General features: G+C 66.7%; 197 protein-coding genes, 1 tRNA gene and 3 pseudogenes (2 of these 201 running past the window's edge). 101 read left to right on the top strand and 100 right to left on the bottom strand.

Features of this window, described 5'->3' with window-relative positions:
- Window positions 1–927, top strand: the 3' portion of a protein-coding gene (locus ACZ5V4_RS14015; protein WP_464315481.1) for an NAD-dependent succinate-semialdehyde dehydrogenase. Its footprint begins 528 nt before the window's first position; only the last 927 of its 1455 coding nucleotides appear in the window; its start codon lies beyond the left edge, outside the window; the stop codon is at window positions 925–927.
- A 3-nt stretch (window positions 928–930) separates the two neighbouring features.
- Here ACZ5V4_RS14015 and ACZ5V4_RS14010 read toward each other — a convergent pair whose 3' ends face one another.
- Both ACZ5V4_RS14010 and ACZ5V4_RS14005 read right to left on the bottom strand, forming a co-directional pair.
- A complete protein-coding gene (locus ACZ5V4_RS14010; protein ID WP_464315480.1) occupies window positions 931–1941 on the bottom strand; it encodes an endonuclease/exonuclease/phosphatase family protein in 1011 nt (336 codons plus the stop codon).
- 32 nt (window positions 1942–1973) lie between these two features.
- Entirely contained in the window at window positions 1974–2195 is a 222-nt protein-coding gene (locus ACZ5V4_RS14005) for an alkylphosphonate utilization protein (protein WP_464315479.1), read from the bottom strand.
- A 282-nt stretch (window positions 2196–2477) separates the two neighbouring features.
- Here ACZ5V4_RS14005 and ACZ5V4_RS14000 point away from each other — a divergent pair, with 282 nt between their 5' ends.
- Window positions 2478–5609, top strand: coding sequence for a PEP/pyruvate-binding domain-containing protein (locus ACZ5V4_RS14000; protein ID WP_464315478.1), 3132 nt, complete (start codon window positions 2478–2480; stop codon window positions 5607–5609).
- A 14-nt stretch (window positions 5610–5623) separates the two neighbouring features.
- Here the strand turns inward: ACZ5V4_RS14000 and ACZ5V4_RS13995 are convergent, their stop codons facing one another.
- From ACZ5V4_RS13995 to ACZ5V4_RS13960, 8 genes are all read right to left on the bottom strand, one after another.
- Entirely contained in the window at window positions 5624–6208 is a 585-nt protein-coding gene (locus ACZ5V4_RS13995) for a M23 family metallopeptidase (RefSeq protein ID WP_464315477.1), read from the bottom strand.
- Between the two features lie 184 nt (window positions 6209–6392).
- On the bottom strand, window positions 6393–6971 hold the full coding sequence (locus ACZ5V4_RS13990; RefSeq protein ID WP_464315476.1) for a tetratricopeptide repeat protein: 579 nt from the start codon (window positions 6969–6971) through the stop codon (window positions 6393–6395).
- On the bottom strand, window positions 6961–8859 hold the full coding sequence (locus ACZ5V4_RS13985; protein ID WP_464315475.1) for a heme lyase CcmF/NrfE family subunit: 1899 nt from the start codon (window positions 8857–8859) through the stop codon (window positions 6961–6963). The genes ACZ5V4_RS13990 and ACZ5V4_RS13985 overlap by 11 nt, the downstream gene beginning before the upstream one ends.
- An 87-nt stretch (window positions 8860–8946) precedes the next feature.
- Window positions 8947–9393, bottom strand: a complete 447-nt coding sequence (locus ACZ5V4_RS13980) for a periplasmic heavy metal sensor (protein WP_464315474.1) — start codon at window positions 9391–9393, stop codon at window positions 8947–8949.
- 44 nt (window positions 9394–9437) lie between these two features.
- Entirely contained in the window at window positions 9438–9689 is a 252-nt protein-coding gene (locus tag ACZ5V4_RS13975) for a hypothetical protein (RefSeq protein ID WP_464315473.1), read from the bottom strand.
- A 106-nt stretch (window positions 9690–9795) separates the two neighbouring features.
- The gene (locus ACZ5V4_RS13970) at window positions 9796–10089 is read right to left on the bottom strand and encodes a hypothetical protein (protein ID WP_464315472.1); all 294 of its coding nucleotides are present in this window, start codon (window positions 10087–10089) and stop codon (window positions 9796–9798) included.
- 34 nt (window positions 10090–10123) lie between these two features.
- Window positions 10124–10363, bottom strand: coding sequence for an SHOCT domain-containing protein (locus ACZ5V4_RS13965; protein ID WP_464315471.1), 240 nt, complete (start codon window positions 10361–10363; stop codon window positions 10124–10126).
- A 9-nt stretch (window positions 10364–10372) separates the two neighbouring features.
- A complete protein-coding gene (locus tag ACZ5V4_RS13960) occupies window positions 10373–10525 on the bottom strand; it encodes a hypothetical protein (protein WP_464315470.1) in 153 nt (50 codons plus the stop codon).
- Between the two features lie 230 nt (window positions 10526–10755).
- Between ACZ5V4_RS13960 and ACZ5V4_RS13955 the strand changes: the two genes are divergently transcribed.
- The 6 genes from ACZ5V4_RS13955 to ACZ5V4_RS13930 all read left to right on the top strand — a co-directional run bounded on the left by ACZ5V4_RS13955 (window position 10756) and on the right by ACZ5V4_RS13930 (window position 18704).
- Entirely contained in the window at window positions 10756–12543 is a 1788-nt protein-coding gene (locus tag ACZ5V4_RS13955) for an ATP-binding protein (protein WP_464315469.1), read from the top strand.
- A gap of 8 nt (window positions 12544–12551) precedes the next feature.
- Window positions 12552–13934: a sigma-54-dependent transcriptional regulator gene (locus ACZ5V4_RS13950; RefSeq protein ID WP_464315468.1), complete on the top strand. Its 1383-nt coding sequence runs from the start codon at window positions 12552–12554 to the stop codon at window positions 13932–13934.
- Window positions 13935–14066: 132 nt separating this feature from the next.
- Window positions 14067–15131: an acyl carrier protein gene (locus ACZ5V4_RS13945; protein ID WP_464315467.1), complete on the top strand. Its 1065-nt coding sequence runs from the start codon at window positions 14067–14069 to the stop codon at window positions 15129–15131.
- Entirely contained in the window at window positions 15128–17401 is a 2274-nt protein-coding gene (locus ACZ5V4_RS13940) for a xanthine dehydrogenase family protein molybdopterin-binding subunit (protein ID WP_464315466.1), read from the top strand. Before ACZ5V4_RS13945 ends, ACZ5V4_RS13940 begins: the two co-directional genes overlap by 4 nt.
- Window positions 17398–17883 (top strand): (2Fe-2S)-binding protein, encoded by a 486-nt coding sequence (locus ACZ5V4_RS13935; protein WP_464315465.1) that lies wholly within the window; start codon window positions 17398–17400, stop codon window positions 17881–17883. Before ACZ5V4_RS13940 ends, ACZ5V4_RS13935 begins: the two co-directional genes overlap by 4 nt.
- Complete coding sequence (locus ACZ5V4_RS13930) at window positions 17880–18704, top strand: FAD binding domain-containing protein (protein ID WP_464315464.1); 825 nt, start codon at window positions 17880–17882, stop codon at window positions 18702–18704. Before ACZ5V4_RS13935 ends, ACZ5V4_RS13930 begins: the two co-directional genes overlap by 4 nt.
- An 84-nt stretch (window positions 18705–18788) precedes the next feature.
- On the opposite strand, the gene ACZ5V4_RS13925 is transcribed toward ACZ5V4_RS13930, so the two are convergent.
- From ACZ5V4_RS13925 to ACZ5V4_RS13915, 3 genes are read right to left on the bottom strand one after another with little or no spacing between them, the layout of a single operon-like run.
- A complete protein-coding gene (locus ACZ5V4_RS13925) occupies window positions 18789–20003 on the bottom strand; it encodes an MFS transporter (protein ID WP_464315463.1) in 1215 nt (404 codons plus the stop codon).
- On the bottom strand, window positions 20000–21109 hold the full coding sequence (locus tag ACZ5V4_RS13920) for a pyridoxal phosphate-dependent aminotransferase (RefSeq protein WP_464315462.1): 1110 nt from the start codon (window positions 21107–21109) through the stop codon (window positions 20000–20002). Before ACZ5V4_RS13920 ends, ACZ5V4_RS13925 begins: the two co-directional genes overlap by 4 nt.
- Window positions 21093–22409 (bottom strand): hypothetical protein, encoded by a 1317-nt coding sequence (locus ACZ5V4_RS13915; protein ID WP_464315461.1) that lies wholly within the window; start codon window positions 22407–22409, stop codon window positions 21093–21095. The genes ACZ5V4_RS13920 and ACZ5V4_RS13915 overlap by 17 nt, the downstream gene beginning before the upstream one ends.
- Window positions 22410–23008: 599 nt before the next feature.
- On the opposite strand from ACZ5V4_RS13915, the gene ACZ5V4_RS13910 reads away from it, so the two are divergent.
- Window positions 23009–26275 (top strand): PAS domain S-box protein, encoded by a 3267-nt coding sequence (locus ACZ5V4_RS13910; RefSeq protein ID WP_464315460.1) that lies wholly within the window; start codon window positions 23009–23011, stop codon window positions 26273–26275.
- A gap of 177 nt (window positions 26276–26452) precedes the next feature.
- Here ACZ5V4_RS13910 and ACZ5V4_RS13905 read toward each other — a convergent pair whose 3' ends face one another.
- The 7 genes from ACZ5V4_RS13905 to ACZ5V4_RS13875 all read right to left on the bottom strand — a co-directional run bounded on the left by ACZ5V4_RS13905 (window position 26453) and on the right by ACZ5V4_RS13875 (window position 32599).
- Window positions 26453–26776 carry a chemotaxis protein CheW gene (locus ACZ5V4_RS13905; RefSeq protein ID WP_464317836.1) on the bottom strand — a complete coding sequence of 108 codons (324 nt, stop codon included), beginning with the start codon at window positions 26774–26776 and terminating at the stop codon, window positions 26453–26455.
- Between the two features lie 72 nt (window positions 26777–26848).
- Window positions 26849–28687, bottom strand: coding sequence for a methyl-accepting chemotaxis protein (locus ACZ5V4_RS13900; protein WP_464315459.1), 1839 nt, complete (start codon window positions 28685–28687; stop codon window positions 26849–26851).
- A 66-nt stretch (window positions 28688–28753) separates the two neighbouring features.
- Window positions 28754–29263: a chemotaxis protein CheW gene (locus tag ACZ5V4_RS13895; protein ID WP_464315458.1), complete on the bottom strand. Its 510-nt coding sequence runs from the start codon at window positions 29261–29263 to the stop codon at window positions 28754–28756.
- A complete protein-coding gene (locus tag ACZ5V4_RS13890) occupies window positions 29260–29538 on the bottom strand; it encodes a hypothetical protein (protein ID WP_464315457.1) in 279 nt (92 codons plus the stop codon). The genes ACZ5V4_RS13895 and ACZ5V4_RS13890 overlap by 4 nt, the downstream gene beginning before the upstream one ends.
- 11 nt (window positions 29539–29549) lie before the next feature.
- A complete protein-coding gene (locus ACZ5V4_RS13885) occupies window positions 29550–30593 on the bottom strand; it encodes an HD domain-containing phosphohydrolase (RefSeq protein WP_464315456.1) in 1044 nt (347 codons plus the stop codon).
- Between the two features lie 243 nt (window positions 30594–30836).
- A complete protein-coding gene (locus ACZ5V4_RS13880; protein WP_464315455.1) occupies window positions 30837–32225 on the bottom strand; it encodes a sigma-54-dependent transcriptional regulator in 1389 nt (462 codons plus the stop codon).
- Complete coding sequence (locus ACZ5V4_RS13875) at window positions 32222–32599, bottom strand: response regulator (protein WP_464315454.1); 378 nt, start codon at window positions 32597–32599, stop codon at window positions 32222–32224. Before ACZ5V4_RS13875 ends, ACZ5V4_RS13880 begins: the two co-directional genes overlap by 4 nt.
- 1081 nt (window positions 32600–33680) lie before the next feature.
- Here ACZ5V4_RS13875 and ACZ5V4_RS13870 point away from each other — a divergent pair.
- The 6 genes and pseudogenes from ACZ5V4_RS13870 (at window position 33681) to ACZ5V4_RS13845 (ending at window position 37473) form a co-directional block, all read left to right on the top strand.
- Entirely contained in the window at window positions 33681–33968 is a 288-nt protein-coding gene (locus tag ACZ5V4_RS13870) for a helix-turn-helix transcriptional regulator (protein WP_464315453.1), read from the top strand.
- Window positions 33965–35356, top strand: a complete 1392-nt coding sequence (locus ACZ5V4_RS13865; RefSeq protein WP_464315452.1) for a hypothetical protein — start codon at window positions 33965–33967, stop codon at window positions 35354–35356. The genes ACZ5V4_RS13870 and ACZ5V4_RS13865 overlap by 4 nt, the downstream gene beginning before the upstream one ends.
- A gap of 195 nt (window positions 35357–35551) precedes the next feature.
- Complete coding sequence (locus tag ACZ5V4_RS13860; protein WP_464315451.1) at window positions 35552–35905, top strand: plasmid mobilization protein; 354 nt, start codon at window positions 35552–35554, stop codon at window positions 35903–35905.
- Window positions 35871–36269, top strand: a pseudogene (locus ACZ5V4_RS13855) (hypothetical protein); the annotation flags it as partial. The gene ACZ5V4_RS13860 and the pseudogene ACZ5V4_RS13855, both read left to right, overlap by 35 nt.
- Before the next feature lie 436 nt (window positions 36270–36705).
- Window positions 36706–37194, top strand: coding sequence for a hypothetical protein (locus ACZ5V4_RS13850; protein ID WP_464315450.1), 489 nt, complete (start codon window positions 36706–36708; stop codon window positions 37192–37194).
- Window positions 37195–37197: 3 nt separating this feature from the next.
- Window positions 37198–37473, top strand: coding sequence for a hypothetical protein (locus ACZ5V4_RS13845; RefSeq protein WP_464315449.1), 276 nt, complete (start codon window positions 37198–37200; stop codon window positions 37471–37473).
- A 15-nt stretch (window positions 37474–37488) separates the two neighbouring features.
- Here ACZ5V4_RS13845 and ACZ5V4_RS13840 read toward each other — a convergent pair whose 3' ends face one another.
- The 10 genes from ACZ5V4_RS13840 to ACZ5V4_RS13795 form a co-directional block, all read right to left on the bottom strand.
- Window positions 37489–37944 (bottom strand): very short patch repair endonuclease, encoded by a 456-nt coding sequence (locus ACZ5V4_RS13840; RefSeq protein WP_464315448.1) that lies wholly within the window; start codon window positions 37942–37944, stop codon window positions 37489–37491.
- Complete coding sequence (gene dcm / locus ACZ5V4_RS13835) at window positions 37945–39123, bottom strand: DNA (cytosine-5-)-methyltransferase (protein WP_464315447.1); 1179 nt, start codon at window positions 39121–39123, stop codon at window positions 37945–37947. It abuts the gene before it with no gap.
- Window positions 39124–39582: 459 nt separating this feature from the next.
- Window positions 39583–41475: a DrmB family protein gene (gene drmB / locus ACZ5V4_RS13830; RefSeq protein ID WP_464315446.1), complete on the bottom strand. Its 1893-nt coding sequence runs from the start codon at window positions 41473–41475 to the stop codon at window positions 39583–39585.
- Window positions 41468–44716, bottom strand: coding sequence for a helicase-related protein (locus ACZ5V4_RS13825; RefSeq protein ID WP_464315445.1), 3249 nt, complete (start codon window positions 44714–44716; stop codon window positions 41468–41470). Before ACZ5V4_RS13825 ends, drmB begins: the two co-directional genes overlap by 8 nt.
- Window positions 44717–45039: 323 nt before the next feature.
- Window positions 45040–46767 (bottom strand): nuclease-related domain-containing DEAD/DEAH box helicase, encoded by a 1728-nt coding sequence (locus tag ACZ5V4_RS13820; RefSeq protein ID WP_464317835.1) that lies wholly within the window; start codon window positions 46765–46767, stop codon window positions 45040–45042.
- Between the two features lie 11 nt (window positions 46768–46778).
- Complete coding sequence (locus tag ACZ5V4_RS13815; RefSeq protein WP_464315444.1) at window positions 46779–48359, bottom strand: hypothetical protein; 1581 nt, start codon at window positions 48357–48359, stop codon at window positions 46779–46781.
- Entirely contained in the window at window positions 48356–49402 is a 1047-nt protein-coding gene (locus tag ACZ5V4_RS13810; RefSeq protein WP_464315443.1) for a hypothetical protein, read from the bottom strand. Before ACZ5V4_RS13810 ends, ACZ5V4_RS13815 begins: the two co-directional genes overlap by 4 nt.
- Window positions 49377–49622 carry a hypothetical protein gene (locus tag ACZ5V4_RS13805; protein ID WP_464315442.1) on the bottom strand — a complete coding sequence of 82 codons (246 nt, stop codon included), beginning with the start codon at window positions 49620–49622 and terminating at the stop codon, window positions 49377–49379. Before ACZ5V4_RS13805 ends, ACZ5V4_RS13810 begins: the two co-directional genes overlap by 26 nt.
- Window positions 49623–49776: 154 nt before the next feature.
- The gene (locus ACZ5V4_RS13800; protein WP_464315441.1) at window positions 49777–50772 is read right to left on the bottom strand and encodes a site-specific integrase; all 996 of its coding nucleotides are present in this window, start codon (window positions 50770–50772) and stop codon (window positions 49777–49779) included.
- Window positions 50773–50896: 124 nt separating this feature from the next.
- A tRNA-Leu gene (locus ACZ5V4_RS13795) sits at window positions 50897–50985 on the bottom strand.
- Window positions 50986–51229: 244 nt separating this feature from the next.
- Here ACZ5V4_RS13795 and ACZ5V4_RS13790 point away from each other — a divergent pair.
- From ACZ5V4_RS13790 to ACZ5V4_RS13680, 23 genes are all read left to right on the top strand, one after another.
- The gene (locus ACZ5V4_RS13790; RefSeq protein ID WP_464315440.1) at window positions 51230–52528 is read left to right on the top strand and encodes an alkaline phosphatase family protein; all 1299 of its coding nucleotides are present in this window, start codon (window positions 51230–51232) and stop codon (window positions 52526–52528) included.
- A 10-nt stretch (window positions 52529–52538) separates the two neighbouring features.
- Window positions 52539–54770 carry an ATP-dependent helicase gene (locus tag ACZ5V4_RS13785; RefSeq protein ID WP_464315439.1) on the top strand — a complete coding sequence of 744 codons (2232 nt, stop codon included), beginning with the start codon at window positions 52539–52541 and terminating at the stop codon, window positions 54768–54770.
- Window positions 54767–56743: a SpoIIE family protein phosphatase gene (locus ACZ5V4_RS13780; protein ID WP_464315438.1), complete on the top strand. Its 1977-nt coding sequence runs from the start codon at window positions 54767–54769 to the stop codon at window positions 56741–56743. The genes ACZ5V4_RS13785 and ACZ5V4_RS13780 overlap by 4 nt, the downstream gene beginning before the upstream one ends.
- Window positions 56740–56985 (top strand): hypothetical protein, encoded by a 246-nt coding sequence (locus ACZ5V4_RS13775; RefSeq protein WP_464315437.1) that lies wholly within the window; start codon window positions 56740–56742, stop codon window positions 56983–56985. The genes ACZ5V4_RS13780 and ACZ5V4_RS13775 overlap by 4 nt, the downstream gene beginning before the upstream one ends.
- A 175-nt stretch (window positions 56986–57160) precedes the next feature.
- Entirely contained in the window at window positions 57161–57559 is a 399-nt protein-coding gene (locus ACZ5V4_RS13770) for a response regulator (RefSeq protein ID WP_464315436.1), read from the top strand.
- A gap of 43 nt (window positions 57560–57602) precedes the next feature.
- Window positions 57603–58367 (top strand): M15 family metallopeptidase, encoded by a 765-nt coding sequence (locus tag ACZ5V4_RS13765; protein ID WP_464315435.1) that lies wholly within the window; start codon window positions 57603–57605, stop codon window positions 58365–58367.
- A gap of 123 nt (window positions 58368–58490) precedes the next feature.
- Window positions 58491–59168, top strand: a complete 678-nt coding sequence (locus ACZ5V4_RS13760) for a CerR family C-terminal domain-containing protein (RefSeq protein ID WP_464315434.1) — start codon at window positions 58491–58493, stop codon at window positions 59166–59168.
- Window positions 59165–60382, top strand: coding sequence for an MFS transporter (locus ACZ5V4_RS13755; protein WP_464315433.1), 1218 nt, complete (start codon window positions 59165–59167; stop codon window positions 60380–60382). The genes ACZ5V4_RS13760 and ACZ5V4_RS13755 overlap by 4 nt, the downstream gene beginning before the upstream one ends.
- Window positions 60383–60662: 280 nt before the next feature.
- Window positions 60663–61460, top strand: a complete 798-nt coding sequence (locus tag ACZ5V4_RS13750; RefSeq protein ID WP_464315432.1) for a 2-amino-3,7-dideoxy-D-threo-hept-6-ulosonate synthase — start codon at window positions 60663–60665, stop codon at window positions 61458–61460.
- A gap of 10 nt (window positions 61461–61470) precedes the next feature.
- Window positions 61471–62442 (top strand): 3-dehydroquinate synthase II family protein, encoded by a 972-nt coding sequence (locus tag ACZ5V4_RS13745; RefSeq protein ID WP_464317834.1) that lies wholly within the window; start codon window positions 61471–61473, stop codon window positions 62440–62442.
- A 4-nt stretch (window positions 62443–62446) separates the two neighbouring features.
- Entirely contained in the window at window positions 62447–63583 is a 1137-nt protein-coding gene (gene pheA, locus ACZ5V4_RS13740; RefSeq protein WP_464315431.1) for a prephenate dehydratase, read from the top strand.
- A 2-nt stretch (window positions 63584–63585) separates the two neighbouring features.
- Window positions 63586–64908, top strand: a complete 1323-nt coding sequence (gene aroA / locus ACZ5V4_RS13735; RefSeq protein ID WP_464315430.1) for a 3-phosphoshikimate 1-carboxyvinyltransferase — start codon at window positions 63586–63588, stop codon at window positions 64906–64908.
- Complete coding sequence (locus ACZ5V4_RS13730; protein WP_464315429.1) at window positions 64905–65696, top strand: prephenate dehydrogenase/arogenate dehydrogenase family protein; 792 nt, start codon at window positions 64905–64907, stop codon at window positions 65694–65696. Before aroA ends, ACZ5V4_RS13730 begins: the two co-directional genes overlap by 4 nt.
- Before the next feature lie 107 nt (window positions 65697–65803).
- A complete protein-coding gene (locus tag ACZ5V4_RS13725) occupies window positions 65804–67216 on the top strand; it encodes an anthranilate synthase component I family protein (RefSeq protein WP_464315428.1) in 1413 nt (470 codons plus the stop codon).
- On the top strand, window positions 67197–67769 hold the full coding sequence (locus tag ACZ5V4_RS13720) for an anthranilate synthase component II (RefSeq protein WP_464315427.1): 573 nt from the start codon (window positions 67197–67199) through the stop codon (window positions 67767–67769). Before ACZ5V4_RS13725 ends, ACZ5V4_RS13720 begins: the two co-directional genes overlap by 20 nt.
- A gap of 10 nt (window positions 67770–67779) precedes the next feature.
- Complete coding sequence (locus ACZ5V4_RS13715; protein WP_464315426.1) at window positions 67780–68514, top strand: hypothetical protein; 735 nt, start codon at window positions 67780–67782, stop codon at window positions 68512–68514.
- A gap of 86 nt (window positions 68515–68600) precedes the next feature.
- Window positions 68601–69599, top strand: a complete 999-nt coding sequence (trpD, locus tag ACZ5V4_RS13710) for an anthranilate phosphoribosyltransferase (RefSeq protein WP_464315425.1) — start codon at window positions 68601–68603, stop codon at window positions 69597–69599.
- Window positions 69592–70359, top strand: a complete 768-nt coding sequence (locus tag ACZ5V4_RS13705) for an indole-3-glycerol-phosphate synthase (RefSeq protein ID WP_464315424.1) — start codon at window positions 69592–69594, stop codon at window positions 70357–70359. Before trpD ends, ACZ5V4_RS13705 begins: the two co-directional genes overlap by 8 nt.
- A 193-nt stretch (window positions 70360–70552) precedes the next feature.
- A complete protein-coding gene (locus tag ACZ5V4_RS13700; protein WP_464315423.1) occupies window positions 70553–71173 on the top strand; it encodes a phosphoribosylanthranilate isomerase in 621 nt (206 codons plus the stop codon).
- Between the two features lie 62 nt (window positions 71174–71235).
- Window positions 71236–72411, top strand: a complete 1176-nt coding sequence (trpB, locus tag ACZ5V4_RS13695; protein ID WP_464315422.1) for a tryptophan synthase subunit beta — start codon at window positions 71236–71238, stop codon at window positions 72409–72411.
- Between the two features lie 2 nt (window positions 72412–72413).
- On the top strand, window positions 72414–73175 hold the full coding sequence (gene trpA, locus ACZ5V4_RS13690) for a tryptophan synthase subunit alpha (protein WP_464315421.1): 762 nt from the start codon (window positions 72414–72416) through the stop codon (window positions 73173–73175).
- A 124-nt stretch (window positions 73176–73299) separates the two neighbouring features.
- On the top strand, window positions 73300–74163 hold the full coding sequence (locus ACZ5V4_RS13685; protein WP_464315420.1) for an EamA family transporter: 864 nt from the start codon (window positions 73300–73302) through the stop codon (window positions 74161–74163).
- Between the two features lie 11 nt (window positions 74164–74174).
- Window positions 74175–75479 (top strand): phenylacetate--CoA ligase, encoded by a 1305-nt coding sequence (locus tag ACZ5V4_RS13680; RefSeq protein WP_464315419.1) that lies wholly within the window; start codon window positions 74175–74177, stop codon window positions 75477–75479.
- A gap of 4 nt (window positions 75480–75483) precedes the next feature.
- On the opposite strand, the gene ACZ5V4_RS13675 is transcribed toward ACZ5V4_RS13680, so the two are convergent.
- The 4 genes from ACZ5V4_RS13675 to ACZ5V4_RS13660 form a co-directional block, all read right to left on the bottom strand.
- Complete coding sequence (locus tag ACZ5V4_RS13675) at window positions 75484–76797, bottom strand: EAL and HDOD domain-containing protein (RefSeq protein WP_464315418.1); 1314 nt, start codon at window positions 76795–76797, stop codon at window positions 75484–75486.
- A gap of 97 nt (window positions 76798–76894) precedes the next feature.
- Window positions 76895–77947 carry an N-acetyl-gamma-glutamyl-phosphate reductase gene (gene argC / locus ACZ5V4_RS13670; protein WP_464317833.1) on the bottom strand — a complete coding sequence of 351 codons (1053 nt, stop codon included), beginning with the start codon at window positions 77945–77947 and terminating at the stop codon, window positions 76895–76897.
- A 110-nt stretch (window positions 77948–78057) separates the two neighbouring features.
- Window positions 78058–78366 carry a DUF1844 domain-containing protein gene (locus tag ACZ5V4_RS13665; protein WP_464315417.1) on the bottom strand — a complete coding sequence of 103 codons (309 nt, stop codon included), beginning with the start codon at window positions 78364–78366 and terminating at the stop codon, window positions 78058–78060.
- 21 nt (window positions 78367–78387) lie between these two features.
- Complete coding sequence (locus tag ACZ5V4_RS13660) at window positions 78388–79554, bottom strand: pyridoxal-phosphate-dependent aminotransferase family protein (protein ID WP_464315416.1); 1167 nt, start codon at window positions 79552–79554, stop codon at window positions 78388–78390.
- Window positions 79555–79699: 145 nt separating this feature from the next.
- Here ACZ5V4_RS13660 and pyk point away from each other — a divergent pair, with 145 nt between their 5' ends.
- Together pyk and ACZ5V4_RS13650 are read left to right on the top strand one after the other, a co-directional pair.
- Window positions 79700–81118 carry a pyruvate kinase gene (pyk, locus tag ACZ5V4_RS13655; protein WP_464315415.1) on the top strand — a complete coding sequence of 473 codons (1419 nt, stop codon included), beginning with the start codon at window positions 79700–79702 and terminating at the stop codon, window positions 81116–81118.
- A 51-nt stretch (window positions 81119–81169) separates the two neighbouring features.
- Window positions 81170–81814 carry an HAD family hydrolase gene (locus ACZ5V4_RS13650; protein WP_464315414.1) on the top strand — a complete coding sequence of 215 codons (645 nt, stop codon included), beginning with the start codon at window positions 81170–81172 and terminating at the stop codon, window positions 81812–81814.
- Here ACZ5V4_RS13650 and ACZ5V4_RS13645 read toward each other — a convergent pair.
- The 8 genes from ACZ5V4_RS13645 to ACZ5V4_RS13610 all read right to left on the bottom strand — a co-directional run bounded on the left by ACZ5V4_RS13645 (window position 81811) and on the right by ACZ5V4_RS13610 (window position 90956).
- Window positions 81811–82620 (bottom strand): ATP-binding cassette domain-containing protein, encoded by an 810-nt coding sequence (locus tag ACZ5V4_RS13645; protein WP_464315413.1) that lies wholly within the window; start codon window positions 82618–82620, stop codon window positions 81811–81813. The two genes, ACZ5V4_RS13650 and ACZ5V4_RS13645, sit on opposite strands and share 4 nt — an antisense overlap.
- The gene (locus ACZ5V4_RS13640; protein ID WP_464315412.1) at window positions 82610–83311 is read right to left on the bottom strand and encodes a GTP-binding protein; all 702 of its coding nucleotides are present in this window, start codon (window positions 83309–83311) and stop codon (window positions 82610–82612) included. Before ACZ5V4_RS13640 ends, ACZ5V4_RS13645 begins: the two co-directional genes overlap by 11 nt.
- Window positions 83308–84339 (bottom strand): ABC transporter substrate-binding protein, encoded by a 1032-nt coding sequence (locus ACZ5V4_RS13635; RefSeq protein WP_464315411.1) that lies wholly within the window; start codon window positions 84337–84339, stop codon window positions 83308–83310. Before ACZ5V4_RS13635 ends, ACZ5V4_RS13640 begins: the two co-directional genes overlap by 4 nt.
- A 214-nt stretch (window positions 84340–84553) precedes the next feature.
- Window positions 84554–85978, bottom strand: coding sequence for an adenosylhomocysteinase (gene ahcY, locus ACZ5V4_RS13630; protein ID WP_464315410.1), 1425 nt, complete (start codon window positions 85976–85978; stop codon window positions 84554–84556).
- Window positions 85975–86895, bottom strand: coding sequence for an ArsR/SmtB family transcription factor (locus tag ACZ5V4_RS13625; RefSeq protein WP_464315409.1), 921 nt, complete (start codon window positions 86893–86895; stop codon window positions 85975–85977). Before ACZ5V4_RS13625 ends, ahcY begins: the two co-directional genes overlap by 4 nt.
- The gene (locus ACZ5V4_RS13620; RefSeq protein WP_464315408.1) at window positions 86892–88079 is read right to left on the bottom strand and encodes a benzoate/H(+) symporter BenE family transporter; all 1188 of its coding nucleotides are present in this window, start codon (window positions 88077–88079) and stop codon (window positions 86892–86894) included. The genes ACZ5V4_RS13625 and ACZ5V4_RS13620 overlap by 4 nt, the downstream gene beginning before the upstream one ends.
- Window positions 88080–88177: 98 nt before the next feature.
- Window positions 88178–89737 carry a sensor histidine kinase gene (locus ACZ5V4_RS13615; protein WP_464315407.1) on the bottom strand — a complete coding sequence of 520 codons (1560 nt, stop codon included), beginning with the start codon at window positions 89735–89737 and terminating at the stop codon, window positions 88178–88180.
- Entirely contained in the window at window positions 89724–90956 is a 1233-nt protein-coding gene (locus tag ACZ5V4_RS13610; protein ID WP_464315406.1) for an HDOD domain-containing protein, read from the bottom strand. The genes ACZ5V4_RS13615 and ACZ5V4_RS13610 overlap by 14 nt, the downstream gene beginning before the upstream one ends.
- Before the next feature lie 132 nt (window positions 90957–91088).
- On the opposite strand from ACZ5V4_RS13610, the gene ACZ5V4_RS13605 reads away from it, so the two are divergent.
- On the top strand, window positions 91089–91745 hold the full coding sequence (locus ACZ5V4_RS13605; protein WP_464315405.1) for a precorrin-8X methylmutase: 657 nt from the start codon (window positions 91089–91091) through the stop codon (window positions 91743–91745).
- Between the two features lie 10 nt (window positions 91746–91755).
- On the opposite strand, the gene ACZ5V4_RS13600 is transcribed toward ACZ5V4_RS13605, so the two are convergent.
- On the bottom strand, window positions 91756–94356 hold the full coding sequence (locus tag ACZ5V4_RS13600; RefSeq protein ID WP_464315404.1) for a sensor domain-containing protein: 2601 nt from the start codon (window positions 94354–94356) through the stop codon (window positions 91756–91758).
- Between the two features lie 7 nt (window positions 94357–94363).
- Window positions 94364–95464, bottom strand: coding sequence for a redox-regulated ATPase YchF (gene ychF, locus ACZ5V4_RS13595; protein WP_464315403.1), 1101 nt, complete (start codon window positions 95462–95464; stop codon window positions 94364–94366).
- 276 nt (window positions 95465–95740) lie between these two features.
- On the opposite strand from ychF, the gene ACZ5V4_RS13590 reads away from it, so the two are divergent.
- From ACZ5V4_RS13590 to ACZ5V4_RS13565, 6 genes are all read left to right on the top strand, one after another.
- A complete protein-coding gene (locus ACZ5V4_RS13590; protein ID WP_464315402.1) occupies window positions 95741–97477 on the top strand; it encodes a transporter substrate-binding domain-containing protein in 1737 nt (578 codons plus the stop codon).
- Window positions 97474–98901, top strand: coding sequence for a sigma-54-dependent transcriptional regulator (locus tag ACZ5V4_RS13585; RefSeq protein ID WP_464315401.1), 1428 nt, complete (start codon window positions 97474–97476; stop codon window positions 98899–98901). Before ACZ5V4_RS13590 ends, ACZ5V4_RS13585 begins: the two co-directional genes overlap by 4 nt.
- A 312-nt stretch (window positions 98902–99213) precedes the next feature.
- On the top strand, window positions 99214–100644 hold the full coding sequence (locus ACZ5V4_RS13580; RefSeq protein ID WP_464315400.1) for an anion permease: 1431 nt from the start codon (window positions 99214–99216) through the stop codon (window positions 100642–100644).
- A gap of 80 nt (window positions 100645–100724) precedes the next feature.
- The gene (locus ACZ5V4_RS13575) at window positions 100725–101561 is read left to right on the top strand and encodes a fumarate hydratase (RefSeq protein ID WP_464315399.1); all 837 of its coding nucleotides are present in this window, start codon (window positions 100725–100727) and stop codon (window positions 101559–101561) included.
- The gene (locus ACZ5V4_RS13570; protein ID WP_464317832.1) at window positions 101561–102118 is read left to right on the top strand and encodes a fumarate hydratase C-terminal domain-containing protein; all 558 of its coding nucleotides are present in this window, start codon (window positions 101561–101563) and stop codon (window positions 102116–102118) included. The genes ACZ5V4_RS13575 and ACZ5V4_RS13570 overlap by 1 nt, the downstream gene beginning before the upstream one ends.
- 102 nt (window positions 102119–102220) lie before the next feature.
- Window positions 102221–103834, top strand: a complete 1614-nt coding sequence (locus ACZ5V4_RS13565; RefSeq protein WP_464315398.1) for an ATP-binding protein — start codon at window positions 102221–102223, stop codon at window positions 103832–103834.
- Here ACZ5V4_RS13565 and ACZ5V4_RS13560 read toward each other — a convergent pair.
- Both ACZ5V4_RS13560 and obgE read right to left on the bottom strand, forming a co-directional pair.
- Complete coding sequence (locus ACZ5V4_RS13560) at window positions 103824–104438, bottom strand: YajG family lipoprotein (RefSeq protein ID WP_464315397.1); 615 nt, start codon at window positions 104436–104438, stop codon at window positions 103824–103826. The genes ACZ5V4_RS13565 and ACZ5V4_RS13560 overlap by 11 nt on opposite strands.
- The gene (gene obgE, locus ACZ5V4_RS13555; protein WP_464315396.1) at window positions 104435–105454 is read right to left on the bottom strand and encodes a GTPase ObgE; all 1020 of its coding nucleotides are present in this window, start codon (window positions 105452–105454) and stop codon (window positions 104435–104437) included. The genes ACZ5V4_RS13560 and obgE overlap by 4 nt, the downstream gene beginning before the upstream one ends.
- 135 nt (window positions 105455–105589) lie before the next feature.
- Between obgE and ACZ5V4_RS13550 the strand changes: the two genes are divergently transcribed.
- Window positions 105590–106135 carry a DUF2939 domain-containing protein gene (locus ACZ5V4_RS13550; RefSeq protein ID WP_464315395.1) on the top strand — a complete coding sequence of 182 codons (546 nt, stop codon included), beginning with the start codon at window positions 105590–105592 and terminating at the stop codon, window positions 106133–106135.
- A 198-nt stretch (window positions 106136–106333) separates the two neighbouring features.
- Here ACZ5V4_RS13550 and ACZ5V4_RS13545 read toward each other — a convergent pair whose 3' ends face one another.
- Window positions 106334–106537, bottom strand: a complete 204-nt coding sequence (locus tag ACZ5V4_RS13545) for a tautomerase family protein (protein ID WP_464315394.1) — start codon at window positions 106535–106537, stop codon at window positions 106334–106336.
- Window positions 106538–106597: 60 nt separating this feature from the next.
- A complete protein-coding gene (locus tag ACZ5V4_RS13540) occupies window positions 106598–107488 on the bottom strand; it encodes a DMT family transporter (RefSeq protein WP_464315393.1) in 891 nt (296 codons plus the stop codon).
- Window positions 107489–107592: 104 nt separating this feature from the next.
- Between ACZ5V4_RS13540 and ACZ5V4_RS13535 the strand changes: the two genes are divergently transcribed.
- On the top strand, window positions 107593–108474 hold the full coding sequence (locus tag ACZ5V4_RS13535) for a LysR family transcriptional regulator (RefSeq protein WP_464315392.1): 882 nt from the start codon (window positions 107593–107595) through the stop codon (window positions 108472–108474).
- An 80-nt stretch (window positions 108475–108554) separates the two neighbouring features.
- Here ACZ5V4_RS13535 and ACZ5V4_RS13530 read toward each other — a convergent pair whose 3' ends face one another.
- Entirely contained in the window at window positions 108555–110633 is a 2079-nt protein-coding gene (locus ACZ5V4_RS13530) for an elongation factor G (protein ID WP_464315391.1), read from the bottom strand.
- Window positions 110634–110875: 242 nt separating this feature from the next.
- On the opposite strand from ACZ5V4_RS13530, the gene ACZ5V4_RS13525 reads away from it, so the two are divergent.
- The 4 genes from ACZ5V4_RS13525 to ACZ5V4_RS13510 all read left to right on the top strand — a co-directional run bounded on the left by ACZ5V4_RS13525 (window position 110876) and on the right by ACZ5V4_RS13510 (window position 115536).
- Window positions 110876–113503 (top strand): spermine/spermidine synthase domain-containing protein, encoded by a 2628-nt coding sequence (locus ACZ5V4_RS13525; protein WP_464315390.1) that lies wholly within the window; start codon window positions 110876–110878, stop codon window positions 113501–113503.
- A 111-nt stretch (window positions 113504–113614) separates the two neighbouring features.
- Window positions 113615–114088, top strand: coding sequence for a hypothetical protein (locus tag ACZ5V4_RS13520; RefSeq protein WP_464315389.1), 474 nt, complete (start codon window positions 113615–113617; stop codon window positions 114086–114088).
- A gap of 11 nt (window positions 114089–114099) precedes the next feature.
- On the top strand, window positions 114100–114546 hold the full coding sequence (locus ACZ5V4_RS13515) for a DUF3859 domain-containing protein (RefSeq protein ID WP_464315388.1): 447 nt from the start codon (window positions 114100–114102) through the stop codon (window positions 114544–114546).
- A 6-nt stretch (window positions 114547–114552) separates the two neighbouring features.
- Window positions 114553–115536, top strand: coding sequence for a D-2-hydroxyacid dehydrogenase (locus ACZ5V4_RS13510; protein ID WP_464315387.1), 984 nt, complete (start codon window positions 114553–114555; stop codon window positions 115534–115536).
- A gap of 88 nt (window positions 115537–115624) precedes the next feature.
- Here the strand turns inward: ACZ5V4_RS13510 and ACZ5V4_RS13505 are convergent, their stop codons facing one another.
- From ACZ5V4_RS13505 to ACZ5V4_RS13485, 5 genes are all read right to left on the bottom strand, one after another.
- A complete protein-coding gene (locus ACZ5V4_RS13505) occupies window positions 115625–115861 on the bottom strand; it encodes a hypothetical protein (protein WP_464315386.1) in 237 nt (78 codons plus the stop codon).
- Window positions 115862–116072: 211 nt separating this feature from the next.
- Entirely contained in the window at window positions 116073–116600 is a 528-nt protein-coding gene (locus ACZ5V4_RS13500; RefSeq protein ID WP_464315385.1) for a rhodanese-like domain-containing protein, read from the bottom strand.
- A 30-nt stretch (window positions 116601–116630) separates the two neighbouring features.
- Window positions 116631–117077 carry a MauE/DoxX family redox-associated membrane protein gene (locus tag ACZ5V4_RS13495; protein WP_464315384.1) on the bottom strand — a complete coding sequence of 149 codons (447 nt, stop codon included), beginning with the start codon at window positions 117075–117077 and terminating at the stop codon, window positions 116631–116633.
- A gap of 238 nt (window positions 117078–117315) precedes the next feature.
- Window positions 117316–118107: a hypothetical protein gene (locus tag ACZ5V4_RS13490; RefSeq protein WP_464315383.1), complete on the bottom strand. Its 792-nt coding sequence runs from the start codon at window positions 118105–118107 to the stop codon at window positions 117316–117318.
- Window positions 118108–118421: 314 nt separating this feature from the next.
- A complete protein-coding gene (locus ACZ5V4_RS13485; RefSeq protein ID WP_464315382.1) occupies window positions 118422–119435 on the bottom strand; it encodes an SGNH/GDSL hydrolase family protein in 1014 nt (337 codons plus the stop codon).
- A 188-nt stretch (window positions 119436–119623) separates the two neighbouring features.
- Between ACZ5V4_RS13485 and ACZ5V4_RS13480 the strand changes: the two genes are divergently transcribed.
- The 4 genes from ACZ5V4_RS13480 (at window position 119624) to ACZ5V4_RS13465 (ending at window position 122550) form a co-directional block, all read left to right on the top strand.
- Window positions 119624–120031 carry an SxtJ family membrane protein gene (locus ACZ5V4_RS13480; RefSeq protein ID WP_464315381.1) on the top strand — a complete coding sequence of 136 codons (408 nt, stop codon included), beginning with the start codon at window positions 119624–119626 and terminating at the stop codon, window positions 120029–120031.
- Between the two features lie 11 nt (window positions 120032–120042).
- Window positions 120043–120189, top strand: a complete 147-nt coding sequence (locus tag ACZ5V4_RS13475; RefSeq protein ID WP_464315380.1) for a DUF5989 family protein — start codon at window positions 120043–120045, stop codon at window positions 120187–120189.
- A gap of 88 nt (window positions 120190–120277) precedes the next feature.
- Window positions 120278–122134, top strand: coding sequence for a carbamoyltransferase family protein (locus ACZ5V4_RS13470; RefSeq protein ID WP_464315379.1), 1857 nt, complete (start codon window positions 120278–120280; stop codon window positions 122132–122134).
- Between the two features lie 32 nt (window positions 122135–122166).
- The gene (locus ACZ5V4_RS13465) at window positions 122167–122550 is read left to right on the top strand and encodes a hypothetical protein (protein ID WP_464315378.1); all 384 of its coding nucleotides are present in this window, start codon (window positions 122167–122169) and stop codon (window positions 122548–122550) included.
- A gap of 10 nt (window positions 122551–122560) precedes the next feature.
- Here ACZ5V4_RS13465 and ACZ5V4_RS13460 read toward each other — a convergent pair whose 3' ends face one another.
- Window positions 122561–122881: a zinc-ribbon domain-containing protein gene (locus tag ACZ5V4_RS13460; RefSeq protein ID WP_464315377.1), complete on the bottom strand. Its 321-nt coding sequence runs from the start codon at window positions 122879–122881 to the stop codon at window positions 122561–122563.
- A gap of 107 nt (window positions 122882–122988) precedes the next feature.
- On the opposite strand from ACZ5V4_RS13460, the gene ACZ5V4_RS13455 reads away from it, so the two are divergent.
- The gene (locus ACZ5V4_RS13455) at window positions 122989–123201 is read left to right on the top strand and encodes a ferredoxin (RefSeq protein WP_464315376.1); all 213 of its coding nucleotides are present in this window, start codon (window positions 122989–122991) and stop codon (window positions 123199–123201) included.
- Between the two features lie 253 nt (window positions 123202–123454).
- Here ACZ5V4_RS13455 and ACZ5V4_RS13450 read toward each other — a convergent pair whose 3' ends face one another.
- Window positions 123455–124105, bottom strand: a complete 651-nt coding sequence (locus ACZ5V4_RS13450) for a SagB/ThcOx family dehydrogenase (protein ID WP_464315375.1) — start codon at window positions 124103–124105, stop codon at window positions 123455–123457.
- A gap of 202 nt (window positions 124106–124307) precedes the next feature.
- On the opposite strand from ACZ5V4_RS13450, the gene ACZ5V4_RS13445 reads away from it, so the two are divergent.
- The 3 genes from ACZ5V4_RS13445 (at window position 124308) to ACZ5V4_RS13435 (ending at window position 126580) form a co-directional block, all read left to right on the top strand.
- Window positions 124308–124604 (top strand): hypothetical protein, encoded by a 297-nt coding sequence (locus tag ACZ5V4_RS13445; RefSeq protein ID WP_464315374.1) that lies wholly within the window; start codon window positions 124308–124310, stop codon window positions 124602–124604.
- 398 nt (window positions 124605–125002) lie between these two features.
- Window positions 125003–126226: an ammonium transporter gene (locus ACZ5V4_RS13440; RefSeq protein ID WP_464315373.1), complete on the top strand. Its 1224-nt coding sequence runs from the start codon at window positions 125003–125005 to the stop codon at window positions 126224–126226.
- A 15-nt stretch (window positions 126227–126241) separates the two neighbouring features.
- On the top strand, window positions 126242–126580 hold the full coding sequence (locus ACZ5V4_RS13435; RefSeq protein WP_464315372.1) for a P-II family nitrogen regulator: 339 nt from the start codon (window positions 126242–126244) through the stop codon (window positions 126578–126580).
- Window positions 126581–126662: 82 nt separating this feature from the next.
- Here the strand turns inward: ACZ5V4_RS13435 and ACZ5V4_RS13430 are convergent, their stop codons facing one another.
- Window positions 126663–127226: a type I restriction endonuclease subunit R gene (locus tag ACZ5V4_RS13430; RefSeq protein WP_464315371.1), complete on the bottom strand. Its 564-nt coding sequence runs from the start codon at window positions 127224–127226 to the stop codon at window positions 126663–126665.
- Between the two features lie 157 nt (window positions 127227–127383).
- On the opposite strand from ACZ5V4_RS13430, the gene ACZ5V4_RS13425 reads away from it, so the two are divergent.
- Window positions 127384–128529: a pyridoxal phosphate-dependent aminotransferase gene (locus ACZ5V4_RS13425; RefSeq protein ID WP_464315370.1), complete on the top strand. Its 1146-nt coding sequence runs from the start codon at window positions 127384–127386 to the stop codon at window positions 128527–128529.
- Here the strand turns inward: ACZ5V4_RS13425 and ACZ5V4_RS13420 are convergent.
- A complete protein-coding gene (locus ACZ5V4_RS13420; RefSeq protein WP_464315369.1) occupies window positions 128526–129497 on the bottom strand; it encodes a glucokinase in 972 nt (323 codons plus the stop codon). The genes ACZ5V4_RS13425 and ACZ5V4_RS13420 overlap by 4 nt on opposite strands.
- Window positions 129498–129598: 101 nt before the next feature.
- Here ACZ5V4_RS13420 and ACZ5V4_RS13415 point away from each other — a divergent pair, with 101 nt between their 5' ends.
- Window positions 129599–130093: a hypothetical protein gene (locus tag ACZ5V4_RS13415; RefSeq protein WP_464315368.1), complete on the top strand. Its 495-nt coding sequence runs from the start codon at window positions 129599–129601 to the stop codon at window positions 130091–130093.
- A 12-nt stretch (window positions 130094–130105) separates the two neighbouring features.
- The gene (locus tag ACZ5V4_RS13410; protein ID WP_464315367.1) at window positions 130106–130576 is read left to right on the top strand and encodes a protein tyrosine phosphatase family protein; all 471 of its coding nucleotides are present in this window, start codon (window positions 130106–130108) and stop codon (window positions 130574–130576) included.
- Between the two features lie 86 nt (window positions 130577–130662).
- On the opposite strand, the gene ACZ5V4_RS13405 is transcribed toward ACZ5V4_RS13410, so the two are convergent.
- Window positions 130663–132000 carry a mechanosensitive ion channel family protein gene (locus tag ACZ5V4_RS13405; protein WP_464315366.1) on the bottom strand — a complete coding sequence of 446 codons (1338 nt, stop codon included), beginning with the start codon at window positions 131998–132000 and terminating at the stop codon, window positions 130663–130665.
- A 141-nt stretch (window positions 132001–132141) separates the two neighbouring features.
- Here ACZ5V4_RS13405 and ACZ5V4_RS13400 point away from each other — a divergent pair, with 141 nt between their 5' ends.
- The 3 genes from ACZ5V4_RS13400 (at window position 132142) to ACZ5V4_RS13390 (ending at window position 134957) form a co-directional block, all read left to right on the top strand.
- Entirely contained in the window at window positions 132142–132768 is a 627-nt protein-coding gene (locus ACZ5V4_RS13400) for a LysE family translocator (RefSeq protein ID WP_464315365.1), read from the top strand.
- A 53-nt stretch (window positions 132769–132821) separates the two neighbouring features.
- The gene (locus tag ACZ5V4_RS13395; RefSeq protein ID WP_464315364.1) at window positions 132822–133715 is read left to right on the top strand and encodes a carbon-nitrogen hydrolase; all 894 of its coding nucleotides are present in this window, start codon (window positions 132822–132824) and stop codon (window positions 133713–133715) included.
- Window positions 133716–133877: 162 nt separating this feature from the next.
- Window positions 133878–134957, top strand: a complete 1080-nt coding sequence (locus ACZ5V4_RS13390; protein WP_464315363.1) for an agmatine deiminase family protein — start codon at window positions 133878–133880, stop codon at window positions 134955–134957.
- Here ACZ5V4_RS13390 and cysQ read toward each other — a convergent pair.
- The gene (gene cysQ / locus ACZ5V4_RS13385) at window positions 134954–135709 is read right to left on the bottom strand and encodes a 3'(2'),5'-bisphosphate nucleotidase CysQ (protein WP_464315362.1); all 756 of its coding nucleotides are present in this window, start codon (window positions 135707–135709) and stop codon (window positions 134954–134956) included. The two genes, ACZ5V4_RS13390 and cysQ, sit on opposite strands and share 4 nt — an antisense overlap.
- A 28-nt stretch (window positions 135710–135737) precedes the next feature.
- A complete protein-coding gene (locus tag ACZ5V4_RS13380) occupies window positions 135738–137222 on the bottom strand; it encodes an ATP-binding cassette domain-containing protein (RefSeq protein ID WP_464315361.1) in 1485 nt (494 codons plus the stop codon).
- 107 nt (window positions 137223–137329) lie between these two features.
- On the opposite strand from ACZ5V4_RS13380, the gene ACZ5V4_RS13375 reads away from it, so the two are divergent.
- From ACZ5V4_RS13375 to ACZ5V4_RS13365, 3 genes are read left to right on the top strand one after another with little or no spacing between them, the layout of a single operon-like run.
- Window positions 137330–137710 carry a response regulator gene (locus tag ACZ5V4_RS13375; RefSeq protein WP_464315360.1) on the top strand — a complete coding sequence of 127 codons (381 nt, stop codon included), beginning with the start codon at window positions 137330–137332 and terminating at the stop codon, window positions 137708–137710.
- A 10-nt stretch (window positions 137711–137720) separates the two neighbouring features.
- On the top strand, window positions 137721–140354 hold the full coding sequence (locus ACZ5V4_RS13370) for a PEP/pyruvate-binding domain-containing protein (protein ID WP_464315359.1): 2634 nt from the start codon (window positions 137721–137723) through the stop codon (window positions 140352–140354).
- Window positions 140351–140980, top strand: coding sequence for a hypothetical protein (locus tag ACZ5V4_RS13365; RefSeq protein WP_464315358.1), 630 nt, complete (start codon window positions 140351–140353; stop codon window positions 140978–140980). Before ACZ5V4_RS13370 ends, ACZ5V4_RS13365 begins: the two co-directional genes overlap by 4 nt.
- On the opposite strand, the gene ACZ5V4_RS13360 is transcribed toward ACZ5V4_RS13365, so the two are convergent.
- The 6 genes and pseudogenes from ACZ5V4_RS13360 to ACZ5V4_RS13335 form a co-directional block, all read right to left on the bottom strand.
- The gene (locus tag ACZ5V4_RS13360) at window positions 140937–142070 is read right to left on the bottom strand and encodes an NAD(P)/FAD-dependent oxidoreductase (RefSeq protein ID WP_464315357.1); all 1134 of its coding nucleotides are present in this window, start codon (window positions 142068–142070) and stop codon (window positions 140937–140939) included. The genes ACZ5V4_RS13365 and ACZ5V4_RS13360 overlap by 44 nt on opposite strands.
- A 64-nt stretch (window positions 142071–142134) precedes the next feature.
- On the bottom strand, window positions 142135–142539 hold the full coding sequence (locus ACZ5V4_RS13355; protein WP_464315356.1) for a response regulator: 405 nt from the start codon (window positions 142537–142539) through the stop codon (window positions 142135–142137).
- Window positions 142540–142653: 114 nt separating this feature from the next.
- Window positions 142654–145899 carry an EAL domain-containing protein gene (locus tag ACZ5V4_RS13350; protein WP_464315355.1) on the bottom strand — a complete coding sequence of 1082 codons (3246 nt, stop codon included), beginning with the start codon at window positions 145897–145899 and terminating at the stop codon, window positions 142654–142656.
- A 109-nt stretch (window positions 145900–146008) separates the two neighbouring features.
- Window positions 146009–149206: a PAS domain S-box protein gene (locus ACZ5V4_RS13345; protein WP_464315354.1), complete on the bottom strand. Its 3198-nt coding sequence runs from the start codon at window positions 149204–149206 to the stop codon at window positions 146009–146011.
- A gap of 145 nt (window positions 149207–149351) precedes the next feature.
- Window positions 149352–150971: pseudogene (locus ACZ5V4_RS13340) on the bottom strand (sulfite exporter TauE/SafE family protein).
- 114 nt (window positions 150972–151085) lie between these two features.
- Window positions 151086–151607, bottom strand: coding sequence for a 4Fe-4S dicluster domain-containing protein (locus ACZ5V4_RS13335; RefSeq protein ID WP_464315353.1), 522 nt, complete (start codon window positions 151605–151607; stop codon window positions 151086–151088).
- Window positions 151608–152168: 561 nt separating this feature from the next.
- Here ACZ5V4_RS13335 and ACZ5V4_RS13330 point away from each other — a divergent pair.
- Together ACZ5V4_RS13330 and ACZ5V4_RS13325 are read left to right on the top strand one after the other, a co-directional pair.
- Window positions 152169–154250 carry a molybdopterin-dependent oxidoreductase gene (locus tag ACZ5V4_RS13330; protein ID WP_464315352.1) on the top strand — a complete coding sequence of 694 codons (2082 nt, stop codon included), beginning with the start codon at window positions 152169–152171 and terminating at the stop codon, window positions 154248–154250.
- Window positions 154251–154592: 342 nt separating this feature from the next.
- Complete coding sequence (locus ACZ5V4_RS13325) at window positions 154593–156719, top strand: transglycosylase SLT domain-containing protein (protein ID WP_464315351.1); 2127 nt, start codon at window positions 154593–154595, stop codon at window positions 156717–156719.
- Window positions 156720–156742: 23 nt separating this feature from the next.
- Here the strand turns inward: ACZ5V4_RS13325 and ACZ5V4_RS13320 are convergent, their stop codons facing one another.
- Window positions 156743–157903, bottom strand: coding sequence for a DNA polymerase IV (locus ACZ5V4_RS13320; RefSeq protein ID WP_464315350.1), 1161 nt, complete (start codon window positions 157901–157903; stop codon window positions 156743–156745).
- A gap of 81 nt (window positions 157904–157984) precedes the next feature.
- Here ACZ5V4_RS13320 and ACZ5V4_RS13315 point away from each other — a divergent pair, with 81 nt between their 5' ends.
- From ACZ5V4_RS13315 to ACZ5V4_RS13305, 3 genes are all read left to right on the top strand, one after another.
- Window positions 157985–158851 (top strand): NAD(P)-dependent oxidoreductase, encoded by an 867-nt coding sequence (locus tag ACZ5V4_RS13315; RefSeq protein ID WP_464315349.1) that lies wholly within the window; start codon window positions 157985–157987, stop codon window positions 158849–158851.
- Between the two features lie 91 nt (window positions 158852–158942).
- On the top strand, window positions 158943–159458 hold the full coding sequence (locus tag ACZ5V4_RS13310) for a nitroreductase family protein (RefSeq protein ID WP_464315348.1): 516 nt from the start codon (window positions 158943–158945) through the stop codon (window positions 159456–159458).
- Window positions 159459–159470: 12 nt separating this feature from the next.
- Window positions 159471–160043, top strand: coding sequence for a flavin reductase family protein (locus tag ACZ5V4_RS13305; protein WP_464315347.1), 573 nt, complete (start codon window positions 159471–159473; stop codon window positions 160041–160043).
- 91 nt (window positions 160044–160134) lie between these two features.
- Here the strand turns inward: ACZ5V4_RS13305 and ACZ5V4_RS13300 are convergent, their stop codons facing one another.
- On the bottom strand, window positions 160135–160953 hold the full coding sequence (locus ACZ5V4_RS13300) for a PEP-CTERM sorting domain-containing protein (protein WP_464315346.1): 819 nt from the start codon (window positions 160951–160953) through the stop codon (window positions 160135–160137).
- A gap of 391 nt (window positions 160954–161344) precedes the next feature.
- Here ACZ5V4_RS13300 and ACZ5V4_RS13295 point away from each other — a divergent pair, with 391 nt between their 5' ends.
- Window positions 161345–161617, top strand: coding sequence for a hypothetical protein (locus ACZ5V4_RS13295; protein WP_464315345.1), 273 nt, complete (start codon window positions 161345–161347; stop codon window positions 161615–161617).
- Window positions 161618–161644: 27 nt separating this feature from the next.
- Here ACZ5V4_RS13295 and hgcB read toward each other — a convergent pair whose 3' ends face one another.
- Together hgcB and hgcA are read right to left on the bottom strand one after the other, a co-directional pair.
- Entirely contained in the window at window positions 161645–161947 is a 303-nt protein-coding gene (gene hgcB, locus ACZ5V4_RS13290; RefSeq protein WP_464315344.1) for a mercury methylation ferredoxin HgcB, read from the bottom strand.
- A pseudogene (gene hgcA / locus ACZ5V4_RS13285) lies at window positions 161944–163092 on the bottom strand (mercury methylation corrinoid protein HgcA); the annotation flags it as partial. The pseudogene hgcA and the gene hgcB, both read right to left, overlap by 4 nt.
- A gap of 91 nt (window positions 163093–163183) precedes the next feature.
- On the opposite strand from hgcA, the gene ACZ5V4_RS13280 reads away from it, so the two are divergent.
- The 5 genes from ACZ5V4_RS13280 (at window position 163184) to ACZ5V4_RS13260 (ending at window position 169572) form a co-directional block, all read left to right on the top strand.
- On the top strand, window positions 163184–163948 hold the full coding sequence (locus tag ACZ5V4_RS13280) for a hypothetical protein (protein ID WP_464315343.1): 765 nt from the start codon (window positions 163184–163186) through the stop codon (window positions 163946–163948).
- Between the two features lie 165 nt (window positions 163949–164113).
- Complete coding sequence (locus tag ACZ5V4_RS13275; RefSeq protein ID WP_464315342.1) at window positions 164114–165535, top strand: MBOAT family O-acyltransferase; 1422 nt, start codon at window positions 164114–164116, stop codon at window positions 165533–165535.
- A 5-nt stretch (window positions 165536–165540) separates the two neighbouring features.
- Window positions 165541–166662 carry an alginate O-acetyltransferase AlgX-related protein gene (locus ACZ5V4_RS13270; RefSeq protein ID WP_464315341.1) on the top strand — a complete coding sequence of 374 codons (1122 nt, stop codon included), beginning with the start codon at window positions 165541–165543 and terminating at the stop codon, window positions 166660–166662.
- 346 nt (window positions 166663–167008) lie between these two features.
- Window positions 167009–168421, top strand: a complete 1413-nt coding sequence (locus tag ACZ5V4_RS13265) for an MBOAT family O-acyltransferase (RefSeq protein WP_464315340.1) — start codon at window positions 167009–167011, stop codon at window positions 168419–168421.
- Between the two features lie 5 nt (window positions 168422–168426).
- A complete protein-coding gene (locus ACZ5V4_RS13260) occupies window positions 168427–169572 on the top strand; it encodes an alginate O-acetyltransferase AlgX-related protein (RefSeq protein WP_464315339.1) in 1146 nt (381 codons plus the stop codon).
- Window positions 169573–169692: 120 nt separating this feature from the next.
- On the opposite strand, the gene serS is transcribed toward ACZ5V4_RS13260, so the two are convergent.
- Window positions 169693–170964 (bottom strand): serine--tRNA ligase, encoded by a 1272-nt coding sequence (serS, locus tag ACZ5V4_RS13255; protein ID WP_464315338.1) that lies wholly within the window; start codon window positions 170962–170964, stop codon window positions 169693–169695.
- Window positions 170965–171044: 80 nt separating this feature from the next.
- Here serS and ACZ5V4_RS13250 point away from each other — a divergent pair, with 80 nt between their 5' ends.
- Both ACZ5V4_RS13250 and ACZ5V4_RS13245 read left to right on the top strand, forming a co-directional pair.
- Window positions 171045–171539: a CinA family protein gene (locus tag ACZ5V4_RS13250; protein WP_464315337.1), complete on the top strand. Its 495-nt coding sequence runs from the start codon at window positions 171045–171047 to the stop codon at window positions 171537–171539.
- A 96-nt stretch (window positions 171540–171635) separates the two neighbouring features.
- Window positions 171636–171932 (top strand): amphi-Trp domain-containing protein, encoded by a 297-nt coding sequence (locus ACZ5V4_RS13245; RefSeq protein WP_464315336.1) that lies wholly within the window; start codon window positions 171636–171638, stop codon window positions 171930–171932.
- A gap of 83 nt (window positions 171933–172015) precedes the next feature.
- Here the strand turns inward: ACZ5V4_RS13245 and ACZ5V4_RS13240 are convergent, their stop codons facing one another.
- Entirely contained in the window at window positions 172016–172525 is a 510-nt protein-coding gene (locus tag ACZ5V4_RS13240) for a hypothetical protein (protein WP_464315335.1), read from the bottom strand.
- A gap of 239 nt (window positions 172526–172764) precedes the next feature.
- Between ACZ5V4_RS13240 and ACZ5V4_RS13235 the strand changes: the two genes are divergently transcribed.
- The 6 genes from ACZ5V4_RS13235 to dsrP are packed head-to-tail and all read left to right on the top strand — an operon-like array spanning window position 172765 to window position 178346.
- Entirely contained in the window at window positions 172765–173304 is a 540-nt protein-coding gene (locus ACZ5V4_RS13235) for an RsbRD N-terminal domain-containing protein (RefSeq protein WP_464315334.1), read from the top strand.
- A 40-nt stretch (window positions 173305–173344) separates the two neighbouring features.
- Window positions 173345–174346, top strand: coding sequence for a sulfate reduction electron transfer complex DsrMKJOP subunit DsrM (gene dsrM, locus ACZ5V4_RS13230; protein ID WP_464315333.1), 1002 nt, complete (start codon window positions 173345–173347; stop codon window positions 174344–174346).
- Between the two features lie 39 nt (window positions 174347–174385).
- Window positions 174386–176002, top strand: coding sequence for a sulfate reduction electron transfer complex DsrMKJOP subunit DsrK (gene dsrK, locus ACZ5V4_RS13225; RefSeq protein WP_464315332.1), 1617 nt, complete (start codon window positions 174386–174388; stop codon window positions 176000–176002).
- Window positions 176002–176391, top strand: a complete 390-nt coding sequence (dsrJ, locus tag ACZ5V4_RS13220; protein WP_464315331.1) for a sulfate reduction electron transfer complex DsrMKJOP subunit DsrJ — start codon at window positions 176002–176004, stop codon at window positions 176389–176391. The genes dsrK and dsrJ overlap by 1 nt, the downstream gene beginning before the upstream one ends.
- Window position 176392: 1 nt before the next feature.
- A complete protein-coding gene (gene dsrO, locus ACZ5V4_RS13215) occupies window positions 176393–177169 on the top strand; it encodes a sulfate reduction electron transfer complex DsrMKJOP subunit DsrO (RefSeq protein WP_464315330.1) in 777 nt (258 codons plus the stop codon).
- Window positions 177170–177179: 10 nt separating this feature from the next.
- Window positions 177180–178346 carry a sulfate reduction electron transfer complex DsrMKJOP subunit DsrP gene (dsrP, locus tag ACZ5V4_RS13210; RefSeq protein WP_464315329.1) on the top strand — a complete coding sequence of 389 codons (1167 nt, stop codon included), beginning with the start codon at window positions 177180–177182 and terminating at the stop codon, window positions 178344–178346.
- A 144-nt stretch (window positions 178347–178490) separates the two neighbouring features.
- Here dsrP and ACZ5V4_RS13205 read toward each other — a convergent pair whose 3' ends face one another.
- Window positions 178491–179066, bottom strand: coding sequence for a VOC family protein (locus tag ACZ5V4_RS13205; protein WP_464315328.1), 576 nt, complete (start codon window positions 179064–179066; stop codon window positions 178491–178493).
- 53 nt (window positions 179067–179119) lie between these two features.
- On the bottom strand, window positions 179120–179974 hold the full coding sequence (gene dapF / locus ACZ5V4_RS13200; RefSeq protein ID WP_464315327.1) for a diaminopimelate epimerase: 855 nt from the start codon (window positions 179972–179974) through the stop codon (window positions 179120–179122).
- A 275-nt stretch (window positions 179975–180249) separates the two neighbouring features.
- Between dapF and ACZ5V4_RS13195 the strand changes: the two genes are divergently transcribed.
- Together ACZ5V4_RS13195 and ACZ5V4_RS13190 are read left to right on the top strand one after the other, a co-directional pair.
- Window positions 180250–180774, top strand: a complete 525-nt coding sequence (locus ACZ5V4_RS13195; protein ID WP_464315326.1) for a hypothetical protein — start codon at window positions 180250–180252, stop codon at window positions 180772–180774.
- Between the two features lie 39 nt (window positions 180775–180813).
- Window positions 180814–181452 (top strand): hypothetical protein, encoded by a 639-nt coding sequence (locus tag ACZ5V4_RS13190; protein ID WP_464315325.1) that lies wholly within the window; start codon window positions 180814–180816, stop codon window positions 181450–181452.
- Between the two features lie 39 nt (window positions 181453–181491).
- Here ACZ5V4_RS13190 and ACZ5V4_RS13185 read toward each other — a convergent pair whose 3' ends face one another.
- Genes ACZ5V4_RS13185 through ACZ5V4_RS13150 form a run of 8 tightly spaced genes read right to left on the bottom strand, consistent with a single transcriptional unit; the run spans window position 181492 to window position 188954 of the window.
- Window positions 181492–182796, bottom strand: coding sequence for a phenylacetate--CoA ligase family protein (locus ACZ5V4_RS13185; RefSeq protein ID WP_464315324.1), 1305 nt, complete (start codon window positions 182794–182796; stop codon window positions 181492–181494).
- Between the two features lie 52 nt (window positions 182797–182848).
- Window positions 182849–183313 carry a hypothetical protein gene (locus tag ACZ5V4_RS13180; RefSeq protein WP_464315323.1) on the bottom strand — a complete coding sequence of 155 codons (465 nt, stop codon included), beginning with the start codon at window positions 183311–183313 and terminating at the stop codon, window positions 182849–182851.
- Between the two features lie 5 nt (window positions 183314–183318).
- Window positions 183319–184050 (bottom strand): ABC transporter ATP-binding protein, encoded by a 732-nt coding sequence (locus ACZ5V4_RS13175; RefSeq protein ID WP_464315322.1) that lies wholly within the window; start codon window positions 184048–184050, stop codon window positions 183319–183321.
- Complete coding sequence (locus ACZ5V4_RS13170; RefSeq protein WP_464315321.1) at window positions 184050–184814, bottom strand: ABC transporter ATP-binding protein; 765 nt, start codon at window positions 184812–184814, stop codon at window positions 184050–184052. Before ACZ5V4_RS13170 ends, ACZ5V4_RS13175 begins: the two co-directional genes overlap by 1 nt.
- On the bottom strand, window positions 184807–185760 hold the full coding sequence (locus ACZ5V4_RS13165) for a branched-chain amino acid ABC transporter permease (protein WP_464315320.1): 954 nt from the start codon (window positions 185758–185760) through the stop codon (window positions 184807–184809). The genes ACZ5V4_RS13170 and ACZ5V4_RS13165 overlap by 8 nt, the downstream gene beginning before the upstream one ends.
- A 2-nt stretch (window positions 185761–185762) precedes the next feature.
- On the bottom strand, window positions 185763–186638 hold the full coding sequence (locus tag ACZ5V4_RS13160) for a branched-chain amino acid ABC transporter permease (RefSeq protein WP_464315319.1): 876 nt from the start codon (window positions 186636–186638) through the stop codon (window positions 185763–185765).
- 34 nt (window positions 186639–186672) lie between these two features.
- Window positions 186673–187815 carry an ABC transporter substrate-binding protein gene (locus ACZ5V4_RS13155; RefSeq protein ID WP_464315318.1) on the bottom strand — a complete coding sequence of 381 codons (1143 nt, stop codon included), beginning with the start codon at window positions 187813–187815 and terminating at the stop codon, window positions 186673–186675.
- Window positions 187816–187820: 5 nt separating this feature from the next.
- Window positions 187821–188954: an ABC transporter substrate-binding protein gene (locus ACZ5V4_RS13150; protein ID WP_464315317.1), complete on the bottom strand. Its 1134-nt coding sequence runs from the start codon at window positions 188952–188954 to the stop codon at window positions 187821–187823.
- Window positions 188955–189239: 285 nt separating this feature from the next.
- On the opposite strand from ACZ5V4_RS13150, the gene ACZ5V4_RS13145 reads away from it, so the two are divergent.
- The gene (locus ACZ5V4_RS13145; protein WP_464315316.1) at window positions 189240–190301 is read left to right on the top strand and encodes an FUSC family protein; all 1062 of its coding nucleotides are present in this window, start codon (window positions 189240–189242) and stop codon (window positions 190299–190301) included.
- Window positions 190302–190315: 14 nt separating this feature from the next.
- Here the strand turns inward: ACZ5V4_RS13145 and ACZ5V4_RS13140 are convergent, their stop codons facing one another.
- From ACZ5V4_RS13140 to aprB, 7 genes are all read right to left on the bottom strand, one after another.
- A complete protein-coding gene (locus ACZ5V4_RS13140; protein ID WP_464315315.1) occupies window positions 190316–191764 on the bottom strand; it encodes a dihydrolipoyl dehydrogenase family protein in 1449 nt (482 codons plus the stop codon).
- 162 nt (window positions 191765–191926) lie between these two features.
- Window positions 191927–192595: a hypothetical protein gene (locus tag ACZ5V4_RS13135; protein WP_464315314.1), complete on the bottom strand. Its 669-nt coding sequence runs from the start codon at window positions 192593–192595 to the stop codon at window positions 191927–191929.
- A 15-nt stretch (window positions 192596–192610) separates the two neighbouring features.
- The gene (gene qmoC / locus ACZ5V4_RS13130; protein ID WP_464315313.1) at window positions 192611–193816 is read right to left on the bottom strand and encodes a quinone-interacting membrane-bound oxidoreductase complex subunit QmoC; all 1206 of its coding nucleotides are present in this window, start codon (window positions 193814–193816) and stop codon (window positions 192611–192613) included.
- Window positions 193817–193828: 12 nt separating this feature from the next.
- Complete coding sequence (locus ACZ5V4_RS13125) at window positions 193829–196123, bottom strand: hydrogenase iron-sulfur subunit (RefSeq protein ID WP_464315312.1); 2295 nt, start codon at window positions 196121–196123, stop codon at window positions 193829–193831.
- A gap of 6 nt (window positions 196124–196129) precedes the next feature.
- The gene (locus ACZ5V4_RS13120; RefSeq protein WP_464315311.1) at window positions 196130–197377 is read right to left on the bottom strand and encodes a CoB--CoM heterodisulfide reductase iron-sulfur subunit A family protein; all 1248 of its coding nucleotides are present in this window, start codon (window positions 197375–197377) and stop codon (window positions 196130–196132) included.
- A gap of 160 nt (window positions 197378–197537) precedes the next feature.
- Window positions 197538–199535 carry an adenylyl-sulfate reductase subunit alpha gene (aprA, locus tag ACZ5V4_RS13115; RefSeq protein WP_464315310.1) on the bottom strand — a complete coding sequence of 666 codons (1998 nt, stop codon included), beginning with the start codon at window positions 199533–199535 and terminating at the stop codon, window positions 197538–197540.
- 44 nt (window positions 199536–199579) lie between these two features.
- Entirely contained in the window at window positions 199580–200074 is a 495-nt protein-coding gene (gene aprB, locus ACZ5V4_RS13110) for an adenylyl-sulfate reductase subunit beta (protein ID WP_464315309.1), read from the bottom strand.
- A gap of 488 nt (window positions 200075–200562) precedes the next feature.
- Here aprB and ACZ5V4_RS13105 point away from each other — a divergent pair, with 488 nt between their 5' ends.
- From ACZ5V4_RS13105 to ACZ5V4_RS13090, 4 genes are all read left to right on the top strand, one after another.
- Window positions 200563–202059: a PAS domain S-box protein gene (locus ACZ5V4_RS13105; protein WP_464315308.1), complete on the top strand. Its 1497-nt coding sequence runs from the start codon at window positions 200563–200565 to the stop codon at window positions 202057–202059.
- Window positions 202060–202185: 126 nt separating this feature from the next.
- Entirely contained in the window at window positions 202186–204507 is a 2322-nt protein-coding gene (locus tag ACZ5V4_RS13100) for a glycosyltransferase family 2 protein (protein WP_464315307.1), read from the top strand.
- Window positions 204504–206801 carry a cellulose biosynthesis cyclic di-GMP-binding regulatory protein BcsB gene (locus tag ACZ5V4_RS13095; protein ID WP_464315306.1) on the top strand — a complete coding sequence of 766 codons (2298 nt, stop codon included), beginning with the start codon at window positions 204504–204506 and terminating at the stop codon, window positions 206799–206801. The genes ACZ5V4_RS13100 and ACZ5V4_RS13095 overlap by 4 nt, the downstream gene beginning before the upstream one ends.
- A 12-nt stretch (window positions 206802–206813) precedes the next feature.
- Window positions 206814–207434 carry a tetratricopeptide repeat protein gene (locus ACZ5V4_RS13090; protein WP_464315305.1) on the top strand — a complete coding sequence of 207 codons (621 nt, stop codon included), beginning with the start codon at window positions 206814–206816 and terminating at the stop codon, window positions 207432–207434.
- Between the two features lie 174 nt (window positions 207435–207608).
- On the opposite strand, the gene ACZ5V4_RS13085 is transcribed toward ACZ5V4_RS13090, so the two are convergent.
- The 4 genes from ACZ5V4_RS13085 to sat form a co-directional block, all read right to left on the bottom strand.
- A complete protein-coding gene (locus ACZ5V4_RS13085; protein ID WP_464315304.1) occupies window positions 207609–209540 on the bottom strand; it encodes a peptidylprolyl isomerase in 1932 nt (643 codons plus the stop codon).
- A gap of 94 nt (window positions 209541–209634) precedes the next feature.
- A complete protein-coding gene (locus tag ACZ5V4_RS13080; protein ID WP_464315303.1) occupies window positions 209635–211551 on the bottom strand; it encodes an aconitate hydratase in 1917 nt (638 codons plus the stop codon).
- Window positions 211552–211639: 88 nt separating this feature from the next.
- Window positions 211640–211864, bottom strand: a complete 225-nt coding sequence (locus ACZ5V4_RS13075; protein ID WP_464315302.1) for a hypothetical protein — start codon at window positions 211862–211864, stop codon at window positions 211640–211642.
- A 106-nt stretch (window positions 211865–211970) separates the two neighbouring features.
- Complete coding sequence (gene sat / locus ACZ5V4_RS13070) at window positions 211971–213281, bottom strand: sulfate adenylyltransferase (protein WP_464315301.1); 1311 nt, start codon at window positions 213279–213281, stop codon at window positions 211971–211973.
- Window positions 213282–213553: 272 nt separating this feature from the next.
- Between sat and ACZ5V4_RS13065 the strand changes: the two genes are divergently transcribed.
- Complete coding sequence (locus ACZ5V4_RS13065; RefSeq protein ID WP_464315300.1) at window positions 213554–213889, top strand: STAS domain-containing protein; 336 nt, start codon at window positions 213554–213556, stop codon at window positions 213887–213889.
- Between the two features lie 79 nt (window positions 213890–213968).
- Here ACZ5V4_RS13065 and ACZ5V4_RS13060 read toward each other — a convergent pair whose 3' ends face one another.
- The 5 genes from ACZ5V4_RS13060 to ACZ5V4_RS13040 all read right to left on the bottom strand — a co-directional run bounded on the left by ACZ5V4_RS13060 (window position 213969) and on the right by ACZ5V4_RS13040 (window position 217948).
- A complete protein-coding gene (locus ACZ5V4_RS13060) occupies window positions 213969–214577 on the bottom strand; it encodes a nitroreductase family protein (protein WP_464315299.1) in 609 nt (202 codons plus the stop codon).
- A 102-nt stretch (window positions 214578–214679) separates the two neighbouring features.
- Window positions 214680–215165 carry a metallophosphoesterase family protein gene (locus ACZ5V4_RS13055; RefSeq protein ID WP_464315298.1) on the bottom strand — a complete coding sequence of 162 codons (486 nt, stop codon included), beginning with the start codon at window positions 215163–215165 and terminating at the stop codon, window positions 214680–214682.
- 3 nt (window positions 215166–215168) lie between these two features.
- Window positions 215169–215792, bottom strand: coding sequence for an HD domain-containing protein (locus ACZ5V4_RS13050; protein WP_464315297.1), 624 nt, complete (start codon window positions 215790–215792; stop codon window positions 215169–215171).
- 121 nt (window positions 215793–215913) lie between these two features.
- Window positions 215914–217302, bottom strand: a complete 1389-nt coding sequence (locus tag ACZ5V4_RS13045) for a TolC family protein (protein ID WP_464315296.1) — start codon at window positions 217300–217302, stop codon at window positions 215914–215916.
- 133 nt (window positions 217303–217435) lie between these two features.
- Window positions 217436–217948: a 3D domain-containing protein gene (locus ACZ5V4_RS13040; protein ID WP_464315295.1), complete on the bottom strand. Its 513-nt coding sequence runs from the start codon at window positions 217946–217948 to the stop codon at window positions 217436–217438.
- A 185-nt stretch (window positions 217949–218133) separates the two neighbouring features.
- Here ACZ5V4_RS13040 and polA point away from each other — a divergent pair, with 185 nt between their 5' ends.
- On the top strand, window positions 218134–220770 hold the full coding sequence (polA, locus tag ACZ5V4_RS13035) for a DNA polymerase I (protein ID WP_464315294.1): 2637 nt from the start codon (window positions 218134–218136) through the stop codon (window positions 220768–220770).
- 54 nt (window positions 220771–220824) lie between these two features.
- The gene (locus tag ACZ5V4_RS13030; protein ID WP_464315293.1) at window positions 220825–221628 is read left to right on the top strand and encodes a tetratricopeptide repeat protein; all 804 of its coding nucleotides are present in this window, start codon (window positions 220825–220827) and stop codon (window positions 221626–221628) included.
- A 34-nt stretch (window positions 221629–221662) separates the two neighbouring features.
- Here ACZ5V4_RS13030 and ACZ5V4_RS13025 read toward each other — a convergent pair whose 3' ends face one another.
- Entirely contained in the window at window positions 221663–222250 is a 588-nt protein-coding gene (locus tag ACZ5V4_RS13025; protein ID WP_464315292.1) for a MarC family protein, read from the bottom strand.
- Window positions 222251–222302: 52 nt separating this feature from the next.
- On the opposite strand from ACZ5V4_RS13025, the gene ACZ5V4_RS13020 reads away from it, so the two are divergent.
- Both ACZ5V4_RS13020 and ACZ5V4_RS13015 read left to right on the top strand, forming a co-directional pair.
- On the top strand, window positions 222303–223034 hold the full coding sequence (locus tag ACZ5V4_RS13020) for an ABC transporter ATP-binding protein (RefSeq protein ID WP_464315291.1): 732 nt from the start codon (window positions 222303–222305) through the stop codon (window positions 223032–223034).
- On the top strand, window positions 223019–225183 hold the 5' portion of the coding sequence (locus ACZ5V4_RS13015) for an ABC transporter permease (RefSeq protein ID WP_464315290.1). The gene runs 400 nt beyond the window's last position; only the first 2165 of its 2565 coding nucleotides appear in the window; its start codon is at window positions 223019–223021; the stop codon falls past the right edge of the window. The genes ACZ5V4_RS13020 and ACZ5V4_RS13015 overlap by 16 nt, the downstream gene beginning before the upstream one ends.

Raw genomic sequence — 225183 nt, 5'->3', positions numbered from 1 at the left:
GTGGTGATCAAGCCCGCCTCCCAGACCCCCTACTCCGCCCTGGCCATGGCCGCCCTGGCCCAGGAGGCCGGGATCCCGCCTGGCGTGTTCAACGTCATCACCGGCGACTCCTCGCGCATCGGGGCCGAGCTCACCGGCGACCCGCGCGTGCGCAAGCTCTCCTTCACCGGCTCCACCGCCGTGGGCAAGAAGCTCATGGCCCAGTGCGCGGGCACGGTGAAGCGCCTCTCCCTGGAACTCGGCGGCAACGCGCCCTTCATCGTGTTCGACGACGCCGACCTGGACCGCGCCGTGGACAGCGCCCTGGCCGCCAAGTTCCGCAACTCCGGCCAGACCTGCATCTGCGCCAACCGCCTGCTGGTGCAGAACGGCATCCTGGACGCCTTCACCCGCAGGCTGGCCTCCAAGGTGGACTCGCTCAAGCCCGGCTTCGGCCTGGACGCGGGCGTGACCCAGGGGCCGCTCATCGACGAGAACGCCGTGAAGCACGTGGAGGCCCTGGTGGCCGACGCGGTGGAGAAAGGCGCGCGGGTGGCGGTGGGCGGCAAGCGCCACGCCCTGGGCGGGCTCTACTACGAGCCCACGGTGCTCTCAGGGGTCACGCCGTCCATGCGCGTCTTCAAGGAGGAGATCTTCGGGCCCATCGCCCCGGTGACGGCCTTCGCCTCGGAAAAGGAAGCCATCGCCATGGCCAACGACACCGACGCGGGCCTGGCCTCCTACGTGTTCACCAACGACCTGGGCCGGACCTTCCGCGTCTGCGAGGCCCTGGAGTACGGCATGGTGGGCGTCAACGAGGTGATCCTGGCCATGGCCGAAGCGCCCTTCGGCGGCGTGAAGGAGAGCGGCATGGGCCGCGAGGGCGGCAGCGAGGGCATCCTCGACTACCTGGACACCAAGTACGTGCTCATCGGCGGCATCGAATAGCGGTCAGCTCCCCCCGGCAACGAGGATGTCGGCGATGACCGGCCGGTGGTCCGAGCCCACGTCCGGGCCGACCTCGCAACCCAGGGGGACCGCCCCGTTTCCGGCCAGGACGTGGTCGACGCGCGTGTCGATGGGCACGAAGCGCACGGCGTCCCGGAACGTCCACCCGTACCCCCGCCCGGCCTCGGAGAAGGCGTTTTGCAGGTCCGCCCAGGTCTCGCGGTAGATGGCGCTCTCCACGGGCGTGTTGAAGTCCCCTGCCGCGACGAAGGGCAGGCCTCCCGCCCCCAGGGCCTTGCGCACGGTCCGGGCCGCGCTTGCGCGGTTGGCCGTCTCCGAGGTCAAAAGCCCGGCCTTGGCGGGGTCGATGCCCGTGCTCCTGTCCAGGAGGTGCTGCAGGCCGTAGCGCGGGCTCGGCAGGTACACCGAGTTGAAGACGATTTCCCCCTGGGGCAGGGTCACGACGCACGGCAGCAGGCTGTGGCGCTCCCAGACGTGGGGCGGATGCTTGACCAGCACGGGGGGCAGCGCCTTCACCGGATGCCGGGAAAACACCGCCACGACCCCGGCCTGCTCCCGCCGCCAGCCCGGGGGGAGCTCCAGCCGGACGTCCGGCGGGCATTCCTGCAGGGCCACGAGGTCCACGTTGCGGGAGCGGATCACTTCCGAGAGCGCCCGGGAATCGAACTGGCCCGTGCGCACGTTGCAGGTCAACACGCGCACCACGATCCCGGCCACGGCCTGGGGCGCGGGGAACGCCCAGCGCAGGCCCATGAACGGGACGAAGACCACGGCCGCGCCGAGGGCGAGCGGGAGAAGCAGCCTGGGGGCGCGCGCCAGGGCCAGGGGGACCAGCAACACGAGCGGCAGGGCCAAGGCCCAGCGCGGGCCGAAGAGGAGGAGCGTCCCCGGCCACCAGCGGTCCCCGGCCAGGTGAAGCGCGGCCAGGGCCAGCCCCGACGCGGCGAGAAAACCCCAGCAGGCCAGGAAGAGGAGATTGTCCAGGAGTTTCACGGCTGCCCCGGGGGTGGCGGCGAAGCGGCCGCCTAGGCCTTCTTCAGGAAACAGGTCTTCAGCACCAGCCCCTTGACCTTGTCGGCGTTGCATTCGATCTCCGCCTCGTTGGCCGTGAGCCGGATGTTCTTGATGAGCGTCCCGCGCTTGAGCGTCACGGAAGACCCCTTGACCTTCAGGTCCTTGATAAGCGTGACGCTGTCGCCGTCCTTCAGGATCGTCCCGTTGCTGTCCTTCACCTTGATGTCGTCCACGCTGGACTCCTTTCGATTGCGGTTCGGAAAAAAACGGGTGACGCCCATGGCCGGACCAGAACCGGCGCGGCCACCCGGATCGAGGGGTTTTAAGGCAGAGGCCCCGGCTGCACAAGCTTTGCCGGGCGACAACTCCCGAAGCGGGCCAGGGCGCACGGGGAAGAGCCCTGAAAGTCAACCTGGACTTCCGGCGCGCCGGATGGGATATCCGGAAAACTCCCGCTGATGGCCCTCGTGCCGAGCGGGGGCCACGGACTAATCCGCGAAGCAGGGAGAACCCCCATGAGCCTGTTCGGCTTCCTGAAAAAGAAGAACGCCTGCCAGCTCCTGGCTGACCCCGACGACAGGACGGCCGTGAAATACCGCCACTTCAAGGCGCTGCTCGAACAGAACGACGCCGTGCTCGACGCGCTGGCGGCCCTGGAGCAGACGTATTACGGCGGAGAGGTCTTCACTTCCGGCGCGGCCCGCCAAGCCGTGCGGAGCATAGGGGAAGCAACCGCCTGCATGGCCCACTCCCTTAACAGCCTGGCCCCGGGCCGACATGCCGGATTGGACGAAGCGCAGCAGCGGATTCTCGCCCAGGCCCTGGCCGCCTTCGAACCACCCGCCGAGGCGCTGGGCGCTCCCCTCGTCCTGCGCCTAGAGGACGTCGGCCCGGAAAACGCGCGCCGGGTCGGGGGCAAGGCCGGGAACCTGGCCAGGGTCCGCAACGCGCTCGAGTTGCCGGTCCCGGCGGGGTTCGTGGTCACCACGGAGGGGTTCCGGGCGTTCATGGGGCATGGCGGGCTCGACGAATACGCCCGGGAGCAGCTCGAAACCATCTCCCCGCTCGACCTGCCGGAGCTGGAGAGCCGCTGCGGGCGCATCCGCCGGGCCATCCTGGAGGCCGACCTGCCTGCCGGGCTTGCGAACGCCCTGGGCGAGGCCCTGGAGGCGCTGAAGCGCGAGGCGACGGCCCCGGCGTTGCTCGCGGTCCGGTCCAGCGCGGTGGGTGAGGACGGGGCGGCGAGCTTCGCGGGGCAGTACGAGTCCGTGCTCAACGTGCCCTTCGAGCGCGCCGGGCAGGCCCTCAAGGAGGTCTTCGCCAGCAAGTACACGCCGCGCGCGGTGCTCTACCGGCTCCGCTGGGGGCTGGACGACGGCGACGCGCCCATGGCCGCGCTGGTGCTGACCATGGTCGACAGCCGGGTGAGCGGCGTGCTCTACACGCTCGACCCCGGCGCGGGTTCCGGCCCGGCCATGCGCCTGGACGCGGTCCCCGGGCTCGGCGACAAGCTGGTGTCCGGGGAATCCAGGGCGGTGACCACCCGCATCGCCCGCTCCCCTCTCGGGGTCGTCGCGCCGGCCGAAACGCCGCTCTTCTCCGATGACCTCGCGCTGGAACTGGGCAGGATGGGACTGCTCCTCGAGGAGCATTTCGAATCCCCGCAGGACGTCGAATGGTGCCTGGACGGGCAAGGCCGCCTGGTCATCGTCCAGTCCAGGCCGCTGGACGCTCCCGAGGAGGCTTCTTCCCAGACGCCCCCGGTCGAGGACATCGACCTCTCCGGCTTCCCCGCGCTGCTCTCGGGGGGCGTCTGCGCCAGCGCGGGCGCGGCCAGCGGGACCGTTCTCCATGTGGAGGGGGCCGTCCCGGAAACCGTTCCCGAGGGCGCGATCCTCGTGGCGGTGAACGCCGCGCCCGAGTTGGCCGCCCTGCTGGACAGGGCCGGGGGGATAGTGACCGCCATGGGCGGAGCCGCGAGCCACCTCGCCTCGGTCGCGCGCGAGATGGGCATCCCCGCGATCTTCGCCGCGCCAGGCTGCATGGAACTCCTCCAGGAGGGCCGGGAGGTCACCCTGGACGCCTCGAACCTCCGGGTGCTCGAGGGGCGCGCGGAAGCGCTGCTCACGGTTTCCGGCAGGCCCCGCTCCCGCGTGGTGGACAGCCCCATGCACGTGCGCCTGAGGGCCGCCCTGGACGTGATCTCCCCGCTCACCCTCACCGATCCGGAAGCGGATACGTTCTCCCCGGCCGGTTGCAGGACCCTCCACGACATCGTCCGCTACACCCACGAGAAGGCCATGCGGGAGATGTTCGGCCTGTGCGGGGACGCGGAAGGCGCGGCCAACGTGGCGCGCCTCAAGGCCCAGATCCCGCTGACGCTCTACTGCGTCGACCTGGGCGGCGGCCTGCGCGAGTTTTTGACCACCTGCGACGACATCACGCCCGAGGACCTGCGCAGCACCCCCATGCGCGCCATCTGGCGCGGGTTCACCCACCCCGGCGTCACCTGGTCGGGCACGGTGGCCTTCGACGCCAAGAGCTTCATGACCCTCATGGCCTCCTCGGCCACGGCCGAGGTCGGGGGCGGGACCCCCGGCGGCGACTCCTACGCCCTGCTCGGCTCCGACTACATGAACCTCTCGGCCAGGTTCGGTTACCATTTCGCCAACATCGACGCCTTCTGCGGCGAGGGCGCCTCGCAAAACCACGTCAAGGTCCGCTTCGCGGGCGGCGCGGGGACGTTCTCCGGCAAATGCCTGCGCGTGACGTACCTGGCCAAGGTGCTCGCCCGGCTGGGCTTCACCGTGGACACGGCGGGCGACGTGCTCGACGCCTCCCTGAAGGGCGCCCCGGCCAGGCAGACCGAGGCCGCGCTCGATCAGCTGGGCCGCCTCATGGCCGTAAGCCGCCTCCTGGACATGGCCATCTCCGGGCAAGCCGAGATCGACGCCATGGCGGAGGCCTTCTTCAAGGGCGACTACGACCTGCTGGCCAAGCGCCAGGAAAATCCCCTGCCCGAGTTCCATCTCGCGGTGGGCGACTGGGAGAGCGCAAAGGACGAAACCGGGGCCGGTATCGCGCGCCAGGACGGCGCGAGGTGGGCCACCGGCCTCTCCAAGGGCTTCACCTCCTTCATGGGAAGGCTCTCCGGGAAGCGGTACCAGCGCTTCCTGGACAACGTGGAGGCCTACTTCTACTTCCCCCTGGCCGTGGCCAAGGGGTCGGACATGGAGGACGGCCGGGCCAGCCTCAGGGTGCGGCCCGTGGCCGGGGCCATCGACCAGGCCGGGGGGCTGGCCTTCGCCGTCCGCACGGCGGGCACCTACCTCGTGCTTCGCATCAACGCCCTGGAGGACAACCTGATCCTCTTCGCCTTCAAGGACGGGCGGCGCAGCGAGCTGGCCAGCGCCCACCTGCCGGTGGCGGCCGGACAGTGGCGCGAACTGGCGGTGGAGGTGCGGGGAGGCACCGTCACCGGATTCGTGGACGGCAGGCCCTACATCGTCCACCACTTCGACTACGCCCCGAAGGGCCTGCTGGGCCTTTGGTCCAAGGCGGATTCCGTGGTGGAATTCTCGGAGCTTCGCCGCTTCGACGGGCAATCCGATCTCGTTTTTCTTTCGCGCGCCGCTGCCGCGCCGTGAAACGGCGCTCGCGCTCACCCGTCCGGGTTGCCGCGCCTGCTCACGATCCGGGCCGAGTCGCGCAGGTGGTCGCGCGGGTCCACGAGCCTGCCTTCCACCGTGACCTCGAAATGCAGGTTCGCCCCCGTGGTGCGGCCCGTGCGCCCCACCTGGCCCAGCGTCTCCCCGGCCAGCAGTTCCTGGCCCTCGCGCACGTGCACGGCGAGCAGGTGCGCGTAGCGGGTCTTGACGCCCCCCGCATGGAGCACGTCCACGGCGTACCCGTAGTCCCCCATCCAGCCCGCCTTCAGCACCACCCCCCTCGACCAGGAGAAGACCTCGGTGCCCGCCGGGCGGGAGATGTCGATGCCCTTGTGGAAATTCTTGCGCTTGTTGATCGGGTCCTTCCTGATCCCGAACCCGGAGGAGGCCCCGACCTTGCGCTTCGGAGAGGCCTGCTTGAGCTTTTTCTCGGCCGTCCTCGCGACGCCCGTGTCGGCCAGGCAGCCGGCGGCGTCGAAGGCCGCCAGCGCGGCCACGGCGAGCGACGAAAGAAGCGGGATGACGAGCTGCCTCGCCAGGCGCGAGGCAAACGGGCGGGCTGGGCCGTCTGTCGCCATGAATCCTCCTTGATCCTCGGTGTTGAGATGCGCCGCGGGCGGCCGCAAGGCCGCCCACGGCGGGTCAGTGTCGCGGGGGGGCGTCAGCTTGCCGGGCCGGCTTGCGCCAGGCCGCCCGGCATGGCGGGATCGGGCGGGACGGCGTCGTCCAGGACCACCATGTCGAATATGCCGATCTGCAACGTCACTTTATTTCGGAAATTTCCTTCTGGATTTCGGAAACGATCTCCTTGTCCGAAGGATTGATGTCAAGCGCCTTCTGGAAGTATTTCCTCGCTTCATCCGGCTTCTTGTATCCATATTTGTTGATGATCCCCAGGTAGTAGAACGCCTGGTAGGCGTCCGGCTTCGCCTGGATGATGAATTCGTAGTCCGCAGCGGCCTCGTCGTAGCGCTTGAGCTGCACCATGGTGAAGCCCCGGTGGTATCTGGCCCCGAGGTTCTTGGCGTTCAGCTCCACGGCCTTGGTCCAGAAGTGCGCGGACTTCTGCCAGTCCTGGGTGCGGCTGAACAACTCGGCGAGCTCCAGCACGGCCTCCTCGTCCTTGGGGTTGTCCTTGACCCTGGCCATGAGCGCCGGGACAGCCGCCATCTCGTCGCGCTTCACGGCTTTCTGCGATCCGCCCTGGACCTGGGCGGGCATCGGCCCGTTGATGAACGAGGTCGCGAAGACCGCGGCCACGGCCACGGCCATCATGCCGACGATCAGCTTGCGCATGGGGAATTGTCCGGCCTCGGCCGCCGCGTGCTTCCTAGCTTTCATGGGTGGCTCCTTCGCGGCCGCGCAGGGTGCGCCAGGCCAAGAGCGGCGTCAGGCATATGGCCAGGCTGCCGATCCAGACCCAGTTGACCATGGGCACCACGCTCACCTTGATGGGGTTGACCCGCTCGCCCTCGATGTCGTGGATGGTGGCGTAGAGTTCCTCGCCCAGGCTGAACAGGGTGGACACCTCGCTGTTGGGGTGGTCGTAGTTGCGGTAGATGCGCTGCTGGGGCCTGAGCTCGCCCAAGGCCTTGCCGTTTTTGCTCACGCCCACCACGGCCTCGTTGATGGCCACCTCGGCGTTCCTCTCCTGGCGCAGGCCCTTGTAGGTGAAGTCGTACCCGCCGAAGGAGAAGGCGTCCCCGGGCGACACTGGCGTCTCGTGGCTCTTCTGGAACGGCCCGGACACGGCAACGCCCAGCACGATGATCGCGAATGCCAGGTGCGAGCCGTGGGCCGCCAGGAAAAAGCGGCCGCGCGCCGCCGCCCCCTTGGAGAAGCACAAGAGCGCCACGGACACGCCCACGGCCACCGCCGCGCCAACCCCGGCCACGGCCAGCACGGGCCTTATGCCCATGAACACCCCGGCGGCCAGCACGCACGCGAAGGCCGCCGCCGGGACGAGCGCCATGGCGGGCCTGCCCACGCCGCCCTTCCAGCCGAGCCACGGGGCCACCGAGAGCAGCATGGCCATGGCCGTGAACAGCGGCAGGCAGATGGTGTTGTAGAAGCCCTGGTTCACGCCCTTGGGCTTGGACTCCCAGAGCTGGCTGATCACCGGCCAGACCGTGCCCAGAAGCACCACGGCCCCCAGGGCCATGAGCAGCCAGACCAGCAGCACGACCATGCCCTGCCTGCTGAACAGGCCGGCCACGGAGGCCACGCCCGCGCGCGGCATGGCCGAGGCCACGGCCAGGCTCAGGGCCACGCCGAAGGAGATGGCCAGGATCAGGGGCCTGCCCACCCCGCCCTCGCCGAAGGCGTGAAGCGATTCCACCACGCCGCTGCGCACCAGGTAGGTGGCGAACAGGCACAGGAGAAGCGTCAGGCAGGCCAGGAAGACGTTGGTGCGCGCAAGCGCCCCGAAGCGGCGCTCGATGATGGACGTGTGCAGAAGCGCGGTGGCCGAGAACCAGGGGATGAGCGAGGCGTTCTCCACCGGGTCCCAGGCCCAGTAGCCGCCCCAGCCCAGCTCCATGTAGGCCCACCAGCCCCCAAGCAGGATGCCCGAGGTGAGGAGCGCCCAGGAGGCCACGTTCCAGTTGTGGGCGGCCTCCACCCAGGGCTTGCGCTCCCCGGACATGGCCGAGGCCAGGGCCAGGCACGCCGGTATGGCGAACCCGGCGTAGCCCACGAAGAGAAGCGGCGGGTGCAGGATCATCCCGATGTTTCTGAGCAGCGGGTTGAGGCCCTGGCCGTCCGCCGGAGGGGAGGCCAGGGTCACGAAGGGGCTGCTCGGGCCCGTGAGCAGCAGGAGGAAGAACGCCTGGACGGACAGGAAGAACATCCAGAAGCAGACCCGCGTGCGCATCGAGAGCCCGTGGTAGGCGTCGGTGAAGAAGAAGGCCGCCCCGGCCAGGGCCATGGCCAGGGCCCAGAAGAGCAGCGACCCGGCCTGCCCGGCCCAGAACGCGGTGAGGGTGTAGAAGAGCGGCAGGGTGGTGTCCGTGTACTGGGCCACGTAGGAGAGGGTGAAATCCCTGCTCACCAGCGCGCGCAGGAGCATCCCCGAGGCGACGGTGACGAGCATCACGGACGACAGGTGCAGCCTCTCCAGCCAGGGCAGGCTTCTTTGGTTGTTGGTCCACGCATCGACGCAGGCCAGGGCCGCCGCCAGGATCGACAAAAGCAGGGCGACGAGCAACGCCCCGTGAGCCACGAAATACATCCGTCCTCCTGAAAATATGGATAAGGCCGGACACGGCGGAGGCGGGGCGCGTTACGCCCCGCCGCTACCGGTCAGTCCGCAATCCGGCTACATGCCGTGGTGCATGCCCATGGAGCCCATCATGCCCCCGCTCATCATGCCGCAGCCGCCGCCCATGCCCATGGCCGGGATGCCTTCCTTGGCCAGCTGGCGCTTCATGGCCACCTGAGCCTCGAGGAGCTTGGCGTTCAGGTCGCCGATCTCCTTGGTCAGGGCCTGGACCTTCTTGTCGTCGGCGGCTCCGCCGTAGAGTTGGGCGTTGAGCTCGGACTGCTTGGCGAAGAGCTGCTGCCGGAGCTGGGCCGTGGCCGCGCCGTGCTCGGCGTAGATCTTCTGGGCGGCGGCCTGCTTCTCGGGGGTCAGGCCGTACATGTGGCCGCCCTGCATTCCCGGTCCGCCCGCCATGTGTCCCTGGGCGCTGGCCATTCCGGCCAAGCCCAGCACGGCCGCCAGGGCCAGGGCCAAGGTGAGGGTGCGCATGCGGATCGTCTTCATTTCAGTCTCCTGATGGTTGATGGTTTCAGCGTGATGACAGGCGCTCAGCGCCAGCCGCCCCAGCAGCTCCCGGAGAGTTGGCGTTCGGGAGTTATCTCCCGCGGGGCCTTGGCCTCTCCGCCGGAACTGGCGGGCCACCACATGGCCGGAGCGGCTTTCCCCCCGTAAGGTGCGGGGGACTGCTCCATTTGGGTCATGGCCGCCCCGGCCCGGGCCGGGAGCGACGCCCCGGCCATGAGCAAAGCTCCCAGGGCCAGGGCGGCCAGCAGGGGGAGGCTTTTACGCTTCGTCTTCATGTTCATGCTCTCTTCAGCCCTCCGGGGCTGTTCGATCCAAATCCGCCGGAGCCGGGAGAGGACGGAGGTGGAGGTTGGCTCAAGGCCCGGCTCCGGCGGTATGTCGTCACCAGCCGCAGCCCTGGGCCGGCCCGGCGTGGGGGCCGTGCCCGCCGTGGTATCCGGCGTTGGTGTTGTTCTTGGTGTTTGCGTATCCGCGCATGGCGCTGTTGTGGCCAGGGCCGTAGCCGTGGCCGTATCCGGCTGCCTGGTTCGCGCCCGCGGCCTTCGCGGCGGGCGTCCAGCCCTGCCCGCCCATGGCCTGGGCCTTGGCGTCGCCAGCGCCTCCCGCGAGGAGCAATCCGGCCAGCAGGGCCGCGACGGAGAGGAGTCCCGTGAGCCGCTTGATCGAAATATTCATGGCATCCTCCATGTTCTTGAACTGTTGTATGTCGTTACAAGACGCCCTTGAGCGTGTTGTATTCCTCGACCGTGATTTCACCCTTGGCCAGGCGGACCTTGAGGATCTCCAGCGAATCGCTCCTGTCCGCTGCCGGTCCCCGGCCCCTCCCCCTTGCGAAGAGGAACCAGATCGTGACGCCCGCCGCCACGGCCAGAAGAAGAATCCAGAACCAATGTCCGGCCCAGCCGCCGTTCATCCAGTGAAACGATGTGAAGTCGCAGTTTCCCATCATGGCCTTGCCCTACCAGGTTGACCGGCCCGGACCCGAAGCTCCGTGCCAGGAAGGGCCGGAGCAGTCCCAGCCGTTTCGCCATCCGTGCCACCCGGGGCCGTGTCCCGGAGCGCAGGAGGCCAGCAGGACGAGGGCGGCCATGGCCAAGAGCAGTCTTTTCATTTCGTGCCTCCTTTTCGTTCGCCGTCGCGTGGCGGCACTTCCCGTAGGGCAAGGCCCGTGCCAATCCCGGCAATCAAGAACAACACAAAGTGATTATTGGATATTATCGCCGGCGAAATGAAATGGCGCGGGCCAGGGGCCATCGCCCAGGATACTTCGGTAACACCTTTGCTGGACAGGACGGGTAAAACAGTTACACTTCACCCGCAGATGAGGCAGGAGCGCCCCGCATGACAGGATTCACCTCGAACGTCCCCGGCCGCAAAAGCCCGGCGCTGCACCTTTCGCCGTGGCTGATGGTGGGGCTGGCCGTCATCCTCGGCCTGGCCGTGGCCGTGCTCGCGGTGCGCAACACGCAGCGCGAGAAGCGCCACATGTCCCAGAACCTCATGGACCGGGCCGCCGCCCTGATCTGGGCCCTGGAGGCCGGGACCAGGACCTGGATGGGCATGAGCGGAGGCAGCCAGCACCTCCAGGTCCTCCTGGAGGAGACGGCCAAGCAGCCGGGCATCGCCTACATGGCCGTCACGGACGCCGAGGACACGGTGCTCGCGCACAGCGACATCTCCAAGATCGGCGGGAAGCTGCACGATCCCGGGGCGATGGCCGTACCCGGCGCCTCGGACACGCAGCAGTGGAGGCTTCTGGACACGCCGGGGGGCAAGGTCTTCGAGGTGTATAGAATCTTCTCGCCCCTGCCCGGCTTCCACCACGGCATGTGGAGGGGCGCACCGGACTCCTGCCCGGACTGCGGCCTGGGCTCGCCGGGGCGGCGAAAGCCGGGGGCGGACTTCCTGCGCGGGGACAAGCCGGTGATCTTCGTGGGGTTGGCGGCCAAGCCCTTCGAGGACGCCCTGGCCGAGGACTTCCGCAACACGGTGATGATCGCCCTGCTGGTCGGGCTTCTCGGGTTCGGCGGGTTCGTCTCGCTCTTCTGGGCGCAGAACTACAGGCTCTCCAGGCGCATGCTCCAGGACACGCGGGCCTTCGCCTCCGAGGTGGTCACCAACCTCCCCGTGGGCCTTCTGGCCACCGACCCCGAGGGGGTCGTCACCATGGTCAACGACGCGGCCGCCGGGATGCTCGGCGAGCCGAGGGAAGAGCTGGAAGGCGCGCCCGTCCACGGCAAGGGCGGCCTGGACTGGGCCTCGGTGATCGCGTCGCTGGCCAAGGGCGGGCCAGTGCTCGAGGAGGAGCGCGCGCTCGCCTCGGCCGGGGGCAAGGTCACCCCCGTTAGCCTGAGCGCGTCGCGCATCGTCAACGAGGAGGGGCTCCTTCTCGGGCACCTCTTCATCCTGCGCGACCTGGGGGAGGTGAAGCACCTCCAGGACCAGGTGCGCCGCAACGAACGCCTCACGGCCCTGGGCAACCTGGCCGCCGGGGTGGCCCACGAGATAAGAAACCCCCTGAGCTCCATCAAGGGCTTCGCCACGTTCCTCTCCGGCAAGATCGCGGGCGAAGGCCCGGACAAGGAAGCGGCCAGGACCATGATCCGGGAGGTGGACCGGCTGAACAGGGTGGTCTCGGAGCTTCTGGAGTTCGCCCGGCCGGGCGACATGAAGCGCAAGGACGAGGACGTGAACCGGGTCATCGAGAGGACCCTGCGCCTGGCGGCGTCCGACGCCCGGGCCAAGGGCGTGGTCGTGCGCTTTACGCCGGACCCTTCCCTGCCCGCCGTCCCCCTGGACGCCGAACGGTTCACCCAGGCCCTGCTCAACCTGTTCCTGAACGCCGTCCAGGCCACGCCGCAGGGGGGCTCGCTCGATGTCTCGGCCTCCCCCGCCAGCGGGCAGGGCAGGCTCGCGGTGCGCATCGCGGACACGGGCAAGGGCATGCCGCCGGAGGTGCTGGCGGGCATGTTCAACCCCTACTTCACCACCAAGCCGTCCGGCACGGGCCTTGGCCTGGCCATCGTGCACCGCATCGTGGAGGGCCACGGCGGCGAGATCAAGGTGGAGAGCCGGCCAGGCCAGGGCACCGTGTTCACCATACTTCTGCCCTTGGGCGGCGGCTCGTAGGAGGGGCGATGGCGAAACTCTCGAGGACAAGGCTCCTGGTGGTGGACGACGACCCGGGCCACCGCGGCATGCTCGTCACGCTCCTGGCCGACTGGGGCTACCGCACGGAAGCGGCCGAGGACGGCGAAACCGCCGTGGCCCTGTGCAGGCAGCGCCCGTTCGACCTGATCCTCATGGACGTGCGCATGGCCGGGATGTCCGGCATCGAGGCGCTCAGGGATATCCGCGCCTACAACCCGGCCATCCCGGTGATCATCATGACCGCCTACTCCAACGTGGAGTCGGCCGTGGAAGCCATCAAGGCCGGGGCCTACGACTACCTGACCAAGCCCCTGGACTTCGACGAGCTCAAGCTGACCTTGGAGCGCGCCCTGGACCACGCCGCCCTGCGCGACGAGAACAAGGCCCTCAAGGACACCCTGGCCGCCTCCTTCGACCCCGGCGGCATCATCGGCCAGAGCCCGTCCATGCGCCAGCTCATGGACATGCTCTCGGCCATCGCGCCGTCCGAGGCCACGGTGCTCGTCACGGGCGAATCGGGCACCGGCAAGGAGCTCATCGCCAGGGCCATCCACGCCAACAGCCAGCGGCGCAAGGGGCCCTACGTGGCCGTGAACTGCGCCGCGCTCACCGAGACCCTGCTGGAATCGGAGCTTTTCGGCCACGAGAAGGGGGCCTTCACCGGAGCCGAGAGGCGGCGCGAAGGACGCTTCCAGACCGCCGACCGGGGCACCATCTTCCTGGACGAGGTCGGGGAGATGCCGCTCGCCATGCAGGCCAAGCTGCTGCGGGCCATCCAGGAGCGCGAGATCCAGTGCGTGGGCGGCGATCAGTCCATCAAGGTGGACGTGCGCATCCTGGCCGCCACCAACCGCGACCTCAAGCAGGAGGTGGAGGAAGGCCGCTTCCGCCAGGACCTCTACTACCGCCTGAACGTGGTCTCCCTGGCCCTGCCGCCCCTGCGCGAGCGCGTGGAGGACGTCCCGCTCCTGGCCGTGCACTTTTTGCACAAGTTCGCGCAAAAAAACGGTAAGCAGGTGAAGGGCTTCACGCCCGGAGCCATGGACAGGCTGCTCAAGTATTCCTGGCCCGGCAACGTGCGCGAGCTTGAGAACGCCGTGGAGCGCGCGGTGGTGCTGCTCATCGGCGAATACGTGAGCGAGCGGGAGCTGCCCCCCTCCCTGCCGGGCGCGGACGAGGAGCAGGCCGGAGCGCCCGGCATGTCTTCACTTGCCGGGATGAGCCTGGAGGAGCTGGAAAAGGCGGCGATCCTGGAGACGCTGGAGGCCTGCGACGGCAACAAGAGCGAGGCGGCCAGGAGGCTCGGCATCACCCGCAAGACCCTGCACGCCAAGCTGCACCGCTACGGCCTGGGGCCGGAGAGCGAGTGAGCCGAGTGAGGCCCGGCCGGGCGGGGACGCGCCAACGGTGGCGCCCGGCGTTGCCCGGCGGCATGCCGGGGCTGAACAAGACGACTACAGGAGGGTGCGGCTTGGAGCCGCAGGCAAGCTGAAGGAGCCTTCATGAACGTGACGCCGCAAGAGAACCATATCGAGCGTATCAGGCTTAACTGGCGGGAGGTCGAACCCGAGCGCAAGTATGCGGTCGGCCCGCTCGAACCAGGTGACGGACAGGGCATAGCACAGCTCTTCTACAGCGTGTACGGCGACCGCTACCCCGTGGAAGACTACTACATCCCGGAGAGCATCGAGCGCCTCAACGCCGAAGGCGCGGTGCTCACGGTGGTGGCCCGGCTGGACACCGGAACCGTGGCCGGGCAAGGGGCCTATTACCGGAGTTCCCCTCCCAACAAGGCCCTCTTCGAGTTCGGGCAGCTGCTCATCGCGCCCGAATACCGCAATTCGCTCATGGTTGCCAAGATCGTCAAGGAAATGGACAGGTTGTCGCACACCATGACCCAGGCCCAGGGCTTCTTCGGGGAGGCCGTGTGCACGCATCTGGTCACCCAGAAGCTCGTGGACAAGCAGGGGTACGCGGAGTGCGGCCTGGAGGTGTCCCTGATGCCTGCCGGGGCCTACGAGAAGGAAGGGGCCGGAGCCCAGCGTGTCAGCTGCCTGCTGGGGGCGCGGGTGGACCGCGACCGGCGCGCCGCGCTCCACCTGCCGGAGCGCTACCGCAAGGAGATGGAGCTCATCCTGGGCGGCTTCTCCCTGGACCGGGAGGTAATCTTCAGCGCCATCGACGCGCCGGAGGCAACCGAAAGTTCGTTCGACTCCCGCACGTTCGACTTCGCCTCGGTGGAGCGGGTGCAGGTGACGGCCGTGGGAAGCGATTTCAACGATGTCGTCCGCACGCTCGACGAGGGCGCGAAACGCCGCGGGCTGGCCGTGGTCCAGGTGTTCGTGAACGCGGGCGAACCCGGGGCGGTCTTCGCGGTGGAGGCATTGCGCGCGCGGGGGTTCGTCCTGGGCGGGCTGGTCCCGCTCTGGTTCGGCCCGGACGGCCTGCTCATGCAGAAGCTCTACGTGGAGCCGGAATTCGACGCCATCAACCTGTTCTCGGACAGGTCGAAGGCGCTCCTGGCCTTCATCCGCGCGGACTGGGACCGCGCGCGGAGCCTCGCGTGAGCTCCGCCGGCCTCCACCGGGACGCCCTGTCCAAGGCCGTGGGAGCCGAGCGCTTCGGCACGGACTTCAGCCCGCCCGGGTGCCTCTGGGCCGGGGCCAAACGCGCGGGCGTGCCCCACGCCAGGATCACGGCCGTGCACACCGGGGAGGCCCGCGCCGTCGACGGCGTCACGGCCGTGCTCACCGGGGCGGACGTGCCCGGCTCCAACCTGCAAGGCATAGTGCACAAGGACCAGCCCGTGCTGGCGACGGACACGGTGCGCCACGCGGGCGACGCGGTGGCCCTGGTGGTGGCCGGGAGCCGGGAAGCCCTCGCCGAGGCCCTGGCGCTCATCCGGCTCGACCTCGAGCCGCTGCCCGGCGTGTTCGATCCGGAACTGGCCCTGGCCCCGGGCGCGCCCCTGGTCCACGCGGGGCGGGAGGGCGGCAACCTGCTGGCCCGCGGGCTGGTGCACAAGGGCGACGCACGGGAGGCCATGCGCTCCTGCGACGTGGTGGTGGAGGGTTGCTTCGAGACCCCCATGCAGGAGCACGCCTTCCTGGAACCGCCCAACGGCGCGGCCAGGATGACCGCCAGGGGCGGCCTGGAGATGGTGGCGTCCACACAGGCCCCGTTCCGCGACCGCTTCGAGATCGCCCACGCCCTGGGCCTGAATCCCATGGACATCCGGGTGCGCGCGCCCTACCTGGGCGGCGCGTTCGGCGGCAAGGACGGTGCCACGGTGCAGTGCCTGCTGGCCCTGGCCGCGCTGAAAAGCGGCGGGCGATGGGTGAAGATGTGCTGGAGCCGCGAAGAGACCTTCCTGGCCGGGTACAAGCGCCACGCCGCGCGCATGCGCGTGCGCCTCGGGGCCTCCCGGCAGGGCGAGCTGCTGGCCCTGGACTGCACCATGCATTTCGACTCCGGCCCCTACGCCCACCTGGCGGTGGAGATCATGGCGCTCGGCCTCGAGCACGCCGGAGGGCCCTACCGCATCCCGCACACCCGCATGGAGGGTTTCTGCGCCTACACCAACAACCCCGTGGGCGGGGCCTTCCGGGGGTTCGGCGTGGTGCAGGCCAGCTTCGCCATCGAGCGGAGCATGGACGCACTGGCCGCGCGGCTCGGCATGGACCCAGCCGGGCTGCGCCTGAAGAACGCCTTGCGAACCGGCGAACTCAACTGCGCGGGCGTGGCCATGCAGTCCCCCTCGGGCGCGGTGCAGTGCCTGGAAGCGGTCATGGCCCATCGCGTGTGGGCGGACCGTCTCGCCTGGAAGGCGCAGGCCCCGCCGTTCAAGCGCCGGGGCGTGGGCATCGCCGCGTCGCTGAACGCCATGGGCTACGGGCGCGGCCTGCCGGACGCGGCGGCGGCGAAGCTCGAACTCACGCGGGAAGGAACCTTCAGGATCTTCAACTCCGTGCCGGACATGGGCCAGGGCAACGCCCCGGCGTTCGTTCAACTGGCGGCCATGGCCCTGAACCAGGAGCCGTCGCGTTTCGAGGTGGTGCAGCCGGACACCCGGCTGTGCCCGCCCGCCGGGTCGTCCTCGGCCAGCCGCACCACGTACACCTTCGGCAACGCGCTGCTTGGGGCCTGCGCGGCCATGGGCGAGAAGCTCAAGGCGCGAGCGGCCCTGGCCCTGCTGGCGGACGAGCCGTCCCGGCTGCGCCTCGCCCCGGGGGCGGTCGTGGACGACACAACGGGGCGCTCGGTCCCCCTGGCCATGCTGGGGGCCATGCTCCAGCGCGACGACCGCATCTGCGTGGACCAGTACGTGATGCCCGTGGTGGAGAATCCGCCCGATACCGGCAAGGATTTCCAGCTGGGCTTTCCGCACCGGTTCTTCGCCCACGGGGCGTGCGTGTGCGCGGTGGAGGCCGACGAGCTCACCGGGCAGGTGGAGCTTCTGGAGTGCGTCACCGCCGTGGAGTGCGGCAAGGTGCTAAACGCCCAGGGCGTGGAGCGGCAGGTGCAGGGCGCGGCGGCCCAGGGCGCGGGGTTCGCGCTCATGGAAAAACTGTCGGCCGAAGGCGGGCGCATCCTGGCGGGCGACCTGTCCACCTACCTCATCCCCACCTCGCTGGACCTGCCCGGCCTGGAGTGGGCGCCCGTGGACGGGGACGAGCCCACCGGCCCGCGCGGGCTCAAGGGCATGGGGGAAGTGGGCGTCCACGGGCCGGCCCCGGCGGTGGCCCAGGCCCTGGAAGACGCCGTGGGGATCGCGGTGCGCCGCGTCCCCGTGGAACCCGAGGACGTGTTGCGGGCGATGAGGGGCGAAAAAGCATGAGCGGAAACATCATCCTGAACTTCACCTTGAACGGGGCGCCGGTCAGCATCGAAACGCCCCCCGCCAGGCGGGTCCTGGACCTTTTGCGGGACGGCCTGGGGCTTACGGCCGCCAAGGAAGGCTGCGGCTCGGGCGAGTGCGGCGCGTGCGCCATCCTGGTGGACGGCGTCGCCAGGCTCTCCTGCCTGATGCTGGCCGCGCAGCTCGAAGGCCGCGACGTGGTCACGGCGGAGGGCCTGGGCACGGTGGAGAATCCGCATCCCATCCAGCAGGCGTTCGCTGAAAACGGGGCCGTGCAGTGCGGGTACTGCACGCCGGGCATGACCATCGCCTCCGCCGAACTGCTCGCCAGGACCTCCTCCCCGGACCCGGCGGAAGTGCGCGAGGCCATCTCCGGCAACCTGTGCCGCTGCACGGGGTACGTGAAGATCGTGGACGCGGTGATGGCCGCCGCCGGGGCCGCGCGCGGGGAGGACTCGTGAACGCCGGCGTGCATTGCCCGAAAAGCCTTGATGAACTGTGGCCGCTTCTGGAAGACGGGGCAACGGTGATGGCCGGGGGCACGGACCTGCTGGCCCGCCGCCGTGGAAGAGCTCCCGCATTCGTGGCCTGCCTGGAGCGGATCGGGAGCTTGTGCGGTGTCCGCGAGGACGCGGGGCTCATCCGCCTGGGGGCCTGCGAGACCCACGCACGCCTGCTGCGAAGCCCCCTGGCGCGGGAACGACTGCCCGCGCTGGCGGCCGCGCTCGGCGTGCTCGGTTCGCCGCTCGTGCGCAACATGGGCACGCTCGGGGGCAACATCGTCACGGCCTCGCCCGCCGGGGACACCCTCGCGCCGCTGTACGCCCTGGACGCCCAGGTGGAGCTGGCGTCGCGGCAGGGAACGCGCCGCGTCCCCCTGGCCGGGTTCATCACGGGTCCGGGGCTGGTAGGGCTTCAACCGGGCGAGATCGTGGCGGCGGTCCTCGTGCCGCCTCCGGACGCCCCGGCGCTCCAGCACTTCGAAAAGGTGGGCAGGCGCAAGGCGCTGGCCATCTCGGTGGTCAGCCTTGCCGCCGTGCTGCGCATGGATTCTGGCGGCGTGGTATCGAACGCACGGCTGGCGCTTGGCAGCGTCGGGCCCACGGTGGTCCGCTGCCCGAAGGCCGAAGCGCTGCTGGCCGGACAACGCCTCGACCGCGAAACCCTGCTGGCCGCCGGGCAGCTCGTTCGGGAAGAAATCTCGCCCATCGGCGACCTGCGGGCCTCGGCGGACTACCGCCGGGAAGTGGCCGGGAACCTGCTCTTGCGGCTGGCCCCGTGATCCGGCCCTCTCCGGGATTCCAAAGGGCGCGGCCCCTTGGCCGCCGCAGGCCCGCCCGCGTCAGCCCCTCGCGCCTCGCCGAAGTTATCCCTCAACCGCCCTTCTCCCCCTCCATTCCCTGACCGCCAGCGGCGCGGCCAGGGCCGCCGCCGCGCAGGCGCACGCCGCGCTTGCGCCGAAGAGCGGCGGGTATCCCCAGGCCCCGGCGAGCAGCGCTCCGCCCGCGAGGGGTCCGAGCGTGTACCCCGCGTCCATCATGAAGAGCATCAGGTTCATGTTCATGGGGCGAAGCGCGGGAGGCGATTCGAGGAACATGGCCGCGTTCAGGAGCGGCATGGCGATGCCCAGGCAGAACCCGTAGGCTCCGGCCAGCCAGAAAAAGGACGCTTCGCCGCTTGCGCGCGCGAACAAGGCCATGCAGGCGCCGAGCGCCAGAAGCGACAGCACGGCCAGCCCCCGCCGGGGCAGCCTGTCCACGAACGGGCCGGACAAAAGGCGCGCCGCGATGGAAGCCGCCGTGGACACGGTGAAGAAAAGCCCGGGATCGCCGATCCCCAGGGACACGGCGTAGGGTTTGATGAAGAAGAACACCTGCGTGGAGCCCGCGAAGACCAGGAGGTTCGCCGCCAGCAGCAGGACGATGGGGTGGCGGCCCAGATTCTCCCGAAGCTCGCCCAGCGAGGGCCGCCGCGCTTCGGCAGGCGGGAACGAGCCGCGCCCCATGCGCGCGCCCAGCGGAACGAGCATGGCCAGCGCGGGCAGGGTCAGGAGGGCGGTCCAGGCGTAGGCCTGGGCTTCTCCCCCGGCGAGCGTAAGCAGCCACTCGGTCAGCGGAGGCATGAGCGCGTAGGGCACGAGCGAGGACAGGGAAAACAGGCCGAAAGCCCGCCCGGCGAAACGCGGGGGCACCACCTTGGAAAGCAGGGTCACGACCGCGCTCACCAGGCACACGAAGGCCAGGCCGTGGAAAACGCGTACCACGAGAAGCCCGGGTATGCCCGTTGCGAACTGGTAGCACGGCAGGGCCACGCCGATGGCCGCGAGGGACAGGCGCGCCAGGGTCAGGGCCTGGCGGGGGGTGAGCCAGACGCTCAAAAACGGCCGCGCCAGAAAGGCGGCCAAAGGCTCGGCCGCGATGATGGTCCCGCGCCAGGCCGGGTCCACGCCGAGCTTTTCCAGGTAGCTGGCCAGGCCGTAGAACACGGCGATGTTGCAGAATCCCAGGCCCGCCGCCAGGGTGAGCACCAGGAAATCATAGCTGAACAGGCGCTCGGGCCTGCCCTCCGCGCCCGGGCTCATCGCTTGTCCAGGCTGTTGCGCAGGGCCTTCGCGAAGGCTTCCATGGCGGGCTCCCGGGCCAGCGTGACCCTGATCCAGTTGGGGAAGCGAAACCCGGTCATGGTGCGGATCATGACGCCCTGCTTCATGAGCAGGCGGTAGAGCAAGGTGTCCGGGACGGGCACGCGGGCCATGATGAAGTTGCCCGCTCCCGAGACGTGCTCGAGCCCCAGCGAGTCGAACACGGATTTCAGGTATTCCCCGGCCTGGGCGACCATGCGCCGGGTCGCCGCCACATGGCTCCCGTCGTCTCCCAGCGCCGCCCTGGCCGCCAACTGCCCCAGCGAGTTGACCGAGTAGACCAGGTGCGTGCGCCGGACGATGTCCACGGCTTCCAGGCCGCCGCACAGGTAGCCGACCCTGAGGGCGGCCAGCCCGTACATCTTGGAGAACGTCCGGAAGACCAGCACGTTGGGGTGGCGCTCCATCACCTCCATGCCGTCCGGGAAGTCCGGGGAGTCCACGAACTCCCGGTAGGCCTCGTCCAGCACGACCATGGCCCGTCCGCCGACGGCCCGCAGGAAGCGCTCCAGGGTGTCCCTGTCCCACCACGACCCCGTGGGGTTGTTGGGGTTGCACACGAACACCACCTTGGTCCTGCCGGTCATGGCCGCGAGCATGGCCCGCGGGTCCAGGGCGTAGTCCCGGAGGGGGACGAGGCGGGGCTCGATGCCGGAAAACGCCGCCACCCATTCGTAGACCGCGAAGGTCTTGTCCGCCGTGACGATGTCGTCGCCCGGCTGGCAGAAGGCCTTGATCACCGAGGTGATCACCTCGCAGGAGCCGTTGCCCACCAGGAAGCGCTCGGGATCCTTGCCGAAGGCTTCGCCCAGGGCCTGGCGCAGGAAGAAGCAGTCGCCGCTGGGATAGACCGCGCCCCGCTCGGGGGGGAACGCGGCCAGCACCTCCCGCGCGGCCGGGGGAGGGCCGAGGGCGTTCTCGTTGTTGTTCAGGCGGTAGAGGCGCTCCACGCCGTACTGGCGCATGAGGACGTCGTCCGGGCGGCTGGGGACGTAGCTCTCGAAGTTCAGGACGTGGGCGGGGACGAGGTCAGCGAGCTGGCGCATACTGGAACACCGCCACGTCCGAGCGGCCCGCGAAAGGGAGGACCAGCCTGGGCTTGAATCCGGCGTCCATGACCGGCCCGGCCAGGGAGGCTTCCCAGGCCTGGGACAGGTCCATGTACAGCAGGATGTTCAGAAAACCCTTGTCCGACAGGACGCGGACGTGGCCCGCGAGGTTGGCGGCCACGTCCTCGCCGTCCAGCAGGGGGCGCAGCACGGCCAGGCCCTTGCCCTTGTCCATGGCGGTGGAGAAGAGGGAACGCTTGCGCTCGCGGGGGCCGCCGGCCCCGAACGGCTGGGCCGGGAGCACGTCCCTGCACATGGCCATGCGGTCGTAGACTCCGCGCAGGAAGCCCTCCAGGGCCGGGTCGGCCCACACGGTCTCGCCCATGTCCTCGCGCAGGTGGCGGTAGAGCACGGGCTGCTCGGCCTGGCCTTCCCCGTCGTGGCGCGTCAGCGTGCCCAGGGACTCGAAGTACCCGTCCGGGGTGTCCTTGGTGGCCCGCTCGCTGAAAACGATCTCCACCTTCTCCCGGGCCACCGCCGCCAGGAATGCGTCCGTGAGCAGCCGGGGCACCTGGGGGGCGTCCTCTCGCGGGGCGAAGACGAACGGCCCGGAAAAGGAAAGCCCCTTTTCCCCGGACCGGGCCCAGCAGAGAAGCCCCGCGGGATGGGAGGCCTCGTCCAGGGCCAGGACGCAGGTGAACTGGCCCGCCTGGACCAGGTCGGCGAACTTGCCCGGGGTCTGGAAGCTGGCCGGGCAATGCCAGGCGGGATAGCGGGCAGCGGCCAAGGCGGCTGCGTGCATGAGCCGGTTCGGGTCGTGGTCGAGGCCCGCCCGGTAGGGAGGCTTGAAGGTGACGGTGGAGGGCGGGGCCTTGGCCGCCGGATAGGCCTTGTCCACCTCGGCGTGCAGCGTGAAGGAGGATTCCCCGTCGCGGGTGAGGCGGAAACGGTCCGCCACGCGCCCGGCCAGGATGAGCCCCAGATCGTTCGCGGCCTCTCCGGCTCCGTCCAGGGAGGTGGTGCAGCTGGCGTTGAGGGCCCCCAGGCAGAGCCCTGAGGCCTGGAACTGGAGGGATGCGCACACCTGGTACTGCTTTCCGGTGAGCACCGTGCTGATCACGCAGTCCTCGTGGGCCACCTGGGCCAAGTAGGTGAAGAATTCCTCCACCGCCAACTGAAAACGCATGCTCTCGCGCTTGCCCAGGCCGCGCGACAGGGCAAGCGCCTCTGCCGCCGTGGTCAGGACACGGGCGAAAGCGGCGTCTGGCGGCGTCGCGAGCGAGAGGACGTTGTCCATCAAGGATCCTTGTTTTCCTGATTTATGGAATCTGAAATCAGACCGCCCTGTGAATGGAGCGCCAGGGCCATGATCTCATCGGCCAATGGCGGAAAGACTGTGCGAGGCCACGCGAACATGTGGTCACGCTAGCAAATCGGCAAAGACATGGAAAGCGAGGAGTCCGGCGAGGGCCGCAAGGTGGTCTCCCTTGCGGATTCCGGCCTCCCACTGGAAGGGGCCGCGCTTGCGCAAGTCGCCGTGTCTCGCTTTTGTCCTGCTCCACTCTTCCCGGCAGAGGTGGAGCAAAATTGAAGTAAATAAATCAAACAGGCCGGTTTTCCTTCTTGGAAAACCGGCCTGGACTCGACTAGGACAACGAGAACAAGGGGGGGGACACCATCCCCTTGCCCCGGGAAGGCTGAAGTGGAGGATGCGATATCCGTAAACCGCCAACCAATCGCTTACAATTAAAATATTTTTGAATATTCGCAAATCGTTTCAACCACTCAATACGACCCGTTCCCAATGCATCACGACTTGCGATTAGCATACATTTTGCTTATCCAGACAATGTCTTCAACCCGCATTTAGATTCTCGACATAGGGATGGAGCTTGCGTGGCAACACCTCCGCACATCGATACGGCCTGGAGCATGTTATCCCTCCCGCCCTTTGACTGGTTTCCTGGCAATTTAATCCTGGCCTCTCTCGCCCTTGCCAGCGTTTGTGTCACCCTGGCCGCACTCCTGGCCTTGCTTTCAGTGCGCAAGCGCCATGCGAAGCAACTTGCGACAGTTGAAAGTGAGCACAACAAAACCCTCGAGCTGCAAAAGACGCTGCTCAAACGCGACGCATGCCTGCGCACCATCCTGAAGCACACCAACGCTATTTGTTTTATCCTCGACCATGACGGCACAGTACGGCTGTCCGAGGGCATGGGTCAGAACGTTCTCAAATGCCCGCAAGAAGAGAGCATCGGCAAGAAGTTTCATGACGCATATCCTGAGCTATCGGATTTGCAGGCATACCTCCAACAAAGCATGCAAGGAGAGACTGTTCAGGGTTTTGTCTCCTATTCCGGTGGCACGTTCAAGTTGCTGGCCACCCCCCTGACAGATGCAGAGGGCGAAAACGGCGGGGTGACAGGTATCCTGCTCGATGTCACCGAGCTTGAACAGGCACGCGTCCGCCTCACGGAACGCGAGACCATGTTCCGTTCGATTTTCGACAATGCTCCGTATTCCATGGTGATCCAGCGCATCTCCGATGGCGTACCAGTTGAGGCAAACCAGGCTTTCCTCAAGAGCATGGGCATAGCGCGCGCGGACCTGCTCCAATTTGACGTCACTGCCCTCGCAGATATCTCTGACGAGGAAGCTCGGGCCTTGCGGCACCACATTGCGGACCAGGGCGGCATGTTCGGACAAGAGGCGGCCATCCGCCGCCCCGGCGGCAGCATCGCCCATGTCCTCTACTCTTCGGTACCCATCACCTACTACGGCGAGCCCTGCCTGCTCAGCCTGACCGTGGACATCACACCGCAAAAGGAAGCCCTGCGCGCCATGATGGAAAGCGAGGAGAAGCTCCGAGCAATATTCAACAACGCGCCCCTCGGCATCTTCCGCTCGTCGTTCAGCGGAGGCATCGAGGAGGTCAACCCGGAGTTGGTCCGGATGCTCGGCTATGACGACAGAGAGGAGCTTCTCGCCGCCACGTCTCACTCCCCGTTTGCGGAACTACAACCGGGGAGCACATTTCTGGAACAACTGCTGGCCTCCCCGACGGGGGTCCGCAATGAAATGCTCCTCCACCTCAAGGACGGCAGCCAGCTGCCCGTCGTGATCAGCGCCTCGCTTCAACTCGACGCAGAGGGCCGCCCGGCCTGGATTCACGGCGTTCTGGAGGATCTTAGCAAGCGCAGAGAGCATGAACGCGAACTTCAAGTTTGGACACAGCGCTTCGAGATAGTGAACACAGCGGCGCGACACATTTTCTACGAATATGACCTTCGGTCAGGCAGCATGCTGTGGATCGGCGCAGTGCGAGAGGTACTGGGGTTCGAACTTCGGGAGCTAGACGGCCCTGTGCAGATATGGAAGGACCTGCTCCCCCCGGAAGATGCGCCGGAGGTTTTGCGGTGGCTGGAAGAGGTCTGCGCGCACGAAGGGAAATTCGACATTGAATACCGCCTGCGTCACAAGCACGGCCACTACGTCTACGTGCACGACAGCGGCGTAATTCAGACCGGAAATGATGGTCAACCGAGACGGATGCTGGGCATCATTCAGGACATTAGCGCCCGGAAGCAAGCGGAATTGGCCCTTGCCGCCAGCGAGGAGATGTACCGCACCCTCTTCGAATCCGCCCAGGACACCATCCTGGTAATGGACGGAGCGACCATCGTGGACTGCAACCCCAGCGCAACCGCCCTCATCGGTTGCACCCGAGAGGAAATGATCGGTCGGACCCCGGCAGATTTCTCCCCGCGGGTACAGGCCGATGGCGAGGAGACCACCCGGATGATGCATCGCATGCTTGAGCATGCCGAGGCCGGAGAGAGGCTGCGCTTCGAGTGGTTGTGCCAGAGGGTGGACGGCGGCATTACAGAGGTGGAGACCTCGCTGACGCCCATGAATGTGGGCGGCGCACGGTATTTGTTGTCCCTCACGCGGGATGTTTCCAAAAGCAAAGAGGCAGAACGCAACCTACGCCTCTCAGAAGAGAAGTTTTCCAAAATTTACAATCTAGCGCCCTATAGCATCTCCATCACGCGACTGAAGGACAGCGTCATTCTTGACGTGAACGCAGCCTTCGAAACCCTCACCGGGTACAGCCGGGCCGAGAGCATTGGCAATTCCGGAAACAACTTGCGTCTTTGGAATGACCCTGCGAGTCGAACTGTTTTTCTGGAACAGCTTCAACGCGATGGAACTGTATTGGACTATGAATTTATACTGCGCCGCAAGGACGGCACCCTTCGAAACGCACTGAACTCGTGCCAGTACATCGAGATCAATGGCGAACGCTGCTCTATGAACATCGTGCGCGACATCACGGAAATAAAGCTGGCGCAGCAGGCCATGGTGCAGACGGAGAAAATGATGTCTCTTGGCGGCCTGGCTGCTGGCATGGCCCATGAGATCAACAACCCCCTCGGAATCATAGCTCAGTCAGTGCAGGGCGTGCAGCGTCGACTCGACCCCTCCCTGCCGGCCAACCTGGAGGTAGCCCAAGCCCTAGGCCTGAACATGGAGGTAACCCACGAATACATGCGACGCCGGAACATTCTCCGTTACCTGGAAGGAATTCGAGAAGCTAACGAGCGGGCCACAGGCATCGTGCGAAACATGCTCAGCTTCAGCCGCAAGAGCGACTCCGGCTTCGTGGACCAGGACGTATCCGAACTGGTGCGCCAAGCTGTCTCCCTGGCGGAGAAGGATTACGACCTCAAAAAGAAATACGACTTCCGCCGGATCACTGTTCACTTGGAGCTCTCGGACACGCTCCCTTCCATTCCCTGCATCCCTTCCGAGATCGGACAAGTCCTCCTAAACCTGCTCCGAAACGCTGCCCAAGCATTGGCTGAAGCTGGAACCGTGGACCCGGCCATCACGGTACGTGCGGCCAGGGAGGGCAGCGAGGCCATGCTCCAGGTGGCGGACAACGGCCCAGGTATCCCGGCCGGCCTGCTCAACAGGGTGTTCGAGCCCTTCTACACCACTAAAAAGGTAGGCGAGGGCACAGGCCTGGGGCTGTCCGTAAGCTATTTCATCATCACCACCACCCACCGGGGCAAGATGAGCGCGGACTCCAAACCCGGCCGAGGCACATGCTTCACTATCCTGCTGCCGCTGAAACGGCCGAGCAGCTCGGCCATTCAATAACTGCAAGCCCCGCCCAGAACACGGCTTGAGCAGCTTGACGATGTTGACCTCATGGAATTTGGCTTCGGCAAAGGTGACCACGCCCGGGAGAGAGCCGTCACGATCTATGCCCGCGTGCACCTTGATGCCGCCCTTGGCTATTCGAAATTTGGCCCAAGCAGCATGAGAAACCGGCCTTCAAACCAACCCCTTGATATATTCGGACCCTAGGCTTGTCACCACCGCCGGCTGGTGCTCCACCGTGCCGGAGTTGGCCCTGGGCACTTCGGACACTTCGTCAACCACGAAGCCCACAATTACCTCCCTGGGCTCAATGACGACGCCTCGAGTCATCTGGCCATGCGGCCGGGCTCCCCTCCCGAACCGCGTATAGAGGGCCAAGATCGGGATGACTTTGCCGCGCAGATCAATCACCCCTTCCACGAATTCCGGGGCGCGGAGGCCCCTGCTCTCCCCATGGTCCCGACGGTCTCCTGGACCTTGAAGATGTCCACGCCAAATGCCTCGCCCGAGATGTTGAACGCGGCTGGTTGAAGAAGAGCGTCGCCGGCGTCCATCGTGGGCTGCGCCATATCAGGCGCCGCGGGCCAAACGGGGCAACGCTCCCGCCATGGGCGTGGCGCCCGGCAGGGAAGCCCCCTCGACCCCTTCGTTCTTCATCTGGTCGATGAGCCGCTTGAGCACCTGGGCCTGGTTGGCGAGTTCCCCGACCGCTTGGGAGGATTGGCGCATGGCGTTGGAGGTTTCCGAGGCGATCCGGTTCACGTCCTCGATGCTGTGACTTATCTCCTCGCTTGCGGACGACTGTTGTTCCGATGCCGTGGCGATGGACCGAACCTGATCCGAGGTCGACTGAACGATGTCGACGATCCGCGAAAGGGCTTGCCCCGCCTTGGCTGCAAGCGACGAGCTATCCTGCACGACGGCGGCCGCCTGCCCCATGGCTTCGACGCTGCTACGCGTGCCGTGCTGAATCGCGTTGATGGCTTCGCCAACCTCTCGCGTGGCAGTCATGGTCTTTTCGGCGAGTTTGCGCACCTCGTCGGCCACGACCGCGAACCCGCGTCCGGCCTCGCCGGCCCGCGCTGCCTCGATGGCGGCGTTCAAGGCTAGCAGGTTGGTCTGGTCGGCAATGTCCGAAATGACGGTCATGATGCGCCCGATGTCCTCGGCCTGCCTGCCCAGTTCGCCCAAACTCATGGACATGGCGCCCGCGGAGCTGCTCACCTGCCCGATGCTGGCGATGACGTTCCTGACGATGAGCCCGCCGCCTTCGGCCTCCTTGCGGGCGGTGTCGGCGCTTTCCGCCGCCTGAGCCGCATTCCTGGCCACCTCGAGAACGGTGGAGTTCATCTCTTCAACGGCGGTAGCCGTTTCGGCAACCCTGCGAGCCTGCTCTTCTGCGCCACGGCTGGACTGCTCCACCTGGGCGGAAAGTTCCTCGGACGCGGAGGAGACGATCTCCACGACATCCTCAAGTTGACCGGCTGCCTGGATCATGCCTTCGGCCTTGGCCCGTTCCGCCCTGGTCTTGGCCTCATTGGCCTCGTCCGTGGCGATCTGCGCCAGCCGGGCCTGCTCTGCGGCGTCTGCGGTCTTCTGTTCGGCTTCGGCGATCTTGGCTTTCATGGTCTTCACCATGTCCTGCATGACTGCGTAAACTCCGCCCTGGCGCTTCTGGGCGCGGAAGGCCACGTCCAGGTCGCCGCTGGCGATCTTGCCCGCCACATCTCCCAAATAGCCAGGATCCTCGCCAAGTTGGGCGGTGACGCTGGATGTAAGCATAAGCCCGAGGCCGATGGAGACGATGAAGGACAGGGCCATGATGACCAGCATCATGTTCGTAGCTCTGTGGGCGCTGGCGGTGTTGCCTTCGGCGATCAGCCTGCCTTGCTTCTCGTTCTCCTTCATGAGCGCATCAATGCTCTCCTGATATTCGCGGGCACTGGCGCGCCCATCGGTCGCAAGCAACTCTGCGGCTTCGTCCATTTTCCCCGCAGTCGCTATTGCAATAACCTTGTCGAGAACTGTGATGTACCCATGACGATGTTCCAGCAATTTCTTATACAAGAAGCGCTCATCATCGCTGCTCAGGGTTGCTTCGAACTTGGACAAGCTTTCGCCAATGGCCGCCCGGAACTGCTTTATCCTGTCCACATATCCATTGAACGCCGCCATGTCTTTCGCGTTCACAGCCTCCATGGCGTTTGCACGGATGCGCTGCATGTTGACGGCGACCGAGGCTATCTGCCCCAGGGGCACCATATTCTGTTCGTAGAGCCTAGTGCCGTTGTCATCCATCTGGTGCATCTCCATGCTGCCATAAGTGCCTACTACGAGAGTGAGCAGCGAGACGACAAAAAAACTTACGATTAATTTAGTGCGGAGCTTCAGGTTACGCAGGATGTTCATGGTGGCCTCCTCTGGCTGATGTATTGTTGATGCACCGACCCTCATGCCCGGCGCAACCTATTCCTGCTATTGATGGATTGATGGTTGTTTGCGGAATGCGTCCATCTCTTCCACAGTCAGCATCTGACCGGAGTCGAGCAGCATGAGCAAGCGGCCGTCTCGCTCCGCCCCCAGTCGTCCCACCCCACGGATGAACTTTGAGTCCACCCCGGAAATCACGGCCGGGGGCACATCGACCATACTGGCGGGCAGCCTCAGCACCTCGGACACGGAATCCACCTGGCAGCCAATGACCCCGTTCTCCAGGGCGAAAACCACAATTCGCGTCTGCGTGTCCGGGTCCTTGGGAGCGAGGCCGAAGCGTTTGCGCATGTCGATGATGGGGATGACCTTGCCGCGCAGGTTCAAAATGCCCTCCACAAAGACCGGTGTGCTGGGCACCTTAGTCAGGCCCGTATGGCGGATGATCTCCTGCACGGAGAGGATGTCCACTCCATATTCCTCCTCAGCCACCTTGAATGTGACGAGTTGGAGCAGGGAATCCGTGGTGCCGCTGATGTTTGCTTCGACGTTCATGCGGCCTCCTTCCCGGCCTCGTGGCCGATACTCCTGTCTAAGATGCAGGAGGCATGGCCGGGGTTCTGGCCGTCCATGACAAAGACCAGACCCAGCAGGCAGCGCTCGACGAAGCGGAGCAGATTCTCCGCATGGGTGCCCCGCCCCATGCGGGTTCCCTTTGCGCCGAAGGAGATGAACCCGGACCGATGCTCAGCCCTGCCTGCCAGACGGAGAGTCAGATTGTCGCCGTTGGCAAATAGGCTGAACTGGAGTGCGACGTGTTGTGGATTCATGTTCTTTTCCTTCAGGGCTGTTGCTTTAAAATGATCTTCCTGAATGCGTCGACGCATTTCGGGCAGAAATGAGTGCCTGCGTTCTTGAGGATGTGGCTGGCGGCATCGACGGGGCCCAGCCCAGCCCGGTAGGGACGATCGGAACAGAGAGCTTCGTAGACATCGGCCACGGCGAGGATGCGTGCTTCCAGGAGGATGCCCTCGCCTGCCAGCCCTTTGGGATAGCCCGTGCCGTCGTAACGCTCGTGGTGCTGCAGAACCACGTCGGGCACAGGGCCGTCGAAGGGGATGTTGCACAGGATGCGATAGCCGCAGGTGACGTGGCTGCGAATCTCCTCGAATTCGTCGGAACTCAAAGCGCTACGCTTGTTCAGGATTGTCTCGGAGACGCCGATTTTGCCGATGTCGTGCAGAAGTCCTGCCAGCATGAGCACCTCCTGCTCCTGCTCCCCCAGGCCCATTGCGATGCCGATGTCCACGGAAATGCGGGCAACGCGCTCGTTGTGTCCGGCCGTGTAGGGATCCTTCTCACGCAGGGCGAGGTTCAGAGAACTGATACTCGTTTTGAGCGTCGCCTCCAGGCGCTGCACCGTGTCCTGGTGGTTACTGGACCAGCTTTGCAGTTCACGCTCCAACTCGTGAACCCTGCTCTCCAGACGCAGCAGATACTGGCTGGCGTTCCGGCGTTCCCGGGCCTTGTCGAGCATCCTCTCCACCGTCTGCCCCAGGAGAGGCATGTCCTTGAGAGGCTTGGACAGGTAATCCCAGGCTCCCAGGCGCATGGTCCTCACGGCATCGTCCAGAGTGCCGGTGCCGGAGATGATGACAACTGGAGTCTCCGGTGCCTCTTCGGCCAAGTGCGTCACGACAAGGAAACCATCCCCGTCGGGCATGCGCAGGTCCGAGAGCACAATGTCTGGCCGATGCCTCCGGAACAGCGCCAGCCCTTCTGTCCCGCTGGAGGCCTCCAGCACTTCGTGCCCCATGTCTCCCAGATAGTCGCTGGTGATCAGGCGCAAAAGTGGCTCGTCGTCGATGCACAGAATCTTCGCCATGCCGGACCCTCCTTGGGTGGCAGTCTCACCCCGAAGTAGTCAAGAGCCGTGCCAGCATGGCTTTATTGTTTAAAGTAAGGTGTTTAAATAACGTTTTGCTCGCAAGTCCGGGCGACGCAAAAGGAGACCGCAACGGGTTTATTGGGCGGGATGCCGGGCAATGGTGGGTACAGTGAATAGAAACAGGGACTTAACGTGCAATCAAGAAATCTTGAGACAATCAGGAAAACTTGATCGGATCGTTCAGCCGCGCTTCAAACGTTCGCTCAAAGCCTGGGGACTTATACCCAGGAGAGCGGCTGCAGCCTTCTGCACGCCCCCGGCGCGGCGCATGGCCTCGGCCACCAGGGCGTCTGCAGCGGCACGGAGACTGGGCAGGACGGGCAGTTCGGCGAATGGAGTTTTGCAGGTGACATACTGGAGTTCTGGTTCAGGCAGGGCGGCAAGGGCGGGAAAGGCCTCCGGCCCGAGGGAGCCATCGGTGCTGCGGCTAAGGGCGTCGTGGGCCATGGCCTTCAGCTCGCGAACGTTTCCGGGGAATGGGTAGGCCTTTAGCTGAACAAGCAGGCGGGGCTGACAGTCCGGCACAGGCCGCCCCAGATGGGTACAGGCCTGGACCAGGAAATGTCGAAGCAACAGCGGGATGTCCTCGAGCCGTTCCCGCAGAGGGGGCAGGTCCACGGTATGTGTGGCTAGTCGGTAAAAGAAGTCGCTACGGAAATCCGGATCACCGCGCAGCACTGCGAGCCGTCGGTTGGTGGCTGCCAGGATGCGTGCCCGCAGAGGATGGAGGCAGTCGCTGCCGAGGGGATGGTATTCGCGCTCTTGGAGCACACGCAGCAAGCGTATCTGTGCCTGCTGGCCCAAGTCGCCCACCTCGTCTAAAAAAATGGTTCCCCCGGCGGCCTTCTGCAAGAGTCCCTCGCGAGGCCGGTCGGCCCCGGTGAAGGCTCCCCGCACATGGCCGAAAAGCGTGTCCGAGAAGGCTTGGTCGTCCAACCCGGCCAAGTTAACTGCCACAAAGGGTCCGCTGCAGCGACTGGAGCGGTGCAGGGCCCGGGCCAGCAGTTCTTTGCCTACACCTGTCTCCCCGGTGATGAGCACCGGCTCCGAACTTTGAGCCACGGCCTCGCAGTAGCGAAATATGTCGCGCATGCGCGTGCTCGCAGTGAGTATCTGCGCGAAATCCTCCGGCCGCCGCGGCCCTTCGGCCAGAAAGGAACGCGAAAGCATGGCGTTGCCGCGCTTGAGTGCGCTTCGCTCCAAGGCGCGATCCACAGCGTGGTCCAGGATGGCCATATCAGAGACAGGCTTCTGCAGATAATCGAAGGCACCGGCACGCAGGGCCCTGATGACGTCGTCCATCTGCCCCTGGCCGGAAACAATGATTACCGGGACGTCGAGGTCTTCCTGGCGGATTGCGGCGAGAACTGCGTGTCCGTCCATGGGGGCCATGCGCAAATCCAGCGTGATGAGGGCGGGACGCCGGCTCCGGAAAAGGTCGAGTCCGGTCTGGCCGTTGTCGGCCTCCAACACCTCAAAGCCCCGGTCGCGCAAGTGGTCGCCCAGGGTGAGTCTCAACATGGGCTCGTCCTCGATGATCAGGATGCTTATCGAGGCAGGATCGCTCATTCCGCTCGGCCTATGAGATCGAGAATATCCGAAAAAACCTGCATCCTCTCCACGGGTTTGCTGAGCACGGCCATTACCCGGCCACCCACGAGTTCCTGCCCCATATTGCCGTTTGCGTATTCGAGGGAGCCAGTATGGATGATATAGCGCAGTTCCGGCCTTAAAAGGCTTGCTTGTTTGATGAACGTATTCCCGTCGATACTTGGCAGGCGAAGGTCGACAATTGCCAAAGTAAAATTGTTCGCGCGCAATTCCTCAAGAGCTGCGGCCCCATCCCTGCACGAGACAACATGATGCCCCATATCCACGAGATAGTCTGCAAGGGTCTCGCAGATGCGCTCCTCATCATCGAGAATAAGTATGGCGTGCCGCATCAGACCTACTCCATGCCAAATATCAAATCAGAAGGCTCACCCCCAAAAGCAATGTATAGCAAACTAATGTGACAGGCAAGCACTCCACGAGCCATCAGGATGCATGACGAATATATCAACTGTTGTTTTCGAAAATTAACTAAAAACCAAAAAACAATTACATCAACCCCAGACATAGCACGTCATCAGATAGCTCCAATGCACGTTTTATACCTTAACCACTCCTCATCCCTGCCAGCCTGTCCGCCAACCGCGCAGTCCGCAGGTGCGTATACCTCGCCAGCTCCTGAAGGCCCTTGTGCCCTGCGGCAGAAGGCGGAGCAAAATTGGAACAAAAAATCAAACAAGCCGACTTTCCGCCTTGGAAAATCGGCCTGTTTATCGCGTAAGTTACTCAAACTTGGTGCCCGAGGCCGGACTCGAACCGGCACGACCCTCACGGATCAAGGGATTTTAAGTTGCTGAAATCGTTCAATCTTATCCAATACTTACCACGAACAATCAAGTATTATCAGGTGGTTGAGTGTTCATGAGTTTTCACGAAAAATCACGGTTTTTCAGTCCGAGTGGAGCAAATTTGGAGCAAAAAAACGCTTCAATCTGACCGTCCGCCCTGGGCCGATTTACCGGATGAGACGCGCCCCCTGCAAAGCTTCCACTGGAGTTGCCCCGATAAACCGGACACCCCGCAGCTGCTGACATGCGGATGAACTCCCAGGGCGATAGCTCCCGCATCCCCGAGACCTGCTTCCCGAAACCCCTCCTTACCTCCGGGCAGATGAGCCTGGCAAGCAAAGCTGCCAGATTCAATGCCACCCTCGCCGACCAATATTTCTCACATTTTTTCGAGCCCAGTTGCCGTGTTGTGAAACAATCAGGCAATTTGATACGATGCAACGAGTCTACATGGAGTTATATTGGGACATGGTGCTGCAAGCTGAATCATATTGGACCACGTTGGTCCATGCCGAATCATATTGGCACATGTTGGATCGGAAATTATTTCCGCAACTTGACAAAATTCAACGACGTGCGTTTATGCCTCCTCATTCATTCGCTTCACAACAAATGAGGAGTATCCATGGTCACCCAACGTTTTTACAACATCGAAGAGCTGTCCACCATCCTGGGCAAAAGCATCGCGGCGGTCCATGGGCATCTCGCCCGAAAGCAGTATGACGCGGTTCCTCCCCCCATGAAGTTGGGCCGCCGCCTGGCTTGGCTGGTGGAAGCCGTTGATGCGTGGATCGATGCCAAGGCCGCCCAGGCCGACATCAAGGCGAACGTCGAAGGAGGTCACTCTGTGCCCCCTGTCAGGCGTCGCGGCAGGCCGACAAAAACGGAACAGAGGGCCAGGGGTGGGAAATGAGCGGCAGGTCCGCTGTGCGCTCGCTCCCTTGTTCGCATCAAGAGGCAGCTCCGGATGATTTGGTCAACCTCAACCTCAAGGAATGGCCTCGGTTCTCGTTTGACGCTTGCCCGGGCATTCTGGGGGAATTCGTGCGGCTGGCAACACGCGACAGCGAAGCCGATCCGGCGGCGGTGTGCATCACCGCGTTAGTACGCTTTGGCGCGGAGGTGTATGGCCACACGACCAACCTGGGACCTCACATCTACGTGGGCGAGACCATCCACCCTCCGCGCCTCTTCGCCGTGATCTGCGGCAATTCCAGCAAGGCGCGCAAGGGTACGTCCCGACATCCAGTCACCAAGCTGTTTGGGCGGGAGCACTGCCAGCCTGCCGATCTAAAAGCATGGGGAGTGCCATCGCCAGCCCGGGAGAGCGGCGGCCCGCTTTCCACAGGCGAAGGGTTAGCCAACCATGTGCGCGACGAGAGCGATGATGAACGCGATCGGCGGCAGCGTCAGAACCCAACCGAGCCCGTCCGGGAGGCGGACGACAAACGACTCGTCATCATGGACGAGGAGTTTGCCAGCGGCCTGGCCTGCACCAAGCGCGAGGGCAACACGCTTTCCATGGGCATCCGTTGTTTCTGGGATTCCGGCGACTATGCGCCGCTAACCAAAAACAATCCCGTGGTGGTGCGGGGAGCGCACATCAGCATCATCACCCACATCACCATGCAGGAACTTGCCGTGTGCCTGGGCGAGGTGCAGGCCGTGAACGGCTTCGGCAACCGATTCCTCTGGATATGCGCCCGGCGCTCCAAGTTGGTGGCTTTGCCATCCCGGATGCCAGACCAGGAGCTTGCACCCTTGCAGCGTGAACTCTGGCGGCTCGTGGGCCTGGCTCAGAAATGCGGAACCATGACCATGACAGGCAAGGCCCTTGAGCTTTGGGAACTGATTTACCCGGAACTCTCCCAGGAACACATGGGCCTGGCCGGGAGCATCATCAACCGTGCCGAGGCCCAGACGCTCCGTCTGGCGCTCGTCTACGCCCTGTTGGACGGCCAAGGTCAGGTGGCGGACGCTCACCTGCACGCAGCCCTCGCCATGTGGCGCTACGCCCAGGAGTCCGCCCTGTACATCTTCGGGGAACGAGCAATCGATCCGCTGGAGGAGAAGGTCCTGGAAGCCCTGAAGAGCGGCCCACTCTCGTCGACCGAACTCAGCGCAGTCTTGAGCAGGCATGTGTCCCGCGAACGTCTCCAGCCGCTTCTGCAACAACTGGAGGCCCAACAGCGCATCAGCGTCACGAAACAGAAGAACGGAGGCCGTCCACGGATCATCATCACGCTACGCGAATTAAGCGAAAAAAGCGAAGAAAGCGATCAAAGCGGTAGCGGCGCATGAGACTTATTTCGCTTTTTTCGCTTGTTTCGCCCGGGTGGAGTTGTCCAAGCGTGCCCGGGCTCATCGGCGGTATCGTGGAGAGCCAGCCTACCCGTTGTGGGCACACGCTGACGCGGTGCCCCCTGCCGGGGCTGGCGAGGGCGTGCCGCCCTTCGAACCCTGCCAGAGGCGAAAGGCCGGAATGCAGTTGACGCCATGAAAGAGAAATCTGAAAGCCGCACGGCCTGGATCAAGTTGCGCGTCGCCCCCACGGAGAAGGATGCGATCACGGCCAAGGCGAAAGCCCAGGGGCAGACCGTGACGGACTTCATCCGCCAGCGCGCCATGGACTACCGCCTTCGCCAGACGCCGCTGGAGAAAGAGCACATTCGCCAGCTTGCCCGGATCGGGGCCAACCTGAATCAGCTGGCCCGGTGGGTCAATACGTACAAAAGTCGGGCAGAGGCACTCCGGGTGCTGGCCGCCCTCCTCAGCATCGAAAGGGCGCTCAAGTGCTCCGCAGGCGCGGTATGCAATGACCGGCAGGCCTCTTCTCTCCCCTTGGAGTAAAACCCTCTTCGGAGACGCCATGTACATGAAAGTCTTCCCGCATGGCCAGGGTGGGGGCGATGGGCCGACACACTATCTTGTGCGCCCGGACTACCCGGACCGCGATAAACACCCGCCCGAGGTGCTGCGGGGTGATCCGGAGCTGACGAGGGCTCTGATCGACTCGCTGGACACCAAATGGAAGTTCACGGCGGGGGTGTTGTCCTGGCACCCGGACGAGCGCGTGACGCCCGAGCAGGAAATGCGTGTCATGGACGACTTCGAGGCCGTGGCCTTCGCCGGACTGGAGCCGGACCAGCGGAACGTGCTCTGGGTGCGGCATCGCCATGCGCGTCACCATGAACTGCATTTCGTCATCCCGCGCGTGGAGCTGTCGAGCGGCAAATCGTTCAATCCCTGCCCGCCTGGCTGGCAAAAACACTTCGATGTGTTCCGCGACCTGCACAATCATCGCGAAGGCTGGGCCAGGCCGGATGATCCAGCCCGCGCCCGCCTGCACACACCAGAGCACGCGGATTTGCGCAGGGCTCGCCTGATCCGCTGGGGCAAAACGCCCAGTAAGGATGAACGCGCTGAAGCCAAAGACGCCATCCACGCCTACCTGGTCATGAAGATCGAGGAGGGCCAGGTCGCAAGTCGCGCTGACGTTCTCACGGTCTTGAAAGAGGCGGACCTGGAAATCAGCAGGGCAGGCAAGGATTACATCACCGTCAAAGACTCCGTAAGCGGCGAGAAGCTCCGCCTCAAGGGAGGGATATATGCCGAACACTGGAAGCTCGCTGGTATCCCTGGCGGAGCGCATGAGGTCCAAGGCCGAACAGGACCGGCAGGAACTCGAAGTCCTGACCCGGCAACAGTTCGACGCCTTGAGCGAGAGCTTGCGGCAATCATCGACCGCCGCGCTCAGTACAACCGAAGCCGCTATCCAGGACGCGCTTGGACGATTGGAAGCGAGCATAGCCTCGCGCTGCCAGGCCCTGAGCTGGACCTTCGGCAGGAGATGGCTGCAAGCTCTTCTCTTGGGCTTGGCCCTCCTGATGGGAGCCGCCTTGGGTGGCTGGAGACTGCTGAACATGCTCCAGAGCAAGGCAACGGCTTTACACGCCGAGATTCACGATCTGCGAGAAGACAAAGCAGCCTTGGAAATAACCGTCTCACAATTGAGGGACCGAACCTGGGGCTTGAAGCTCCTGGAGAACCAGGAAGGGCGGTTCATCGTCCTGCCGCCGAAGACGACGCCCAAGACAGGATGGACCGTGGGCAAGCAGCAAGCTGTGAAACTGGAGTAATTCATGACAGAAATCGAACGTCTCCTCACGGACACTTTAGCCACTCTGGAACAGGAATTACGCCAGGCACAGAAAACCCAGGGAACAATCCTAACCGATCAACAGCATACCCTGGGAAACCATGCGAACACCTTGCAACAGCTCCAGCAGCAGGTCGCCCGCCTGAGTGCTCAACAACAGGAATCAACACAGCACTTGCAGCGCTTGAGCGCTATACACGAGAATTTGGAATCCTTGTTGGCGCGGTTGAACGGCATCTTGAGCGACCGGCAGAAATAGTAATATCTTCGCTCTCTAATTGGTCTTCCCTCTAGATTTCACTTGTTGAGCCTGCAGTGATTTCAAGAAAGAATCGATTCGATCTACCTCTTGACTAAGCTTTTCATGTGACAGGCATGAACATTCCCATATAATTAACAAATTCCAGCCCATTGACACGAGTAATTTGTCGTTTCTGTTGTCACGGGCGATGGTGTTTTTAATTTTTTCACTCCAGTATTGAGTATTCGATTTAGGGATATGTCCGTCACTGCAACTGTGTCCATGCCAAAAACAACCACGTACTTGAATAGCAGTTTTATATTTAGGAAGAACAATGTCCGGGTGCCCTGGCAACGCCTTACTATGCAAAGTAAATCTATAGCCACGCCTGTGCAAGGCACGACGAATAATTAGTTCCGGCTTGGTGTTTTTCGATCGGATCCTAGACATAATCAGGGATCGCTCGAGAGGGCCAAACACATCTGCCATTTAAATTCCTAAACTTGCACGAATTGAATCAGCAACATAGCAAGAGAGTCTTGGAGGGACAGCCTCGCTTACAAGCCTAACCTGAGCACTCAGATTCCCTACGAGTTGATACCAGTCAGGAAATGACTGCAGTTTCATTGCTTCATACATGCTAAGTCGCCTATTTCCATTAGGGTGGACATGGACTTCTCGGTTGCCATATGCGACTGTCCAGCTAGGCTCGTCCCATGAGAGCACTCGAAAGCAACGCCCTTTTACTGTCCCAGGCTTCGTGATGCCGTTTAAAAACTTTTGTGAACGTGGAACCATACATATATGGTTAGGGTGAACAGGAATCACAGAAGAGTCAAGCCTCGAAGAGTTGAAAATTGGCTCATCCAGGCCAAACATCACATCTCTCACTGTTATCTTGGTATTCAAGGCTTCAGGTGGAATCCATTCGCATTCGGGATGAAGTTCTCGATTGATCCCAACTATTATTAGTCTTGGCCTAGATTGTGCGACGCCAAAATCTTTTGAGTCAAGGCGCTGTTCAAATAGTTCAAAGCCAGCTTCTTCAAACATTTGTTTAAATGTACTGTATTTAGAAGCATGTCTTGAGCCAAGTAGGCCCAGCACATTTTCAAACACGAAAAAACTTATAGGCTTTCTCTTGTTTAGTTTGCTCAACAGTTCTGCATATGCCATGGGCAAGTAGTGCCTAGGGTCGTCAATTTTTTGATGAACGTTCGAGTAGCTAAAGCTCTGACATGGCGGCCCACCTATGACTCCAACAGGAGAGACTTGTTTTCCAGCAAGGTTGTCAAGTTTATCAAGGTCAAGTGTCCTGATGTCGCACGTATGAGCAACATGTGTTGTTCTGTTTGCATTAAAAGTATTGACACAGTCCTTGTCAATGTCTATGGCAAGTATTGTTTTGAAGCCGCAGTATTCAAATCCAAGGTCCAGGCCGCCTGGTCCACAAAACAAACTTAACAACTCTCCGCCATAGGAATCGTTCGGTTGCTGAATTGCTGCGTTAAAAGTACATGTTCTTTTATTTTTTTGATCTGAAGCTACTTGCTCCAAAAGCGTTTTTCGCGCCCAAGAAGAAACTGGCAGCCCCTCAGAACTCGCGGCATCCTCAAGCAGGACTTTCTCTTTGCCGTCTAAACGAATCAGAATGGTATTAGTTCTCACGCCCGGCCTCCGTTTGCTACGGTGGCAAAACGTATATCATTTTGCCTCACCAATCAAGCCGATTTCTATTAATAAAAACAAAGGGGTACGGGATGGCAAGGCCCCCTAGATGTTCAGCTGCATCCAAAAGCGGCAGATTGCGGATCAACCTTTTCTCGTAGTCGTGCTTTTTGTTCCTGGGTTAACCGTACCCTTCTTCGCTAGAGTGGCTGAAGCGCTATCCAGACTTCGACTGGAGATCCATTTCGCCAACCTCGAAACGCTGGACGATTCCGATACGATACCCTTCCTAGTCGCCAAGAAGTCGGGAAATCTCTGATCCAGACAACGGTGTTTTTTCTGTAACCTCGGCTGGCCTCTTAATCATAGAGATGACGATGGAATTTCCATTGTCTCACTTACTTTCTCTTCCCGGAATTCACAGAAGAACTTCAAAAAGGATATGATTGGCGTTGCTATTTAACCCTCAGCGGCTTGACTGAAATATCCGGCGGTGGGGTTGTCGAAGGAGCCGATAACGAGACCCCTGTCCAGAAGCCGGTTAAATTCCTCGCATGCCGTCTCCGGTACGAGGCAGCAACCGTGGCAGGCGGCAAGATTCATGGAATCCGGCCCTTGGCCGCCGCTCTTGCCCATCTCCATGCAAACAGGATCGGCAGAACACCACTGCGCCCCTGTGAGCGTGCGAAAAAGAAGCGGTTCCAGCCGTCCAGGTTTGCCCATGCGTACCAGTCCGCCAAGCGTGCCTTCGGCATCGCCTGCAGCCGTGTAAATCAGGACGCCCGCCATTGGGGCGGCTGGATTCTCCGAAACGTAAAGACGCTCCCTAAGCGCAGCCGAACTGTAGCCGCAGTCATAAGTGAGGCGATTGATGAGCAAATGCGCGAGCGTATGCAGCAGAATATACCGAGCACCAATGTGCCGATCGCGAAGATGCCGTGCTTGCCGGAGATCCAGGTATCTTTCAACAAGAGGGGCCACACGGTTTTGGATGTCCGGTAATGCTTCCCACTGCCTCAAGAGCTGCTCGTTGAGAGTCAAGAAAATCCCTTCACCGAATACCATGTAGGCTGGCAGCCACATCTCGTCTGGCGGGTTAAGCCGGAGCATACCCTGTTGGCTGGCTTGATCACGGTCGGTGTCGGCAAAGACCCGCGTGAAACCGGTTAGTACCCTCGTTTCGCGCAGTTTATGGACGAGCGTGACATGCGAGAAAAAACGAGAGAAGTTCGGATCATATCGCTCGAGATTGGCGGCCCTCAGCACGAGTTGGTCGAAGTCTACGGAGGCAACCAGCGTGTCGTACTCTTGTCGCCGGTATCCCGTTTCGGCATCATCACCCGCCGTTGGCTGCCGCTGTTGTTCCCCTTCATCGCCGCACACCGTGGAAATGCCTTGCTCAATCTGCTGGTTGGTATAGCCATCTACCAATTCGCGAAACTGTGCGCGCAAGTTTGCTGACGTGGGAACTACACCTGCGCCCCGCAAGATGCCGATGAACGTACTGATTGGAGGTTGCTCCAGCAACGAAATGACTTCTGCTACCGTTGCATCTTCACTGCGGGGCAGGTAGATGGAGTTGTGAACCTGCGCGAAATAGACGTTGGCTGCGCTGCGAAGCGTACCCCTCAGCGGCCTACCGCAGCCTTCACCATCCTCGGTACCGAGCCACGGGCGATGGCCGGAGCACAAGTACGGCTCCCTGCTGCTGTCAAGCAGACGGCTTAAGTCTGTCTCGTTGCCGTCGGGGCTCGCATTTGTGATGCCGGCAAGTGTCCGCTCGGGGCCGCCGTCCACCTTTACCTTCTGTCCTGCCAGTGTCATACCGCCGGTCGAAACGAGCCGCATCTTCGGCGGGTCCTGAGGAGGATTTGCAGTCTCATAGACCCATTCGACCCACGGAAAATCCTGAATGTGTCCCGCATCGCACATTGCGACGAAGGGAACTTGGACAATGTATCTTGTCCAGCCTCGTTCTTCACATTCCGCGCATTTAATTCGTCCCTTCGTCACCAAAGGCACTTTGCGCATCAACCCGCACCGAGTGCAGTAGTGCCACTGCGGGAATCGCAGGAAAGGAACCGTGAGGTAGCCGTTGGTCGGCGGCGCAGGGCGGCGCACTCGCCTGTGGTCAGGGGGGAGGTAGAAATGATTGACGTTGAGCCGTGAGGCAAGCCGCCATTCATCGACCTGAAATTCCCGCAGGTCAATGCTCTCGGTGCCGCCGGATTCGTGCTTAAACCAGTGATCAAGCCCGCCGCAGATGACGGAGACGCCATCAGGCAGGATCATCATCGCTCCGGGGCCGAATGGAGAAATGAGTTGGCCGCGTCGCACAGGTCCTCTAGGCATCGCCGACCTCCTCTTCTTCGAGCATGTAGAGCTGAGTGATCTCAACCTGGCACTCAGCGTCCACGTTGCGCAAGGACTGCGGCGTCGCCCACGAAACGCGCGCATTGTCCGGCGTCACATACGTACCGGCCGACCGCATGAGGGGCATGTCCTCGGCATGGATGGCACCATCCCATTTCAGCCGCTGCCAACGTTGCCATTCTTCACCGCGCCGCTGGATGATCCGGTGAAGCGCAGCGAGTTCTTCGGGATCAACGATTGAAGCCCGCTGGGTGAGTATGTGCGAAACGCGTGCGACCAGCGCTGAGGGGAACGGGTACGGGCTTTGGGCCTGATCGGAATCGCCAAGTTGCCGCACATAGCTTGCGATAACGGCGTGGGCGGCCCGGTCGAGTGCAGGCCGTGAGAATGGCGTCACGCTCGTCGGTTCCACCTGCGCGTACAGCCGCTCATGGTAGCTTCGGAACTTCTCGAAGTGGGAGCGGTCGCGGGGCTTCGATGCGGAGTAAATCGTCACCACTAAACCGGGTCGATCTGACTTGCGGCCTACACGCCCTGTCACCTGAATGTATTGCGAAGTTGTTTTCGGCTGGCCGACAACGGCCATCAGTGAGAGTCGGTCAATATCGACGCCAACCTCGATGATGTTGGATGCCAGGCAAACGTCGACAGCTTGCCCATGCTGCGAGATAGTGGGGATTTCGAGCGCGGAAATAGCCCTTGGCACTTCGTCACCCGGCAGACGACCGGTCAGTTCGAGTATCTTCTTGAGTTGCCGGACGTCCTGGAAACCAATGCCGAGCCGCTGTCTGAGCGCGCCACGGAGCAAATCCGGGATGTCGGACTGGAACAGGGTAAGGGTTGTCCCAAGTTCGCGTAAGCTATTGAAAAACAGCAGTAGCGTCCACCACGGATCACGGTCGGCTGCCGCCATCGGTTGCGGAGCCTGGAGCAGGGCTGAGAACGTACGCACCTGTACCGTCTGGAGCGACCCGAGGCCGGGAGCATGGACACCGACGTAGATGCGCCCACGCTCAAGAGTGCCATCGGGCCGCCGTGCAACTCTTGCGAAGAACGAGTCGTCGGCGTCCAGACCGGGCGGTGGGAACAGGCTTGTGTGATCCCGCGCGTAGAGGCCCCGGACCTGTTCGGCGTAGCTGCGAATCGTTGCCGTCGAACTGACGATCTTCGGCTTTGCTGCCTGCTGTCCCCGCCGGTCGGTACACAGCTCTTCGATGATCGGTTCGTAGAGACCAACCATCGATCCCAGCGGGCCGGAAATGAGGTGCAATTCATCTTGGATTATCAGGCCAGGCGGCGAGTAGGCTCGTGTCCCATCTTCGGCGATGCCGAACAGTGAGCGTGCCTGCGGCTTCCACGCAAGCATGGCAAACTTATCCACCGTGCCTATGACAAGGGCCGGTCGAGTCTCGTAGATGTCCTCGTCGATGACATACAGCGGGAGCAACCCGTGGAATGCGCAGCGCTGGTCGGGGCAGGCGTAGACAACCGTGTTGTTGCGGCGTTCATAACCAATGACGCGGGGGACGCCACTCCGGCGGCCGCGCCTGCGGCCAGTGGTGAGGTTAACCGGCCCCATTTCGGCCCCACACCACGGGCAACGATCCAAAACAAACTTGTTCTGTTCCCTCCCATCGCCATGTTGGAGGCTACGAAGAACAGAGCGTGCTTCTTCTCTTGTGTTCGGTGTTGTGGAACCACCTAACCAGATACCAGCGGAGATTTCCGCCGCACCCAGTTCGTCGGCATGTTCTCGACGGACGTACTCCATTGCGCAAATTAGCCGCGAGGCACGCTGGAACTGCTGCGCAGTGAGTAAGCGGAGCGTGTACCTCATCAGTGTTTGTACGCCGGTATCCTCAGGGTTACGTAACCTGCGTAAGAAGATGCTGAACGCGGCTAGCCCAAGATAGGCTTCGGTCTTACCTCCGCCGGTAGGAAACCAGATAAGCTCGACGCGTTCGCGATCGACGTTGTCCGCGTCAGCCGTTGACCGCAAGGAAGCGAGGATGAACGCAATCTGGAAAGCTCTCCATTGGCTTCCCCGCGCTCGTTCTGAATGCAGGTCGAGGGCCTCATACGGCTCGGAGAACAGCATCATCGAAGTGTCGTGGTCGAATGCCGCTGTGCGGGCCTCGCGTCTGGACCTCACTTGCTGCGTGACCATTGCGAGGTTGGCAAGTTGGAAAGCACGCCGGACTAGTGGGTTGCATGCCAACAGCGACAGGCCATCGCGCATACGCCGGGCAGCTTCGGCGCATTGTTCCATGTGGCCTTCGGCTGTCTCCCTCAACCGTGCGCGGAGGCCGGGAATGAGGCCTCGCTGCACCGCAATCCACGCCTCGTACTCACTGACAATGGCCTCAAGCTGTTCTGTGCCATCGGAAACAGGGTCAGTCCCGGACAACAACCGCATGGAAGCGACAAGCGGCTGGCCGCTACGTGTGCGGATGTCCGGCGTGGTGCTCGGTGTCTCGTATACCGGCAGGCATTCAGCCGAAACAATATCGGCTGAAGTCGTGGAGCTGCTTGTCCAGTCTGCCGAGCATCCGTGACCCACCGCGAATGTGAGCTTGTCGCGGTACAGCAATTCCTGCGAACGTTCTTCGCTGTCCAGCGGATCCGCCGTCGGGTACGGCAGGATGGTTCCTGAAGAGCCCGGTTCCAGCCGGACCTCAATCCGGGACTGGAACAGGGATTGCGAATCCATGCGGCCCTCGGCAGGCTGGCGATTTACTAGGCACACCGTAATGAGGAACTCATCCGACCGGGACAGGAACGGCCTGGCAAAGACTTCAATCCGCACGTCGAGATTCTCAACATTCTCCCGCACTGGTTCGCTGGCGTTGACGTAGGCGTTGGAGGCGGGGAAATCTGCACGGTGGAAACGGCTTTCTAGCCTGACCGGTGAACGGAGCCACCATCCGCGCTCATAGAACTCACGAGTAGCCGCTTCTCCGGTTTCACGCTCTTCTTGTCGCTCCTCCCGGCCGCGCGGGCGGGGGAGAGCAACGGATATTTGACGATACCGCCCACCAGTGGCTGTGGCGATCAGCGCCGCCCCTTCCGGCAAGCGCACCAGCAGACTCACAGCCATGCTGCTGGGCTTGTACGTATTAGCGCTTGATAGATCGAAGTCATCCGAATCGGCTTCCGGGAGGCTGTACGCGGCGCGTGCCGCGATCGCATCGCAGTCATGCACGGCAGAAGAGGCAAGCATCCCCCTGGCATTCTCAGGCGGTGGGGGGGCGGATTCTTCATCAGGAGGAGGAAGCTGGGCATCAAGCTCGTCGGGTGGGACCGGGGTTTCCATGGGAAATAAAACACCGACACCGTAGCGCTTCGTGGGGGAATCCCGCTGGAGAATCTCCTCACCGGAACCGAATTGTCGGTACGGCCTGTAGGCGGCCTCAGCGTCCCCAAGATGGATGTCCTGTGTGCAGTCGATTTCCTGCCCGAGAGGGCACGGCCCGACGAGTTCCTCCCGGAGCGCCCGCAGCACAGCATCACGATTCGCAATATTTGGCACCGGCAGCTCCCCTTTTAAGTTTGTTTACTGCCGAGCAGCGATTGGATGATGCCGGGCTTGGCCGTCTCGTGCACGATGATGCAGAGCCTCTCCAACGCCCGTGTTGAGGCAACGTAGAAGAGCGACGAAAACATGTCACTATCGACATGTTCGATGTCGGTGACGACGATGGCCGGAGACTCAAGACCCTTGAAACTCTGAATGGTGGTATAGCGAATCTGTCCTGCTGAAGCGGCCTCAAAGGTGGCAAGTTGATCGGACCACTGCCTGTCAGTGATATTGGCCGCTACGCAACGCGTCCCGGCTTTCGGCGAAAGGACAACGATGTCATCGCCGCTGTAGGACTCTTTGAAAAGGCGTCCTAGGGTATTGCCGAGTTCTTTGCGTTGCTGGGATGGCGTGGCGTAATAACTGATTACCGGCTCGATGTGGTCATCGGGCCGGAGGATGCGTGAGTAGTTCGGTGTGAGGCGACCCAGGAGGTGCGACAGCGTTGCAACGCGGGGAGTGTTCCGGCAATTCACGCGGAGTGCCCCCCTGGCAAAAGTACCACACCGTTTGCGAATTAATTCCTCGACCTGGTCGCGGTCTTGCCCGTAGAGCATCTGCCGCTCGAAGTCACCGAACATGCGCCACGAGCCTCCGGAAAGCCCACCTTTGAGGACCAAGTCCAGCACGTCGAGATACGGAGGGTGAAGCAAGTCCTGCATTTCGTCGGCAATAACCATGTCGAACTGCCCGGCGTCCCGGTGCCCGTCAAGCAGCTTGCCAACGGCCGCATCCGGCAATTCGACTTTCCAGAACGAATCATCAGTTCTATCCGGCACCTTGATGTCGGCGATCCCAGCCATGTATTGGTGCAGCCTTCTGGCTGTGATCTGGCCGCTACGTGTGAGGGGATGTTCCGACAGCCACCGCCCGAGCAGGCGGTTGAAGCAAACGAGCAGAACGCTTTTCCCACTACTTGCAGCTCGGCGCGCAGTTTCTAATGCGAGGACAGTCTTCCCCGTCCCAGCCGGCCCGGTGAAGAGTACGCGGGGGTTATCCTCCATCGTGTCAAGCGCTAAGAATTGTTCTTCGGTGTATCGTAGGATTTCCAACTGCTTGCGCGTTCGTCGGTCACACGCCTTCTCAGCGAATTCGAAATTAGGCCGCAGGATTCTGGCAATCGCGGCAGATTGCTGGATGTCTGGTAAGCGATCACTGTCGCGAAACCATTTAGCCGTCGGCTGCGAACTCAGATGCCTCCTAGCACGGCGCAGGATGCCGATGATAAGCTCAGCAAACTGCTGCCGTCTGTAACGGGGCGAATCAATCACTTGCCATGGGTGCCACTCGCAGGAAGTAGCCTTGAACTCGATGAATGGGAATGCAACGGCCGACCAGAAGGGAACGCGGGAAAGCGATGTGTCGCTGTGAATAACTTGCTGCCGGAGGCTGTGCATTGCCTCAGCGGCTTGCTTAAAAGGGCCGCGCGGATCGCCCTTGGGATTATGGCCGTAAAACCAGAGTCCATCCCTTCGTTCAAATGAATGACAGGCCTTCACTTCGAGGCAGAGTACGCCGAGCGAAGGCACGATGATAACAAAATCAGCCTCGCCAGACACCTGGCGCAGGTGCTGTGCAATGTCTAGCGAGTGGAGAATGATCCAGTCCCGTGTAGCCTCTTCCTCTTTGAGCTTGGCGAATATGTCGGTTTCACCAGGGCTGGGGCAGGAAGCCGGGATGGTAGGAGGGATCATTCGGGCCACGACTATTCCTCCAAATCCAGCAGAGCACCGATGCGATCGGCAGGAATTTCAAATTCCTCTTTCGATATGCCCGTGATCTGGAATGCCGAGAACGTCCCACCATCCTGGTCACCGAGGTCAAAGATCATCTCACCGTCTCGTTCCAGCGGCTCCAGCGACAAGGCTGCAATTCTCTTCAACAACATCTTCCGAATGGCCTGACCTGCCCTTATGTGTGCCCGTTCGATATCCCCCATCGCTTCCCAGAGTTCTTGTATTTTGTCTGCCATGCCTGCGAATGCCAGTATTGCGGCGAAATCCTCTTCCTTTCGCGGATGAATGCACTTTGAGGACATCCAGTAATGGACATTGGCAGCACGGGCTTCGGATAGGTTCTGCGAGCGCAGGTTGCTCGCGACGCGGGTAGCAAGTTCGCGACGGCTCAGTGTGCCAAATCGCCCTTGAGCTGCGGAGATCAAGCGGTCTTTCCACGCGGCTTGCTGTGAACGGCGTTCTGTTGCCAGTGCACCGAGAAAATGGTCAGCAAGCGGAGCGATGAAATCGCCTCCACCAGATGTTCTCAAAAGTAAGTAGAGTTCCGGCTCCAGTTCATCTGAGGCCACACGCCTGACGATGGAATCGCCTGTTTCTGTCGAATCAATGACGAGCGAGGACGCACCTTCATCGACCGACACAAAGACGGCACGGCCACCGCTCAGATGGCAGAGTCTGGCCGGTAGAGTCTCGTCGTCGACACTGGGTTGCCAGCCAGGGGGGCGCGATCCGGCTTTACCGAAAGGAGGAAGTGGCGGGAGCAATTCCATCGGCTGGAGATCGGGCAAGCTCTGGTTGGGCAGGACGTTCTGGTCTCGAAGCTGCGGCAATGCGCCGACATAGTGTTTGCGGCTTTTGTCTGCCTCCCCCCCCCCGCCATTGAGGAACACCGGCCCCGGTTTCCACTGGTCGCGTATCCAGCGAAACGACACCACATGAATTTGTGCCGCACGCGGCGCTGAGAACACGTAGTCGGGGAACCATCCGCACGGGCCGATCGCAACAAGCACGTCACAAAGATGCGCTTCTCGCAACTGCCGAGCGCTGACAACCTTCGCATTCCGCAATGTGGCACTGTGGGTAAAGTAGGCGGCCACAGGCTGGTTCATGCGGGGATTGCGGAGAACAACCGACATGCTGCCGCTTGCGGCATGCAACGATTCCAGCCGCGCAGTGGTGGGAGAATCTGTTTCCGCACTCAGACTTTGCAGGTTCTGCACCAGGTTTACCAATGCAATGTGCGAATCGGGGTACAGTCGCTCACAAAACCGCACCTTGTTGATCAACTTGTCCCAATCAATGCAAACGGCTGAGGCAACGAGTTTAAACGGCAGCGGTGTCGAGCAAAGGGTGAACGCGAGGCGGCGGATTGGACCGAGTACCTGCTGCCAGAATTCATCTTCAACTTCTGAACCAAGCGACTGGACCAGTGAACGGATCGAACGCGAAACATTGGCCAGTCTCTCGTGGTCTACCCAGTGGCGTATTATCTCACATTTGGAAGCAGTTTCGTATACGCTGGTTGCGTTGCTGATTGAAATTGGTTTCACGGGATAGCCTCCCGGAAGGCGAGGACTTCGCCTCCAGGGGGGGCGTTATTGGCGGGCAATGAAGTCTCAACATCGGCGCGATTCTGCGAGTATCTGGAGTTGATCGCGCTGATCGCGTCCTCGAAGTAATGTTCCGTGCGGTCGAGGATGATTACCTGGTGCCTTTCTGGCCACATGGCTCTCCACTTAAGGAAGCCCGCCGCGCCGTCGAACACGACACCCATCTCGACCTTGCTAGCAATGTCGCCAGATGGCGGATTCGATCCAACAGGTACAAGGGCGGAGCGATAGGATTGCTCGCCGCTGACGAGACGATCTACGCGCAGCACATCCTGTAAACAGCCCTTGGCCAAGCAATCACCATTGGCGTGGATGGCGAGCGGTGTTTGTCGGATTTCGTGTTCAAGTATGTTCTTCTTTCCGATAATGGCGCAAACGAGCTTTGACTGCAGGCCGAGTTCTACCGGATCGGCATCTCCCAGAATGCTGTCCACAAAGCTGTTGGCGAATCGTTTATTCTCTGCGCCCTGTTTTTTGGGCAGCTTGCCGGAGTGCTTGGCAGGTTGCACCTGGAGCGCCCGCGACTCGTCAATCAGGTATGTTCCCCCGCCGCAAGCCCTGGCGTCCAGGGATTCAACCTGCACCCGTACATAGAGCTTGCCGCTATCATACTCTGGGCTCTGCAACACCCCCCTTAGCACCTTGCGATGGGCTTGCCTGAGAATGACAGGTGTGCCAGGGGGAAGGTCGAATAGCATTTCAAAATGTGTTACTGCGGAAGAGGGGATACGAGTGGCTGCGTCGCTGACAACCATCCCAAAACTGACAAACGCCGCACAGTAAGCCCTTGTCGGGACAACTATTGCGGTTACAATACGACTTGTAGAATTGTCTGCAAACGTGAGTTGTTTGCCCACGCGGATAAAATACTCGGCCCACTCCGGGAGGCTGTACCATTCCCCGGAGTCCTCAAAATGCAGGTTGACAGGTGTGAGTGTCATCAGATCCAGAGCCTCTTCACGTAACGCGAGATAGGCCGCCACGTTCGTAGGGGGGCAACTCCGCCCCTTTTATCTTGCCGTAAATAGCAGCCGCGAAGACGGCCTTCTCGATGTCGTCATGCGCACCTCCATGGGGCGAGAGTATGACCTGGATCGGTGTATCCTTCAGGATTGTCCCAGCGACGAAAGAAAGGAATACCACCCCGGCCAAGACGGCCAGTGGCAGGATGGCGTGAAGTTCGGCACGGCGGATCAAACGCATCACGGCTTCGGTTTCGGTTGGCGACTACGTCCCTACTATGGCTAAGATGAGCACGGAGGAAAAGGTAGGGAAACAAGAAATCGGTCTAACAGCCTCAATGACGGTGGGCCCCGCCGAGGGGGGACCCATAAAACCATTTCGCGTCACCCCCGCGTCACCCCCGCTTCATCCCCGCCAACCTATCTGCCAACCGCGCCGTCCTCAGGTGTGTATACCGCGCCAGCATCTGAAGCGTCTTGTGCCCGGTGATGGCCTTGATCTCCATGACGTCCAGGTCAGTGTGCTCGAAGAATCGGCTGGTGGCCTCGTGGCGCAGGTCATGGAAGCGGAGATCTTCGAGCTTCGCCTTCCTGCAGGCGAGCCTCATGGCGGTCGTGATCTGTTGCTCAGTGAGACCGAACACCAATCTCTGATCGATGCTGCGCGGTTGCTCGCGCAGGATGGCCAGCGCAGTGGGGGCGAGCGGAACCGTGCGAGGTTCGTTGTTCTTCGTCTCTGGCAAGACCACATGGCGGCCTCCCAGGCTGACGTATTTCCATTCCAGCACCGCGATCTCCTTCCGGCGCATGGCGGTTTCCAGCGCGAACTGGATGACCGGCCTGAAGCGTTGCGACGCGGCTTCCAGCAAACGCTCCTCCTCGCCGTCTTCAAGGCGTCGGTCGCGGCCTTTGCCGGGCTTGGGCTTGGCGGCCAGAGACACGGGATTCTGCAGGCTTTCCATGCCCCAGTCCGAGCGGGCGTAGTTGAAGAGCTTGGAGAGCACGGCAAAATCCAGACGGATGGTGTTACCGCTCACGCCCTCGGCCTCCCGCTCTCGCCGGAAGTCGGCAATGTCCTTGGCCCGGATGGTGGCCATGATCCGATGGGCGAGGGGCCTCCTTTGGATGAATCGGGCGCGGTCAATCTCCCGCTTGGGGTTTTTCAGGCGCGGGACGTACTCCTCGATGTAGCGGTCGAGGCACTCGCTCAGCGTGTACTGCTCGGCCTCCTTGGCGGACACGAAGAGGCTTCTGTTCATGTTGGTCTCGACGTCCTTGGCCCAGGCTTCAGCCTCGGCCTTGGTGTCGAAGGTCTTGCATGTGGTGGGGTAGCCCCGCTTGCGGATTCTGGCCTCCCACTGGAAGGGGCCGCGCTTGCGCAATGTCGCCATTTTCGCTCCCGTTTTGCTCCACTCTTCTCGGATGCAGGTGGAGCAAAATTGGAGCAAAAAGTCAAACAGGCCGATTTTCCGCCTTGGAAAGTCGGCCTGTTTGATGTCTAACTAGTTGAAATTATGGTGCCCGAGGCCGGACTCGAACCGGCACGACCCTCACGAGTCAAGGGATTTTAAGTCCCTGGTGTCTACCAATTCCACCACTCGGGCCTGAAGATGGGTCCGCACTTCTAGCCTCGGGCCGGGGAAGCGTCAATGTGCCCGGCGGGTTGGCCTTGTTCGCGGCCCGGGCCGCTCCCTTCGTCCTTCTCCCGCGCGCATCGTCCGCGCGGCCCCTACGCTCCCCGCTGAAGCGAGCTTGGCACCCGTCAGCGGACCGAAGACAAGTGGCGTGAGCTTCGTTCCCCGCTCGCGCGGGCTTGGCCCTCGGGCGTTGTCCTGCTATGACGCTCCAATGCGTACCGAACGAAACCGCGTGGCGGTCCTGGGCCTGGACGGCCTGCCCATGAGCCTGGCCCGCACGCTCTGCCAGGCGGGCAAGCTCCCGAACCTGGCCTCCATCGCCCTGTCGCCGAACGCCCGGGCCATCCGGGCCGAGCTGCCCGAGCTCTCCCCCGTGAACTGGGCCTCCTTCGTCACGGGCAAGAACCCCGGCGGCCACGGCGTCTTCGGCTTCTCGGCCATGGACCCGGCCACCTACTCCCTCTCGCTGGTGGATTCCTCGGCCATCAAGGCCCCGACCATCTTCGAGCGCCTGGGCGAGGCGGGCATGTCCTCCAAGGTGGTCAACCTTCCCGGAGCCTATCCGGCGAGGCCCATGAACGGCATGATGGTGGCCGGCTTCGTGGCGAGCGACCTGCAAAAGGCCGTGCACCCGCCCTTCCTGGCCTCCATCCTGGCGGGCGAGGGCTACGTGCTGGAGGCCGACACCACGCGCGGGGCCAAGGACCCGGACTACCTGCTCTCCCAGGCGCGCGCCACGCTGCGCTCCCGGGCCAAGGCCCTGGAGCTCTTCTGGCCGGACCTCTCCTGGGACCTGTTCATGCTCGTGCTCACCGAGACCGACCGCATCTTCCATTTCTTCTACCCGGCCGTGTCCAACCCGCACCATGCCTTGCACGGCGCGTTCATGGAGTTCATGGCCGAGTGGGACCGGCTGGTCGGCCTCTTCCTGGAGCGCTTCGAGGCCCTGCCCGGCCCCAAGCGCCTGATCGTGCTGGCGGACCACGGCTTCACGGGCTGCTCCACCGAGCTCGACCTCAACGTCTGGCTCATGACCCAGGGCATCCTGAAGCTCAGGCAGCGCGGGACCAACGAGTTTGACAGCAAGGCCATCGCGCCCCACGAGTCCGCGGCCTTCGCCCTGGACCCGGGGCGCATCTATGTGAACGTCAAGGAGCGCTTCGCCCGGGGCGTGTTCCACCAGTACATCGGGGAGAACCTGAAGCAGGAGCTCAAGGCCGCGCTCCTGGAGCTCTCCTGGCAGGGCAGGCGCGTGATGGCGGGCGTTCACGAGGCCCACGAGATCTACTCCGGCCCCTTCGTGTCCAAGGCCCCGGACCTGGTCTGCGAGGCCGTGCCGGGAATCTCGCTCACGGGCAAGTTCGACCGGCTCTCCATGTGCGGCATGTACGGCCGCTTCGGCGTGCACACCGCCGGGGACGCCTTCTTCTACGACTCGGAAGGGTCGGCCCCGGCCACGGTCAGCGAGGCCGGGCGCGAACTCTTTGCCCATTTCGGGTTCAAGGCATAGGGCCAAGGCCATGCCCATCGACTTCAAGAGCCAGCTGAACCCCGCCCAGTTGGAGGCGGTGATGACCACCGAAGGCCCGGTGCTGGTCATCGCGGGCGCTGGCTCGGGCAAGACGCGCACCCTGGTGCACCGCCTGGCCAGGCTGGTGAGCCTGGGCGTGGACCCCTCCTCGATCCTGCTTCTGACGTTTACGCGCAAGGCCGCTGCCGAGATGCTCCACCGCGCGGAGAAGCTCCTGGGCATGGCCCTGGGCGGGGTGCAGGGCGGCACGTTCCACTCGTTCTCCTTCGCCACCCTGCGCCGCAACCCGCAGGCTGCCGGGTACCCCGGGGCGCTGACCATCATGGACAGGGGCGACGCCGAGGAGGTGATGGCCCAGGTCATCGCCCAGCTTGGCGTGGGCAAGGGCGACAAGAGCTTTCCCAAGAAGGGCTTCATCCTGGAACTGGTGAGCAAGTCGCGCAACAAGGAGATCACGGTCCACGACGTGCTCTCGCGCGAGGCCTACCAGCTGCTGCCCCACGCCGCCGCCCTGGAGGCCCTGGCCGACGAGTACCGCATCTACAAGGAAAACCACGGCCTGCTCGACTACGACGACATGCTCTTCACCCTGGAAAGGGCGCTCACCGCCCACCCGGGGCTTCTGGAAAACCTGCGCGCGCGCCACCGCTACGTCATGGTGGACGAGTACCAGGACACCAACCTGGTGCAGGCCAGGCTGGTGAAGCTTTTGGCGGGCCAGGCCGGCAACGTGATGGCCGTGGGCGACGACGCCCAGTCCATCTACGCCTTCCGGGGAGCCAACGTGGAGAACATCCTGAGCTTCCCGCGCATCTTCGAGGGCACGCGCATCATCCGCCTGGAGCAGAACTACCGCTCCACCCAGCCCATCCTGGACCTGACCAACTCCATCCTGCGCCACGCCAAGGACCGCTTCGACAAGACGCTCTTCTCCGAGCGCCTGGAAGGCCCCAAGCCCGAGATCATCAAGGCCTACTCCGACCAGACCCAGGCCCGCCTGGCCGTGGAGCGCATCCGCGAGCTCAAGAAGCGCTACCTGGCCTGTGAGATCGCGGTGCTCTTCCGCGCCGGTTACCAGTCCTATTCGCTGGAGCTGGCCCTGAACAAGGAGCACGTGGCCTTCCAGAAGTACGGCGGGCTGCGCTTCTCCGAGGCGGCGCACGTCAAGGACGCGGTGGCCTACCTGCGCGTGGTGCACAACCCGCGCGACGTCGTGGCCTGGAAGCGCGTGCTCGTGCTGGTGGACAAGGTGGGCGAGAAGACGGCCCTGAAGATCTCCACGGCCGTGCGCGAGGGCGACCAGAAGCTGCTGGCCTCCCAGCGCTCCAGGAACCCTGGCCTGGAGGCCCTGTTCGCCTTCCTGGAGGACCTGCGCGCGGACCCGGGCGGACCCGCGCAGCTTCTTGAGCGCGCCGTGGCCTTCTACACCCCGGCGCTGACCAGCATGCACCCCGAGGACTTCCCGCGCCGCCTGGCCGGGCTCGAGCAACTCACGCAGATCGCGGCCTCCTACGCCCACCTGGAGGCCTTCCTGGCGGACCTGGCCCTGGAAAACCCCGAGGAGGAGCGCAAGGGCGTGCGCGAGGACGCGGTGGTGCTCTCCACCGTGCACTCGGCCAAGGGGCTCGAATGGCCAGCCGTGCTCGTCCTGGACATGGTGGACGACCGTTTCCCCTCCCGCCACGCCCTGGCCCGCCCCGAGGACCTGGAGGAAGAGCGCCGCCTGCTCTACGTGGCCTGCACCCGGGCCAAGGACCAGCTGACGCTCTTCGTGCCCGGCACGGTGTACAACAAGGCCGGAGGCGGCTCGCAGCCCGCCATGCCCAGCCTCTTCGTGCGCGAGCTGGAAAGTTCTCTCTACACCGAGCTGCGCGAGACCTTCTCGGGCTCGCTGGTCCCTGCCGGAAACGGCAACGGCAACTCCTTCGCCCGCGAGGCCCTGAGCTCGTCCGGCGCCCGCCCGGGCGTCTCCTCCTGGGGCCACGGCGAGCGCATGGGCGGCCGGGCCGTCATCGCCCAGAGCCACGACGAGGACCTCGCGCCCTCGCCGTTCGCGTCCAAGGCCGATCCCCCGGCCGGAAGCTCCTCGGGCTTCTGCCGCCACCGCATCTTCGGCCGGGGCAAGGTGGTGGCGCACCTGGGCGAGGGCAAGTGCCGGGTGAACTTCCCGGGCTTCGGCATGAAGGTCATCCTGTCGGAATACCTGGAGATGGAGCCGTGAGCGTCCGGGCCAGGATGTTCCTGCTGCTTCTGGCCCTGTCAGTGCTTCCGGTGCTTTTCCTGCGCGTCAACGGCCACTTCGCCGTCAAGCAGCTCACCCAGGACCTGATCAAGCGCACCCAGCACACCCTGGTGGCCAAGGCCAAGGCCCAGATGCTCATCATGGTGGAGGACCACGCCGAGCTCTGGCGGCGCGAGGGCCTGCTGCTGGAACAGACGCTCAGGCTCCAGGCCGTGCTGGTGGAAAAGGCCCTGGCCGCCCCGGCCCCGGACCAGGACGCGCGCATCGCGGAGGCCTACCTGGCGGGCGCGCGCCTGCCCGAGCACGACGTGCCGGCGCAGATCACGGTGTTCGCGGACGGGCGCACGCGGGCCTCGCGGGACATGAAGCTGCCCAGGCGCTTCGACGGCCGCGAAGCCGCGTGGTACAAGCTGGCCGTGAGCGAGAACGGCCCCGTGTGGACCGCCCCGGTGATCGACCCGGCCACCCGGCGCATCGGCGTGACCCTCTCCATGCCGGTGCGCGACGCCTCGGGCGCGTTGGCGGGCGTCACGGCCGTGATGGCCCCGCTGTCCATCGGCGGCATGAGCGCCGTGCACACCTCGAGCCTCTCCCAGCGCCTGCGCACCTACCTGGTGGTCTACGACCACCCCGACGCGCCCACCAAGGGGCTGCGCGTCATCGGCCGCACCGACCCGTCCGAAAGCTCCATGGAGCAGACCCACGGCAAACGCATGGGCATGCTCGGGCTCTCGGAGCCCACCTGGCTCACCCCGGACGACCCGGCCGAGATGGAAACCATCCTCTCCGACCTGTCCAAGGGCGTAAGCGAGGTCCGCCAGGCCGAACTGGGCTCCAAGGATTTCATCTGGGCCTACGCCCCGGCGGGCGTCAAGGGCGTCGCGCTGATCCTGGCCGCGCCCAAGACCGACGTGGCCGCGGACGCGGACCTGATGACCGCCTTCATCCTGGAGAGCACCCGCAACCAGATGGCGCACACCCTCGTGCTGTTCACCTGCGCCCTGCTGGTGGTCACGGCCGTGGCCTGGCGCATGTCGCGCTCGGTCACCCGGCCCATATCCGAACTGGCCGGGGCCTGGCGCAGGCTCGCCGGCGGGGATTTCGGGGCGCGCGTCGCGCCCTCGGGCGGGCGCGAGATCACGGAGCTCGGCCGGGCCTTCAACGAGATGGTCCCCGAACTCGAGGAGCGCACGCGCCTCAAGCAGGCCGTGGAGCTGGCCCAGGAGGTGCACCGCAGCCTCCTGCCCGCCGAACTCCCGGAGGTCCCCGGGCTGGACATGGCCGGGGCCAGCGTCTCCTGCGAGGAAGCGGGAGGCGACTCCTTCGACGTGATCGCGGGGGCGCGCGGCGAACCCGGCCGCGTGGCCGCCATGGTGGGCGACGTGTCCGGCCACGGCCTCCAGGCGGCGCTGCTCATGGCCACGGCCAGGGCCTTTTTGCGCGTGAGCGCGCTCGGGCCGGGCACCCCGGCCCAGGCGGTCACGGAGGCCAACCGCTTCCTGGCCATGGACACCGTGGGCTCGGGGCGCTTCATGACGCTCTTCTACCTGGAGTTCGACCAGGCGTCGCGCACCCTGGCCTACGTGCGCGCCGGGCACGACCCGGCCATCCTCTACCGCGCCGGGGAGGGCCGCTTCGAGGAGTACACCGGCCCGGGCATCCCCCTGGGCGTGCTGGAGGACAAGCGCTTCGAGGAGACCCGCGCGTCCTGGCCCTCGCCTGGAGACGTGCTGCTGATCGGCTCGGACGGGATATGGGAGGCCCGCAGGCCGGACAGCGGGATGTTCGGCAAGGCGCGCGTGCGCGAAGCCGTGCGCCGGAACGCGGGGCTTTCCGCCCAGGGCATCCTGGACGCGCTGTTCGCCGACCTTGAGGCCTTCAGGGACGGGCTGCCCGCCGAGGACGACGTGACGCTGCTCGTGATCAAGTTTACCGCCATGGAGAACGCATGATGACCACCGAAAAGGACGCCAAGTTCCGCTTCTGCCCGCTTCTGACCACCCCGGAGGGCAAGCTGCGCTTCTGCCAGGGCGGGCAGTGCATGATGTGGCGCTGGGAAGGCGAGGAGGACGGCCCCGAGGCCGCCGGGTTCTGCGGGCTCGCCAGCGCTCCGGTGAGCGCGGCGAAAAACGCCAGGTCCGTGGGCTTTCTGAACGCCCAGCCCAAGAAGGAGCCCTCCAACCCCTTCGAGTAGCCCCGGGGCAATCATGAACATGATTTCATGAACGGCGCGCCCTGCCCGGCACTGGTGGTTTTCCGGGAAAGCCCGCAACGGCGCGGCACGCGGCCCGCCTCAAGGGGCCTTGGCCCCGCCCGGGCCGGTTTTGACACCCCTTTCCCGGGGGGGTACAAGTCCGGCCGGAGATTTCATGCGAGCGCTTATAATCGACGACGATCCGGTTACCCGGTTTTATTTCGAGGAAGTCCTCGCGCCGTACGGCGAAACAGTCGCCGCGGCGTCCGGTGAAGAGGGCCTGGAGGCGTTCTCCCAGGCCATGGCCGAAAGCCGTCCCTTCGACGCGGTGCTGGTGGACGTGCGCATGCCCGGCATGGACGGCCACCAGACCCTGCAGAAGCTCAGGGGCCTGGAACGCGAGCTTGGGGTCAAGCAGGAAACCCAGGCCCCGGTGCTCATGATCTCAGCCATGGACGACGCGCGCAACGTCAACCGCGCCTTCTTCCAGGGCGGGGCCATGAGCTACCTGACCAAGCCCGTGGAACCCGACGTGCTCATCGAGGAGATGCGCAAGTTCGGCATCATCGCCTGAGCCGCGCCCAAGGCCCGAAGGGGCCGCATCACGGGAGGAGTCCATGCGCCTGAAGATCCTCGCCGCCCTCGTCCTGATCATCCTGTCCTCCGCCCACGCGGCCCGGGACGCCGTCCCGCCCGAGGGCTTCGTCCACCTGCGCCAAGTGGCCCCGGACATCGTCCAGGACATCCGCTACTTCGGGCCGCACAACTTCCTGGGCCGCCCCGTCACCGGCTACGAGGCCGCCGAGTGCGTGCTCACCGTCCAGGCCGCCGAGGCCCTCAAGGCCGTGAACGACGAACTGGCCCCGAAGCGCCTCGCGCTCAAGGTCTACGACTGCTACCGCCCGGCCCGCGCCGTGGACGATTTCGTCAAATGGAGCAGGGCCGCGTCCGACCAGGCCGCCAAGGCCGAGTTCTACCCCAACGTGGACAAGAAGGACTTCTTCGAGCTCGGCTACGTGGCCAAGCGCTCCGGCCACTCGCGCGGCTCCACCGTGGACGTGACCGTCGTGAGCCTGCCCGCCGTGCCTGGCGAGCCCTACGCGCCGGGCCAGCCTCTCAAGCCCTGCACAGCCCCCCACGGCCAGCGCTTCGACGACGGCAGCCTGGACATGGGCACGGGCTTCGACTGCATGGACGAGCTCTCGCACTCGCTCTCGCCCAGGATCACGGGCGAGGCCCGCGAGAACCGCATGCTCCTGCGCGAGGCCATGGTCCGCCACGGGTTCAAGCCCTACGAGTACGAGTGGTGGCACTTCACCCTGGCGGGCGAGCCCTACCCGGACACCTACTTCGACTTCCCCGTGACCGCCCCGGGAAAGTGACGGGCAGCCGGGCCCGGCACAACTTCCCGGGTTTCTCCATCGCATATTTTCAATCAATCGGTTGACTAAGTTTCAAGGCGTGGCTACTTCCCCTCTCCGGCAACGCAGCAGGAGGAAGACACGGTGAACGAAAGACCGGACAGGCGCATGGAGCGCGGCAGGCTCACGCGCGAAAAGCTCATCGCCGAAGGGGCGCGGCTTTTCGCCCTGAAGGGCTTCGAGGGCGTGAGCACCCGCGAGCTGGCCGTGGCCGGGGGCGTGAACGCGGCCGCCATCAGCTTCCACTTCGGGGGCAAGGCCGGGCTCTACGCCGCCGTCGTCGAGGACGTGGCCGCCCACTTCGCCGAGCTCTACCGCGAGAGCCTGGTCCCGGCCCGGGAACTGCCCGAAGGGGCGGACCGCGAGCAGGCGGCCGAGGCCCTGCGGGAGATGGTCACGCGCCTCGCCCGGACCGTGCTGGGAACCGAGCGCTCCCTGTGGATGAGCCTGCTCATCCAGCGCGAGCTCCTGGCCCCGAGCGAGGCCTTCGAGAGCATCTACTCGCGCATCATCCTGCCCGTGATCGAGGCCTACGCCAGGGCCGTGGCCCTGGCCGGGGGGCTTCCGCCTGGTTCGCTCGCGGCCAAGACCGTAAGCTACGGGCTCTTCGCCATGATCAGCGCGCTCTCGCGCGGCCGCAACGCCTTCCTCAGGTGGAGCGGCAGGGACCGCTACTCGCCGGGCGACGTGGAGGCCATGGCCCAGGCCCTGTCCGGCTTCGCCGTCCACGGCCTGTCCGGCCGGGGGAGTGTCGCGCAATGACCTCGCAGCAGAACCCGGCCCGCCTGGTGACCGTGGACTTCCTCACCTTGTGCCTGGTGCTCTTCCTCACCTACTGCAACACCACCGTGTTCTACAGCCTGGACGTGTTCCTGGCGGGCTCGGGGGTGGGGCCGCAGTGGCGGGGCTTCCTCATCGGCAGCTCCTCGCTGGCCACCATCGCCTCCTACCTGGCGCTCAGCCCGCTCATGACCGTGCGGCGCTCGATCCCGCTGGCCTGCTGCGGCGCGGGCCTGCTCATCCTGTGCGGCCTGGGCTACCTGTGGGCGCGCTCGCCGTGGGAGTTCCTGCTCCTGCGCCTGGGCAACGGCGTGGCCGTCTCGCTGCTCTTGTCCGCGGCCACCACGCTCTTCGTGCGCATCATCCCGCCGGGCGTGTCGGGCAGGGCCTTCGGGTTCTACTCCCTGGCCGGACTCCTGCCCTTCTGCGTGGTCCCGGCGGCCTTCGACCACTTCACGGGCGACCCGGCCCGGACCGCCCGGGGCTACATGCTCATGTCGCTCTTCCTCGTGCCCGCCCTGGCGCTTCTGCTCACCAAGGGCAGGCGCATGAGCCGCGCGGCCCAGGCCGCCGAGGGCGCGGGGCGGGAGAAAGCCGTGAACTTCAGGACCATGCTGGCCAACGCGGCCAAAGCTCCCGTGGCCCTGCTTTTAGGCATGAACATGCTTTACCTCATCATGTTCAGCGCGGTTTTCTTCCTGGCCAAGAGCTTCTTTTTGCACAGGCCCGTGGCCGACGTGGGCACGTTCTTCACCCTCCAGATGCTCTGCATCATGGCCATCCGGCTGGTGGCCATGGGGCTCTTCGACCGGGTGCGCAAGACCGGGCTCATCATGCTGGCCTTCGGCCTGAGTTCCGCCGGGTGCGTGCTCACGGCCACGGCCCACGGCCCGGTCCAGGCCTACGCCGCCGCCTTGGTGCTGGGGGCCGGCATGGGGCTCGGGTCCCCGGTGCTCAACTCGCTCATGTTCTCCATCTCGGAGAAGCGCTTCCAGGCCGTGAACACAAACCTGATGAACATGTTCGTGCAAATGGGCAACTTCCTGGGCCCGATCATCGGCGCGGCCGCCGTGGTGCACGGCGGCGAGACGGGCTTCCTCGCGGCCGGGGCCACGGCCGGGGCCATGGCCTTCCTTTTGTGCGCGGTGTTCGCGGCCAGGGGCATGGACAGGCACCCCAAGGAAGCGAGGGCCTGAAAATTCCACTTTTCGGAAATTCACCCTTGACAGTCCCGCGACGGGGGGCGTAGTCCTCTTGCCCATGCAGTCTCCCAACTTCACCGCTGGCATCTTTTTTTGGTCCTATTTTTGGTTTAGCCGCGCCAGCGGTATCGGGAGAGGTGCACGGTAAACCAGACAAGTTGACCGAAACCACACCGAGGGCCGCTGGCGATAAGCCGGCGGCCCTTTCGTTTACCCGAGGCTCCGCCGGATCATGACACCCGGCGGCCCCCCGGGCAAACCGGAGGGAAAAGACATGCTCATCGGAAAAGCCGTCCGCCTCGAACGCATCTTCAACCGCAACAACAACCGCACCATCATCGTGCCCATGGACCACGGCGTCACCGTGGGCCCCATCGACGGCCTCATCGACATGCGCGAGACCATCAACCAGGTGGCCGAGGGCGGGGCCAACGCGGTGCTCATGCACAAGGGCCTGGTGCGCTGCTCCCACCGCAAGCGCGGCCGCGACGTGGGCCTGATCATCCATCTCTCCGCCTCCACCACCATCTCCCCCTTCCCCAACGCCAAGACCCTGGTGGGCACCGTGGAGGACGCCCTGAAGCTCGGGGCTGACGGCGTGTCCCTGCACATCAACCTGGGCGACGAGACCGAGCGCCACATGCTGGAGGACTTCGGCCGCATCACCTCCTCGGCCGCCGAGTGGGGAGTCCCGGTGCTGGCCATGGTCTATGCGCGCGGCCCCAAGGTGAAGAACGAGTACGACCCGGACGTGGTGGCCCACTGCGCCCGCGTGGGCCTGGAGCTCGGCGCGGACGTGGTCAAGGTGCCCTACACGGGCGACGTGGAAAGCTTCGCCAGGGTCTGCGACGCCTGCTGCATCCCGGTGGTCATCGCGGGCGGCCCCAAGCTCTCCAACGTGCGCGATCTGATCGCCATGGCCCACGACTCCGTGCAGGCGGGCGGCGCGGGCCTCTCCATCGGGCGCAACATCTTCCAGTTCGCGCAGCCCTCCAGGCTGGTTCAGGCCCTGCACGGCGTGGTGCACCTCAACTGGGAGGTGGAGCAGGCCATGGAACTTCTGAAGGACTAGGGTGGACACAGTGAAACAGGTCTGGTTCAAGGCGATTCCCTTCGACAAGAAGCTCGTGACCCTGGCCCTGGAGTCCGGCGTGGACGCCGTGATCACCGACCCGGCCCACGCCGCCGACGTGGCCGCCCTGGGCCGCGTGGAGGTTTTCACGCCCGACGACGTGGTCCGGGTGGAGCTTTCCTCCAAGGCCGACGAGGAGACCGCCGTCGCCGCGCTCAAGGCAGGGCGCAGGACGGTGCTGGGGCAGGGCTGGGAGATCATCCCCGTGGAGAACATCCTGGCCCAGGCCGAAGGCCTGGGCGTGGAGGCCGGAAGCCTCGACCAGGCCCGGCTGGCCGCCGGGATACTGGAACGCGGCGTGGACGTGATCGTGGTGCTGCCCCAGGCCGCCGGGGACCTCAAGAGGATCGTGGCGGACGTGAAGCTCTCCCAGGGCTGCGTGGCGCTTCAGACCGCCGTGGTCACCTCCATCAAGGCCGCCGGGCTCGGCCACCGCGTCTGCGTGGACACCATGAGCATGCTGAAAAAAGGCCAGGGCATGCTGGTGGGCAATTCGAGCGCCTTCACCTTCCTGGTGCACGCCGAGACCGAATCCAACCCCTACGTGGCCGCGCGGCCCTTCAGGGTCAACGCCGGGGCCGTGCACGCCTACGCGGTGATGCCCGGGGACCGCACCAACTACCTCGAAGAGCTGGCCTCGGGCGACGAGGTGCTCGTGGTGGGCGCGGACGGGGCCACCAGCCTGGCCACCATCGGGCGCGTGAAGGTGGAAGTGCGGCCCATGCTCCTGGTCACGGCCAAGCTCGGCGACGTGGAGGGCGCGGTGTTCCTGCAGAACGCCGAGACCATCCGCCTGACCCGCCCCGGCGGCGAGCCCGTGAGCGTGGTCAGCCTGAAGCCCGGCGACGAGGTGCTCTGCCGCGCGGACCAGGCCGGGCGGCACTTCGGCATGCGCGTGTGCGAAGAGATCAAGGAAGGCTAGGCGTATGTCCTCCAAGCAAGACGACCCCGCGCGCGACATGCCCCTGGACGGGGTCCGCGAGGCCATCGACTCCGTGGACCGCGACATCCTGGCGCTTCTGAACCGCCGGGCAGGGCTCTCCATGGAGGTGGGCAGGCTCAAGGCGGGCAGCGACGAGCCCGTGTTCAAGCCCTTCCGCGAAAAAGAGGTGCTCGAGGCCCTCTCCCGCGTGAACCCCGGCCCCCTGCCGGACGAGCACCTGCGGGCCATCTACCGCGAGATCATGTCGAGTTCGCGCAGGCTCCAGCGCACGCAGAAGATCGCCTACCTCGGGCCCGAGGGCACGTTCTCCTACTTCGCGGCCGTGTCCTACCTGGGCAAGAGCGCGGACTTCGACCCCAAGACCACCATCGACGGCGTGTTCGAGGCCGTGAGCCTGCGCGACGCCGAGCTCGGCGTGGTCCCCCTGGAGAACTCTCTCCAGGGCACGGTGGGCCAGAGCCTGGACCTCTTCTTGCGCCACGAGGTGTTCATCCAGGCCGAGCTCTACTGCAAGATCAGCCACTCCCTGCTCTCCAAGGGCACGGACATCTCGCGCATCGAGGAGGTCTACTCCCACCCGCAGCCCCTGGCCCAGTGCGGGGGCTGGCTCAAGGCGCACCTGCCCATGGCGCGCATCGTGCCCACGGACTCCACCTCGGCCGCCGCGCGCCGGGTGATCTACAACCCCAAGGCCGCCGCCATCGGGCACGTGAAGCTCTCGGAGATGCTCGGCCTGAACGTCCTGGCCAGCCGCATCGAGGACCTGCCCGACAACTGGACGCGCTTTCTCGTCATCGGCCCCAGCGAGACCAAGGCCGGAAACCGCGACAAGACCTCCGTCCTCTTCACCCTGCCGGACAAGCCGGGCGCGCTCTCGGCGGTGCTCGGCAGGCTCGCGGGCGAGGGCATCAACCTGACCAAGCTGGAGTCGCGCCCCCTGCGCGGCGAGAAGTGGAAGTACGTCTTCTTCGCGGATCTGCAATGCGACCTGGGCCGCGAGGAGTTCTCCAGGATGCTCGGCGAGCTTCGAAACGAGCTGCACTCCCTGCGCATCCTGGGCAGCTACCCGGCAGGCCCCTACCTGGACGTCTCGGGCTCGGCCGTGGTGGAAAGGGGATGACCATGGCCGCTCCCATAGAAATCAAGGCTCCGTCGTCGAAGTCGGTCTCGCACCGGGCCTTCATCTGCGCGGCCCTGGCCGAGGGCGAGTCGCTGGTGGTGGACGCCCTGGAATCGGACGACCTGATCCGCACCCGCCGCTGCCTCACGGCCTGCGGGGCCTCCTTCCGCATGGGCGCTCGCGGCTGGGAGATCACGGGCCTTAGCGGCGGGCCGCGCGGCGGCCTGGAGACCCCGGCGGACTGCAACGTGGGCGAGTCCGGCACCACCTGCCGCCTGCTCACGGCCGTGCTGGCCGCCGGGACCGGGCGCTTCCGCGTCCACGGCGAGGGCCGCATGCACGAGCGGCCCATCGGCCAGCTCACGGGCGCGCTCGCCCCGCTCGGGCCGCGCTTCGCCTGGCAGGGCCAGCCCGGCTACCCGCCCTTCGTCATCGAGACTTCGGGCCTGCCCGGCGGCGAGGTGAGCGTCCCGCTGGAGGAATCCAGCCAGTACCTCTCGGGCATCCTGCTGGCCTCGCCCCTGGCCGCAAAGCCCACGACAGTCGTCGTGAGCGGCCGGAAGGCCGTGTCCTGGCCCTACGTGTCGCTCACGCTCTCGGCCATGGCCGACTTCGGCGTGGACGTGACCGTGGAGGTCCTGGAGGACGGGGCCTGGGCGGCCAAGGACCACGCGCAGGTCGCGGCCGTGGTCCCGGGCGGGATCCGCTTCACGGTCCAGCCCGGCGCATACCGCAGCCGCGCCTACACCGTGGAGGGCGACTGGTCCAACGCGTCCTACTTCCTGGCGGCCGGGGCCGTGGGGCCGCGCCCCGTGCGCCTCTCCGGGCTGCGGCGGGATTCGCTCCAGGGCGACCGGGCGATCCTTGACATCCTCGCGGCCATGGGCGCGGCCGTCTCCTGGGACGACGCCGGGGGCGTCACCGTGACGAGGCCCGAGGGCGGGCTTCGCGGCGTGGACGTGGACATGGGCCACTGCCCGGACCTGGTGCCCACGGTCTGCGCCGTGGCGGCCCAGGCCTCGGGAGAGACCACCATCCGCAACGTGGCTCACCTGCGCATCAAGGAGTCGGACCGTTTGAGCGCCTGCGCGGCTGAGCTGCGCAAGGCCGGGGCGGCCGTGGAAACCTTCGCCGACGGCCTGACCGTGACGCCGGGCCCCATCGTCCCGGGCGCGGCCGTGGATTTCTGCACCTACGGCGACCACCGCATGGCCATGAGCATGTCGCTCTTCGAGCTCGCCGGGGTGGACGTTCGCCTGGACAAGCCCGGGTGCGTGGCCAAGAGCTTCCCCGGGTTCTGGGACCAGTGGAGGCTCACGCGGTGAACGCCTCCACGGTCATAGGGGCCGTCACCGTGGCCGGGGCCACGGGCAGGATGGGGCGGCTTTTCGTTACGCGCTGCCGGGAGGCCGGGCTCGACTGCTTCGAGCTGGACCAGCCCTTCGACTCCCCCGGGATGCGCGAGGCGGCCGCGCGGGCCCTGCCTGCCTCGGACCTGCTGCTGGTGTGCGTGCCCGCCCAGGCCGTGACGCCGGTGCTGGGCGAACTCGCGCCGCATCTTCCGGAGGGCTGCATCGTGGCGGACATCTGCTCCGTGAAGGTGCGCCCCCTGGAGGAGATGCTCGAAGCCCACGCCGGCCCCGTGGTGGGCACGCACCCGCTCTTCGGGCCGATCCCGCCCGAAGGGGAGCCCTTGCGGGTTGCGGTCTGCCCCGGGCGCGGGGAAGAAGCCTGCCGGATGGTCGAGGAGTTGCTCGCGCGCCTTCGCTTCGCGCCCTTCCACGCGGACGCGGCCGAGCACGACAGGGCCATGGCCTACGTGCAGGGGCTCAACTTCGTGTCCACCGTGGCCTACCTGGCATCGCACGCCGGGCGCGAGGAGTTCGAGCGCTACCTGACGCCCTCGTTCAAGCGCAGGCTGGAGGCCGCCAGGAAGCTCCTTTTGGAGGACGCCGAGCTCTTCAGGCTCCTTTACGAGGCCAACCCGTACAGCCTGGAGGCCGTGCGCTCCTACCGCAACCACCTCAACGTGGCCGCCGGAGGCGACCTGGAGCTTTTGGTGGAACAGGCCAGGCGATGGTGGCCCGGCGAGAACGCCACGCGAAAGGGATAGGGATTCCAGAGGGGCTCGCCCCTTTGGCCGCCGGAGGCTTCCCCCGGCAGGCCCCGCGATGATCAAGAAGTTTGCCCGTTAAACGATTACGACGAAAAGGACACGCCATGATCGAACTGATGCAGGAAGCCAAGTGGCTGCCCGCCGACGTGCAGACGCCCATCAGCCTGTACCTGGGCCTGGTGGGCGACAGGCCGGGCATACTCTTCGAGTCCGCCGAGGTGGACGGACGCCTGGGCCGGTATTCGATCCTGGCCTGGGACTTCCGCCTGACCGCCTCCTGCCAGGACGGCGCGCTGGCCCTGACCACGCGCGACGACCGCCTGAAGCCCCTGGAGGACTTGAACGGCAAGCCCTTCCTCGAAGGCGTGCGCGAGCTCATGGCGCGCATCACCGTGACCCCGCCCGAGGGGTTCGAGGACCTGCCCGCCATCACGCGCGGCCTCTACGGCTACTTCGGCTACGCCTCGGCCGCGCTTTTCGAGCCGAAGCTCAGGAAGGTCATTCCGGAAAAGGACATGGAGGTCACGCTCTGCCTGCCCGGGCACGTGGTGCTCTTCGACCACCTGCGCCACCGCTGCTGCCTGCTCTCGCTCGGCGGGGGCATGCGCCCCAAGCTCGACGGCCAGGCCGTGCTGCGCACCATGGACAAGCCCGAGATGGGCGGCGTGCTGCACCAACCCGGCGAGCAGGCCTTCATGGAGGGCGTGCGCAAGGCCAAGGAGCTGATCCGCCAGGGCGAGTGCATCCAGGTGGTGCTCTCCAACCGCTTCCACGCGCCCTTCTCCGGCGACCCCTTCGCGGTGTACCGCAGGCTCAGGCAGGTGAACCCCTCGCCGTACATGTTCTTCGTGCGCCTGCCGCGCGTGACCCTGGTGGGCTCCTCCCCGGAGTTTCTGGTACGCTGCGTGAACGGCTCGCTGACCACCGCGCCCATCGCGGGCACCCGCCCGCGCGGGCGCGACGAGGCCCACGACGAGATGCTCGCCCAGGACCTCCTGGCCGACCCCAAGGAGCGCGCCGAGCACGTGATGCTCGTGGACCTGGGCCGAAACGACCTGGGCCGCATCGCGAGCCCGGGAAGCGTGCGCGTGGAGAAGTTCATGCAGGTGGAGAAGTTCTCGCACGTCTTGCACCTGACCTCCTACGTCACGGCGAAGCTGAAGGACGGCCTGGACGCCCTGGACGTGATCGGCTCGGTGTTCCCGGCGGGCACGGTGTCCGGCGCGCCCAAGGTGCGCGCCATGGAGATCATCGCCGAGACCGAGACCATCCCGCGCGGCCCCTACGCCGGGGCCATCGGCTGGCTGGGCCTGGACAAGGGCCGGGTGGACCTGGACACGGGCATCCTCATCCGCTCCATGTGGTTCCGCGACGGCATGGTGCAGTGGCAGACCGGGGCCGGGCTCGTCTACGACTCGGACCCGGCCAAGGAATGGCAGGAAGTGAACAACAAGGCCCGCGTTCTCGCCGAAGTGCTGGCAGGAGAGGAGGAAGGCGATGTTTTTGCTCATAGATAATTTCGACTCCTTCACCTTCAACCTGGTGCAGTACTTCCAGCAGCTGGGGCTTAACCCGGTGGTGAAGAAGAACGACGACCCGGACGTGCTGGAGCTGGCCGAATCGGGCAAGGTGGAGCTCTGCTGCATCTCCCCCGGCCCCAGCAGGCCCGAGAACGCCGGGCTCTGCCTGGATTTCCTCGCGCGCCTGCCGAAAAAGACGCCGCTTCTGGGCGTGTGCCTGGGCCACCAGATCCTGGGCTGCTTCGCGGGCGCGCCCGTGGTGGTGGCGGACAGGATCATGCACGGCAAGACCAGCCAGGTGACCCACCGCGAGACCGGGCTCTTCGAGGGCGTCTCCAACCCCATGGAGGTCTGCCGCTACCACTCGCTTCTGGTCCTGGCGCACAAGGCACCGGAAAAGCTCGAGATCACGGCCTGGACCGACGAAAACGAGGTCATGGGCCTGCGCTGGAAGGACAGGCCCTGGGTCGGCGTGCAGTTCCACCCCGAGAGCGTGCTCACGCCCGAAGGCATGCGGATGCTCAAAAACTTCCCGGACAGGATCGTCTAGGAGGCGCGCCATGCCCCTTGCAGTGCGAAACCTTCGGGACCAGGGCCAGCAGGCCGGCGAGATCACGCTCTGGAAGTACCTGACGTTCGAGAAGTTTCTGGATTTCCTTCTTCTCAAGCGCCTGTATTTTCGCCGCGTGGACCGGCTGCGCGACCCCTACGAGTGCCTGATGCCCGCCGGGCTGGCCGCCGCGGCCAGGGACGCGGGCGCTTCCGAGGCGAAAAAAAGCCTCATGCGCCGCCACGAGCAGTACGTGCACAGCGAGCGCGCCCGGGTTTTCGTCAACTCCTGGCACATAAGCGAGCACGAGTCCGAGGCCATGTGGAAGCTCTTCGGGGGCAGCGGGCACTCCATCGCCGTGCAGACCACCGTGGGCGCGCTCCTGGCCGAGCTCTCGCCCTACGACCTCACGGCGGGCAAGGTGCTCTACCGCGACTTCGACCAGGACGACGCCGAGATCACCGACATGCTCGACTTCGCCCTGCTCAAGCGCAGGCCCTTCGAGCACGAGAAGGAGTTCCGGCTCATCTGCGTGAGCGACGGGGGGGACAAGGCCCCGAGGCTCCTGGACGAAAGCGGCCTGCATCTGCGCGTGGAGCCCGCGCACGTCATCGAGAGCATCTACGTCTCGCCGCTCTCGGAGGCCTGGCAGTTCGAGCTTTCGCTCTCCATCATCGAGGGCCAGGGGCTGGCCGACCGCGTGAACAGGTCCACGCTGTTCAACTGCCCGGACGCGCGCGGCTGAGGCGGACATTACGGGCAGGTCGCCGCCCCCTCGCGGGCGACGGCTGACAACAACAGATTTTCCAATCCCAAGCGGAGTGAAGCGACATGGAAGTTCTCGAACATCTGGCCATAGGCAAGAACCTGAGCGAAGAGGAAGCGCTCTCCTCCTTCCGCGCCATGTACAAGGGCGAGATGCCCGCCTCCTGCGTGGGCGCGTTCCTCATGGGCCTCAAGACCAAGGGCGAAACCGGCCTGGAGATCGCCTGCGGCGTGCGCGCCGCCCTGGAGGAAGCCCGCCTGGTGCCCGGCCTCACCACGGACCGCATCGACACCTGCGGCACGGGCGGGGACAACACCTGCTCCTTCAACTGCTCCACCGCCGTGGCGCTGTACCTGGCGGCGCTGGGGCACAAGGTGGTCAAGCACGGCAACCGCTCCGTGTCCTCCACGTGCGGCTCGGCGGACATCATCGAGTCCCTGGGCCTTGGCCTCACCGTGGAGCCCGAGGCAGTGCCCGCCCAACTGGACAAGGACAACTTCGCCTTCCTCTTCGCGCCCAACTTCCACCCGGCCTTCAAACGCATCATGCCCATCCGCAAGGAGCTCGGCGCGCGCACGCTCTTCAACCTCATGGGGCCGCTCCTTAACCCCGCCCGCCCCACGCACCAGCTGCTCGGCGTGCCCACTGCCGGGTTCGTGCCGCTGATCGCCGAGGCCCTGGCCCTGACCGGCGTGAAGCGCGCCGCCGTGGTGCACGGCGCGGGCGGCTTCGACGAGCTCTCGCCCTTCGGACCGGCCGAGGTGGTCTGGATACGCGACGGCTGGACCCGCCGCGAGACCCTGGACCCGCAGACCGTGGGCATCCCGCGCCACAAGCTCTCCGAGGTGGCCGTGGCCAGCAGGGACGAAGCCGTGCAGGTGCTCCTGGAACTCCTGGAGGGACACGGCCCCGAGGCCATGAAGGACATGCTGGCCTTGAACCTCGGAGCGTGCCTGCACCTGCTGGAGGACGGCCTGACGCTCAAGCAGGGAGTGGAAAAAGCCCGCGCCGCCGTCACGGCGGGCGCCGCCGCGAGCTTCTGGAGCGGACGCATCAATGCTTGAGAAATTCCGCCAGGCCAAGGCCGCAGAGATCGAACGGCTGGTGAAGCTCGAGGACGAGGGCCGCATGCCCCCGCCCTTCGAGGGCGAACGCCCCGACTTCGTGCGCGCGCTCTGGGAGAACGCCCCGGGCGCGGTGATCGCCGAGTACAAGCGCGCCTCGCCCTCGCGCGGCGAGATCAACTTGAACTCCACCCCCGAGGAGGTCGCCAAGGCCTACGCCGACGCGGGCGCCGTCGCCATCTCCGTGCTCACCGAGGAGGCCTGGTTCAAGGGCAGCCTGGAGTTTCTCGCGCGCATGTCCGCTGCTGGCCTGCCGCTTCTGCGCAAGGACTTCATCCTGCACCCCGTGCAGGTGATCGAGACCGCCTCCACGCCCGCCTCGGCCCTGCTTTTGATCGCGCGCATGTGCGACAAGGACGAGCTGCGCGAGATGCTGGGCCTGGCCATGGCCTTCGACCTGGCCGCCGTGGTGGAGGTCTTCGACGAGGCCGACCTGGACAAGGTCCAGGACCTGGACCCCGAGATCATCCAGGTCAACAACCGCGACCTGGACAAGCTGACCACCGACCTCGCCGTGGCCGAACGCCTGAGCAGGCTCAAGCTGGAAGGCCAGATCTGGATCGCGGCCAGCGGGATCGCCGCGCGCGACGACGTGGAGCGCATGATCCAGGCCGGGTACGACGCCGTGCTCGTGGGCACGTCGCTCATGCAAGGCGGCGACCCCGGCGCGGCGCTCAAGGCGCTCGCCGGGAAGGGATAGCGATGGAACGGGGAATGACGGGGGGAAGCCTCCGGCGGCCAAAGGGGCAAACCCCTTTGGAATCCCGGGCGGGGAGTGCAGGCCCTGTTGGCGGCGCGGGAGGCCGCCGTCCTGGGGGGCGGGGATACGACGGGGGAAAGCCTCCGGCGGCCAAAGGGCTCGCGCCCTTTGGAATCCCCGGCGGGGGGGCCCCGTGAGCGTTCTGGTCAAGGTCTGCGGCATGACTCTGCCCGCGCAGGTGGCGGTGCTGGACGAAATGGGCGCGGACTTCCTGGGCTTCATCTTCGCGGCCAAAAGCCCCAGGAAAGTGCAGCCGGAGCACGTGGCGGCCATGCCGCGAGGCAGGGCCAAACGCGTGGGCGTGTTCGTGGAGCAGGACCCCGGCGAGGTGAAGAGGATCATGGGCCTGGCCGGGCTCGATTTCGCCCAGCTCCACGCCGGGCAGGACGAAGAGTTCTGCCGGAACGTCGGCCCGGAACGCGTGATCAAGGTCTTCTGGCCCCTGCGTTTCCCGAGCCTGGGGGACCTGGAGCGCGAGATGGAGCGCTTCGCGGACTCGTGCGCCTGCATGCTCCTCGATTCGGGCACTTCCGGCGGCGGCCACGGCAAAAGTATGGATTTCCCGGCTCTGGCGGGCCTCAAGGCCCCGAGGCCCTGGCTCCTGGCGGGCGGCCTCTCCCCGGAGAACGCGGCCCAGGCCCTGAGCCAGGCCGCACCGGCCGGGCTGGACCTCAATTCCGGGGTGGAGACGTCCCCCGGCGTCAAGGACATCGAAAAAGTCGGTCAAACGTTTCGCATAATCAAAAGTTTTTGAAGGGGGTCCAGGAGGGGAGCTTTTCGATAAGTTTCCCCCCTGGCCGCCGGAGGCATCGCAACATGCAAAAAGGCTATTTCGGCAAATTCGGCGGGATGTTCGTCCCGGAACTGCTCATGCCGCCGCTTCTGGAGATCGAGGAGGCCATGCGCTCCATCGTGCCCAGCAAGGAGTTCCAGGACGAGTTCCAGGCCATCCTGGAGGACTACGTGGGCAGGCCCTCGGCCCTGTACCGCTGCCCCAATCTTTCGGAAAAGCTCGGCTTCAACCTCTGGCTCAAGCGCGAGGACCTGAACCACACCGGGGCGCACAAGATCAACAACGCCCTGGGCCAGGGCCTTCTGTGCAGGCGCATGGGCAAGTCCGTGCTCCTGGCCGAGACCGGCGCGGGCATGCACGGCGTGGCCACGGCCACGGCCGCGGCCATGCTCGGGCTCAAGTGCCTGGTGTACATGGGCGCCACCGACGTGGAGCGCCAGTCGCACAACGTCAAGCGCATGAAGCTCCTGGGCGCGGAGGTGGTGCCCATCGAGTCCGGCACCAAGACGCTCAAGGACGCCATCAACGCCGCGCTTCGCCGCTGGATCGCGGACCAGCGCACCACTCACTACTGTTTCGGCACCGCCGCCGGGCCGCACCCCTTCCCCACCCTGGTGCGCGAGTTCCAGTCCGTGATCAGCCGCGAGGCCAAGGCCCAGTTCCTGCGCAAGATCGGCCGCCTGCCGGACTGCGTGGTGGCCTGCGTGGGCGGCGGGTCCAACGCCATCGGGGCCTTCCACGAGTTCGTGCCCCACCCCGAGGTGCGCCTGGTGGGCGTCGAGGCCGCCGGAACCGGCGAGCCGGGCTGCCACCACTCCGCTCCGCTCAACCTGGGCACGACGGGCGTGCTGCACGGGGCCATGAGCATGCTCCTGCAGACCGAGGACGGCCAGATAGAGCCCTCGCACTCCATCGCCCCGGGCCTGGACTACCCCGGCGTGGGCCCCGAGCACGCGGGCCTTCAGGACAGCGGCCGCGCCCGCTACGCCACGGTCAACGACTCCCAGGCCCTGGCCGCCTTCCACACGCTCTCGCGCGCCGAGGGCATCATCCCGGCCCTGGAGAGCTCCCACGCCCTGGCCTGGGTTCTGGAAAACGCCAGGGACATCGCCCCGGGAAGCCACGTGATGGTCTGCCTCTCCGGGCGCGGCGACAAGGACCTGGGCATCATCGAAGAATACGAAAACAAGAAGGCCTAGCCATGTCCATACTCACCAAGCGCATCCAAGCGGCCAACGCCGAGGGCCGCAAGGCGGTCATCCCCTTCCTCCCCGCCGGGTTCCCGGGCCTGGACGAGTTCTGGAACGAGCTTCAGGCCCTGGACGACGGCGGGGCCGACGTCATCGAGATAGGCGTGCCCTTCTCCGACCCCGTGGCCGACGGCCCCGTGGTGGAGCAGGCCAGCCTGGAGTGCCTGGAGCGCGGCGTGAACCTGGCCTGGATCCTGGCCGGGCTCGCCGCCCGCAAGGGCTCCTTCAAGGCCGGGCTCGTGCTCATGGGCTATTACAACCCCTTCCTGCAATACGGGCTGGAACGGCTCGCGGCCGACTGCGCCGCGGCCGGGGTGGCCGGGCTCATCGTGCCGGACTTGCCGCTGGAGGAGATGGGCCCCATGGACGAGGCCCTGGCCGGATCGGGCGTTGACCTCATCCGCCTGGTGGGCCTGAACACCCCCGAAGAGCGCCTGGCGCTCTATGGCCAAAAGGCGCGCGGGTTCGTGTACTTCGTCTCGGTGCTCGGCACCACGGGCGTGCGCGAGAGCCTGCCCTCGGAAGTTCTGGAGAAGCTCAAGCAGGTGCGCCCGCACTTTGGCGTGCCCATCGCCCTGGGCTTCGGCATCTCGCGCCCCGAGCAGGTCAAGCCCTTCGGGGACCTGATCGACGCCGTGGTCGTGGGCTCGGCGCTCATCAGGAGCATCCGCGAGGGCAAAAACGCTTCCGGGTTCATGCAGGGCTGGCGTTAGCTTGCTCGAAGGGGTATGAAGCCCCGCCCGGCGTGACCCATACGCTGCGCCCCGCGAGAGGCCGATGCGCCTTCCGGACGCGCGGCCCTGGCGTCCCGGGGGCGCAAGGGGGGCCAGGCCTGTGATGTGGGTGGGATTGATGCTCGTCGCGGCGCTGTGCCAGGCCGTGAAGGACCTGTGCCTGAAGCGCAGCGTCGCGGGGGTGGACGCGGCCGTGGTGGTCTGGGCCTATTGCCTGACCACCGCGCTCTTCCTGGCCCTGCCCGTGCTGCGCGAGGGCGTGCCGGCCATCCAGCCCGGGTTCTGGCCCGCGCTCCTGGTCACCGGCCCCCTGGCCGCCGTGACGTTCATGTTCTACGTGCGCTCGCTCGAGCTGGCGGACCTCTCCCTGGCCGCGCCCATGCTCACGGCCACGCCGCTTTTTCTGCTGGTCACCTCGCCCGTGATGCTGGGCGAGTTCCCGGATTCCATGGGGCTCGTGGGCATCGTGTGCATCGCGGCCGGGTCCTACGCCATGAACCTGGCCAGCGCGAAGCGGGGCCTGCTCGAGCCTTTCAGGGCCCTGGCCCGGGACAAGGGCGTGCGCTTCATGCTCGTGGTGGCCTTTTTGTGGTCCGTGTCGGCCAACATCGACAAGATCGGGCTGCGCCACTCTTCGCCCATGTTCTGGATCATGTGCGCCTTCGGGTTCACGGCCGTGTGCATGACGCCCATCGTCTGGATGCGCTCCCGGCGCGGCTTCGCCCAGGTGCTCTCCAAGCCCTTCGACCTCGCGGCCACGGGCTTTCTGGAAGCCGTGACCTGCGCCTGCCAGATGTACGCCCTGACCGTGGCCATAGTGCCCTACGTGATCGCCGTGAAGCGCACCAGCGCCGTGTTCGCCGTGCTGCTGGGCTGGCTGGTGCTCGGCGAGGGCCGCATGCGCGAGCGCCTCGTGGGCGCGGCCATCATGGTCCTGGGGGTTTTTCTCATAGCCTTTTTGGGCTAAAGGAGCTGCCCATGCCGACACCGCACCGCTTCCTCCCCGACGTCTCCGCCGACCAACTGGCCGCCATCCAGGCCCAAGGCCTCAACTGGACCCTCAGGCACGCCTTCCAGGGCTCCGAGGCCTACCGCCGCAAGCTCGAAGGGGCGGGCTACGAGCCCGGCATGACGCTTTCGCTCGACGACCTGGGCAGCCTGCCGCTGACCAGCGTGGAAGACCTGCGCGAAGGCTACCCCCTGCCGCTCTTGAGCGTGCCCGAGGACCAGGTGGTGCGCATCCACGCCTCCAGCGGCACCACGGGCAAACGCAAGGTGCTGGCCTACACCCAGGCCGACATCGACACATGGAAGCTCATGTTCGCGCGCTGCTACGAACTCGCGGGGCTGACCACCCTGGACCGCGTGCAGATCGCCGTGGGCTACGGCCTGTGGACGGCCGGGGCGGGCTTCCAGCTGGGCTGCGAGCACTTCGGGGCCATGGCCGTGCCCGTAGGGCCGGGCAACATGGAGATCCACCTCCAGCTCCTGGAGGACATGCGCTCAACCGTGCTCTGCTCCACCGCGTCCATGGCCCTGCTCATGGCCGAGGAGGTGAAGAAGCGCGGGCTCTCGGGCAAGATCGCGCTCAAAAAGGCCATCTTCGGGGCCGAGACGCACTCGGCCAAGATGCGCGTCCGCTTCCAGGAGATGCTCGGCCTCGAGGAGAGCTTCGACATCGTGGGCATGACCGAGCTCTACGGCCCGGGCACCGGGCTCGAATGCCGGGCGCACGAGGGCGTGCACTACTGGGCCGACCTCTACATCCTGGAAATCCTCGACCCCGAGACGCTTTTGCCCGTGGCCCCGGGCGAGACCGGCGAGATGGTGGTCACCTCGCTTCGCAAACAGGCCGCGCCGCTGATCCGCTACCGCACCCGCGACCTGACCAGGCTCATCCCCGGCCCCTGCGCCTGCGGCCAGTGCCTGCCGCGCCACGACAAGATCCTGGGCCGCTCCGACGACATGTTCATCTTCCGGGGCGTGAACATCTACCCCGGCCAGATCGCGGCCGTGCTCGAGCACTTCCGCGAGGTGGGCAGCGAATTCCGCATCCACCTCTTCCGCAAGGGCGGCAAGGACCAGATGCTCCTGCAGGTGGAGCGTCGCCCCGAGACCGACGCGGCCTACGACCAGAACCTCTCCGAGGCCATAAGCGAGGAGCTGCGCAAGCAGGTGATGGTGCGGGCCTGGGTGGAGGTGATGGGCCAGGGGGAGCTGCCGCGCAGCTTCGCCAAGACCAAGCGCGTGGTGGACGACCGCGAGGCCGGGGAGCAGGCCTAGGCCGCTACCGGCGGCGGCCGCCCTTGCCGCCGCTGTCCGGCGGGGGCGTTGCGTGCGCGTCGTGCACCAGTTCCCCGGCGAAGCGCAAGGCGTCGGCGTGCAGGGACGTGGCCGCCTGGGGCGGCAGCTTGAGCGCCTCGAGAAACGACCTCACCCCCCGCCATTCCGCCGATTCCAGGTCCCTGGCCAGGATGAGCAGTTCCCTGGCCTCGTTCTCCCCGCCCAGAAGCGCGTCCGTCAGGTCCCGGCTCAGGGGCAGGTCCTTGATGATCTCCTCCATGGGCTGGCCCAGGAGCGCGTCCAAGAGCGAGAAAAGCCCCAGCACGAAGAGCGCGTCCGGCTTGGCGGGCGGATTCTTGAGCACGCGGCCCAGAAGCTCCAGGAACCTGGCGCGCCGGACCGACATGAACACCAGTTCCCGGCCCTTGGGCGAGGGGTCCAGGTCGCTCATGAGCACGGCCTGGAGCCACTTGGAGAGGTTGCGCTGGCCAAGGACCATGATGGCCTGGCGGATGGAGTCGATGGCGTCGCTGCGCCCGAAGGCCGCCGAGTTGATGTAGCGCAGCAGGCGGTAGGAGAGCGAGAGGTCCGCCTCGATGATGCGCGAGACCTTGCCCGGGTCGAAGTCCTCGTCGGCCAGTTCCTTCAGGAGCTTGACCTTGGAGACCTCGGAGCTGGACATCTTGCGGCCTTCCACCAGCTCGGGCTTGCGGAAGAAATACCCCTGGAACAGCTGGAAGCCGAGCTCCAGGGCCGTCCGGTGCATGGAGACGTCCTCCACCTTCTCGGCCAGGAGGAGCCTTCCGCCGCCGGACAGCTTTTTGGCGAGCCCGGGCAATTCCGCGGGCGGCGTGGCCAGCACGTCCACCTTGACGATGTCCGCCAGGGCCAGGAACGGCTCGTGCTCGGCCTGGCCCACGAAGTCGTCCAGGGCCAGGGTGTAGCCCGCGCCCTTGAGCCTGGTCAGGGCCGCCATCACCTGCGGCGTGGGCGAGACGGTCTCCAGGATCTCGATGACGCAGCTCTCCGGGGGCAAGGCGAAGCCGAAGCCCTCCAGGAGAAGGTTCATGGGGAAGTTGACCAGGGTCTTTTCCGTTTCCAGAAGCCCCGAGCGCCCAAGCGTCACCCCGTCGGCGATGACCTGCGACGTGGCCACGTCGCCGTCCGGGAAGACCGCCCCCGAGGCCGCGGCCCCGTGGCGATAGAGCAGCTCGTAGCCCCAGACCTTCATCTTCCGGTCGAAGATGGGCTGGCGGGCCACGAAGACCTGCTCGAGGATTTCCTCGCCCTGAAGCGGCTGTTTCTCGGTCTCGGCCATGCGAATTCGGCGTTTCTCCGGGTAATTTTCCCGAGATCATCCGTCAAAACGGGGAAAAGTCAACCCGAAGCGCTCGGCGCTCCGCGCACCAGGCCCTTCAGGGCATGAAGGGCGCCGACGCCAGGCCCTCGTCCACGGGCAGCCCGAGCATCAGGTTGGCGCAGGCCAGGGCCTGGCCCGACGCGCCCCGGCAGAGGTTGTCGATGGCCGAGCAGACGATGAGCCTGTCCGTGCGCGGATCGACCACCAGCCCGATGTCGCAGAACATGGTCCCGCGCACGAAGCGGGTCTCGGGCAGCTTGCCCTTGGGCAGCACGCGCACCCAGGGGTGGGGGCGGTAGTGCTCCTCGTAGGCCAGGCGCACGGCGTCCAGGCCCACGCCAGGGGCGAGCTTGGCGTAGATGGTGGAGAGGATGCCCCTGTCTATGGGCAGGATGTGCGGGTTGAAGGAGACGGTCATCTCCCGCCCGGCCACGGCCCCGAGCTCCTGCTCGATTTCCGGGGTGTGGCGGTGCGAGGCCAGGCTGTAGGCCCGGAAGGAGTCGTGGATCTCGCAGAAGAGCGTGGCAACCCCGGCCTTGCGCCCGGCCCCGGACGTGCCGGACTTGGAGTCGCAGACGATGTCCTCGGGGTTCACGAGCGCCTTGGCCAGCGCGGGCCAGAGTCCCAGGATGATGGACGTGGGGTAGCAGCCCGGGTTGGCGATGAGCCTGGCCTTGGCGATGGCCTCGGCGTAGCGCTCGGGCAGGCCGTAGACCGCCGTGGGGATGAGCCCGGGATGGCGGTGCTCCAGGCCGTACCACTGGGCGTAGACCTCGGGGCTGTGCAGGCGGAAGTCCGCCGAGAGGTCCACCACCCTGAGCCCGGCGGCCAGGAGCTCGGCGGCGGTGTCCATGGCCGCGCCGTGGGGCACGGCCAGGAAGGCCAGTTCGCAGGCCTTGGCCAGGTCCGCCGGGTCGGGCTCGGTGAGCACGATGGATTCCAGGCGCGTGCCCTGCACGAAGGGATAGATCTCGGCCAGGCGCTTGCCCGCGTCCGTGCGCGAGGTGGCCCGGACGAGCTCGAGCGAGGGGTGCGCGGCCAGGAGCCTGGCCAGTTCCATGCCGGTGTAGCCGGTGACTCCCACCAGTCCCACGGGAATGCGCGACATCATGGTCCTCCAAGTGCGTGCGCGGGCAGGCCCGGCTTCAAGGCCGGGGCTTTCGCCCGCGAGGTGCGCCCGCCAGGCGCGGGCAAGGCTTGCCGTCCCCCGCCGGGGGCTCAGCCGTTCTTCTTCACGTAGAGCATGCGCAGGTGGCCGAGGATTTCCCCGAGCTGCTTGTTCTCCTCGCAGCTCAGGTTGCCCTTGGTCTTTTCCTCGAGCATGGCCAGCGTATCGATGGAATGCTTGGCCAGCGGCATGCTGGGCGTGGTCCTGCCCGATTCCGGGTCGGCCATCTCGCCAAGGTGCACCAGCGTGGCCGAGGCCAGGGAGTAGACGAAGGTGGTGAAATCGACCTTGGGTAGGCAGGTCCCTGCGTAGTCGTCCTGCCCGTCGGGGCAGGTCGCGCACTGCTTGTCCTGGTTCATGGATGCTCCTCGAAGCGGATCTCAATAGGCCGGAGGGCCGGATTCCAGGGCCTTGGCGTAGGCGTCCATGGCCTGCTCCAGCGCGTCCGGGCAGCCGACGAAGCCGCCGCTGGCCGTGAAGGCCCGGCGCAAGGCGGCGAGCCCGGCCAGCACGTCGCCGAAATCCACGTAGCCCATGTGGCCCAGGCGCACCACCTGGTCCTTCATGTGGCCCTGCCCGGCGGCCAATACGACACCATAATCATCCGAAGCGGCCTTGACCACGGCCGAGGCGCTCACCCCAAGCGGCATCCTGACGGACGTGAGCCCCCAGGTGAAGCTCTCCGGGGCCAGGAGCTCGAGGCCCATGGCGGACACGCCCGCGCGGGCCATCATGGTCAGGGCCCACTGCTTGCGGAACATGTTCTCCAGGCCGTGGTCCCGAAACAGCTTGAGGCTCTCGCGAAGCCCGACGAGCAGGCCCACGGCCGAGGTGAACATGGTCTGGTTCTTGGCGATCTTCTCGCGCTCGCCAAGAAGCTGGAAATAGAAGTTGGACGGCCTGACCCGGGCGCACTTCTCCCAGGCCTTGTCCGAGCAGGCGATGAAGGCCAGGCCCGGCGGCAGCATCAGCCCCTTCTGGGAGCCGGTGAGCAGGCAGTCCACGCCCCAGGCGTCCATGGGGCAGGGCGAGATGCCCACGGCGGAGATGCCATCGGCCACCAGGAGCGTGTCGCGCCCGGCCGTGACTCTGGCCAGCTCGCGCACCGGGTGCAAGACGCCCGTGGAGGTCTCGGAGGCCTGCACGCACACGCCCGCGATCTCCGGGTCGGCGTCCAGGGCGGCCTGCACGGCGGCCGGGTCCACCGGCTTTCCCCACTCCACCATCAGGCGCACGGGGATCTGCCCGTGGGCCTCGCAGATCTCGCCCCAGCGCTCGCCGAACTTGCCGCCCTCGATGCACAGGACCTTCTCGCCCGGGGCGAAGAGGTTGGAGATCGCCGCGGCCATGGCCCCGGTGCCGGAGCAGGAAAGGGGCATGACCTCCTGCGCGGTCTGGAAAAGGTATTTCAGTCCGTCGCGCACGTCCTGCATCACGGGCAGGAAGGCGGGCTTTCTGTGATGGATCATGTCCCGGGCCATGGCCAGCCGCACTTCTTCGGGAAGCGGCGTGGGGCCCGGGGTGAGCAGTCTCGTCTTGTTGAGCATGGATACCCCCCGCTGGCGCGGTTCTACACAAAAGCCCGCCGGAGCGCATCCGCTTTATGCCCCCCGGACAACGGGTTTTTTTGATACACAACCGGCGGTCTATCGGCTATCAATGGCGTCGAACCTGAATAATCCGGAGAACCCCATGACCACCAAGATCATCGCCACCCTGGGCCCGGCCTCCATGTCCCGCGAGACCATAAAGGCCTTGGCCCTGGCCGGCGCGCGCATCTTCAGGCTCAACTTCTCGCACTCGGTCGCCGCCGATTTCGAGCCGGTGATCAAGGTCATCCGCGAGGTGGAATCGGAAATCGGCAAGCCCCTGACCGCGCTTGGCGACCTCTGCGGCCCCAAGACGCGCATCGGCGAGATCGAAAACGCGCCCCGCCAGGTGGACAAGGGCGAGATACTGCGCCTGGGCCTGCCGGACGAGAACTCGGGCGGCTCCCAGGCCTTCGTGCCCCTGGACGTGCCCGCCCTGCTGGAAGGGCTCGAACCCGGCATGCCCGTGAACCTCTCCGACGGCATGCTCCAGTTCACCGTGACGGCCACGCTCAAGAAGGACAGGCTTTTCGAGATGCGCGCCGAGAACGCGGGCGTGCTCTCCTCGCGCAAGGGCATCGCCTTCCCGGGCAAGCACCACGCCCTGCCCGCGCTCACGGCCAAGGACATCAAGGACCTGCACGAGGGCCTGGACATAGGGCTCAACGCCGTGGCCATCTCCTTCGTGCAGTCCGGCGAGGACATCCGCCAGATCAAGGAAGAGATACGAAAGCACGGCGCCTGGGTGCCGGTGGTGGCGAAGCTCGAGCGCCAGAACGCCGTGGACCGCCTGGACGAGATCCTGGCGCTGACCGACGTGGTCATGGTGGCGCGCGGGGACCTGGGCACCGAATGCTCCATCGCGGAGCTGCCCATCATCCAGAAGCGCATCATCCGCGCCTGCCGCCACGCCCAGAAGCCCGCCATCGTGGCCACGCAGATGCTTCTCTCCATGGTCAAGAACCCCATCCCCACGCGCGCCGAGTCCACCGACGTTGCCAACGCCATCATGGACGGGGCCGACTGCGTGATGCTCTCCGAGGAGACGGCCGTGGGCGACCACCCGGTCAAGGCCGTGGAGTACATGCGCGAGATCTCCGACAACGCCGTGAAGTACTACCTGGAGCGCATCTCCGGGCCGTACGCGCCGAAAAAGGAGAAGAACCCGGCCAAGTACCTGGCCTACTCGGCCTGCATCCTGGCCGACAACGCCGAGTCCGAGGCGCTGGTGACGCACTCGCTCTCCGGGGCCACGGCCAGGCTCATCTCGTCCCGCCGCCCCGAGCTGCCCATCTTCGCCCTGACGCCCGACGAGCGCGTGATCCACCACATGAACTTCGTCTGGGGCGTGCAGCCGCGCCTGATCGAGGCCACGGGCGAGAGCCACATGCGCCGGGCCGAGTCCTTCGTGTCCCACTCGGAGGACTTCACGCGCGGAAACTCCGTGGTGATCACCGCCGGACAGCCCACCCCGGGCCAGACCGAGCGCTTCACCAACCAGATCAAGCTGTACTTCAAATAGCCGGGGCGCGGGCGCGCCCGCCGTTTCTGCATCACCTGGAGGGACCGATTCATGCCCGTTTGCGGCGTCATCTTCGACCTTGACGGAACGCTCCTGAACACCCTGGAGGACTTGGCCGACGCGGGCAACGCAACACTCGCGCACTTCGGCTACCCCGCGCACCCCGTGGAGAGCTACAAGCAGTTCGTGGGCGACGGCGTGGTCATGCTGGTCAAGCGGGCCCTGCCCCCGGACGCCGGGGAGGACTTCGACACGGTGCTCGAGCGCATGCGCCTGGAGTACGCCCAGCACCTGGACAAGAAGACCGCCCCCTACCCGGGCATCCCGGAGCTTCTGGACGAGTTGTCCGCGCGCGGGGTGGCACTGTGCGTGTTCTCCAACAAGCCGCAAAAGTTCTGCGCGGCCAACATGGCCCAGTTCTTCGGGCGCTGGCAGTGGGCGCAAATAGTCGGCGAGACGCCCGAGATCCCGCGCAAGCCCGACCCAACCGGGGCGCTCTCAATCTCGCGGGCGCTCAACATCGCGCCCCGGGATTTCCTTTTCGTGGGGGACACGCCCATGGACATGCGTTGCGCCCTGGGCGCGGGCATGACGCCAGTCGGGGTGACGTGGGGGTTCCGCGAGCGCGCGACGATGGAAGAGGCGGGCGGAAGGGTGTTCATCGACCACCCGCTGGAGCTTCTGGGGCTCCTCTAGCCGAGCCGCTCGCCCGCGCGAAGAAGCGCCCGCGTGCGCGAGAACTCCTCTTCCATCAGCGTGAGCCTGGCCAGGAGCGCCTCTTCCTCCGGGGTGCGGGTCATGACCTTCCTCACGGCTCCGTGCTCGAACACCAGCCTGCGGTCCGCCGAGAGCGCCAGCACCGGGTCGTGGGTGGCGACGACGATGATCTTGTCGCTTTTCAGAAGCAGGTCCAGCGCCTTGCGCTTGTCCACCCCGGCGTTCTCGATCTCGTCGATGAGCAGCACCGGCGACCAGCTGAGAAGCGCGGTGTCCGCGATCATCAGCGCCCTCGACTGACCGCCCGAGAGCTGCGTGAGCTGCGCGCCCGGGCCGAAGGGCTCGCCGGCAAGGTCGTTGGCGGCCGCCAGCACGCGCGCGGCCGCCGCCTCGGGGTCGACCACCTCGCGGCTCATTGCGTGCAGCAGCACGAAGTCCCGCACGCACAAATCCAGCACGAAGTTCATGTTCTGGGTCAGCTGGGCCACCAGCCTGCCCTGGAGCGCGAAACGCTCGTCCGCGTCCGGCGCGCGCCCGTCCAGCAGGAGCGTGCGGCCCGTGGGCGTGTCCGCGCAGGCAAGGGACTCGATGTCCGAAAGAAACCGGCTCTTGCCCGACCCCGTCGGCCCGAGAAGCGCGGTGATGCCCCCCGGCGCGAAGGCCACGTCCTGGGCCTCGGGCCTGCCGGACTTGTCGCGCCCGGCCGTGAGCACCATGCTCGAGGGCGTCCTGACCCGGCCTTCGGCCACGCCGCCCTCGCCATCAAGAAGTTCATCAGCCTGCATCGACGCCTCCGAAGCGGGCCTTCTTCACGTTGCCCTTCTGGTAGCGCGCCCCGATGCGCGTCTCGCTCAGGCAGTAGGAGCAAACGGCCGCGGGCATGGAGAAGCGCAGCTTCATCTCCGTGACCGACTCCACGTCGGGCGCGGCGGCCATCACTGCGGCGAACTCCGCGCAGCCCTGGCCCGTGAGCCCGTTGACGTGGCGGATCACCGCGCGCTTGTTCATCTGGCGGATGCGGTAGCGGTAGACCTCGCGCTCGGCCTGGGAGACCAGGTCGCCCTTGGTCACCAGGACCATGTCGGCCATGCGCAGCATGGGGCCGATCTTCTCGGGCGCGTCCACGCCCATGAGGTTGTCGATCACGCACACGCCGAGCGCCCCGCGCACGTGCGGGGAGCAGCGGTTGCACAGCCCGGCGGTCTCGATGGCAAACAGCGCCGCGCCCGTGCCCCGGGCCCACTCGAAGGCTTCCTCCAGGTTGGTGGCGAAGAAGTGGTCCGGGCAGAGCCCGCCGGAAAAGGCCACGGACACGGGCACCCCGGCCTCGCGGTAGAGCTCGCCGTCGCGGCTTTGCAGGCAGTCGAACTTGACCACGGCGCAGGCCGTGCCCGCGCGCGCAAGCTCCCGGCAGGCCCGGGCCACCACGGAGGTCTTGCCGCACGAGGGCGGCCCGGCCACGGTGACCAGCTTCACAGGCCCCTCCTGACCATGGTGCGGAAGAGCACGTTCAGCTTGTCGCGCAGTTCGTTCACGTCGTTGTCCGCGATGAAGTCCCACCCCACCCACTTGAGCTTCGCCTCGCCAGGCAGGCGCGAGGGCGCGGAGCCGTCCATGGGCGCGAACCAGGCCGCGCTCTCGATGGAGGCGAACCCGCCGGAGAAGAACGACGTCAGCGGAGCCAGGCGCCCGCGCCCGGAACGCTTGGCCAGGAAGTACAAGGGGCTCGCCGCCGCGCCGTCCGAGGGCCAGATGATCTCCACGTGGGCGGGGTGGCGCGTGGAATAGGCGAAGAAGGCCGGGATCACGTAGATGGTCCCCGCGTCCTTGTCCCCGCTCCCGGCGGACTTGACCATGGACGAGGAGTGCATGAGCGTGCGCGAGCTCGCGGCCAGGGCCTCCAGGCCGGGCATGCCGAAATCCTTGTAGAGGTTCAGCACCACGGCGTCGGCCATGTCGTCGCCGTCGCCACACATGACCACCTCCCCCGCGAAGCGCGGGTGCAAAAGGTCCTCCCAGGCCCTGGGCGCGGGCCTGCCGCCCAGGCGGCGGGTGTCCACCAGGAAGATGTAGGGCGTGGCCCCGTAGACCGTGTAGAACCCGCGCGGGTCCGCGAGCCCGGCGCGCTCGTGCAGGGGGCTTAGGGTCTTGGCGGGGACGGCTTCGAACACGCCCGCGTCCACGTGGGCGGCGGCGAAGTCCTTGCGCCAGAAGTCCCCGAAGCCGATGGAGGCGATGACGCCCGGCAGCCTGTTTGGGTCCTCGATCTTGTGGATGGGGTCGTAGGGGTCCACGGAGGTGCAGCCCATGGGGATATGCGCGGTGAGCTCGCGGCCCTTGGCGGCCTCGTCCTCCACGATGGCCTCGATATGGTCCTTGACCACCAGCTTCACCGGGCAGGGCGCGTAGAGCAGCAGGTCCGGCGGCGTGCCGGGCGTTTGGGCCGCTTCGTCGGGCCCGGCCATGTCCGTGATGGAGCGCATCAGGTCGTCGAGAGCTTTCATGGGTCCCCCGCCGGGCGCGGCGCAAAAATGTGAGGCTTTCCTACGTTTTCGTAACCCCGCGCGGGACCGGCCCCCCGGCCGAGCGAGCAGTTGCGCGGTTATCCGGGGACCGGCCTGTCGCGGCGTGACGGGAAGGAAGCAACGGACGTGCCAAAAAAAGAGAAGCCCCGGACGCACGCGCGCCCGGGGCCTGCTTAACACGGTCCGGCCGGTTCTAGTAGCGGTAGTGCTCGGGCTTGAAGGGGCCGTCCGCGCTCACGCCCATGTACTTGGCCTGCTCGGGGGTGAGCCTTTCGAGCTTCACGCAGAGCCTCTCCAGGTGCAGGCGCGCCACTTCCTCGTCCAGGAGCTTGGGCAGCGTGTACACGCCGATGGCGTAGTCCTTGCGGGCCAGGTCGATCTGGGCCAGGGCCTGGTTGGTGAAGCTGTTGGACATCACGAAGCTGGGGTGGCCGGTGGCGCAGCCCAGGTTCACGAGCCTGCCCTCGGCCAGCACCAGCACGGAGCGCCCGGATTCCACGGTCCACTTGTCCACCAGGGGCTTGATGACCTCCTTCACGCACTTGGGGTTGTTCTCCAGGTAGTGCATGGCGATCTCGGAGTCGAAGTGGCCGATGTTGCAGATGATGGCCCCGTCGCGCATGTTCTCCATGTGCGCGCCCGTGATCACGTCGAAGCAGCCCGTGGCCGTGACGAAGATGTCGCCCAGCTTGCAGGCCTCGTCCATGGTGGTCACTTCGTAGCCTTCCATGGCGGCCTGGAGCGCGCAGATGGGGTCGATCTCGGTGACGATCACGCGCGCGCCGAACCCGCGCATGGACTGGGCGCAGCCCTTGCCCACGTCGCCGTAGCCCGCCACCACCACGATCTTGCCGGCCACCATCACGTCGGTGGCGCGCTTGATGCCGTCGGCCAGGGACTCGCGGCAGCCGTAGAGGTTGTCGAACTTGGACTTGGTCACGGAGTCGTTGACGTTGATGGCCGGGAAGAGGAGCTCCCCGTCCTTCATCATCTGGTAGAGGCGGTGCACGCCGGTGGTGGTCTCCTCGGAGACGCCGCGGATCTTCTTCACCCAGTTCGTGAAGCGGGTCTTGTCGGCCTTCACGGACTCGGCCAGGCGCGCCAGGATGATGGCGAATTCCTTGTTGTCCGTGGGCTTGTCCAGGATCGAGGCGTCCTTTTCGGCCTTGACGCCGTGATGGATGAAGAGCGTGGCGTCGCCGCCGTCGTCCACGATGAGGTCCGGGCCGGAGCCGTCGGGCCAGGTGAGCGCCATCTCGGTGCACCACCAGTAGTCTTCAAGGGTCTCGCCCTTCCAGGCGAACACGGCGGCGGTGCCCGCCTGGGCGATGGCGGCCGCGGCGTGGTCCTGGGTGGAGTAGATGTTGCAGCTGGCCCAGCGCAGGTCCGCGCCAAGCTCGTGAAGCGTCTCGATGAGCATGGCGGTCTGGATGGTCATGTGCAGGCTGCCCGCCACCTTCAAGCCCTTCAGCGGCTTTTCCGGGCCGTACTTGGCGCGCACGGCCATGAGGCCGGGCATCTCGTTCTCGGCGATGAGCAGTTCCTTGCGGCCCCATTCGGCCTGGGACATGTCGGCGACTTTGTAAGGCAGGGTCAAATCGAGCGGTTTCACACTCATCCTCGTTCCTCCGTGAAGGGCCTGCGCGCCACGTAGAAGCCCAGGCGCAGGCCCAGTTTGACTGGTTTTTCCTCTATCCTCTCCACCGTGAAGCCCGCGCGGTCAAGCCACGAGGACACCTCCCGGCTGGAAAAACCCAGCCAGCGGTCCCCGAAGCGCTCGCGCATGAGCTCGTTCTCGTGCTTGAGGTAATCCGCCACCACCAGCACCCCTCCCGGTGCCACCACGCGCCCGGCCTCGGCCAGGGCCGCCCGGGGGTCGGAGAGGTGGTGCAGGGTCAGGCTCATGACCGCCGCCCGGGCCTCGCCGTCGGCCAGGGGCAGGTGCTCGAGCTCGCCCACGCGAAGGCTCGCCCCGGCAAGCCTGGGTTTCTTGCGCGCGATCTCCAGCATGGCCGGGGAGGCGTCCACGCCGATGAGGCGCTGCGCCTTGGCCGAGAGCGCGTCCAGAAGTTCGCCCGGGCCGCAGCCCAGGTCCGCCACGGGGCCGCCTTCGGGCAGAAGCGAGAGGATGGTCCCCTCCAGGTCCGTCTCGCCAAGCACCTCGCGGCGCATGGCCTGCCAGTCCGGGGCGATGGCGTTGAAGAAGCGCCGGGTCTCGCGGGCGCGGGCCTCCAGGGCCTCGCGGGCGCGGTCCAGGTCTTCGTCCGGGCCGCAGTCCTCGATGAGCGGGCTTACGGCGTCCAGAAACGTCGAGCGATCGGCGCGGTAGAACACCCACAGGCCGTCGCGCCTGGCGGACAAGAGCCCGGACTCCACCAGGATGCGCAAATGGCGCGAAATGCGCGACTGGCCCATGCGAAGCACCCCGGTGATCTCGCCCACGTTCAGCTCGAAGCGGGCCAGCAGGCGCAAGAGCCGCAGGCGTGTCTCGTCCGAGAGGGCCTTGAAGGCCGCAAGGGGCGCGCAGGGGCTCACCCGCGCCTCGCGTGCAGGGCGCGGTCGGTGAGTATCCCCCCGGCCAGGCCCCAGAAGGCCGAGCCGATGCCGAAGAAGCTCACGCCCGAGACCGTGACCAGAAGCGTGACCAGCGCGGCCTCGCGCTTGTCCGCGTCCTCCATGGCCTGGGTCAGCCCGGAGATGATCGCCCCGAAGAGCGCGAGCCCCGAGACAACGGCGATGAGCGCCCCGGGCAGGGCCGTGAACACGCCCACCAGGGCCGCGCCGAACACGCCCACGGCCAGGTAGCAGGCCCCGCAGATCACCCCGGCCACGTAGCGGCGCGAGGGGTCGGAGTGGGCCTCGGGGCCTGTGCAGATGGCCGCCGTGATGGCCGCCAGGTTCACGCCGTGGCAGCCGAAGGGCGCGAGCACCGTGGAAAGAACGCCCGTGACCGTGACCAGCGGCGTGGCCGGGGCCTGGTAGCCGCTGGCGCGCATGACGCCGAGGCCCGTGGCGTTCTGGCCGGTCATGGTCACGAGAAAGAGCGGCAGCCCGAGCCCGATGACCGCCCCCAGCCCGAACGACGGGGCCGTGAGCACGGGCACGGCCAGGGAGGCGTCCACGGCCGCGAAGTCCAGGGCGCCACGCAGGAAGGCCACGAGAAAGCCCGTGCCCAGGGTGCAGACGATTGCGTAGCGCGGGGTCGCGCGCTTGGCCGCCAGGTAGGCCGCGATCATGCTTCCGGCCAGGAGCGGGGCGTCCTTCAGGTAGGCGAACACGTCCACCCCGAAACGGAACAGGATGCCCGCCAGCATGGCCGAGACCACGGGCCGGGGGATGCGGTCCATGAGCGCCTGGAAGAGCCCGGTGACGCCGCACAGCGTGATGAGCGCGCCCGAGACGATGAACGCGCCCACGGCCTCGGGGTACGGGTAGGCCGCCCACCCGGCGGCCAAGAGGGCCACGCCCGGCGTTGACCACGCCGTGACCACGGGCTCGCGGTAGCGCAGCGACAGCCAGATGCCCGAGATGCCCGAGCCCATGCAGATGGCCCAGATCCAGCTGGAGAGCTGCTCCGGAGAGAGCCCGGCCACGCGCGCGGCCTGGAAGATGATGGCGGCGGGGCCGCCGAAGGACACGGCCACGGCCACCACCCCGGCGGTCAGGGCCGAGAGGGAGAAATCGCCGAAAAAGCTACGCGGTGCTGTGGTCGCTTGCATGGCCGGAAAGCCTCCATGACTAGATCAAGATATCTTGATATGAGGAAGTACTGAACAAGCCCAGGCGCGTCAAGCGCTTTCGCGCCCGCGCGCTTACGTCAACACCGGGGTGTGGAAGGAAGGGTGAAGCAGAACACGCTGCCACCGTTGGAGGCCGCCTCCACCCAGATCCTGCCGCCGTAGTGGGCAACGATGTGGCGGCAGATGGCCAGGCCCAGGCCCGTGCCCGAGGGCTTGTCGCGCAGGGTGTCCTTGCTGGCGTGCTGGTGGAACTTGTCAAATATCTTCTCGGCCTCGTCGGGCGAGACCCCGGGCCCGGTGTCCTCCACGCAGACCGTCAGGCAGCCCTCTGCGTCCTGCCCGGCGCGCACCAGCACGTAGCCCTCGTTGGTGAACTTGAAGGCGTTGTCCACCAGGTTGATGAGCACCTGGAGGATGCGGTCGCGGTCGGCCGTCACCACGGGCAGGCTCTTGGGCAGGTCCAGGAGCAGGCGCACGTCGGGCCGGTTCTCGAGCCTGCCCTCCACGGCCATGACCGCGTCCATGATCAACGCGGGTACGTTCACGGGCTCGTCGCGCCAGAGCATCTTGCCGGACTCGATGCGCGTCAGGTCGAGCACGTCGTTGATGAGCCGAGTGAGCCTCTCGGACTCCTTCTCCACGATGTCCAGGTTGCGCAGCAGCCTGTCGGCCTTCTGCTCGAGGATGCTCCCGGGGTCCGGCACGAAGAAGCGCCGGAAGTCCCTGGCGATGAGCTTGACGAAGCCCCGGATGGAGGTCAGCGGCGTGCGCAGTTCGTGCGAGACAGAGGACAGAAAGCCCGACTTGAGCTTTTCCAGCTCCTTGAGCTGCCTGTTGGCGGCCTCCATCTCGGCCACCTTGCGGAAGAGCGCCTGGGTGCGCACCTCCACCGTGGCCTCCAGGCGCTGGTTGAGGGCCTCCAGCAGTGTCTCGGCCTTGCGCCGGTGGCGCACCTCGTCGCCCAGGCGCGCGAGCGCCTTCTGGAGCTCGCCGGTCTTCTCCTCGATGACGCGGTCCTGCCCCTCGCGGGCGATCGTGAGCTCGAGCTCAGAGCGCTCCAGGCGGGCCACCTTCTCCTCGAGGGCCTCGTTCATCTCCCGGATGCGCCGGTAGAGGAAGTGGCTCTCCAGGGCCTGGGCCGCGTTGCCGAGCAGGATGGAAAGGATGGAGAGCGTCACCTCGCCCATCTCGGGGCACGGACGCGCGGCCTCGGCCACGAACATGCCCCGGATGCGCGTGGACGTGGTCAGCACGTGCAGGAGCGCGGGCTCCCCGGGCTCGGCCGTCAGCGGCACGGCGCGCTTCTCGCGCAGGGCGAAGGCGAACCGGCCGGACTCCACGGCCCGGGCCGCCAGGGCCTCCAGCCTGGGCGCGTCCGAGGGCGGGTCGCACAGGGCGAAGAAGAAGGAGGAGTCGGCCTCGTTGACCAGCATGAGCCCCATCCGCTCGAACGCCAGGAGCGAGCGCACGCGCTCGGCGCAGAGCGAAAGGATCGGCTCCGGCCCGTCGAGGCCGGTCACGCCGGGCGTGAAATCGCAAAGCGAGGCGGCGGTGTCCAGGGCGTCCAGGGCCAGGCGCGCGGTGCGCTCCAGGTGGCCGTCGCCGGGCGCGGCGAGTCTGGCGTCAGGCCGGGACATTCTGCAGGAAGATCGGTTCGAGTTGGCCAAGCTGGGCCTCCACGCGGTCGAAGACCAGCCCGGCCGCCCCGGGAGGGGCGCCCAGCAGGTCGAAGGCCTGGGTGTCCAGGGGCATGAGCACGGATTGGCCGCCGGAGCCGAACACCAGGGCCTCTGCCAGAAAGTCCGCCGCGTGGACGATGCCCGCGTCGCGCGGCTCCGGGGAGGCCAGCGGCTCGTGGTGGAAGGCCGCCGCCTGCGCCAGGGCCGGAGGCAACCCCCAGGACTCGAGCAGGGCGGCCCCGGCGGCGGCGTGGTCCGTGCCCAGGACGGCACGCTCGGCGGATACCAGCCCCTCCCCTGCCCCGCGCACCAGGGAGAGGGCCTCGCGCATGGGCTCCGGGGCGTGCAGGATGAGGAGCAGCAGGCCCGCGTCGTGCAGCAGGCCCGCCACGAAGTAGCGCTCGGTGTTGGGCAGACCAAGCACCGAGGCCAGGGCGCGCGCCCCGCAGGCGCAGGCCAGGCTGTGCCGCCAGAAGGCGCGCGGCTCGATGAGGCCCCGGTCCATGTCCTTGAAGAGCCCGATCACCGCGAGCCCCAGGGCCAGGGCCGAGAGCTGCTGCACGCCGATGACCGTCACGGCGCGAGAGATGGTTTCGATGCGCTGGGGAAAGCCGTACATGGCGCTGTTGGCCACCTTGAGGAGCGTGGCGGCCAGGCCGGGGTCGTTCATGATGATGGAGGCCACCTCCACGGGCGAGGCCCCCGGGTCCTCCATGGCGCGGGCCAGGCGGCCGAGCACCCCGGGCATGGCCCCGAGCGGCGGGTTGGAGGCGGCCAGGGCGGCGGGGTCCAGGGCGCGGCGCGGCCGAGGGGATTCTTCGCCCGAAGGCGCGGGAGGATCGCAGACGCTCGCCGCCAGGGGCGGGACCTCGCCCGTCTCCAGAAGCCGGGCCAGGCGCGCGGCCGCCAGGCGGTGGGCGTCAGCCGTGAAGCGGTGGTCCAGGCGGTTTTGCCTGAAGCGCAGCCCGGCCAGCTCCAGGGCCTTGTCCTGCCCGGAGGGCGGGGCCGCCCCGAGCGGGCGCTCGCCCCTCAAGGCCACCTCGCCCACGCCCCAGGCCTTGAGCACGCCGATGCTGCGCTCGTCCAGCACCGCGCCCTCGCCCGCGAGCAGGCGGCCGTTCACGTCGCGAACGGCCTCGCCGAGCACCATGCCCGGCCTGAGATCGGCAACCCTCATGCACTTCTCCGCCAAGGCCGGAGAAAGCGCTCCGGCAAAGTCTGAAATGGCCTCGGGACGTTTGAGGGCATCCCACGCCCTTTGTCAAGCCGCCCCCTTGGCTCGCGCGGCGCAAAGGCGTAGGAGGGCGCGATGAAAGCATCAAGCGCAAGCGGCCCCTTGGAGCCCGCGAGCATCGAACGGCTGAGTTTCTCCATCATCGACTCAGAGGTCCCCGAGCCCCGCCCCTTCGCCGGGGCCGAGTGGGAGGTGGCGCGCAGGCTCGTGCACACCTCGGCGGACTTCGAGCTCTTGGACCTCCTGCGCTTCTCGCCCGGGGCCGTGCAAGCGGGGGTGGCGGCGCTTCGCGGCGGGGCCACGGTGGTCACGGACACGCGCATGTGCCAGGCGGGCATCCCCATGCGCAGACTCGCGCCCCTGGGCTCGTCCACCCTGTGCTTCATGGACGACCCGGGGCTCGCGGCCAGGGCCAGGGAAGCCGGGGTGACGCGGGCCAGGCTGGCCGTGGACGAGGCAGCCAGGCTCGACGGCCCGGTGATCCTGGCCGTGGGCAACGCGCCCACCGCGCTTTTGCGCATCCTGGAACTCATGGACGAGGGCGCGCTTCGCCCGGAGCTGATCGTGGGCATGCCCGTGGGCTTCGTGAACGCGGCGGAATCCAAGGAGTTGCTCATGGAGCGCGGGGACGTGCCGTGGATTTGCGTGGCCGGGCGCAAGGGCGGCTCGCCCCTGGCCGCGGCCTGCGTCAACGCCCTGGCCGAGCTGGCCCTGCGCGCCGACGCCCCGTGACGGGAAGGCTTCAGGGAAGGGCGGCCAGCAGGTACTCCAGGGCGTCCTCCGGGGTGAGCGGCCTGGCGAAACGGTAGCCCTGGCCGTAGGCGCAGCCCAGGCTCCTCAGCGCCTGAAGCTCGCCCTCGGTCTCGATGCCCTCGGCCACCACGCACATGTCCATGCTGTCGGCCAGTTGGACCACGGCGCGCACGATGCGCAGGTTGTCGCGGTCGGTGTCCGAGTTGCGCACGAAGGCGCGGTCCACCTTGAGGGCGTCCACGGGAAAACGGCGCAGGTAGGCCAGGGAGGAATACCCCGTGCCGAAATCGTCGATCATGAGCGAGACGCCGACGCTCTTGAGCTCCTTAAGCATCTCCACCGTGCGCCCGGCGTGCTCCATGACCACGCTCTCGGTGATCTCGAGCTTCACCGCGGACGCGGGCAGCCCGGCTGCCTCGATGACCCGGGCAACGCTCCCGGCCAGGTCGTGCTGCATGAACTGGCGGCCCGAGAGGTTCACGCTCATGGTCAGGCCCTGGGCCCCGGGCACGCTCTTGCGCCACGTGGCCAGCTGCGCGCAGGCCTCCTTGAGCACGAAGCGCCCGATGGGCAGGATGAGCCCCGAGGCCTCGGCCGCGGGGATGAAGTCGAGCGGGGCCACGAGCCCGCGCTCCGGGTGCCGCCAGCGCACCAGCGCCTCGAACCCGGCCGGGGCCATGGTCTCGAGGTCCACGATGGGCTGGTAGACCAGGAAGAACTCCCCGCGCTCCACGGCGCGGCGCAGGTCGCTCTCCAGGAGGAGCCGGGAGCGCACCTCGTCGTGCATGGCCCTGTCGAAGACCGCGCTCTCGCCCTTGCCCAGGGCCTTGGCCTTGAACATGGCCGTGTCCGCGTCGCGCAGGACCTCGTCCGCGCCCTGGTAGCGCCCGTCGTCCAGGACCACGCCGATGCTGCCCGAGACGAACACCTCGTAGCCCTCGAGCATCTCCGGCCCGGCCAGTTCCGCGTGCACGGCCCCGGCCACGGCCAGGGCGGCCTCGCGGCTCACGGGTCCTTCCAGGATCACCGCGAACTCGTCGCCGCCCAGGCGCGCGAGCACGCTCCCCTCTCCCACGGCCTTGCCGATGCGCCGGGCCACCGAGCGCAGGAGCCTGTCGCCCAGGGCGTGGCCCAGGCCGTCGTTGACCACCTTGAAGTCGTCCAGGTCCAGCGAGAGCACAGCGAATCCGCGCGCCTCGCTCCCGAGGGCCTCGCCCAGCCGGCCCGCGAACGCCGTCCGGTTGGGCAGCCCCGTGAGCTCGTCGCGGAAGGCCTGGCGCTTGAGGCGTTCCTCGGCCATCCGGCGTTCGGTGATGTCCTCGAAGACCACCACGGCCCCGTCCAGGCGCTCGCCCAGGAAAAGCGGCGCGCAGGAGTAGTCCACCGGGAAGCTCGACCCGTCCTTGCGCCAGTAGACGTCCTCCTCCACCTGGCGGGGGAGTCCGTCGGCCAGGGTCTTGCTCAGGGGGCAGTCCTCCTCAGGGTAGGGGGAGCCGTCGGGGCGGGTGTGGTGCAGCTTCGTGTGAGCGTTCTGGCCGCAGAGGTCCTTGCGGCCGAAGCCGGTCAGGCGGCGCACCGCCGGGTTGGCGAAGGTCACGCGGCCCTTGGTGTCCACGCCGTAGATGCCGTGGGCCACGGAGTTGAGCACGGCCGTGTTGCGCTCGTTCAGGCGGCGCAGGGCGTCCAGGGTCCTGATGCGCTCCAGGGCCGCCGAGAGCACGTTGGCCACGGCCTGGAGGGTGTGCACCTCGTCGGGGGCGTAGGCCCTGGGCCTGGAGGAGTGCACCCCGAGCACGCCGTAGGGGCGCTCCTGCCCGTGGATGACCGCGCTCATGCCGCTGGCCACGCCGTGCTCCAGGAGGACTTCCTTGCCCCGGACGCGCCCGTCGGCCGCCAGGTTCTCCACCACAACGGGCAGGCCCGTGACCAGGGCGAGGCCCGCCTGGGTGCCCTCCAGCTCCACGCGCGCCGCAGGGGCGAGGCCTTGCCTCCAGCCGGTCCCGGCGGCGAGCGTGAGGTGGCTCTGGTCGCCGGCGAGCTTCAGCACCTCGGTGAACTGCGCGGAAAAAAGCGTGCCCAGCAGGCGGCAGGTCTTCTCGAGGAGCCCGGCGGTATCCAGGCTGCTCAGGGCGAAGACGCCGAGCTCCGCCACCACGCCCTGCTGGAAGGCCCGCCTGCGCAGATTCTCCTCCACGGCGCGCGCGTCGGTGATGTCGTGCGCGAACACGGCCACGCGGTGCACGCGGCCGTTGTCCCCGAACACGGGCACGAGGTTGTTGTCGAAGATCAGGCCTTCGCGGGTGTCCTCGAAGCGCACCGGCCGCCCCGTGTCGAAGACCGACCGGATGGCCTCCATCCTGCGTTCGAAAACCGCCCCGGGCACGAACTCGCCCATGTTGCGCCCGGTCATTTCCGGGGCGCTCAGGCCCCCCATCTTGCGCGCGCCGGTCTCGTTGACCGCGTGGATCACTCCCTCTCGGTCGAAAAGGAAAGCGGAGTCGAGGCTGGCGTCGAGAAGGGCCAGCACGGTCCCGCCCGGGCTGGCGGGTTGCGGAGCCGTTTCGGCCGGGCCGATCGGCGTGTGTCTCATGAGCCGGTCACACGTTGAAGAGAAAATGAATCACGTCCCCGTCGCGCACGGGGTACTCCTTGCCTTCCTGGCGCAGGACGCCCGCGGCCCTGCAGGCCGCCTCCGTCGCGTGGGTGACGTAGTCCTGGTAGGAAATGACCTCGGCGCGGATGAACCCGCGCTCGAAGTCGGTATGGATGACCGATGCGGCCTTGGGGGCTTTCCAGCCCTGTTCGATGGTCCAAGCGCGCACTTCCTTCGGACCGACGGTAAAATAACTGATGAGGCCAAGAACCGAGTAGCCGGTGCGGATGACCTGGTCAAGGCCGGAGCTTTCGACGCCGAAGGATTCCAGGAATTCGGCGCGCTCCTCGTCGGAGAGCGCGGCCATCTCCTCCTCCATGCGCGCTGACACCTTGACCACAGGGGCGCCCGTGCGCGCGGCGAACCCGCGCACGGCCTCGACCTGCGCGGAGTCCTCGCCCAGGCCGGACTCGTCCACGTTGGCGCAGTAGATCACGGGCTTGGCCGTGATGGGGGAGAGCTCGGCGAACAGCTCGGCCATGGAAGGCTCGTCCAGCCCGGGCATGGAGGCGGCGGGCTTGCCTTCCATCAAGTGGGACAGGAGCTTCTCGGCGGCGGCCAGCCTGGCCTGGTGCTCCTTGCCCGCCTTGGCCTGCTTGCGCAGGCGGTCCATGCGGTTCTCAAGGGTCTGGGCGTCGGCCAGGATCAGCTCGGTCTCGATGACCTCTATGTCGGACACGGGGTCCACCTTGCCGTGCACGTGCACCACGTCGTCGTCCTCGAAGCAGCGCACCACGTGCAGGATGGCCTGGGTCTCGCGGATGTTGGCCAGGAACTTGTTGCCCAGGCCCTCGCCCTTGCTCGCGCCCTTGACCAGGCCCGCGATGTCGGTGAACTCCACCGTGGCCGGGAGCACGCGCTGAGGGTTGGCGATCTTCGCCAGGGCGTCCAGGCGGGCGTCCGGCACGGGCACGATGGCCTTGTTGGGCTCGATGGTGCAGAAGGGGTAGTTGGCGGCCTGGGCGTTCTGGGCCCTGGTGAGCGCGTTGAAGAGCGTGGACTTGCCGACGTTGGGCAGACCGACGATTCCGATGGAAAGCGGCATGGGGAGCACCTTGGGTCCGGCACCTCCGCGCGGCCGGAGGCCGGGAGGGCCGGGAACGTTCTTTTTGCGGTCGCGGACGCTCCCGGCCGGGAGCGTCGCAAAGCCGATGGGCTTTACCCTGCCTTGGGCCGGGAGTAAAGCCTTTCGGCCCGCGAAAGAATGCCGTCGGCAAGAGCCGTTACGCCTCCCTCCCCGCCCACCCCTTGACCTCGCGCCCGTGAAGACCGACAATTCCAGGCAGCCCCGGGCGCCATGCCCCGGCCGGAGAGTTCCCCATTGCACGCGACCATCCGCAAAGCCCTCACCCTGTCCGCCCTGGCCCTGGCCCTCGCTGCCACGCCCTGCCCGGCCCAGCACGCGCTCCCCGCGCAGCAGGACGTGCCGGGCGTGAGCAGGCCCATCGTTGTGGGCGGCGACCGCGACTACCCGCCCTACGAGTTTTTGGACAAGAACGGCCAGCCGGCAGGCTACAACGTGGACCTGAGCCGCGCCATAGCCGAGGTCATGGGCATGCAGGTGGAGTTCCGCCTGGGGGCCTGGAACGAGATGCGCCAGGCCCTGCAGGAGGGCACCGTGGACATCCTCCAGGGCATCTCCTACTCCGAGGAGCGCCTCCAGGAGGTGGACTTCGCCCCGCCCCACACCACCGTGAACCACGCCATCTTCGCCCGCGAGGGCACGCCCGCCGTCTCCTCCCTGGAGGAGCTCAAGGGGGCCAAGGTGGCCCTGCACCGGGGCGGGATCATGCACGACACCCTGCGCGCCATGGGCTTCGAGCAGGACCTGGTCTTCAGCGACACCCCGGCCGACGCCCTGCGCCTGCTGGCGGCCGGCAAGTGCGACTACGCGGTCACGGCCATGCTGCCCGGCACCTACATCATCCGAGAGAACAAGCTCGACAACCTGGAGGTGGTGGCCCGCAGCGTGGCCACCGTGCGCTACGGCCACGCCGTGAAGAAGGGCAACGACCTGCTGCTCGGGCGCTTCAGCGAGGGCCTGGCCATCCTGGACCAGACCGGCAAGTACGAGGACATCCGCCGCAAGTGGCTGGGCGTGCTCGAGAACAGGCCCGTCAAGTGGGACCAGGCCCTGAAGGCCGTCTCGGCCGTGGTGGCGCCCATGCTCCTCTTGCTGGCGGCGGCGGTGTTCTGGTCGCACACCTTGCGCAAGAGGGTGGCCGAGCGCACCAAAAGCCTCTCCGACGCCCTGGAGCAGCTGCACCGCAACCAGCAGCAGCTCGTGCAGGCGGACAAGATGGCGGCGCTCGGCGTGCTGGTCTCGGGCGTGGCCCACGAGATCAACAACCCCAACGGGCTCATCCTCATGAACCTGCCCATCCTGCGCAAGGCCCAGGCCGACTCCCTGCCCATCCTGGACCGGCACCATGACGAGTACGGCAACTTCACCCTGGGCGGCATCCCCTACGACCGCATGCGCCAGGAACTGCCCGTGATGCTCGAGGAGATGCAGGAGGGCGCGCAGCGCATCAAGCGCATCGTCAACGACCTCAAGGATTTCGCCCGCAGCGACGAGGGCTCCATCCGCGTGCCCGTGGACGTCAACGAGTCCGCGCGCAAGGCCGTGCGCTTGGTGGACGCGGCCATCCGCAAGGCCACGGACCACTTCGGCCTCAAGCTGGCCGAAGGCCTGCCCCGGGTGCTCGGCAACTCCCAGCGCATCGAGCAGGTGCTCATCAACCTGGTGATCAACGCCTGCCAGGCCCTGCCGGACCGGAGCAAGGCCATCGAGGTGGCCACCCGCCACGACAGGCACTCGGACATGGTGGTGCTCACCGTGCGCGACGAGGGCACGGGCATAGCCGAGGAGCACCTCTCGCGCCTGACCGACCCCTTCTTCACCACCAAGCGCGAGAGCGGCGGCACGGGGCTCGGGCTTTCCGTGTCGGCGGGCATCGTCAAGGAGCTCGGCGGCAAGCTCGGGTTTTCCTCCACCAGGGGGCTCGGCAGCATCGTCACGATGAGCCTGCCCGCGCTCAGGGAGGGCGCGAAATGAACGGTTCGCCCTACCCGTCCTTCAAGATCCTGCTGGTGGACGACGAGCCTGCGTGGCTGCGCTCGCTCACGCTGACCCTGGAGTCCTCGGCCGGCATCACCAACGTCGCGTCCTGCCAGAACAGCGCCGAGGTCATGGAGCTCCTGGATCAGGGCGGCTTCGGGCTCGCGCTCCTGGACCTGACCATGCCCCGGCCCTCCGGCGAGGAACTTCTGTCCATGATCGCCGAGCGCCACCCGGAGACGGTGCGTATCGTGGTCAGCGGGCTCAACCAGTTGGAGAGCGCCGTGCGCTGCATGAAGCTCGGGGCCTACGACTACTTCGTGAAGACCGACGAGCAGGACAGGATCGTGGGCGGCGTGCTGCGCGCGGTGCGCATGCTCGAGCTTCGCGACGAGAACCTCGCGGCGCTGACGCGCGTGGCCTCGGGCGGGCCGCTCGACCCCGGGGCGTTCTCGGGGATCATCACGCGCAGCCGGGCCATGTCCGCCGTGTTCGCCTATGTCGAGGCCGTGGCCGCAAGCCCCCAGCCGCTCCTGATCACCGGCGAATCGGGCACGGGCAAGGAGAACCTGGTGCGCGCGGCCCACGAGCTCTCGGGGCGCAAGGGGCCGCTGGTGTCCGTGAACGTGGCGGGCCTGGACGACTCGGTGTTCGCGGACACGCTCTTCGGCCACGTGCGCGGGGCCTTCACCGGGGCCGACGCCCCGCGCAGGGGCATGATCGAGGAGGCCGCCGGGGGCACGCTCTTTCTGGACGAGATCGGCGACCTCTCCATCGCCTCCCAGGTGAAGCTCCTGCGCCTGCTCCAGGAGGGCGAGTACTTCCCCCTGGGCAGCGACCAGCCCAGGCGCATGAAGGCCCGCGTGGTGGTGGCCACCCACCAGGACCTGGCGGCCAAGGAGGCCGGGGGGCAGTTCAGGCGCGACCTCTTCTACCGCCTGCGCACCCACCACGTGCACGTGCCCGCCCTGCGCGAGCGCAAGGAGGACATCGAGCCCCTGCTGCACCACTTCCTGGAGGAGGCCGCGCGCTCGCTCGGAAAGAAAAAGCCCTCCCCCCCGCGCGAGCTGGCCCAGCGCCTGTGCGCCTACCCTTTCCCGGGCAACGTGCGCGAGCTCAAGGCCATGGTCTACGACGCCGTGAGCGTGCACCCCGGGCGCATGCTCTCCATGGAGACCTTCGAGAAGGCCATCGGCAGGGCCGAACCCCAGGCAGCCTGCGGCCCCCCGGCCGAGGCGGTCAACCCGTTCTCCTGCTTCGAGCGCCTGCCGAGCTTCTCCGAGGCCGCGCGCTTCCTGGTGGAGGAGGCCCTGGAGCGTTCGGGCAACAACCAGACCCTGGCCGCCAGGCTCCTTGGCATCACCCAGCCCGCGCTCAGCAAGCGCCTGAAGCAGATGCGCGGCCAGACCGGCGAGGGCTGAACGCAACCCCCATAACCGTTTTCATGGCCATTCCGAGCGGAATGAACGCCAGCATATTGAAATAAAAAAATAAAACCACCCGACCTAAGCCTCCCCATAACCAGGGTTATCTCCGTTCGCCCGGGTTCCCCTCCCTTCCGCCACCGGCACTCCGCGCACCCGCGCCGTTTCCCTGCCGCGCCCCGGGCTGGCATCATCCTTGCCTTGCACGAGCCGAGCACGACCACCCATTGGACCGCCCCTTCCGCCCATGGCCCGGAGCCGGAGGGGGAGCGTGGACGTCCGGGCCGGACCAGTTAGCGAGGAGGGGATATGAAGTTCAACATCAAGGCCGTCGTCCCGGTCGCCGCGGGCCTGGCCATCCTGGCCCTGCCCACGCCCCAGGGGCTGACCCCGGACGCCTGGCGCTATTTCGCGGTCTTCGTGGCCGTGGTGGCCGCGCTGGTGCTCGAACCCATCGCCCCGGCCCTGGCCGGGCTCATCGGCGTGTCCATCGCCGCCGTGTTCAACCTCGTGCCCGTGGGCCCCGGCAAGCCCGGCACTGCGGCCGAGTCCATCAAGTGGGCGCTCTCGGGCTTCTCCGACGGCACGGTCTGGCTCATCTTCGCCGCGTTCATGTTCGCCCTCGGCTACGAGAAGACGGGCCTGGGCAAGCGCATCGCGCTCACGCTGATCAAGCTCATGGGCAAGCGCGCCCTGGGCCTGGGCTACGCCGTGGCCCTGGCCGACCTGATCCTGGCCCCGTTCATGCCCTCCAACACGGCGCGCAGCGGCGGCACCCTCTACCCGATCATCAAGAACATCCCGCCGCTCTACGGCTCCACCCCCGAGGAAAACCCGCGCGGGCTGGGCGCGTACCTGATGTGGACCGCCCTGGCCACCACCTGCGTCACCTCCTCCATGTTCCTGACCTCGCTGGCCCCCAACCTGCTGGCCCAGTCGCTGGTGGAGAAGACCGCCAAGGTCACCCTGACCTGGAACGACTGGTTCATGAGCTTTCTGCCCGTGGGCGCGATCCTGTTCGCGGCCACGCCGCTTTTGGCCTACGTGCTCTACCCGCCCACCAAGAAGGCCTCGGCCGACGCCCCCATCTGGGCGGGCGCGGAGCTGGCCAAGCTGGGCTCCATCAGCGTCCGCGAGGTCATCATGGCCCTTTTGGCCGCCGGGGCCCTGGCCTGCTGGATCTTCCTCGGCAAAGAGGTCAACGGCACCACCGTGGCAATCGCTGCAGTGAGCCTCATGGCCCTGCTCAAGGTGGTCACCTGGGACGACATCGTGGCCAACAAGCAGGCCTGGAACGTGCTGGCCTGGTTCGCCACCCTGGTCACCCTGGCCGGGGGCCTGGCGCGCACGGGCTTCCTGGAGTGGTTCGCCAAGTCCATCTCCGGCTCGCTCCAGGGCATGTCCCCCACGGCGGCCATGATCGGCCTGGTGGTGGTGTTCTTCGCCAGCCACTACATGTTCGCCAGCGTCACGGCCCACGTGGCGGCCATGCTGCCCGTGATGCTCGCGGCGGCCATGGCCATCCCGGGCCTGAACATGCCCCTGGTCTCCATGCTCCTGTGCTCCACGCTCGGCATCATGGGCGTGATCACGCCCTACGGCACCGGCCCCTCGCCCATCTACTTCGGCTCGGGCTACATCAAGGGCAAGGAGTTCTGGATGCTGGGCTTCGTCTTCGGCCTGATCTACCTGGGGGTGTTCCTGCTGGTGGGCTTCCCCTGGAACCTGGCCAGGATGTAACGCTCCGGAAGGTTCCCTCCACGCCGGTCCGCGCGCCGTCTCCCCGGCTGCGCGCGGACCGGCCGCCTCAAGGAGAACCCATGCGGACAATCGACGCCCAGACCGTCATCGACGCGGCCGCGCGCCTGTGCGTGACGGCCAACCGCGTCCTGCCGCCGGAAGTCCACCTGGCCTTCCTGCGCGCCCTGCCAGGCGAGACGCCCAGGGGGCGCGAATCATTGCGCCAGCTCCTGGACAACGCGGCGCTCTCCTCCGGGCTCGGGCTGCCCCTGTGCCAGGACTGCGGCCTGGCCGTGTTCTTCGTGGAAAAGGGCGAGGACGTCCGCGTTTGCGGCATGGGGCTCGTCCAGGCCGTGAACGAAGGCATGGTCAGGGGCTACCGCGACGGTTTTCTGCGCAAGTCCACCTGCGACCCCTTCACCCGCGCCAACCGGGGCGACAACAGCCCGGCCGTGGTCCACTGCGACGTGGTCCCGGGCGACAGGCTGCGCATCGTGGCCATGCCCGAGGGCGCGGGCGCGGACAACGCCTCGCGCCTGGAGATGTTGCCTCCCGGCTCCACCGTGGAGGACGTGCGCGACTTCGTGGTGGAGGCCGTGGCCCAGGCCTGCCAGGGCGTGTGCGCGCCCGTGACCGTGGGGCTTGGCGTCGGCGGCAGCTTCGAGCTCGCGGCGCTGAACGCCCGCAAGGCCCTGCTGCGCCCCGAGGCCAAGGAGAACCCGCACCCCGAGGGCGCGCGCCTGGAATCCCTCTGCTTCCACGCCCTGAACCGCCTGGGCACCGGCCCCCTGGGCCTGGGCGGGAAAACCACCTGCCTGGGCGTTCGGGCCATCGTGTCCCCCGGCCCGCGCGACTGCCTGCCCCTGGCCATCCTCGTGCAGTGCCACTGCGCCAGGAAAGCGGAGGCGGTGCTGTGATCCGCACCGTGCGTCTGCGCACCCCGCTTTGCGAGGCCGACGTCCTGGCCCTGCGCGCGGGCGACGCGGTCCAGCTTTCGGGCTGCGTCTACACCGCCCGCGAGGAAGCCCACGAGAAGATCCTCGAGGTCCTTGCCCGGGGCGGCTCCCTGCCCTTCCCCCTGGAAGGGGCCGTCTTCTACTACGTAGGGCCGAGCCCCATGACCCCCAACCGGCCCATCGGCGCGGCCGGCCCGAGTTCCGCCAGCCGCATGGACCCCTACGTGGCCCGCCTGCACGAGCTTGGCGTGCGCGCCACCATCGGCAAGGGCAGGCGCGCGCCCCACGTGGGCGCGGACCTGGCGCGCCTGGGGGGCGTCTACCTGGGGGCCACGGGCGGGGCCGGGGCGCTCCTCTCCACGCACATCCGGGCCTGCCGCGTGGCGGCCTTCCCGGAGCTCGGCGTCGAGGCCGTGCACGCCCTCGACGTCGAGGACTTCCCGGTCACGGTGCTCCAGGACTGCCACGGGGGCAACCTGCACGCCGTGGCCGACCTGGACGCCGCACTCGGGCGCTGAAAATCCCCTTCGTCCTCCGAAAGCCTCCTTCTCCCGGTGATTTCCTGGGCCGGACATGCTATGCGTGTGCGCAAGGACCATTGGCGGGACGCTGGAGGACCCATGCTCAGGCGCTTTTCCATTGCCACGCGGCTTTTCTGGCTGGTCGGCTTGGTGGTGCTGTTCGCGGCCCTGGCCCTGGCGTTCGCGCTGACAATCTCCTCGCGGCTGGAGGAGGTGGTGGTCCAACACACGCAGCAGACCATGCTCCAGGGCGAGAAAGGCAAGATCAAGGCCGCGGCCCACTCCATGGCCATGGCCCTGGGCGAGGCCCTCAAGTTCGGCCGGGACGACTTCGAGCGCAAGCAGCTGGCCCGCGTGATCGTGGACCCCGTGCGCTTCGAGGAGGACCAGTCCGGCTACTTCTTCGTCTACCAGGGCACGGTCAACGTGGCCCTGCCGCCCCGCGCCGGGCTCCAGGGCCAGGACCTCTCCGAGTTCGTGGACCGCGACGGCGTGTACTACGTCCGCGAGCTCCACCGCCAGGCCCAGTCCGGGGGCGGCTTCGTGTACTATTCCTTCCCCAAGCCCGCGGGGCCCGAGGAGAAGAAGCTCTCCTACGCCGAGATGATCCCGGGCACGGACATGTGGGTGGGCACGGGCGTGTACATCGACAACGTGGCCCGCGAGGAATCCCGCATCAGCTCGGCCATCGAGATACTCTTCAACAAGGCCCTCCATGTCTCGGCGGCCGTGGGCGCGCTTATGGCCGCCCTGCTGGCCTTTTTCTGCGTGGCCATCGCCCGCAGCGTGGCCAGGCCCCTGGCCGAGGCCACGGAGGCCGCCGAGCGCATCGCCGCCGGGGACCTGGACGTGCGCCTCCGCGCCGCCGGGCGAGACGAAGCCGCCAGGCTCCAGGACTCGCTCAACCGCATGGCCGGGCTTTTGCGCCAGAACATCCAGGAGATCCAGGCCCGGCGCGAGGAGGCCGAGGAGAAGGCCCACCAGGCCGAGATGGCCCTGGGCGAGGCCAAGCGCGCCAACCAGGAGGTGGTGGCCCAGGTGGCCATACGCATCGAGAGCCTGCAGAAGATCTCGGAGGCCGTGGCCCACCAGTTGAGAAACCCCACCACCATCATCGGCGGGCTGGCCGGGCTTTTGCTCAAGAAGCCGAGCCTCAAGGAAAGCTACCTGGAATACCTGGACGGCATCCTGGACGCGGCCCGGCGCATCGAGCAGATCACGGCGGCGGTGAAGGCCTACAGCTCCATCCGCCTGGGCAGCCTGACGAAGACCCCGGCCGAGGCCGTGCTTGAGGCGGCCTTCAAGGCCGGGCAGGCCCTGGCGCGGGAGCTCGGCAGGAACGTGGTCTGGGAGGTGGACCCGGGCGGGCAGGAGGTGCTGGCCGACCGCGAGCTCCTGGTCATGGCCCTGACCGAGGTGACGGCCAACGCAGTGGAGGCCCTGCCCGAGGAGGGAGGGCGCATCGGCCTCTCGGCCAGGGCGGTGGAGGACGGGACCGAGTTCGTGATCACGGACACGGGCCACGGAGTGCCCGAGGAGGAGAAGGAGTACCTGTTCGACCCCTTCTACACCACCAAGTCCGTGGGGGTGGGCATGGGCCTGACCAAGGCCCACAGGGTGATGCAGGAGCACGGGGGAGGCGTGAGCTTCGAGAGCGAGCCCGGCAAGGGCTCGACCGTCCGGCTCAGCCTCCCCGACCTGGCTACTCCTTGAGGGCCTTGCCCTGGGTGAAGTCCCTGCCCAGGTACTGGACCATCTCCGGGTCGGAGAGCAGAAGCCCCAGCGACTCGGAGAGCACGTCGTTGATGAAGCGGGCGTTGGCGCTCTCGTCCGGGGCCGTGACCATCTCGCGCTCCTGGGTCACGGGGAAGGAGCCTTCCCAGTGGCCGGGGCCGTTGACCACCTTGGCCGAGAGCACGCACTTGGCCGAGATCTTGCGGGTAACGGTCTGGCCCTGGGCCGAGTAGCCCAGCTCCCGGATGGTGATCACCAGCGAGAGCGGCGCGCCGTCCTTGAAGGGCACGGGCTTGAAGCCCAGGTCCGAAAGCACCTTGGCCGCGGGCTCGCCCACGGAGCGGGTCAGGTCGCCCTCGACGGTGATGGGGGCGCTGCGGCCGCCGTCGGCGTTGCGGTAGCCCACCACCTTGTCGCCGCGCGCGTCCACCACCTGGAAGGCCACGTTCTTGCCCTTGCCCACGTTGCCCGTGGGCACCTTCACCTGCGGGGCCAGGGTCACGACCTGTGGCGGCACAGTGGCGCAGGCGGCCAGGAAGGCGAACGAGACAAAGGCCAGCATGATGGCCGTGAAACGCTTCATGATTCCTCCTCCTTCGTCTTGGCGGTCAAGGCCCACAGGGCCTCCACCAATTCATCCAGCCCATCGCCCTCCTTGGCGGAGATGAACCGGACATCCAGGCCCCGGCTTCGCGCCGCCGCCTTGAGTTCGGCCACCCGCTCCGGGGTGAGCGTGTCCACCTTGTTCACCACCCGGATCTGCGGGCGCTCGGCCAGCTCCGGGTCGAAGCGCGTGAGCTCCTCGTCCACCAGGGAGAAACCGGCGAAGGGGTCGTCCCCGCCGGTTTCCTCGGCGGCCAGCAGGTGCGCGAGCACCCGGGTGCGGGAGACGTGCTTCAGGAAATCGTGCCCCAGGCCCTGGCCCGCGTGCGCGCCCTCGATGAGGCCCGGGATGTCCGCGGCCACCAGGTTGAAGCCGTCGTCGCCCTTGATCACGCCAAGCTGCGGCGTGAGCGTGGTGAACGGGTACGGCGCGATCTTGGGCCTCGCCGCCGACACGGCCGAGATGAGCGTGGACTTACCCGCGTTGGGCAGCCCGATGATGCCCACGTCGGCCAGCAGGCGCAGCTCCAGGCGCAGGCGCTTCTCCTCCCCGGGCTCACCGGGCTGGGCGAAGCGCGGGGCGCGGTTGGTGGAGGTCTTGAAGTGCATGTTGCCCTTGCCGCCCCGGCCGCCCCGGGCCGCCACCCACTCCTGCCCGATCTCCGTGAGGTCGGCGGCCAGGTGCTCGCCTTCCTCGGTGAGCTCGTACACCAGCGTGCCCTGGGGCACTTCTATCAGGAGGTCCTCGCCGTTTTTTCCGTTACACTGGCTGCCCAGGCCCATCTGCCCGTTTTTCGCGTCGTAGCGGCGCTTGAGGCGCAGGTCGTACAGGGTCAAAAGGCTCGCCGACACGCGGAAGATCACGTCCCCGCCCTTGCCACCGTCGCCCCCGTTGGGGCCGCCGAAGGGCAGGAACTTCTCCCGCCTGAAGGCCACGCATCCCCTGCCGCCCTTGCCGGAGGCCACGGTGATGACAGCTTCGTCCACGAATCGCATGAATCGTCCTCTCTTCTTCCGCGAGGCCGGTGCCCGGCCCTAGCGGAGTTCATGCCAGGGCTCCTAGTCCGCCCGGCCCGGCAAGTCAAACCGGGCGGCTGGCGCGGGGTCCTGTTTCGTGTTAACTCGGCGTCCATGAGATACACCGCACTCGTCATCGTTCTCGTGGTCGGAGTGGGCACCCTTGGCGCGTGGATGTACGCCCAGCCCGGGAAAACCTACCAGGCCGTGCAGACGGCCATGGACCGCGAGGACCCGGCCATGCTGGCCCCGCTCCTGGACCTGGAGGCCATCCGCTCCAACATCAAGAACCGCGAGGCGGCCAAGCTCTCGCCCGGAACGCCCCCGGACGGCCCGGCCGGGCTCCTGGGCCTGTTCGGCCAGGCCCTGGCTGATTCGGTGATCGGGGCCTTCGTGCAGGGCGTGGCCACGCCGGAAGGGGTGCTGGCGCTTCTGCGCGGCGCGGCGGCCAGCGCGGTCCCGGCCGAGGGCAAGACCCCGCGCACGCCCTCGGAAAGGCTCTTCGCGCAGGCTTCCACGGAGCTCATCGGGTTCGACCGCTACGTGGTCAGCGCGCCCATGCGCGGCGGCTCGGCGCTCAGGCTGGTGTTCTCGCGCCAGGGCACGAAATGGCTGCTCTCGGACATCGAGCTGGCCAAGCCCGTCAAGGGCGGAATTTAAGCGACCGGAGAGGCGCAGGCATCGAAGGACCTCACCCGCCAGGGCAGTGCCTGCCCCTCGTCCCTGCCAATCTGCCGGTGAAGCCCGCGAAGCTATCGCCGGGGTCTGGGGGGAGGCACTCCCCCCAGCAGGTGCAGGACGGAGTCCTGCCGGGTTGCAGGGCAGAGCCCTGCCGGGGCTCGGGGCGACGCCCCGTTCTTACGCGCCCCGGGCGCGGCGCATCGTGACCGTCTCGCCGCCGATGCCCCAGTTGTCCGTGGGCACTTCCTCGATGACCACCACCGTGGTCTGGGGGTTCTTGCCCAGCACGTCCTTGAGAAGCGTGGTCACGCCTTCGATGAGCTTGGCCTTGGCTTCGGGCGTGGCCCCTTCCTGGGTGATCTTGATGTTGACGTAGGGCATGACGCGGACCTCCTTCGGATTTGGCGGTTTCGGGGCAGGATAAGCCTGAACGACTCGAAATCAAACAGTTTGCCGCGCGGCCGAAGCCGGGGCCGCCCGCCGCGCGCCTGCCGCGAACCAGGCCCCCGCGCTGGCGCAGAGGAGCGCAGTGGCCAGACCGGGCGTCATCTCCTCGCCGAGGAGCATCGACGCCGCCCCGCCCGAGAGCGCGGGCACCACGGCCATGAGCGCCCCGAGCCTGGCCGGGCCCAGGCGCTCCTGGGCGCGCAGGTACAGCCACATGACCACGATGGTGGTCACCACGCCATGGTAGAGCCCCTGCCCGGCCAGCCAGAGCGGCCCGGTGGACTCCAGGTTCTTGGGCAGGAAGAGGGCGTAGACCGGCAGGTAAACCACGGCCGGGGCCAGGGCCACGAAGCGCGTGAGCAGCCACGGCTCCACCCTCCAGCGCCTGGCCAGCACCCCGTAGACGGCCCAGGCGAGCGAGGAGCCCAGCAGGAGCGCGTCCCCGGCCAGGGTTGAGGCGTCCGCGCCGAGGCCCGGGACCATGAAGGCCATCCCGGCGGCGATCAGGGCGTACCCGGCCCACTGGCGCGCGCCCGGGCGCTCGCCAAGGAGCCACCAGGCGAGCATGGCCGTCTCGAAGGGCAGCATGCCCGGGAAAAGCGCGGCCCCGTGGGTGGCCGGGGCCAGCCTGAACCCGGCGTAGACCAGGAGCCCGTAGGCCAGGCCGCCCACGGCCGCCAGCGTCCAGAGCCGTGGGGAAGTCCACGCGGCCCGGCCCATGCCCCGGCAGAACGGGGCCAAGACCAGCGAGGCCGCCGCCAGGCGCAGGGCGAGCATGTCGTAGGCCGTCACCGGGGCCGATCCGGTCAGCCCCAGCCTGCTCACGAGCATGAACGCGCTCCAGAAGCACACCACCAGAAATCCCGCCGCGTACCCAGCCCCCATGACCGTCTCCCTTGCCGCTTGCTTGTGTTTCGTGATTGGTTTACGCCGATATCAAAGCATGTAAAACGATTATTCATGATCTTATCATTCACGGAATACGAACGATGGAACTGACCGACCTTGCCGTCTTCAAGGCCGTGGCGCTCCACGGCGGCGTGAACCGGGCCGCCCAGGCGCTGAACAAGGTGCAATCCGGCGTGTCGGCCAGGCTGCGCCGGTTGGAGGAGGAGCTGGGGGCCGAGCTTTTCGCCAGGCAGGGCCGGGGCGTGGTGCTCACCCCCGGCGGGCGGGCCTTTCTCAGCTACGCCGAGAGGATCCTGCGCCTGGCCGACGAGGCGGCGGCCTGCGTGCGCGGCGACGCCCCGGCCGGGCCCTTCCGGCTGGGGGCCATGGAGAGCACGTCCGCGTCCAGGCTGCCCGCGCTGCTCGGGCTCTACCACGCGCGCTTTCCGGGCGTGGACCTGGAGTTGTGCACGGGCACCACGGGCGCTCTTGTGCGAGGCGTGCTGGAGCACGGGCTGGACGCGGCGTTCGTGAGCGAGCCCGTCACGGCCGGAGGCCTGGAGAGGTTCGCGGCCTTCCGGGAGGAGCTGGTGCTGGTGACGCCCGCCGGGCACGCCCCGGTGCGCTCGCCCAGGGACGTGGCCGGGCTGTCGCTTCTGGTGTTCGGCCACGGCTGCGCCTACCGCAAGAGGCTCGAGGACTGGGCCTCGCAGGGGGGAGCGCCGCTCGGGCGCGTGGTGGAGCTGGCCTCGTACCAGGCCATGATCGGCTGCGCCGCCTCGGGCATGGGGGTGGCCATCATGCCGCGCTCGGTGACGGACATCCTGCCCGGAGCATCGGGCATCGCCGTGCACGCGCTGCCCCCGGAGGCCGCCCTGGCGGGGACGTCGCTCGTCTGGCGCGCCGGCTGCGCCACCGGCCCGGTCAAGGCGCTGATCGGGCTTCTGCGGGAACGGGAAGAGGAAACGACGGACGCCGCCTGAGAGGCGGTCCCCCCAGAAGCGAGAAAAAGCCCCGGGACGGCCCGGGGCTTTCGTTTTCCTGCGGATAAGGCTTCGCCGCCCTATTCTTCCCTGGCCTTCTTGGCCTCGGCGATGACCTTCTCGGCCACCGGCGGCGGGGCCTCCTCGTAGTGGTCGAAGCTCAGGGTGAACGCGCCCTGGCCGCCCGTCATGGAGGAGAGCGCCTTGGCGTATTCCTGCATCTCGCTCATGGGCACGTGGGCCTGCACCTCGGTGACGCCGCCCGTGGAGTCGGACCCGAGCACCTTGCCCCGGCGGCTAGAGAGGTCGCCGATCACGTCGCCCATGAAGTCGTCCGGGATGGACACGCTGACCAGAGCGATGGGCTCGAGCAGCACCATCTTGAGTTTTTCGCAGGCGGCCTTGAACGCGAGCGAGCCCGCGATCTTGAAGGCCATTTCGGAGGAGTCCACGGTGTGGAAGGAGCCGTCGTAAAGCTCCACCCTGAAGTCCACCATGGGGTACCCGGCCAGCACGCCGCGCACGGACGCCTCCTGCACGCCCTTGTCCACGGCCGGGATGTACTGGCGCGGGATGGAGCCGCCCACGATGGCGTCCACGAACTCGTAGCCCTCGCCCCGGCCCCTGCCCTCCATCCTGATCCAGCAGTCGCCGAACTGGCCGCGCCCGCCGGTCTGCTTCTTGTGGCGGCCCTGCACCTCGACCTTGCCCTTGACCGTCTCGCGGTAGGGGATGGTCGGGGCCTTGAGCACGATGCCCGCCTTGTAGCGGCGCTTGGCCTTCTCCACCGCGTTCTCCAGGTGGGACTGGCCCATGCCCGAGACGAGCATGTCGCCGGTCTCCTCGTTGCGCGTGAGCCTCAGCGTGATGTCCTCGTCCAGGAGCTTGGACATGGCCTGGTAGACCTTGTCCTCGTCGCCCTTCTCGGCCGGGGCCAGGGCGTAGGAGATCATGGGCTCGGGCAGCTTGGGCCTCAGCATGGTGAAGGAATGCTTCTCGTCGCTCAGGGTGTCGCCGGTCTTGGTCTCCTTGAGCTTGGCCACGGCCACGATGGCCCCGGGGCCCACGGGCTCCTTCACGGCCTGGGTCTCCTTGCCGTTCATGAACAGGAGCCCGCCGAAGCGCTCCTTGGCCCCGGAGCGGGTGTTCAGGAGCGTGGCGTCGGGCGTGAGCGTGCCCGTGAGCACGCGCATGATGGAGAGCTGGCCCGCGAACTGGTCGAAGAGCGTCTTGAAGACGAAAGCGCCCGTGGGCGCGTCCGGGGAGACCTTGACCAGCGAGCCGTCCTCGGCTTCGACGGATTTTTCGCCCACCGGGGTGTCCAGGGGCGAGGGGAAGAAATTCTGGGCCGCGTCCAGGATGCGCTGGCCGCCCATGCACTTGAGCCCGGAGGCCACCATCACGGGGTAGAGCTCGGCGCAGACCACGGCCTTGCGCGTGGCGGCCACGAGGTCCTCCTGGGAGACGCTGGAGGGGTCCTCGAGGTAGCGCTCCATGAGGGTCTCGTCGCAGACAGCGATTTCTTCCATCATGGATTCGCGCAGGCCCTCTACCTCGTCCTTCATGTCGTCAGGCACCGCGATCTCGCTCATCTTGCCGGAGGCGTCGAAGGCGTAGGCCTTGTTCTCGACGATGTTCACCACGCCCTTGAAGGAGTCGGCCTTGCCGATGGGCACGTTCTGCAGGAAGGGCTTCACGCCCAGCTGGTTGCGGATGCCGTTCAGGGCCATCTCGTAGTCGGCGCGGTCGCGGTCCATCTTGGTGATCAGGAAGATGGTGGGCAGGCGGAACTTGGAGACCTCCTGCCAGAGCTTGCGCGTGAGCGGCTTCACGCCGTCCACGGCGTCCACCACGAAGATCACGGCGTCCACGCTGGCCAGGATGTAGCCCAGGTCGCCCCCGAAGGAGAGGTCGCCCGGGGTGTCGATGAGGAAGTGGCGGTTCTTGTTCCAGAGGAAGGTGGCGAAACCTGGCTGCACGGAACCCCGGCGCTTGATCTCTTCGGGCTCGTAATCGAGGGCGGTGGTGCCGTCTTCTATCTTCCCCAACCTGGGGACCGCCCCGGCAACGTACAGAAGCATTTCGGCCACGGAGGTCTTGCCGCAACCTCCGTGGCCGATGAGAGCGTAAGTCCGCTGATTTTTCAGAACGTCAAGCATGCCAGTCTCCCATGATATCCTGATAGAGGTTGATCCTTGGAGCCTTTCTCTGCCGTTCGACGCCGTCCTCTGGACGGATTGGTCCACTCACATGGTTGTCATTGTAACGGGAACGCCATTTCGGTGCAACAGCCAGGGCGCTCAAAGGCGCAACAAACGCCCCACGGGGTCTGATTCGAAGGGCCAAGGGCTCGAAAAGGCTTCCGGTTGACCTTCTTCACACCCATGGGCAATCAGGAGCCGTGAAGCACCCGAGCAAAGCCGCCAGCGCCTCGACCATCCTCTGCGTCTTCATGACCGGCGCGGCCGCCATGCTCTACCAGGTGGCCTGGCAGCGCTATCTGGCAAGGCTCCTGGGCGGGGACGCGGCGGCCACGGCCGTGGTGCTGGCCGCCTTTTTGGGCGGGCTCTCGGCGGGCTACTGGGGCTTCGGCAGGATAAGCGCCCGCGTCACGCGCCCCTTCAGGGCCTACGCCCTGGCCGAGGCGGGCATCGGCCTGTGGGGGCTGGCCTTCCCGGCCGTGTTCGCCATGGTCCAGGCGGCGTCCTCGGGGCTGAGCCTCTCCTCTCCGTGGCTGCTGGCCTTCCAGGGCTTCGCCCTGGCCACCGTGCTCACCGGCCCGCCCACGGTGCTCATGGGGGCCACCATGCCCCTTCTCACCCAGGCCCTGAGCCGCGACGTGGAGAGCGCCGGGAGCGTGCACGCCGTGCTCTACGGGGTGAACACCGCCGGGGCCTTCCTGGGCGCGGTGGCCGGGGGATATCTTGCCGTGCCGGGCCTGGGGCTCCCCGGAACGCTCGTGCTGGCCGCGTCGCTCAATTTGCTGGCCGCCGCCTGGTTCGGCTTCGCGAGGCAGCCCCTCGCTCGCACCGCGCCCGTGGTCTCCGGCCCCGCGCGAGGCCCCTCCCCCGCGGCGCACGCGTCAGGCGCAAGTGCGGCGAGCGCGGACGGTGTGGGCGCGGCCCGCGCGAAATCCCCTCCGTCCCCCGCGCTGCCGCACCGGCCGGACCCGGGCAGGGCGCTGGCCGCCCCGCTCATGGCCCTCGCACTCGTGAACGGCGTCCAGACCATGACCCTGGAGAACGTGCTGGTGCGCTTCGTGGGGCTCTCGGTGGGCTCCACGGCCTACGCCTTCTCCATGGTGGTGGCGGTGTTCGTGCTGGCCATCGCGGCCGGGGCGTTCTGGGCCTCGCGCGCCAGGGGGGACGCTTCCAGGGCGCTCTGGGTCAACCAGATGCTCATCGCGGCCGCGCTCCTGGCCGTATACCCGACACTCGACACCTGGCCCTACTGGGCGCACCGGCTGCGCCTGCTGTTTTCGCCCGACGAGGCCGGGTTCTGGGGCTTCCAGGCGGCCGGGTTCGCGGTCCTGGCCCTGGTGGTGGCCCCGCCGGCGGCCTTCATCGGCGCGGCCGTGCCCCTGGTCTTCAGCAGGCTCAGGCGCGAGCTCGGCGGCGTGGGCCGCCTGAGCGGGCGCATCCTCTGCGTGAACACCCTGGGCAACCTGGCCGGGAGCCTGGCCGCCGGGCTCCTCCTGCATCCCTTCCTGAACAACGGCCAGCTTTTCCTCCTCTGCGCGGTGCTGGCCCTGGCCGGGGCCTTCCTGGCCGCGCGCGGCATGAGTCCAGGCTTCAAGGCCGTTCCGGCGGCGGCCGCCCTGGCCGGGCTGGCGCTGCTGCCCTCCGCGCCGCTCTACGACCCGGGCCGCTTCCTCATAGGCACCTTCCGGACGCAGTTCCCCCTGCCCTACTCCCACGAGCCCCCGGCCGCGTTCTACCGCGAATATCACTCCGGGGCCGAGGCGCTCTTCCACGAGGACGGCCCAGAGGCCTCGGCCGCCGTGGTCCGCGCCCCGAAGCTGCCCTGGAGCGCGCACGCGCCGCTGGCCATCCTGGTCAACGGCAAGTCGGACTCCTCCACCGTGTCGGACACGGCCACGCTCAAGCTCCTGGCGCACCTGCCCGCGCTTTTCGCCCGCGACCGTTCGAGCGCCCTGGTGATCGGCCTGGGCACGGGCGTGACCTCGGCCGAACTGCTCCTCCACCCGGACGTCGTGCGCGTGGACACGGCCGAGATCTCCTCCTCGGTGATCCGCGCCCTGCCGCACTTCGCCCCCTTCACGCGGGGCCTGCACGCCGACCCCAGGCACAACCTGGTCCACGCCGACGCGCTGCGCGTGCTTGCGCGCGCGGGCGGGGGCTACGGGCTGATCGTGTCCGAGCCGAGCAACCCGTGGGTCTCGGGCGTGGACGCGCTTTTCTCGCGGGAGTTCTACAGGATGGCCAGGGAGCGCCTCTCCCCGGGCGGGATCTTCGTGCAGTGGATACACATCCAGGACGCCTCCGAGCGCGTGCTGGCCTCCGTGCTGGCCACGCTCCGGTCGGAGTTCGCGAGCGTGCGCGCCTTCATGAGCCAGGCCAACGACCTAGTCATGCTGGCCACCGGCGAGCCCCTGGGCGACGAGGCGCTGGAGCGCGCGGCCCGGGCGCTCGCGGGCGCGCCCCTGGCGGCCGCGTCGCTCGAGGAAGCCGGGACCGGCACCCTTGAATCCCTGCTGGCCCGGGAAATCGCCCTGCCGGAGCTTGCGGGCGAAATCGAGACCCTGGACCGCCCGAGAATCCACTACATGGCGGGCAAGAGCTACTTCAAGGGCGAGCGGGTGCCTACCCGCCTGCTGCTGGGCGGCGCGGACGACCCGGGCTGGACGCTCCTGGCCCGCCACGCGGCGCGCAGGCTTAAGGGGCCGCTCACCGCGCCGGAAGCGGAGGCCCTGGCCGGGAGCGCCGTGGACCGGCGTAGCGAGGAGGAGGCCCCCTTGCCCATGCGCCCCGCCCTGGAGAGGCGCCTGGCGCGCATGGTCCCCAGATAGGCCGTACGGGCAAAGCCGCGCGCCCGGGTTTGCATCGCCGAGCGAATGCTGTAGACAGGAGCGCAGAAGAAGTCCGCGCGCACCCTGTCTGCCGCCAAGGCGGAGGAGGCCATGCTCGACTACACCCAGTCCCTGGAGCGCCTGGAAAAGGCCCTGGGCGAACACTTCCGGCATTCGCCCTACATTCTGGGCGAGTTCGGGGCCTCGCTGGCCTGCAAGGTGGACCCCTTCTATTACCTGGCGGTGCAGCCCGGATTCATCAAGTACCTGAGCCGCTGGGCCGCCATGCTCCCCGAGGCCGTGGAGGCCACCCTGGTGCGCACGGGCAACATGCTCGCGAGCCACGACCGGTCGGTCACCTCCGTCCCCCTGCGGGTTTACGAGGAGGGCCGCGGCGCGATACTCACCGTCAACTCCGGGTTCGCCCTGGCCTCCTTCATCGACCGGGCCGTGGCCATCCACGCCGGCGTCCCCGGGGGCCTGCCCGTGTCGCGGCTGCGCATCCTGGAGGACGACCGGGACAAGGCGGCGTTCTTCTTCGAAGGCAAGACCCCGCTGCAATCCTTCGCCTTCGGCAAACCGTGAAAGAGGTACCCATGCGCACGATTTCCGCGGTCTTCGTCCTTTTCGCCGCCCTGGCCCTGGCCGGGTGCTCCATGGTGGGCCTGGGCGAGGACCCCGCCCAGCTCGAAGTGGTGGAATCCGGCCTGTTCCGCCAGGGAGTGCTCACGCGCTCCACCGAAGGCGTCCCCCGCGAACTGGGCACGTCCTTCGGCTTCCGCTTCAAGGTGAAGGACCCCAAGGCGGGCGCGCTCAAGGCCGTGGTGACCACCCACACGCCCGGGCTCATCGACCCGTCCAGGAACAAGGTGCAGCACGACTTCGCCTCGGAGCTGACCCTCCAGCCCGGCCAGACCTACGACGTGATCTTCACCTTCTCCGAGCCCTGGGAAATGGTCTCGGGCAAGTGGGAGTTCACGGTCAAGACCCAGAAAGGCGAGACGCTCTCGCGCGTCTTCGACGTCTACAACCCCAACTTCTAAGCCCTCATGAGCACGAAACACACCATCGTCGTCCTGGACGGCGCCACGCTCAACCCCGGGGACAACCCCTGGGACGAGATGGCCGCCCTCGGAGATTTCACCCTCCACGACCGCACCCCGCCCGAGCTCACCGTGGAGCGCGCCCGGGGCGCGGACATCGTGGTCACCAACAAGACCCGCATCACCGCCGAGGTGCTGGACGCGCTGCCCGAGTGCCGCTTCGTGGCCGCGCTGGCCACGGGCTACGACGTGGTGGACATCGCGGCGGCCGCGCGCAGGGGCATCCCCGTGTCCAACGTGCCGGGCTACGGCGCGGAGTCCGTGGCGCAGTTCGTCATGGCCCAGCTTCTGGCCCTTTGCAGGCGCGTGGAGTTGCACGACGCCCTGGTGCGCCGGGGCGAATGGCACGCGCGCGGCGAGTTCACCTTCTGGGCCACCCCGCAGGTGGAACTTGCCGGGAAGACCATGGGCGTGGTGGGCTTCGGGGCCATCGGCAGGCGCGTGGCGGAGCTGGCCCTGGCCTTCGGCATGAAGGTGCTGGCCCACGCCCCCAGGCCCAAGGAGCCCCTGGCCTCGCCGGACTTCGCCTTCGCGGGCCTGGACGAGCTCTTCTCGGCGGCCGACGCCGTGAGCCTGCACTGCCCGCTCACGCCCGAGAACGAGGGCTTCGTGAACGCGCGGCTCATCGACCTCATGAAGCCCGGCGGGTTCTTCGTGAACACCGCGCGCGGCAAGCTGGTGAACGAGGCGGACCTGGCCCACGCCCTCGACAGCGGCCACCTGGCCGGGGCCGCGCTGGACGTCTTGTCCGTGGAGCCCCCGCAGGACTCAAACCCGCTTCTCAAGGCCCAGAACTGCCTGATCACGCCGCACATGGCCTGGGCCTCGCTCACGGCGCGCAGGCGGCTGATGGCCATCGCCGTGGAGAACATCCGAGGCTTCATCGAGGGCCGGCCCCAGAACGTGGTCAACGCCGCGCAACTGGTCTGACGCCTTCGCCCGACCCCGCAAAACAAGCGCGCCGCCTCCGGAAGCCTTTCCGGGGGCGGCGCTTGCATTGACGGCGCGTCCGCGCTTTCTACACTTTTCCCGACACCATGGTCCCCTTGGCCATGAAGCCCGCTTCGAGGACCTTGGTCTGAAAGTCGTAGTCGGCGTTTTTTCCCGAGCCCCCGAAAGGGTCGGAGTTCATGTAGTCGAGCGTGGTCTTGACCACGCCAGCCCCGAACAGCTGCTTGTCGATCTTCGCGGTGGAAGAGGAGCCGAACCCGGACATGCCGGAGACGCCCGTTCCCGAGGAACCGTCGATTGTCATGCGTGCCTCCCCGAAAGGCGGATCGCGCCGTGTCCCCGCTCTTATCGGCGTTTCCATGGGCGATCTTTAGGGCGGCGTGGAAAAACCCGTTCCCGTTCGCCACGACGCGGGCTCCCGTCCGGCGGCCCCGCGCCGTGCTGGCGGCCCAACGAAAAAGCCCCGGGCGCGGCCTGCGCCCGGGGCTCTTCACGCTCGTCTTTCGCCGCGCGGGCTACTTCTCGCTCTCCACGGGGTACTTGGCGCCCTGCCAGGCGTAGATGCCGCCGGGGAAGCGCACGATGTTGGTGTAGCCCAGCTTCTTGGCCCACAGCGCGCCGTTGTGGCTGCGGGTGCACTTGACGAACCCGCAGTAGAACACCAGGAGCTTCTTCTTGTCCGGCCCCAGGAGCTTCTCGAAGTCCTTCTCGGTCTTGCCGCCGGTCTTGGCCGCGTCCCAGGTTTCCATGGGCTCGATGGGGAACTCGAAGGCCACCGCGCCGGGCACGTGAGCCTTCTTGAAGCTGGCCTCGTAGGGCATGGTGTCCACCACGAGCATGGGCTTCTTCTCGTCCATCATCTTCTTGAGTTCCTCGGCGGTGACCAGTCCGTAGCCGCCCTGCACGGTCTCGCGGGCGAGCTTCACGGACAGCGTGTCCTTGTCCACCTCTTCCTCGAACATGTCCTTGGCGAAGGCGCCGGCGGCGCCGGCGGTGAGGATCGCCACGGCGGCGGCAACGGCGGCGAAGAAACGAAAAGCCATGCAAGACCTCCAGTCGGTTGAATGTGCCCCTCAGGCGGCGGCCCGGACCGTCTCCGTCCGCCCCGCCCTCGATTTCCACCAGTACACGTACGCCACGCAAAGAAGCATGGCCGAATCCCTCCAGAGGGCCTGCCGGATGGAGCCGAAGGCCTCGCGCTCCGGGTCCGACGGCCCGTAGCAGCCGCAGTCGATGTCCAGGCCCATGCGCAGGGCGTAGACCAGGATGGCCACGAACACCCCGAGCAGACCGGCCGTGAGGGCAAGCCCGCCGCGCACGTCGAAAAGGAGCATCACGGCTGCCGCGACCTCCACGGCGGGCAGGGCGATGGACAAAGGCCCCACCAGGGCGTCCGGCAGGATGCCGAAGGCGCGCACCGTGACCGCGAAGACCTCGGGCCTGGCGAGCTTGATCACCCCGGCCACGAGAAACGCCAAGGCCAGCGCGACCCTGACCGCGACGTAGAATATCCTGCCCACGGACGGCTCCCCTTTTGATTTTGTCACGGGATACAATGGATTGAGGGAGTAACGCCAATCGCTAGTGGTGATTGCCGGGGAGGATTGGTATCGGGGATGGCTATCGAATCGAGAGGCGGAACAGATACGAAAAGGGGCGGGACCGTCGAGAGGAAGTGCCTGACGGGTGCGGGCGATACGCCGGGCGAGCGAGGCGAGCCAACGAATTCGGCACAGTGGCCATATCGTTTCTAGTGCACTACTCCGAAACAATATGCCTCAGATATGAAACAGTGATTGATTGCTTCTTCACCACAATAAACCCAGCATTCCCATTTACAGGCGCCATGAACTTCGTTCTTGTCACCTCCTGGTCATTGATGAAATAAACATTCACTTCACCATCCCGTTTTATTGCAAGCTTATTCGTAACGCCATTTCCAGTCTTGATCGCTGAAGATTTTGTCCAGTCAACGACAATAGTGTCAACCCGTCCCGATCGTGATTCTATTTTAAAGCTCCCAGTTCCACAAATGGAGAATGAGTTGTACTCTCGTGGATCAACAACAAATCCCCAAAGCAACCCGTACCCTTGATCCAAATCTCCGTCGTTTTTTATGATTTCAGTTTCGATAGTAAATTTTGATTCAGATTTCAGCCCTATGTCAGCAAAAACCACCCAACTGCGCTCATTTCTTTTGTGAGAAATGTAATACCCATTATCAACGTAAAGATGTGCCGACTTATCGTTACACGTTTCCCAGTTATTCACATTTGATCGAAAATCATCAAAAAAAACAACGCGATTCTCTTTGCTCTCAATCTTGACATCCTTGCTTGCTGTCGGCTTGTCACCTTTTATATTTTGTTTTTGGCTTTTCCTTGCAGACGGAACCGGACTATTTGATACATTGCCATCTTCTAGAATACTTTTTGGAGCAGATGCCTGGCCTACGTCTGAAGCAAAGCACATTGCATGCTCAATACATAAGCCAAAAACAGCAACAATCGCAAAGACACACAACAACACCATTGCCTTATCTCTATGCATAAGGAAAAATCCACTTTATTATTCTGCAGACAGTGACTCACATACTGCAAACAGCATGTGTAAACAGAACATCTCCAGACTTTACAAAACACATCATACCACCCAATCAATAAGACTACTACATTTTCCGGCTAAGAACAACGTCCAAACGGAACAAGTAGGGATTCTTGCACCCCTCTATTCCTGCAGCGCCGTGCGGTCAGAGTTTGACCTGATCATGAGCAATGCACATCACTCAAGCCGAGAAACTCTCCACAAAACGAATTCGCGCAGAAATCCGGTGTTCACGCACCCCATCACGCCGCTTGATCCGCCTAGTTTCCGGGCTTGGGCGCGACGGCGCGGGCGAGCATCTCGCCCACCTGGGCGTGCACGGCCTTGCTGGGGTGGGCGTCCAGGGGGTTGACCACCAGCTCCTTGGCGGGCCTGCCGGTGAAGGCGGGGGTCAGGTCCAGCACCTCCGCGCCCAGGTTCGCGAACTCGGTCGCCACCTTGCCGGTGAGCGGCGCGCTCTCGGCCGGGGCCTGGAGCATGGGGAAGATCACCACCATCAGGCGGATGCCGCCAGCCTTGCAGTAATCCGCCAGCTCACGCATCTCGGCGCTGTGCAGCCCCCAGACCTTGGGGTCGGCGTAGGCCCCCTTGAGCGAGTCCCAGAAGGTGGTGGCTCCTCCGGAGAGGTTCCCGCCGCGCGCGAAGCGCCAGTAGAGGTAGTCCGCCAGGGCGGAGCGGTCGAGCACGGCCTTGGTCAGGCCCGTGGGCAGGTTCACGGCGAAGGTCAGGGGGTATTTGGCCTCGCCGGCCGCGTGGAAGATGTCGTTCAGGTAGTAGGCCAGCACCACCACGTCGGGCTTGACTGGGAAGGCCTTGAGGGCGTTGGTCTCGTCCACGGTGTCCCAGCCGATCTTGGAGGCGTTGTAGACCTTCCAGCCCTGGCCCAGGTGGCGGGCGGCCACGTCCGGGAAGCGCGCCGAGGCGTCCTCCAGGCCGTGACCGGCCGCGAAGGAGTCGCCCAGCACCACCAGGGCCTTCTGCCCGGGCGCAGGGGCCACGGGTTCGGCGTCGCGGTAGCCCAGGGAGTTGACCGGCTTCCAGTGGCGCTCGAACCAGGTGCGCCCGGCATGGGTCAGGTTGAAGCCGTCGGACTGGTCGTGGATCTTGGCGAAGTAGAATTCCAGCAGCAGAAGCGCCACGAAGAGCGAATCCAGGGCCAGGAGGAACGAGGCCAGGCCCGAGCGCAGCCCGGGCGAGCCCCGGCGCACGCCGGGCAGCAGGAAAACCAGGTGCAGGGCGGCCAGAAGCGCGGCCAGGACGAGAAACAAGAGCATGGACATCCCCCGGTGCCGGGTGAAAACGTCTCCGGCCGACACTCCCTAATTGTTTTGCGGGAGGGGTTCAAGAGCGCGTCCGAAACGGCGCGCAACCGCTCCGCCGCGGCCAGCGGGCGGGCCATGACGGCCGGGCTTGCCTCGCAGCTTGCGTTCTGGCATTGTGCGCGGGATTTTCGAGGGGAAACATGGGCAACACATCGAAAAAAGGCTCCTTCTGGCTCTCCGCCACCAAGGCCCAGGCACGCGACACGGGCATGGCCCTGGTGCTGATCTGCCTGCTCGTGGCCTGGTTCGCCAACCGGCGCGACTTCGTGGGCTGGGCCATCCTGCTGCTGCTTCTGGACATGATCTGGCCCCAGGCCTACAAGCCCGCCGCCAAGCTCTGGTTCGGGCTCTCGCACGTGCTGGGCTCGGTGATGTCCAAGGTGCTTCTCTCCGTGGTGTTCTTCGTGGTGCTCACGCCTGTGGGGCTTCTGCGCCGGGCCCTGGGCAAGGACTCCATGCAGACCGGCGGCTTCAAGAAGGGCGCGGACAGCGTTTTCCGCGTGCGCGACCACCAGTTCACCAGCAAAGACATCGAAACTCCTTATTAGGTGCCAACAACATGAGCTTTTTCGGCGATCTCTGGGGCTTCCTGAAAGTCCGCAAGAAATTCTGGCTGCTTCCGATCATCCTGGTCCTGTTGCTGTTCGGCGTGCTCATCCTCGCCAGCGGAACGGCCATCGCGCCCTTCATCTACACGCTGTTCTAGAAGCCGCCCAAACGGCCGACCAGGCCGAAACCCTTCCCTGCGCCGTCCGTCTCCGTTCCGGACGGGCGGCGCGTCAAGGATCACCACCATGCCCGAGGCCATCCTTGGCATCTCCGCCTACTACCACGACTCCGCCGCCGCCCTGATCATGGACGGCCGGATCGTGGCCGCCGCCCACGAGGAACGCTTCACCCGCAGGAAGCACGACCCGTCGTTCCCCACCAACGCCTGCTCCTACTGCCTGGCCGAGGCCGGGCTGTCGCTCAAGGACCTGACGGCGGTGGCCTTCTACGACAAGCCCTTCCTCAAGTTCGAGCGCCTGCTGGAAACCTACCACGGTTTCGCGCCCTCCGGGCTCGGCAGCTTCCTCTCGGCCATGCCGGTGTGGATCAAGGAGAAGCTCTTCATGCAGAAGATGCTCTCCGACGAATTCGCCAAGCTCGGCCCCGGCAAGCCCAAGGTGCTCTTCCCCGAGCACCACCTCTCCCACGCGGCCAGCGCCTTCTACCCCTCGCCCTTCGAGGAGGCGGCCATCCTGACCATCGACGGCGTGGGCGAGTGGGCCACCACCGCCATCGGCCACGGCAAGGGCAGGGACATCACCTTCCTGCGCGAGCTGGACTTCCCGCACTCGCTGGGGCTTCTCTACTCGGCCTTCACCTACTACTGCGGCTTCAAGGTGAACTCCGGCGAGTACAAGCTCATGGGCCTGGCCCCCTACGGCAGCCCGGGTTCGGAGCGCGTTGAGACCTACAAGCGCAAGATCCTGGACGAGCTCGTGGACGTGCGCCCCGACGGGTCCATGCTCCTGAACATGGACTACTTCAGCTACGCCACCGGGCTTCGCATGTGCAACGACGCCGCCTGGGAGAAGCTCTTCGGCCTGCCCAAGCGCCCGGCCGAGACCGAGCTGACCCAGGAGTACATGGACATGGCCCTGGCCATCCAGCAGGTAACGGAGGACGTGGTCCTGCTTTTGGCCCAGACCGCCAAGGAGCTCACCGGCGCCGAGTACCTGACCATGGCGGGCGGCGTGTCGCTCAACTGCGTGGCCAACGGCAAGCTTCTGCGCAAGGGAATCTTCAAGGACGTCTGGATCCAGCCTGCCGCGGGCGACGCGGGCGGCGCGCTGGGCTCGGCCCTGGCCGCCTGGCACATCTGGAAGGGCGCGGAGCGCACGGCGGGCCCCAAGGACGCCATGCGCGGGGCCTACCTCGGCCCCGAATTCTCGCTCTCCGACGTCAAGCGCGTGGCCGCGCGCCACCACGCGCCGTTCACCCAGTTCGACAACTTCGACGAGCTCTGCGAGAAGGTCTGCTCGCTCCTGGCCAAGGGCGACGTGGTGGGCTGGTTCCAGGGGCGCATGGAGTACGGCCCCAGGGCGCTCGGCAACCGCTCCATCCTGGGCGACCCCAGGAACCCGGAGATGCAGAAGAAGCTCAACCTGAAGATCAAGTACCGCGAGGGCTTCCGGCCCTTCGCCCCCTCCGTGATGGAGGAGGCCATCGGCGACTACTTCGAGATCGACCGCCCCTCGCCCTACATGCTGATGGTGGCCCCGGTGCAGGCCGGGCGCCAGATGCCCCTGCCCGAGGGCTACGACTCCATGGGCATGTGGGACAGGCTCTACGTGACCCGCTCGGACGTGCCCGCCGTGACCCACGTGGACTTCTCCGCGCGCATCCAGAGCGTGGGCAAGGACGTCAACCCCCGCTACTGGCAACTCATCGACACCTTCCGGCGCACCCAGGGCTGCGCGGTGGTGGTGAACACCAGCTTCAACGTGCGCGGCGAGCCCATCGTCTGCACCCCGGCCGACGCCTACCGCTGCTTCATGCGCACGGAGATGGACTACCTGGTGCTGGGCGACTGCCTGTTCGCCAAGGCTGACCAGCCGGAACTGCCCGACGACGCCGACTGGATGACCGAATACGAACTGGACTAGCGGGCACGAAAGATGCAAAAAAGGGCGGCATGATGAAGACAATCATTGCCGCCCTTCTTCTTGCCGTGCTCATCCCCGCCCAGCCCGCGCGGGCCGCCGACCAGGAGGCCGTGCTGCGCTGCGTGCTGCGGGAAATTCTTGCCTCGCTGACCTGCAAGGGCGTGGACGAGTTCCGCTTCGTGGGCAAGCGCGACGAGGTCTACGTCTTCAACACCCACTACGCGGCCAAGTTCACCGAATTCTACGTCCAGGTCTTCGACAGGGACGTGGTCGTCACCAGCAGGGCCTGGCAGGGCAACATGGCCTCGGCGCGCCTGACCTACGAGTCCCAGCCCGGATGCATCCAGGCCTCGGTGAACTCCACCTGGGGCGAATGCCGCGCCCCGCGCGTGGTGCAGTGCTGCGGCACGGACTGAGCCTGGCCCGTCAATCCCCCCACGTGATGCCGCGCATCCAGGCGTAGCCCGCCGCCAGGGCCGCCAACGGATAGAGCGCCCAGTCGAACCCCGCCTGCAAGACCCCCCAGGCGCAAAGCCACACCAGCGCGGCCACGGCCCAGGCCTCGGCCAAGAGCCTCATCTTCTTGCGCGCGCCAGGGCCCGCCCCGGAAAGCGGCGGCAGAAGCCCAGGCCCCTCCCGCCCCTCGCCGGGACGCGCCCCGGCCCGGCCGGACTGGAGCTTGTGCCCGCACTCCCGGCAGGCGGTGGCGTCGTCGGGGTTCTCCCGGCCGCATTTGTTGCAGTGCATTCGTGCGCCGTGCGTTGACAAATTCCGTGCGCGACCTAGAATTCGCGGACGGTCAACCATCCTACCGCCCGGCAACGCGGCGGGCAACCTCAACCAAGCGAGGCTTCATGAGCAAGGTCAGCGTCCCGGTTCCGGTCTACCTCGATCTGGTCCCCTGCCACGGCTGCGGCGCGTGCGCCGAAGTCGCCCCGGAAATTTTCGGCATGGACCCGGACGTGGAGCGCCCCTTTCTGAAGACCCACGAAGGGGACCAGGAAACTGTCCGCCAGGCCATCGCCTACTGCCCCAACGACTGCATCTCCACCGAGGACGAAGAATAGCCCTGCACCCGCCGGGCTCCGCCCGGACCCGCAAGGGGGAGTGCCTCCCCCTTGACCCGGCGATAGCTTCGCGGGCTTCACCCTTGCCCTGAAATATGGCCGCCCCTTCGCCTGGAAGCTCACTTCCAGGCGAAGGGGCGGCCGATTTTCATGCAACCGGAGATCGACGCGAAGCAATTGCGGGGTGCAGGGGCATCATGCCCCTGCCGGGTCAAGGGCGGAGCCCTTGCGGGGTGCGGGGCAGCGCCCCGCGTCACGCCTTGGGGTAGCCCACGCACTGGGCCATGATGATGCGCTGGGTGGACTCCAGGCCCATGGCCGAGGACAGCGCCGCCGTGTCGATGGAGGCGCGCACCACCGTGCCCAGGCCCATGGCCGCGCAGTAGAGGTACACGTTCTGGCTGACGTAGCCCGTGTCCGCCCAGGCCAGGCAGAGCTTTTCCTCGTCGGTCCTGCCCGCGGCCTTGTCCATGCGCGCGACGTAGACCAGGTTCACCGGGGCGGTTGCCGCGTAGGACTGCGTCCCGGTCAGGGCGCGCAGGTCGCCCGGCTTCACCTGCTTCAGGGCGTGGGGCTTGGCCTCGTAGAGGAACAGGCCGTCGGCCTTGGCCACGTAGACGTCGATCTCCTGCTTGTTGTGGGCCGAGGGCGCGGTCCTGCCGCCGGTCTCGGGCCTGTTCACGCCGAAGGCGGCCCAGAGAAGCCCGGAGAGCACCTCGAACGGCAGTTGCGTGTCCGCGTAGGCGCGGACGGTCCGCCTCGCGCGCAGGGCTTCCTCCAGGGTCTTGCCTCCCGTCCCCTTGGGGGCGGGCAGCTGCCCGGTCTGGGCCGCCAGGGGCGCGGCCCCCAGGCCGACGGCGGCGGCCAGGGTCCCGGCCGCTCCGATGAAGGCTCTTCTTTTCATATGCGAAGCTCCTTGTTCGCATGTTCGAGTCCCCCGCGAAACCGTGCGAGGGTAAGCCCCACCATATGCCCGGTTTGACGTTTTTGCCAGCACGCGCTTCCGGTGGCAGCATAATTGCATTTGTCTGCTTGACGACGCCAAGGAGTGATTACTTCTTACTGTCCGTACCGGAAAATCCAGGCTTCAAAAAAAGGACGCGCTCATGTTCACCAACCAGACCTTCAACGCCCTGACCGTGCTTCGCGCCATGCTCAGCGGCTACGCCGTGGAAATCCTCGGCGACAAATACGCCTACGACGAGGAGACCGGCCGCATCGGCGTGCTCAGCAAGAAGGGCGACGAGAGCTTCATCATCTTCGCGGACATCGACCTCAACCGCTTCCTCTCCATGTGCGAGCAGGTGGACCAGGACAAGATCGGCGAGATGCTCGCGGTGCTCCAGCACTCGGCCCACGCCGCCGCCGGGGAGGCCGGGCCCGCCGGCCGCAACGTCCACTGACCGGAAATGCAACCAGGGCTCTGCCCTGGAACCCGCCGGGGTCCAGGGGGAGGCTTCTCCCCCTGGTGGGTCCAGGGCGAAGCCCTGGTCTTCTCCCTTCCTCCCTTTCAAAAACGACGGCAATTCTTCATTTTTGAAAACTTTTCCCTCCGAAGCTTCTTGCTCTCCGAATACACTTTTGTTAAGTCGGCCCTTGCGAACGAGCCTCAAGACAAAATTGTCATTCATCATTCGCGCTGTACGGCTCGATTCCCAGGCAACGACCCGGATTCCGGCCCCTCGCCATCGAGGCCGGATCGAAACGAAGGGCGCGAAGCGCGCACGGGGCGCGTTTTCGCGGCACGCACACGCGGCCCTTCGCCAGGCCATACGAACGCCCCACGGCGGGAGGCAGACCCATGATCCAGGCGGGAGACACCGCGTTCATCCTTGTCAGCGCGGCCCTGGTGCTGCTCATGACCCCGGGCCTGGCCCTGTTCTACGGGGGCATGGTCCGGCGCAAGAACGTGCTCGGCACCTTGATGCAGAGCTTCATCATGATCTCGCTCATCAGCATCGAGTGGGTCTACCTGGGCTATTCCATGAGCTTCGGCCCGGACGTGGGCGGCTTCATAGGCGACCTGAGCTGGGCCGGGCTCTCCGGAGTGGGCGCGGCCCCCAACGCCGACTACGCCCCGACCATCCCGCACGTGCTGTTCATGGTCTACCAGTGCATGTTCGCGGTGATCACCCCGGCGCTGATCACCGGCGCCTTCGCCGAGCGCGTGAAATTTTCCTCTTTCGTCGTTTTCAGCGTGGCCTGGGCCGTGCTGGTCTACAACCCGGCCTGCCACTGGGTCTGGGGCAACGGCGGGTTCCTCAAGGCCATGGGCGTCCTGGACTTCGCGGGCGGGCTGGTGGTCCACCTGACCTGCGGCGCGGCCGCCCTGGCCGCCGTGATCGTGATCGGGCCGCGCAAGGACCACGGCAAGCGTCAATTCTTCCCCCACGACCTGCCCATGACGCTCCTCGGCACCGGGCTCCTCTGGTTCGGCTGGTTCGGCTTCAACGCGGGCAGCGCCCTGGCCGCCGACTCCGTGGCCGCCTCGGCCTTCACCGCCACCCACCTGGGCGGCATGGCGGGCATGGCCATGTGGACCGTGGTGGAGTGGCTCTACCAGGGCAAGCCCACCACCCTGGGCGCGGCCTCCGGGGCCATCGCGGGCCTGGCCACCATCACCCCGGCCGCAGGCTACGTCACGCCCAACAGCGCCGTGCTCATCGGCCTGACCGCCGGGCTGTGCTGCTATTTCGCGGTGGTGCTCAAGTCCAGGCTGCGCTTCGACGACAGCCTGGACGTGGTGGGCATCCACGGCCTGGGCGGGCTTCTTGGCACGCTCATGGCCGGGCTCCTGGCCACGAAGTCGGTCAACCCCAACGGAGCGGACGGCCTGTTCTACGGCAACCCCGCCCAGCTGGGCACCCAGGCCCTTGGCATCGCCGTGGTGGGCGCGTATGCCTTCGTTGTCAGCTTCGTGATCCTCAAGGCCGTGAACGCCTTCATGGGCCTGCGCCTGGACCCCGAGAAGGAAGGCGTGGGCCTGGACGTGGCCGAGCACAACGAAGCCGCCTACAACGAATAATCGAGGAGTCCATCCATGAAGAAGATCGAAATAGTCACCCGCCCCCACAAGCTGGAGGACGTGAAGCAGGCCCTGACCGCCATCGGGGTCAAGGGCATGACCGTGACCGACGTGAAGGGCTTCGGCAGGCAGCGCGGGCACACGGAGATCTACCGGGGGGCGGAGTACAAGGTCGATTTCATGCACAAGATCAAGATCGAGGTGGTGGTGGACGACGCGCGCGTGGCCGCCGTGGTCGCCGCCGCGCAGGAGGCCGCGCGCACCGGCCAGGTGGGCGACGGCAAGATCTTCGTCACCCCCGTGGACGAGGTGGTGCGCATCCGCACCGGCGAGACCGGGGACGACGCCATCTAACCTCGATTTATACGCCAAGGTAAAAAAACGACGGCCGCCCGCGATTAGCGCGGGCGGCCGTCTTCGTTTGCCGGGGGGCGGCTTAAGGCTTGCGGGCCTTGGGCCTGCACGCGCCGGTGCAGCAGCCGCCGGAGAGCATCTCGGAGTAGGCGTAGAGGATCCTGCGCTCGCGCTCGAGCTGGTCCGGGGTGAACGCGGGCGCGGGGTGGGCCTGGGCCAGGGCGGCGAGGTCCGCGTGGAAGGGGATTGCGCGCATGCCCGAGCCCAGCTTTTCGCCAGTTGCCGTGGCAATGAGCTCGGCCGAGCGGGTGTCCGTGGTCAGCGCCAGGGGCGCGGGCGGGTTCGAGAGCCTGGCGGCCGCCAGGGCCTCGCGCACGTAGGAGCCGGGCTCGCCCGAACAGAAGATCACGAACATGAGCGGCTCCCCCTGCTCGCCCAGGGCGGTCAGGTCGATCATGCGCGTGTAGTCCTGCCCGTCCACGGGGAAGCACACCCCGCGCTTGGGTTCGAGCCTGTCCTTGGGGTAGCCCCTCTCCTCCACGAACAGCCTTGCCAGGGCCTGGCGGAACTCCTCGTAGGAGGTCTCCTCCAGCTCCTCGCCGGTGAGGTAGTCGCGGATCACGGTGCCGAGCGATTCTTCGTGCATGGGTGTAGCCTCGCGGGGATTGCCGCCGTGGGGCGGCCAACCTCGATACTAGCCCCGGGAGGGGGCCACGGCAAGCCCGGCGGGCGCGTCTCTTCGTTTGACTAGCCGACCCCGATCGCCTACCTCCCTGCGCAAACGAAACAACCCGGGAAAGAGCATGCCGAACCCAGTCTGCCAAAACATATCGTCGTTTCTGGTCATGGACATCCTGGAGCGCGCCTGCGCCCTGGAGCGCGAGGGCAAGAACGTCATCCACCTCCAGATCGGGGAGCCGGACTTCGACACGCCGGAGCCCGTGAAGGAGGCCGCGGTCAAGGCCATCCGCGACGGCCAGACCCACTACACGCACTCGCTCGGCCTGCCCGCCCTGCGCGAGGCCATCTGCGCCTGGTACGAGCGTACCTACGGCGTCAACGTGGACCCGGGCCGGGTGGTCGTCACCTCGGGCACGTCGCCCGCCATGCTCCTGACCTTCTCCGCGCTCGTGCACAAGGGCGACGCCGTGGTGCTCACGGACCCGCATTACGCTTGCTACCCCAACTTCATCACCTACGCGGGCGGCCAGGTGCGCCGCGCCAGGACGCGCCCCGAGGACGGCTTCCAGTTCACCCCGGAGACCCTGGCCCCGCACGTTACGGACTCCCCGCGCGCCGTGGTGGTCAACTCGCCCTCCAACCCCACCGGCACCATCATGCCCGGCGAGCACCTGAAGGCCATCTGCGCCATGGGGCCCACCGTGGTCTCGGACGAGATCTACCACGGGCTGGAGTACGCCGGGGAACGCTCGCGCTGCGCGCTGGAGTTCACGGACGACTGCTTCGTGCTGAACGGCTTCTCCAAGCTCTGGGCCATGACCGGCTGGAGGCTCGGCTGGGTGATCGCGCCCAGGCGCTACGTGGCGGCCATGCAGCGCCTGCAGCAGAATTTCTTCATAAGCGCCGGCAGCGTGGCCCAGTGGGCGGGCATCGCGGCGCTCGGCGAGTGCGAGGCCGACGTGGCCCGGATGGTTGCGGAGTACGCCAGGCGGCGGGTGGTGCTGATCGAGGGGCTGGCGAGGCTCGGGCTCAAGGCTCCCGTGGAGCCCAAGGGGGCCTTCTACGTGCTGGCGGACGCGCGCCACCTGGGCCCGGACAGCCTGGCCCTGGCCCGCGACATCCTGGAGAAGGCCCTGGTGGGCGTGACCCCGGGCATCGACTTCGGCCCGGGCGCGGAAGGCTACCTGCGCTTCAGCTACGCCAACTCGGTGGAAAACATCGAGGAGGGGCTCGCGCGCCTGGGCAAATACATCGAGGCTCGCTCCTAGCGCGCCTCCCCCACGGCCAGCCGCGAGGCCAGCGCGGCCGCGCCCATGAGGCCCACGGACTCGTCCGCCACCAGCCGCACCGGGATGGCCGCCATGAGCGCCCCGTGGGTGGCGCTGGCCCTGAATTCCCGGGCCATCTCCGGCATGTCCAGGAGCCAGCCGTTTTTCGCCGCCACCCCGCCCGAGACGTACACCCCGCCCCGGGCCAGCACCTCCAGGGCGTAGTCGCGCAGGGCCCGGCCCAAAAACCTGGCGAACCAGCGGGCCGTGGCGTGGTCCCCCGACAGGCGCCCGGACACCTCCCGGGGCGTGAGCTCCTCGCCCGTGAGGTAGCGGTGGATGAGCGCCAGCCCCGAGCCCGAGACCACGCTCTCCCAGCGCACGAAAGGCTCGTTCAGCGCGTCCGCCGCGAAATTCTGGAAATCCTGCTCGGCCCGGCCGTTGAAGGGAAACGCCGCGTGACCGCCCTCGGAGCCGCAGACCGCGTACCCTCCCCGCCCGTCCGGGACCAGCGCGGCCTTGCCCAGGCCCGTGCCCGGCCCGACCACGGCCTGGGTCAACTCCTCGTCCATGCGCCCGGGCAGGACCTCCCTCGACCCGGCCTCGCCGAGCAGGCGGCAGCCGTGGGCCTGGGCCGTGAAGTCGTTGACCAAAAGCGAGCGCACGGGCAGCAGCCCGGCGGGCAGCGCGTCCAGGTCGAAGCCGTAGGCGATGTTCGGCGCGCGGCAGGCCCGCCCGCGCTCCACCGGCCCGGCCACGGCCAGCACGGCCGCCTGGGGCCTGGGATGGCCCAGGACCTCCATGGCCGCCCGGGCCAGCTCCGGGAAACTGGTGAAGCTCCGCGTGGGCAGGGTCTCCGCCCGGAGCAACGCGGGCCTGTGGAAGCCGCCCCCCGCCTCGAACAGGGCGAAGCGGCCGTTGGTGCCGCCGATGTCCGCCGCGAGTACAGTGGAAGAGTCCTGGCGCATGGTTTCTCCGTAGTGGCAATCGCGCCTGCGGGCAAGGCTAGCTGTTGTCAAAACACCGTGTTTCTGGAAAAACCGGCCTACACGCTCACTCGGGAGGGATCATGCGCAAGCGCGCCCTGTTCGCAGCCCTGTTCTCCGTCATCGTCATGGCCCAGGCCGCCCAGGCCGAGCCGGTCAGCTACAAGGAGCTGATGCCGCTTCTCGCCGTCAAGCTCCCGGGCTGGGAAGCGGGCGAGCCCACTGGGCAGACCGTGAAGTCCCCGGTGGAGGCCAGCGAGGCCAGCATCGAGTACACCAAGGGCGAGCTGATCCTGGAAGTGACGATCTTCGACGGCGGCCCGGCCATGGGCGCGGCCATGTCGGCCACCGCCCAGGTGGAGATGGAGAGCCCGGGCGAGGTGGTCAAGCCCGCCACGGTGAGCGGCTTCAAGGGTTCGCTCTACCTGCACACCAAGGACAACGAGGCCGAGCTGGTGCTGATGGTCCCGCCGCGCTTCGCGGTGTCGTTGCAGCTGCGCGGCTCGGCAGACGAGGCCGTGCTCAAGCAGGCCGCCTCGCAGCTGGACCTGGCCAAGCTCTCCTCCCTGGCGAAATAGCCCGTTCCCGCCATGGACAGGCTGGAGTCCCTGCTCAACTTCACGCCCATCGACGCCCGGCTGGCCTCCTGCGGCCAGCCGAGGCGCGAAGAGTTCGCGCTCCTGGCGGACGCGGGCTTCGAGGCCGTGATCAACCTGGCCACCGAGGCCTCCACCGGGCACCTGCCCGACGAGCCCGCCGTCTGCGCCCGCCACGGCCTGGACTTCACCTGGCAGCCCGTGAGCTGGGACGCCCCGCGCCTGGAGGACTACCTCGCCTTCCAGGAGTGGCTCGCCGCCAACCGTCATCGGAAAGTGCTCGTGCACTGCGCCAAGAACTGGCGCGCCTCCATGTTTTGCGCGCTCTACCGGATGCTGCGCGAGGGGTTGCCCCCCGGGGACGCGCGGGAGGCGATACTCGAAGTCTGGCAACCGGACGAGGCCTGGACGGAGCTCTCCCGCCTGGCGCTCGCCGGCGCGGGCAAGCCCCCCATCCGCTTCTGAGCGTCTCGGTGCGGCGTCCGGATAATAATTTGAAATAATTATTTTTATTCTTGAAAAACATGTTCATGTTTTTCAAGAACGCAACACTAGCCCTGCCCCTCGCCGCCCTCCCCCTTCCTGCCCGGGGCGCTTCCCAGGATCACGCTCACGGGTTCGGCCACGCGCACGTCGCGTTGCGGGAACGGGAACTCCACGCCGTGGGCCTTGAACAGGTCCCAGATGGACACCTGGATCTCGCTGGACACGCTGGACACCCCCAGGTGCGGCTGCGAGACCCACACCCTGAGCTCCAGGTCCACCCCGTCCGCGCCGAAGCCCTTGAGCAGCACCTTGGGCTCGGGGCTCGCCTGCGCGCGGTCCTTGCCCTTGCAGGCTTCGAGCATGAGGCCCATGGCCAGCTTGAGGTCGCTGGAATAGGTCACGGACACGGGGATCTTGATGCGCACGTCCGGGCCGGTGAAGGTCCAGTTGAGCACCTTGTTGGCGATGAGGTCGTCGTTGGGAATGAGCAACGCCTTGCCGTCCCGCGTGACCATGGAGGCGAAGCGCGCGCTCATGGAGTCAACTTTGCCGTACATCCCGCCGATCTCAATCACGTCGCCGGGCTTGATGGAGTTGTCCATGAGCAGGATCACCCCGCTCACCAGGTTGGAGACCACTTTCTGCAGACCGAAGCCCACGCCGATGCCCACCGCGCCGCTGAACACCGTGAGCATCTGCAGGTTGATGCCGACCAGGTCCAGGGCCGAAACCAGGGCCACGGCGTACAGCGCGGCCTTGACGAGCTTGGTGGTCAGCACGCGCACGCGGGTGTTCAGCCCGCCCATGCGCGAAAGGCTCGCGTCCAGAAGCGCGCACAGCCTGCCGATCAAAGGCAGCATCACGGCGAGCAGGAAGCACGCCTTGACGATCTCCAGGGCGGACACGCGCTCGTTGTCGAAGGTCAGGGCCAGGGTGTCCATGTAGGCGGCCACGTGGTCCAGGACGCCAAACACCTCCATGAAGAAGAAGACGGCCACCGCCGCCGTGACCGCCCTGGTCCAGCCCGGGGGCAGCAGCAGCGAGGCGAACAGCTGCACCAGGAACCAGGCCTCGCCCGCTTTGATGCCGAGTTCCGTCACCGTGGCGGGCCAGCCGCGCGCCTGGGAAAGCGCCAGCACGGCCTGGAGCGCGATCAGCACGAACATGGGCGTCAAAAGCCCCTGGAGCCTGTGCTCCACCCAGTCGCGCAGGGCCGGGCGGTCGCGGCTCACGCCGCCCAGGCGCGAACACAGAGCGCGGGCCACGAAATGGCCAAAAACCACGGAGGCCGCGCAGCCCATGGCCTGGATGAAGCCCTCCTGGTGCCAGACGTGGGTCGTGAACCACTCCCTGGCCGCGCCGGCCAGCGCCCCGGCCTCACCCGACAGCGAGAACCGCGCCATCCTAGCACCCCCCGCCCGGGCCGGACAAAAAGGCCTCGCCCGCGCCCGCCTGGCGTTGCTGATCCATGGAGCCTCCGCGTCTTGACAAGTTCGCCTCGCTTTGTTCTCTAGCACCTCCCCCGACCGGAAGGAAGCAGCCCAGTGCACGACGTTTTCACATTCCTGCTCACCGGAGCCACCCTGGGCCTGGCCGCCAGCCTGACCCCGGGGCCGCTCCAGGCGCTCATCTGCCTCCAGACCCTGACCCACGGCCCGCGCGAGGGCGCGAGGGTGGGCATGGCCCCCCTGTTCTCGGACCTGCCCGTGATGCTCGTCTGCCTTGTGGTGCTGGACGCCCTTTCCAGCCAGGCCTGGATTATGGGCCTGGTGTCCCTGGCCGGGGCCGTCGTTGTCACGCGCTTCGGGCTTTCCTCCATGCGCGCCCGGCCAGCCGACCCCGCGGCCGCGCGCGAAGAGGCCAGGTCATGGCGCAAGGGCGTGGCCGCCAACATCCTGAACCCCAAGATGATCCTTTTCTGGGCCACCGTGGGCGCGCCCACGGTGCTGGCCGCCTACTCGAGCTCCGCCGGCGCGGCCGTGGCGTTCCTCGCCTCGTTCTACCTGCTGCTGGTGGGCACCAACGTCGGCCTGGCCTGGCTCTCGGGCCGCTTCGCGCGCTTCCTCTCCGGCCCGGGCTACGCCTGGACCATGCGCGTGCTGGGTGCGCTTTTGCTGCTCGTGGCCCTGCGCCTGGCCTGGGACGGCCTGGCGCGCCTCGGCCTTGCCTAAGACCGCGCCCCCGCGCTACTGAAGACACTTCATCGATCACGCGAGGTATCCCCATGCCCCACAACAAGCCCTTCACCGTGGCGCTCATCCAGATGGCCCCGGCCGACACCCCGGCCCGCTCCATCGAGAAGGCCGCCGAGCTGTGCATCGAAGCCGAACGCCAGGGCGCGAAGCTTCTGTGCCTGCCCGAGCTCTTCGCCACGCCCTATTTCTGCCAGACCGAGGACCACGCCCACTTCTCCCTGGCCGAGCCCATCCCCGGCCCCACCACCGACGCCCTGGGCAAGGCCGCCAAGGCCGCCGGGGCCACCATCATCGCGCCGCTGTTCGAGCGCCGCGCCGCCGGGCTCTACCACAACTCCCTGGCCGTCATCGGCCCGGACGGCAACGTGCTCGGCGTCTACCGCAAGATGCACATCCCCGACGACCCGCTCTTCTACGAGAAGTTCTACTTCGCGCCGGGAGACCTGGGCTTCAAGCGCTTCGACACCGCCGTGGGCCCCGTGGGCACGCTCATCTGCTGGGACCAGTGGTACCCCGAGGCCGCGCGCCTGACCGCGCTGCGCGGCTCCAACATCCTCTTCTATCCCACGGCCATCGGCTGGCACCCCTCGGAAAAGGCACAGTACGGCGACGAGCAGCGCGACGCCTGGATGACCATCCAGCGCGCCCACGCCATCGCCAACGGCTGCTACGTGGCCGCAGTGAACCGCGTGGGGCACGAGATCCCCGAGACCGGCGGCGACGGGCTGGAATTCTGGGGCACGAGCTTCATCTGCGGCCCCATGGGCAAGATCATCGCCCAGGCTTCCACCAACAAGGAGGAGATCGTCCTGGCCGAGGTGGACCCCAAGCTCGTGGACACCACCCGCACCCACTGGCCCTTCCTGCGCGACCGCAGGATCGACGCCTACGGGCCGCTGGAGAAGAGATTCATCGACGAATAGAAGACCGGGAGAAACCCCTTTTTGTGAACAAAAAGGGGTTTCTCCCGGACCCTCTTCCCCCAAAAAACTTTAATGGGCTTCGCGGGTTTCACCGGTGAGAGTCGCGAAGCGAAACGGGAGTCCAGAGGGGCGAAGCCCCTTTGGCCGCCGGAGGCTCTCACCATGACCATCCCCCGCGCCACCGCCCTCACCGCCGACGGCTACCGCCTGCCCGCCGAATGGGAGCCCCACGCCGCCACTTGGCTGGCCTGGCCCAAGAACCCGCGCGACTGGCCCGGCAAGTTCCACCCCATCGGCTGGGTCTTCGGCGAGATCGTGCGCAAGCTTGCGCCCTACGAGAAGGTGCGCCTGCTGGTGGATGACGAGGCGTGGGAGGCCAAGGCCAGGCGGGTGCTGGAAAAGACCGGGGCCGACATGGACCGCGTGCGCTTCTACCGCATCCCCACGGACCGGGGCTGGTGCCGGGACATGCTCCCGGCGTTCACGGTGCGCGACGAGTCCCCCCGGGCGCGCGCCGTGCGCTTCGGCTTCACGGGCTGGGCCAAGTACCCCGACCACAAGCTGGATGCGGCGGCTTCGCCGCTGGTGGCCGAGGCGCTCAGGATGCCCTGCATGGACGCCGCCGTGGACGGCCGCCTGATGGTGCTCGAAGGCGGCGGCATCGACTGCGACGGCCAAGGCGTGATGCTGACCACCGAGGAGTGCTTCCTGGACCCCGTGACCCAGGTGCGAAACCCTGGCATGGGCGCCCGGGACTACGAGCGGGCCTTCAGGGAGCACCTGGGCGTGACCCAGGTGATCTGGCTGGGCAAGGGCATAGCGGGCGACGACACCCACGGCCACGTGGACGACCTCTGCCGCTTCGTGGCCCCGGGCAAGGTGCTCCTGTGCCGCGAGGACGACCCGGCCGACGAGAACTACCGCCCCCTGGAGGAGAACCGCGAGCGCCTGGAGGGCGTGAGGCTCGGGGACGGCTCAAGGCTCGAGGTCATCCCCCTGCCCATGCCCGAGCCGCTCTATTTCGACGGCGTGCGCGTGCCCGCGAGCTACGCCAACTTCTACATCGCCAACGGCACGGTGCTGGTGCCCACGTTCAACGACCGGCGCGACCGCGCGGCGCTGGGGATCATCGCCGAGTGCTTCCCGGACCGCGCCGTGGTGGGCATCCACGCCGTGGACCTGGTCTGGGGCTTCGGCACCCTGCACTGCCTCACGCACGAGCAGCCCGCCACGGCGGTCTAGCCCTTGGCCTCGAAGCCGCCGTTGGCCAGCGTCTCCTTGTTGTAGGGGAACTCTCCCCCGCCCATGGCCGTGAAGCTGCCGCCCGCGCCAAGGATCACGGCGTGCCCGGCGGCCGTGTCCCACTCCCAGGTGCGGTTGAAGCGCGGGTAGACGTGGGCCGCGCCCTCGGCCACCAGGCCGAACTTCAGCGCGGACCCTGCCTGGACCAGGGTGTGCTCGGGGAAGCGCTCCAGGTAGGAAGCCAGGCGCTCGTCCGGGTGCGAGCGGCTGCCCAGCACGATCACGGGCTTGCCCGGCTCCATGGGCGAGGTGCGGATGGCCTCGCGCTCCGCGCCCGAGCGCTTCACGCTGCCGAGCCCGGGCCCGCCCGCGTAGAGCGTGTCCGTCACCGGCACGTAGAGCGCCCCGAAAACCGGCCTGCCGCCCTCCACGAGCCCGATGTTCACGGCGAACTCCCCGTTTCGCTTCACGAACTCCTTGGTGCCGTCCAGGGGGTCCACCAGCCAGAAACGCCTCCACCGCCTGCGCTCGGCGTAGGGCTGCTTGGCCGTCTCCTCCGAGACCACCGGGATGTCCGGGAAGAGCGCCCCGAGCGACTGGAGGATGATCTCGTTGGAGGCCTTGTCCGCCCGGGTGATGGGCGAGTCGTCCTCCTTTTTCTCCACCTCGAAGTCCGTGGCGTAGACCTGCATGACGGCCTGCCCGGCCAGCCGGGCCACCGCGCATACCGCGTCGAAATCGATGTCCTTCATGGGGTTTTCCGTGGGGTTGCCTGGCCGTTCAGGGATTGTACGCGCCCAGGGCCTCGCCGAGCGGTCCCCCGGCCAGGGCGCGCCCGTCCTCGAGCACCAGGGCGTGGGTCATGGAGGCCGGGATCTCGTGCGGGTTGTGCGTGACCATCACCAGCTGCTTGCCCTGGGCGGCCAGGTCGTCGAGCAGGGTCAGGGTCTCGGCCCTGGCCTCGGGGTCCAGCCCGCCGAGGGGTTCGTCCAGGAGCAGCACGCAGGGGTCGAAGGCCAGGGCTCGCCCGATCATGGCCTTGCGCGCCTGGCCCTGCGAGAGCGTGGACATGGGCCTGTCCGCCAGGGCGGCGAGCCCGAGCCTGTCCAGCCAGTGGGCGGCCGTGGCCAGCATGGCCGGGCCGGGCGTCTCGTAGAGCCCGAAGCTGCCGAAGAATCCGGAGACGAGCACGTCCCGCACCGTGACCTCCGGCGGGTACTCGGCCTGGCCCTCCCAGGAGACCACGCCGAGCCTGGCGCGCAGGTCCCACAGGCTCACGGGCTCCGGCAGGCCGAAGCGGCTGATGAACCCGCCCGAGGGGTGCAGGTCCCCGGACAGGAGCTTGATGAAGGTGGACTTGCCCGCGCCGTTGCGCCCGGCCACCACCCAGTGCTCGCCGGGCGAGAGCTCCCAGTCCAGGCCGGAGAGGGCCTTCCTGCCGCCCAGTTCCACGTCCGCGCCCCTGACCACGATCACGGGCCCGGCGGGCGAGGGCCCGGCGGGCGAGAGGGACGCGCTGCGGGCGGACACGGCCCGGCGCTTTTTAGGCGCATCCGCCAGCGGCCCCTGGTACACGGCCTTGCCGTCCTCCAGCACGAGGGCGTCGAAGCCCAGGCCGGGAAGCGAGGAGAGGTGGTGCGTGGCCGCGGCCAGGCCGACGCCGCGCCCGGCTAGGTCCGTGAGCACGCGGTGCAGGAGCCGCCTGGAGGAGGCGTCCAGGCCGTCGGCGCACTCGTCCAGGAAGAGCCATTCGGGCTTCCTGACCATGGCCCGGGCCAGGAGCACGGCCATGGCCTGGCCTTGGGAAAGTTCGGTGAAGGGGCGATGGGCCAGGTCCGTGAGGTTCAAGCCCTCCAGGGCCTCGAAGGCCGCCGCGCGCTGGGCCTCGCCCACCAGGCCCGAGGGCAGGGGGGAATCCGTGAGCCCCGAGACCACGACAAGCCAGCCCGACACGCCCCAACCCCGCCTGCGGTAGAGGTCGCGCATGTCCACGCCCGCGAGCCCGATGCGCGGCCTGGCCTCCAGGGGGCTCGGGGAGGCCTTGCCGTCCGTCACGTAGAGGCGTTGCCCGGCGAAGCCGCCCCCGGGCAGCTGGTCGGGCCAGATCTCGCCCCTGGCCAGGCGCAGGAGCGTGGACTTCCCCGCCCCGTTGGCCCCGGCCAGGGCCACCCTGCCCCCGGGCGGCAGGTGCCAGGACACCCCGTCCAGGATGGGGCGCCCTCCCCGGCTGACGACGACGTTCTCCAGGATGATTTCAAGGCTCATGATCCGGGCCTTCTACCTCTGCCCCGGCCAAAAGGCCAGCACGGCTGGCCGCTTGCATTTCCTTGGTGAAACGGTCATTTTACCCCCGGATAGAGGGGGAGAACACCGTGGACAAGTGCAGCGTGCTGTTGGTGGACGACGAAGCCGAATTCATCGAGACCCTGGGCAAGCGCCTGGCCCGGCGCGGGCTGACCGTGCACCTGGCGGGCTCCGGGCCCGAGGCCCTGGAGGCCGTCCAGGCCCACGCCCTGGACGTGGTGGTCCTGGACGTGAAGATGCCCGGCATGGACGGCATCGAGGTGCTCCAGAAGATCAAGCAGATGAAGCCCGGCCTGGAAGTGCTCATGCTCACGGCCCACGCCAACGTGGAAGTGGCCATGCAGGGCATGGAGCTGGGTGCGTTCGACTACCTCATGAAGCCGGTGGAACTCGACGACCTGCTCTACAAGATCCAGGACGCCAACAAGAAGAAGTGCCTGACAACGTGAGCCAAAACGCGTGTTCACCCGCCTGAAGACATTCTTCTCGAGCCTCGTCGGTGGCCAGGATCAGGACCACGGGCTCTCTGACGAGGAAATTCTCGCCGAATTCAGGAAACGCTACCACAATTTCCGCCTGCTGCTCACGGCCAACAAGAAGACGCTCGGGATCATGAGCGAGATGGAACAGGCCCTGCGCGGCCAGTTCGTCTTCGGCATGTCCTTCGTGCGCTCCCAGGCCACGGCCGCCTCGGTGAACGTCTACCGGATGGTCAAGCACCTCTCGGAGATCGCGCCGGGCAAGTACGACGCCCTTTTCGACAGCCTGAAGGCCGTGCAGGCCCGCATCGCCCAGGTGCTGGACCGCCAGCCCCAGACCGCCGCCACCGAGCTCGTGCTGCCCCTGGAGGCGGTCACGCGGGAGATGTCCGACCAGGTGGGCTCCAAGATGGCCAACCTGGGCGACATCATGAGCCGCCTGGACCTGCCCGTGCCCGCCGGGTTCGCGGTGACGGCCCTGGCCTACGCCCACTTCATGGAGGAGACCGGCCTCAAGGAGGAGATCGACCGCCTGTTCCTGGCCGTGGGCTCGGACGACCACGCCAAGCTTTTGCCCCTGTGCTCGCGCATCCAGCAGATGATCGCCCAGGCCGAGCTGCCCGAGGCCGTGGCCCAGGCCATCCTGGGGGCCTACAGGGAGCTCGAGGCCAAGACCGGGCCCTCGGTGCGCGTGTCCCTGCGCTCGAGCGCCCTGGGCGAGGACGCGGCCGGGCAGTCCTTCGCCGGGCAGTTCCGCAGCGTGCTGGGCGTAAGCCCCGAGGAGCTTCTGATCACCTACAAGGAGATCGTGGCCAGCAAGTACAGCCCCCAGGCCGTGACCTACCGCCTGGCCAAGGGCATCCCGGACCAGGACGTGGCCATGTGCGTGGGCTGCATGGCCATGGTGGACGCGCGCTCCGGCGGGGTGATCTACTCGCGCAACCCCCTGGCCATCCGCGACGACGAGGTCTACGTGCACTCGGCCTGGGGCCTGGCCAAGACCGTGGTGGACGGCGCTGTGGCCTCCGACCTTTTCGTCGTGCGCCGCGGAAACCCGCCGCAGCTGACGCAGAAGCGCGTGGCCCACAAGGACAGGCTCTTCGCCTGCGACCCCGTGGCCGGGGTGTGCCGCCACATGGACACCGGCGAGAAGGGCTTCGAGCCGAGCCTCAGCGACGAGGACGCCCTGCGCTTGGCACAGGCCGCCATCACCCTGGACGGCGTCTACGGCGAGCCCCTGGACATCGAATGGGCCATGGACCACGAGGGGCGCATCTTCCTGCTCCAGTGCAGGCCGCTCAGGCAGATTCCCGCCGGGGCCGCGCCAAGGCCCCCGGGCCAGTTCGGCAAGCCGCTGCTCTCGGGCGGGGTCACGGGCAGCCCGGGCGTGGGTGCGGGCCGCGCGCACCTGGTGGCCCGCGACATGGACATGCTGACCTTCCCGGACGGGGGCGTGCTGGTCTGCTCCGAGGCGGCCCCGCGCTGGGCCACTCTGCTCGGCCGGGCCTCGGCCCTGGTGTGCGAGCGCGGCAGCACGGCCGGGCACCTGGCCAACGTGGCCCGGGAATTCGGCGTGCCCGCCATCATGGGGCTCTCGGGAGCGGTTTCCGCGCTTTCGGGCAAGGAGGTCGTCACGGTGGACGCCGACGGGCTGGCCGTCTACCCGGGCGCGGTGGAGGGCCTCCTGGCCCTAGCCCAGCCCTCGCCCGAGGCCGAGGAGCCCCGCTCGCCCATGCACGCCATCCTGCGCGAGGTGCTGGACCTGGTGGCCCCGCTCAACCTGCTGGACCCCTCCGCCCCGGAGTTCGCGCCCGAGCACTGCCGCACCCTGCACGACATCACCCGCTTCTGCCACGAGAAGTCGGTCATCGAGATGTTCCGCTTCGGCCAGGATTTCCACTTCTCCAAGCGCGCCTCCAAGCAGCTCAAGTACCGCGTGCCCATGAAGTGGTTCTTCGTGAACCTGGACGACGGCTTCACCCACGACATCAAGGGCAAGTACGTCACCCTGGGCGAGATCGCCTGCGAGCCCGTGCTCGCCCTCTGGGAGGGCTTCGTGGCCGTGCCCTGGGAAGGTCCGCCCCCGGTGGACGCGGCCGGGCTCCTGCACATCGTGGCCCACTCCACCGTGAACCGCGACCTCACCGCGGGCGGCTACAGCGCCTACGCCCAGGGCAACTACTTCATGATCTCGAGGCATTACATGTGCCTGAGCTCGCGCTTCGGCTACCACTTCTGCACCGTGGAGGCCCTGGTGGACGAGCGCGAGAACGAGAACTACGTGAGCTTCCAGTTCAAGGGCGGCGCGGCCGAGCAGGACAGGCGCATGCGCCGGGCCAGGTTCGTGGCCGAGACGCTCGAGAACTACAACTTCCGCGTTGAGATGCAGGGCGACGAGATGCGCGCGGTGTACGCCAAGGGCCCCATGGACCTGATGCTCGACCGCCTGCGGGTGGTGGGCTACCTGCTCATGCACACCAGGCAGTTGGACATGGTCATGACCAACGAGGCCCTGGTGGAGCATTACCGCCGGCGCTTCGCCCGCGAGATAGGCGGCATCCTGCGCGAGGCCGGGGAGCGGCACATGGCCGAAGTGATGCGGGAGATGGCGTGAACGGGGATGAGTGCCCCCGCCTGACCCAGCAGGAGATCGATTTTCTCCTGGGCATCTATTCCTGCGAAAAGGCCCGCGCGCTAGCCCCCGGCGCTCCCGGGGAGGCCGGGCCGTCCGCCGCCCCGTGCTTCCCCAACGTGCTTCGCGAGGGCGCGCAGGGGCTCGGGCTCAGCATCGGCGAGGCCGCCTTCCTCTGGCGCGCCCTGCTGGACGCGCTTTTCGAGAAGGAGATGGGCCTGTCGCCGACCCAGTGGGTGATCGTCTGGGCGCTCGCGGCCCGGGGGGGCGAGCAGCGCAAGGACCGGCTGGCTCCCGCGCTGGGCATCGATCCCCTGGAGATGAACGCGGAACTGGCCGGGCTCGAACGCCGGGGGCTGGTGAAGCTCCTCGATCCGCCGCCGGAGGGCGGCTCGGCCGGGGCCACGGCCTGCATCGGCGACTTCTCCTCCATGCAGAGGCTCATGCGCCTGACGCGCAGCCTGCGCGACGACGCCCTGGAAGGCGTCGACGAAAAGGACGTGGCCGCCATGCACGCCACGCTTCTGAAAATCCTCGGCAACCTTCGCGCCATGTCCGGGCGCCTCAAGGCTCCTCAAGCTCCCCGCTCAGCTGAAACTTCCTCATGAAGGCCCGGTCGATGCGGTCCTTCAGCCAGAAGGCCGTGCGTCCCTCGTAGGCCAGGCCGCCCTTGGACAGAATCCCGCGCCCGTCGCCGCAGTTGAGGATCAACAGGTAACCCCCCTGCGTCCCGGTGAACTCCATGGGCTCCCGCCCGTCCAGGGCCGCCAGCAGGTTCTGGTGCAGCACGGGGTTCTGGCGCACGGGGTAGACCCCGACCTTGTCGAGCTCCCCTGGGGCGAAGCTGATGCAGTCGCCGCCGCCGAAGATGTTCGGGTGGCTCACGCTGCGCAGGCGCGAATCCACCAGGATCCCGCCCTTGGGGCCCATGCGCACACCGAAGCGCGTCAGGTCCGGCTGCGGGACCACCCCGGCGGCCAGCAGGGCCATGTCGTAGGGCACGCGCAGCCCGTCGCTCAGTATCGCCGCGCCCTCCTCCAGGCGCGAAACCGAGAGCCCGTCGAATATCATGATGCCCCTGCGCGCGAGCGACCGGTAGGCCAGCCGGCGCACCTTCTCCGGGAAGCGCTTGAGCAGCCCCGGGCCCGGGGCCAGGGCCACGTCCGGGGTTTCGGCGCAGCCGCAGCCTACCAGGCGGCAGGCCGCCCCGGCCAGCTCGAAACCGGCCGGGCCGCCGCCGATGACCAGCACCTTGGGGGCGCGGCCCAGCTCCATCACCCGTTCGACGAGGCCCTTGGCCGCGATCAGGTTCTCGATGGGCTTGACCGCGAACACGTCCGGGCGGCCCGAGCCCGTCACCTTGGGCGGCACCATGGACCCGGTGTTGAAGGAGCACACGTCATAGCCCACGGCCATGGAGTTCTCCAGGCGCGCCACGTTCCTGTCCGGCTCCAGGGCCGTGAAGCGGCTGCGGATGAACGTGGCCCCTCCGGCCTCGGCCATCTTGCGCACGTGGAAGCGGCATTCCCGCGGCTCGTACTGGCCCGCGAACATGCCCGGCCCCATGCCCGAATAGTAGTGGTAGTCCGCCGGGCTCACCACGGTTACGTGGTGGCCGCCGTCGCGGTAGAGCGCCAGGTTCGCCAGCACCGTGAGGTGGGCGTGGCCCGCGCCGAGCAGGAGGAGGTGCTTTCCCATATGCACGCTATGCGGGAAAGCGGGGAAGAAGGCAAGGGACGCTTGGCGGCGGCGAAGCCCCGGCCTAGTGCTCCATGATGAGCTCGAGCCTCTTGAGCTCCGTCAGCAGGGACTTTTCCTCGATGGGCTTTTGCAGGAAAGCCGTGGCGTCGCCCAGGAACATGGCGTTGTGGGTGTCCTCGGCGTCCTCGAGCACGGAGGTGATGATGATCTTGGCCCGGCAGACCTTGTCCACGCCGTGGTCCTTCTCCACGTCGCGGATTTCGCGCATGGCCGTGGCCCCGTCGATCTCTGGCATGCGCAGGTCCATGCAGACGAGGTCGTAGGGCTTGCCCTCCTTGAGGGCGCGCTGGAAGGTCATCACCGCTTCCTCGCCGTTCTCCGCCACGTCGCACACCGCGTAGGGGTGGAGGATGTATTCGAGGAAACTGCGGCTGTAGAAGTCGTCGTCGACGATGAGCACACGCATGCCGGACTCCGTCTTGGGCTGGCAATTCAAGCGGATGAGAGTAGCCGTGTAGCGTCCGCCCCGACGCCTGTCAAGGACGGGAAAACACGCGCGCCGCCTGGGCCGCCGGGCGGCTCAGGGGTGGCGGAAGTCCCGCATGAGCATCTCCTCGGCCTCGTCGCGGGGCACGGGCTTGGAGAACAGGAAGCCCTGCCCCAGCTGGCAGGAGAGGCCCTTGAGCTCGGAGAGCTGGCCGTGCTCCTCCACGCCCTCGGCCACCACCTCCAGGCCCAGGTTGTGCGCCAGGCCCACGATGGCCCCCACGATCTCGGAGTTCTCGTGGCCCTCGCCCATCTTACCCACGAAGCTGCGGTCGATCTTGAGCGTGTCCAGGGGGAAGCGGTGCAGGTAGGCCAGGGAGGAGTAGCCCGTGCCGAAGTCGTCGATGCTGATCTTCACGCCCAGGTCCTTGAGCAGGCTGAGCATCCGCGAGGCGAACTCGGCGTTCTCCATCACCTTGCTCTCGGTGATCTCCAGGCGCAGGGTCTCGGGCGGGATGCCCGTCTCGTCCAGGATGTGGCGGATCTCGGCCACCAGCTCCAGATTCATGAACTGCTTGGCCGAGAGGTTCACGCTCATGGAGAGCCTGGGCTCCCCGCCGGCCAGCTTGTGCCACTCGGCCAGCTGGCGGCAGGCGTTTTTCAGCACCCACTGGCCGATGGACATGATGAGCCCGGTCTCCTCGGCCACGGGGATGAAGTCCGAGGGCGGGATGAGCCCGCGCTGCGGGTGCTGCCAGCGCACCAGGGCCTCGAAGCCCCGGACCTCGCCCGAGTCGATGCTCACGATGGGCTGGTAGTGCAGCGTCAGCTCGGAGTTGTCCACGGCGCGCCTGAGGTCCGTCTCCAGTTGCAGGAGCGAGGTGGCGGCCTGGTGCATGGAGGGATCGAAGATTTCGTAGCGGTCCTTGCCCAGGGCCTTGGCGCGGTACATGGCGATGTCCGCGTCGCGCACCAGGTGCTCGGCGCGCTCGTAGGTCCAGGTTTTGAGGACCACGCCCACGCTGGCCGAGGTGAAGACGTTGCGGCCCTCGACCTCGAAGGGCCTGCCCAGGTCCTCGTGCAGCCGGGCGAGCACGCGGGTGGCGTCCAGAGTGCCGGAGATGTCGTCCACCAGCACGGCGAACTCGTCGCCGCCGAAGCGGGCCACGGTGTCCATGGGCCGGAGCGCGTTCTTGAGCCTGGCGGCCACCTCCACCAGGAGCCTGTCCCCGGCCATGTGCCCCAGGCTGTCGTTGATGACCTTGAAGCGGTCCAGGTCCAGGAAAAACACGGCGAAGCGGTAGCCGTGCTTGCGCTTGGCCCGGCTGAGCGCCCACTCCAGGCGGTCCATGAACAGCAGGCGGTTGGGCAGCCCGGTGAGGGCGTCGTGGAAGGCCTGGTGCCTGAGCTGCTCCTCGGCGCACTTGCGCGCGGTGACGTCCTGCACGAGGCCCTCGTGGTACTGGAGCGCGCCGTCCTCGCCGCGCACCTCCCAGGCGCTCTCGCTGACCCAGACCACCTTGCCGTCCTGGCGGCGCACCTCGGACTCGAAATCGAGCACCTGGCCGGAGCCGGCCAGCTTCGCCCGGAACTTGGCCCGCCTGGCGGGGTCCAGGTGGTGCGCCTCCCCGGCCGGGAAGCCGTCCATGAGCTCCTCGGGCGAGCCGTAGCCGTAGATGCGCGCCATGGCCGGGTTGGCCGAGAGGTAGCGGCCGTCCGGGGTGACCTGGAAGATGCCGTCCGGGCAGTGCTCGAAGATGGAGCGGTACTTGGCCTCGGCGCGGCGCAGGTTCTCCTCGGCCAGCTTGCGCTTGGTGATGTCGATCACCGTGCCTTCGTAGAACAGGGGCTCGCCGTCCTCGCCCCTGACCACGCGGGCGTGCTCGCTGATCCAGATCACGCGGCCGTCCTTGCGGTACACCTGGGACTCGAACCCGGCCACGTGGCCGCTTTGGCCCATGGCCTCGCGGAACTCCCCGCGCCGGTCCGGGTTGACGTAGAGCATGGAGCCGATGTCGGTGACCTGGTCGGCAAGCTCCTGAGGGGAGCCGTAGCCGTAAATGCGCGCCAGGGCCGGGTTGGCGGAGATGTAGCGGCCGTCCGGCGTGGTCTGGAAGATGCCTTCCTGAGCGTTCTCGAAGATGGCGCGGTATTTCTCCTCGGCGAGCTTCAGGCGCTCCTCGGCCAGTTTGCGCGCCGTGACGTTCTCCACCGTGCCTTCCAGGAAGCGCTGGCCCGGGTTGGCCCCGTGCACCAGGCGCGCGGAGAGCGCCAGCCAGATGGGCTGGCCGTCCAGGCGGCGGGTGAACACCTCGAAGCCCGAGACCTCGCCCGAGTCTCCGAGCAGGCTCCAGAGCTCCAGGCCCTTTTCAGGGTCGTTCAGGAAGAGCTCGCACAGCTCCGGCCGGGCCAAAAGCTCCTCGGTGGAGGAGCAGCCCAGTATCTCGGCCAGGGCCGGGTTGACCATGGTCAGCTTGAGGTCCAGCGTGGCCTGGAAGATGCCCATGACCGCGTTCTGGACCACGCCCCGGTACTGGCGCTCGGCCAGCCTCAGGGCCTGTTCGGCGGTCTTGCGCGCGGTGATGTCGGTGTAGATCCAGAACATGCCCACGCGCACGCCACCCGCCACGATGGGGCAGCCCACCACGAGCACGTCCACCTCGCCCCCGTCCTTGCGGCGGCGCACGGTCTCGCGCTGGATGAACCCGGCCTCGGCCGCCGCGCGGCGCAAGCCCTCGGATTCCTCCATCAGCTCGCCCGAGACGATGAGCTCCGGCAGGAAGCGGCCCTTGGCCTCGTCCGGGGTGTAGCCGAAAAGGGCCTCGAACCCGCGGTTGACCTCGACCACGTCGTACTCGCCGTCCACGATGGCGATGGCCTGGGGTGAATTCTCGAAGAGCTGGTCGAAGTAGGCGCGGTGCAGAAGCAGGTCGCTGTCCACGGACGCGCCAGGGACCTTGACCCCCACCTTGCCCAGCACGCGGCGCACCGAGGCGAGCATGGAGGTCTCGTTGGCGGGGTCCACCCCGTCCACCACCAGCGGGTCGCGCCCGGGCACGCCGCCGGAGGCGCTGCCGCGAGGGGCGAGCACCACCACGGGCACCTCGGGCCGCCTGGACCTGACCAGGCGGACCGTGGCAGCGAGGTCCGCGCCTTCGGGATGGTCGCCGCCCAGCATGACCAGGTCCCAGTCGTAGCTCGAAAGGCGGGCTTCCAGGGCCGGTTCGGAATCGACGAGAACGTAGGAGGGAACGAAGCCTCCCTGCGCGAGGCCGAGCACCAGCCGCCGGGCCGTCTGCTCGGACTGGTGGGCGATGAGGACGCGCAGGGAACTGCTCATGATGGTCTCTGGTGTCTGCTGCTTTCAGGACGCATCGGCTGGGGGCCTTACATACTGGCAACCGTTGCCGTACGCCAGACAAAAATTCCAGCCGCCGCGCCGGCCCGCTTCACCCCGGGTGCAGCTCCCCGCCCGTCCTGGCGGCCAGGGCCACGAACTCTTCCAGCGCCTGTCCGAACTCCTCCAGCACCGGCGAAACCTCGCCGGGCACGCCCGAAGCCAGCGCCTGCTCCAGCACCTGGGCCGCCGCGCCCAGGCGCACGCCCCCGAGGTTCGCCGCCAAGCCCTTGATGGCGAAGGCCAGGGCGCGCATCTCCTCGCGCGCGCCGGACGCGGCGTGGGCGCGCATGAGCGCCGCGGCCCCTTCGTACTCCCGCACGAAGCCCTTGAGCAGCCGTCCGTAGAGCTCGCTGTTGCCCATGAGCAGCGCCAGGGCCCGCGTGGAGTCGAGCGCCCTGGCACAGCGGTCCTCCCGGTCCGGCCCGGCCAGCACGCCACGCAGGGCCGCGAAGAGCGCCGCAGGGGTGTAGGGTTTGCTCACGTGGCCGGCCATGCCCGAGGCCAGGCTCTCGCGCCGGTCCTCCTCGCGGGCGTGCCCGGTCACGGCGATCACGGGGAGCGCCTCGCACCCAGGCAGCCTGCGCAAGCGGCGCAGGGTCTCGAAGCCGTCCATCCCGGGCATCTGGATGTCCATGAGCACCGCGTCGAAGCCCTGGGCCGCGAGCATCTCCAGGGCCTTGGCCCCGCTCTCCGCGCCCGCCGGGATCACGGACCCCAGCCTGAGCATCTCCACGCCCGTGTGCCGCCCGAGGTCGTTGTCGTCCACCACGAGCACGCGCTTGCCCGCCAATCCCTCGGTCAGCGCGGAGAGGTCGTCCTGGCGGTGCCGCCCGGGGCTTTCGCCCCCCCCGCCGGCCAGCGGCAGCTCCACGCTGAAGCTGAACGTGCTGCCGCGCCCCGGCTCGCTCTCGGCGCGAAGCTCCGAACCCATGAGCGCGAGCAGCCTGCTGGCTATGGCCAGCCCCAGCCCGGCCCCGCCGAAGGAGCGCGTCATGCCCGACTCGGCCTGGACGAACGGCTGGCACAGCTCGGCCACCCGGGAGGGGTCCATGCCTATGCCCGTGTCCGACACGGAGAAGCCGATCCTGGCCGTGCGCCCGTCCTGGGCCTCCAGGCTGGCTTCGAGCACCACCTCGCCCTCGCGGGTGAACTTCACGGCGTTGCCCACGAGCACGGCCAGCACCTGCTCCAGGCGGTCCGGGTCGCCCACGAGCCTTTCCGGGAGCGTGTCCAGGCCCTCGGCGCGCAGCCCGATCCCAACGGCGCGGGCCTTGTCCCCGTACTTGGCGAGCGCGGCCAGGGCGGCCCTCGAGGGCTCGAAACCGGCCTCGCGCAGGCGAAGCCCCCCGGCCTCCATGCTCGAATAGTCGAGCACGGACTCGAGCACCTTGAGCAGCACCCGGCTGGCCTCGAGGATTTTCTGGAGGTTCTCCTGCTGCGTGGGCGCGAGCGGCGTGCGCAGGGTCAGTTCGGTCAGGCCCATGATGGCGTTCATGGGCGAGCGGATCTCGTGGCTGATGTTGGCCAGGAAGCGGCCCTTGGCCTGGTTCGCCTCCTCGGCGCCCTTCCTGGCCTCCATGAGCGCGGTCACGTCCGTGATGGCCGCCACGCACCCCCTGGGTTCGCCGGTCTCGCCCGGCAGGGCCCCGAAGCAGACGCTGCCCCAGAACTCCTGGCCGCCCGCGCGCACGAAGCGCTTGAGCATGCAGGCCCGGCTGACCGCCCCGCCCATGACCTTGGCGTGCATCTCCGCGCAGGCGGCGTGCTCCGAAGCCGGGGCCAGGTCGTAGAGGGTCAGGCCCCTGGCCTGCATGGGGGAGTAGCCGAACAGGTCCGAGAAGCCCTGGTTGACCAGGCTCACGCCGCCCTTGGCGTCGATCTCCACGATGGCGCTGTCCACGGCGTCGAAGATCGACTCCAGCCTGGCCCGGCTGTCGCGCAGCTCCCTGCGGGCCTGCTCCCTGGCGGTGACGTCGTGGATCACCGACTGGAGCAGCAGGGCCCCGTCCCTGCGGATGGGGCCGGAGTAGATCTCCACGTCGCGCTCCTCGCCGGAGGCCAGCCTGTAGCGGGCGGGGTACGGGGCCCCCTCGCCGCGCATGGCCAGGGCCACGGTGCGCCCGAGGGTTTCCTTGGGCAGGAGGTTGAACGATTCGAGGGGCATGCCCGCCAGCTCCTGCCGGGACCAGCCGAAGAAGCGCTCGGCCGCCGGGTTTGCGTCGGCCACGCGCAGGTCGAGGGGATCCACCAGGAGCTTCACGGCCGGGCTGTTTTCGAACATCCCCCGGGTGAGCTCCAGGGAGGCCTCCAGCTCGCGGCTGATGCGCCTGCGCGCGCGGATCTCCCGGGCCAGGCGTTCGTTGACCTTCCTGAGCCTGCGCGTGCGGCGCTCCACCAGCGCCCTGAGCCGCTGGGGCTGGAGCGCCAGGGCGAAGGTCAGCCCGGCCATGCACGCGCCCAGCGCCGCGCCGCCCAGGTAGGCGGGCCACTGGTCCCAGGCCGACGGGGGCGGACGGTCCGGGCCCACGGTGAGGGCCAGGCGTATCCCGGGCACGTCGAGCGGCAGGGTCACGCCCACGGGCAGGGCTTCGGCCGCCCCTGTCACGAGCACGGACTCCCCGGGCGACCCGCTGCCCTTCTCCAGCCTGTAGAGAAGGCCCGAGGAGGCCAGGGTGTCCAGCCCGGCCCTGCGCGCGAGGTTCTCCACGCCGGCCAGGGCGGTGACGAAACCCCAGAACTTCTCCTCCGGGTCGTCGGCCAGGGACACCGGGGTCTGGGCGACCAGGCAGGCCTTGCCGCTGGACGCAGTGAACGGGCCGCTGACGATGCTTTCCTTGTTGCGCAGGGATTCGCGGCTGGCGAAGCGCCTCTCGGGGTCGTTGAAGAGGTCCTTGCCGCGCCCGCCCTCGTAGCCGGCCTGGGGATAGATGGTGGCGAGCACCCCGCCCGGGGCCAGGCCGATGCGCTCGACGCCCTCGAACGAGGCTATGGCCGCCGCCGCGGCGGTTTCCATGGGGATGCCCCGGCGTTCGCACACGGGCACCCACGCGGCCATCAGCCGGGCCGCGTCCACCAGGTGGCGCACCTCGGACTGGAGCTCGCCCGCCTTGGCCCTGCATTCCGAGGCCAGCCGGTCGGACAGGGACTCGCGCTCGCGCTCGGCCTGGCGCGACGCGTGGATGTGGGTGAGGGCCAAAACCGCCAGGAAGACGGCCAGGGCTAGGAGCAGTGGCTTGGTCGTTTGCATGGCTCGCAGGCTGTGCGGTGAGAGGGTGCTGGGCCGCCGCGCAGGGATTTACTACCGGCCAGCCCCGCGAAAGTAAACGGGATCGGCGCAAACAAAAAGGCCCCGCCTGAAATGGCGGGGCCTTCGTACGGACGGGTGCGGGAGCCTAGAAGACGCCCAGCAGGGAAAGCCCCAGCAGGACCAGGCCGACCACGGCCACGCGCTTGACCACCAGGGGGCTGACGCGCTTGGCGATCTGGGGGGCGATGAAGCCGCCCAGGATGGCCGCCGGGAACATGATCAGGAAGAAGGTGAGGTCGAAGTTGCCGAACTGGTAGTGGCGCATGGAGCTCATGAGCGTGTTGAAGAAGATCGCCAGAAGCGAGCTGCCCACCACCAGGTACATGGGCAGGCCCAGCACCACGGTCATCAGCGGGACCATGAAGGGGCCGCCGCCGAAGCCGAACATGGAGGAAACGATGGCCAGTATGAAGGCCCCGATGCAGCCGACGATGATGTTGACCTTGAACTCGTGTCCCCAGAATTCAACTGTGATATGCATGGAGTGTCTCCTTGATCCTTGCTCGGGTTAGGCCTTGGCCTTGGCCGATTCCTCGGCGCGCTTCTTGAATTCCTTGAGGATGGCCTGTTCCTTCTTGTTCTTCTCCAGGTAGCCGGGCGTGGTCTGCCAGAGCATGAGCGCGCCGAGCACGAGCAGGATGATGCCGAAGACGAACTTGAACTGGTCCAAGGTGATGAGCTCGGTCAGCTTGGGGCCGATGAAGCCGCCCGCGGCCATGGCCAGGCCCATGATCACGCCCAGCTTCCAGCTGATGAACTTGATCTTGGAGTAGTTGAAGATGCCGGAGCCCTGGGAGAAGAGCACCGTGGGGGTGACGGTGCCGGCCACCACGGTGTGCGGCAGCACGGGCCAGAGCGAGAGAAGGATCGGGTTGAGCAGGAAGCCGCCGCCCGCGCCCATGAGCACGCCGAACACGCCGATGCCCAGGGTGAGCAGGAAGGGCCAGATCATGTTCATGCTGGTGCCCGCGTTCTCGAGGTAGAGCACGGGGAAGGCGATGGAGTTCTCCAGGGTGGCGGGCTTGGACTTGAGGTCCTTGTCCGAGTAGGCAACGATGGTGTACTTGCCCGGGGCGCTGCCCTCGGCGATCTTCACCTTGGCGGAGTAGGAGCCGTCGGGCTGCACCTGCACGGTGGGGGAAAGGAGCTTGCCCGGGGTGCGGAAGCGGGCCTTGGTCAGCTGCATGGAGCGGCGCTTGGCCTCGGCGGCGTCCAGGGCGGGCAGGTGGTCGCCGCGCGAGCCGATGATGGAGGCCACGAGCGAGGTCTGGTAGGCTTCGATGGCCACCTTGGCCGGGACGTTGTAGGCCACGTCCGCGCCGAGCTCCTTCAGGGCGTCGGAGTAGGCGAACTTGGCGCCCTGGGCCCTGAACTTCTCGTAGACCTCCTTGGTGGAGGCCGGGGTGTAGATCTGGTAGTAGGCGGGCAGGCCTTCGGTGAGGTAGAGCTTGTAGGGCCTCACGCCGTCCTTGTTGGGCCTGTCGTCGAAGAAGACCGCGCGGACATCGTTCTCGTTGTAGACCTCGAGGTACACGGGCTTGCCCGGCTGGGTCTTGCCCGTGACGGTCACCTCGCCGCCGTTGGAAAGGCTGGTCTTGTCGAGGGAGAGGGTGACGCCCCCTCCTCCCGCTTCGGCCGCCGGGGCCGGGGCCGGGGCGGCGGCCTTGTCCTGGGCCTGCCCGAAGGGGACGAAATACGACGCCATGACCAAGCACAGCATCACGAGGGAAACTATCGCGCGTTTTCTCGACATAACCTACGACTCCTTTATCCCATCCTGTTTTATTATGATGTCGGCCGCAACCACCACAGAGGCGGCCTAAACTCCCGGTTCCTCGAGCTGATGCTTGAGGAGCTTCTCCCCCCACGAGGCGCGGACGCTCTTGGAGGCCTCGTTGGGCCGCACGAACTCCAGGGCGTGGGCGCAGCAGCCGGTCACGCAGGCCGGATTGCGCCCGGTGTCGATGCGGTCGCGGCAGAAATCGCACTTGATGGCCTTGCCCGAGGCTTCGTCCCACTGGGGCACGTTCCAAGGGCAGGCGATGATGCAGGCCTTGCAGCCGACGCACAGCTTGGGCTGCACGAAGACGATGCCGTCCTTTTCGCGCCGGGTCATGGCCCCGGTGGGGCAGGCCGAGACGCACCAGGGCTCCTCGCAGTGGAAGCACGGCATGAAAAGGCTCATGATCTTGGGCTTGCCGCCCTTGCTCACCGGCCCCACGCTGACGAGTTGGCCGAGCCGGGCCCCGAGCGGGACCCTGTTCTTGACCTTGCAGTGGACTTCGCAGGCCTTGCAGCTGATGCAGCGCTTGGCGTCCGTCTTGATGTAGTAAAGGCTCATGTTCCCCCCGGGGCCTTGAAGGCCCGCGCCTGGTGTTGGCCGCGTCCCGGTTTCCGGCCGGACGCTTGTTCCCTATCAAGATTCGTGATAAAAAACCTTGAGAAAACCAAAAAATGACGATACCCGGAGCCATGCATTACACGCTTGTAAGCATCTGCGCAAGACGGATGCCCGGACATCGACCGAAAGACGTCCTCCGGTGCGCCCGGGCCCGGAACGCGCGAAGCGTGGGCGGAAATCCTCAGTTGCGGCAACCGGCGAAGCGCCGCGTCGTCTGCCACTGTGCCCGCCTGGTGGCGAGCGCCGTTCCCGCCGCCAGGAGTTGGACGTGCGAAACCGCGCAATCCCTCTCGACACGGTAGGAAACAACACGACGGCAGCCCACGCAACGCTCATAGATGCATAATTCCCTTCAGGCAAGTCATGTTAATAATATCCCAATCTACGCGCCGCCTTGTCACCATTTTTAGGAACTGCTACGGACTGTCGGGATAGGTTCAGGGGGAGGCCGCGGACAAGGGCGGCCGGGAATTTCTCAGTACATTCGTCAGGAGGCCATCAATGTCCAAGAAGGAAGTCTTCAGCGTCTGCGGGATGTGCACCGTGCGCTGCCCGATCATGGTGGACGTGGAAGACGGCGAGATCCGTTTCGTCCAGGGCAATCCCCACTCACCCCTCAAGGGCGCGCTGTGCGCGCGCGGCGCCGCCGGACCGGCCCTGGAGGCCGACGCCGAGCGGCCCCAGTACCCGATGATCCGCCAGGGCGCGCGCGGCGAAGGCAAATGGGCCCGCGTGAGCTGGGAAGAGGCCTTCGACTACGTGGCCGAGAAGCTCAAGGCCCTCATGGACCAGCACGGCCCCCGCACCGTGCTCTTCTCAGACAGGGGCGGCCCCTTCGTGGACCTGCACCAGGGCTTCATGCGCGCGCTGGGCTCGCCCAACTACTGCAACCACGACGTGTCCTGCGCCAGAAACGTCCAGCACGCCTGCCGCTCCGTCACCGGAAAGCCGCGCACCGAGCTGGTCTACGACTACTCCAACGCCAAGCACATCGTCCTGCAGACCCGCAACATCTTCGAGGCCATCAACGTGGCCGAGGTCAACTCCGTGCTGGACGGCATGGCCAAGGGCTGCGAGCTGACCTGCATCGACATCCGCGCCACGGTCACCGCCAGCAAGGCCGACAATTTCTTCATGATCCGCCCGGGCACGGACTACGCCTTCAACCTGGCCGTGATCCACGAGCTTCTGCACAAGGGCCTCTACGACAAGGCCTTCGCCGAGCTCTGGATCAAGGACCTCGACCGCCTGCGCACCTTCGTGGAGCCCTACTCCCCCGAATGGGCCGCCCGCGAGTGCGGCGTGGAGGCCAAGGCCATCGTGCAGCTGGCCAAGGACCTCTCCAAGGCCGCGCCCCACGTCATCTGGCACCCCGGCTGGATGGCCGCGCGCTACGAGGACTCGTTCTACGTCTGCCGCACCGCCTACATCATCAACGCCCTGCTGGGCTCCATCGGCGCCAAGGGCGGCCTGCCCCTGGCCAGCACCCCCAAGGACGTGGGCCGCAAGGGCCTCAAAAAGCTCGTGGACATCTACCCCAAGCCCGAGGAGAAGCGCGCCGACGGCGTGGGCTGGAGACTGCCCGCCCACGACGCGGGCCCGGGCCTTCTTCACAAGGCCTTCGAGGCCATCGACACCGCCGACCCCTACCCGGTCTCGGCCTACATCGCCTTCCGCCACGACCCGCTCATGGCCATGCCCGACCCCGCCGCCATCCGGCGCATCTGGGACAAGCTCGACCTCCTGGTGAGCGTCACCTTCTCCTGGTCCGACACGGCCTGGTACTCCGACGTGGTACTGCCCTTGTCGCCCTACCTCTCGCGCGAATCCATCATCGCCCAGAAGGGCGGGCTCAAGCCGCAGTTCTTCTTCCGCCAGCGCGCCGTGCAGCCCCGCTTCGAGACCAAGGCCGACTGGGAGATCCTCTGCGGCCTGGCCGAGCGCCTCGGGGGCGACAAGTTCGCCTTCTCCTCCATCGAGGACATCTGGGCCTACCAGCTCGAAGGCACCGGCGTGACCATGGACGACCTGAACAAGAAGGGCTTCGTGGGCCTGGCCCAGGACCCGCGCTACCTCTCCGTGGAGGAGCTCTCCTTCCCCACCCCCTCGGGCAAGATCGAGATGATCAGCGAGAAGTGGGAAAAGGCCGGCTACGAGTCGCTCATCCCCTACAAGTCCCCGGACAGGCCGGGTCAGGGGCAGTTCCGCATCGCCTTCGGCCGCGTGGGCACCCACACCCAGGGCCACACCGTGAACAACCCCCTGCTGAACGAGCAGTTCCCCGAGAACACCCTCTGGATCAACACGGCCAGGGCCAAGGAGCTGGGCATCAAGGACGGCGACCTGGTCGAGGTCTCCAACAACGGCCACTCCGGCAAGCTCAAGGCCTTCGTCACCGAGTTCATCCACCCCGAGGCCGCCTTCATGGTCCACGGGTTCGGGCACAACATCCCCGTGGAAACCAGGGCCTTCGGGCGCGGCGTGTCCGACAACGACTTCATGCCCGGCGGACTGGCCGTGGAATCCGCCCCCGGCGGCGGACTGGCCATGCAGGAGTTCTTCGTCACGGTGAAGAAGGCGTAAGAACTTAAGATGCCTCCGGCGGCCAGGGGGAGTGCCTCCCCCTGGACCCGGCAACGGCTTCGCGGGTTTCACCCCGAGTTCGACAGTGGCCGCCCTCCCGGCTGGAAGCATGCTTCCAGCCGGGAGGGCGGCCCATTTCATGCGACAGGTGAACGACGCGAAGCGAAAGAGGGTGCAGGGGGATCATCCCCCTGCCGGGTCCAGGGCGGAGCCCTGGCAGGTGCAGGACAGCGTCCTGCCGGGTCGAGGGGGAGCCCTCGCGGGGCATGGGGGAGCGCCCCATTTGCCGCCATCTCGTGATTTGCCTTTGCCCGAAGCGCTGAAAAGGCCTACCACGGCTCCATGAAGAAACTCCTGCTGACCGTCCTGGCGCTGGGGTGGTCCGTACAGGCCCTGGCCGCCCCGGTGAAGGACCTGCCACTGCCCCGCCCCCTGGCCATGTCCCTGCCGAACGTCCAGGAACGCATGGTGAAGCTGGCCGCCGGGCCCAGGTCTCCGGAAAAGGCCCTGGCGCTCGGGATCATGCGCTCGCTCACCGGCCGCCACGCCGAGGCCCTGCCCCTCCTGGAACAGGCGTCCAAGGGGCTTCCCCCGATGGCCGGATGGGCCGCGCTCTACACCGGGCTTTCGCGCTTCAAGCTGGGGGAGTTCCAGGCGGCGCTGGATGCGCTGGGCGTTGTTCCCGAGGATGCTCCCTTTTATCCCGAGGCGGTCCTGCTCGCGGCCTACTGCCTGGACGGGCTGGACTCGCCCGAGGCGCTCGCGCGCTACCGGAGGTTCCTGGCCCTGGGCGACCACCCGTTCAGGTCCGTGGCCCTCTGGCGCGCGGCGGAGCTGTCCGCCTCCGGCGGTGATTTCGCGGCCGCCGGGGAGAACCTGAGCGAGCTGTGGCTGACCCTGCCCTGGACCTCCTCGGCCGAAAAGGCCGGGCCCCTGGCAAGGGAGCTCTTCAGGGCCGGGCGCATATCCTTCGACCCGGATTCGGCGGCCAGCCTGCGCCGGCGCGTCGAGCTCCTGCTGGACAAGGGCCAGGCCGCCCGGGCCCTGCCCCTGGCGGAGCAGTACGCCAGGGTTCCCGGGGCCGACCCCGGCATGGCCCTGTACCTCAAGGGCAAGGCCCTCTACTCCAGGCGCGACACCACCGCCGCCGTGCAGCACTTCGAGGACGCGGCGAGCCTGAGCCCGGACCCCGTGGTCCAGGCCTGGGCAATCTACCATCAGGCCCGCTGCCTCTGGCGCTTCTCCGGGGCGGACGAGGCCAGGCGCATGGAGGAGCTTCTGACCGAGGCGGCCAGGCGCGCCGGGACGCTTGCGGACGGCGCGGAGCTGGCCGAGTCCTCGGGCAGGCTCCTCATGCTCGTGCGCCTTGAGCGCGCCCGCTTCGCCGAGGCGCTGGACGCGGCAGAACGCCTGGCCGCCTCCGGCAAGCCCGGGAGCGAAACGGCGGAGCAGGCCGCCTGGCTCACCGGGCTTTTGCGTTACGCCCAGGCCGACTTCGCCGGGGCGGACGCGGCCATGGCCGCCTTCATGGAGCGCCATCCCAACTCCGACTACGCCCCCGCCGCCCGCTACTGGACCGCGCGCGCCCGGGAGGCCTCGGGCGACCGCGCCGGGGCGGCCCAGGCCCTGCGCCAGGTCCTGGAGCGCTGGCCCAACGGCTATTACGGCATGCTCGCCACCGGCAGGCTGGCCGCGCTGGGGGAGAAGCCCGCTCCCGCCACGGCCGGGTCCTGCCCTGATTTCGCGGCCCTGGCCGCGCCCGTGGAGGCCTCCCCGGCCTTGAATCGCGCGGATTTGCTGGAAGCGGCGCTCCTGCCGGAGCTGGCCGAGCGCGAGCTTTCCGCCCTGAACGCCGCCATGCCCAAGGACCAGGCCCTGGCCCTGCGCCTGGCCAGGACCTCCACGGGGCTCGGCAACCACCTTTCGGCGGTGCGCGCCGTGTCCCGGGCCATGTGGGGCTGCCTGGCCAGGGGGACGCGCGATGAGCTTCAGGCGCTGAAAGACATCGTCTACCCCAACCGCTACGTTGAGCTCATCGATCGCAACCTGGCCGGGTCCGGCGTGGACCCGGACGTCATCCGGGGGCTCATCCGCCAGGAGAGCTTCTTCGAGCCCGACGCCGTGAGCGGCGCCGGGGCCGTGGGCCTCATGCAGCTGATGCCCGCCACGGCGAAATCACAGGCGGAGAAGTACGGGGAGGCGGGGTTCAAGGCGGAGAGTCTCAAGGACCCGGCCGTGAACGTGCGCTTCGGCGTGCGCTACTTCCTGGAGCGCCACGCCCAGTACGGCGGCGACCTGGCCCTGACCCTGGCCAGCTACAACGCGGGACGGGTGAAGATAGACGTGTGGAGGGAGTTTTTGGGCGGGCTGGACCGGGAGCTCTTCGTGGAGTTCATCCCCTACACCGAGACGCGCGACTACGTGAAGCGCATCCTGGGCAACCGGGCCATGTACGCCATGCTCAACTAGGGAGCGGCCCTCGCGGTGGCGCGTCAGGAGCCGGTGAACAGCCTGCCGCGCTTCACGGCCGCCTTGCCGTGCCTGTCGCGGATGGCGTCCACGGCGCGGTCGAGCCGCCCGGCCTTCTCTTTCGACGCGTCGGGCACGAGGCTCAGCTGCCTGGGCCCCTTGGCGAAGTTGGAGACGCCCACGCCGATCAGGCGGACTTTCTTCACCAGCGCGACCTGGTCCAAGAGGGCGCAGGCCGCGCGGAAGATCTCCCCGTCGGAGTCCGTGGGCTCCTCCAGGGTGTGGCTGCGCGTTATCTGCTTGAAATCAGAGAACTTGACCTTCAGGGTCACGGTGCGCCCGCAAAGCCCGTGCTTGCGCAGGTCCCGGCCCACGCGCTCGGATTGCAGGAGCATCCAGCGCCTGAGCTCCTCCACGTCGGCCACGTCGCGCTCGAAGGTGTTCTCGGCGCTGGACGACTTGGGCTCGTGGCCCGTGACGATCTCCGTGGAGCCCAGGCCCATGGCCCTGGCGTGCAGCACCCTGCCCCACTCCCCGAGCTTGTGCTCCCAGAACTCGCGCGAATAGCGCAGCACGTCCCCGCAGGTGGCGACCCCCAGCGAGGCGAGCCTGGGCAGGGTCTTGCCGCCCACGCCCGGTATCCTGCCCACGGGCAGGTCCTTGAGGAAGGCCGCCACGTCCTCCGGTTCGATCACGGTTATGCCGCCGGGCTTGCGGAAGTCCGAGGCGATCTTGGCCAAAAACTTCACCGGCGCGATGCCGATGGACGACGACAGCCCCGTGGCCTCGCGCACGCGCGCCTGGAGCGCCCGGGCCAGCTCCAGGGGCGGGCCGAAGAGCGTGCGCGTGCCCGTGACGTCCATGTAGGCCTCATCCACGGACGCCTGCTCCACCAGCGGAGAGAACTCGCCCAAGACGGCCATGACCTGCCTGGACACCTCGGAGTAGCGGCGCATGCGCCCGGAGACGAAGATGCCGTGCGGGCACAGCCGCCGGGCCTGGACCACGGGCATGGCCGAGCGCACCCCGAAGGCCCTGGCCTCGTAGGAGGCGGCCGAGACCACGCCCCGGTCGCCCTTGCCCACGATCACGGGCTTGCCGCGAAGCGACGGGTCGTCCAGCTGTTCCACGGACGCGAAGAACGCGTCCATGTCCAGGTGAAGAATGCGCCTGCCCTCGTCCATCCCGCTTGACTTCCCCGGCCCTTTGGTATGCCCTGATGGGCGAATCGGCCTCGCGCCACCTCTAGCTCAAGGAGCCGCCAAATGAAACTCTCCGTGGGATTCGCCGGCATGGGCATCATGGGCAAGCCCATGGCCTTGAACATCGCCAAGGCAGGCCACGACGTGGCCGTGTACAACCGCACCAGGCCCGCGCCCGAGACCGTGCCCGGGCTGGCCGTGATGGATACGTCCCTGGAACTGGCCCGAAGCCGCGACATACTGGTGATCATGGTCACCGGCCCGGAAGCCCTGGAGGCCATCCTCTGGGGAGAGGACGGCATGGCCCCGGCCCTGAAGGAGGGCAAGACCGTGGTCAACATGAGCTCGGTCGCGCCCGCCTACACCGAGAAGCTGGCCGCGCGCGTGGAGGCCACGGGGGCGGTGTTCGTGGACGCGCCGGTGTCGGGCTCCAAGATTCCGGCCCAGCAGGGCGCGCTGGTGATCCTGGCGGGCGGGCCGAAAGAGGCCGTCGCCGCCCTGGAGCCGTTGTTTCTCGCCATGGGCAGGAAGGTGGTCTACTGCGGCGCGGCCCCCAAGGGCTCCATGATGAAGATGAGCGTGAACCTGCTCTTGGCCTCCATGATGGGCGGGCTGGCCGAGATGATCAGCTTCGGCCGCGCCGGGGGCCTGGACACCGAGGCCATGTACGAGGTGGCCCTGGGCGGGCCGCTGGCCTGCGACCTGTTCAAGATCAAGCGCGAGATGATCCTCCAGGGCAACTTCCCGGCGCAGTTCCCGCTCAAGCACATGGCCAAGGACATCAAGTTCATCGCGGACACGGCCTGCGAGCTGCGCTGCCCCGCGCCCGGGGCGTTCACGAACCTCCAGCTCTACAACCAGGGCATGTCCAAGGGCCTGGGCGAGCTCGACTTCGCGGCCGTGGTCAAGGTGCTGGAGGGCATGATCTGAGACCGGGCCTAGCTTACATTCCGGTCAGTTACTGGACTTGAAAACCCGGGGCGCGCTATCAGCCGGGCAGCACACCAAGGAGGCACACCACGTGGACGCACTCGAATGCATCCTCACCCGCCGCTCCATCCGCAAGTTCACGGCCGAGCCCGTGGAGCAGGGGAAGATCGACCTGGCGCTCCAGGCGGCCATGAGCGCGCCCAGCGCGGGCAACTCGCAGCCCTGGCACTTCGTCCTGATCACCGACCGGGCGCTCCTGGACGCGGTTCCGGGCTTCCACCCCTACGCGGCCATGGCCCGCCAGGCCCAGGCTGGTATACTGGTCTGCGCCGAACTTGCCCTGGAAAAATACCCGGGCTACTGGCCTATCGACTGCGCGGCCGCCACCCAGAACCTGCTCTTGGCCCTGCACGCCCAGGGCCTTGGCGCGGTGTGGGTGGGCGTGTGGCCGGAAAAGGACCGCGTGGAGAACTTCCGCAAGCTCCTCGGCATCCCGGAGGGCATGGTCCCGCACAGCTTCGTGCCCGTGGGCCGGCCGGACATGCCCTCCTACGAGGCCGACCGCTTCAAACCCGAACGCATCCACACCGACGGCTGGAAGCCGTAAAGGAATGACCGCATGAAAGTCTCCCTCGGAGCCAAGACCCTGGCCTCCCCCACGCCCACCTGGGTGGTGGGGGCCTACGACCCCGCCGGAAAGGCCACCGGCGCCACCATCGCCTGGGGCGGCATCTGCTGCTCCAAGCCGCCCTGCCTGGCCATCTCACTGCGCGCCGCCACCTACACCCACGGCTGCATCAAGGCCGCCAAGGCCTTCACCGTGAGCATCCCCTCCCAGGCCCAGGCCGTGGAGGCCGACTACTTCGGCATGGCTTCGGGCCGCGACACGGACAAGTTCGCGGCGGCCGGGCTCACGCCGGTGAAGGCGGACACGGTGAACGCCCCGGGCGTGGCGGAATTCCCGCTGATCATCGAATGCAGCCTCAAGGAAGTGCTGGAGCTCGGCCTGCACACGCAGTTCGTGGGCGAGATCATGGACGTGAAGGCCGACGAGTCCGTGCTCACGGACGGCAAGATCGACCTGACCAAGATGGGCGCGGTCATCTACGCGCCGGGAGAGCGCCGCTACTACGGCCTGGGCCCGGACCTGGGGGCGGGCTTCAGCATCGGCAACAAGTTCATGAAGAAATAGCCGGGCGCCTCCCTCCCCGCTTCCCGCACAAGAAAGGGCGGCGCTTTTCAAGGCGCCGCCCTTTGTCGTCAGGGGACCGGTGCAGCGGGTGCTACTTCTTCATCCTGCGCCTGGCGATCACGCCGGCCAAGCCAGCGCCGAGCAGGATCATGCTGGCGGGCTCGGGAACGCCCGGAGGAGGCGGAGGCGTGCCGCCGAAGCCGTCGAGGTACACGTACATGGCGTGGCCGCTCAGGTCGCAGTCGCGGGCCAGGGCCGTCAGCTCCAGCACGTCGCCCACGGCAACGCCCAGGGCGCCCAGGTCCAGGGACTCAACGTACCAGCCGGGGTAGCTTCCGCTGTTGCCGGTGCTGTATTGCCAGCCGCCGACCGTGGTCCAGAAGCCGCCGTCCTGCTCGTAACGCTGGTAGTTGTAGATGGTCGTGCCCTGGGTGAGGTTGTTGATACTAACCTGGAAGTACGGGGTTTCGAAGTAGCTGTGGAACGAGGTTTCGAGCACGGCCGCCCAGGCGAAATACAGGAAGCCGGGGTCGGTTCCGGTGACCGTGGCGCTCTGCGTGATGGAGTTGTACTGGTTGCCGCCGATGCCGGTGTAGCCCCAGGCGGTGCTGTCGCCGATCCTGGCGGACATGTTGTTGTACTGCGTGTGGATGCCCACGATGGGGTCGGTGCCCGGAGGCAGAACCTGCACAGCGGTGCCGCCGTTGGTGCCCGGCGACCAGGAGGTCAGCCCGGTGCCCGGAGTTGTGTAGCTCGGCCCTGCGGTGAAGGCTTGCGAGTTCAGGGTCCAGCCGTCGAGGTTGCCGTTCTCAAAGCCGCCGTTGACGAAGTTGATGTCCGCGTAGGCCGGCGCGGCCAAAGCCGCCAGCAGGCCCAGGGACATAAGCAGATTTCTCACCTTCCTGTTCACGTTGGTTCTCCCCTCAAGTGTCTGTCGATTGGACGCGAAAGACTTACCCCTGCCCTGGCCACTGGCGACGCTGCCACTCCGCTGTCCGGCGTCGCGCCGGATGTCGGTCTTGGAACTTGGTTAGCATTTTGCGCGCCAACGCTAATTGACTCAACATATCACATTAAAATTATTGGAAATAATCATATTTGTATTGATTTTATATTCAGATTTCGAGCGTATTGAGTGTAAAACGTGCCAACACTTTTCTTGATGACCTTACATATCGCCCATCTCCAGAAACAGAACGGCATCATTCAACACCAAATATGCATTAAGATTAAGTACAAAACTGAACTCAAGGCCTTGCTTTGTGGAAGAGTCGGAAGATTTTAGAGGCGAGTCGAACGACATGGCGAAGAATCGCCAAGGAAGAGGCAAGAACAAATCCGAATATACACCGGCCTATTCGGTGGCGCGCACCAAGGCGATACGGAAACGACTTTCCGGCGCGGCCATCCTACATGTCAACATTGAAAGATATGAAGATGCGCTCAAGGGCAAAAGCGACCGGAAAGACACCCGCGCAGGGTTCGCGCGCAGGCCTAGTGTCGCGCCCTTGAAAGACATGAACATGTTTTTCAAGGATAAAAATAATTATCTCAAACCATTATCCACAAAATGAATGTGCATTCATTTTGTGGACGCCACACTAGCAGCACGTGGAGCCGGAGCCTCCCCCGCAGTCGCACGAGGGCGGCCCGCCCGTGATCCAGCCGTTGATGATGGCCCGGGCGCAGCCCACTCCCTGGCTCACGGAGAGCGCCCCCTCCGGGCAGTTGAGCGCGCACGCGCCGCACTCCATGCAGGCGTCCAGGTCCTCGATGCGGGCCTTGCCCGCTCCCGTGCCGAACACAGCGTGCGGGCAGACCTGCCTGCACGTCCCGCAGCCCGTGCAGGCCGATTCGTCGAGGCGCAGCGTGGCCACGCCCGGAAGGTATCTGAGCTCTTTCATGACCAGCCTCCAAGCCCCCACAACCACAGGGCTGTCGAAAGGATAAGTCCTGCGGCCTGCAAGGGAATGGCCCCCCGCATCTCCCGCTCCACCCCGGAGGGCGAGGTGTACGTGGAGGACCCCGTGAAGTTCATCCCGTACCAGGACCCGGCGACCACCGAGCCCAGCCACATCCCGGCGGTGAGCGCCAAGGGCTGGCCCGCGAGAAAGGAGGCCAGGCCCAGGACCGCCCCGGCCGCCGCGCCCTTGAGCGAGAACGCGCGCCCGGGCAGACGCGGCAGGGCCAGCGGGGTGAGCACGTTGCCCGCCAGAAAGCCCAGGGCGTAGCCCAGAAACCCGGTCCACAGCCCGCGCCAGGCGCGCTCCAGCGAGAACACGTCGAGCCCCGCCCCGGCCAGGACGAAGAGCGCCGCCGCCACCAGGGCCATGGTCTTTCTTTCGTTGGCGAACTCCACCAGCCCCACCAGCACGCGCTCGCGCGGGGTGAAGCGCACCCGGCGCATATCCGGGGAGGCCTTCATGCCCGAGGCGAAAAACTCCGGCAGGTCGCCCGCGCGCACCGGGCCGAAGACCACGCGGAAACCGCTGAGCCTCCTGACCTCATGGCCCGCCACGCCGGGAGCGCCGAGCTGCGGCACAACGACCCTGCGGTGGGCCACGACCCTCTCGAGCCCGCAGGAGGCGATGCGCCAAGCCAGTTCACGCGTGCCGAAGCTGCCCTTGCCCGCGGCGCACCAGACGTTCACGCCCTGGGTGTCCAGCACGAGCAGCCAGGCGTCCACGCCCGAGAGCTCCTTGCGCAGGGAGTCGAAAGTGAGCTTGTAGTTCGCCGTGACCAGCACCGGGGACTCCGGGCCGGGATGGCCCACGGCGTAGAGCCCGGGCGCCACGCGGTAGCTTCCGCGCCCGATCCCCAGGCGCACCAGGGCCGCGCCCAGGCGGTCCGCGCGGTCGAGCGCAGTCTTCACACGGGGCACGCGTCCGGCCGGGGTGTCCACGAAGCCCGCGACGAAGGCGCAACGGGAATAGCCAGGGATATCCGGCAGCTGAGTCTGGCCTGGACGGCAGGCGCCCGGGCCGGAATCAGGAGCGGAAAGGGGCTCTGGTTTGCCGCAGCAGGTTTCTGCCGGCGAGACCGCCGGCGGCTCGGGCGTTCAGCAGGGCTTGGGGGAGTCGAGGGTGATTTCTTTCATGCCCGGGGCTTGCCTTGGTTTCGGGCATTTTGCAAGATGGGCCATGTCCGAAGCAAGCCCAGAGCAGACCCGGCTCGACCTCGTGGCCATCCCGGCGGCGGGGTACGCGGCCTACTGGCTGTCCATGAAGCGCCTCACGGACACGCGCAGGGGACCCGACGCCCTGGCCGAGGAGCTGCGCGCCGTCACCGAGCCCTACACCAGGATGCTCCTCCAGGCTGCCACGTCCTCCATGGAGGACGACCTCGTCAGGCTCATGGCCCAGGCCAAATCCCAGGCCCTGGCCCGGGACTGGCGGCGCAAGCTCAGGCTCATGCGCCAGGCGGCCTGCGCCATGGCCGCTGGCGAGAACCCGGCGCGCACGCTGATCACGCTCTCCGGGGCCTTCGGCATGCCCGTATTGGACGAATCCAAGGCCATGGAGCAGGCCCAAGGCCTGATCGAGACCATGCGCTCGGGCGACCTGGACCCGGCCGTGTTTCCGGACCTGTCCCACTCCACGCGCCCGGAGGAGCTCGTCCTGAAGCTCCTCTTCTTCACCCTCTGGGCGCGCAGGCAGGGCCGCACCGGGCTCTCGGCGTTCCTGCCGGGCGTGAGCTTCCCCTACCTGGCCGACGCGCTGCGCCTGTGCATCGACGGGCTGGACGAGCCCTTCATCCGCCGCCGCCTGGACGCCCAGGCCAGGGAGCTCGTCCTGGAGGCCCGCCACAAGATGCGCATGGGCCTTGAGTTGGCCCTCATGCTCAAGAACCGGCGGCCCTACGACGAGGTGCTGGGGCTCGCGCGGTCGTTTCTGCTGGACGTGTGAGCCTTCCTGCGGCAATGATCCGGCTCCGAAGAAAAACAGCCTGACCGTTACGGTTTCCGCCGGACCCGCATGAAGCGGACAGACGCCTTGGTCGCGGCAGGCACCGGCGCGAGCAAAGCCCACTCTTGACCCAGCAGGCGAGATTCCAGACCGGAGCACGATTTCATGGTGTTCTCATCCATCCCGTTCATATTCTTTTTCCTGCCGTTGACCCTGCTGGCTTATTACATATCTCCGCTGTCGCTGCGCAACGTCATCCTGGTCCTTTTCAGCTTCACCTTCTTTCTTTGGGGAAGCGGGGCTCTCACGGCGATTCTCTTGGCATCGCTCATCGTGAACTACTCCTTCATAAAACAACTCGGGCGAGCGGATGCGGAAAGAAAGAAATTGTGGGTAACCGCGACAGTGGTGAGCAACGTCTGCCTGCTCGCCTACTTCAAATACGCCAACTTTTTCGTATCGGAACTGAACCGTTTCTCCCTGTCTTTCGGAGCCTCGCCGATCGCCTGGGACAGCGTCGTGCTCCCCATCGGCATCAGCTTCTACACCTTCCACGCCATGAGCTGCGCCTTCGACGTGTCTTCCGGAAAAGTCGACACGCCGAGAAGCTTTTCCGATTACGTCCTCTACATCGTCTTCTTCCCGCAGCTCGTGGCAGGCCCGATCGTGCGCTTTCATCAGATATCCCACCAGATCGAACGGCGCGCGCACACCCTGGACGGCTTCTCGCTCGGCGTCCTGCGGTTCGCGCACGGCCTGTTCAAGAAGGTGGTCATCGCCGACCCCATCGGCGCGTTGTCGGACTCGATCTTCTCCCTGCCGGGCGCGGAGATGACCACCGCCACGGCCTGGCTGGGGGCCATCGCGTACACGCTTCAGATTTATTTCGATTTTTCAGGCTACTCGGACATGGCCATCGGGCTCGCGCGGATGTTCGGCTTCGATTTCCCGGAGAACTTCCGCCGCCCCTACTCCGCTTTTTCGATCACCGATTTCTGGCGGCGCTGGCACATTTCCCTCTCGAGCTGGTTTCGCGACTACCTGTACATCCCCCTGGGCGGCAACCGCGTCTCCGGATTCCGGACGTATGCGAACCTGTCGCTCGTGTTCCTGGTCACCGGCCTGTGGCACGGCGCGAACTGGACCTTCATACTCTGGGGCGCGTATCACGGGCTGCTGCTCATCGCCGAGAGGGTGTCCGGCCTGCGCCTCGAACCGAAAACGGCTGCCGAACTCGCTCTGAGGCGCGCCTTGACCGCCTTCCTGGTCATCCTGGGCTGGGTGCTCTTCAGGGCGAACAACATCGACCACGCCCTGTCGATCTACGAAAACATGTTCTCCCCGGGCGGCCTGCATCTCGCCACGAGCATCGACTCGACCCTGACCAACTCCACCATGGCCACCCTGGCCTGCGCCGCGCTCATATTCCTCATGCCCGCGCGCATCTCCTTCGGGGTCCTGCTGCAAGGCGGGCAGGGCCTGGGCTCCCGGGCGGCCTGGCCCGCCACGCTCCTGCTCGCGTTCCCGTTGGCCGTGATCATGATGATCGCCAGCAACTTCAGCCCGTTCCTCTACTTCCAATTCTGATCGCCATGCGCAAGACCAAACAAATCGCAATCTCTTCGCTGTTCCTGGCCGTTCTCTCCATGCCGTGGCTCGCCTCGCTGTGCGGGTGGAACGCACAGAGCATCGAGAACCGCGCGCTCGGTTCGTTTCCAAGCCTGTCGTTCGAGTCCGTCATGAACCTCAAGTTCTTCGACGGGCTCACCTCCTATCTGACCGACCATTTCCCTTTCCGGGCCAAGGCGGTCAACCTGACCGCGACGATACGCCACGACCTGTTCGCCGACAAATTCGGCCAGGCCAGGACGAACAAGCTCGCCAGCGTCATCTTCGGCCGGTCCGGCTGGATGTTCATCTTCTACGACATCCAGACCTTCAGCGACGAAAAGATCGCCGCGACCGTCGGCAACCTGAAGAAATTCGAATCCATCGCGCAGCAGCGCGGCATCGACTTCAGGATAGCCCTGGCCCCGAACAAGGCGGCCGTCTATCCCGAGCACTTCAACAAGGATTTGAACCATCTCCTGGAAGTCCCGAGGAAAAACAGCGACACGCTGGACAAGATGCTCGGCGATGCCGGGATACGCGGCTACGTGAACCTGCGGCGTGTCATCCAGGAGAGAAAGCAGGACTGGACCGGCTTGCCGCTCTATTACCGCACCGACGACCACTGGAGCGAATGGGGGCTGGCCGTTGCCGGGGAGGCGCTTGTCGACTCCATCCAGCCCGGCCTGTGGGACTGGGGCAGCCTGAAGGTCAAGCTGCGCAAGCAGTACAAGGGAAACCTCAACCTCATGCTCGGGTTGAACCGGGAAGAGACCATCGAACTCATCGAGTTGAACCGCCCCGGGATCATCGTGCTCGAGGCTCCGAAAAACACCCCCTTCACCCCCGCCGAACCCACCAAGCGCTTCCGGCACGGCGGCCCGGAAGGAAGCCTCATCAAGGGCAGGACGTACATCATCATCGATTCGTTCTTCGACCAGAACATCAACCTCATCGCGCCGTACTTCGAGGACGTCACGTTCCTGCTCTGGAACGTTCTCGAGGGCAAGGATTTCAGCAGTTTGATCGAATCGCCGGACCGCTACATACTGACCTCCGGCGAGCGCGGCATCCACGGCGTCCGTTCAGCCCCGCCCTGGAACTGAACGCCTTCGCTTCGGACGCCCGCCGCCTGTCGAAAGTACGGAACGCAAAGCCCCCCCGGGGCCGCGCGCTCAAGTCGGCAATTCCCTCCCCTTCCGCGGCAGGGAGAGATTGCCCGCCGCCGTTGCCGGGTGGAAGCCGCCTCGCGGCGCCATGCCGGGGCTTGCGTGTTCGTTTCCGTTGGACGTATAGGCCCGGGGGCGGGTTCCGCCTCCGCAGGGCGGAAAGTGTACGGGCCGCCCGGCAAAAGCGCGCCCCGAAGAACGAAAGCAAGGCCCCGGGCCTCGCGCGCGGCGGGTCGCGAGGGACGCCGGCGCGAACTCCCGGGCCGAACGGAACGAAGCCACCATGGTATTTAGCCTCCCCATCTTCCTTTTCGCTTTCCTGCCTGCCGTCGCCGCACTCTATTTCCTCGCGGTGAAATGCTCCTCCGGCACGTTCTGGCCGAACATCGTCCTGATTCTCTCCAGCTTCGCGTTCTATTACTGGGGGAGCGGCAACTACACCGTCATCCTGCTTCTTTCCGCCCTCTTCAACTACTTCGCGGGCCAGGGGATCATCGGGGCGGCCAGCAGGCGCACGGCCAGGGCGCTTTTGTCGCTCGGCATCACGGCCAACCTCTGCGTCCTGATTTATTACAAGTACTCGTATTTCTTCTGCTCGTCGCTCTACGCGCTCCTCGGGCGCGCCGCGCCGGACGTGGCCGCGTTTCCGCCGCTGCCCATCGGCATCTCCTTTTTCACGTTCATGGCCATCGCCTACCTCGTCGACGTCTGGCGGCACGAGCACAAGGCGTCGAGCGTCTACGACTTCGCGCTTTACCTCTCGCTGTTCCCGCACCTCGTGGCCGGGCCCATCGTGCGCTACAACCAGATCAGGACCGAGATAGAGGACAGGCGGACCACCTGGGCCATGGTTTCGGAAGGTCTGTGGGTCTTCACGCTGGGCTTCGCCAAGAAGGTCCTCCTGGCGGACACCCTGGCGGCCTACGTGGACCAGGTCTTCGCGGCTCCCCCCGCGCAGCTCGACGCCGCCACGCTGTGGCTCGGAGCGCTTTCGTATTCCTTCCAGATCTATTTCGACTTCTCCGGCTACACCGACATGGCCATCGGGCTGGCCTTGCTGTTCGGCTTCCACTTCCCGCCCAACTTCAACATGCCCTACCGCGCCACCTCCATCACGGACTTCTGGCGGCGCTGGCACATGTCGCTCTCCACCTGGTTCAAGGATTACCTGTACATCCCGCTGGGCGGAAACCGCAGGGGGCTCGGGCGCGTCTGCCTGAACCTGATGATCGTCTTCGTGCTCTGCGGCCTGTGGCACGGCGCGGCGTGGACCTTCGTGGCCTGGGGCGTCTACCACGGGGTCTGGCTGATCATCGAACGGGTCGCACGGAATATTGACCTGGCGTTCGCCGGCAACCGCGCCGTCAAGACGCTCTACGCGTTCTTCCTGGTGACGGTGGGCTGGGTGCTCTTCAGGTCGCCCGGCATCGGCCACGCCCTGGACTACCTCAAGGGCATGTTCCTGCCGGGGAGCGCCGCCGGGGTCCGGGCCGTGGCCATGGACAACTCGATCCTGCTCACGTTCGCCGTCGCCGCAGCCCTCTCCTTCTTCCGCTTCAAGGCGCATGAAGCGCAGCCCGGGCGCGAAGGGCTTTCAAGGCTGCTGCGCCCGGTGTGCGTGGCGGTCCTGCTCGTCGTCAGCACCTCTTTCGTGGCGGCCGGAACGTATTCACCCTTCATCTACTTCAGGTTCTGAAAACCATGCACACGAGAACAGGCCGCTTCGGCAAAGCCGCCGTCTGCGCCATCTTCGCGGTCTTCTGCCTCCTGCCCGCCGCCAACTGGGCCACGAACCTCGTCGACCTGGGCGGCCTCGGCGAAGGAAAGGGCAAGACGCCCCCTTCGTTCACGGAGCTCGTGAAGTCGGGCAACGGGCTCGAGGAACTCTCGAAGCACTTCAACACCACCTTCTCGCTGCGCCCCCTCTTCGTGCGCCTCAAGAACCAGCTGGATTTCACGCTTTTCCGGGAATCCAAGCAGGTCGTCCTGGGCGAGGACGGCTGGCTCTGCGACCTGGAGCTCGCGCAGAGGTACATCCCCACCACCGACAACCTGAGCGGCGAGCAGTGGGGCGCCGTCGAAAAACGGCTGCTCGCCCTGAAGGCGTTTCTCGACGCGAGGGGCGTCAAGCTGCTCGTGGTTCCCGTGCCCCTGAAGCCCACCGTCTACGGGGAGCGGTTTCCCGAGATATCCCGGAAACGCCCCTCCACCGACGGCTATTCCCGCTTCATCGGCCTCCTGAACGCCTGCGGCATGGAGCACATCGACGTCAGGCGACTGCTCACGGACAACAAGGGCCGGGGCAACGTCTACTTCAAGACGGACATGCACTGGAGCTACGTCGCGGCCCTGCGCGTCTCGCAGGAGATCGTCTCCAGGGCCAACACGCTCATGGGAACGAACGTCCCCTGGAACGACGCCTTCGCCCCCGGGGCACAGGTGGATTTCGTCGGCGGCGAGGCCGCTTCGCTTGGCGTGTTCTTTCCCCCGGGTGAGAAGATCGTCTCCGTCACGGAGCAGGCTTCCGGCGGCGCGCCGTGCAGGCAGACCCTCCCCCACCCGACGTTTTCGGACTACAAGATCTTCAAGTCCGGCGACGGCTGCACGCAAGAGCTCCTTCCGAAGTCAGCGCTGTTCGGAAACTCGTTCATGCTCTACTGCACCGGGCTCGTGGACCACTTCACCGAAATCCACCGCGTGCTGGACTACTCCAACTTCCAGAACCTGAGCAAGATCATCGAGAAGGACACGAAGCTCCTGATCTGGATGCCCTTCGAGATCGAATTCGGCTACCAGCTCCTGGACAAGAGCTTCAACTACTGGGACTTGAGCGTCATCAACGAGTGACCCTCCTCCGGGGCTTCCGGAAACCCCAAGCCGCCCCGGCCCTCCCCGCCTCACAAAAAAGCCGCGCCCGGGACGAACACGTCCCGGGCGCGGCCGTTTTTCCGGTCCTTTCGGTCTGGCCTACGGCGTGAGCGCCTCGATCCCGCCCATGTAGGGCCTGAGGGCCTCGGGCAGCACCACGGAGCCGTCCTCGCGCTGGCAGTTCTCCAGCAGGGCCACCATGGTCCGGCCAACGGCCAGGCCCGAACCGTTCAGCGTGTGCGCGAGCTGGGCCTTGCCGCCCTTGGGCTTGAAGCGGATGCCCGCGCGGCGGGCCTGGAAGTCCTCGAAGTTGGAGCAGGAGGAGATCTCCCGGTAGGCCTCCTGGCCGGGCAGCCAGACCTCGATGTCGTAGGTCTTGGCCGAGCCGAAACCCAGGTCCCCGGTGCACAGGGCGATGACCCGGTAGGGCAGGCCCAGGCGCTTGAGGATCTCCTCGGCGTGGGAGGTCAAGAGCTCGAGCTGCTCGTAGGACTCCTCCGGGCGGCAGAAGCGCACCAGCTCCACCTTGTCGAACTGGTGCTGGCGGATGAGGCCTTTGGTGTCCTTGCCGTAGCTGCCCGCCTCGGAGCGGAAGCAGGGCGTGAACGCGCAGTAGCCCATGGGCAGCATGGACTCGTCCAGGGTTTCGTCGCGGTGCAGGTTGGTGACGGGCACCTCGGCCGTGGGGATCAGGTAGTAGTCCTTGAAGTCGAGGCGGAAGAGGTCCTCCTCGAACTTGGGCAGCTGTCCTGTTCCGCGCAGGCTCGCGGAGTTGACGATGTAGGGCGTGGCCACCTCGGTGTAGCCGTGCTCGCGGGTCTGCACGTCGAGCATGAAGGAGACCAGCGCGCGCTCGAGCCTGGCCAGCTGGCCCCTCAGCACCACGAAGCGCGATCCCGTGATCTTGGCGGCCCGGTCGAAATCGAGCCCGCCCAGGTTCTGGCCGATCTCCCAGTGCTCCTTGGGCGCGAAGGGGAAGGAGGGCTTCTCGCCCACCACGCGGATGACGGGGTTGTCCTTCTCGTCGGCCCCAACCGGCGTGCTGGCGTGGGGGATGTTGGGCAGGCCGTAGAGGAACGTTTCGGACTCCTCGTCGGCCTTGCGCGCGTCCTCGTCCAGGGCCTTGATGCGCTCGGACAGCTGGCCCAGGCGCTCCATGAGGTGCGAGGCGTCCTGCCCGGCGCGCTTTAGCTTGGCCACCTCGGCCGAGGAGGCGTTGCGCTCGTTTTTCAGCGCCTCCACCTCGGTGAGCAGGGCGCGGCGCTTCTCGTCCAGGCTTATGAAATGGTCGAGGTCCAGGTTCATGCGGCGGTTGGCAAGAGCCTGGCGGACCAGGTCGATGTTCTTGCGCACGAAGCGCACGTCGAGCATTGGCGTCCTCCGGGGAGCGTGTGTTAGGGTGGCCGGGTCTTACGTTGGGGCAAAGCCCCAGGTCAAGCGAAGGAGAGGATATGGGACCGGACCTGATCGGGCAAGCGGTTGAAGAACTCGCGGCGGCTCTCGCGGCCCGCTCCATGACCTGCGCCACGGCGGAATCCTGCACCGGAGGGCTCGTAGCCTGCGCCCTGACCGAGATGCCGGGCAGCTCGGCCTGGTTCACGGGCGGCGTGGTGGCCTACGCCAACAGCGTCAAGCAGGGCCTGCTGGGCGTGCCTGCGGGCGAACTGGAGGCCCACGGCGCGGTGAGCGAACCCGTGGTGCTGGCCATGGCCGCCCAGGCCGCGATACGCCTGGGCGCGGACTGCGCGCTGTCGGTTTCGGGCGTGGCCGGGCCCACCGGGGGCACGCCCGAGAAGCCCGTGGGCACGGTCTGGATCGGCTGGTGCGTGAACGGCAAGGCGGACGCGGAGCGCTTCCTCTTCCCGGGCGACAGGAGGGAGGTCCGGCGCGCCAGCGCCCTGGCGGCCTTGCGGGGGCTCGCCGCCCGCATCGGGCGCATCGGCTGAAACCGGTTCGTCACCTTGGCGTGCTAGGCCGGTCCATGCGCGAATCCGACCCCGCGCCGCGCGGCCGTCGGAGCTCTTGTGAAAAGGAGAACAAGCATGGGCAAGGACAAGGTGAAAGTGGAAGGCGTCATGGACACCAGGGAAGTGGTGGCCTACCTGGAGGATATCCTGGCCGGGTTCAGGGCTGGGTCGGTGTGCATGACCGTGGGCGAGGAGTGCCTGCGCCTGCGCCCGCGCGGGGTGATGGACTTCTCCATGAAGGTCTCGCAGAAGAAGGACAAGGAGAAGTTCGCCCTGGAGATCGAGTGGCGGCGCACCGACGCCGCGGCCATCAGCATCGGCGCTCCGGACGCGGCGCAGCGCGGGCGCGCGAATGCGACGCCCACAGAATGAATGAGCATTCATCCTTGGGCAATAACCCTAAATAATTACATTTTCCCCTAAAGAGCATGCTCACGTCCTTCAAGGACGCGGCGCTAGACGAGCCCGGCCTGGCGCAGGGCGCGCTCTCCCTTGCCGGAGATCACGTAGCCCTTCTGGGTCCCCTCCCCCTGCGCCCTGATCTTCAAGCGCAGGATGTAGCCGCGGTTGACCAGGTCCTCGAAGTCGGCGGGTTGGTAGAACCGCGCCTTCTTTTCGGGCATCATCCGCCGGTAGCGCGGCATGCGGCTGAAATGAAAGAGGTCCTGAAGGATGAGCAGGTGCTCGTAGGCCAGTTCCTCGCTGCCTGGCTGCCCGTCCTCCCCGTGCCCGGCCTGCTCCAGGAAGCGCTCCCCCTCCGGGGTCAGGCGCAGGCCCTTCAACTCCTTGCCGCACCCGTAGGTGAACTTGGCCCACTCCATGAGCCCCTGCCCGACGAGCTCCTCGATGTCCTTGTCGCTGTAGGCCAGGGCGTGCCTGCTGGGCATGACGCCGTGGTACCGGGACACGCCCTGGAAGCTGCCCACCGCCTGGAGGATTCCCGTCTGTCCCTGGGAGGGGGTCATGCGCTGGTCCTGTCCGCTTTCGCGCCGGTTGCGGGTTCGTGACGAAGCTCAACCGAAGCTCATAGTCAGAACGAAAAACACTGTAAACCACAGCGGCGCATCCAGGCCGATTTTTTGCTGATCCGCGCGCCATGCAAACGTTTTCAATCTTTACAGGAGGCCCCTTGCGGGGTATGTGGGGTGCGTTTGTGACGGGGCGAACAAGGCGTCACTCTTTTTTCTGATCACACAGGGCATTCATGAAAACCGTCGAGGAACTTCTGGCGAAGAACCGGGAGGCCATCGTCGAGGATTGGTATCACCATATCCTCGAGACCTACCCCCCGGAGACCGCCAAGCTATGGAAGAAGGGGGGCGACCCCTTCCACAATCCCGTGGGCGTGCGTTCGCACGCGGCAGTAACGGCCGTGGTGGACTACATCATCGCCAAGAACGACGAGAAGGCCCTCGAGGCGGTGCTCGACCACCTGGACCAGATCGTGCGCGTGCGCGCGGTGCAGAACTTCGCGCCGTCCCAGGCCGCGGGTTTCCTTTTCCTGCTCAAGAAGGCCGTGCGCGAACGGCTCTGGGGCGAGCTCAAGAAGCTCGACGCCTGGGAGCAGTTCGTTGCCCTTGAGTCGCGCATCGACGGGCTGGCCCTGGCGAGCCTGGACCTCTACGCGAAATGCCGCGAAAAGTTCCATGAGATCAAGTTCCAGGAACTCAAGCGGGAGCATATGCAACTCCTTAAACGCGCCCAACTGATCGTGGGCATCGGCGAGGGCGAGCCGACCGACTAGGCCGGCCAGGCGCAATGGATCAACGTGAGGTGGAGGGTACATGGCTGGACTCGTAACCGCATTACTGGCCGTCTTGGCACTGGCCGCCGTCGCGGCCCTCGGGGCCAACGCGGGAATGGCGCAAGTGTTCGGGATCGCCGTCCCGTACGTGGCTGTGGTGGTTTTCGTGGCGGGATTCGTCAAAAAGGTTGTCGGCTGGGCTTCCACGCCCCAGCCCTTCTCCATCGCCACCACGGGCGGGCAGCAATACTCCCTGCCCTGGATCAAGCAGGCGAAGTTCGACAACCCCTCCACCCCGGGGCAGACCTTCGTGCGCATGGCGCTGGAAGTGCTCACCTTCAGGAGCCTCTTCCGCAACACCAAGCTGGACAACCGCTCTGAGGAAGGCCGCGTGGCCTACGGCTCGGACAAGTCCCTGTGGCTGTTCGCGCTCATGTTCCACTACAGCTTCCTGATCGTGTTCATCAGGCACTTCCGCTTCTTCCTGGAGCCCGTGCCCTTCCTGATCACCGGGATCGAGTTCGTGGACTCCATCCTCCAGATCGCGGTGCCCACGCTCTACCTGACCGACGTGTTCTTCGTCGTGGGCGTGACCTTCCTGCTGGCCAGGCGCCTGTTCGACCCCAAGCTGTCCTACATTTCCCTGGCGTCCGACTACTTCCCGCTGTTCCTCATCCTGGGGATCGCGCTGTCGGGCATCTACATGCGCTACTTCGCCAAGGTGGACGTCATCGCCATCAAGCAGCTGGCCATCGGGCTGGTGAGCTTCCAGCCGGTGATCCCCCCGAACATCGACTGGTCCTTCTACATGCACTTCTTCCTGGTGTGCGTGCTCTGGGCCTACTTCCCGTTCTCCAAGCTCATGCACCTGGGCGGCGTCTTCCTGACCCCCACTCGCAACCTGCCCAACAATACCCGCATGGAGCGCTACATCAACCCCTGGAACGACCCCTCCATCAAGCCTCACAGCTACGAGGACTACGAGGACGACTTCCGCGAGAAGATGATCGAGGCCGGCCTGCCGGTGGACAAGGAAGCCTAAACCGCCCCGGGCTGGGCGTATTTCCACAAGGGAGATCGTATGTCGAAGATGGCGCCGCCTGAAGAACTCATGAACGTCAATTACGCCACGCCCGCCGAGCCGTGGATGGACGTGAAGCCTGAGTTTAAACTCGGAAATTATTCCTATCCCGGCAAGCCCGAGGTGCTCAAGTACCTTGGCCTGCCCAACCCCAGAGAATGGAACCCCGTCGAAGAGGACTGGAAGCTCCCGCCCGACTGGCGCGAGATCGTCACCGACGGCTTCCGCGAGCTGCTCAAGAAGTACCGCTCCCTCAAGGTGTTCATGGACGTGTGCGTGCGCTGCGGAGCCTGCGCCGACAAGTGCCATTTCTACATCGGTTCCGGCGACCCCAAGAACATGCCGGTGCTGCGCGCCGAGCTCCTGCGCTCCATCTACAGGGGCGACTTCACCATGGCCGGCAAGATCCTGGGCAAGCTGGCCGGCGCGCGCAAGCTGGAAGAAGACGTGATCAAAGAATGGTTCATGTACTTCTACCAGTGCACCCAGTGCCGCCGCTGCTCGCTGTTCTGCCCCTACGGCATCGACACCGCCGAGATCACCTTCCTGGCGCGTGACCTGATGAACCGCATCGGCGTGAACATCAACTGGATCCTCGAGCCGGTGGCCAACTGCAACCGCACCGGCAACCACCTGGGCATCCAGCCTCATGCCTTCAAGGACATGATGGACTTCCTGGTGGACGACATCGAGACCATCACCGGCAGGCGCGTGGAGCCCTCGTTCCACCGCAAGGGCGCGGAGATCCTCTTCATCACGCCCTCCGGCGACATCTTCGCCGAGCCCGGCATCTACACCTTCATGGGCTACCTGCTGCTCTTCGACTACCTGGACCTGGACGTCACCTGGTCCACCTACGCGTCGGAAGGCGGCAACTTCGGCTCCTTCACCAACGACAAGTGGATGAAGAAGCTGAACGCCAAGATGTACGCCGAGGCCAAGCGCCTGGGCGTGAAGTACATCATCGGCGGCGAGTGCGGCCACATGTGGCGCGTGCTCAACCAGTTCATGGACACCATGAACGGCCCCGCCGACTTCCTCGAGGTGCCGAAAAGCCCCATCACCGGCACGGTGTTCGACAACGCCAAGTCCACCAAGATGATCCACCTTGTGGAGTTCACCGCCGACCTGATCAAGAACGGCAAGCTCAACCTCGACAAGAGCCGCAACGCGGGCATCGTGGCCACCTGGCACGACTCCTGTAACACCTCGCGCGGCATGGGCTTCTTCGAGGAACCCCGCTACGTTCTGGAGAACGTGGTCGAGAAGTTCGTGGACATGCCCAGCCAGACCATCCGCGAGCAGACCTTCTGCTGCGGCGGCGGCGCGGGCCTGAACAACGGCGAGTTCACGGACATGCGCCTGCGCGGCGGCCTGCCCCGCGGCAACGCCCTCAAGTACGTCCAGGACAAGTTCGGCGTGAACACCATGAGCTGCATCTGCGCCATCGACCGCGCCACCCTGCCCGGCCTGGCCGACTACTGGGCCCCGGGCGTGAAGGTCACCGGCCTGCACGAACTGGTGGGCAACGCCCTGGTCTTCGACGGCGAGGAACCGCGCACCATGAACCTGCGCCAGGAAGACCTGCCCGGCCTTGAGGGTGAGGAGGAAGAATAATGTACAACGCGAAATACATCATCCCGGGCCTGATCATCTTCCTCGGCCTGGCGCTGTTCCCCTTCCTCAAGGGAATCGGACAGCCTCCGCTCAAGATCGAGACGGAGAAGCCGAAGAACTCCAAGGAATGCATCCTCAAGACCGAGAAGATGCGCGACGTGCACATGGTTCTTCTGAACGAGTGGCGCGACGACGTCATCCGCAACGGCAAGCGTGTCTACACCAACGAAGCGGGCAAGCAGTTCAACATGAGCCTGACCAATACCTGCATGGGCTGCCACGAGAACAAGGACAAGTTCTGCGACAAGTGCCACGAGTCCGTCGGAGTCAGCCCCTACTGCTGGAGCTGCCACAACATCTCGCCCGTGAAAAAAGAGGGGGGGAAATAACATGCAACGCTCCAGACGCGACTTCATGAAGCTGGCCGGCGTGACGGCCCTGGGGCTCTCGGCCGGCACCCTGGGCTTCCTCGGCGACGGGGCCCAGGCCGCCGACGCCCTCCCCACCGCGCAGGACTTCGCCAAGCCCATCAAGGCCAAGCAGTGGGCCATGGTCATCGACACGGCCAAGTTCGACGACGCCCTGCAGAAGAAGTGCATCGACGCCTGCCACTCCTACCACAACGTGCCTGCCATCCAGGGCAAGCAGGAGATCAAGTGGCTCTGGACCGAGGACTTCCACGGCGCGTTCCCCACCGAGCGCCCGCCGTTCCTCTCCGACGAGCTGCACCACCGCAAGTACCTGCTGCTTTGCAACCACTGCGCCAGCCCCGCCTGCGTGCGTGTCTGCCCCACCAAGGCCACCTTCAAGAATGACGAGGGCCTCGTGGTCATGGACTACCACCGCTGCATCGGCTGCCGCTACTGCATGGCCGGCTGCCCCTACGGCGCGCGCAGCTTCAACTTCCAGGACCCCGACAAGTACATCGCCAACATGAACCCGCTCTACCCCCACCGCACCCGAGGCGTGGTGGAGAAGTGCACCTTCTGCGTGGAGAAGCTCGCCCAGGGCAAGATGCCCCTGTGCGTCGAAGCTTCCGGCGGGGCCATGGTCTTCGGCGACCTCCAGGACCCCAAGTCCGAGGTGCGCAAGGTCCTGAAGGAAAAGTACGCCATCAGGCGCAACCCCACCGCTGGCACCGAACCCAGCGTGTTCTACATCCTCTAGGAGTGCGGACATGATCGAAAAAGCCCTCAAGGGAAGCCCCCGCTACTTCGGAGCGCTGATGGTCTTTCTGGCCATCATGGGCATCGGCGGCGGGTTCTACCTGGTGCAGCTCAACAACGGCCTGATGATCACCGGCCTGTCGCGCGACGTGTCCTGGGGATTCTACATCGCCCAGTTCACCTACATGGTCGGCGTCGCGGCCTCGGCCGTCATGCTGGTGCTTCCCTACTACTTCCACCATTACAAAGCCTACTCCAAGATGATCATCATGGGCGAGTTCCTCGCCATCGCGGCGGTCATCATGTGCCTGGGCTTCATCGTCATCGACATCGGTCAGCCGCAGCGCATGCTCAACGTGCTGATCTACTCCACCCCGGGTTCCGTCCTGTTCTGGGACATGGTGGTGCTGAACGGCTACCTGGTCCTGAACGCGGTCATCGGCTGGACCAGCCTGATGGCCTACTGGAAGCGCATGTCCCCGCCCAAGTGGGTCAAGCCCCTGGTGTATCTCTCGATCATCTGGGCCTTCTCCATCCACACGGTCACGGCCTTCCTGTACGCTGGCCTGCCGGGCCGCCACTACTGGCTCACCGCCATCCTGGCCGCCCGCTTCCTGTCCTCGGCGTTCTGCTCCGGCCCGGCCATCCTCCTGCTGCTCACCCTGCTGGTGAAGCGCCTGACCGGCTTCGACCCCGGCAAGGAGGCGGTGAAGACCCTGTCCACCACCATCACCTACGCCATGTGCGTGAACGTGTTCTTCTTCTTCCTGGAGATATTCACCGCGTTCTACTCCAACATGCCCGGCCACATGGACCCCATCAAGTTCCTGTTCTCGGGCTTCGACGGCAACACCTACATGACCCCGTTCATGTGGACCGCCGCCTTCCTGGCCCTGACCTCGCTGTTCCTGCTCATCCCGCCCAAGTGGAGGGAGAACCGCGAGATCCTGGTGCCCGCGCTGATCATGCTGGTGCTCGGCACCTGGATCGACAAGGGCATGGGCCTCATCGCCGCCGGTTTCACCCCCAACCCCTTCGAGAAGGTCACCGAGTACCTGCCCACCGGGCCGGAAATGATGATCGCCTTGATGATCTACGCGGTGGGCGGCTTCGTGCTGACCATCCTGTGGAAGATCGCCCTGGAAGTCAGGGCCGAAGTGGAGGGCGGGCTGAAATAGCGCCGCGCCAAGACGAAACGAGAAAGGCCGCCCGGAAACGGGCGGCCTTTTTTGTTGAAGCGCGCCCGGAGAGAACGCCGCCCTCTCCGGACCTCTCCCGCCGGGGGGAGGGATCGCGGGGCGCGGCCAGCGCCACGCTACAAATCAGGACTTGCCCAGAAGCTCCCTGCCCTCTCCGGGGTAGATGCGCCTGTCGGAAGGCTTCGCTGGCCCGGGCTCGGGCCAGTGCCCGGGCTGGGGCTCGCTGCCCTCCAGGGCCACGGCGGTCGGGGCGTGGTCGGCCATGCGCGGTTTGGCGCGCAGGTCGATGCCGGGCTGGGGCCAGCTGAACTCGATGGGGATGTTGTTGGGGTCGAAGCTGTAGAGCGAGAGGATGAACCCGTGGTCGATGACCTCCGAGGCCCAGAACCCGGCCGCCTCCAGCCTGGCCTTGATCTCCCAGAGGTCGTTGCGGTCGGCCACGCCGAAGGAGATGTGGTCGAAGGCGTAAGGGCCCTTCACGGGCACGCCGTGGTCCTTCTCCACGATGGGCGTGACGCCCGGCCACTCGAAGAAGGCGATCATGTCCGTCTCGGAGATCTCCAGGAAGTAGTGCCTGTATCCGGGATGGCCGAGTCCGGCCACCAGGCGCATGCCCAGGAGGTCGCGCCAGAAGCGAAGGGTGGCGTCCATGTCGCCGGTGGCCATGGCCAGATGATTGATGCCGGTGTAGCGGGGCATGTTCCCTCCAGGCCCCGGCCCGGCCGCCCGGCCGGACAGGGGGAACGAAACGCTTACAGGCCGGGCAGCGACAGCGTGGCCGGATAGAGCACGCCGCTGAACGAGACCTCGGCGGCCCCGCGCAGGTAGACCTGCCCATCCTCCAGGCTCACGCCCAGCACCTCGCCGCCCGTGGTGGTGACGTCCACGGAAGCGCCGGCCAGGCCCAAGGCGTTGGCCACCACGGCGCTGGCGCACGCGCCCGTGCCGCAGGCGTAGGTCTCGTCCTCCACGCCGCGCTCGTAGGTGCGCAGGATGAGGCTGCCCGAGTCCTTCACGGTGACGAAGTTCGCGTTGGTGCCCTTGGGCGCGAAGGCCTCGTGGAAGCGGATGGCCTTGCCCAGGCGCTTCACGTCCACCAGGGAGACGTCCTCGAAGAAGACCACCGCGTGGGGCACGCCCGTGTTCACGAAGTGCACGGTGAGCTTCTCCCCGTCCACGTCGAGTTCCATGCCGGTCTTGAGGTCCTGGGCGGGGGTCAGGCGGACCTTCACCTGCCCGTCGTCCAGCACCAGGGCTTCGACGCCGCCCGCGTCCGTGCCGAGCACGTGCTTCTTGCCGGCAAACCCGAGCAGGTTGGCGAGTTTCGTGGCGCAGCGCGCTCCGTTGCCGCACATCTCCGCGCGCGAGCCGTCGGCGTTGTAGAAGTGCCAGCGGTAGTCGAAGCCGGACCCGGGCTGGGCCTCCTCCAGGAAGATGATCCCGTCGGCGCCCACGCCGAAGCACTTGCGGCAGGCCAGCCTGGCCCAGTCAGCCATGAAGTCCACGGGAAGCTTGAGCTCCCGGTTGTCTATGATCACGAAGTCGTTGCCGCACCCTTGCATCTTGTGGAAGGCGACGCCTGGGCCGAGGGTGAAATCGCAAGCCATGGAAAAAGCTCCTCTCAGGTCTTGATCCCCCACATTAGCAGAGACGCCCCCGCCAGGGAAGTGCGCCACGCCCGCCACGCCGGCGGCAGTTTCTTCCCCCCCGCCCGAGTTCGCCCCTCCTGATCGAATGCCCAACTCCGCGCGCCCGGCAAGGCCCCGCGCAGCCTCCGCGCGACCGGGCGAATACCCGGAGGCCCCTGGCACCGGCCTTGCTCTGGAAAGGTTACACGAAACGCGCGGAAAGTTTTGCCCGCGTGCATTCACAGGGAGAGGCCATGAATCCTCTGATCATCGCGGGAGCGGCCAGCGCGCTCTCCTTCGCAAAGGACATCTTCACGAGCAGGACGTCCAACTCGCAGCCAACCCCGGCCAAGGCCGGAGAGGCGGCCAAGAACGCGGCCAGCGAGTTCGACAAGGCCCTGGAGACGCAGACCGCCCTGAACGCCCAGAAGGCCCAGGCCGAGCGCGAGGCCACGCTGGCCAAGCCGCTCACGCCCGAGGCCCAGACAGTGGCCCTGGAGGCCTTCAACGCCCGGCAGGAAACAATCGCCGACCGTCTCCAGAAGGGAGTCGCCGCAGGCCAGATCACCGCCACCCAGAGCCAGTCCGTGCGCGCGCTCCAGGTTTCGGCCCAGGCCGGGCTGGACACGGCCATGGCCGACGGCGTGCTCACCGTGGGCGAGTTCCGGCAGGTCAACGCCTCCTTCGACATGGCCAGCCGCCAGCTCTCGTCCTACCGCTTCGGCCAGGACGCGGGCCAGACCCCGCCCGGCTACCAGCCCGTGAGCATGAACGTCTAGGCCCGCAAGGCCCGGCCCAAGCAAGCACCAGGAGCAAACATGAGCAGCGTGAACTTCTTTTCCCAGCAGCCCGCCGCCTATTACCAGGACATCATCCAGTCGCGCCAGCAGCGCCTGGAGGACCGCCTGGAAGACGGCGTGGAGTCCGGGAGCGTCACCGGCAAGAACAAGGAAGCCCTGGACAAGCTCAAGAAGGACAACGACGAGCTCATCGGCAAGGCCCTGGCCGACAAGAAGGTCACGCGCGAGGAATACGAGCGCATCATGAAGGCCCTGGACGACCAGAACCGGCTCATCGACCACCTGGCCAAGGACAAGGCCGGAACCAAGACCAAGAACGGCCTGGACGCCCGGACCATGGACAACCAGGACATGGTGCTCTCCGTGGTCTACTCAAGGCTGGAGCGCATCGAGAAGAGCATCGACGCCGGCATCGAGTCCGGCAAGATCGACCAGAAGGAAAAGGAAAAGCTCCAGGCTTCCCTGGCCAAGACCCGCGAGCTGCTGGACAAGGCCATGGAGGACGGCGCCATCAGCCGCGGCGAGCTGAGCGAGATATCCAGGTCGCAGAGCATCCTGAACCGCGAAGTGACCACCTACTCCCGCAACAGGCGCTACGCCAGCCTGTCGAGCAGGTATTCCCAGTCCGAGGCTTCGGCACTGGAGACCACGGCGTAAGGCGGGGCTCCGCCCCACGTAAAATTCCAACCCGGGCGATCAGTCCTTCTCGCGCTTGTCCAGCACCCGCTGCGCCTTGCCGCCGTCGATGCCGGCGAGCGCGCCGGGCTCGGTCATGCGCACCTCGAAGCCCACGCCGAGCTCGCTGGCCAGGCGCTTGCGCACCCCCTCCAGGAAGTGCTGCTGGTCCGCGATGCGGTCGAACACGAACTTCTCGGCCACCTCGAGCTCCACCGTGGCCTTGTCCAGCCCCTTCTCGCGCTCCAGCACCACGCGCCACTGCGGGGTGGTGCCCTCGATGTCCAGGAGCACGGTCTCGATCTGGCTGGGGAACACGTTCACGCCCCGGATGATCAGCATGTCGTCCACGCGCCCGCGCACCCGGGCCATGCGCGCAAGCGTCCTGCCGCAGGGGCAGGCGCCGGGGATGAAGCGCGTGAGGTCGCCCGTGCGGAAGCGGATCAGCGGGAAGGCCTCCTTGGCCAGGGTGGTGAGCACCAGCTCGCCCTCCTCGCCCTCGGCCACGTGCTCGCCCGTGACCGGGTCCACGATCTCGGCCAGGAAGTGGTCCTCGTTGATGTGCAGCCCGGTGCGGTGCAGGCACTCGCCCGCCACGCCCGGCCCCATGACCTCGCTGACGCCGTAGTTGTCCGTGGCCGTGAGCTTGAGCCGGTCCTCGATCTGGGCGCGCGCGGACTCGGACCAGCTCTCGGCCCCGAACAGGCCGTAGCGCAGGCTGAGGGCGTTGGCGTTCACGTCCAAGTCCTCCAGGCTCTGGGCCAGGTAGAGGGCGTAGCTGGGCGTGCACACGAGCACGGAGGTCTTGAAGTCCTGCATGATGGCCACCTGGCGGCGCGTGTTGCCGCTGGAGGCCGGGACCACGGCCGCGCCCAGGGTCTCCGCGCCCTGGTGGAAGCCGAAGCCGCCGGTGAAGAGCCCGAAGTTGAAGGCGATCTGGACCACGTCCTCGCGCGTGACCCCGCCCGCCGAGAGCACGCGCGCGGTCAGGCTGCCCCACTTCTTGAGGTCGCCGATGGTGTAGCCCACCACCACGGACTTGCCCGTGGTGCCGGACGAGGCGTGCAAGCGCACCACCTCGCGCAGGGGCACGGCGAAGAACCCGTAGGGGTAGGCGTCGCGCAGCACGGACTTGGTGGTGAAGGGCAGGCGCGTCAGGTCGTTAAGCGAACGGAAGTCGTCCGGGTCGATGCCCTGCTCCGCGAAGGTGCGGCGGTAATAGGGCACGTTGCGCGCCACGCGCGTGAGCGTGGCCTGGAGGCGCTCGAGCTGCAGCTGGGCCAGCTGGGCGCGGTCCATGGATTCGTATTTGGGCTCCCACATCATGGACTCTTCTCCTTGCGCGTGTCCGGGCCGGTTCCCTTGGGTGCGGCCGGGGCTACTTTCCGGGCATCATCATGCGCATGACCGGGCGGTAGGCGTAGCTCACCTCCACGACCTTGCGCGTGTCGTCGTAACCCAGCTCCACGGAGACTTCGCCGGAGGTGTAGGTGAACTGCTTGATGTTCACCTTGGGCTGGCTGGGCTGGCCGAAGGTTCCGTCGAAATAGGCCTTGAGCGCGTTGTAGGCGCTGGGGCCCTTGGCCGTAAAGAGCGCCATGCAGAACTTGTTCTTGTAGAAGCCGTAGGTCAGGTTCTCGATGGGCACGTTCTGGAAGCTGCGCTCGTCGCCGTAGCGGGTGAAGAACTCCAGCTCGCCCTGCTTGCGCACGGACTTCATGTGCTGGAACTCGGAGAGCTCATGGCCGAAGGCCATGCCCTTGAAGTCGGTGACCATCTTGTTTTGGGCCAGGGCTGGCGACGCCAGCAGCACGAGGGCCAGAGAGAGAAAAAGGCTTTTCATTGGAATCACTCCTCCCGGGACTTGTCCCGGCCGAGATAGGCGCGCTGCACGTCGCGGTTGGCCAGAAGCTCCTGGGACGTCCCCTGGAGGATGACACGCCCCGTTTCCAGCACGTAGCCCCTGTCGGCCACGGCCAGGGCGCTCTTGGCGTTCTGCTCCACGAGCAGCACCGTGAGCCCCCGCTCGGCCCTCAGCTCCGTGATGCGCTTGAAAATGTCGCGGCAAACCGTGGGAGCAAGGCCCATGCCCGGCTCGTCCAGCAAAAGCATCCTGGGCCCGGCCATGAGCGCGCGCCCGATGGCCAGCATCTGCTGCTCGCCGCCGGAGAGCGTGCCCGCCGCCTGGCTTGAGCGTTGCCTGAGCACCGGGAACATGGCGTAGACCGCCTCCAGGTCCCTGTCCAGCTCAGCGCGCGACGCCCCCCTGCGAGTGTAGGACCCCAGGCGCAGGTTGTCGGTTACGCTCAGGGGCTTGAAAACCAGCCTGCGCTCCGGAACGTGGGAGAGCCCCAGGCGCACGATCTTCTCCGGCGCGGCCCTGGTGATGTCCTGGCCGCCGAAGACCACCTGGCCCGAGGACGGGCGCAAAAGCCCGGACACGGCCGTAAGCAGGGTGGTCTTGCCCGCGCCGTTGGCTCCGATCAGGGCCACGATCTCGCCCTCGTCCACGTGCAGCGAGGCGCGGCGCACGGCCCTGATGTTGCCGTAGGAAATGTCGACGTTGGTCAGGGTGAGCATCAGTCCTCGCCCAGGTAGGCCGCCACGACCTCGGGGTTGTCCTGGATCTCCCGGGGGGAGCCTTCGGCCAGGACGCTTCCGAAGTTGAGCACGGTTATGCGGTCGGAGATGTCCATGACCAGTTCCATGTCGTGCTCCACGAGCACCACGCCCACGCCCAGTTCGTCGCGGATGCGCCGGATGATCACGCCGAGCTGCGCGGTCTCGCGGTTGTTCATGCCCGCCGCCGGCTCGTCCAGAAGCACGAGCCTGGGGCCGCTGGCCAGGGCGCGCGCGAGTTCCAGCAGGCGCTGGTCGCCGTAGGGCAGGTCGGCCGCATTGGCCGCGTGCTTGTCCGAGAGGCCCACGAACGCGAGCTTCTCCATGCACAATTCGGCCAGGCGCTTCTCCTCGGAGCGGTAACGCCCCGTGCGCAGCACGCTGTCCAGAAGCGAGTACCCTGCCAGCATGTGCGCGCCCGTAAGCACGTTCTCGAGGACGCTCATGTTGGAGAATATCTCCAGGTTCTGGAAGGTGCGCACCACTCCGGCCTTGGCGCGCTCGTGGGTGGGCCTGCCCGCAAGGTCGGCCCCTTCCAGGCAGACGCTTCCGGAGACCGGGGTGACCGCCCCGCTGATCACGCCGAGAAGCGTGGTCTTGCCAGCGCCGTTGGGGCCGATCACGGCGGTGATGTCGCCCGGGCGCGCGGTCAGGCGCGCTTGGCCCAGGGCCTGGATGCCGCCGAAGCGCACCGTGACGTCGCGCACCTCGAGGAGCTCAGCCACGCTTCACCGCCTTGATGCGCCGCGCGAGCGACTTGGCCGCGCCGGCCAGGCCGTCGGGCATGAACATCATGCAGGCCACCAGGAGCGCCCCGTAGATGAGGATGTCCACCTCCTCGAACATGCGCAAGAACTCCGGCAGCGAGGTGAGGAAGAACGCCCCGGCCACGGCGCCCCAGATGCTGGCCATTCCCCCGAGCACCACCATGGTGATCAGCTGGACCGAGAAGTGGAAACCGAAGGAGGACGGGGCCACGAAGGTCAGGTGGTGGGCGTAGAGCGCGCCCGCCACGCCCGCGTACACGGCCGAGAGCACGAACACGAAGCGCTTGTGCTTGGCGATGTCGATGCCCATGGCCTGGGCGGCGGATTCGCTGACGTGGATGGCCCTGAGCGCCCGGCCCGTGCGCGAGCCGATCACCCGGCGCGAGACCAGCGTGGCCAGCCAGAGCACACCGGCCGTGAGGTAGTAGTAGGACTGGTCCGTGGCGAAGGCGTAGCCGAAGAGCGTGAGCCTGGGGATGCCCACGAACCCGGAAGGCCCGCCCGTGACGGCCACGGCCTCGTTGAACACGATGGACACGATGATGCCGAAGCCCAGCGTGGCCATGGCTAGGTAGTTCCCGTGCAGCTTGAGCGTGGGCACGGCGATGAGCCAGCCCACCCCGGCGGAGACGATCACGCCCGCCACGATGCCCACGGGGATGGGCAGGCCCAGGGTGGCCGTGGCCACGGCCGTGGTGTAGGCGGCCAGGCCGAAGAACGCGGCGTGCCCGAGCGAAACCTGCCCGGCGTAGCCCATGAGCATGTTCAGCCCCATGACGATGAGGGCGTTCAGGCAGCACAGGATGAGCACGTTGATGTAGTAGTCGTTGGGCAGGGCCAGGGGGGCCAGGGCCAGGGCCAACGCGAAGGCGGGCAGCGCGGCTTTGCTCCGGAACGGTCCCACGGCTACACCCTGTCCGACTTGGGGCCGCCGAAGAGGCCCGTGGGTTTCACGAACAGGAGCACCAGGAGCACGATGAACGCGAAGGCGTCCTTGTAGGCCGAGGACACGTAGCCCGCGCCGAAGGATTCCAGCACGCCCAGGATGAGCCCGCCGGCCGCAGCGCCGAAGGGGTTGCCGAGCCCGCCCAGGATGCAGGCCGCGAAGCCCTTGAGGCCGAGCATGATGCCCACGTCGTAGGAGGTGAGCGTGATGGGCGTCAGGATCGCCCCGCCCACGGCCCCGAGAAAGCCCGAGAGCCCGAAGGAGGCCATGGCCATGCGCTCCACGGAGATGCCCATGAGCGCGGCGGCCTTGCGCTCGCAGGCGCAGGCCAGCATGGCCTTGCCGTGGATGGTCCGGCTGAAGAAGAGCTTGAGCGCCACCAGCACGCACAGCGTGATGGCCAGCACCCACAGGCTCTGGGGCTGCACGGCCGCGCCCAGGATGGCCATGGGCTTCGAGCCCGTGAAGGGCGGCAGGGCGAAGGTGTCCTTGCCCCAGGCGAGCATCACGGCCCCGCGCACCAGGATGGACACGCCGATGGTGATGATGACCAGGTTCACCGCGGCCGCGCGGCCCACGGGGCGGATCACGCTGCGCTCGATCAGGCAGCCCGCCATGGCGGTCACGGCCACGGCCAGCAAGATGGCCAGGGGCAGCGGGGCGCCGGCCTTGCTGAAGACCACGGAGAGCATGCCGCCGAGCATCACGAACTCGCCCTGGGCGAAGTTGATGATGCCGGTGGTGTTGAAGATCATGGTGAAGCCAAGGGCCGTGAGCCCGTAGGTGGCCCCCACCGTGAGCCCGGAAACGAGGTATTGCGTTGCGCCTGAGAACATAAGAAAAACGGGCCGGGGCGAACCCGGCCCCCGGTTATTTCAGGATTTTCCAGTCCCCGTTCTGGATGACCACCATCTCGAAGGCGTCCTCGGTCAGGCCGGTGTGGTCCTCGGCGGAGAAGGAGAACATGCCGCCGATGCCGGGGAAGCCCTTGGCTTTCTCGATTCCGGCGCGGATGGCCTCGGGGTTGTCGCTCTTCTCGGACTCGATGGCCTTGGCCACCAGCTTGAGCCCGTCCCAGCCGTGGCCGCCGAAGGTGGAGACGTCGCTCTTGAACTTCTCGGCGTACTGCTTGACGTAGCCCGTGAGCAGGGCCTTGCGCGGCTCGGAGTCGGGCAGCTGCGCGGCCACGATCAGGTGCCCGGCGGGCAGCATGATGCCCTCGGCGGACTCCCCGGCCAGCTCGATGAACTTCTTGGAGGCCACGCCGTGGCTCATGTACAGGGGGGTCTTGATGCCGAGCTGGGCGCGGTTTCGCGCCACCACGGCCGGGCCGGGGTTGGTGCCCCAGCAGATGATGGCGTCGGGGTTCACGTCCTTGAGCTTGGTCAGTTGGGCGGTCATGTCGGTGTCCTTGGGGCCGTAGACCTCGTCGGCAACCAGGGTGAAGCCGCCCGCCGGGACGAGCTCCTTGAGCACCTCGCGCCCGGCCTGGCCGAAGCCGTCGGACACGGTGAGGATGGCGATGTTCTTGTAGCCCTTGGCCTTGGCGTGCTTGAGGATGCGGCCCACGGCGTGGCGGTCCGAAGGGGCGACCTTGAACACCCAGGGGTTGACCGGGTTCACGATCTTCTCGGCCGCGGACATGGACACCAGGGGCACCTTGGACGCCGGGAACTTGTTCATGATGGCCAGGGTGGAGCCCGAGGTGGTGGCGCCGATGACGGCGGCCACGCGGTCCTTCTTCAGGAGCTTCTCGGCGGCCAGCACGGCCTTGTTCACGTCGGACTCGTCATCGTAGACGATGAGCTCCACGGGGCGCCCGAGCAGGCCTCCCTTGGCGTTCAGCTCCTCCTTGACCATCTCCAGGGTGTTCTTCTCCGGCTCGCCCAGAAACGAGGCCGGGCCCGTGACCGAGACCACCGCGCCGATCCTGACCGGTTCGGCGGCGGCCGCCGGGGCCGCCAAGGCGAGAAGCGCGGCGAAAACGCACAGCAGGCGAAGGATCATGCTCATCCCCTTTACTTGATGAGGACGAACTTGCCGCCCTCGATCCTGACCATGGCGAAGCTGGACTCATCCAGGCCGTTGTGGTCCTTTTCCGAGAAGGTGAAGACTCCGGTAGCGCTCTGGAAACCCTTGACCTTCTCCAGCCCATCGCGCAAGCCCTGCGGCGCGGTCGAGCCGGAAATTTTCGCGGCTTCGCCCAGAAGCATCAGCGCGTCCCAGGCGTATCCGCCGAATGCGGAGGGAGGGGTGCCGAATTTCTTGGTGTACTCGTCGGTATAGGCGGTCAGCAGGGTCTTGAAGGGGCCGTCGGGCAGCTGCTTGGCCACGATCAGCCAGCTGGCGGGCAGGACCAGGCCCTCGGCGGCCTCCCCGGCCAGCTCGATGAACTTGTCCGAAGCCACGCCGTGGCTCATGTACAGGGGGGTCTTGATGCCGAGCTGGGCGCGGTTGCGCGCCACCACCGCCGGGCCGGGGTTGGTGCCCCAGCAGATCACGGCCTGGGGGCCGGTGCCCGCGATCTTGGTCAGCTGGGCGGTCATGTCGGTGTCCTTGGGGCCGTAGACCTCGTCGGCGGTGAGCTCCATGCCCGAAGCCGGGATGAGCTCCTTGAGCACCTCGCGCCCTGCCTGGCCGTAGCCGTCGGACACGGTGAGGATGGCTATCTTCTTGTAGCCCTGGGCCTTGGCGTGGGCCAGGATGCCGCCCACGGCCAGCCTGTCGGACTGCGGGGTCTTGAACACCCAGGGGTTGACCGGGTTGACGATCTTCTCGGCGGCGGCCATGGACACCAGGGGCACCTTGGCGTCGGCCACCTTGTTCATGATGGCCAGGGTGGTGCCGGAAGTGGTGGGGCCGACGATGGCGGCCACGCGGTCCTTCTTCAGGAGCTTCTCCGCCGCGAGCACGGCCTTGTTCACGTCGGTCTCGTCGTCGTAGACGACGATCTCCACCTTCTGGCCGCCGATGCCGCCCTTGGCGTTCAGCTGGTCCTGCAACAGAAGAAGGGTGTTTTTCTCGGGTTCGCCCAGAAACGAGGCCGGACCGGTGGCGGAAACGACGGCGCCGATCTTCAGGGGGTCGGCCGCCTGAGCGGGGGCGACAAAGGACACCACGAGCGCCAAGGCCGCAAGGATACGCCAAGCCATAAGTCCAGCTCCTTCGATGCGTTGCGGGTGGGGACGGGGAGAATTTGACCAAACCGCCTAAGTTTTCGTTTCGTACCTTTCCGTTCCGGGTTGGTCAAGCGGCCCCTGGCCGCGCGCGCACCTTTCCGACGATTTCTGTTGCATTTCCGTTCAATTCATACTCGCTTGGTAGGCGATGCCCCTGTTTTTCCCCCTGGCGCCCGGGCATCCGTTGGGGTATCAACGCCCGGCCCGCGCGGGACGCGGGCGCTTTACACCCGCCCCTCCATAAGGCATCCATACGCTATGAGACTCCCCAAGCCCAGCTCCCTGCACGTCAAGCACGCCATCAAGACGGCCCTGGCGGCCGTGACCACCTACGCCCTGGTAACCCTTTTCAACATGTCCCAGGGCTACTGGGCCGTGATCAGCGTGGTCATCGTCATGCAGACCAACCTGGGAGGATCGTACCAGGCGGGCGTCAACCGCATCGTGGGCACGGCCGTGGGCGCGGTTTTGGGGGCGGCCGCCCTGGCCCTGCTCGGCTCGGGCTTCGTCGCCCTGGGAGTTGGCGTGGGCCTGACCATCCTGGTCTGCGCCTACATGATCCACCTGCACGAGTCCTTCCGCATGGCCGGGCTCACCGCGACCATCGTCATCCTGCTGGGCAACCAGTCCGGCTCCTATCTGGCGTTCGTGGTGGAGCGCTTCCTTGAAATTGGGCTCGGCGTGACCATCGCCCTGGCCTTCTCCATGCTGGTCTGGCCGTCGCGGGCTGGCAGGCAGCTGAAATCCGGCGTGGTCAAGGCCTTGAACGACGAGGCGCAGTTCTACTCCATCCTGCTCTCCTGCCGGGTCACGCCCGATTGCAGCGAGGCGGACGAGGCCGAGGCGCGCTCCACGCTCATGGCCACGCGCGAGAACAACCGCAAGCTCCTGGAGGAGGCCAAGCGCGAACCTTCGGGGCTCACGCACTCCGAGCACATCAGCGTCTCGCTCTTCAACTTCACCGAGCGCATCGCCGAGCACCTGCTCTCCATGGAGCACGCCGTGCACTACGAGGAGTTGGAGACCCTGCACGAGCTCGTGGCCAAGGACATGGACGTCCTGGCCCAGACCACCATCACCGCCATGACCCGCCTGGCCCTGGCCATAAGCCAGGAGCGCGACCCCGGCCCCATGGCCGACCTGGAGCGGGCCATGGCCGCTGCCGAGGACTGCCTGACGCGCGTCAGGCGCGAGCGCGTGCTGCCCTCCTACAGCCTGGAGTCGGTGATGCGCTTCTTCAGCTACTACTACAACATGAAGCAGGTGGCCGTGGAGCTGACGGGCATGGCCGGGCGCGCCGCCATGCTTGGCGAGAGGTAGGCCGGCCCCGCGCGCTACCCGCAGGCCCGGCCCTTGAGGCCGAAGACGATCTTCAAGAGCTTGGGGGCCACGCCCTCGAACACCTTGGGCGCGAGGTACTCCCCGGCCATGCGCTTGTTGATCTCCGCCAGGGTCGGATAGGGATGCACGGCCTGGGCCATCTCCGAGAGCTTGACGCCCCCTGCCATGGCCGATGCCCACTCGCCCAGGAGGTCCCCGGCGCGCGGCCCCAGGATGCGAACGCCCGCCACCTTCTCCTTGCGGTCAACCAGAAGCTTGCAGATTCCCTCGCTCGAGCCCTCGGCAAGGGCACGGTCGTTGTCCTCGAAGCGCTGCACGACCACGCTGACCTCGATCCCGGCCTTGGCAGCGGACACCTCGTTGTGCCCGATCCCGGCCAGCTCCGGGTCGCAATAGGTGGCGCGCGGCATGAGCGTGTAGTCGGCCTTGCGCGGCAGCCTGGCCACGGCGTTGGTCAGGGCCACGCCACCCTCGTACCCGGCCGCGTGGGTGAACATCCATTTGCCCAGCACGTCCCCGGCCGCGTAGATGTTGGCTGCCGTGGTGCGCAGGCGCAGGTCCGTTGGGATTCCCTTCCCGGTGTAGGCCACGCCCGCGTTCTCGAGCTTGAGCCCGGCCACGTTGGGAGCCCGGCCCAGGGCCACCAACAGGGCCTTGGCCGAGGCAACCGCCTCGGTGCCGTCCTCGAGCGCGTAGCCCACGTGCCTCAGCCCGTAGGCCACGCTGGCGAACTTCGCCCGTGCCCCGGTGATCACGCGTACGCCCTCGGATTCGAGCCTGGCGCGCACCATGGCGGCCAGGTCCGGGTCCTCCCCGGTGAGCAGCTGGCCCGAGCGCTGGAGCAGGGTCACGCCGCTGCCGAGGCGCTGAAAGGCCTGGGCCATTTCCACGGCCATGGCCCCGCCGCCCAGGATCAAGAGCGTCTCGGGCAGCGACTCCATGCTGAAGAGGGTCTTGTTGGTCAGGTGCGGGGTGTGCTTGAGCCCCGGGATGTCCGGCACAGAGGGCGAGGAGCCGGTGGCCACGATCCAGCGGTCCGCCGAGACGGTCTTGCCGTTTAGGCGCACGCTGTGCTCGTCCACGAACTCGGGCGAGCCGAACTCCACCTGCGCGCCCAGTGAGCAGAAGCGCTCCGGTGAGTCGTGGAGCTGGATGCGGCCGATGACCTCGCGGATGCGCCCGGCCAGGCGGCCGAAATCGGCGGGGGGAACCTCCACCGGTGACAGCCCCAGGCGTTCGGCCTGGGCCATGCGGTGGCGCAGGTTGGCCGAGGCGATGAGGGTCTTGGAGGGCACGCAGCCGTGGTGCAGGCAGTCACCGCCCAGGGCCGGGCCCTTCTCCACGAGCAGGACCTTCGCGCCCAGGCGCGCGCCTCCGGCAGCGGCGGTGAGGCCGGCCGCTCCCGCGCCGATGACCCCCAGGTCGTAGTCGAACGAACTCATAGACGCCTCGTGCGTTGAGTGTTGAACGCCCGATTATTGTACCGCTTGGCCGTGCGTGTCCATCCCCAAACACGCAGAGGCGGGGCTGCGCCCCGGCGGACAACGGAAAAGGGCCGCCCGTCGCCGGGCGGCCCTGCTGGAAACAGGCCTGGGCCTGGTATCCTACCAGTCGGACTTGGTGAAGGAGTCCTCCACGCCGAAGTCCACCACCGGCTCGGGCTCGGCGGCGGCGGCGCCAGCGGCACCACCGGCGGCGACGCCGCCAGCGGCCACGGTGACCACGCCGTGCTTCTTCACGTCCTCGATCATCTTGAGCAGCTCATCGACCTTGCCGATGTACTCGTTGACCTTGGACAGGGGGGCGACCAGCAGCTTCTCGGACTCCTTCTGGGAGGAATCCTCGAAACGCTTCACGGCGGCCTCGGCGGCCTTCAGCTTGGCCTCGGCGTCGGCCAGGGTGGCGGTCTTGGCGGCCAGCTCGGCCTTCACCTTGGCCAGCTCCTCGGCCTGGGCGTTGACGGTGGTCTTGTATTCGCCCAGCTTGGCGAACAGCGAGCCGATCTCGCCCACGGTCTCGGCGGGCAGCTTGGGCACGGACACGTTCTTGGCCGTGGTGCCCAGCTGAGCGGCGCTCATGGCGATCACTTCGGGGTGCTGCTCGTAGATCCAGGCCTTGGCGATGGCCGCGGCGAAAGGAGCCAACTCCTCGTCGACCACGGTGTCGGCCATGTAGCTCACCAGCTCAACGACGCCTTTCTTCTGGCCTTCCTTGTCCACGCCCTTCAGGTAAGCCATGAAGGTGTTCATCGGGAAAACTTTGGTCTCAGCCATGGGGAGTTCCTCCTCTTAGATCTCGAAAACTTTGTCTTCAACGCGCGAAATGGGGAGCCGCCCGCACATGCGCGCATATACCAGGGCCGTCGTGCGATACACCAGGTGCCCGAGCTTGGACCAGGGCAGGTAGCCGATCAGCATGAAGACGCTGATCAGGTGCAGGTAGTAGACGAAGTAGGCCAGGCCGGCCAGTCCGGCGAGGCGCAGGATGAAGCAGCCCGCGCCGGTGGCGAAGACCGCCCAGATCACGCCCAAGAGGTACCAGTCGTAGAAGCTGGAGCCCTGCTTCTGGGAGTCCAGGTTCAGGCGGCGGCGGGTGAGCATGGTCAGGCCGTAGAAGCCGAGCACCATGCCCACGATGGCAAGGAGCTTCACCGGGCTGTAGAGCGCCATGGGCGTATCGCCCAGGACGTGCAGCCACGCGAAGCCGGGCACGTACGAGCCCCAGTGGGACACGGCCACGACGGAGGTGACGATGAACAGGGCGACGAACGCGAACAGGAGCGCCCAGTGGCCCTTGAAGCGCTCGCTGTTGTCGTTGCCGCAGTCGTTCCACTTGCGATGGGTGGCGATCTCGTCGCGCAGCACGTCGATGATGGCCTGGACGAGCGTGGGCTTCTGGACCTTCTCGCCGAGCTGGAAGGTCTCGGGGATGTCCTTGAAGGACTTCCACATGTTCATGATGCCCTTGTAGAAGCACCAGACCACGAAGACGAACGTCGCGCCGAAGATCGGGTCGATGGTGAAGTCGCCGGGGAAGAGCTTGCTGAACTTGATCTCACCCTCGGGAATGGCGAAGCCCTTCATGCGGATGAGCCAGATCACCGCGAAGATGATGGCCGGGATGGCGATCAGCTTGGGCAGGCCCTTGGAGGAGCTCATCCACTCGCCGATGGCCGTGGGGCCCACCAGCTTGCGGTAGGTCATGTTGCGCACGGCCGCCAGGGTGTCCGCGGGCTTGGCGCCGCGCGGGCAAAGGTCCGAGCAGTTGCCGCAGTTGTGGCAGAGCCACACGTCGATGTCGCTCATGAGCTTGTCTTTGAGGCCCCACTGCGCCCAGACCATCTCCTTGCGGGGATAGGGGTTCTCGGAGGGCGACAGCGGGCAGGCCACGGAGCAGGTCGCGCACTGGTAGCACTTCTTGACGGATTCGCCGCCAGCGGCCTGAAGCTCCCTGACGAAGCTCGGGTCGGGTTGTATCCGGACCGGAGAAGACATAAGCAGGGCCTCCTAGTATCCTTTGAACGGGTTGGGACCCATTTTCACGATCATGTCCATGAACTCGTCGATCATGCCGGGCACGGTGTCGTACTCGTCGATGGCCACCTGGAACTGGTCCACGCGTTCGGCTTCCACGCCCAGGCGCTTGAGCGACTCGGAGATGTTCTCCTTGCGGCGGTTGCACAGCTCGGAGCCCTTGACGAAGTGGCACTGGTAGTCGTCGCCGTACTTGCAGCCGAGCAGCAGCACGCCGTCGATGCCCTTGGACATGGCGTCGGCCACCCAGATGGCGTTGACCGAACCCAGGCAGCGCACCGGGATGATGCGCACGTAGGCGCTCCAGGACTTCTGGCGCAGGGCGGCCATGTCGAGAGCCGGGTAGGCGTCGTTCTCGCAGGCCAGGATGAGCACGCGGGGCCCGCCCTTCTCGATCTTGGCCGGGACCTGCATCTCGCGGATCATCGAGCCGATCATGTCGATGTTGTAGTTGTCGAAGCTGATCACGCGCTCGGGGCAGGCGCCCATGCAGGTGCCGCAGCGGCGGCAGCGCGTGGGGTTGGGCATCGGGGTGCCCTTGGGGTCGTCGTCCAGGGCTCCGAACGGGCATTCCTCGGTGCAGCGTTTGCACTGGGTGCAGCGAACGAAGTTGAAGATGGGGTAGCTGCGGTCGCCCGAGCGGGGATGGACCGCGACGCCCCTGTTGGCGCTGGACACGCACTGGACGGCCTTCAAGGCCGCGCCCATGGCGTCGTCGGCGGCGAGCGCCAAGCCCATGGGCTGGCGCACGGCTCCGGCGGCGTAGATGCCGGTGCGGCGGGTCTCGTAGGGGAAGCAGATGTAGTTGGAATCCGCGTACCCTTCGAAGAGGCCCAGGTCCGGGAAGGCCAGGCCCTGGCGGTATTCGAGGTTGATCACCGGGCTGTGCGCCGTGGAGGGCACCAGCGCGGTGGGCAGGACCACCAGGTCGGCCTCGATCTCGATTGCGTCGCCGAGGAGCGTCTTCTCGAGCGAGACGACCACCGTGTCGCCGGCCCCGGCCTTCACGGCCTTGACCTGCGCCTTGGAGAGCATCACGCCCGGGTTGTCCTGGGCGGCCTTGTAGTAGCGCTCGTTGATGCCCGGGACCATCATGTGGTCGTAGAAGATAAAGGCCACGGCCTCGGGGTTCTTCTCGATCACGTAGTTGGCCTGCTTGAGCGCGACCAGGGTGCTGATCTCGGAGGACAGGGCCAGGTGGCGCTGGGACTCCAGGTCGCAGAACGGGGCCTCGGCAGGGGCCGCCTCGCCTTCGGCGGGGGGATTCTGCGGGGCCTCGGCCTCCTTGTCGCACTCCATGGTCACGTCGGCCGGGCAGGCCTCGGTGGTGCACAGGGCGGTGTTCAGCAGGAAGGCCACAGACTTCGCGGGCTTGCCGTCGGAAGGCCGGGTGATGGCCCCGGCCTTGGCCATGGCCTCGAGCTCGGCGGCGGTGATCACGTTCTTCACCGCGCCGTAGCCCATGGGGGCCAGGTACTTGGTGTCGCCGGGCTCCCAGCCGGTGGCCAACACCATGGCGCCGATGTCCAGGGTCTGGCCGTTGGACAGCTCGGCCTTGTACTGGCCGGGCGCGCCGGAGAGCTTCTCCAGGGTGGTGCCTGAGAAGATGGTCACCTTCTTGGTGGCGTTCACCTGGGCGATGAGCTTGTCCACGCCCGGGTCATGGGCTTCGGTGTGGGGGTAGGAGAGCGGGAAGGTCTTGTGGAAGTTGGCCGCCTTGCCGCCCAGGGTGTCGCCCTTCTCCACCAGGATCACGTCGTAGCCCAGGGAGGCCGCGGCGTTGGCCGCGTTCAGCCCGGTCCAGCCGCCGCCCAGGACCATGATGGTCTTGCAGGTCTCGGTGGCCTCGGGAGCGGGGATGTTGGACTTGCTGATCTTCACCACGCCCATGAGCGAGTATTCGTTGCAGAGGATCTGCAGGTCGTCGATGCCCTTGGCCTTCTCGATGGCGCCGGTCTCCTTGTCGAAGGACCAGACGGCCTGCTCGCGCAGGTTGACCCTCTCGACCTGGACGGCGTCGCCGAACTGGAACACGTCCCACTTCACGCGGGGCGAGCAGGCGCACAGACACACGGCGTCGAGCCCGGCCTCGGCGATGTCGGCCTCGATGGCCGCCTTGCCTTCGGGCGAGCAGAGCACGGGGCTGGTTTTGATGACCGGGCACTGCGGCTGGTATTTGTTCTTCACCGCGGTGCACACTGCGTCCACATCGACGGCTTCGCCGATGCCGCAGCCGCCGCAGACGTACACACCTATTTTCTCGGCCATGAATCCTTACCTCCCCGCAACCGTTTGTATGGCCTTGAGCGCCGCGCCGGTGGCCGCCTGGGCCGAGCGCATGACGTCCAAGGGCAGCTTGGCGCAGCCCGTGGCGATCACGCCCGTGCCGTCCGAGCCGATAAAGAAGCCTTCCTCGTCACGGGGCGCGTTCAGGGCCACGGCTTCGCCGGCCGTGGAAGGCTGCATGCCGGTGGCCAGGACCACCAGGTCGAACTCCTCGATGTTCTTGATGCCGGACTCGACGTCCTCCACCGTGGCCAGCACCTTGCCGGAAGCGGACTCGGTGAGCTCGGCCACCTTGCCCTTGACCAGCGAGAGCTTGGGATCGGCGGAAACCTTCTCCAGGAATTTCTGGTAGCGGCCGGGGGTGCGCAGGTCGATGTAGTAGATGGTGACCAACGCCTCGGGCACGCGCTCGCGGATGTAGGTGGCCTGCTTGAGGCTGGCCATGCAGCAGATGTAGGAGCAGTAGTTCAGGTGGTTCTCGTCGCGCGAACCGGCGCACTGCACGAAGGCGATGCGCTTGGGGGCGGCCTTGTCCGAGGGCCTGAGCAGGAGCCCGCCGGTGGGGCCGTTGGGCGCGCAGAGGCGCTCCATCTGCATGTTGGAGATGACGTTCTTCAACTTGCCCGCGCCCAGGTTGGTGAGCTTGGACATGTCGTAGGGCTTCCAGCCGGTGGCCTCCACGATGGCCCCGACCTTGAACACCTGGGTGCGCTCCTGGTCGGCCAGGTCGATGGCGCCGTAGACGCACGAAGCCTCGATCTTCTTGGCCTCGGCCTCGGAGCAGCGGCCCTTCTCGAAGACGTAGCGCATGGGGAAGGAGAACAGGTTGGGCCTGAAGGCAACCTTGCGCTTGCCCATGCCGAAATCGAACTCACAGTCCACAAGGGTTTCCGCCGCTTCGGTGCAGGCGTTGCAGCCCGTGCACTTCTCGTTGACGTAGCGCGGCTTGATGGCCACGGTCACGTCGAAGTTGCCGGCCTGGCCAGAGACCTTGGTGATCTCGGCCATGGTCAGCACCTTCACTTTGGGATTGTTGCGGATGCGCTGGAACTGGATCTCCAGCCCGCACGAAGGGGGGCAAAGCTTGGGGAAATATTGGTTGAGCTGAGCCACCCGTCCCCCAAGATAGGGATTTTTCTCCACGAGGATGACCTCGTAGCCCATCTCGGCGGCCTCCAGGGCAGCGGTGATACCGCTGAATCCCCCGCCGACCACCAGAATCGCGTTGCCAGACATTGACACCTCCCTGCTCGGATTTGACCTTTCACGGTCAAACGGCCTGATCCGGGACGCCTCGCCCCGGCGCGCCCCGGATCAGACCGTTTGGGACAAACGGCCGTATTCCGGCTTGAAAAAACGGCCGCGGGCATGCGCCCGCGGCCGTGCTTGGTCCGACTTACGCGTCGGGGATGATCTGAACGTAGGGGCGCTTGAAGACCTTGGTCTCGCGAGTGGTGGGGTCGTACTTCGAGTTCACGAAGCACTTCCACTTGCTGTCGTCCAGGCCCGGGAAGTCGCCGCGGTAGTAGAAGCCGGGGTAGCGGGACTCCTCACGGAAGGCGATGTGCTGCATGTGCATGCGAACGGTCCACAGGCGGTGGAACTGCTCCCAGCAGCGCATCAGTTCGTGCAGGTCGCGGGCGGCCAGCTTCTTGGAGTCTTCTTCCAGCATGGCCAGCAGCTTGAAGCCGGTGTCCAGCAGGGACTTGGAGGTGGTGTACAGGGTGCCGACGCCGCCGCCGTACTCGTCGGAGCACTTGATGAGGCGCATCATGAAGTTCTTCGGGGAGATGAACTTCGGGTTGATGATCGGGTCGGTGGAGATCGCCTTGTTCTCTTCGAAGGTGTACCAGGGCTGGTAGATTTCCTTCTTCAGGTCTTCGGCCTTCTCCTTGATGGAGGGCTTGAAGTCCTTGTGGTCCACGCACCAGCGCACCATCTGCTTGCCGACGATGCGGCCCTCGGCGTGGGAGCCGGAGGAGAACTTGTGGCCGGAGGCGCCGACGCCGTCAGCGCAGGTCCAGAGGCCGTTCACGGTGGTCATGCGGTTGTAGACCTTGCCGTTGTCGGCGCGGACCTTGTACTCCTCGGGAACCCATTCCTCGTCCGGACCGGAAGCCCAGATGCCGCAGCAGCCGGAGTGGGAGCCCAGCAGGTAAGGCTCGGTGGGCATGATCTCGGAGCCGGACTTCTCGGGCTCGATGTTCATGGCGGCCCACAGGTTGGCCTGGCCCACGCACATGTCGAGGAAGTCTTCCCAGGCTTCGCTCTCGAGGTGCTTCTGCTGCTCGGCGTTCAGGTTGGCGAAGGTGGTCTGCAGCGCGGTGGCGGTGTCCATGTAGATGGGGCCGCGGCCGGCGCGCATTTCGGCGAGCATCATGTGGTTACGCAGGCAGGTCGGGATGATGTGACCCTTGGCGTAGCCGCGATCCTCGTAGGGCTTCAGCATGGCGCGGTTGGTGACGCAGTAGTCCTCGCCCTTGGCGTTGGTGGCCTTGGCCTTGAAGAGCAGGAACCAGGCGCCGACCGGTCCGTAGCCGTCCTTGAAGCGGGCGGGCACGAAGCGGTTTTCCATCATGGTCATCTCGGCGCCGGCCTGAGCGCACATGGTGTAGGTGGAACCGGCGTTCCACACGGGGTACCAGGCGCGGCCCATGCCCTCACCAGTGGAGCGGGGCTTGTACACGTTCACCGCGCCGCCGCAGGCAACGACCATGGCGTTGCAGGTGAAGATGTAGACCTTGTTCTCGCGGGTGGAGAAGCCAACCGCACCGGCGATGCGGTTGGGGGTGTTGGCGTCGAGCAGCAGCTTCACGATGAACACGCGCTCGAGGTAGCGGTCCTGGCCAAGGGCGTTCTTCGCGGCTTCGGCCACGATGCACTTGTAGGACTCGCCGTTGATCATGATCTGCCAGCGGCCGGAGCGGACGGGGTCGGCGCCGGAACGCAGGGACTTGCCGGCGGCCTTGGACTGGGCGCCGTCAAGGTTGTGGCCGTGCTCGTCCTTGGTCCAGCAGGGCAGGCCCCACTCTTCGAAGAGGTGCACGGAGTCGTCGACGTGGCGGCCCAGGTCGAAGATCAGGTCTTCGCGGACGAGGCCCATCAGGTCGGTGCGGACCATGCGGACGTAGTCGTCGGCGTTGTTCTTGCCCAGGTAGGTGTTGATGGCCGAGAGGCCCTGGGCCACGGCGCCGGAGCGCTCGAGGGAGGCCTTGTCGAGCAGCATCAGGGAGAGGCCGCCGCCCAGCTTGTCGATCCAGCGGCAGGCCTCGAAAGCGGTTCCGCAGGTGCCCATGCCGCCGCCGACCAGCAGCATGTCGACGTATTTTTCGACGATTTCCGGCTCGGCGAGAGCGACGCCCTTCGCCTCTTCTTTCATGGGAATACGGGGCATTTCTCGTGCTCCTTATATTCTTGGGTTGCGCTTCGGATCCGCTACTACTTGCAGAAGCCGTCCAGCCAGCACTGGGCGGAGTCGGCATCGGTGATGTCGAACTTCTTCATCACGGTCGCCTGGGGCTTGGCCAGATCCCAGGTCTCGGTGAAGAGCTTCTCATCTTCCAGGCTTCCGGGCTCGGGCTTGCCGTCATAGGGCTTGATCGAGCCTTCGGGAGTGGTGCGGATGGGGAACTTGAAGCGCTTGGTGTTGCCGTTGCGGAACTTGACGGTCCACATGATGGAGTCAGCCGAGCGCATGGGGACGCAGACGCCGCCCATGGGCGCGAAGTCGGCGTAGGGCCGGGCTTCGATGGCGCCCTGGGGGCAGATCTTCACGCAGGAGTAGCACTCCCAGCAGGCCTCGGGCTCCTGGTTGTAGGCCTTCATTTCGGCCGGATCGAGGATCATCAGGTCGTTGGGGCAAATGTACATGCAGGCGGTCTTCTCGCCGCCCTTGCACCCGTCACATTTGCTCGGATCGACAAAGGTAGGCATACCACGTCCTCCACGCTAGTTTGATGGTTGATTCCTTATTCCCTTCCACAAAACAGTACGCCGCCCGCCCCATGAGGGGGAAAAAAGACACCCGGCGACGCGACCTAGAAGTCGCGGCCGGGCGCCAGATCACAACGGGTCAAGCGCGGATACGGCGAACGCGGAGACAACGCGCAAGCGAGAGCCTGAAAAACCCCACACGCATTCTGTCCGCCCCACCGTTAACCTCCTTACGACAGCCACCGGCCCGATGGCTTGTGAGGAATTTAACGAGATGCCACCACCTCGTCAAGCCGAAAGTGAAATTAGTTACAAAAGCCACAAATGCTCAGAATCTATACGAAAAAGTGCGTTACGCACTGCGATTGAACTAGCCCGGAAGGATGGCCCCATTCCCTTAGCACGCTGATTCCCCAGTGGCAAGGGCCTCGCTTTCACAAGCTCAATCCTTTCTTGCCAGAACGCCCCTTTGCCGCCATAAAGCACCCGTGAACAGCGACGACAGCACCGCCCGGCAAAGCCGCGACCAGCTCGCGGCCATCCTGGACGCAGCCGTGGACGCCATGGTCATCATCGGCTCGGACAGGCGCGTTCAGGCTTTCTCAAGGTCGGCCGAGAGGCTCTTCGGCTACCGCGCGGACGAGGTGCTCGGCCAGAACGTCTCCATGCTCATGCCCGAGCCGCACCGCTCCCGGCACGACGCCTACGTCACCCGCTACATCGAGTCCCGCGAGAAGCACATCATCGGCATCGGCCGCGAGATCCCGGCCCTGCGCAAGGACGGCACAACCTTCCCCGCCTACCTCTCCGTGGGCGAGGGCGCGGGCGGCGGTTTCTTCGTGGGCATCCTGCACGACCTCACCCGCGAGAAGGAGACCTTCAGGCGCGTGCGCGAGCTGGCCTCCATCGTGGACTCCACCGGCGACGCCGTGCTCGGCCAGACCCTGGACGGGGCCGTGACCTACTGGAACAAGGGCGCGCAGGAGCTCTACGGCTACCCCGCGTCCGAGGCCATGGGCGCGAGCGTGGCGGAGCTCATCGTGCCCGAGGAGAAGCGCGAGGAACACGAGGCCGTGAGCCAGCGCATGCGCGAGGGCAAGGGTGTGGTGCGCCTGGAGACGATCCGGCGCGACAAGGCGGGCAAGCGCCTCGTGGTGGCCCTGACCGTCTCGCCCATCCTCGACTCCGAGGGCAAGCCCACCGGGGCCTCCACCATCGCGCGCGACATCACGGCCAAGCGCCACGCCGAGCAGGCCCAGGCCCAGGCGCGCAAGGCCGCCGAGGAGGCCACGCGGATCAAGTCCGACTTCCTCTCCATCGTCTCCCACGAGCTGCGCACGCCCCTGACCATCATCCTGGGCAACATCTCGCTGCTCACCGACTCGCACAGCATGCCCGACCCCTCCGAGGCAGCCAACATCGCCAAGGACATCGAGGACAGCGCCAACCGCCTGCTCGCGCTGATAAACGACCTGCTGGACATCTCCGACATGGAGGCCGGCCAGGCCAGGCTCAGGCTCGCGCCGGTGAACGCCGAGGAGCTCGTGCTGGAGGTGGCCCAGGCCGCCGAGGCCATGGCCGAGCCCAAGGGCATCGAGGTGAAGGCCTACTCCGAGCCCTTGGAGATCATGGCCGACCCCCTGCGGCTCAGGCAGGCGCTCCTCAACCTGGCGGACAACGCGGTCAAGTTCACGGACAAGGGCACCATCACCATCGGTGTGGGCAGGACGGGCCAGTCCGCGCTCTTCGAGGTCTCGGACACCGGGCCGGGCATCCCGGACGACGACCTGCTGCGCATCTTCGACGCCTTCTTCCAGGCCGACACCTCGAGCACGCGGCGCAGTCAGGGCACGGGCCTGGGCCTGACCATCGTGCGGCGCATCGTGGAACTGCACGGCGGCGTGGTCAACGTGGAGAGCGAGCCGGGCAAGGGCAGCTCCTTCTACCTGGCCCTGCCAATCCACGACAAGTCCTCCGGCGACTGACCGCGCCGCGATTGCGGCTTCACTTCAAGAATGCAACGTAAAAAGGATTGTCCCCCTCTTTCATTCCAGGGGGACATATGTCATTGCATCTTTTCCCCGATTTTCCATCTATAACTGTCACTTTCCATGGACGAAGCCCGCTACGACTCCAGCGCCCAAGCCGGACGGCTCACCGCGGCGGCCATGGCAGCCACCGCGGCGCTGGCCGTGTTCTCCTCCGGGCTGCACCTGACGCTCGAGCACCAGCAGGCGCTTGGCTGGATGCTCCTCGGCGCGCTCTACCTGATGAGCCTGGTGGAGCACCGCATGGGCATGGTCTTCCGTATTCTCTTCCTCTCGGTGGGCGCGTTCATCTCGCTTCGCTACCTGGTGTTCCGCACCACGGAGACGGTGTTCTTCACCGGCCCGATGGACTTCGTGTTCATGATGCTCCTCTACCTTTCGGAGCTCTACGGGATCACAATCCACCTGCTGGGCATGTTCGTGAACGTCTGGCGCATGAGAAGGCAGCCCGTGCCCCTGCCCCAGGACCAGTCGCTCTGGCCCACGGTGGACGTGTTCATCCCCACCTACAACGAGCCCGACGACGTGGTCTTCCTCACGGCAACGGCCTGCTCGCTCATCGACTACCCCAAGGACAAGATCACGGTCTACGTCCTGGACGACGGCGGCACCCTGGCCAAGCAGAACAACCCCGACCCCGAGATGGCCTGGGAGGCCCAGGACCGCTCCCGGCGCATCCGCCAGATGTGCGAGGACCTGGGGCTTCGCTACCTGACGCGCAAGTACAACCAGAAGGCCAAGGCCGGGAACATCAACTCGGCCATCATGGGCAACTCCTTCGGCGACGTGCTCGTGGACTGGGACGGCCGCGCCTACGCCAGCCTCGAGACCCCGGTCAGGACCACGGGCGAGCTCATCCTCGTGCTGGACTGCGACCACGTGCCCACGCGCGACATCGTGAAGAACACGGCCGGGTTCTTCCTCAAGGACCCAAAGCTCTTCCTGGTGCAGACCCCGCACTACTTCCTGAACCCCACGCCCGTGGAGAAGAACCTCCAGACCGCCCAGGACTCCCCGGGCGAGAACGAGATGTTCTACGGCGCGGTGCAGCTGGGCCTGGACTTCTGGAACTCCTCGTTCTTCTGCGGCTCGGCCGCCATACTGCGCCGGGAGTTCCTCACGGCCCAGGGGGGCATCTCGGGCGAGACCATCACCGAGGACGCCGAGACGGCCCTGGGCCTGCACGCCAAGGGCTACAACTCGGTCTACCTGAACAAGCCCATGATCTCCGGGCTCTCGCCCGAAACCTTCGCGGACTTCATCCTCCAGCGCTCGCGCTGGGCCCAGGGCATGACCCAGATATTCCTGCTCAAGAACCCGCTCCTGCAAAAGGGGTTGAGCCTCACGCAGAAGCTCTGCTACTTCAACTCCTGCTTCTTCTGGTTCTTCGGCGTCGCGCGTTTCTTCTTCTTCATCTCGCCGTTCCTCTATCTGTGCATGGGCGTGCGCATCTACAACGCGTCCATGAGCCAGATTCTGGCCTACGCCATGCCGCACCTCGTGGCCAGCTACGTGATATCGAACAACCTCTTCGGACAGGTGCGCCATCCGTTCTTCTCGGAGCTCTTCGAGACGATCCAGAGCTTCTACCTGCTCCCGGCAATCGCGGCCGTGGCCATGAACCCGCGCAAGCCGAGCTTCAAGGTCACGCCCAAGGGCGTCGCCCTGGAGCGCGACTTCTTGAGCCACCTCTCCGCCCCGTTCTATTTCATGCTCGTCATCTGCATCGCGGCCTTCCTCATGGGCGTCTACAGGTGGACGGCCTACCCCATGGAGCAGGACGCAATCATCATCACCGTCACGTGGAACGCCTTCAACCTGATGATGCTCATGCTCTGCCTGGGCGTGGTCTGGGAGAAGCGCCAGATCAGGCGCTTCCACCGCTTCCGCTCCAAGGGCCTGGTGATGCTCGCCGAGCCCGGCTCGGACGACTGGACGCCCACCGCCCTCTACGACCTGTCGCTTCTCGGCCTGGGCGTGCTCGTGCCCTCGGCGGAAAACTACCGCCTGGGCCAGAAGCTCGGCGCGCAGGCCGTGGACTCCTACGGCAAGCGCTACGACTTCCGCCTGCGCGTGGAGCGCATCTTCCCGTACAAGGGCATGTTCTACGTGGGCGCGCAGTTCATCATCCCCGACGACGCGGCCATGGCCCAGGTGGTGGGCTACGTGCACGGCGACTCCGCGCGCTTCGAGAATTTCGCCAAGAGCATCTACAACAGGCGCATCGGCCTGCTGACCGGCCTCTACTACCTGATCCACAAGAGCTTCACCGGAACGGTGCAGAACATCCAGGGCATCGCGGCCGTGATGCGGCGCATGGTGGCGTCCGCGGCCCTGCGCGCGGTCCGGTTCCTGCTCCCCCCGCCCGAAAGGAGATACAGATGATCCGCAGAGCGCTTCTCGCCTCGGCCCTCCTCGTCCTTTGCTTCGGCCTGGCCCACGCCGCGCAGCAGCCCCAGCCCGCGCAGGCCCCGGCCGCGAAAAGCGCGGCCATGCCCGCGCCCGAACGGCTGGAGAACGGCACCTACCGGGTCAAGCTGCCCCTTTCGAGCCTCTCCCCCGTGCGCAACACCACCCTGACAGGGGCCAAGGCCTGGAGCACCTTCACCCTCCCCGTGCCCGAGCGCTGGGACGTCAAGAGCGCGTCCTTGAGCTTCGGCTACGTCAACTCCTCCTCGCTGGTGGCCAGGCTCTCGCGCCTGAGCTTCCTGGTGGGCGGGCGCGTGCTCGGGCAGATCGAACTGCGCCCCGAGTCGCCCAAGGGCAAGGTCGAGCTGCCCATCCCCGGCAACCTGCTCGCGCCGGGCTACAACGAATGCACCTTCAGCGTGGCCCAGAGCTACACCGAGGAGTTCTGCGAGAACCCCACCCACCCCTCGCTGTGGACCACCCTGGAGCTCGACACCGCCACCATCGAGATCGTCTACGAACCCAGGCCCGTGCCCCGCAAGCTCTCGGCCGTGGCCGACTTCCTGTTCGACCCGCGCATGTTCCTCGGCGCGGACGTGAACATCGTGGTGCCCGAGTTCTCCGAGGCCGCCGTGCGCCAGGCCGCCTTGGCCGCCTCCGGGGCGGCCCTGCGCCTGGACTACCAGGCCGCCAGGACGCGCGTCTCCACAGAGATCGTCCCGGGCATGGACAACATCGTCGTGGGCGGGGCCGAGTTCGCCAGGAAACTCCTGGGCCAGCGCGCGCCGAAGATCGGCGACGCCACCGTAGCCGTGCTGCCTGGCCTCACCCCGGGCAAGCCGGACACGCCCGACCCCAGGACCGCCATCGTGCTGCTCAGCGGCTCCCCCGAGGGCGTGGACAAGGCCGTACGCGCCTTCAGCTACCTCTCCTTCCCCTTCCCGGACACGCCCGAGGCCGACATCTCCCAGGTGGCGGACCCCGCGCCCGACATGCTCGAGGCGGCCAAGAACATAAGCCGCGACAAGGAATACACCCTGCGCTCCCTGGGCTACTTCACCAAGACCATCCGGGCCGACTCCGCCCAGGCCCCGCCCATCGACCTCTCCTTCACCTTCCCCTCGGGGCTCGAGCTCAACCCCAACAGCTACGTGACCCTCTCCCTGCACGTGGCCTACGCCCCGGGCATGCGCGAGGACTCGGTGCTCACGGTGAGCATCAACGGCATCTACGTGGGCGGCGTGCACTTCGACAACGTCAAGGGCGGCACCTATCTGGACTACCGCATCAACCTGCCGCTCTACGCCATGAAGAAGGGCGCGAACACCATCACGCTGAGGCCGGTGCTCACCCCGCTCAAGGCGCGCACCTGCGAGTATTTCCAGTCCGAAAACCTGCTCATGACCCTCTACGACGACTCGACCCTGACCTTCCCGGACATCCCGCTCTGGGCCAAGCTGCCGGACCTGACCCTCTTCCACCAGGACTCCTTCCCCTACGGACTCTGGCCCGACATGCGCGCCACCACCCTGCTCCTTGGCGACAAGAACCCGGACACCGTCTCGGCCGCCGTGAACCTGGCCGCACAGGCCAGCCAGCGCACCGGCCTGCCCCCGCTGGGCCTGTCCGTCAGTTTCGGGCCAGGGGCCGAGGGCAACGTGATCGCCGTGGGCCCCGTGGACGCCCTGCCCCCCGCCCTGGTCAAGGCCGCGCCCTTCTCGCTCCTGCCGGACGGCCCCAGGCCCTACCCGCAGATGCAAAGGCCCAAGGCCCAGGGCGACGACGCGGCCGCGCACAAGGCCCCGCTGTGGTCGCTCTACCTGCCCTTCCTCTGGGAGAAGCAGCGCAAGCACGCCGACGTGGCCAGCCACCTCTGGGCCGACGTGCGCTCCGGCGCGGCCATCTCGCCGGGCAAGGGCGTGCTCGCGCAGTTCAAGACCCCGGGCAGCACGGACTCCACCACGACCCTGTTCACCGGCTCCACGCCCCAGGACGTGGCCGCGCTTGCCGGCAGGCTCTGGGAGCCCGCCGTGCGCTCGCGCGTGAGCGGCGACCTGGCCATGGTGGACCTGGCCTCGGCCGAGCCCAAGGTCTCCTCGCTCCAGGCGGGCGAGAGCTACTACATCGGCAAGATCGGGGCGTTCCCGTGGCTCACCGTGCTGGTGAACTCCTACCCCTGGACCGCGCTCGGCGTGGTGGCGGGACTCCTGCTGGTGTTCTCCTTCGCTGCTTACCGCGCGCTGAGGGCGCTCCGGGCCAAGAGGCAGTAAGGGTCCGTGACCATGGCCAGGCCTCGCCGCCAGCGTGACCTTCGCCACGGGCGCTTCTCCGCGCTGTGCGCGTCGTGCCTGCTGGCGGCGTCGCTTTTGCCGCCCGCCCCTGGGCTCGCCGCCCGGGTCGAGCAGCAGCCCATGCCCGACCCGGCCGCGCGCCAGGCCCAGGACGCGCGCGTGACGCGCGGCCCCATGGAGCCCGGCCCAAGCGTTGAACGCACGTCCGAAGGCTTCGACGCAGCCCCTCCGCCCAGTCCCAAACCCAGGCTCAGGCTGGAGAAGACCGCCCCGCCAGCGCCCTCCCTGGAGCTCGACACCCTCGCCACGGGCTGGGAGAAGCTGAACGCGGGCCAGACCGAGGCAGCCCTGGCCGCCTTCGAAAAGGCCTCCGGATCGCCCGACGCCCTGGTGGCCCAGGAGGCCCTGCTCGGCAAGGCCTACACCCTCTGGCGGCAAGGCCGGGAGGACCAGGCCGAAGCCCTCTTCAGGCAACTCGTCGACCAGGGCTTCCGCGTGCCCGAGGTGCTGCCCAACCTGCTCTTCCTGCTGCACAAGCGCGGCGGCCCCAAGGCCATGGAGCCCTACCTTCACCTCCTGCCGGAGAGCGAACGCGACATCTGGCGCAAGTAGCGGCGGGGCGCTGCCCCGCTCCCCGGCAGGACCCCGTCCTGCACCTGCAGGGCTCCGCCCCGGACCCGCAAGGGGGAGTGCCTCCCCGATCTTCCCAGCTCGACGGAGGAGCACAAAAAAGCCCCCTCCCGGATCATCCGGAAGGGGGCTCGCTCTTGCGTGTGGACGCGTGGCCTAGTTGGCCGCGCCGCCGCCGGGCAGGTTCGCCTTGGCGGCGAGGTCCTTGTCGATGATCTTCACGGGGTTCTTTTCCCAGAGGTACTGCATGAAGCCGCGCAGCATCTGTTCCTGCTGGAAGGGTTCGGCCTGGGCCATGATCTTGGCCTTGTCGCGCTGCCACTGCTCCTCGCTGGGGAAGCTGCGCTCCTTGAGCTTGGCCACAACGAAGCCGCTGGCCACGGCGTAGGAGCCCTGGAGCCACGCCGGGGCCTTCTGGGCGAACGCGGCCTCGCTCAGGGCCGGGGCCTGTCCGAGCCCCTGGATCGCGCCCTGACGGGTGAAGGGGGCAGAGGTCTTCAGCTTGTCCTTGTACTGCTCGAGCGCCTTGGCCTGGCCCTCGGGGGTCTTGATCAGCTCGGCGACTTCCTTGGCCTTGGCCTCGGCCAGCTTCATGGACTCCTCGGCCACGAGGTCGGCCTTGACCGTGGCGGCCACTTCCTCGAGCGCGGGGATGCGCTCGGGGTTGGCGTCCACCACGCGGGCGAGCACGTAGCCGTCGCCAGCGGACAGGGCCTGGGGAACGGCCTTGCCCTTCTCGGTGGAGAATATCTGGCCCAGGCCCTCGGGGGCGAGGTTCAGGTCCAGCGGGGGGCGCTGGCGGTTGAAGAAATCGGTGGTCCTGGCGTCCAGGCCCTTGGCCTGGGCCAGCTTGGCCATGTCCGCCCCGCCGACGAGTTCCTCGAGCATCTGGTCAACGGCCTTGCCCATGACCTCGGCGGCCTTCTCTTCGGCCATTTCGCGCTTGATGTCGTCCTTGGCTTCCTCGAAGGGGGTGACGCCCGCGGGCTTCTTGTCCACCACCTGGATCACGTGCAGGCCGTACTGGGTGCGCACGGTGCCGGAGACCTCACCCTTCTTCAGGGCGAACGCGGCCTCCTCGAACTCGGGCACCATGGTGCCCTTGCCGAACCAGCCCAGGTCGCCGCCGGTGACGGCGGGCTCGCCCTTCACGTCCAGGACCTTCTCCACGGCCTCGCCCTTACGCAGCCTGGCGGCCAGTTCGGCCAGGCGCTTCTCGGCGGCCTTCACGTCGGCGTCCTTGGCGTCCTGGGGCAGGAGCACCAGCAGGTGATTGGCCTTGACCATGTCCGGGTGCTTGAACTTGTCGGGATTGGCGTCGTAGTTGGCCTTGGCCTCCTGGTCGGAGACGAGCTTGGGGTCGGCCAGGGCCGCCGGGGTGATCTCGAGGTATTCGATCTTCACCTCGGCCGGGCGCTTGTACTTGTCCTTGCCGGACTCGTAGGCCTGCTTGACGCGCTCGTCGGTCACGCTGACCTGGGAGGCGAATTCGCGGGCGGAGAAGTCGATGTAGTCGAGCACGGCCTTCTCCTGGGAGAAGTCGTACACGGAGCGCACCTCGGCCGGGGTGACCCAGGTGGGCAGGATCGAGTAGATGACCATCTTCTCGTAGAGCAGGCTCTTCTTCTGGTCGGCCTCGAAGGTCTCGGGAAGCAGGCCGATGGAGCGCAGCTTCTCCTTGTAGAGCTCGTAGTCGAACTTGCCCTGCTCGTTCTGGAAGGCGGGCACGCGGGCGACCTCGGTCTGGAGCTCCTTGTCCGAGACCGCGACGCCGAGCTTGGCGGCCTGGTCGAACATGAGCACGCGCCCGACCATCTGCATGAGCACCTGGGACTTGAAGCCGAAGCGCTCCAGGTCCTCCTTGCTGAGCGAAGGGTTCTGCGCCTGGGCTTGGCGCAGCGAGCCTTCGTATTCGGCGTAGAAGTCCTTGGCCAGGATGGGCGTGTCGCCCACGTAGGCCACCACGCCGCCGCCGGGGCGGTGGTCCTGGAACGAGTAGACACCGAAGAACACGAACACGGCGATGATCACGCCGAAGATGGCCTTGACGGCCCAGGATTGGGAATGCTGCCGGAGGATATCCAACATGTCTGGGAGCTCCTTGGGAAACTTGGCCTTGGCTTTGCGAAAAACGGCGGCCGGGGACTGGTCTCCCCGGCCGCCGGATGCTGTCGCTTGGATCTTAACGGCTGCCCACGGCGTTGAGCAGACCGCCGGCCAAAATAATGTCCAGCTCCTTCGCGGTCAAATCATTTGTGAGTTCGACCTTGGTCTTGCCGTCCACCAGGGCGGCCACGGGCTTGCCGGGCTTGATCTTGGCGCCGGGAATGACGATCTCCGCGCCCTGGGCCAGCAGGTCGTAGTCGGCCTTGTCCACGAAGAGAAGCGGCAGGATGCCGAAGTTGACCAGGTTGGCGCGGTGGATGCGGGCCAGGCTCTTCACGATCACGGCCTTCACGCCCAGGTGCCTGGGGGCCAGGGCCGCGTGCTCGCGCGAGGAGCCCTGCCCGTAGTTCTCGCCGCCCACGATCACGCCGCCGCCCAGCTCCTTGATGCGGGGCACGAAGCCCTTGTCCACGTTGATGAACACGTGCTCGGAGATGGCCGGGATGTTGGAGCGCAGGCTCATGACCTGGGAGCCGCCGGGCAGGATGTGGTCCGTGGTGATGTCGTCGCCGACCTTGAGGGCCACCTTGGCCGAAACGGTGTCGGCCACCTTGCCGAAGCGCTCCAGGGCCACGATGTTGGGGCCGCGACGCACCTCCACGCCGGAGCCGTCCTCGGGCGGGAACACGAAGAGCTGGCGGATGGAGGGCACCTTCCTGGGCATGGCCACCTTGGCCGGGGGCGTGCCCCAGGTGGCCGGGTCGGTGAACTCGCCGGTGAGGGCCGCCATGGCGGCGGTCTGCGGGCTGACCAGGTAGACCTTGGCGTCCTGGGTGCCGCTTCTGCCCTCGAAGTTGCGGTTGAAGGTCCGCGCCGAGACTCCGCCCGAGGTGGGCGAGCCGCCGATGCCGATGCAGGGGCCGCAGGCGCATTCGAGCATGCGCGCGCCAGCGTCCATGAGCGGCTCGATCAGGTTCTCGGCGGCCAGCATCTTCACCACCTGCTTGGAGCCCGGGGCGATGAGCAGGTCGGTCTCGGGCTTGATGCGCTTGTCCTTCAGCATCAGGGCCACGGTCTTCAGGTCGGAGTAGGAGGAGTTGGTGCAGGAGCCGATGGCGGCCTGGTCCACCTTGAGTCCCGCCAGGCTCTTGATGGTGGCGGCGCGGTCGGGCATGTGCGGCTGCGCGGCCATGGGCTCGAGCTTGGAGAGGTCGATGACGATGACCTCGTCGTAGGCGGCGGAAGGGTCGGCCTTCAGGGGGACGTAGTCCTCGGGGCGGCCCATGGCGGCCAGGAACTTCTTGGTCACCGCGTCGGAGGGGAAGAGCGAGCCGGTGGCTCCGAGCTCCGCGCCCATGTTGGTGATGGTGGCGCGCTCGGGCACGGACAGGGTGGCCACGCCGGGCCCGGCGTACTCGAACACCTTGCCCACGCCGCCCTTCACGGTGAGCAGGCCGAGCAGGTGCAGGATGATGTCCTTGGCCGTGGCCCAGCCGGTCAGCTCTCCCTCGAGCTGGACCTTCACCACCTTGGGCATGGTGATGTAGTAGGGCTCGCCCGCCATGGCCAGGGCCACGGAGAGCCCGCCCGCGCCCATGGAGAGGCTGCCCACGCCGCCCGCGGTGGGGGTGTGGGAGTCGGAGCCGATGAGCGTCTTGCCGGGCTTGGCGAAGTTTTCCAGGTGCAGCTGGTGGCAGATGCCCGTGCCGGGGGGGGAGTAGACCGCGCCGCACTTGGCGGCCACGGTGCGCAGGAACTGGTGGTCGTCGGGGTTGCGGAAGCCCTGCTGCATGGTGTTGTGGTCCACGTAGCTCACGGACAGCTCGGTCTTGACCTTCGGCACGCCCATGGCCTCGAACTGAAGCCAGGCCATGGTGCCGGTGGCGTCCTGGGTGAGGGTCTGGTCGATCCGCAGCCCGATCTCCGCGCCGGGCTTCATCTTGCCGCTCAGCAGGTGGGCGGAAATGATCTTCTGGGTGATGTTCTTGCCCATGATGGTCCTCGTGTTCGTGAAAGTTGGGCCATGTGCCCCGGCTTTGCGAAAGATGTCAAGTTCGCCCTGCGGAACGGGCCGCCCCGCGCTACTCCCCGCCGAACCGCAGCCTGTTGATCTTGGCGTTGCGGTACTGGATCTCGAAGTCCAGGCGCAGCTTCTCCTGCTTGGCCTCGTGGATCTCCTCGGCCTTGAACACCCCCGCCGTGGGGTCTTCCTCGGCCTGGAGGGCGCGGATGCGGGCCTGCACTTCGGCCTGCCTGGCCTTGTACTCCTCGATTTCGCGCCTGATGGCCTCGATTTCGTCCTGCATGGCAACACCTCTGGGTGGGATGGAGGTCGCCGGGCTTTCGGCCCGGTAAAGAAAAAGGGAGGCGCCCTGCGGCGCCTCCCCGGATACCGGCATGCGCCGGGATCAACTACTTCTGCTTGGCGTGCTCGCCGGAGGCGGCGCGCTGCATCTTGACCTCGACCTTCTCGGTCAGGCCTTCATAGTACTCGCGCAGGATGACCAGGCACTCGTCGCGGCCGAAGTGATCCGGGATCGCCTCGCCCTCGGAGAGCATCTTGCGCAGCTTGGTGCCGGACAGGATGACGCGGTCTTCCTTGGTGTGCGGGCAGGTGCGCAGGGAGGCCATGCCGTCGCACTTGAAGCAGTAGAAGGTCCAGTCGATGTTCATGTTCTCGCAGAGCAGGGCCTTGCCGGGCTCGACGGCGCAAGCGGCCTCGGGGGTCGAGTACGGGATGCGCTTGAAGATCTCCTGGGCCTCGAACATGCCGTAGAAGTCGCCGACGCCGGCGTGGTCACGGCCGATGATCATGTTGTTGATGCCGAAGTTCTGGCGGAAGGTGGCGTGCAGCAGGCCTTCGCGGGGACCGGCGTAGCGCATGTCCAGGGGGTAGCCGGCCTGGATCACGTGGTCCTTCACGAAGTAGTGCTCGACCAGGGTATCGATGGCGCGCACGCGCACTTCGGCCGGGATGTCGCCGGGCTTCAGGTTGCCGATCAGGGAGTGGATGACCACGCCGTCGCACACTTCAACGGCGATCTTGGCCAGGAACTCGTGGGAGCGGTGCATGGGGTTGCGCAGCTGCAGGGCGGCAACCTTGGACCAGCCCTTGGCGTCCATCTCGGCGCGCAGGTCGGCGGGGCGCTTGTACACGCCCTTGTACTTCACGGGGTAGTCGCCCTCGGAGAGCACCTTCACGGGACCGGCGAGGGACACGGGCTTCTGGCCCATGACCATCTGGACACCGGGGTGGTCCTTCAGGGCGGTCTCCCAGAAAACGTCGTCGGCGGAGTCGGGGCCGGCGCCCTTGAACACCTGGTAGCACTCCCACTTCTTCTCTTCCTCGGTGAGGGCGTACTTCTCGGTGACGGTCATGATGGCCATCATCTCGCCCTTGTGGGACTCGAGGGCGATTTCCTGGCCGACGTTGATGGCGGCGGCGTCCTCGGCGGACACGGAGCAGGTGACGGGAACGGGCCAGAAGGTTCCGTCCGTGAGGGTCATGTTTTCGCAGACGGACTTCCAGTCGGCCTTGGTCATGAAGTAGGTGATCGGCGAGAAGCCGCCGATGCCCATCATGATCAGGTCGCCCTTCTCACGGGGGGAGATCACGACTTTCTTCAGCGTGGCGGCCTTCTTGATGGCCTCTTCGCGCTCGGCGCCTTCCAGCAGACAAATGGTGAGGCCTTTGCCACCATGCGGGGGAACCAGTCTGGACATGTTCGTTTCCTCTCCTTTACGGATAGTGTGGTTTTTCGAGTAGCCGCCCTGGCCGCTCCGCGGCCGCCCACGCGCCCGCCGCGGTTCGCGGCGGTTCGCCCATGATAAAAAATTCACGTGGGGATGTTTTGTGAAAAAAATCTCGGCTTGTCAAGCGCGCACCTCGCGCCTTGACGGGACTTCCGGCCGCGTGCATCCTCCCGGTCAAGAGACACCGGGACCCATACACCGAAATGCTGCTCGAAGAAAGAAAAGAAAACGGCGCGGCGGTCGTGAAAATAAACGCCCCCAGGCTGGAGGCGCGCATCGCCGACCAGCTGGCCGAGGAGATCATCGAGGCCTACAAGCCCGTCCGGGCGCTCGTAATCGACTTCTCGGGCGTGGGCTTCATCGACTCCGTGGGCATGAAGGCCGTGATGAGCGTGCTGCTCTACTGCCGCAAGACCGAGGGCGCGTGCGTGCTCTGCGGCGTGTCCGAGGACATCATGAGCGTCTTCGTGATCACGCGCCTAAACAGGCTCCTGCCCATCGTGGACACCCAGGCCGAGGCCCTGGCCAGGGTGCTCGAACTCAAGGAACAAAGCCGCCTGCGCGCGGGCAACATCTAGCCCTCCGCGCACAAGCGGCCCTGTCTTCCGGGACGCCTTCTTCCGCTGGCGGCCCGGTCTTCGGGATTTCACAAGCTCCCTAGACCAGGATTTCCTCGATGCCCTTGCGCGGCCTGGACGCGGGCGATTCGGCCGGGAAGCCCACGGGCAGGAGCGCCATCACGGCGAGCCCGTCCGGGATGCCCAGGCGCCCGCGCGTCGCGGCGTCGTCCACGCGGCCGACCCAGGTGGAGCCCAGGCCCAGTTCCACGGCGCGGTACATCATGGAGGTCATGGCGATGGCCAGGTTGAGCCCGGCCGCGCCCTTGAGCAACTCCGGCGGGCCGCACTCCGCGGGCCGCAAGTAGAGGTTCTCCACTTCCCCGGCGAACTCGTCCGTGACCATCCCGGCCTCCTGGAGGGCCCGGATGGTGGCGCGCGAGTCCTTCATGTAGGCGCGCGTGTCCACGCAGCAGACGATCACGGCCCCGGCCTTGGCGATCCAGCCCTGCTTGCTGGTGGCCTCGCCCGCGAACCATTCGATGTCCGCCCTGTCCGTGACCAGCCTGAAGCGCCAGGGCTGGGAGTTGCAGCCGGAGGGCGAGAGCCTCGCCGCCTCGATGAGCTCGAGCAGAAGCTCCCTGGACACGGGCTGGTCCGTGAACCTGCGGATGGAGCGCCTGGCCTCGATTGCTTCCTTCACTGTCATGACGACCTCCAAGATGCCGGCATGGGCCGGGCCTTGTCTGTACGGGGATGGATCTAAGCTTTCTTAAAGCACGGCGGGCCCGGGCGATCAACCACCTTGGGCCTAGAGCGCGCCGGGGAAGCTCGCGAAGCGCACCTCGATCGTCTCGCCGAGGTCGATGAAGGCCATGCGCGGGTTGTCGCCGGAGAGCGCCCCGGGGTTGACCACCAGGGTGTCGCCGAAGGCTATGTTGGTTTGGCGGTGGGTGTGGCCGAAGAGGATCAGGTCGAAGCCCGGGCCGAAGGCCTCGGGCAGGCGCGCTGGCAGCGAGGGCCTGTCGCCCCAGCCGTGGGTCACGCCGATGGTCCGCCCGGCCAGGTTGAGCCGGAGCATGGAGGGCAGCTCCTGCCCCACCCGCCAGTCGCAGCAGTTGCCCGCCACGCCGTGAAACGCGGGATGGTTGTGCGAGAGGTACTCGTAGACGGCGAAGCCGGTGATGTCGCCGCAGTGGATCAGCGCGTCCGCGTGCAGGAGGTGTTGGTCGAAGAAGCGCTTGAAGCGCTCCGTGGGCTCGGCCAGGTGCGTATCCGAGATGACCGCCAGGCGCACGTCCTACCCCTTTCCGTTCTTGCGTTCCCACCAGCAGGCGTCGGGGCCGAGGAACCACCAGTCGGTGTGGTCGGTCTCCAGGATGGCCATGGCCAGCTCCCGGCCCTGGGGCGTGCGCAGCCGCTCCAGCGCGCAGTCCAGCCACTTGGCCGCGTAGGGGTTGCCCAGGTCCTTCTGCTCCTTGAGGTTGACCATCAGGTCCAATTGGTCCGCGTCCTGGGCGAGCATGGCCTCGACCGAACCCGCGTCCTCGAGCTCGTCGTGCAGCGCGAGCACGCCCCCGGAGAGACCCGTGCCCTTGAGGCCGTCGGCCAGGGCGCGGCGGGCGTCGTGGGTGTTGTAGAGCTTGTTGACGTAGTTGAAGTCGCCGGTGCGGGCCTCGTGCACGTCGTGGAACAGGCACAGAAGCACAGTCCTGGCCGCGTCGGCCCCGGCCATCTCCGCCAGGGCGTAGCCGATCACGGCCGTGCCGAAGCTGTGCTCGGCCACGTTCTCCGCGCCCGTGCCCAGGAACTGGTAGCCCGTGCGCGGGGTGCGCCTGAGCATGCTGACCTCGAAGAGGAAGTCGGCCATGCGGGTGAGCCGGCCGCGGCCGCTCATGTCGACCTTGGAGGAGTCGTCTGCCATGGGGGTGTCTCCGGGATGGGCGCGGGGACGCCTGGGCGCTGGGCCTGGGCGGGCCGTACGGGAACGCCCCCCGAACCGCGCGGGGCCGGGGGGCGGGGGATGCCTGCCTGGGCGGCCTTGCCTAGCCGTCCAGCTTCGCGTTCTTGCGCCCGATGGAATAGTAGAGGTTGGCGATGGCGATCTGGTGGTCGGTCAGCGCCTGGGTCAGCTGGAACTCGGCCCGGGAGACGCGCGCCTGGGCGTCCAGCACGTCGGTGTTGGTGCCCACCTGGGCCTGGTAGCGGGCCACGGCCATGCGGTAGCCCTCGTTGGCCGCGGCGAGGCCCGCCTTGGCCACGGCGATGCGCTTGGCCGCGTCCTGGATGTTCAGGTACTGCGTCTTGACCTCGGCGCCCACGTCCAGGCGCAGCCTGGCCAGGTCGGCCTGAAGCTTTTTGACGTTCTCGCCCGCCTGGCGGTAGGTGAAGTAGGTGTTGCCCCAGTCCCAGGCCCTCCAAGTGAAGGTCAGCTGGAACTGGTGGCGCTCGGCGAAGGCCACGTTTTCCTCGCGCAGCCAGTACTTGTCGCCCTGGCGCACGTAGTCGTAGTCGGCCCGCACCTGCGGGAGCATGGGGCTCAACGCGATGGTGGCGTCCTTTTCGGCGATCTCCACGCTTTTCAGCGCGATGGCGATGTCAGGGCGCTGCTTGTAGGCCTCGTCCAGGGCCTGCTGGAGGCTCAGCAGGAACGCGGCCTGGACCAGCTCGCCCACGTAATCCACCGGCTGCTCCAGGGGGATGTTCAAAAGCGAGTTGAGCTGGGCCAGCTGGATGTCCACGGAGTTCCTGGCGGCCAGGAGCGACTGCTCGGCGCTGGCCAGGTCGGACTCGGCCTGGAGCACGTCCAGGCGAGGGCGCAGGCCCACGTCGTAGAAGGCGCGCGTGACCTTGAGCTGCGAGGCCAGGCGGGCCACGGAGTCCTCGTTGGACTTGACGTCCGCGCGGGACTTGAGGAGCGTCAGGAAGGCGGTCTGCACGGAGCGGATCAGGGTCAGCTCGGTTCGCTTGTAGAGCGAGTCGGCCTGGTCCTGGGCCAGCTTGGCCTTCTGGTAGCCCGAGAGCAGCCTGAAACCCGTGAACAGGGGCTGGCTGACGTTCAGGTCGAGGTTGGCGATGTAGGCGTCGCCCCAGGCGAACTTCTGGCCGCTCAGAACGACGCTGCCTGCGCCGGGATTGGCGCCGGCGGCGGTGTAGAAGCTGGTGAGGTCCTGGCTGACGCTCTGGACGCTCCTGGTATTGGTGGCGCGGGAGTAATACGTGGCGGTGCCAGTGGGCAGAAAGGCGGCCGTGGCGGCGCGCACCCCCTGCTGGGCCCCGTAGATCTGGCGCTTGGCAGACTGGATCTGGGGATTGGCCTCGATGGCGCGCAGGACCGATTTCTCGAGGTCCATCCCGGAGACGGGCTCCTGCGCGAAAGCGGGCCAAGCCGACGCCACGGCGAGCAGGGCGATGGCGACTATGCGGAATATCATAAAAATATGCCTCCCTGAGGAGCGGTGATACCGTCCATGTCGGAGAGGTGTATAGCCAAGTTCCCCACTGTTGGAAAGGGCAAAAAAAATCGGGGGCCATGCCCCCGACTCTGCTGGCTATTGATTAGCTTACCTACACGTCGAGAAGCACAACCTCGATCCTCTTCTTCCCGAACTGTATGGCACGGTCCTGATCACTCATGAAGATGTCCACCGACTTTGTTTTACGGTCGGCCATCAGGTCCGTGATTACAAAAACTCCATGATTCTTGATGTAGACCTTCTTGCCGAAGTTCCATCCCTGCTCGAAAAGATCGCGCGACACCGCGATGCCTCCCTCCCGGGGTTTCGACGAAGACGCCGTGAGCAGTTGCTGCCCGGGATATTCCCTGAGTTCCTCGCACGTATAGGCAGTGACGGTGAGCATCTTGTTGGGGATGGGGTCCGCGATCTTGGACAGGTTGGCCATGACGACCATCCGGAGCAGGTTCGACTCGTCGCGCACCTTCTCGAGTTCCAGACGCATCTGCGCTTGTGCATTCTCCGAATGTGAAATCGTCGATTCCAACCGAACTGTCTCTTGTCTGAAATGGTAGGTAGCCGCAGCAAGAAAAGCCAGCAGAACGATGTTGATGCATTTTAACATAGTAACCTCCAACAACGCGCCATTGGTTGACTGGGTTTTCCGGACTCTTCGGATGAACGAAGCCGGGTTTGTGATGATGACCTCTCTAGCAGAGCAGGAGTGGCCATGCAACCACTTTTTTCGACCCTCGACACGGTTGCGGGCATGGCCCCAAACGGCTAGAAGGCCTGAAAAAGGATGACCCCATGCCCCTGAAGGACCACCTCCCCCCAGGCCAAGAGCCCGTCTTCCTCATCGACGGCTCTTCCTTCATATACAGGGGGTTCTACGCCTTCGGGGACATGACCCGCTCCGACGGCTTCCCCACCAACGCGCTTTTCTCCGTGCTGCGCCTGGGGATCAGGCTCCTGCGCGAGATGCGCCCGCGCCACGCCGCCTTCGTGGTGGACGGGCGCGGCCCCTCCTTCAGGGCGGACCTCTTCCCGGCCTACAAGGCCCAGCGCGAAAAGATGCCCGAGCCCCTGGCCCAGCAGATCGCGCCCATCATCGAGGGCATGAAGCTCCTGGGCTTTCCCGTGCTCGTCGAGCAGGGCGTGGAGGCCGACGACTCCATCGCCAGCCTGGCCGCGCGCTTCAAGGGCAGCCGCCCCGTGGTCATCGTGGGCTCGGACAAGGACCTGCGCCAGTGCCTGGACAAGGGCGTGTTCCTCTGGGACCCGTCGGGAAAACAGGAGAAAATAGTTACGCTGGAAGCCTTCCAGGCCGAATTCCCCCCCGGCCCGGCCCACTGGCCCGACTTCCAGGCCCTCATGGGCGACTCCAGCGACAACATCCCGGGCGTGCCCGGGGTCGGCCCCAAGACCGCCGCGGAGATCGTGGCCCAGTTCCCGACCCTCGAGGAGCTGCGCGAGGGCCTGGCCCTGATCAAGCCCGCCTGGCGCAAGAAGATCGAGCCGCACATGGAGGACCTGTTCGTCTACCGCGAGCTCACGCGCCTGAAGCTGGACGCCGCCCCAGGCCTGACCCTGGACGACCTCGCCGTGAAGCCCGCGCCCAAAAGCGAGGCCGCCGCGTTCCTGGGCTCCTTTGAGCTGCGCTCGCTCGCGCGCGAACTGCCGGAGGACGACGGGGGCCAGCCCGCGCCCGCCAAGCCCGCCGCCGCCAGCGAGAAGCCGGGCTCCGGCCTCCAGCTTTCGCTCTTCGGGGACGCGCCCAGGCCCCAGGCCCCGGCCCGCGAGGACGCCAGGCCAGAGGCCGCCCCGCTTTCGGAGCTGCCCTCCTTCCAGGGCGTCCAGGCCGCCGTGGTTCCCGCCGAGGGCGGCTTTCACGTGGCCGCGCAGGACCGGCACTGGTTCGTGGACGCCGACCCCGCCGGACTCGCCCCGCTCCTGGCCGGAGCCAAGACCCTGGCCGCGCCCTCGGTGAAGGACCTCCTGTCCTCGGACCCGGCCTGGGCGGCCGTGCCCCTGGGCCGCTGGTTCGACCTGAGCCTGGCCGCATACCTTCTGAGCCCCGAGGAGCGCGTCTACTCCTGGGAGCGGCTCATGGATTCGCTCTGGTCCGACCCCGGGTTCAACCCGGACGAGGTCCCGGATCGCGCCGAGGGGCCCGCCTGCCTCGCCCTGGCGCGCAGGCTGGCCACCAGGCTCGAACAGGCCGGGCTGGCCGGGCTTCTCCGCGAACTCGAGCTGCCGCTGGTGCCGGTGCTCGTGGACATGGAGCGCGCGGGCATCCGCATCGACAAGCAGGCCTTCGCGGCCTTCGCGACCGAGGTCAACGCCAAGCTCGAAGAGTTGACCGCGCGCATGCACGCCGAGGCGGGCGCTGCCTTCAACATCCGCTCCAGCCAGCAGCTGGCGGACGTGCTCTACAACCGGCTGGGCCTCAAAGCCCCGGGTAAGACCCCGGGCGGGGCCGCGTCCACGTCGGCCGAGGTGCTGGAGAAGCTCGCGGGCAAGCACCCGCTGGTGGACTCCATCCTGGAATTCCGCAAGCTCGAAAAGCTGCGCTCCACCTACCTGGAGCCCCTGCCCGGCCTGGCCGACGCCGAGGATCGCGTCCACACCACCTTCAACCAGCTCTCCACGGCCACGGGCAGGCTCTCGTCCAGCGCGCCCAACCTCCAGAACATCCCCGTGCGCGGCGAGCTGGGCAAGCGCATGCGCGCGCTCTTCACGGCCGCCCCGGGCAACGTGCTGGCCAGCGCGGACTACTCCCAGATCGAACTGCGCGTGCTGGCGCACTTCTCCGGCGACGAGGCGCTTATCGAGGCCTTCCGCCAGGGCCAGGACATCCACGGGCGCACGGCGGCGCTGCTCTTCGAGAAGGAGCAGGCCCAGGTCACCTCCGAGGAGCGCCGCCAGGCCAAGACCATCAACTTCGGCCTGCTCTACGGCATGGGCCCCCAGAAGCTCGGGCGCGAGCTTGGCCTGGGCCTGAACGAAGCCAAGGAATTCATCGCCAAGTATTTCGAGCGCATGCAAGGGCTCAAGCGCTACTACCAGACCGTGGTGGAGCAGGCCAAGGACAAGGGCTACGTGACCACCCTGGCCGGGCGCAGAAGGCTTCTGCCGGACATCCACTCGCGAAACACCCAGTTGGAGGCCCAGGCCCGCCGCCAAGCGGTGAACACCGTGGTCCAGGGCAGCGCGGCGGACATCATCAAGATGGCCATGCTGGCCGTGGCGGGCGACAAGGCCCTCAAGGGGCTCGGGGCCAGGCTCATCCTCCAGGTGCACGACGAACTCGTCCTGGAGGTCCCGGCGGCTTCGGGCCAGCAAGCGGGCGAGCGGCTGGTCGAACTCATGACCGGGGTGGTCAGCCTGGACGTCCCGGTGGTGGCCGACCTCGGCGTGGCCAGGGACTGGGCGGGCGCGCACTGACGGCGGCTACGCGTCCGGGGCCGTTTGCCGCCCGGGCGAAAGGGACACCGACTCATGAACATCACCGCAAAGACCATCAAGGAAGACCTGGCGCGCTCCAAGGCGTCCTACCTCAAGAAGGAGGACCTGCGCTGCCTGACCACCCTGGCCTCGGCCCTCAAGGGGTTCGTGGCCGTGAAGCTGCCCGGCACCGACCGCGCGGAGATCGAGAGCCACTTCCGGGAGGCCTTCGGCAACCTGGGCAAGATCCCCCGCGTGCTCAAGTTCGCGCCCAAGGGCGTGCCCTACCTCAAGGGAGAGGAGGCCAAGCTCTTCCAGTACGTGGCCGCCCTGTACAAGAAGGTCCAGGAGGACCTCGAGCGCGAGAGCTACGAGCAGATGCGCGAGCGCAAGCTCAGGATCGACCAGTGCATCCTCAAGGGCCAGAAGCTCCTGGACGACGGCAACCTCCTGGAGGCCCAGCGCAACTTCCGCGAGGCCGTTTCCCTGCGCGTGGACGAGGACGGGCTCTTCCCCATGCTGGCCATGCGCCTCATGGACAAGGGGCAGCACAAGGCCGCCCTGGAATACCTGAAGGGGGCCATCGAGACGAGCCCGGGCAACGCCAGGGCCTACGACCTGCTGGTCACGGCCGTGGGCAAGTGCGGCGAGGCGGAAACCGGGCTCAAGATACTCGGGGACGCCGCGAAGAGATCGGCCCCGGCCCCGCTGGTGCTGGCCGCGTCCGCCCAGGTCAAGGCCCAGGCCGGGCAGTGGGCCGAGGCATTGGCCGACGCCAAGGCCGCGCTCGCCCAGCAGCCGGACATGTCCCAGGCCGCCAAGGTCGCGGCCCAGGCCGCCAGGAAGCTCAGCGGCTAGGCGTTTTTCCCGGGCAGGCTCCTCCCCTGCCCCGTCATCCGGCCTGGGAGATGAACTCCACCACCCCCTTGCGCACCAGCATCACCGCGATGGCCGCCAGGAGCAGGTTGGATATCTTGGACACTATCTTGGCCCCAGTGACCCCGAGCATCCGGTTGAGCGGCCGGGCCGCCATGAACACGCACCCGGCGATGAGCGTGTTGGCCGCGAGCGCCGCCAGGGTCAGCGCGACCCCGTAGATCTCGCTTTGCAGCATGGCCGTGGTCAGCACGGCGGGCCCCGCGATGAGCGGTATCCCGAGGGGCACCACGCCCAGGTCCTCGGGGTTCACGCGCTCGCGGCTCTCGCCCACGCTCACCAGGTCCGAAAGCGAGAGCACGAAAAGAAGTACTCCCCCCGCCACCATGAAATCGGCCACGGTAATGCCCAGCATGGACATGAGCTTCGCGCCGAAGGCCACGAACAGCCCGGCCACGGCCGTGGCCGACACCACCGATTTCACCACCAGGGGCGCAAGCGCCCTTTGCCCCATGCCCTGGGTGAAGCCTATGAAGATGGGCAGCACGCCCACCGCGTCCACGGCCACGAAAAGGGGCACGAAACAGGCCCAGAACTCCGCCATCGCTTTCCTCCCGGCTTGACCTCGCTCGGCCTTGCGAGGATAGAAGCCGTAAATGACATCGCCCAACCGCCAGCCGTTGGCAACCCCGGCCGGAAGCCCCGTCATCCTGGCCCGGGACCTGGCCAGGCTCTATCCGTCGCGCGGAGGCGACTCGCCGGGTGTGCGCGGCGCGAGCTTCGCCGTCCTGCCTGGGCAGCTGGTGCTCATCACGGGGGCCAGCGGCTCGGGCAAGACCACGCTTCTTTCGCTGCTTGCCAGCCTGGACACCCCCACGGACGGCGAACTCACCGTCTGCGGGCATGACCTGCGCCGGGCCTCGCGCGCGGTGCTCACGCACTTTCGCCGCCACGTGGTCGGCATGGTCTTCCAGAGCTTCAACCTGATGCCCACCATGACCGCGCTGGAGAACGCCTGCCTGCCCGCCCTGCTCGCCGGGGAGCCGCTTTCGAGGGTCCGGCCCCGGGCCATGGAGCTCATCGAGCGCCTGGGGCTCGGCCCCCGGGCCGCCCACCTGCCGGACGAGCTCTCGGGCGGGGAGATGCAGCGCGTGGCCATCGCCCGGGCCCTGATCAACGACCCTCCCGTGATTCTGGCGGACGAACCCACGGGCAACCTGGACAGCGCGAGCGGCCAAGTGGTCATGGACCACCTGGCCGGGCTCTCTTCGCGGCTCGGGCGCACCGTTGTCATCGCCACCCACGGCGACCTGGCCGGCCACCCGGCGGACCGCGCGCTCTGCGTCAAGGACGGCCGCGTCTCGGAGGGGGCGTGCCCACCGGCGTGAACTTCCCGCTCCTGGCCGCCTGGTTCGTGCTGCGCCAGTGGGGGCGTAAACCCTGGCGCTGCCTGGCCGTGGCCCTGGGCGTGGGCCTCGGGGCGTCGGTCTTCCTGAGCGTGCGCCTGGCCGCCGACGCCTGCGGCGAGGCCTTCAGGCGCAACATGGACGCCTTCACGGGCACGGCCTCCGTGGCCGTTTCCTCCCCGGGGGCGCGCGTGGACGAGCGCCTGGTGGCCGCTCTGCTCGCCCATCCGGCCGTTCGCCACGCCTCGCCCGTGCTCTCGGCCTACGTCGCCGGCCCGGACGGCCGCCCGCTGCGCATGGTGGGCATCGATCCTCTGCTGGACCGGCCTTTCCGCCTGGGCGCGGCCCCGGGCGGCCAGCCCTCCCTGGACTGGCTCTCCCTGATGGCCCGGCCGGACACCATGGTCCTGGGCCAGGCCGCCGCCAAAAGGCTCGGCCTTGCCCCCGGCGATCCGGCCCCGCTTCGCGCCTCGGGCCGCGAGGCGCGCTTCACGGTGCTGGGTGTTTTGGACGCCCAAGGGCTTGGCGGCGTGGAATCGGGCGACCTGGCCGTGGCCGACATCGCCACTGTGCAGGAGTTTCTCGGCGTGGCCGGGCTCGTGGACCGCATCGACGTGATCCTGGCCCCCGGGTACGGTCCGGACGCGCTTTCCCCGCTCCTGCCGCCGGGCGTGCGCGCCGCCCCGCCCGGCGAGGCCCGCGAATCGGGGCTGGCCATGATCGGGGCCTACCAGTTGAACCTCACGGTGCTCTCCTTCGTGTCGCTCTTCGTGGGCATGTTCCTGGTCTACAGCCTGGTCTCGCTGGACGCGGCCGCCAGACGCAAGGAGCTCGCCGTGCTGCGCTCGCTCGGCGCGGGGCCGGGCATGGTCACCTCGCTGGTGCTCTTTCAGGGCGCGGCGCTCGGGGCGCTGGGCTGGCTCATCGGCATGCCCGTGGCCGCGCTCTCCACGGACGCCATGCTCTCGGGCGTCGCCTCCACGGTGAACAACCTCTTCGTGCGCGTGGCCGTGGGCGAGGCCAGGCTCGACCCGGCCGAGGTCGCCACGTCGCTCGCAGTCACCCTCGCCATCTCGCTTCTGGCCTCGGCCGGGCCAGCGCTTCGCTCCATGCGCGTGCCCCCGCGCGAGGCCATGGCCATCCACGCGGCCGAAGAGCGCTCCCCGCGCCGCGCCCGCACCTTCACGAGCCTCTGCGGGCTCGCGTTCTGCCTCGCGGCCTGGCCCGTGAGCGGGATGCCCTCCCCGCCCGGGTTCGCCCTCACCGGGTACCTGGCCATCCTCTCGCTTTTCATCGGCCTCGCCCTGCTGGCCCCGGCAGCGCTTCGCGCCACGGCGCTCGCCCTCGCCCCGCTCGCCCGCCTGGGCGGCGCGCCCGCCATGCTCGCAAACGCCCAGGGGGCGCGCGGGCAGGACAGGGCCTCGGTGGCCGTGGGCGCGCTGGCCACGGCCATGGCCCTTTTCCTGGCGCTCTCCACCATGGTGCACAGCTTCCGGGCCGGGTTTCTCACCTGGCTGGACCAGACCGTCACGGGCGACCTGTTCTTGCGTCCGGCCATGGCGGAGCTGAACGGCTACCGGGACGCCCTGCCTGACGGGCTTGAGCGTTGGCTCCTGGCGCGCGGCGATGTGGAAGTTGTGGAGTACCTGCGGCGACACATGACCCTGGGCCGCGTACCGTTCCAGTTCGAGGCCACGGACATGGGGCTTCTCATGCGTCTGTCGTCTTTCACGGTGCTGGACGCTCTGCCTGACGCGCCCGGGCTCCTGGAATCGGGCCGGGGAGTGGCCGTGGCCGAGGCCCTGGCCACCCAGGCCGGGCTCAAGCCCGGGGACCGCTTCCGGGTGCAGGTTGGCGCGGCGCGCCTCGACGTGCCCGTGGCCGCCGTGGTGCGCAGCTACCGCACGCGCGGGGGCGAGGCCTATTTCGACATCGGCGCGTTCCGGGCCCTGGGCGGCGAGCCCGGGGCCGGGGGCTACCGCGTCTACTTCAAGGACAGGTCCGGCGACATCGCGGCCAGGGCCGAGGCCCTGCAGGCCGACTTGCTGTCCGGCCCCTACGGTCCCGCAATCGAGGCCGTGCCCGGCCCCAGCCTGCACCGCATCGTCACGTCCATCTTCGACGACACCTT

The organism is Fundidesulfovibrio sp. YSD1 (assembly GCF_055397115.1).
Note: the sequence above shows the minus strand (reverse complement) of the source record. Positions and strands in the feature narration are given on the sequence as shown.

What these genes read in the sequence shown, in the direction of transcription:
- ACZ5V4_RS14000 (WP_464315478.1), top strand. Translation starts at nt 2,478, where the DNA reads ATGAGCCTGTTCGGCTTCCTGAAAAAGAAGAACGCCTGCCAGCTCCTG.
- ACZ5V4_RS13995 (WP_464315477.1), bottom strand. Translation starts at nt 6,208, where the DNA reads ATGGCGACAGACGGCCCAGCCCGCCCGTTTGCCTCGCGCCTGGCGAGG.
- ACZ5V4_RS13990 (WP_464315476.1), bottom strand. Translation starts at nt 6,971, where the DNA reads ATGAAAGCTAGGAAGCACGCGGCGGCCGAGGCCGGACAATTCCCCATG.
- ACZ5V4_RS13985 (WP_464315475.1), bottom strand. Translation starts at nt 8,859, where the DNA reads ATGTATTTCGTGGCTCACGGGGCGTTGCTCGTCGCCCTGCTTTTGTCG.
- ACZ5V4_RS13980 (WP_464315474.1), bottom strand. Translation starts at nt 9,393, where the DNA reads ATGAAGACGATCCGCATGCGCACCCTCACCTTGGCCCTGGCCCTGGCG.
- ACZ5V4_RS13975 (WP_464315473.1), bottom strand. Translation starts at nt 9,689, where the DNA reads ATGAAGACGAAGCGTAAAAGCCTCCCCCTGCTGGCCGCCCTGGCCCTG.
- ACZ5V4_RS13970 (WP_464315472.1), bottom strand. Translation starts at nt 10,089, where the DNA reads ATGAATATTTCGATCAAGCGGCTCACGGGACTCCTCTCCGTCGCGGCC.
- ACZ5V4_RS13965 (WP_464315471.1), bottom strand. Translation starts at nt 10,363, where the DNA reads ATGATGGGAAACTGCGACTTCACATCGTTTCACTGGATGAACGGCGGC.
- ACZ5V4_RS13960 (WP_464315470.1), bottom strand. Translation starts at nt 10,525, where the DNA reads ATGAAAAGACTGCTCTTGGCCATGGCCGCCCTCGTCCTGCTGGCCTCC.
- ACZ5V4_RS13955 (WP_464315469.1), top strand. Translation starts at nt 10,756, where the DNA reads ATGACAGGATTCACCTCGAACGTCCCCGGCCGCAAAAGCCCGGCGCTG.
- ACZ5V4_RS13950 (WP_464315468.1), top strand. Translation starts at nt 12,552, where the DNA reads ATGGCGAAACTCTCGAGGACAAGGCTCCTGGTGGTGGACGACGACCCG.
- ACZ5V4_RS13945 (WP_464315467.1), top strand. Translation starts at nt 14,067, where the DNA reads ATGAACGTGACGCCGCAAGAGAACCATATCGAGCGTATCAGGCTTAAC.
- ACZ5V4_RS13935 (WP_464315465.1), top strand. Translation starts at nt 17,398, where the DNA reads ATGAGCGGAAACATCATCCTGAACTTCACCTTGAACGGGGCGCCGGTC.
- ACZ5V4_RS13925 (WP_464315463.1), bottom strand. Translation starts at nt 20,003, where the DNA reads ATGAGCCCGGGCGCGGAGGGCAGGCCCGAGCGCCTGTTCAGCTATGAT.
- ACZ5V4_RS13920 (WP_464315462.1), bottom strand. Translation starts at nt 21,109, where the DNA reads ATGCGCCAGCTCGCTGACCTCGTCCCCGCCCACGTCCTGAACTTCGAG.
- ACZ5V4_RS13915 (WP_464315461.1), bottom strand. Translation starts at nt 22,409, where the DNA reads ATGGACAACGTCCTCTCGCTCGCGACGCCGCCAGACGCCGCTTTCGCC.
- ACZ5V4_RS13900 (WP_464315459.1), bottom strand. Translation starts at nt 28,687, where the DNA reads ATGAACATCCTGCGTAACCTGAAGCTCCGCACTAAATTAATCGTAAGT.
- ACZ5V4_RS13895 (WP_464315458.1), bottom strand. Translation starts at nt 29,263, where the DNA reads ATGAACGTCGAAGCAAACATCAGCGGCACCACGGATTCCCTGCTCCAA.
- ACZ5V4_RS13890 (WP_464315457.1), bottom strand. Translation starts at nt 29,538, where the DNA reads ATGAATCCACAACACGTCGCACTCCAGTTCAGCCTATTTGCCAACGGC.
- ACZ5V4_RS13885 (WP_464315456.1), bottom strand. Translation starts at nt 30,593, where the DNA reads ATGGCGAAGATTCTGTGCATCGACGACGAGCCACTTTTGCGCCTGATC.
- ACZ5V4_RS13880 (WP_464315455.1), bottom strand. Translation starts at nt 32,225, where the DNA reads ATGAGCGATCCTGCCTCGATAAGCATCCTGATCATCGAGGACGAGCCC.
- ACZ5V4_RS13875 (WP_464315454.1), bottom strand. Translation starts at nt 32,599, where the DNA reads ATGCGGCACGCCATACTTATTCTCGATGATGAGGAGCGCATCTGCGAG.
- ACZ5V4_RS13870 (WP_464315453.1), top strand. Translation starts at nt 33,681, where the DNA reads ATGGTCACCCAACGTTTTTACAACATCGAAGAGCTGTCCACCATCCTG.
- ACZ5V4_RS13865 (WP_464315452.1), top strand. Translation starts at nt 33,965, where the DNA reads ATGAGCGGCAGGTCCGCTGTGCGCTCGCTCCCTTGTTCGCATCAAGAG.
- ACZ5V4_RS13860 (WP_464315451.1), top strand. Translation starts at nt 35,552, where the DNA reads ATGAAAGAGAAATCTGAAAGCCGCACGGCCTGGATCAAGTTGCGCGTC.
- ACZ5V4_RS13850 (WP_464315450.1), top strand. Translation starts at nt 36,706, where the DNA reads ATGAGGTCCAAGGCCGAACAGGACCGGCAGGAACTCGAAGTCCTGACC.
- ACZ5V4_RS13845 (WP_464315449.1), top strand. Translation starts at nt 37,198, where the DNA reads ATGACAGAAATCGAACGTCTCCTCACGGACACTTTAGCCACTCTGGAA.
- ACZ5V4_RS13840 (WP_464315448.1), bottom strand. Translation starts at nt 37,944, where the DNA reads ATGGCAGATGTGTTTGGCCCTCTCGAGCGATCCCTGATTATGTCTAGG.
- drmB (WP_464315446.1), bottom strand. Translation starts at nt 41,475, where the DNA reads ATGCCTAGAGGACCTGTGCGACGCGGCCAACTCATTTCTCCATTCGGC.
- ACZ5V4_RS13825 (WP_464315445.1), bottom strand. Translation starts at nt 44,716, where the DNA reads ATGCTTGCCTCTTCTGCCGTGCATGACTGCGATGCGATCGCGGCACGC.
- ACZ5V4_RS13820 (WP_464317835.1), bottom strand. Translation starts at nt 46,767, where the DNA reads ATGATCCCTCCTACCATCCCGGCTTCCTGCCCCAGCCCTGGTGAAACC.
- ACZ5V4_RS13805 (WP_464315442.1), bottom strand. Translation starts at nt 49,622, where the DNA reads ATGCGTTTGATCCGCCGTGCCGAACTTCACGCCATCCTGCCACTGGCC.
- ACZ5V4_RS13800 (WP_464315441.1), bottom strand. Translation starts at nt 50,772, where the DNA reads ATGGCGACATTGCGCAAGCGCGGCCCCTTCCAGTGGGAGGCCAGAATC.
- ACZ5V4_RS13790 (WP_464315440.1), top strand. Translation starts at nt 51,230, where the DNA reads ATGCGTACCGAACGAAACCGCGTGGCGGTCCTGGGCCTGGACGGCCTG.
- ACZ5V4_RS13785 (WP_464315439.1), top strand. Translation starts at nt 52,539, where the DNA reads ATGCCCATCGACTTCAAGAGCCAGCTGAACCCCGCCCAGTTGGAGGCG.
- ACZ5V4_RS13775 (WP_464315437.1), top strand. Translation starts at nt 56,740, where the DNA reads ATGATGACCACCGAAAAGGACGCCAAGTTCCGCTTCTGCCCGCTTCTG.
- ACZ5V4_RS13770 (WP_464315436.1), top strand. Translation starts at nt 57,161, where the DNA reads ATGCGAGCGCTTATAATCGACGACGATCCGGTTACCCGGTTTTATTTC.
- ACZ5V4_RS13765 (WP_464315435.1), top strand. Translation starts at nt 57,603, where the DNA reads ATGCGCCTGAAGATCCTCGCCGCCCTCGTCCTGATCATCCTGTCCTCC.
- ACZ5V4_RS13755 (WP_464315433.1), top strand. Translation starts at nt 59,165, where the DNA reads ATGACCTCGCAGCAGAACCCGGCCCGCCTGGTGACCGTGGACTTCCTC.
- ACZ5V4_RS13750 (WP_464315432.1), top strand. Translation starts at nt 60,663, where the DNA reads ATGCTCATCGGAAAAGCCGTCCGCCTCGAACGCATCTTCAACCGCAAC.
- pheA (WP_464315431.1), top strand. Translation starts at nt 62,447, where the DNA reads ATGTCCTCCAAGCAAGACGACCCCGCGCGCGACATGCCCCTGGACGGG.
- aroA (WP_464315430.1), top strand. Translation starts at nt 63,586, where the DNA reads ATGGCCGCTCCCATAGAAATCAAGGCTCCGTCGTCGAAGTCGGTCTCG.
- ACZ5V4_RS13725 (WP_464315428.1), top strand. Translation starts at nt 65,804, where the DNA reads ATGATCGAACTGATGCAGGAAGCCAAGTGGCTGCCCGCCGACGTGCAG.
- ACZ5V4_RS13720 (WP_464315427.1), top strand. Translation starts at nt 67,197, where the DNA reads ATGTTTTTGCTCATAGATAATTTCGACTCCTTCACCTTCAACCTGGTG.
- ACZ5V4_RS13715 (WP_464315426.1), top strand. Translation starts at nt 67,780, where the DNA reads ATGCCCCTTGCAGTGCGAAACCTTCGGGACCAGGGCCAGCAGGCCGGC.
- trpD (WP_464315425.1), top strand. Translation starts at nt 68,601, where the DNA reads ATGGAAGTTCTCGAACATCTGGCCATAGGCAAGAACCTGAGCGAAGAG.
- ACZ5V4_RS13705 (WP_464315424.1), top strand. Translation starts at nt 69,592, where the DNA reads ATGCTTGAGAAATTCCGCCAGGCCAAGGCCGCAGAGATCGAACGGCTG.
- trpB (WP_464315422.1), top strand. Translation starts at nt 71,236, where the DNA reads ATGCAAAAAGGCTATTTCGGCAAATTCGGCGGGATGTTCGTCCCGGAA.
- trpA (WP_464315421.1), top strand. Translation starts at nt 72,414, where the DNA reads ATGTCCATACTCACCAAGCGCATCCAAGCGGCCAACGCCGAGGGCCGC.
- ACZ5V4_RS13685 (WP_464315420.1), top strand. Translation starts at nt 73,300, where the DNA reads ATGTGGGTGGGATTGATGCTCGTCGCGGCGCTGTGCCAGGCCGTGAAG.
- ACZ5V4_RS13680 (WP_464315419.1), top strand. Translation starts at nt 74,175, where the DNA reads ATGCCGACACCGCACCGCTTCCTCCCCGACGTCTCCGCCGACCAACTG.
- ACZ5V4_RS13675 (WP_464315418.1), bottom strand. Translation starts at nt 76,797, where the DNA reads ATGGCCGAGACCGAGAAACAGCCGCTTCAGGGCGAGGAAATCCTCGAG.
- argC (WP_464317833.1), bottom strand. Translation starts at nt 77,947, where the DNA reads ATGTCGCGCATTCCCGTGGGACTGGTGGGAGTCACCGGCTACACCGGC.
- ACZ5V4_RS13665 (WP_464315417.1), bottom strand. Translation starts at nt 78,366, where the DNA reads ATGAACCAGGACAAGCAGTGCGCGACCTGCCCCGACGGGCAGGACGAC.
- ACZ5V4_RS13660 (WP_464315416.1), bottom strand. Translation starts at nt 79,554, where the DNA reads ATGCTCAACAAGACGAGACTGCTCACCCCGGGCCCCACGCCGCTTCCC.
- pyk (WP_464315415.1), top strand. Translation starts at nt 79,700, where the DNA reads ATGACCACCAAGATCATCGCCACCCTGGGCCCGGCCTCCATGTCCCGC.
- ACZ5V4_RS13650 (WP_464315414.1), top strand. Translation starts at nt 81,170, where the DNA reads ATGCCCGTTTGCGGCGTCATCTTCGACCTTGACGGAACGCTCCTGAAC.
- ACZ5V4_RS13645 (WP_464315413.1), bottom strand. Translation starts at nt 82,620, where the DNA reads ATGCAGGCTGATGAACTTCTTGATGGCGAGGGCGGCGTGGCCGAAGGC.
- ACZ5V4_RS13635 (WP_464315411.1), bottom strand. Translation starts at nt 84,339, where the DNA reads ATGAAAGCTCTCGACGACCTGATGCGCTCCATCACGGACATGGCCGGG.
- ahcY (WP_464315410.1), bottom strand. Translation starts at nt 85,978, where the DNA reads ATGAGTGTGAAACCGCTCGATTTGACCCTGCCTTACAAAGTCGCCGAC.
- ACZ5V4_RS13620 (WP_464315408.1), bottom strand. Translation starts at nt 88,079, where the DNA reads ATGCAAGCGACCACAGCACCGCGTAGCTTTTTCGGCGATTTCTCCCTC.
- ACZ5V4_RS13615 (WP_464315407.1), bottom strand. Translation starts at nt 89,737, where the DNA reads ATGTCCCGGCCTGACGCCAGACTCGCCGCGCCCGGCGACGGCCACCTG.
- ACZ5V4_RS13610 (WP_464315406.1), bottom strand. Translation starts at nt 90,956, where the DNA reads ATGAGGGTTGCCGATCTCAGGCCGGGCATGGTGCTCGGCGAGGCCGTT.
- ACZ5V4_RS13605 (WP_464315405.1), top strand. Translation starts at nt 91,089, where the DNA reads ATGAAAGCATCAAGCGCAAGCGGCCCCTTGGAGCCCGCGAGCATCGAA.
- ACZ5V4_RS13600 (WP_464315404.1), bottom strand. Translation starts at nt 94,356, where the DNA reads ATGAGACACACGCCGATCGGCCCGGCCGAAACGGCTCCGCAACCCGCC.
- ychF (WP_464315403.1), bottom strand. Translation starts at nt 95,464, where the DNA reads ATGCCGCTTTCCATCGGAATCGTCGGTCTGCCCAACGTCGGCAAGTCC.
- ACZ5V4_RS13585 (WP_464315401.1), top strand. Translation starts at nt 97,474, where the DNA reads ATGAACGGTTCGCCCTACCCGTCCTTCAAGATCCTGCTGGTGGACGAC.
- ACZ5V4_RS13580 (WP_464315400.1), top strand. Translation starts at nt 99,214, where the DNA reads ATGAAGTTCAACATCAAGGCCGTCGTCCCGGTCGCCGCGGGCCTGGCC.
- ACZ5V4_RS13575 (WP_464315399.1), top strand. Translation starts at nt 100,725, where the DNA reads ATGCGGACAATCGACGCCCAGACCGTCATCGACGCGGCCGCGCGCCTG.
- ACZ5V4_RS13565 (WP_464315398.1), top strand. Translation starts at nt 102,221, where the DNA reads ATGCTCAGGCGCTTTTCCATTGCCACGCGGCTTTTCTGGCTGGTCGGC.
- ACZ5V4_RS13560 (WP_464315397.1), bottom strand. Translation starts at nt 104,438, where the DNA reads ATGAAGCGTTTCACGGCCATCATGCTGGCCTTTGTCTCGTTCGCCTTC.
- obgE (WP_464315396.1), bottom strand. Translation starts at nt 105,454, where the DNA reads ATGCGATTCGTGGACGAAGCTGTCATCACCGTGGCCTCCGGCAAGGGC.
- ACZ5V4_RS13550 (WP_464315395.1), top strand. Translation starts at nt 105,590, where the DNA reads ATGAGATACACCGCACTCGTCATCGTTCTCGTGGTCGGAGTGGGCACC.
- ACZ5V4_RS13545 (WP_464315394.1), bottom strand. Translation starts at nt 106,537, where the DNA reads ATGCCCTACGTCAACATCAAGATCACCCAGGAAGGGGCCACGCCCGAA.
- ACZ5V4_RS13540 (WP_464315393.1), bottom strand. Translation starts at nt 107,488, where the DNA reads ATGGGGGCTGGGTACGCGGCGGGATTTCTGGTGGTGTGCTTCTGGAGC.
- ACZ5V4_RS13535 (WP_464315392.1), top strand. Translation starts at nt 107,593, where the DNA reads ATGGAACTGACCGACCTTGCCGTCTTCAAGGCCGTGGCGCTCCACGGC.
- ACZ5V4_RS13530 (WP_464315391.1), bottom strand. Translation starts at nt 110,633, where the DNA reads ATGCTTGACGTTCTGAAAAATCAGCGGACTTACGCTCTCATCGGCCAC.
- ACZ5V4_RS13520 (WP_464315389.1), top strand. Translation starts at nt 113,615, where the DNA reads ATGCTCGACTACACCCAGTCCCTGGAGCGCCTGGAAAAGGCCCTGGGC.
- ACZ5V4_RS13515 (WP_464315388.1), top strand. Translation starts at nt 114,100, where the DNA reads ATGCGCACGATTTCCGCGGTCTTCGTCCTTTTCGCCGCCCTGGCCCTG.
- ACZ5V4_RS13510 (WP_464315387.1), top strand. Translation starts at nt 114,553, where the DNA reads ATGAGCACGAAACACACCATCGTCGTCCTGGACGGCGCCACGCTCAAC.
- ACZ5V4_RS13505 (WP_464315386.1), bottom strand. Translation starts at nt 115,861, where the DNA reads ATGACAATCGACGGTTCCTCGGGAACGGGCGTCTCCGGCATGTCCGGG.
- ACZ5V4_RS13500 (WP_464315385.1), bottom strand. Translation starts at nt 116,600, where the DNA reads ATGGCTTTTCGTTTCTTCGCCGCCGTTGCCGCCGCCGTGGCGATCCTC.
- ACZ5V4_RS13490 (WP_464315383.1), bottom strand. Translation starts at nt 118,107, where the DNA reads ATGCATAGAGATAAGGCAATGGTGTTGTTGTGTGTCTTTGCGATTGTT.
- ACZ5V4_RS13485 (WP_464315382.1), bottom strand. Translation starts at nt 119,435, where the DNA reads ATGCTCTTGTTTCTCGTCCTGGCCGCGCTTCTGGCCGCCCTGCACCTG.
- ACZ5V4_RS13480 (WP_464315381.1), top strand. Translation starts at nt 119,624, where the DNA reads ATGGGCAACACATCGAAAAAAGGCTCCTTCTGGCTCTCCGCCACCAAG.
- ACZ5V4_RS13475 (WP_464315380.1), top strand. Translation starts at nt 120,043, where the DNA reads ATGAGCTTTTTCGGCGATCTCTGGGGCTTCCTGAAAGTCCGCAAGAAA.
- ACZ5V4_RS13470 (WP_464315379.1), top strand. Translation starts at nt 120,278, where the DNA reads ATGCCCGAGGCCATCCTTGGCATCTCCGCCTACTACCACGACTCCGCC.
- ACZ5V4_RS13465 (WP_464315378.1), top strand. Translation starts at nt 122,167, where the DNA reads ATGAAGACAATCATTGCCGCCCTTCTTCTTGCCGTGCTCATCCCCGCC.
- ACZ5V4_RS13460 (WP_464315377.1), bottom strand. Translation starts at nt 122,881, where the DNA reads ATGCACTGCAACAAATGCGGCCGGGAGAACCCCGACGACGCCACCGCC.
- ACZ5V4_RS13455 (WP_464315376.1), top strand. Translation starts at nt 122,989, where the DNA reads ATGAGCAAGGTCAGCGTCCCGGTTCCGGTCTACCTCGATCTGGTCCCC.
- ACZ5V4_RS13450 (WP_464315375.1), bottom strand. Translation starts at nt 124,105, where the DNA reads ATGAAAAGAAGAGCCTTCATCGGAGCGGCCGGGACCCTGGCCGCCGCC.
- ACZ5V4_RS13445 (WP_464315374.1), top strand. Translation starts at nt 124,308, where the DNA reads ATGTTCACCAACCAGACCTTCAACGCCCTGACCGTGCTTCGCGCCATG.
- ACZ5V4_RS13440 (WP_464315373.1), top strand. Translation starts at nt 125,003, where the DNA reads ATGATCCAGGCGGGAGACACCGCGTTCATCCTTGTCAGCGCGGCCCTG.
- ACZ5V4_RS13435 (WP_464315372.1), top strand. Translation starts at nt 126,242, where the DNA reads ATGAAGAAGATCGAAATAGTCACCCGCCCCCACAAGCTGGAGGACGTG.
- ACZ5V4_RS13430 (WP_464315371.1), bottom strand. Translation starts at nt 127,226, where the DNA reads ATGCACGAAGAATCGCTCGGCACCGTGATCCGCGACTACCTCACCGGC.
- ACZ5V4_RS13425 (WP_464315370.1), top strand. Translation starts at nt 127,384, where the DNA reads ATGCCGAACCCAGTCTGCCAAAACATATCGTCGTTTCTGGTCATGGAC.
- ACZ5V4_RS13420 (WP_464315369.1), bottom strand. Translation starts at nt 129,497, where the DNA reads ATGCGCCAGGACTCTTCCACTGTACTCGCGGCGGACATCGGCGGCACC.
- ACZ5V4_RS13415 (WP_464315368.1), top strand. Translation starts at nt 129,599, where the DNA reads ATGCGCAAGCGCGCCCTGTTCGCAGCCCTGTTCTCCGTCATCGTCATG.
- ACZ5V4_RS13410 (WP_464315367.1), top strand. Translation starts at nt 130,106, where the DNA reads ATGGACAGGCTGGAGTCCCTGCTCAACTTCACGCCCATCGACGCCCGG.
- ACZ5V4_RS13405 (WP_464315366.1), bottom strand. Translation starts at nt 132,000, where the DNA reads ATGGCGCGGTTCTCGCTGTCGGGTGAGGCCGGGGCGCTGGCCGGCGCG.
- ACZ5V4_RS13395 (WP_464315364.1), top strand. Translation starts at nt 132,822, where the DNA reads ATGCCCCACAACAAGCCCTTCACCGTGGCGCTCATCCAGATGGCCCCG.
- ACZ5V4_RS13390 (WP_464315363.1), top strand. Translation starts at nt 133,878, where the DNA reads ATGACCATCCCCCGCGCCACCGCCCTCACCGCCGACGGCTACCGCCTG.
- cysQ (WP_464315362.1), bottom strand. Translation starts at nt 135,709, where the DNA reads ATGAAGGACATCGATTTCGACGCGGTATGCGCGGTGGCCCGGCTGGCC.
- ACZ5V4_RS13380 (WP_464315361.1), bottom strand. Translation starts at nt 137,222, where the DNA reads ATGAGCCTTGAAATCATCCTGGAGAACGTCGTCGTCAGCCGGGGAGGG.
- ACZ5V4_RS13360 (WP_464315357.1), bottom strand. Translation starts at nt 142,070, where the DNA reads ATGGGAAAGCACCTCCTCCTGCTCGGCGCGGGCCACGCCCACCTCACG.
- ACZ5V4_RS13355 (WP_464315356.1), bottom strand. Translation starts at nt 142,539, where the DNA reads ATGCGTGTGCTCATCGTCGACGACGACTTCTACAGCCGCAGTTTCCTC.
- ACZ5V4_RS13350 (WP_464315355.1), bottom strand. Translation starts at nt 145,899, where the DNA reads ATGAGCAGTTCCCTGCGCGTCCTCATCGCCCACCAGTCCGAGCAGACG.
- ACZ5V4_RS13345 (WP_464315354.1), bottom strand. Translation starts at nt 149,206, where the DNA reads ATGCAAACGACCAAGCCACTGCTCCTAGCCCTGGCCGTCTTCCTGGCG.
- ACZ5V4_RS13335 (WP_464315353.1), bottom strand. Translation starts at nt 151,607, where the DNA reads ATGAGCCTTTACTACATCAAGACGGACGCCAAGCGCTGCATCAGCTGC.
- ACZ5V4_RS13330 (WP_464315352.1), top strand. Translation starts at nt 152,169, where the DNA reads ATGTCCAAGAAGGAAGTCTTCAGCGTCTGCGGGATGTGCACCGTGCGC.
- ACZ5V4_RS13325 (WP_464315351.1), top strand. Translation starts at nt 154,593, where the DNA reads ATGAAGAAACTCCTGCTGACCGTCCTGGCGCTGGGGTGGTCCGTACAG.
- ACZ5V4_RS13320 (WP_464315350.1), bottom strand. Translation starts at nt 157,903, where the DNA reads ATGGACGAGGGCAGGCGCATTCTTCACCTGGACATGGACGCGTTCTTC.
- ACZ5V4_RS13315 (WP_464315349.1), top strand. Translation starts at nt 157,985, where the DNA reads ATGAAACTCTCCGTGGGATTCGCCGGCATGGGCATCATGGGCAAGCCC.
- ACZ5V4_RS13305 (WP_464315347.1), top strand. Translation starts at nt 159,471, where the DNA reads ATGAAAGTCTCCCTCGGAGCCAAGACCCTGGCCTCCCCCACGCCCACC.
- ACZ5V4_RS13295 (WP_464315345.1), top strand. Translation starts at nt 161,345, where the DNA reads ATGGCGAAGAATCGCCAAGGAAGAGGCAAGAACAAATCCGAATATACA.
- hgcB (WP_464315344.1), bottom strand. Translation starts at nt 161,947, where the DNA reads ATGAAAGAGCTCAGATACCTTCCGGGCGTGGCCACGCTGCGCCTCGAC.
- ACZ5V4_RS13280 (WP_464315343.1), top strand. Translation starts at nt 163,184, where the DNA reads ATGTCCGAAGCAAGCCCAGAGCAGACCCGGCTCGACCTCGTGGCCATC.
- ACZ5V4_RS13275 (WP_464315342.1), top strand. Translation starts at nt 164,114, where the DNA reads ATGGTGTTCTCATCCATCCCGTTCATATTCTTTTTCCTGCCGTTGACC.
- ACZ5V4_RS13270 (WP_464315341.1), top strand. Translation starts at nt 165,541, where the DNA reads ATGCGCAAGACCAAACAAATCGCAATCTCTTCGCTGTTCCTGGCCGTT.
- ACZ5V4_RS13265 (WP_464315340.1), top strand. Translation starts at nt 167,009, where the DNA reads ATGGTATTTAGCCTCCCCATCTTCCTTTTCGCTTTCCTGCCTGCCGTC.
- ACZ5V4_RS13260 (WP_464315339.1), top strand. Translation starts at nt 168,427, where the DNA reads ATGCACACGAGAACAGGCCGCTTCGGCAAAGCCGCCGTCTGCGCCATC.
- serS (WP_464315338.1), bottom strand. Translation starts at nt 170,964, where the DNA reads ATGCTCGACGTGCGCTTCGTGCGCAAGAACATCGACCTGGTCCGCCAG.
- ACZ5V4_RS13250 (WP_464315337.1), top strand. Translation starts at nt 171,045, where the DNA reads ATGGGACCGGACCTGATCGGGCAAGCGGTTGAAGAACTCGCGGCGGCT.
- ACZ5V4_RS13245 (WP_464315336.1), top strand. Translation starts at nt 171,636, where the DNA reads ATGGGCAAGGACAAGGTGAAAGTGGAAGGCGTCATGGACACCAGGGAA.
- ACZ5V4_RS13240 (WP_464315335.1), bottom strand. Translation starts at nt 172,525, where the DNA reads ATGACCCCCTCCCAGGGACAGACGGGAATCCTCCAGGCGGTGGGCAGC.
- ACZ5V4_RS13235 (WP_464315334.1), top strand. Translation starts at nt 172,765, where the DNA reads ATGAAAACCGTCGAGGAACTTCTGGCGAAGAACCGGGAGGCCATCGTC.
- dsrM (WP_464315333.1), top strand. Translation starts at nt 173,345, where the DNA reads ATGGCTGGACTCGTAACCGCATTACTGGCCGTCTTGGCACTGGCCGCC.
- dsrK (WP_464315332.1), top strand. Translation starts at nt 174,386, where the DNA reads ATGTCGAAGATGGCGCCGCCTGAAGAACTCATGAACGTCAATTACGCC.
- dsrJ (WP_464315331.1), top strand. Translation starts at nt 176,002, where the DNA reads ATGTACAACGCGAAATACATCATCCCGGGCCTGATCATCTTCCTCGGC.
- dsrO (WP_464315330.1), top strand. Translation starts at nt 176,393, where the DNA reads ATGCAACGCTCCAGACGCGACTTCATGAAGCTGGCCGGCGTGACGGCC.
- dsrP (WP_464315329.1), top strand. Translation starts at nt 177,180, where the DNA reads ATGATCGAAAAAGCCCTCAAGGGAAGCCCCCGCTACTTCGGAGCGCTG.
- ACZ5V4_RS13205 (WP_464315328.1), bottom strand. Translation starts at nt 179,066, where the DNA reads ATGCCCCGCTACACCGGCATCAATCATCTGGCCATGGCCACCGGCGAC.
- dapF (WP_464315327.1), bottom strand. Translation starts at nt 179,974, where the DNA reads ATGGCTTGCGATTTCACCCTCGGCCCAGGCGTCGCCTTCCACAAGATG.
- ACZ5V4_RS13195 (WP_464315326.1), top strand. Translation starts at nt 180,250, where the DNA reads ATGAATCCTCTGATCATCGCGGGAGCGGCCAGCGCGCTCTCCTTCGCA.
- ACZ5V4_RS13190 (WP_464315325.1), top strand. Translation starts at nt 180,814, where the DNA reads ATGAGCAGCGTGAACTTCTTTTCCCAGCAGCCCGCCGCCTATTACCAG.
- ACZ5V4_RS13185 (WP_464315324.1), bottom strand. Translation starts at nt 182,796, where the DNA reads ATGATGTGGGAGCCCAAATACGAATCCATGGACCGCGCCCAGCTGGCC.
- ACZ5V4_RS13180 (WP_464315323.1), bottom strand. Translation starts at nt 183,313, where the DNA reads ATGAAAAGCCTTTTTCTCTCTCTGGCCCTCGTGCTGCTGGCGTCGCCA.
- ACZ5V4_RS13175 (WP_464315322.1), bottom strand. Translation starts at nt 184,050, where the DNA reads ATGCTCACCCTGACCAACGTCGACATTTCCTACGGCAACATCAGGGCC.
- ACZ5V4_RS13160 (WP_464315319.1), bottom strand. Translation starts at nt 186,638, where the DNA reads ATGTTCTCAGGCGCAACGCAATACCTCGTTTCCGGGCTCACGGTGGGG.
- ACZ5V4_RS13155 (WP_464315318.1), bottom strand. Translation starts at nt 187,815, where the DNA reads ATGAGCATGATCCTTCGCCTGCTGTGCGTTTTCGCCGCGCTTCTCGCC.
- ACZ5V4_RS13150 (WP_464315317.1), bottom strand. Translation starts at nt 188,954, where the DNA reads ATGGCTTGGCGTATCCTTGCGGCCTTGGCGCTCGTGGTGTCCTTTGTC.
- ACZ5V4_RS13145 (WP_464315316.1), top strand. Translation starts at nt 189,240, where the DNA reads ATGAGACTCCCCAAGCCCAGCTCCCTGCACGTCAAGCACGCCATCAAG.
- ACZ5V4_RS13140 (WP_464315315.1), bottom strand. Translation starts at nt 191,764, where the DNA reads ATGAGTTCGTTCGACTACGACCTGGGGGTCATCGGCGCGGGAGCGGCC.
- ACZ5V4_RS13135 (WP_464315314.1), bottom strand. Translation starts at nt 192,595, where the DNA reads ATGGCTGAGACCAAAGTTTTCCCGATGAACACCTTCATGGCTTACCTG.
- qmoC (WP_464315313.1), bottom strand. Translation starts at nt 193,816, where the DNA reads ATGTCTTCTCCGGTCCGGATACAACCCGACCCGAGCTTCGTCAGGGAG.
- ACZ5V4_RS13125 (WP_464315312.1), bottom strand. Translation starts at nt 196,123, where the DNA reads ATGGCCGAGAAAATAGGTGTGTACGTCTGCGGCGGCTGCGGCATCGGC.
- ACZ5V4_RS13120 (WP_464315311.1), bottom strand. Translation starts at nt 197,377, where the DNA reads ATGTCTGGCAACGCGATTCTGGTGGTCGGCGGGGGATTCAGCGGTATC.
- aprA (WP_464315310.1), bottom strand. Translation starts at nt 199,535, where the DNA reads ATGCCCCGTATTCCCATGAAAGAAGAGGCGAAGGGCGTCGCTCTCGCC.
- aprB (WP_464315309.1), bottom strand. Translation starts at nt 200,074, where the DNA reads ATGCCTACCTTTGTCGATCCGAGCAAATGTGACGGGTGCAAGGGCGGC.
- ACZ5V4_RS13100 (WP_464315307.1), top strand. Translation starts at nt 202,186, where the DNA reads ATGGACGAAGCCCGCTACGACTCCAGCGCCCAAGCCGGACGGCTCACC.
- ACZ5V4_RS13095 (WP_464315306.1), top strand. Translation starts at nt 204,504, where the DNA reads ATGATCCGCAGAGCGCTTCTCGCCTCGGCCCTCCTCGTCCTTTGCTTC.
- ACZ5V4_RS13090 (WP_464315305.1), top strand. Translation starts at nt 206,814, where the DNA reads ATGGCCAGGCCTCGCCGCCAGCGTGACCTTCGCCACGGGCGCTTCTCC.
- ACZ5V4_RS13085 (WP_464315304.1), bottom strand. Translation starts at nt 209,540, where the DNA reads ATGTTGGATATCCTCCGGCAGCATTCCCAATCCTGGGCCGTCAAGGCC.
- ACZ5V4_RS13080 (WP_464315303.1), bottom strand. Translation starts at nt 211,551, where the DNA reads ATGGGCAAGAACATCACCCAGAAGATCATTTCCGCCCACCTGCTGAGC.
- ACZ5V4_RS13075 (WP_464315302.1), bottom strand. Translation starts at nt 211,864, where the DNA reads ATGCAGGACGAAATCGAGGCCATCAGGCGCGAAATCGAGGAGTACAAG.
- sat (WP_464315301.1), bottom strand. Translation starts at nt 213,281, where the DNA reads ATGTCCAGACTGGTTCCCCCGCATGGTGGCAAAGGCCTCACCATTTGT.
- ACZ5V4_RS13060 (WP_464315299.1), bottom strand. Translation starts at nt 214,577, where the DNA reads ATGACAGTGAAGGAAGCAATCGAGGCCAGGCGCTCCATCCGCAGGTTC.
- ACZ5V4_RS13050 (WP_464315297.1), bottom strand. Translation starts at nt 215,792, where the DNA reads ATGGCAGACGACTCCTCCAAGGTCGACATGAGCGGCCGCGGCCGGCTC.
- ACZ5V4_RS13045 (WP_464315296.1), bottom strand. Translation starts at nt 217,302, where the DNA reads ATGATATTCCGCATAGTCGCCATCGCCCTGCTCGCCGTGGCGTCGGCT.
- ACZ5V4_RS13040 (WP_464315295.1), bottom strand. Translation starts at nt 217,948, where the DNA reads ATGTTAAAATGCATCAACATCGTTCTGCTGGCTTTTCTTGCTGCGGCT.
- polA (WP_464315294.1), top strand. Translation starts at nt 218,134, where the DNA reads ATGCCCCTGAAGGACCACCTCCCCCCAGGCCAAGAGCCCGTCTTCCTC.
- ACZ5V4_RS13030 (WP_464315293.1), top strand. Translation starts at nt 220,825, where the DNA reads ATGAACATCACCGCAAAGACCATCAAGGAAGACCTGGCGCGCTCCAAG.
- ACZ5V4_RS13025 (WP_464315292.1), bottom strand. Translation starts at nt 222,250, where the DNA reads ATGGCGGAGTTCTGGGCCTGTTTCGTGCCCCTTTTCGTGGCCGTGGAC.
- ACZ5V4_RS13020 (WP_464315291.1), top strand. Translation starts at nt 222,303, where the DNA reads ATGACATCGCCCAACCGCCAGCCGTTGGCAACCCCGGCCGGAAGCCCC.